Below are 230,686 nucleotides of genomic sequence, written 5' to 3'. Positions count from 1 at the left end.
AGTTTGTATTATTTTGCCGCGCTTGAGCGCTATCTTGTAGCAGGAACCGGAAATAAAGTAGAAGATTTTGGTGTTGGTTTTTATACCAAATACGGTGACGGCGGTGTAGACCTTAGCCCTATAGCGGATTTAATGAAAACCGAAGTGTACGATATTGCTAAGACTTTGGGCGTTAACAAAGAAATTATTGATGCCGCACCTACGGACGGACTTTGGGGAGATGATAGAACCGACGAGGATCAGATTGGCGCATCTTACCCTGAGCTAGAGTGGGCCATGAACATGAAAGACGAAGGAAAGACCATAGCCGATTTTGAGGGTAGACAAAAAGAAGTATATACGATTTTTACGAGGTTGAATACTATGAACCAACACAAAATGTTACCTATACCTGTTTGTGAGATTCCTACAGAGTTAAAATAACAACTCAACTAAGAATCAATGTATTAAATCGAAAATAAAGATGAAAATTATACGTTAATAATAAAAAAATGCAACTTTGGCTTCTAATTTAGAATTTTAAGCCTTACATTGCATGTTGTCTTTTCAGACAAAATAGGTTTTGAAATCTATAAAAAAAACAAATTAATGATCAAAGTTTTAATAGCGGACAATCATCCTATCATAAGAATGGGAGTTAGGAAGGTTCTAGAATCCGCTGAGGGCTTTGAACTGATCGATGAGGTAGCTACTACCGAAGAGCTGTTCGAAAAACTCAAAGACACAACCCCCGATGTGGTCATGTTAGAAATGGATATTCCGGAAATTAACGGAATAGCGGCATTACGCAGAATTAAGAAAGATTACGCGGACGTAAAAGTCCTTATGTACAGCGGTCAATCTGAAGATGTATATGCCCTAAGTGCCATTAGAGCCGGTGCTTTTGGATATTTATCCAAATCATCTGGTGTAGAATATATTACTGCAGCAGTGACCAAAGTAAGCGAAGGAAGCATGTTCATTACAAATGAACTTGCACAAAGACTTGCTTTTGATGAAGGAACTAAAAAACCAAGAAGGTTCTTTAGAAAACTATCTACTAGAGAAATTGAAGTGTTAAAGCTTTTAGCTAGTGGTAAGCGCAACAAAGAAGTTGCTTTAGGTTTAAACCTAAACGAAAAAACAGTTAGTACCTACAAAGCTCGTTTAATGAAAAAATTGAACGTAGATAATATGGTAGATTTATTACAACAAGCGAAAGCATTGGAATTGTACTAAATTCTTACAACTGAATAAAATAAAAAAGACCTGTTTAAAACAGGTCTTTTTTTTATGCAATCATTTAAGTTTTATGACAAAACCCTATTTAATTTCTGATTCAACAACTTGTTCAACTGAATATAGTTCATAATTTCCTCTAGCGCTTCCCTATTGTCCTTATCTGCTTGTTCCGTAGTATGCTGCAAGGCCGTCATCCTCTTTTTGATCAAAAAACAGCGCAAGGTCAAAATAGTTTCACTCACCAATTGAGACACCCCTATTTCTTTCTTTTTTGGATAAATATCTTTGCGCTCCCAGTTATGCAGGGCATAACGCTCTTCTTCCATTAAAATTGAAGATATTTGATTTGCCATTTCTTGATCTAATCCGTTAACAAAAGTGGTGATCGAAAAATCGCCCTCTTCATTCAAGGCTTCGATCAATTTGCCATACATCTTTCTAAAATCTTCATTGGCCAACTCTATTTCATCTTCTTGTAGATCTAGATATATTTTCTCGTACACCTTGATTTCCATTGATTCTGGCTCCAATTCCAAGTCTCCGGCGTCGTTTTCCTTTAACACCAAGTCTTCAAACTCTTCTATATTGCTACCGTACAACATTAGGGACTCTATAATTTTGCGCTCTAATACATACTGCACATCAACTTTTTCCGGTTTTTGCTCATCTGTATTGCGTACTACATCAAAAGCCTTAGGCTCTTCTTTCTGCTGCTTCTTAAAATCTTTCTCTCCCTTTTTATCTATCTGCGCCAAGGTATTGAACAAGACAGCTTCTGAGATATTCATGATCTGTGCACACTCTTGAATATATATTTCCTTTTGAATGCGATCCGGAATCTTGGAAATACTGTTTACAATATCCCTAACAGTATCTGCTCTTTTAATAGGATCATTATCCGCTTCCTTTACCAAAAGCGATGCCTTGAACTGAATAAAATCTTTGGCATTATCACTTAAGTAAGCCAACACATCATCTAACTCATTATTCTTTGCAAAGCTATCCGGGTCTTCACCTTCTGGAAACGTACAGACCCTTACGTTCATACCCTGCTCCAAAATAAGGTCAATACCCCTTAACGATGCTCGTAGACCAGCCGCATCGCCATCAAACAATACCGTAATATTCTTGGTCAACCTATTTATGAGCCTGATCTGCTCTGGCGTTAAAGCCGTACCACTAGAAGACACCACATTCTCTATGCCTCGTTGTGCAAATTGAATAACATCCGTATATCCTTCTACCAAAAAGCAATTATCTTCTTTTGCTATGGCTTGCTTGGCATAATAAATACCATACAACACCTTACTCTTATGATAGATGTCACTTTCGGGCGAATTCAGGTATTTGGCCGCTTTTTTATCGTTCGTTAAAATACGCCCACCAAAACCTAAAACACGTCCACTTAAGGAATGTATAGGAAACATGACCCTGCCCTTGAATCGATCAAATTTTCTAGCACCGTTTGGGTTGTTGGGATCATCCTTTACAATGGTAAGTCCGGTTTTTTGCAGGTAATCTAACTTATATCCTTTATCCAATGCGGCCGTTGTAAAGCCGTCCCATTGATCTAAACAATACCCTAATTCAAATTTTTTGATGGTCTCATCTGTAAAACCACGTTCTTTAAAATACGTTAGCCCAATAGCCTTACCTAGCTCGCTCTCCCAAAGCATTTCCTTAAAATGGCCTTGAGCAAATTCTGATACCAAATACATGCTTTCACGCTCATTTGCCTGCTCTTTTTGCTCACTGGATTGTTCTGTCTCTTCTACCTCAATATTATATTTCTTAGCTAGGTACTTAATAGCCTCTGGATAGGTAAAATGTTCATGCTCCATTAAAAAAGCAACTACATTACCGCCTTTACCGCTACTAAAGTCTTTCCAAATTTGCTTTACGGGAGATACCATAAAGCTAGGTGTACGCTCATCACTAAACGGACTTAAGCCTTTAAAGTTGGAACCCGATTTCTTTAACTGTACAAAATCACCAATAACCTCCTCTAGGCGAGCAGTTTCGTAAACTTGATCTATGGTTGTTTTTGCTATCATGAAAATCTTGCTAAAAGCTGGAAATAATTTTACGTAAATTAGAACATCAAAAATAGCAAAATGATTCTATTCTTTGGCACCAGACCAGGAAAGCCGGTAACTAAAAATCTTTTTCATAGCACTTGTCCTTATTGCCAACAAAAAGGAACGTTAACAGCGTTTACCCAAAAGAATTACTTCCATATATTTTGGATCAAGCTTTTTAAAATTTCCAGTACCACTACCGTAGAATGTAGCCACTGCAAACGTGGATATTATGAGCACGAGTTCACCGAAGAAATGAAAGCCGATCTAGAGAATTAAAAAAGCTGTAGCACCCTTTTTAAATTGGAGTACTACAGCTAATTTGATTGATGAATTTCTTAATTAAAGATCGAACCTAAGACCTAGAGAGATGTTACGTTGATCTACCGCCGCATCTTTGAATATGGGATTAAGATCATACTTTACATATAATAGCACCCCATCTACACCCGCATAGGCACTTAAACCATACACAAGATCATTGGTATTATAACTACGCTTTAATTTGTCTTTTACCTTTTCGCCATCAATGGTATATTTTAATTTTTGACGCGTTCCTAAATTGAACCCTGCATAACCGCCCAAACCAACTCTAAATTTATTATGCAACGAGTACCGCATGGTCTTATCTGTGGTAGTTAGCTTTGACGGACCAAATTCAAAATGCATAGGAAATACTAAATTATCCATTCTAAATTTCGATTTATCCAAATCATATTCAAATTCTTGAAGCTCAGACTGACCGTTATCCAATGACACCAAGTACTGATTATCCTTTGGTTTTAAGCCATTAAATTGAAATGAAAACCCATAGTTGAACCTTAGGAAATTTGTATTCTTAAACACCCTGGTGCGCCATTGCCATCCCATTTCAAAAAATCTACTTCCACCAATTTTATAAGGAGAATCATTTAAGGACCGCCCTTCTATAATTGCATTATTTAAACCAACGGCCAAAACAATATCAGAATAGGTTCTTCTATCATAGACCGGTTCTTTTCTATGCCTATTTTCATTGATACGTATTCCAAATATTTTGTCATCATCATCCCCTATTCCCAGTTCAAAAGCGAACTTATAATTTAAGGTATCCAATTCTTTGACCTCGCCGTTATTTCTTTCCAAAAGGGATATTTTATTATCGATAATAGCGATTCTCTCCTCTATATTAAGTGCTCTTTTTTCTGCAGCCTTCATCTTTAAGGCATTGGACTCTTCTTCAGTAATTTCACCATTTTCCAATTGTTTAACTATTTCAGCAATTTCGAATTTTAAGGCTTCCTTTTCTTGTCTAGTTATACTAAGCTTTTGCTCTTTTAAAATTTCTACTTTTTCTATATAATTATCTTGAGCCACTACACTTTGCATTAATAAAAGTGTCAAAATGGCTACTAAATACATGGTAATTGTTCTCATTTCTATTTTGATTTTTTTTGATGAATAAACTCCGCTCCCTGTCCCCATAGTATTTTATAGAGATAAGGAAAAACGATTTGTGATTGATTAATTATTGCGGTCTGCTACAGCAGTACGCACTTTTATAAAACCGGCTTTTAGGGAATCAAAAATTTGGTCTCGGAAGGATTGATCAAGTTCATCTTCAACCTCTGTCAACAAAGCCATAGCATCAACAGATTTATCTTTATTAAATATTTTATCTCTTAAAATTTCATCTTGGGCACGTTTCAATAATGAATCTACCTCGGCATCTGTCACTGTACTGTTTTGCTCCAGAACGGTTACTTGTGCAATAACATCGGCCACTTTAGAATTTATAATATCATCGGTCACCACTAATTTTTCAACAGATGTACTAGTAGGTACTTGGTTTACCGCAACTTCAATTTCATCTTTTAATACTAAAGGCTCTTGTTCTTTAATTAGTATATTTTCTTCCTCAACCACCTTCTCAATGCTGGTTTCAGTTTCCGAATGTGCAACCACCTCTACTTCCTCTTTACCTACAGGCAAAACATCTTTTACAGGAACTTCTTTTAATGTATGCTCTTTCTCAATGTCTACAATTTCTGTTGGCATTTTGGTAGCTGTAGTATTGCCATTAAAGTAAAACATTGCAATACCGATCAACACAACAACACTTGCCGCAATACCCATCCATAGATATACGGGTTTCTTTTTAGCATCATCATCATTTAATTCTGATGCAATTTTGGACCATGCATTCGCCGATGGCTGAATTTCGCGCTCTTGTAACTTGTTCTTAATATGTTTTTCAAATTTATCGGTTTCCATACCCTATAATATTTTGTTGCCTTAATTGATCTTGAAGCAATTTTCGGGCTTTTAATAATTGTGTTTTTGAAGTGCTCTCGGTAATCGATAGCATTTCTGCAATTTCTTTATGCTTATACCCATCTACGGTATACAATACAAAGACCATTTTATAACCTTGGGGCAACTTGTCTATCAATTGTTGAATATGCTCTGTATCTAAATCAGTACTCTGCGAAATCTCTTCCGACTGATTTTTCTCGTACACCTCATCATCATACACGACAAATTGTTGTTTTCTTAAATAGGATATGCTTTCCCTGACCATAATCCTACGTAACCACCCTTCAAAACTACCTTCAAACTTAAACGTATCTAACTTATTGAACATTTTTAAAAAACCCTGCACCATTACATCTTCCGCAAAATGAACATCTTTTATATACTGACGACAAACGCTTAACATTTTTGGCGCATGCTTTTTATACAAACGCTCTTGCGCATCGCGGTTGCCCGATGACGCTTTTTTTATGAGTTGGCTCTCGTTTTTATAAAAAGGTATAATTTTCAAAATATTGGTTTGGTCTTCTATTAGCATAGACGCCGAAGAATGAAATATAGTTGCCTGAAAAATAAAAAAATTCAAAATTATTTTCCAATATACTGATTACCAGTTGTTTGATTTGTAAAAAAATTACTTTTTACGATCAACCACATAGTTGACCATGAGCTGCAAAGCACTTTTATAATCGGATTCTGGGTAGGTGTCCAAAAGCTCGAGGGCTTCATTTCTATACTGTAGCATTTTACTTACCGCATAATCCAAGCCACCTTTTTCCTTTACAAAGGCTATGACCTCCTTTACCCGCTTTTTGTCCTTATTATGATTTTTGATGGAATTGATTACCCAACTTTTCTCTTTTTTAGAACAATGGTTAAGCGCGTAGATCAAAGGCAAGGTCATTTTCTGTTCTTTGATATCTATACCGGTTGGCTTACCTATTTTTTGACCACCATAATCAAAAAGGTCATCTTTAATCTGGAAGGCCATACCACACAACTCCCCAAATTTTCTAAACGTTTCCACATCTATGCTTTCGGGCTTTACAGAACATGCACCCAACGAACAACATGCCGCTATTAACGTGGCGGTCTTTTGCCTAATGATATCATAATACACCTCTTCGGTAATATCTAAGCGTCTAGCTTTTTCTATCTGCAGCAACTCGCCCTCACTCATTTCACGAACGGCAACGGAGATTATTTTTAGCAGATCAAAATCTCCATTATCAATAGAAAGCAACAAGCCTTTTGAAAGCAGGTAGTCTCCCACTAAAACGGCAATCTTATTTTTCCACAGGGCGTTTATAGAGAAGAAGCCCCGTCGTTTATTACTCTCATCTACTACATCATCATGCACCAATGTAGCCGTATGTATCAACTCGATTACCGATGCACCACGATAGGTACGCTCATTTACTTCGCCATTATTTAACAGCTTTGCCGTTAAAAATACGAACATAGGGCGCATTTGCTTCCCTTTTCTATTTACGATGTAATGGGTAATTCTATTGAGTAATGCAACCTTAGATGTCATTGAATCTCTAAACTTAGACTCAAACAACTCCATTTCCTGATAGACAGGTTCCTTTATTTGTGCTACAATTTTCAGGCGATCTTCATTAGAACATCAAAATTAGGCAAAAGCTATGAAATAACAGTAGCCGGAAAGAATTTTAAGGTTGGTTGTTGGCTATAACGCTTTGCGTTTTTAGTATTAAGTATAAAGTATAAAGTACTAAGATATTATATTAGCAATTGCTCTAGTAATTCGTATTACTTAATACCTTTCATTTCTAAAGCTTAGCTGTGCTAAATAATTTATCTTCTAACAAGTCTATTTTCTATACTCTATTTTCTCTCTTCTAACTTAATACTTAGTGCTTTCCACTTTGTACTTCTAACTTTTATTCGCCAATTGCCCACATGCGGCATCAATATCCTTTCCTCTAGAACGACGAACGGTTACGGTGATATTATTACGCTCCAATGAATTTACATAGCGATCTATTGCTGCATTAGATGCTTGCTTAAATTCACCGTCATCAATAGGGTTGTATTCTATAAGATTTACTTTAGAAGGTGCAAAACGGCAAAACTCCACTAACGCATCTACATCTTTTTGAGTATCGTTTATGCCTTCCCAAACCACATACTCATACGTAATTCTACTTTTTGTCTTTTGGTACCAGTACTGTAGAGACTCCCTTAAATCGCTCAAGGTAAACTTAGCGTTAAAGGGCATTATTGACGTACGAATTTCATCAACAGCTGAATGTAAAGAAACCGCCAATTTAAATTTAACTTCGTCATCGGCCATTTTTCGGATCAATTTAGGCACACCAGAGGTGGAGACCGTAATTCTCTTTGGAGACATGCCCAGCCCGTCTGAAGAGGTGATTTTATCAATAGCCTTTAATACGTTATTGTAGTTCATTAAAGGCTCTCCCATGCCCATAAAAACAATATTGCTTAAAGGTCTGTCAAAATACAATCTGCTTTCATTATCAATAGCGACAACCTGATCATATATTTCATCGGGGTTTAAATTTCGCATTCGTTTTAAACGTGCCGTTGCACAGAACCTACAATCTAAACTACACCCTACTTGACTGGACACACAAGCAGTTGTTCTTGATTTTGTAGGTATTAAAACGGACTCTACAATTAAATCGTCATGCAAACGCACCGCATTTTTTATAGTACCGTCACTACTGCGCTGCATTTGATCTACCTTAATATGGTTAATGACAAAATTGGCTTCTAGCATTTCCCTGGTTTCTTTTGATAAATTGGTCATTACATCAAAAGAATACGCAGCTTTTTGCCATAACCACTCGTAGACCTGGTTGCCACGAAAAGCTTTGTCACCATTAGAAACAAAGAACTCCCTTAGCTGCTCTCTCGTTAGTGCCCGGATATCTTTTTTCTTTATTTCTTCCATCTATTAAAGGTAGGTATTACTGGTGATAAAAATCCCGCTTTGTCAATATGTAGATAAAGCGGGATTAAAAAATTTTCCTTTTTAAAAAGGATTATATCAACTTATATGATCAACATGGCATCACCATAAGAGTAGAACTTATAGCTTTCCAATATTGCTTCTTTATATGCTTTGTTCATTAGATCATGACCCATAAATGCAGATACCATCATCAACAATGTTGATTTTGGCAAATGGAAGTTTGTAATCATGGCATTTGCAATACTAAAATCATATGGAGGGAATATGAACTTATTTGTCCAACCCTCATAGGTATTCAATGTCTGCTTAGACGACACTGCACTTTCCAAGCCACGCATTGCCGTAGTACCTACTGCACAAATACGACGTTTTTTCGCTTTTGCATTGTTTACTATCTCTGCAGCTTTTTCATCAATGAACATTTCCTCACTATCCATTTTATGCTTAGAAAGATCTTCTACCTCAACTGGGTTGAATGTACCTAAACCTACGTGCAAAGTCAACTCAGCAAAATCTACACCCTTAATTTCTAAACGCTTCAACAAATGTTTAGAAAAGTGCAAACCAGCAGTTGGAGCCGCCACAGCACCTTCATGCTTAGCATAGATCGTTTGGTAACGATTTTCATCTTCTGGCTCAACATCTCTCTTTATATATTTTGGTAACGGAGTTTCTCCTAATTCCCTTAATTTTCTTCTGAAATCAAGGTAAGCACCATCATATAAAAAACGTAACGTTCTACCTCTAGAAGTAGTATTATCAATAACTTCCGCTACCAAGGTTTCATCATCACCAAAATATAGTTTGTTACCAATACGTATTTTACGTGCAGGATCTACAAGAACATCCCAAAGGCGTTGCTCTTCGTTTAACTCACGTAAAAGAAAAACCTCAATACGAGCTCCTGTTTTTTCCTTGTTACCGTACAAACGGGCAGGAAATACTTTTGTATTGTTAAGAACCATGACATCACCTTCATCAAAATAGTCGATCATGTCCTTGAACATTTTGTGTTCAATTTTTCCGGTATCTCTGTGGATGACCATTAACTTAGACTCATCTCTATTTTCAGATGGATGCTCCGCCAATAATTCTTTAGGAAGCTCAAAATTAAAATTTGATAATTTCATGTAGCTATTATATTTAATGTAGCAAATTGCGGCTGCAAATATACAATCTGCAGATAGGCCTTGTCAAGTAAATCCTTAATTATAATTCCCTTATACCGAAATCCAATTGTTTTAGGTCGTTCCAAAAATCTGGATATGACTTAGATACCACCTCTGCATCATTAACAATAAGTGTAGTTTTCATGGCCAAAGGAGCAAAAGCCATTGCCATTCTATGATCATTATATGTATCTATAGCAATATCTTCCAGAATACCTACAGATGGTATTATGGTCAAGGTTTTATCCGTTACGGATATGTTTGCCCCTAATTTAGACAGTTCTGTATGCAAAGCCTCTAAACGATCCGTTTCTTTGATCTTTAACGTGTGCAGTCCGGTTAAATAACAACCTACCCCCAAACCAAAGCAGGTAACCGCAATTGTTTGGGCTATATCTGGAGCATTTGCCAGATCAAACTCATTCTTAGCTTCTATCTTTTTGTCGGTCTTCTTTAAGGTAACCGTATTATTGCCAAAAGTAGTCTCCACACCAAATGAAGTATAAATACTAGCAAGTACGCTATCTCCTTGAAGACTTTCTTTTTTATATGCCGATAAAGTAATTTGCGTTCCTGGTGCTGCCAGTGCACAAATACCATAAAAATATGAGGCAGAACTCCAATCTGATTCTACCACCAATGTCGTTGGTGCTACTTTTGCCTTTGGCGACACTTTAATAAGATTACCCTCAAAAGAAGTTTCCACTCCAATTTCCTCTAACAATGCCAAGGTCATTTTTATATACGGTACCGAGGTAATTTTACCGATTAACTCTAATTGAAGTCCGTTCTCCAAACTTGGAGCAATCAACAATAACGAAGAAATATATTGGCTACTTACATTTGCCGGCAAACTCACTTTATCTTTTATAATATGCTGTCCTTTAATTTTTATGGGAGGATACCCCTCATCTTGAACATAAGATATTTCCGCTCCCAAGGTTTTTAAGGCATCTACCAAGATTTCTATGGGTCGCTCCGTCATTCTTTTAGAACCGGTAAGCACTACTTCCTTACCTGCCTGTGATGCAAAATATCCGGTTAAAAAACGCATGGCGGTACCTGCATGATGAATATCAACCGTACCTTCTGAAATTTTCAAACCTTTTGCCATTACCTGGGCATCATCTGAATTGGAAATGTTCTCAATGGTTATATCAGAAAACAATGCAGCCAATAATAAACTACGGTTAGATTCACTCTTTGAACCTGTTATGGTAATCGTATCATTAAGCGTGGTATTGGACGGACCTGTCAAGTGAAGTTTCAATGCGTATCTTTTTAAAAATAGAACAACAAATATAAGCCTATTTCAACTTTTTATTGTTGTGATGACGGTCATGATCTCGCTTTGTTTTTAAATCTAACTTTTTATCAAAAGCTTGTTGCAAATCAACACCCGTTTGATTGGCCAAACACAACACTACGAACATTACATCTGCCAATTCTTCGCCCAGATCTTTGTTCTTATCAGACTCTTTTTCGCTTTGCTCTCCATAGCGTCTAGCGATAATTCTAGCCACCTCGCCCACTTCTTCGGTAAGCTGTGCCATATTGGTTAATTCGTTAAAGTAGCGAACTCCGTGCTCCTTGATCCAGTCATCAACTGCTTTTTGTGCGCTTTCAATGTTCATATTAATTCTAAATTTTTTCAAAAACAATTAAAGATTGACTTTGGCTTTTTACCGCTTCATTAAAAAATTGTTTCAAACCTGCATAGTATGCATTACTATAATGAGCAGAATTCAAATCAAAAGTAAAAAATAAATTAAGGGTATCACTTTTATTATCTGATACATTTAGTTTCAATACGCCACCATTATCTGGTAAGGAAAAATTCTTATTTTCAGGTATCGACTTTACATTATACCCATCCGGTATTTTAACATTTAAAACGTACTGATATTTCATTGGATAACCAAAATCAACCGGATAATTTCTTTCCGAAGCTGTAAACGGATTGTTATCAAAAAATTTAATCACAAAGGGATTTAAGTAAATATTATCCCCTTGAAACAAGTTTTCCATTTCAAAATTGAATCTTTCTGTCAACTTCTTTTCATCAGAATATTTAAGTTGTTTTTCATGAGACATGATATGAAAATCATCTGAAATTTCTTCTTCTAATCTTTCAATATAACTATCTTCTTTTGTTGTTGACAACACTTCATCTTGAACAACTTTTTTATATCCTGTATTTATAAGGTCAAATACTCCAGTTAATTTTTTTTCGCTTGCATTGATTGTCATTTGAGCACGCAACATGACGGCATTTGACTTTTCAGGTACAATATCGTACCAATAACTATTATTATCAAAATCCATTACACGACCATAATAATTTAAGCTATGATAAGGTAACATACCAAAAGGCATGTACTTATTGGTCGCGTCTAACAAATAAGATTTTTCACCAATATCCACTTTAGCTACAAGATAATTGAAGTCGGTCATTACCGGATGAGTTTTCTTAGGTAGCCCTTTGTTTCTTGTTGCCAATAACATCATATTAACATTTATACCCGCAGCATTTAATAAATTGATCAATGAAATATTAATTTCAGCTGCACTACCCTTTTTCTGATCAAAAGCATTTTTCACTTTATTGTCATTCCATACCCCATACTCTTCATTCCATGTAAAATGATTTTTGACAAACTCATAAATATTCTTAGCCCTGGTCAAATCGTCTCCCTGAGTCAAAAGACCCGGATCAACACTTTTTGAAAAAAAATTTTTCTTTTTAAGCTGAACACCTAAATCTCCATCTGTTTTAAATTCCCTATCTACCGCTTTCCATGTTTTCGTATATTTATCCGTGCCCCCATAAAAACTTTTATATTCAGAAAGTTCAAACTCAATTCTGGATCTGTAATTATTTGCCGAAAGCATGTACTTTTCTGAATCCTTAAAGGCGGGTATATCTTTCATGGCATATCTTAGCGCTTCACAATCACTATCTTGCTTCAATCCTGGAAACTTAAAACAAGAACTTATTATTCTAGATTCATCCACAGAAAGTTTCAAAGACCCTATTATACTTCTGTTATACAGCCAATTACCCGGTATTTCCGCATAAAATTCAGAATATAACTTAGGAATGTCGGTCTGAAACTCCCAACCCTGAAAATTAAAATGAAAAGGTGACTGCATTTCGTATTCATACTCCAGTATTGCCCCTTCTTGTACATTTGGAAAAGTAAATTTTAGTTGGGTCCATTTTTCATTTACCACTTCTTCATAAAATTCTTCAGCTTTGACCGGAATACGCATGCCATTATAATGAGTAATGGCCCTAATATTTACTATTTTTTCCTTACTTTTTTTTGAATGATATAAAGGTATTTCAATGTCCGCATTTTTAAAGCCTTCCATATTTAAAACCTTCACTTTTGCATGGTATTTGGTAATTAGCCAAATGTAATCATCTCTTACATCAAAAAAATTGTGACCATATTCCGATAAATAGATACCTGTTGCCTCTGGATCTTTTTCATAAAAGGCAAATTCACTTTCTGATTTTAAAATGGTTCCAAACTCTGGTTTTTCTTGAGCTAAAATCTGGTTAACAGAAAAGATCATGGTAACAACAAAGAGTGATAAATAAATAATTTTATACATTTAGATTGATTTATTTTTCTAATAAAAAGTTCGCTTAATAAGAATTAGACCTATTCTAATTGCATCTTAAAAGCTGTTTTAATCTATATTTTAGTTAATACTACCTTTTCATTTAATTTCCCTACCATTTTACTATAATATTCTTTTAGACTAGGGTAGAATTCCGCAGGTACAACTGGATAATTAATTTTCTTCGATACTTTTAATTGTAAAACATTGCCAACATTATTAATCGCATAACTAAAATTACCCATACCATTAGGCAAAGCTATTGCCATAGCTTCTGGAATAGATTCTACCCTATATCCTTCTGGTAGATTAATTATAGTAGTTGATATATTTTCAAACGGAAAACTAAAATCTATTGGAAATTCTCTTTTCTCTTGTTTAAAAGGATTTTCTTTTGTGGCTAAAAATAACAATGGTGAAAAATATATCTTATCTGAAACTACATCGATTTCACTTTCCGTAGTAAAATCAAAAGACTCTATGGGCAGTTTAGCCAGTTCATTGTTATTCTTTACTTCAAAATTGTTTATTTCAATTCCATCATTGTTATTTACCAACTGATTCAAATATGATTTTTGTTTATCCTTACCGTATTCATCCCTAAAAGACAGAGCTTGATGTCCCTTGTAAACATTTCTAATTTTGCCTACAGCCGTTCCATTTCCACTTAAAGTAATATTTTGAAAAGTTTGAATTGATCCCTTATTGGTCGGGTAAAGATTTATAATTGTAGACTTACCATTTTTTGACATCATGCGACCTTCCCAATTTAAAGCCCTAATTGGCAAAACACCAGGCAAGCTATTTTGACTTGTAGCATCTAACAAAATAATACCTCCATTTATGCTAACGCTACTCACTATATAATTATAACCTTCTCTAGTAGGAAAAAGCGGCATCCCGTTAGACCTTGTACTCACTAATACAGGATTAGCTTCTAGATTTGCATAATCTAACATAGCTGTTAACATTAAATTAATCTCTGCTGTATTTCCTACCCCCTTCTGATATGCTTGTTTAACACCTTTTCTAGTATACTTACCATAACTCTGATCCCATTTAACTTTAGATTTCACAAATGAAAATATTGTATTTATTTTCTCTTGTTCATCAGTTAAATTTTTAATTATTGCATCTAAATCTTCTTTAAAATAATTAGTCTTTCTCAATTCATCTCCAAAACTTGGATTCTTATATACTGTTTCAACTACATCTTCCCACGTACGTGAATAAAACTCTTTACTTGAATTAGGAAACTGTGTGTAAGACAACTCATACTTAACCCCTGACCTATAGTTACTAAGTTCATTTACAAATGGTTCTTCTTTAAGCGGTTCAATATTATTTAAATCAAAGCTAATTACATTGCTAACATATTTCACATTACCTCTTACTTGAGTAGTCCTACCAAGACCTTGACCAGCTCCTGCATTAGTTGTACCCCCAGATGCAACACGCTGAGTATAATCTAACGACTTATTAAATTGCTCTCGTTTAGGCATTACATTCAAAAATCCCTTAACATTCATTCTAAAAACAAAATATTCTGGAGTTTCGAAAAAAGCTTCTATTTTATTCACTGGAATATCATGCTGAAAGATAAATTCATCTACGTTGTATATGAAGGGAGAAGTTATACTGTACTTATATTCTATTATGGACCCTTCTTTTATATTTGGCATTGTAAATGATTCCTCATTAATATTCTCCGATATTTCATTTTTGAATTTCCCGTCTTTTTTTAATGGAGTCTCCTCTATTTTATCATCTATTAGATTGTATGTTTTAGCCTTAAGCTTATTTAAATCCTCAATTTCATTACCATCTTTATACAATCGTATCTTTTGGGTGGCATACTCAAATCCTTCTTTATTATAAATCTTAATTCGTTCATGCACATCGGTAATTAAACTGAAACCGACACCTGAAACATAGTTGAAATACGTTTTTCTGTATTTATACAAATACGCTGCAGATGCTGTGCTATCTATTGAATTAAAGTCTTGTAACAATTCTTCTTTTGAAACCTTACCGTAATCATTGTTTTGAGCTACTAAAAAGGTAGATATAAAAATTAGGGAAATCAGTATATAAATTTTTTTGTTGGATTTAAAATTATTGTCAATAGTCATAAAAATCGAATGGTTTTAATTGGTGTTATTTTTCAGTAGGACAATCTTGTTCTTATCTGATTTTGCTATTTCTTTTCTGAAATTACGATAGTCGTTATAAGTTGTTTTTGAAAAAACTCCAGGTTTAATCAATAATCTTCTTTTGTATTTGAACTGACTTTCTGAAACCTTAGTTAAACTAACTGAATACTCTCCAAAATTATTTTTTAAGTCTATTGCCGTTAAACCAGATTCTAACCCGTAGTTGTCCGGTAAATCTATTAGGAACTCATCTTCATCTAAATACCCTCTTTTAATTACAACATCGCGTTTTCTATCTTTACTCCTTTTGGGAACATATTCATTTCTATTTAGCATGTTTGGCGCAAAAAGTAAACGGTCACCTGCCCTTGACAAATAACCAGATGTTATAATATCAACATTTTCTGTTGTGATAATATTATCCCTGTCATTTAAGATATTATGGTTTAGAATATGAACATCATTAACATAACCCCAATAGTCTTTGTAATATTTCTCTACATCTTCTTTACTTTCACTTGACAACCCGTATTTTTGGTTATACTGTATCCCTGTACTTTTTATTTCAACTTGCGCTTTAATCTCACTTTCGCTAATTGTAATTTTAGCGCTTGTAATTTGCTTACTTTGTTCTGGCGAATACTGTCTGGACTTTACCATCTCACCACCATTTGGACCAACTTTTAACACATTTCTGTTATCTGTAAAAGTTCCTAAAAAGTTTGCGGGAACAATTTGACTAGTGCACTCCAACCACAATTCCTCACCCTCCAAGGGCACATTTAAGAATACATGATTTCCTTGTAAAGAAGGAAAATCAGCATCTAAACTTCGCATGCTACGGTCGGCATAAACTATGGTGTAATAAGATTCCACACCAACAACATTTAACAATGCCATGGTATAATTCGTTAGACCTTTACAATCACCATACTTTACTCTATCTACTTCAATGGCACTAATAGGCTCCCAACCGCCTATACCCATTTGTACACTGATATACCGGGTGTTATCTTGAACAAATTGATATACTATTTTTATCTTTTCTTTTGGGTCATTTATTCCCCTTACTAAAGTTTGAACTTTTTGAATGGTTGCAGCACTAAGTTCTCCCCGACCCTTTAATAGAGAATTGTATATCCAACCTCCGAATTCTTTCCATGAAGTAGCATGACCGTCCACCCCTTTTAAATGAAAATTTTCTAGTGCGAATTGGACATTAGGTATAAAATCTCTAAACTCAGGATCAAAATCTTCTGACTCTAGCGCTTTTAAATTCACGGCGCTATACTTTACGCCAGACTCATTTTCCGTTCGTTTCACATTAAAAGAATCTAGGTTATTCTCCTTATACCTATATTTCATGGTTGAAGGTAAATTCAACTTAAATTCACTTTTTTCGACACTAAGCCTATAACCGTCCAGAAAAAACCAACGTGGTATAAATGCGGTGTCAGATGTCGTGTATTTTTCGGTTAAAACAACCGTGTATGGATATTTAACAGGTGTGTATTTTAGGTATTTGACTCTAGAGTCAGAATACAAAGTTCCTTCACCTGTAGCCGTTTGATCAATAAAATCTTTTTCTTTAAACTTTTCTATTTCTTTACCATTAGCATCAAGTATTATGGCTTCAAGATTTTTTATCCATTTCTCTTTATCGTAAAATACTGTCGCATTTATATGTTTAGATCCACTTTCATTCAAAACGGTGACCACCCTTTTAGACTTAACTTCCATAAAATCAGAAGATTTAAGTAAAACAGTGCTTTCATCTAAGCGAACAACTGCATCTGCATTCTTTAAAAGGGAGAGCTCTATTTTCGCAAAACTGTACTCTTGTGCATTCATGGCAAGAGTTACCACGAACATTAGTATTAAAAAAGATAAGCGCATATAATTTGGTAGGCTGGTTTTTACCTTAACGACAAAAACAGTAGATTTCTTACAAAAAATACAGAAAATCTATTGAATTCTAATTTTTATCTTTTGTATCAATCATTATGGTCACAGGACCATCATTCAATAATTCAACCTTCATATCCGCACCGAATTCTCCGGTACCGACTTTCTTACCCAATTTAGATTCCAAAGTAGTAATAAAGGCTTCATACAGGGGTATGGCAACATCTGGTCTTGCCGCTTTTATATAAGAAGGTCGATTCCCTTTTTTAGTACTTGCATGTAAAGTAAACTGGCTAACCACAATGACATCACCATTTACATCTACAAGCGATTTGTTCATTATACCATCTTCATCATTAAAAATACGAAGGTTTGCTATTTTGTTCGTAAGCCAATCAATATCATCTTGAGCATCTGCATTTTCTATACCCACTAAAATTAAAAGCCCATTGTCAATAGCACTTATCTTTTCGCCATTGACCGTTACGCTAGCTTTGGCAACACGTTGTATTACTGTTTTCATTTTTTATCGTCGTGTATATCTACCCTATAATTCTCATCTTCACCTTTGATCATCTGCAGATAACTGTTATACCTGCTCCAAGCTATATCACCAGTTTCCAAGGCATCTTTAACGGCACATTTTGGCTCGTCTACATGAATACAATTATTGAATTTACAATCTTGCTTTAGTTCAAAAAATTCTGGAAAATAATCGCCTATCTCCTCCTTTTCCATATCTACAATACCAAAACCTTTAATACCGGGCGTATCTATAATTCTAGCATCAAAACTTAAATCGAACATTTCCGCAAATGTGGTGGTATGTTGCCCTTGTGCGTGTTGTTGAGAAATTTGTTTGGTCTTAATTTCCAACTCTGGCTCCAAAGCATTGACCAAGGTAGATTTACCAACACCAGAATGACCCGAGAACATTGATGTTTTACCGATCATCATTTCTTTCACCTTATCAACGTTCTTGCCCGTTGCCGCAGAAATACCCAAACAAGTATACCCAATATTGCGGTAAAGGGCCGCCAAAAACTTTATCTCATCTAATTCTTCCGGGGCATAAGTATCTACTTTATTGAAAAGTAGAACAACCGGAATTTCATAGGCTTCTGCAGTGATCAGAAATCGATCTATGAAAACTGGGTATGTAGGCGGATTGTTCAATGTTACCAATAAAAAAACCTGATCCAAATTGGCAGCAATGATATGTGTCTGTTTAGACAGGTTTACAGATTTACGAATTATATAATTTTTACGATTTTCTATTTCATTGATAATACCAATGGTATCATCTCCAATAGTCTCCACCTCAAAGCGTACTTGATCACCAACCGCAACAGGGTTCGTACTTTTTATACCCTTGATCCTAAACTTACCTTTTATTCTACATTCATAGAAATCACCATTTTCTGCCTTAACAGTGTACCAACTACCCGTAGATTTATAAACAATTCCTACCATTTACCCAAAAATCCTTCCATTTATACAAAGTAACTGCTTTAAATATAAAAATTAACATAAATTTGAATTTAGAACTATAACATTAAATAACAACCAAAATCAAGAAAATGAAATTCATCAAAAAATCATTGCTGATGTTAGCTTTATCAGCCATTACTTTTGGAACTGCCCAAGAAACTATTACAAACGAATCTGTAGTACAAATGGTTGAACTAGGTTTCGACGATTATATGATCATAGATAAAATAAACACTTCGGATGTTAAATTCGACGCTTCTATTTCCGCTCTAGGCGCTATGAAAAATGCAGGGGTTTCTTCTGAAATATTATCCTTGATCATGGATAAATCAAAACAGAACACTAAATCTAAAACTGGTATTTACTATGCAGATGCTAGCGGTGAAGATAAATTAATACAACCAAGTGTATTCTCTGGTTCAAATTCTAACCAAGTGGCGCAGAAATTGGTATCTGGGTTGATCAATTCTAAAAAGAAGGCTCAGTTACCTAAAACACAATCCAATAATGTAATTCGCCAAAGCAGACCAGAATTTACGTTCATCTTTGACCCAAGTGTTACAGAAGTTGATAATATGCAGAACAACCAAGGTGGAGATACCGGTATTTTTAACTGGTGGTTTAGAATGGCAAGTAACCCTAATGAGTTTGTTTTGGTAAAACTTACCGTTAAAGAGAAGAAGAACCTTAGAGAGGTAATTACAGGAAAAAGTAGCTGGATCACTAGCAGTAGTGGTATTGACCCTAAATATGCTCTTAACTTCGCTATAGAGGAAATTGAAGGTAACAAGTTCAAAGTTACTCCCGACACTTTAGAGCCAGGTGAGTATTGCTTTATCTACCAAGGCCAAGTACCTCAAGGTAGAGAAAACCAATCTGTATTTGATTTCTCTATTCAATAGAACAAAACTTTCTTTATCATAAGACCCGATGCTTTTAGTATCGGGTCTTTTTTTTAAGCCATTATATTGGTAAAGCATCAATTTACAATGATATAAAGTAGTATTCTTTGCATTCTTCATTATACCTTATATTTTCACCGTACAATCTTTAAATCAATGTAAAAAACCATCATCATGAAAAAAATCATCTTACTTGCCCTATTTGCCTTTACTGCAATTACCACATCTACAGCACAGGAATACAAAGTTGTTACCAGTGTAGAATCTATAGTACCTAGTGGATTAGGACGATCACGAATTATAGATGCCAATGCAGATCGAGATTTTAAGGAGTTCACCTCTGAACAGACCGAGGAAGATAATACCAGAAATAAATCTAAACGCAGTGATATTCGCGTTAAAGATTTTGAAGAGACCAAATTGCTTAATTTCTATAATGTGGCCGGTATTCGCTTCCAAAACATTGCGGCAAACGATGCACTTATTTCATCTAAACTAAGTGATATGGCACAAAATGGATGGGAACTTGTTTTTGTAACCAGCGGTGTTGAAGCAGATGCCGGTAATACGGACGGACAAGGTATTTTCATTACCCGATATATCTTTAAAAGATAGCATTAGTACACATAAAAAAAAGCCCGGTAAAACCGGGCTTTTTTAGTACTAAATCTTTGTATAGCTACTGTGCCAAGTTAATCTCAACACGTCTGTTTTTCTGTCTACCATCTTTATACATATTGGTAGCAATTGGCTTACTTTCCCCATAACCAATAGCGGTCAATCTTGCTGGGGAAATACCGCCATCTATTAAAAATTGTAGAACAGCTTGAGCTCTTTTCTCCGATAATTTTTGATTGGTAGCTTCTGAACCTATACTATCCGTATGCCCTTCAATAGTGAAATTTGCATTGGGATATTCATTTAAAATACCGATGATATCAACCAATACCGGTGTTGACTCATCCTTTAATGTTGATTTTCCTGTGTTGAACAAAATAGTTTTTGCATACTCGTTCAACGACTTTTGAACCTCAGCCGTAACAACCGGTTCTGGACAACCGTTATTCGCTACCGTACCCATTTCATCAGGACAATTATCATCTTTATCAAAAACTGAATCTCCGTCACTATCTGGCCAAGGACACCCATTATTCTCTAAAGGTCCGGCTACATCTACACATTGATCTTCATTATCCAACAAGGTATCTCCATCCGTATCTACCCAAGGACAACCATTGTTTTCTACAGGACCTGCCTCATCTGGACATTGGTCCTCATTATCCAATACCGAATCGCCATCAGTATCTCCCCATGGGCAACCATTATTTTCTATTGGTCCTGCCTTTTTTGGGCAACCATCTTCTTTATTTGGAATACCATCACCATCTGAATCTTTTGGCTGACCATAGTATACCGGAATTTTCAACCCTGCATATACATCTGCTCCTTGTATTTCATTTTTTGCAAATGTAGAGATCAATGATCCCGACCCAAGATAAAGAGGACCGGCACGTAAGCCTGCACCTACTTGTAAACCACTATACTGATAGCTACTTACAGGCAAATAGAAACTGAACCACTTACTCTCAAAACGTGGGGTCAATGATAATACGTTTGCAGTTCGTAAATTATTCTCACCTGCAGAACGCATAGAGATATCAGTATTAAAATTCAAATAAAAATGATTTTTAATATTCCAATCTGCATTAAAATGTAATGCCGTTGGCAAACCTGCCTTTAAATCTTCCGTAGCTTGGGTGAACGTATATAAATTCTGAAGATCATCTGAATCCTCTATATTATCATAATCGTCTTGTGTAATGGTATTATTGATATTATAGGTATCTACTAAACTACCTTTGTAATTTACCGAACCTACATCTGTAAGCGACAAACCAAATTTTAGTTTATACTTATTTTTATCTTTCATGACGGTTTTTTCTCCATCAGCACCCGTTACCACATAATCTTCATAATCTGGTCTCCATTCATAAACGAATCCCAGGTCAAACCCAAATCCGTTAGCATCTGGCACTTCATAATCATAATCTTCAACATCATACTGATCAGCTCTTCCATAAATTAGATCTCCTGTAGATGCTAAAGTTCCAATAGTAGAATTATCCGGTAATGTAGCACCATCCGCATCATAATCAATAGTTACATTTCTACCGGCCACATAGGCATTACCAAATCCTTTCAAATATTTAAATGACAGACCACCTTTTAAGAAATGCTCTTCTTTATTCATTAATTCTTGTGCATACGTGATCCCCACTTCTGCCCAACCATGACCGGCGGCAAAGAAATCACCTTCGTTTACCAAAAAGTCTTGACTTTCATCAATACTATCGTCAAGGTCATCTATACTTTCTCCATTAAATTCATTTCCCGTCACAAAACTTCTTGCTCTTGTAAATATGGCAATAGAAGATTTTCTACCAACATTAAACATAAACGAAGGACCTAACACATCTACATTACCAGAAAAATTATTGTTATCCGAAAGGGTCAATAATGCATCTGTATCATAGTCAAAATCACTGGAAACCAAATCAGAATACCCAACACCTACATAGTCATTAGCTAAAAAACCACTAGCTCCTATTAGATTAATATCTGTTTTAAAACGTGAATCTGCAATATTTGCAGGGTTAGAGATCACACTATTGACACCACTGTAATTATCTGTTAAAAAGCCTATATACGATTGGGCTTTTACAGCAAATGATGCCATTAACATGAACGTAAACAATACTACTTTCTTCATACTTTTTGATTGGTTAAAATGGTTCTTTAGACCCCTAACGGTTCATAATTAAGGATATTGTTAAAATGTATTATTTTTCTTACTTATTAAAATTAAGACATAAAAAAACATCCGCATATTACGGATGTTTTGTATTTATAAAGTTATGTAAACCTTAACCGTTCACTATCTTTTCTTGGTGGTTGATAGACTCTTGGTGAATAGCCTTGAACATACGAAGAACAAATTCTTCACTAAGTCCCTTACTTTCCCCTTCAAGAATCATTGCTCCCAGAATTTGGTTCCATCTATTAGATTGTAGCACGGCAACATTCTTTTGCTTTTTAAGTTCACCTATACTATCAGAAACTTTCATTCTTTTACCTAGAGTCTCGATCAATTGGTTATCAATAACATCGATCTGTGCTCTAAGGTTACTTAATTGAGAATTGTATTCCGCCTCTGGATCGCTCTCTTTTCTAATTTTTAGGTCTCTCATAATCTGAACCAATTTCTCTGGAGTTACCTGTTGAGCGGCATCACTCCATGCATTATCAGGATCATGGTGCGTTTCGATCATTAATCCGTCAAAATTTAAATCTAAAGCAGTCTGAGAAACATCAAAGATCATATCTCTCTTACCCGTAATATGCGATGGATCGTTGATCAAAGGTAAATCTGGAAATCTGTTCTGAAATTCGATCGCCATTTGCCATTCCGGTATATTTCTATACTTGGTTTTCTCATATGTAGAGAATCCTCTATGAATTGCACCTAATTTTTTAATACCTGCCGTATGTAACCTTTCAATACCGCCTAACCATAAAGCTAAATCTGGATTAACCGGGTTCTTTACCAATACAACCTTGTCGGTGCCCTTAAGTGCATCTGCCAATTCTTGCATGATGAACGGACTAACAGTTGATCTTGCCCCTATCCATAATAAATCTATATCATGCTCTAAAGCTAATTCCACATGAGCACGGTTAGCCACCTCGGTAGCCGTTTTCATACCTGTTTCAGCCTTTACCTTTTGAAGCCACTTAAGCCCCAAAGCTCCTACACCTTCAAAATTTCCTGGGCGAGTACGTGGTTTCCATATACCTGCTCTGTAATAGTTTACATCGGTATCTTTTAGGGAGTGTGCTATACCTAACACTTGCTCCTCGGTTTCCGCACTACATGGCCCTGCTATTACTAGTGGATGGTCAAGGTTTAAATCATCCAACCATGTTCTCATTTGTTTTGAATTTTCCATTTTTACTTATTCTATTTCTTGTTTAACGGTATTTCTTTTTAATATTCCTTTAATCTTATTCGTATTATTCATTTCATTATAAATGCCCTCATAATCATCTTTCAACAACAGTTCCTTAAATGCGGTTAGATTTTGAATGTACTCCTCCAAAGTTTCTACCACATTCTCTTTATTCTGTTTAAAAATAGGTGTCCACATGGCAGGAGAACTCTTTGCCAAACGCACCGTACTTTCAAACCCACTACCGGCCATGTCAAAAATATCACGCTCGTTCTTCTCTTTCTCGATCACTGTTTTACCCAACATGAACGAACTTATGTGCGATAAATGCGATACGTAAGCAATATGCTTATCATGAGCAACAGGGTTCATATAACGTATTCTCATGCCAATAGCTTGAAAAACTTTTAACGCTCTTTCTTGGAGCTTAAATGCCGTTAACTCTACCTCACAAATAATATTTGTTTTGTCTTTGAATAAATTGTTGATCGCTGCGGACGGACCCGAAAACTCCGTTCCTGCAATAGGATGGCATGCCAAAAAATTTCTTCTCTTAGGATGATTTTCCAACACCTTGCAAATCATGGATTTGGTAGACCCAACATCTAAAACAACACAATCTTCATGAACGGCATTCAATATAACAGGAAGCTCGGTAACCATAACATCTACCGGTATACTTACAATGACCATATCTGCTAATTGTAAATCTTGATAGGTAGCTTTCTTATCTACAATACCCAAAGACAATGCTTCAGCTAAGTTTGCTTCATTAGATTCTATGCCATAGACGGTAACATTGTCGAATGCCGACTTTATGTCTTTCGCCAAAGAACCTCCTATTAAACCGATACCTATTACAAATACATTCATTTTAAAGCTACGCTTTAGTCTTAAGACCTATTATTCAAATCTTTTAATTGCCTCTTCTATCTTATTCTCCGTTATACATAGTGAAAAACGAATATAGCCTTCACCATTACTCCCAAAAATGGTTCCTGGCGTAATAAACAGATCTTTCTTATATAAAATATCATCTATGAACTCTTCTGATGATACACTGCCTGCCGGCAATTTAGCCCAAACGAACATGCCTACAGCGTTACGATCATATGAACAGCCAAGCTTGTCTACCAACTTATAGATCAATTCTCTTCGCTTACCATAAACTTCATTTAGTTCCTTAAACCAGTCATCACTGCTATTCAAGGCGGCAATTGCTCCTTTTTGTATGCCGTAGAACATGCCGGAATCCATATTGCTCTTCACCTTTAAAATAGCATTGATATGCTCTTCGCTACCTAAAACAAAACCTACACGCCAACCGGCCATGTTGAACGTCTTACTCAAAGAATTCAATTCTAAACATACCTTTTTTGCATTGGGCAAGCTTAAAATACTGGCAGGTTCGTCATTCAGGACAAAACTATATGGATTATCGTTCACCAATAAAATATCATGCTCTTGGGCAAATGCCACCATCTTTATAAACTGCTCTTTGGTTGCCGTAGCACCTGTTGGCATATGAGGATAGCTTAACCACATCACCTTTACCCTTGATAAATCTTGCTTTGCCAATGCCTCCAAATCTGGAAACCAACCATTATCAGCGGTTAAATCATAGTATTTTGGCACGGCCCCTACCAAATTGGTTACAGAGGTGTATGTTGGGTACCCGGGATTTGGTATCAATACCTCATCACCCTCGTTCAAAAAAGCCAGGCTTATATGCATTATACCTTCTTTTGACCCCATTAATGGTAAAATTTCGGTATTTGGGTCTGCGGTAACACCAAATTTATTCCTATAAAAATTGGCTATGGCATCTCTTAACTGAGGCAAGCCTTGGTAACTTTGGTATTGGTGCGCACCGTTCTCTAACACTGCTGCTTGTATGGCTTTTAAAACCTCTGGGGATGGAGCCAGATCAGGACTACCAATACCCATATTAATGATAGGTTTACCTTGTGCCATTAAACCACGAACTTCTCTCAATTTTTTTGAGAAGTAGTATTCCTGTATGGTATCTAACCTTTTGGCAGTACGTATCATTGTCTTACATTTTTATATTCACCCAAAATCTTAAAGTCTTCCGCCATGATGTTCAATAGACTTTTAGCCTTCGTAAAATCTGCATAATCATTAAAAGTTACATCAACAAAAAAAGCATATTTCCAAGGTGTTTCTATCACCGGTAACGACTGTATTTTGGTTAAATTCAATCTACAATCGCTCATGACATTAAGCACTGCCGCCAAACTACCCCTTTTATGGTCGGTTAAAAACCGTAAAGACGCCTTACTGATCTCTGCCTCTGGCAGTGCATCATTTTTTGTTTTTACAATGATAAAACGCGTAGCATTATTTTGAATGGTTTGTATGTCGTTCGCTACGATGTCCAATCCATATAATTCTGCCGCAACGTTAGGAGCAATAGCCGCTACATGCTTAAGTTTTTCTTTTTGAATTCGCTTTGCGGTCTCTGCCGTATCTACGTCTTCCACCAATTTTATATGCGGATATTGTCTAAAATATTCCTTACACTGCAATAGTGCCATTGGGTGTGAACTTACTTCTGTTATATCCTCAATCTTCTGGCCCTTTAATACCATTAAGTTGTGATGGATGTTTAAATAATACTCCCCAATGATGTGTAGGTCATTATGGTTTACCAAAGCATAATTAGGAATGATAGATCCTGCAATGGAATTTTCAATGGCCATAACACCCTGATCAGCTTCTTTGGTCAACAACTTATCTACCAAAGCATCAAAAGAAAGGCATTCTACCAACTCAATATCATCACCATAACAATCTTTTGCCACTTGATGGTGGTTACTGCCCTTTATTCCCTGTATGGCTATTTTTAGACTCACTTTTGCTCCGTTTTATTCAAAAAAAAAAGTTCCGATGTACATCGGAACTTAGATTCTATTTTATATTTAAAATATACTACAACAGTCCCGTACCTCTCTTAAAAAAGAAGTAAAAATAAAAACCGTTCCAGAAATATTGTTTTGTCATCACTTTTGTAATCTGTGGCTAATGTAGTAATTATATTTAAAAGTGGCTGTTTTGGATTTTATTTTTTTATAAAAATCAATTTCTTTCTCAAAAAGTGAAGGTTTTGTGTTAAATCTTTAAACCTCTTACCATCTAAGTGCAATACCTAGTCCATTCTCATTAGCTACCGGTCTAAGTTTAAAAGCCGTTTTATCATCAAATTGCTTATTATAAGCAAGTATAGCTTGTTTTCTTGCCTTATTAGAACCATTCAAAAATATAATAGCAATTATACCAGAGCCAATACCACCCAATAATGGCCCAATTGCCTTTCTCGCTTTATCCCTGTCACTTACAACAGGGTCATTGTTAAATAATTCTACCGAGCCCCAGGTTACTCCAACTATTTCGCCGACTAAAGCAATGGTAGCGATACTCTTTTTTGTGTCAGCTTTTTTCCAGTCGCTATAAATTCCATCATTATTAGAAAATAATTCTTTTACTTCCTTCTTGGTAATTTCCTTATCGTCTTGATAATACTCCATTCCCCATATGCCCGTAAACGTTGTAATTTCTTGTGCAGAAACGTTTATAGCCATTGCAAACAATACAATTAAAAAACACTTTACCTTCATGTCAATAAATTTAAATTTGATAATCTCATAGCGTTAAAAAGTTACTTTAATTGTGCATTGGGCTGATAATAGAAGGGAATAGTCCATGTAAACTCTTTTACATCGCCTAGTGTTTTTGTTACCACTAGAGTATTCTCTCCTTTTTTCAAAAACTCTTTATCTATAAAACCAACAATACCAAATTGCTCTGAAACGGCATGATCTTTTTTGAGAAAATCTATATTCAGTAATTGACCGTTCAAAGTAACCATATGATATTTATTATAGCAATCAAGATAAAATTTTCTAGATTTAACTCTTTCCTGTTCATTGGACAAACTATCGTCTTCTTGATATTCGCCGCAAGTAGCAGCTTGATAATTACGTTCATGATGAAATACGGGAATAAACAGCTTTACAGTCTCACCCATTATAATATCAGACTGTATTTGTGGAGTCAACAAAAATGATTCATCAGGGTTTTGATCACTATAATAACTCAAGTACATTAGATTTACATCATGATCTTTTGGAAAAATCAAATGAGGAATATTGGTATCTTGAAATTTCACTAATGTCAAAAATATGCCTGATGCAAAAAACGATAGCACGAGATAAACTAAAGATTTTTTCTTCTTAAAATTAGACCCAAAAACCATTGAAACCTGCAGTAAATTACGGTATAAAGGACCATAGGTAACCATTGATGTAAATTTGACCAATTTAAACATCCAAGTTTGTACCATTACATTAGACTTGTACTTTTTTAAATTTCCGATGACACTAAAAATCATTTGTAATACAAGAAGACCTGAAATTATAAATAAAGGTATTAACAGTATATAACTCGGCACATAATCCAATAACAAGTTATATATCAGCATATAAATACTTAAAAACAAGGACATGTAAGAATAAATCAATAGAATAGTGAATGCTGAAGAAAAAATTACACTGCATAATTCATCTACCTTTTGAATAGTATCTTGTTGCTTTGGGAGTATGGACAAAATCTTCTCGGTATAAATTTTAGAGTATACACTATCTTCAATACTATAATCTGGAAAAACAGAATTCAACCCTACTAATCCAATCCAATACGCTCGTAAAACGAAATGAATTACGAACATAGAGACCAAGATACTAATAGCCAACAAGCCTAAAAAAACAATCATATACCCATAAATGTATTGCTCAACAGGTAATAGATCAATGTATTTATTTGTAACCCATTCTATTAAACCAAATAGTTGAAACGTTCCAAAAATGGCAATTGCAGAAACTAGCAATTCTGCTTCCCAACTTTCTTCTTTAAGTCGTTGAAGCCATTTTATGTTCTTTTTTTTCTCTTCAACTGGGGTGGTTTCTGGTGGTAAGCTCATTCTATATTAAAAATCTCACGGTTAGCGAGACTAATATACCCTTTCTTTAAATTTTAAAAAACATTAAATCAGTTGTAATCAAGCTCATCAAAAAAAGAATCTATCACAACATCAAGATCTTCTTGTACTTTAGGGTCTGTACTATTGATCAGAATTGAAAACACCAATTGCTCTTTTGGATACACGAAAAAATTGGAATACCCACCTACCCCACTACCCACATGTCCAAAAAACTTACGCCCTTTGGCATCTTCACTTACCTGCCAACCTAAACCGTAGTATGTAGAATTACCGTTTACTAGCTGAGCAGTTAAAAATTGATGCAAAATAGCTTCATTGACCCCTACTTTTTGATCTAAAAATGCCTGACCGAATTTGGCAATATCTTCTGAAGTTGATAAATAACCTCCACCAGCAAGCTTGTAAAAGATATCTACGGGAGTCGCTTTTCTAAACCCGGACAAGCTTTTGGTATAAAATGCAGTTATATTGTTCTGTGCTTCGGATGTTGCAATAGCATTCACATCTATATCCGATTGCTTAAGGTTATCATCAGGATGCCTTCTAGGTATGTATGTGTTTTTCATTCCCAATGGATCCAATACTTTCTCCTGCACATATGCTTCAAACGGAATACCACTTGCTTCTTGCATGGCCGCCGAAATCATTACCCAATCAAAACTATTGTACAAATATTCGGTACCTGGTTCAAATACCAACGGATCGTTTTTAAAAATTGATAAACTATCCTTTATCCCAAAAGGTTCGTTCAAGGCGAATTCCTTGCCTTTATACACACGTATACCTGCTGTATGGCTAGCCAATTGACGAATAGTGAAATCCCACTTTTTCTTGGGGTAATCTGGCAGATAGGTATAGAAAGATTCGTCTAATGAGATCAACCCTTCTTGCACCATATGTGCCAATGCGGTAGCCGCTATAGGCTTGGATACACTTGCAATTCTAAAAATTGAGGATTTTGGGTCTACATATCTTTTGGTATCTAAATCCGCATACCCATACCCTTTTTGGAAAATGGTTTTTCCCTCTTTTAAAACCGTAATTGCCAATCCTGGAAATTTATCATCGGCATACATATCTTGTAAAACAGCATCTGCTTTTACCAATCCGGTCAAAGTCGGGTCATCTCCCAACACTCGTTTAGTAGCGAATACATTTTTCAGATATTTTAAAATGGGATTCATTCCACAAAAATCAATCTTCCGTTATACAATTCTTCCACTTCAACAGTTGCCGGGCGGTTATAGCTTTGTAAATCGCCAGTACCCCTTAATACTCCGGTAAGACTTTCTTGCGGATTCACTAAAATATCATTTGAACCTCTATGGTTTATGGTAACCCGATCAGCGATCAATGCTTCAGCCTCAATTCTAGAATCACCTGCAGCTATGGTAATACTCATACTTTCCGCAGTTCCTTTCAACTTAAAATAGGCAATGCCGTTAACCGTTAAACTTAACGAAGCCACTTCTAAATCTAGATCAAATTCCCCATCTGTTGTTTCTGCTTCCGGATTCGTAAAACTTTCAGACAACAATCTTAAGCTATCAAAAGCCAAAACTCCGTCACTTTTAATAGGAAAACCTGTACTGCTACGTATACTGGTCAAATTAGGGGTAATTACGTAGATCGTAGTGGTAGCATAATCTCTTACATAATTACAATCGTTCGTATCGGTCAGTAATAATTGACCATCTTCTACAACAGCAGAAACCTCATTTCTAAGATTTTCACCGGTTTCTATTTCTACTTTTTGGGTGTCGCCTTGTTTTATAACCAAAGTCACATTCTCAAATACGGTAATACTCGTAAATTCAGCTACTGTAACTTCCTCTCGTATCATATCACCTGTACTCTGAAAACAATCTGAAGCGTTTTCAGAATCGCAAGAATTAGCTATGAGCAGCAAAACAAACATAGTAGTGAAGGTCAAAAATGTTTGGTACATCCCTTTTGTCCAAATGTCTATTTTATGTTTTCTATTTTCTAACATCATATTTCTACAATCGTATTCCTATCCCAAATTCTACCGCTTCCGCTTTTGCACCGTGAGACTTTAAGGTTAACGCCCCAAAAACTTTATCTCCAAAATAGCGCTTTAATCCCACACGCAAATAGGTGCGACCTTCAAAATCGAACGGATAATATACATAGTAGCCAAATTGTGAAATGACGGACATTTCATTAATGAACAGTTCATGACCCGCAAATACACCTACCCTTTTATAATCATCATCGGCATCTACATTATTCTCTGGAAAAGCAATACTTTGATACCTGATCAACTCTTTCAAAAAATTAGAAAAGTATACATCTGTCCCCACTTGAAGAGCACTTTTTCTTCCAACCCTTTTATCGGCATAGGCAGAAAGCACTACAAAGCCATATTGACCGGAATCAATAACATCACTCTCGTTTAAACCAGCTCTCAACGCAAAATTGTAACGCAATGGCTCAGTCAATTTTTCTTTTTCCCTGTGTACATAATCAATTTCAGCACCACCATCTAGATCATATACAAAACCGGCATTAAATGCCAAGGTATTAGTAGACGTATTCGGTGCCCTAAAATTGGCGTTGGAATAGTGAATTACGGACACACCTGCCTTAAAACCCAATCCTTTTATAATATTCTCTTTATGATAGTTCAACATTAAATAGGTTGAACTTAAAAAATCCGAGCCGTAGGCATTATTTCTAAAATTGGTCTCTTTATCGTACGGATTAGTAGCGTATGCAATACCTTGCCCTACGCGTAATTGCATGTTCCGCCTAAAAAAATAAAAATTGTAGTGCGCATACAAACCATAATTATCGCCCAACGTGCTGTTGTTCGTATTCTGATAAATAAAAGAGTAACCCAGATCCGGATAATTATACAACTCTTCCCATTCTTCTTCCCCGTATGTTTTGCGGTTATAACTTAAAATAACCCCTGCCGGGTGCGATGTGATCAAATGCGAAATATCTGGATTGTGCAGTATGATGGAACCATAGAACTGATTGGCATCAAGCGTGTACTTCTTTTTCTCGATAGCTTCTTGCGCAAAGCAAAAACTTACCGATAGCATTACAATGGTTAGAAACTTAAAATTCATTGTAGGCAAAAATAGTTATAAGTATCAAGTACGAAGTATTAAGTACAAAGTATTATCATTATCGGACATTTTGTTCGTAATACGATCTACTAAATACTTTTTAAACCTTTAAAATAGTGCTTCCGCTATTGCCTTAATATTATCGGATTTCCCCATAGAATAGTAATGCAATACAGGAACACCTGCCGCCTTCAATTCCTTAGATTGTTGAATTGCCCATTCTATACCTACTTTACGTACATCTTTGTTGGTGGCACAAGCATCAACAGCTTCTATTAAATCTTGTGGCATATCTATTCTGAACACCTGCGGCAATAATTGCATGTGCCTCTTTACGGCAATAGGCTTAATGCCCGGTATAATAGGTACGGTAATTCCTATTTCCTTTGCAGCTTCTACAAATTCAAAATACTTCTTATTATCAAAGAACATTTGCGTAACCACATAATCCGCACCGGCATCTACCTTTTCCTTTAATCGCTTTAGGTCCGATTGTAATGATGGAGATTCTAAATGTTTTTCCGGATAACCCGCCACCCCTATACAGAACTCACTACTGTGTTCGCTCTCCACGGTTTCATGTAAATATTTACCTTTATTCAAATCCTGGATCTGCTTTACCAAATCTATAGCAAACGGGTGTCCTCCATCAGTAGGCTCAAAATATTTTTGCTCACTTCGGGCATCACCACGTAAAGCCATTACATTCTGTATGCCTAAATAATGACAATCAACCAACAAGTATTCCGTCTCCTCCTTGGTGAAACCGCCACAAAGCACATGAGGCACCGTATCTACATTATATTTATGTTGAATAGATGCACAAATACCCACAGTACCAGGTCTCATACGTGTAGTCTTCTTATCTAAAAGCCCTTCTTTTTTAATATAGATAGTTTCTTCACGCGATGTAGTCACATCAATGAACGGAGGGTTAAACTCCATTAAAGGATCAATATTATTGTACAATTCCTGAATATTTCTCCCCTTTACCGGCGGTACGATCTCAAAAGAAAAAAGTGTTTTTCCCTTTGCATTGGTGATATGGTCTGTAACTTTCATTTTATATTCTTTTACTCTTGGTTATGAGCAAACCTTCAAGAGGCTTATTTACTTTAATTCTTCTTTGGGCGTTCGGGCGGGCTTTTCGCTATATTTTTTCTATTTCAACAACTCTTTTTACTTAACATTGGCACAGTTCAGAAATAGAAAAAGATGCCGCTGCAATCCCTAACGCATTAGTCCACTATATTTGGTGCAAGCCATTTCTCGGCTTCTTCAAACGAAATCCCCTTTCGTTCCGCAAAATCCTTTACTTGATCCAGTTTTATTTTACCAAGACCAAAGTAACGGGCTTCCGGGTTACCAAAATAATATCCGCTTACAGATGCGGCCGGCCACATGGCAAGACTATCTGTTAACTCCACACCTATGGTTTCCTTTACTTTCAGAACATCCCAAATGGTCAATTTTTCCAAGTGATCGGGACAAGCAGGATAACCAGGCGCAGGACGAATACCTTTATAAGATTCCTTTATTAAATCTTCATTGCTCAGATCTTCATTGGCGGCATAACCCCAATGCGCTGTTCTCACTTCTTTATGCAAGTATTCAGCAAATGCTTCGGCTAAACGATCCGCCAATGCCTTTACCATGATGGAGTTATAGTCATCTAGGTCTTTCTCATATTGCGCCGCCATTTCTGCCGTACCAAAACCTGTGGATACACAGAAACAACCCATGTAGTCTTGTTTCCCAGATTCTTTTGGAGCAATAAAATCCGCCAAGGCATAATCTGCGACTCCTTCCCTACGCTCTAATTGTTGGCGAAGGGTACGGAAAGTATAGTTCCCATCTGTTTTGGCTCCGCTAGGCGACCCAGTATTCCCTTCTAAACTTGAACTAGTATCGACTAAAATATCATCGTCATTAATGGAATTCGCAGGAAACAGTCCAAATACACCTTTAGCTTTTAATTTCTTTTCGGAAATTATCTTGTTCAGCATCTCTTGAGCGTCTGCGAATAAATCGGTTGCTTGTTCCCCAACAACCTCATCGGTCAATATTGCAGGATATTTACCATGCAGTTCCCAACTTCTGAAGAAGGGAGTCCAATCTATATAGGGTACCAAAACATTCAGATCTAGATCTTCGATCACCTGAATACCCAATTTGTTCGGCTTTACAATTTCAGAAGTTTTCCAATCTATTTTAAACTTATTTCTCCGTGCTGCAGAAATTGGCTTATAGGTTTTACTAGATGAACGGTTCAAGAACTTTTCCCTAAACACATCATAATCATCTTTTATACTTTTCTTATAGCTCGTAGATGTTTCTTTTTGCAACAAATCGCCCACCACGGTTACTGCTCTAGAGGCATCGTTTACATGAACTACTGCCTCTTTATATTGTGGATCAATCTTTACCGCGGTATGTGCCTTACTGGTGGTTGCACCACCGATCAACAACGGAATACTGAAATCTTTACGTTCCATTTCCTTTGCCAAATGCACCATCTCATCCAATGATGGCGTAATTAATCCGCTAAGCCCTATAATATCTACATTATGCTCAATAGCTGCTGCAATAATTTTTTCTGGTGGCACCATTACGCCTAGATCAACGATCTCATAATTGTTACAGGCCAATACTACACCCACAATATTTTTACCAATATCATGAACATCGCCCTTTACGGTTGCCATTAAAATCTTTCCGGCATTATCAGAATCTCCAACTTGCGGATTCAATAACTTTTCTTCTTCAATATAGGGTAATAAATAAGCTACCGCCTTCTTCATCACTCGGGCAGATTTTACCACTTGCGGCAAGAACATTTTTCCGCTACCGAATAAATCGCCCACCACGTTCATACCCGTCATTAAGTTGCCCTCAATAACTTCAATTGGCTTATTGGCAGCCAACCTGGCTTCTTCAACATCTTCAATAATATATTGATCAATACCTTTTACCAAGGCACGGGTAATACGCTCTTGTAAAGGTTCTTCTCGCCACGATAGATCTATTTTACTTTCCTTGGTTTTACCAACTACAGATTCGGCAAAATCTAGCAAGCGCTCCGTTGCATCATCTCTTCTATTTAGAATAACATCTTCTACATATTCCAATAAGTCTTTAGGAATATCATCATACACCTCTAGCATACTCGGATTTACAATACCCATGTTCATACCCGCTTTTATAGCGTGGTACAAGAAGACCGAGTGCATAGCCTCACGCACCGGGTTATTGCCCCTAAATGAAAACGAAACATTACTAACGCCACCACTTACACTGGCATGTGGCAAGTTTTCACGGACCCATCTTGTAGCTTCAATAAAATCGACAGCATTTAATTTATGCTCATCCATTCCCGTTGCTACCGGAAAAATATTTAAATCGAAAATGATATCCTCCGGTGCAAAATTTACCTTGTTCACCAAAACATCATACGAACGTTTTGCTATTTCAATTCTACGGTCATAATTATCTGCCTGACCTACCTCATCAAAAGCCATAACAATTACCGCGGCACCATATCTTTTTATGAGTTTGGCGTGGTGTATAAATTGTTCTTCGCCCTCTTTTAAGCTTATGGAATTTACCACACATTTACCTTGAACAACTTGCAGACCAGCTTCAATGATTTCCCATTTAGAACTGTCGATCATAATAGGCACACGAGAAATATCCGGCTCCGATATAACAAGATTCAAAAATTTCACCATAGCCTGTTTACCATCGATCAATCCGTCATCCATGTTAATATCAATAACCTGGGCACCATTTTCAACCTGCTCCCTAGCCACTGCCAATGCCTCTTCAAACTTTTCCTCTTTTACTAAACGAAGAAACTTTTTTGAACCCGCAACGTTTGTTCGCTCACCAACGTTTATGAAATTGGTTTCTGGAGTTACAATCAGGGGTTCTAGGCCGCTAAGCTTTAGAAAACGTTGTTCGTTATTCGTTGTTCGTTGTTCGTTTTCTTTACTCATAACTTCTTGTGATAATTTATGAATCCGTTCAACAACTTTTTCACTCTTTCTATTTCTTTCAAAACGATATCTGTATCTGAAATATAATTTAAATCTCCTGCTAAAATCAACTGGGTTTCCAACTCGAATAAGGAGCCTCTAGCAATATGTAAAAAATGAATTGTTTCTTTATTGGATTGTCTTCCACAACCTTCAGCAATATTTGAAGGAACAGATATAACACATCTTCTCACCTGTGAGGTTAAAGAAAATTGCTCATCTTGTGGAAAGGACTTCGTCAAAACATATACTGTTTTCACCAACATCCTAGCCTGTACCCAAATATCTAATTCTTTATAATCCATATCATATTTAAAAAACCACGATAAACCATTAACGTGCAACGAAAAACGATTTATTTACCAACAACTAAAACTGACGCGGAGCAAAATTTTTCACAACCTCAGCAATCGCAGTAATATGTTCCGGAGTGGTTCCGCAACATCCACCAACTATATTTACCAATCCTTTTTCCGCGTATTCCTTGATCTGTTCCGCCATTTGCTCAGGAGTTTCGTCGTACTCTCCAAATGCATTAGGCAAACCGGCATTGGGGTGCGCTGAGACCGCATGTTCACTTTTGGTGGACAACACCTCTAAATGAGGTACCAACTGGTTTGCACCTAAAGCACAATTAAACCCAACCGATAAAATAGGAATGTGGGATATGGATATTAAAAATGCCTCGGCCGTTTGACCCGATAACGTTCTACCGGATGCATCGGTAATAGTACCGCTAACCATTATGGGAACATCTATATTTCGTTCTTCTTTAACTTCTTCTATGGCAAATAATGCCGCCTTGGCATTGAGGGTGTCAAAAATGGTTTCTACCAATAAAATATCCGACCCACCATCTAATAAAGCTTCTACCTGTTGTTTATATGCAATACGTAGCTCATCAAAAGAAATAGCCCTATAACCTGGATCATTTACATCTGGTGACATACTTGCCGTTTTATTGGTGGGTCCAATACTACCGGCTACAAAACGAGGTTTATTTGGTTCTTTTGCAGTGAACTCATCTGCTACCATTTTGGCAATACGCGCAGATTCATAGTTGAGCTCATACACCAAATCTTCCATAAAATAATCTGCCATAGCAATCGTAGTTCCGGAAAAGGTATTGGTCTCTACAATATCTGCCCCAGCATCAAAATACTGACGGTGAACATCTGCTATAGCATCGGGTTGCGTTAACGACAACAAATCATTGTTACCTTGCAACGGATGTTCCCAATCCTTAAAGCGTTCTCCCCTAAAATCTTCTTCAGTAAACTTATAACGTTGAAGCATAGTACCCATGGCACCATCCAGTATTAAAATACGCTCTTTTAAAATTTCTTTTATATCCTTCATTTTACGCTTAACAAATTATTTGTTCGCTTTAAAATATATGATATCAAGTAAGGAAAGGAAGGTAATTATGTTCTTTCTTTAGTTATCTGTCCTTTTGAATGAGGATAGAATGTAGCACCTTCTTTTCCACTACGGAAAGGGTTGCCAAGGTTTCACAGGGTCTAGTCCCTCCGCCTTTCTTGATAACAATACAATTTAATTAGGAACGAATTGCAAAGTAACGGCACTACTCGCTCTTTACCAAGACTTCAATGGTTTTTTTAGCCAACGAAATTCTTAAAAAATGTCACAAAAAAAGCCCCCACACGTCTAAAGCATCCGGAGGCCGTACTACTCAAATAATTTAATTTATGCGATACTCTGTACTACTTCTTTCTTTGCTTCCTTCTTAGAACCATCAAAACCTTCAACACCACCAACAGTAGTATATTTCATTACAAAGCGCTTACCTGGATTGATCTGCTGGTATGCATATTGGCACATAACGGCTGCTTCATGGAAACCTGAAAGTATCAATTTCAACTTACCTTCGTAAGTATTAACATCACCAATTGCATATACTCCCGGTATGTTGGTCTGGTAATCTTTTGCGTTATTTACTTTAATAGCATTTTTCTGAATTTCCAAGCCCCAATCACCTATAGGACCTAATTTTGGAGACAGACCGAATAAAGGAATAAAATTATCCACTTCTAAATAAGTATCTTCTTTTTCCTTGTCCGTGTGCTTAATAACTACTGCCTTAAGTTCATTTTCACCGTGCAGCTCTTTTACCTCAGCTTTGGTAATCAACTTGATTTTACCCAATTTCGCCAGTTCAGATGCTTTTTCAACGGAATCCAATGCCCCTCTAAATTCATCCCTTCTGTGTACCAAGGTTACTTCTGCCGCTACATCGGTCAAAAATATAGCCCAGTCCAAGGCAGAATCACCTCCACCGGCAATAACCACTTTTTTATCGCGATATACTTCTGGATCTTTGATCATATAGGAAACACCTGTATCTTCAAAGTTTACAATATTAGAAATAGGTGGTTTTCTTGGCTCAAAAGAACCCAGACCACCTGCAATTACCACTACAGGTGCATTGTGCTTTGTTCCTTTATTGGTAGTTACCACAAAAGAACCATCTTCTAACTTATCTAGCGATTCCGCTCTTTCTCCCAAGGTAAATCCTGGTTCAAAAGGCTTTATCTGTTCCATAAGGTTGTCTACCAAAGTACCTGCCAAAATTTCTGGAAATGCAGGAATATCATAGATAGGCTTTTTAGGATATATCTCTGAACACTGACCACCTGGTTGTGGCAATGCATCTATTAAATGCGTTTTTAACTTTAATAATCCTGCTTCAAATACCGTGAACAATCCGGTAGGTCCCGCTCCTATAATGAGCATATCTGTTTTAATCATAATTCTCTTTTTAGTAAAAAGTAATTCTACAAAGTTGACATCATTCTATACAACTACTTTTTAGCTTCTTTTAATTTCACTTATTCTATATACTTATCCTTTACTAAATATGCTAAGCTTTATTTACTTCAACAAAACTGACATGCTCTTCAGCAAACTTATGAGTTGCCTTCGCTAACGCTTCACGATGTCTAACTACTTCTCCTATGATAATGATAGCAGGATTAGAAAGATTTTCTTTCTCCACCACATCAACTATGGTATCTATAGTCGCAACTCCTATTTTTTCATTCTTTCGCGTTCCGTTCTGAATTATAGCTATAGGTAATTCCGATTTACCTTCAGACTTAAATAATTCTACTATCTGAGGGAGTTTTGACATCCCCATCAATATGACTACCGTAGCACTACTTTTTGCAGCTAGGGCAACATCTGTTGATAGTTTATGCTCTTTTGTAGTTCCTGTAATTACCCAAAAACTTTCTGAAGAACCTCTTTTTGTTACCGGAATGTTTTGATATGCAGGCACACTTAAACTTGACGATATACCTGGTACCATGGCTACTTGCAACCCATGCGAGGCGGCATATTCCATTTCTTCCGAACCGCGACCGAATACAAAAGGATCTCCTCCTTTTAACCGCACCACATGTCCGTTAGATTTTGCCCTACTTACAATAAGCTCATTAATTTGCTCTTGTTGATATGCATAGCATCCTTTGCGTTTACCTACAAAAATCAATTCCGCATTCTTGGCATAATCCAGCAACTCCTCGTTCACCAAAGCATCGTACAAAACCACATCGGCATTTTCCAGCGTTCTGATCGCTTTTAACGTAATCAGCTCCACATCACCTGGTCCTGCACCAACTACGGTCAATTTAGGTTTCTTTATATGTTGTAAATGATTTGCCATTATCTATGCTTCTGCCAATTCTTGCTGTCTGAACTTTTCAACAGTTTCCAAAAATTCTTTCGCATCCTTTATGTAAGATTGTGCAAATTCTTTTGTTGGTTCGTTCTGATTTAATTGAAGTACCAATTTTTTAAATCCGCCAGCTACGGCAATTCTACCATCGGCAACAAATTTCTCATCAAAATCCTTAATGATACTTACATGGGTATTCACTTTTGTATTTTCTGCGGTCAACATCGCCTTAGCCGAGTTTACCATAGAAGAATATGCGTGATAGATACTGGCAGACCATTTTTCGGCATCGAACATTTCTTGTGCATTCTGAATTTTTTCTTCACTTTCAAAAAGTAATGTTGCGATCAAGTCGATAACAACACCGGCACACTCACCTACACCGATAGCTTTTTCATAACGCTCCGTATTACCCCAATCTATAAAGTCTTCTGGCGTTAAATCATCTATTGAAGATAATGGAGTAAGAAAATCATAGAAATACATTTGTCCTTTTTCAGCATAATAATCCGGGAACGATAGATCTCCACCATTGGCATCAAAATCATTTAAGATCAAACGCAATGCTTCCGGACCTCTTTTACTTGGCACTTTCACCACTTTGTCCGCAAAACGACCGTTACCGTTACCATCATTGCTACCGCCCAACAATACCTGAAGCGCAGGAGCTACCAATTTATCCTTTGTACGAACGGACATGCCCTGAAAACCAATATTTGCCATATTGTGCTGCCCACAGGCATTCATACAACCACTGATTTTTATAACAACATCATCGTTATTTATATAATCTGGGTATTCTGTTTTTATCACTCTTTCCAGTTCCTCTGCAATTCCCGTACTACTTGCTATTCCTAGATTACAGGTATCCGTACCTGGACAAGCGGTGATATCAAGAGCCTTATTATAACCAGCCTCAACAAAACCTAACTTTTCCAATTCAGTATAAAAGAATGCTACGTTCTCTTCTTTTACGAAAGGAATCAAAATGTTTTGACGTAATGATAATCTTAACTCACCCGCTGCATATTTCTGCACCAAGTTTGCCAATAAACGTGCTTTATCCGTATAGAAATCACCCAATAACACTTTAATACCCAAAGCAACATAACCTGGTTGTTTTTGTGGTATTACGTTGGTAGATTTCCACTGTTCAAAAGCTTTTACGTCACTAATCTCTACTGCCGGAACCTCTAATTCTGACACCTTTACCTTAGGATATGCTTCTGGGTCTATTGGAAAAGTATCAAAAGGTACAGCCGTTTTCTCTGCCGCCAAAAGCTCCTTAAATCCGTCAAGACCTAAATCTTTCAACAAGAACTTCATTCTAGCTTTAGCTCTACTTTTACGCTCACCGTAACGGTCAAAAACACGAACTACGGTTTCCATTAAAGGAATTATCTGATCCGCAGGCAAAAAGCTATACAACTCATCGGCATGTCGTGGTTGGGAACCCAATCCGCCACCAAGCATTACTTTAAAACCTATTTCACCATTTTGTATTTTGGCAATAAAGCCCAAATCATGCATATAGGACAAACCGGTATCTGCATCACTTGCGGAAAAAGAAACTTTGAACTTACGCCCCATTTCTTGACTTACAGGATTTCTAAGGAAATACTGAAATAATGCGTGTGCATATGGTGAAACGTCAAAAGGTTCATCAACATCAATACCAGCCGTTTCACTTGCAGTTACGTTACGTACCGTGTTACCACAGGCTTCCCTTAAGGTAATTTCATCTTTCTCCAATTCTGCCCACAACTGCGGCGTTCTATTCAAATCTACATAGTGGATCTGAATATCTTGGCGTGTGGTAATATGCAATCTACCTGTAGAATATTCGTCCGATACATCACAAATACGAAGCAACTGCTTAGAGGTCACCTTACCATAAGGCAACTTTATACGAATCATTTGAACCCCTTCTTGACGCTGTCCGTAAACACCACGTGCCAATCGAAGACTTCTAAATTTTTCTTCATCCAGCTTGCCACCATGAAACTCATGAATTTTACGTTCCAATTCAAGAATATCCTTTTCAACTACCTGATTTTCTAATTCTGTTCTAAAACTTTGCATTGCTTAGTATTAAATGTTCAGTATAAATACCGATATAAATTATTACTATATTTTGCCTATAGATTTTATAGACTTAATAAAAACAGTCAATATAAAATTGACATGTTTATATTAACTTATGAATCCTGCACCTACGGTACTGTTGGATTTTGTATCGATCAATATAAATGAACCGTTTGTTCTGTGATTTTTAAATTGATCATAGAAAATTGGTTTATTTAAACGGAAACTCACTTGAGCAATATCATTCATGCCCAAAGACTCCGTTTTCTCATCTATACCAGAATAATCCGGAGCGATCTTATGGTGCACTTGCTCTACCTTTGCCAATACTTTATTGACACCATGTTGAACAATATATTTATTACCGGCTGCCAGAGGCAATGAATCCATCCAAGAGATCGTTGCCGTAAATTGCTTGTCTACCGTTGGCAAATCACCCGCTTTCACTAACATATCTCCGCGACTCAAATTAATTTCATCTTCCAATGTTATGGTTACCGATGATCTCCTTGATGCCGTTTTATATTTCTTGTCATGAAAATAAATATCCTTTATTTTAGAACGTGTCTGTGATGGAAGCGCCACTACCTCATCGCCTACGCTTAATTCGCCACCATATACTTTACCGGCAAATCCTCTAAAATCATGGTGTTCATCCGTTTTTGGACGGATAACATATTGCACCGGGAAGCGTGGTGTACCCACATTGAAAATATCCTTTCTATCCAATGCTTCAAAATGCTCCAACAAAGACTGTCCTTTATACCAAGGGGTCTTGTCTGACAAGTTTACTACGTTATCCCCTTTCAACGCGCTTACAGGAATAAAAGTGATTTTCTGATCTTGATAATCTCTCTTTGCCATCAATGCCTCAAAATCAGCTTTAATTGCATTGTAGGTTTCTTCAGAATAGTCCACAAGATCCATCTTATTAATAGCTACCACTACATCTTTTATGCGTAATAGGTTATTGATGAAGAAGTGTCTATTAGTTTGCTCTATTACCCCTTTACGTGCATCGATCAAAATGATCGCCGCTTGTGAAGTTGAAGCTCCAGTTACCATGTTACGCGTATATTCTACGTGCCCAGGTGTATCCGCTATAATGTAACTTTTCTTTGCCGTTGAGAAATAGATATGGGCTACATCTATCGTGATACCTTGCTCACGTTCCGCTACCAGACCATCTGTTGCCAAAGAGAAATCCAAATAATCATATCCCTTTTGCTTACTGGTCTTTTCTATTGCCTCTAATTTATCGCTGGTCAGTGACTTTGTATCATACAATATTCTCCCAATCAAGGTACTTTTACCGTCATCTACACTACCTGCTGTTGCTATTTTTAGTACTTCCAATTTCGTTGTTCGTTGTCGGTTGTTGGTTGTTAATTTTATTCGTGATGTACTATCAACGAACAACTAACAACTATCAACCAGATTAAAAATATCCTTGTTGTTTTCTTTTTTCCATTGCCGCTTCTGAACGCTTATCGTCTATACGCGCGCCACGCTCTGAAATGGATGAATCCCTAATTTCCTCTACTACCTTATCAATCGTTTCTGCATCTGAAAGAACGGCTGCTGTACAAGACATATCGCCTACGGTACGAAAACGCACCAAACGTTCTTCTACTACCTCATCTTCTTCCCTAAATACGATACCATCTTCTGCAGACCAGATCATACCGTCCCTTAAGAAGGTTTTACGCTTATGTGCAAAATAGATGGAAGGAATTTCAATTTGCTCCTCTTTGATGTACGACCAAACATCTAGCTCCGTCCAGTTAGAAATAGGGAACACTCTTACATTCTGACCCAATTCTATTTGCCCGTTCAACATATCGAACAATTCTGGGCGCTGATTACGCTCATCCCACTGACCAAAATCATCACGAACAGAAAATATACGTTCTTTTGCACGTGCCTTTTCCTCATCTCTACGAGCTCCACCAATACAAGCGTCGAACTTAAATTCTTCAATGGCATCTAACAACGTTGTTGTCTGCAAGCTATTTCTACTTGAATACCTACCAGATTCTTCTTTCACCTTACCTTGATCAATAGAATCCTGTACATTACGTACAATTAATTCCAGACCCAACTCCTCTACCAATCTATCTCTAAATTCTATGGTTTCAGGAAAGTTATGACCTGTATCAATATGCATTAAAGGGAAAGGAATTTTTGATGGCCAAAATGCCTTCTGTGCCAAACGTACCAATGTGATCGAGTCTTTTCCTCCCGAAAACAAAAGTACCGGCTTCTCAAACTGAGCTGCAACCTCCCTAATGATATAAATGGCCTCATTTTCAAGGGCATTTATATGAGAAGTATCTTTTAAAAGGTCTAAAGAAGGGGTTGCCTCCAATTCCGTGCTTGTATTACTCATTATACTTTTTTAGATCAATTATCTTTATTTTTTCTACTACCTATGATTAACTATGTAACCCACACTCCCTATTTGCCAACACTTTGGTTGGATCAAAATAGTTATGCTCGTTAGGTAGGTCATATTTTTTCAAATAGGCATCTAGCTGAGTATCGTTCCAATGATAAAACGGACTCACCTTTAATACACCATCTTTACTTAGGCTTAATATATCCAAACTATCCCTATGTGCGGTCTGCCCTTTTCTAAGGTTAGTAAACCAAACATCCGGTTTAAAATCCGCCATTGCCCTTTTAAAAGGTTCCAATTTCACCTGCTCGGTAAACTCTGCATGCCTAGGATCATCTATTTGTGGTATACCCATTACGGCATCTCTATGTGCGGTAGTCTGTTTTGGCACATATAATTTTATGTTCAAATTCAACCTTTCAGTCAATTCTTCTGCATGTTTATAGGTTTTAGGAGTATTATACCCCGTATCGCACCAAACTACAGGAATATCTTTTCTCACCTCTGAAACAGCATGCAAAATAGCTACTTCGTACGGTCTAAAATTAGTAGTCACTACAGGAACCTTAGCATGTTTTACTGCCCAAGAAATAATTTCTTGAGGTGGTATCCCTTTAAACTGAACGTTCAATTGTTGAACTTGTGCTTCTGTCAATGCCATAATCCTTTTCTTTTCTATTTACCCCACTTTACTAAATTCCAGATTCTTTCGTGAAAAAAATACAGAACCATTTTTGTTACAAAATCTATAGAGGCAATAGAGGCCGCAATAGAAATTTCACCTGTTAATATATAGGATATCACCAAAGTATCTAACGTACCAATTACTCTCCAACTAAACGCTTTTGCAATACTACGTAGCGGCTTCTCTGAAGTTTTATCTTCTTTATAGGTAGTCTTTGACTCTTTTTTGTTCAAAACAAGTTGATCTGCAATCATCTTTTACTTAATTTTTATTACCCTACTAATTTAATAGAGTTTTCAAAAATAGTATATATTTTCAAAGTAGTCGCCAAAAATTCAGATAAATTTCCATTACCCTATAGATTTAGTAGATTATTAACAAATGGACGCAAAAATTTAATATTTCGCAAAATATTGAATTCCAGTAAACTAAAAAATGAATGAATTTTGAACGCTAAGAAATGATATCCTTTAAAGTATTGCTTCTATATACCTCTAAGGCACTATCACGCACTTGCAACATTAATTTATGTACGGAGCATGTGTTTTCATCGGGACAATCATCGCAGGTCTCATAAAAATTAAGGCTAACACATGGCACCATCGCTATAGGACCTTCAAGCACTCTCATAACATCGGTCATTGAAATCTCTTCGGGTGACCTTAAAAGATAATAGCCGCCCCCTTTACCTTTTTTAGAGCCTAAAAAACCTGTTTTTCTTAAACTTAGCAAAATGCTTTCCAAGAATTTCTGGGAGATATTCTCCTTCTCAGCAATTTCTGAAATTTGAACAGGTTGCTTGTCTGTTTGCGCCGCTAGATAAGAAAGCGCTTTTAAACCATATTTTGTCTTTTTCGAGAGCATGATGCTAAGATAGCCAAATAATAAAATATCGAAGAAATACTTAAGACGACAATTTTAGCGTTAATACTGGGCAACCTAAAAATCCAAATCATGAAAAAAATATTATTATCTACACTTTTAAGTGCATTTACTTTGGTGTTCTTATCATGCTCTAACGATGAAGATGCTGTTACCAACGCCAGTGAATCTCAAATTACGGGTACCTGGAACCTGACCGCCCTAGAAACAAAAGATGGTAGATCAGATACTAATTTTGACGGCACTTCTATACCCACTACTTTCACCGCAGTTGGTAAAGATTTTGATACCGTAGTTACTTTTTCAGAAAACCCTAACATAGTAACCAGTGAAGGTTCTTACACCACAGTGATTACCACTACGGTTATGGGAGAAACATCAACTGAAGAAGAAACCGGTGAAGACTTTTTTGAAAGTGATGAATGGAGACTAGATGGCAGTACCCTGTATTTTGGCACTGGTGATGAAGAAGTAGGCTTTACCATTACAGAACTTACAGATGGTAAAATGTCATTACGATATGAAGTGGATGAAACTGTAGATTTCTTTGGTGCTACAACTAGCGTTAGTGCAACTTATAATATGACATTAACAAAATAACCCACCTTATATAAAACAAACAAAAAGCCCGGTACGTACCGGGCTTTTTTTGTTTTTACCACTATCTCTTTTAGCCTAAAGCTTGAGCAATATCCGCTATGATATCGTCTATATGTTCCAGACCTACAGAAATTCTGACCGTACCATCTGATATCCCCACTGCAGCACGTTCCTCTACACTCAATTTACTATGTGTTGTTGATGCTGGATGTGTTACTATGGTTCTTGAATCTCCTAAATTGGCAGAAAGGGATAATAGTTTAATGGAATCGAAAAACTCCCTACCCGCTTCTAAAGCGCCTTTAACTTCAAAGGCTACTACACAACCACCCGCTTTCATTTGCTTTTTTGCAATTTCATATTTTGGGTGCGATTTTAAAAATGGATATTTTACCCAATTTACCTTATCGCTCGCTTCTAAATATTCAGCTAACTTTAAAGCATTATCACAATGTCTATCGACTCTTATTGCCAGTGTTTCTAAACTTTTAGAAAGCACCCAAGCATTGAAAGGTGAAAGTGCCGGACCGGTAATTCGTGAGAAACGATACACCTTATCCATCAAATCTGCACTACCTACGGTAATCCCTGCCAAAACCCTACCTTGACCATCCATTAGTTTGGTACCGGAATGTATGACCAAATCCGCCCCAAATTTAATAGGCTGTTGTAAGTAAGGTGATGCAAAACAATTATCTATAATAAGTATTAGATTGTTCTTTTTGGCAATTTTACCCAATTCCTCCAAATCCAACACATCAACACCTGGATTGGTAGGTGTTTCCGCATAGATGATTTTTGTTTTCGGAGTAATTAAACGCTCTATTTCTTCTAAGGCATCTATTTTAAAGTATGTGTGATCAATATTCCACTTTGGAAAAAAGTTGGTAAACAACGAATGCGTAGAACCAAAAATACTTCTTGCCGATAGCACATGATCTCCACTATCTAACAATGCTGCCAATGTAGAAAATACCGCTGCCATACCCGATGCAAAAGCAAATCCGCTCTCCGCACCTTCCATTTGACAAACCTTATCAATAAATTCAGATGAATTTGGGTTAGAATATCTTGAGTATATATTACGATCTTTTTCCTCGGCAAACGAAGCACGCATATCTTCAGCGTCTTCAAATACAAAACTAGAGGTCAAATATAATGGAACGGAATGCTCCAAATTTTCGCTTCGTTTTAATTGTGTACGTATTGCGTTCGTTTCAAATTTATTGTTGTTCTTTTTCATTTCACTAATTCTTCTCTTTTCCTATTCCTATTTCTACTTTCATATACTTCGTACTTATGACTTTGTACTTCGTACTTTTCACTAGCCCTTCTCCGCAATTCGCAATATATCCCCAAAGACACCTCTTGCTGTTACTGCTGCGCCTGCACCTGCGCCTTGTATTACTAACGGATTTTCCCCGTAAGATTCCGTATAAATCTCTATAATGGAATCCGACCCTTTTACTTGCCCTAGAGCACTTTCTTTTGGTACGGAGACCAATTTAACATCTAACACTCCTTTTTCTTTCTGAAGATTTCCGTGCAGATCACCTACATAACGTAATACATGATCTGGTTTTTGGTTTTTCTTAATTTCATTGAACTTGGTATCCAACACTTCTAAATGCTGTAAGAAGAAATCTACCTGACCATCTTGCAATTTTTTAGGTATCAGGTTTTCAATATTGATATCTGCAAACTCATTATGCAAATCTAGCTCACGTGCTAAAATCAATAATTTACGCCCAACATCATTTCCAGAAAGATCTTCACGTGGATCTGGTTCCGTAAATCCTTTTTGCATTGCATCTTTCAAAATCGATGAAAAAGGTACATCCACTTCTGAGAATGTATTGAAAATATAACTTAAAGAACCTGAGAACACGCCTTTTATCCTTGTTATATTCTCTCCGGATAAATGTAATAACTTAATTGTATCAATCAATGGCAATCCTGCTCCTACATTGGTTTCGTACAGATATTGCTTTTGATTTTTTTGTAATTCTTCCCTCAGTAACTGATAAAAATCGTAACGCAAGGTATTGGCAATTTTGTTCGATGACACAATATCAAAACCATGCTCTACAAATTCAAAATAGTTGGCAACGAAATCTTTACTTGCCGTATTATCTATTACAATAAGGTTCTCCAAATGGTGACGCTTTGCAAATTCAAAGACATCATCAACCTTATACGGTTTTCCTTTCTGCTCCAGTTGTGTCTTCCAGTTCTTGGCAATACCCTTTTCATTCAACAATACCTTTTTTGAGTTTGCAATTCCAAAAACCCTTAAGTCTAATTTCTTGCGCTCTTTAATGGACTTTGCCGACTTTAAAATCTGTTCTATCAACGTACCGCCTACATTACCGTGACCGAAAATCAGAATATTGATTTTCTTACTGATGCCGAACACCTGACCGTGCATAACATTGACCGCCTTATGCAAATCCGATTTCTTTACTACCAAACTTACGTTCTTGCCAGATACCGTATTATTGAACAACAACGGCACGATCTGGTTCTTGATCAATGCATTGAACGGATTGTGAAAAGTGCTTAAATCTTGACCTACGATAGATATGATTGACACATCATCCATCACCGTAATCATATTTACATCTTTTGATTCAAAGTCGTTGCTAAACTCATTTTCCAATGCCAGCTTTGCCCTTTTTGCCTTATCCTTTTTCACCACAAGACCTATTCCCCTTTCAGATGATCCTTGGGAAATAATGCTCACACTAATATTACTAGATTGCAAGGCTTTAAAAATACGGGCATCTACCCCTACTTTCCCTAACAAGCCACGACCTTCTATATTAATCATGGCAACATCTTCTATTACCGAGAGCGACTTTATACCTTCTTTACTAGATTTGGCGCTTATTAAAGTACCCTCATTATCATCATTGTAGGTATTTAAAATACGTAACGGAATGTTCTTCTCTATTAAGGGAATTATGGTTTTGGCATGTAGAATGGTAGCTCCAAAATTGGCGAGCTCGTTTGCTTCTTCATAAGACAGGTTCGCCAGTCTTTTCGCCTCTGGTACATAATCAGGATTTGCCGTATAAATACCATCAACGTGGGTGTAATTCTGTAATTCTTCGGCATCTAAGAAATTTGCCAATAATGCCGCGGAATAATTACTGCCATTTCTACCCAAAGTAGTTGTCTCGTTCTCCACTGTAGAGGCTATAAAACCGGTTACTACCGCTACCGTATCACTCGGAATTTCAGCGAATTTTAAAAGCACCAATTCTTTGGATTCATTTTCAAGCACCTTGGCGTCACCAAAGGTATCATCGGTCTTAATGACTTCACGTGTATCTACAAGTTTGGCATTGATCCCTTTACCGATCAATAGTTTGGTTACCAGTTTGGCAGAGATCAACTCGCCATACGCCAACACCTCATCTTTTATTTTGGCACTGTAATCTCCCAACAAGGAAACTCCTTCATACAGCTTTGCCAAGCCCTTGAATTCGGCAGATAGATTTACGTTGGAATAGGTATGTTTTTGATACTTCTCCAGCGCTTCAAAATCTGACCTATAATCTTTTCCCTTGGCTGCTTTCTCTAGCATATCCTCTAGCTGATCTGTAGCCTTTTCCCTAGCGGAAACCACCATGGCTACATTCTCATTGTTTTTGACCTTTTGTGTAACGATATCCAATACACGCTCAAGTCCCTCGCCATTACTCAACGATTTACCACCGAATTTTAGGATTTTGATCTTCTTGATATTACCGTTGGTATTAAAAATACCGGTCAGCAATTTTTCCATCTGATCAAACTCGATCAAAAAGGCATCATGCCCATGTAACGATTGTACTTCGCCATAGGTTACATTACTCTTTGCCTGCGCCAATTGCTTAAAGGTATCTTTGTTTTCTTGGGCAGTAAAGAACATATCCGAATCTACTCCGATAATATGAATATTGGTATCGCTATTTTGTAGCTTAATAAAATTCTCATCACCATCCCTAGTTACATCAATGGTCTTTAACAATTGGTTCATCAACTTATACGCAGACAATTGAAAACGCTCTTGTAACTTATCGCCATGGTGCATTAACCAACTTTCTACATTAAAAACCTTAAGCTCCTCATTGGTACTTCGTTTAAACCGTTCTTTAAAGGAAGCCGGGGTCCTATAACATAACATGGCATGCATACGGGCATCATGCACAGGTTGTTTAGAATTCACTAAAAACTGTTCCTGTATTTGGCAATTGGCTATTAACCAATCGGTCGATTTCCAATCAGATGCCACAGGAATCAAATGTTCTGTCAGCGTTGGGTGCAATGCTGCCATTTCCCAAGCGATACCACCACCCAAAGATCCACCGATCAATGCAAACAAACGTTCTACCTTTAACTGTTGTAGACCTAATAAAAATATTCTAGCTACATCACCGGCTACAAAATCCTTATAGTTCTCTATTACAAACTTGTCATGACCATTGCCCGGAATGTTGAATGCCAAAATAGTGTACTTGTTGGTATCTATACACTTCTCTTCTCCGATCAAGGCAGACCACCAACCATTTTCACCGGTAACATTAGAATTGCCCGTTAATGCATGATTCACCAAAATTATTGGCGCTGTATGAAGCTCCTTCCCAAATACCTGATACGATAATTGAATATCTTGAGTACTACCGCTTAGGGTCTTGTATTTTTTAATCTGTAGTTGATGTAACATCTATTTCAAAATCAATTTATGGCTGAGCTTCGACTGCGCTCAGCCACCTCATGTAAATAATATATTCTTGAACATTCAATGACTTCGGCTAGGCTCAGCCGCCACCAATATTCTTTTTTTCTTAATCCACCGATCACTTCGGCTACGCTCAGTGACCGGTTGTTGACTATATGGGCAACCTATATTAAAGACTGGCAAATGCCTGCTCTAAATCTGCTTTTAAATCTTCTATATCTTCAAGACCTACCGACAAACGAATTAAATCTTGCCCTACACCTGCACCTTCTTGCTGCTCTGCGGTTAATTGCTGGTGGGTAGTACTTGCCGGGTGAATGATCAATGATTTGGTGTCACCAATATTGGCAAGTAAAGAAAATATCTTAGTAGCATCGGTAACCTTTTTAGCCGCTTCAAAACCGCCCTTGATACCAAAGGTAACCAATCCGCTTTGACCTTTTGGCAAGTATTCTTGTGCCAAGTCATAGTATTTATTGCTCTTTAATCCTGGGTAATTTACCCAAGCCACTTCTTTCCTTCCTTCTAACCAAGTAGCCAATTCCAATGCATTTGCACTGTGTTGCTTTATACGTACCGGCAAAGTCTCTAAACCTTGTATAATTTGGAAGGCGTTATACGGACTCAATGCCCCACCAAAATCACGTAAACCTTCCAGTATCAATTTAAAGGTAAATGCTGCCGCACCTAATGCCTCACTATAAACCAAACCGTGGTAACCTGCAGATGGTTCCGTAAATTCAGGGAATTTTCCGTTGGTCCAATCAAACGTACCGGCATCTATAATTGCTCCACCTAAAGACGTTCCTTGACCGCCAATATATTTTGTCAATGAATGAATGACCAAATTGGCACCGTGCTCAATAGGGTTTAACAATGAAGGAGTAGCTACTGTATTATCTACTATAAAAGGTACTCCCGCTGCTTTCGATTCTTTAGAAATCGCTTTCAGATCCAACACATCCAATTTCGGATTCCCTAAAGATTCCACAAAGAAAGCCCTTGTATTATCCTGTACCGCTTTTCCAAAATTTTCAGGATCAGATGCATCTACAAAGGTGGTCGTAATACCGAATCTTGGTAGGGTAACATTTAATAAATTAAAGGTGCCACCGTATAAACTGCTTGACGCTACAATATGATCGCCCGCTTTTAACAAGGTCAATAAACCTGTAGAAATAGCAGCAGTACCAGATGCAAAGACCACAGCACCAACACCACCTTCAACAGCGGCTAATCTATCTTGTAAAATTTGATTGGTAGGATTGTTTAACCGTGTGTAAATAAACCCTAGTTCTTTAAGTGAAAATAAGTTTGCCGCATGATCGGTATCATTAAATACATACGATGATGTTTGATAAATAGGCACTGCCCTTGTACCTCCATTTGTAGTGGTGTCGTGACCTGCGTGTAATGCGTTTGTTGCTAATTTGTGATTACTCATGATTTTGTTGTTTTTAAAAATTATTCTAATAATTAAAAAGCCCAACTTAAACACATAAAATTGTGAGTAAGTAAAATCAAAAAGTTATAAGAAAGTAATATCGAGAAAATCGATTACTGTTATCCTTCCCCTAAGGGTAGAATGTAGCACCTTCTTTGTATGGAACAAAGGGTTGCTAAGGTTTCAAAGGGTCTAATCCCTCCACCTTTCTTGATAACTATTCAATACGTGTGTGAACTTTGAACTACAAATATAAAGGCAGAAAAATTTAAAAACCTAGTATTTTATGAAAAATATATAATTCTTGGTCTTGTTGTTAGTTTTCTGAAGGCTTAAAAGCAATAGTACACCTGTTCAATTACAATATTCTCGATACACTCTTAACCTAAAGAAAAATTAGTTTAAGAGCACTCGAACTGACATTTTACTATCAACGAACAACGAGAAACGAACCACGAAAAACTACTCAATCATCCCTGCGCTCTTATATTTATCTATATACATCTGATCTTGCTCCGGGGAGTCTTTATATTTTTTACGTAATGCAATTAAATCTTTCTTTAATTTTTTAACGGTATCTGCGTAGGCAGGGTCATTGTAGACATTGTTCATTTCCTTTGGGTCCTTCAATCTATCATATAACTCCCACTCATCAACATCATAATAGAAATGCACCAATTTAAATTCTTTATTCACAATACCATAGTGACGCTTTACCATATGAACAGATGGATATTCGTAATATTGATAATACACGGCATCTCTAGTCCATTTTTCTTTTTCGCCTTTCAACAAGGGAATTAAACTTTCACCTTGCATATCACTTGGTGGCGTGATGCCTACAGCTTCTAACATTGTCTGTGCAAAGTCTAAATTCTGTACCATTTCATTTTCTACAGCTCCCGGTTCAACCACATTGGGCCAACGTACCAATAAAGGAGTTTTAAACGATTCGTCATAAATAAATCGCTTATCAAACCAACCGTGCTCCCCTAAATAAAATCCTTGATCAGAGGTATAGATCACTATGGTGTTTTCCGCCAATCCGCTTTCATCCAAATAATCTAACAAGCGGCCTACATTATCATCTACCGAAGAAATACTACCCAAATAATCTTGCATATAGCGCTGGTACTTCCATTTCATTTTTTCGGTATCGTTCATTTTTGGCCAATTGTTATAGAAAAAATCGTTGATGGAATCTAACACCGGATCATACAATGCTTTTTGTTCTACCGTTGCACGGTTATACGGACCGTAAAAACTATTGGGAAATTCCTCCACTACCGGTAAAACCTTACCCTCCATTTTAGCTAAGGTTTCCGGTCTGACCTTACTATCATGACTATACATCATGTGTGTCAACAAATTCATTTCTGCCGTCTTTGCCGCCGATCCTCTATTGCTGTAATCATCAAATAACGTTTCTGGCTCCGGGAAGGTTTTTTTCGTGAACTCCTTGAACTTATCCGGTCTTGGCCACCACGGTCTGTGCGGTGCCTTGTGCAAGTACATCATCATAAAAGGTTCGTCATTGGACGCTTCTTCTTTCAACCAATCTAGTGATACATCTGTTATGATATCGGTAACATAGCCTTGCTTGGTTATGGTATCACCATTGGTAACTATAAAATCTGGATTAATATAGTGCCCTTGACCCGGCAAGATCATAAACTCATCTACCCCTTTTGGATTATTGCCAAAATGAAGCTTACCGAACATCGCCGTTTTATACCCATTCTTTTTAAAGATTTGCGGAAAGGTCACCTGTGTAGTATCGAACGGAAAATAATTATCCACTTTCCCATTGATATGTGTATGCTTGCCTGTTAATATGGTTGCACGAGAAGGCGCACAAATAGAGTTGGTAACACTGGCATTGGTAAAAAGCATGCCCTCTTTTGCCAAGCGATCAATGTTGGGTGTTTGCAGCAATTTATCATCATACGCGCTTATGGCCTGATACGCATGATCATCTGACATGATGAAAATGATATTGGGCTTTTTAGCATTGCTTTTTTGCGCCTTAGTTTTAAATGGCAGCAAGAAAAGCAGGACTGCAACAGTTAGAATTAGTTTTTTCATTTTGGTTGTTGTTCGTTGTTGGTTGTTGGTTTTGACTGTTAATAAAAGTAAGGATAATGTATAACTACAATTTGAAAAATGTCCGTATCATTTTCTATAATCTAACGCCGGCTCTCTATCCCCTAATAACGCTACATATTTAAAATCGGCTCCTCTCCTTTCATTAAATTCAGCCTTTATCTTAGTTAATACAGCTGGTTTTTCAAAAATATCTATTGCGGTCAATGCCATAGTTTTGGCAGCGACCATCATACCTTTATAGCCAATATCTGTTCCGCCAGCTGCAACAGCTTGCCAACTATGTGGCGGAGTGCCCGGCACCCAAGTTGCTGTTCTTACTGCAGCTAAAGGTGCGTTCCAACTTACATCGCCTGTATCGGCAGATGCTTTACCGTAGGTAAAAACCATTGGTTTGATTTCACCAGCACTTTCTATTTCCTTTGGGGTTTTTAATGTTTTCTGAATTTCCTTGGCAAAATCAATTTCTTCTGGGGTATAATTTACTCCACCAACAATCTCCATATTCTTATGCATTAAAGTAGCTAATACTTCATTTGGCAAACGGTCATACGTACCGCCTATAATTTCATAAGACATTTCTGTTTCTGTACCAATGGCAGAACCTTCAGCCGCTTTTACTACTCTATCCCAAACTGCTTTTACTTCTTTTCTATTAGCGTGGCGTACTACGTAATATACCTGAGCTTCTTCCGGTACAATATTAGGCGCATCTCCACCTTTTGTTATTACGTAATGAATACGTGTAGATTCTGTAGTATGCTCTCGTAACATATTCACCAAATCATTCATTCCCTCTACACCATCTAAAGCCGAACGCCCCAATTCCGGAGCGGCAGCAGCATGTGAGGAAACACCTTTAAATGTAAATTTACCTGATATTGTTGCCAAATTTGTACTTGGGTTAGAGGTGTTTTGGTCTCCCGGATGCCAAGAAACTATAGCATCTACATCATTAAAAAGTCCCGCTCTTACCATATAAACTTTTCCTGATCCACCTTCTTCTGCCGGCGTTCCATAAAACCGAATGGTTCCCGATTTTTTGGTAGCATCTAACCAATTCTTAACAGAAATAGCGGCCGCCATAGAACCCGTACCAAATAAATGATGTCCACAAGCCTGACCAGGTGCATCTACTACCCTAGATTTTTTAATAGGCTCCGCAGATTGCGACATCCCAGGCAAAGCATCAAACTCGCCCAATATTCCTATAACAGGTGATCCCGAGCCATATGTTCCGGTAAATGCCGTTGGTATACCTGCTACACCTTTCTCAACTTTAAAACCTGCCGCACCAAGTGTTTCTTGCAATAGAGCAGAACTATTTTCTTCCAAATACCCTAACTCCGGATTTTCCCAAAGCTCATTTGCTATGGCTTTATAGGTATTAAATTCTGCATCTAAACCTTTTAATACTTCCTTTTTGTTTTTTTGAGCTGTAGTACTCAATGGCTGCAGGAATAATACACCCGCAATTGCGACGATTAGCTTTTTCATTTTATTTGTGATTGGTGAGTTTGACTTGTATTAAAAATAGGAAAATTTAAAGCCTTAGAACTTAATTGTTGGATTATAAGATCGCAAATAGATTTTATTAATTTTATCGACGCTATTTCTAAGGAATCTATAAAATTAATAGCTACAATCTGTAAATTAACTTAGTTAAAACTATTAGAAAGAAAAAGACTTTTGTGCCTGACCACTACCAAACTTAAATTTTATTAATTTTTAACAAAGTTTCTTCTAACATTATTAGCTAACTATCGGCAAAGCAGGTTTTATTTATTCCTAAATTTTATTATTTCTTTACCATTTTCGATTATTCTATTCGTTTCAATATAGCTTTCAATCTTTGATAAAATTTGTATAGTTTCGTGATTGATTGTATCTAACAACCAAATTAATACGATATTTAAATCCAAATCATTTTTCTCCAAATTCCGGAATTCCTTTTTAAATTTTTTAGTAAAACTTGGAGGAGCATAAACTTTGATTTTCTCCTGTCCTTTTTTAAAATCAAAAGAAGTTGAAAACCCAACATTGTCACTTGAATAATGAATTAATTCAGACCTATATTGATTTAATTTAGAAACTAACCAACGATCTGATTTATCGATAACTTTAGCGAGATCAGTTTTGTTAAAATCTACTTTTGACCTCGAATAGTTTGCAATAGATTGCCATTGGCTCTTTTTGGTTTTAAATAGTATAAATGAAATAAAACAGCTCAAATAATCAAAAAAAGAAATTGCATTGAAAATTATACTATCAAATAAGAACTGTTGTTTTAATGAAACTTCCATCACCGACCTAGGTCCAATTTCTCGAATTCCTTTATCTTGCCCAGGAGTATGTAACTGTAATAGCAATTCATAATGAAAATATATACTTTCTAATCTTATTGCCATACTGTTCCTTAATTCATAAAAGTCATCATTTTTCAATGTACCCGTAATTTTCCTTATATAATCTGAACTAATGGTTACTACAAGCCCATCAATTCGATTCTTATCAAGAATTATCCTCTTATAAGTCTTATTTTGATTCTGATATTTATTTTTATCCAGAAAGTTCATTTTAAAGATATTACAACTACTCTAACACAGAAAACTCTATACTTGAATCTGTGAATACCGTATGTGTCTGGGTTTTAAAGTCCGACTCATCAGCTTCAAAAATATTATCTACATAGGTCTGCGGATTTAAATCTATTAACGGAAACCAAGTGCTCTGTACTTGTACCTGTAATTTGTGCCCTTTTTTAATGGTATGGAATACATCTTGCAACTTAATGGTTACATCTGTTTTTTCATTTGGCACAAACGGTTCTGGGTTAGCAAAACTATTTCTAAAACGACCGCGCAATACTTCGCTACGTACCATTAAATGATAATTGCTCATTTTTAAGTGGTCTTGCATGCCTTCATAAGAAGGTTCATCTGCTGGGTGCACGTCAATGATTTTTACGATCCAATCTGCAGCGGTACCCGTAGTAGCAACTTTTAGCTTCGCCAAAATATCACCCGCCAAGGTCAAATCTTCTTGCATTACGTCAGTTTCAAACACCAGGACATCACCACGGCGAGCTGCAAAACGCTGATCATCGGTCATATATTTTCTTGGTGTAAATACCGTTTTAATATCTTCTGAATATGGAACCGGCTTTTTAATATCACTGATAAACTTTACTTCTTCCACTTCTTTTGGCTCAAAAGTCAGTTCTTGATCTGGAGATAAATACATATCCTTTTTCACGACACCTGCCGGTGGCCAGGTATCATAGTTTTTCCAATCTTTTCTACCGGTATCAAAAACGTAGGCTTCCGGCAAACCGCTATTTTTATCGCCATTACCTTTTAAGAAATGATCAAAGAATTTGGTTTCTATATGTTCTTGGAAAAATTCAGAAATTCCATCGCCAAAATAATAGTTGCCCACAGTATTCTGACCTTTTCTACGTGCCCATCCGCCGTGATCCCATGGTCCAAAAACCAAGGTATTATAATTATCGGCATTGTACTTTTCTATATTCTTATAGGTTTCTAACGGTCCGTATAAATCTTCCGCATCAAATTCGCCCGCAACTACCATGGTGGCCACTGTTGGCTTTACATCTTTTAAATGCTGGATCAAGCCCTTGCTTTGCCAAATTTCATCATAATTTGGATGCTCTTTAAGTTCGTTCCAAAAATAATCATCGGTTACGCCCTCTTTTGCCATACGTGGGGTATCGGCTGTTTCGTATTCAAAAAATCGATCTAAGTTCTTTAACGGTCCTTCATCTAAAAAGAATTGATACTGATCTTCAGTTGGTAAATCTGGCAATGTATACCATGCCGTATCTATAGGTTTATCCCCATCTGGTCTTGGCGTACCAAACAATGAAGTAGCCCTAAAATAACTCAATAAATAGGCGCCATTGTGGTGGAAATCATCAAAAAAGAAATCGGCAATACTCGCCTGTGGAGATGCTGCCTTTAAAGCCGGATGCGCATCTACCACGGCATAGGTAGAATAAAAGCCAGGATACGAAATTCCCCAAATACCTACATTACCGTTATTATTCTCTACATTATTGACCAACCACTCAATAGTATCATAAGTATCTGAACTTTCATCAATATCCTGCTCCGTTTTTTTGTTGGGATTATAGGCGCGCATATTTTCATAATGCCCTTCACTTAACCAACGGCCGCGCACATCTTGATAGACCACTATATAGCCGTCTTGCATCATATGAATGTTGGGCGCGATCTTTGTTTTAAAATTACCCGCTCCGTAAGGCTGAGAACTATACGGGGTTCTTTGCATTATAATTGGGTACTCTTTTGAAGTATCTTTTGGCGAATAAATAGTGGTATGTAACGTAACACCGTCACGCATGGCAATATCCACTTCCTTTTTAGTGTAGTTATCCTCCACGTAGGTATCAGAAACCTCGGCATTGGCTACTTTTTGTGTTGTTTTTCTACAGGAAATAAGTACTGTAGCTAGTAAAATGAACGTAAAAAACTGTTTGATGGTAAACTTTGACATGTCTTAAAGGTTTGAAATCTTAAAACTAAGAAAGTTTACTACTGTACGGAATAAAATTGAACCGAAAATTGCTAATTTAACTTTAGCTGTCTGTCAATCATTTTTAAATGAGAACAAGGCAAGAAGAATTGGACCGCAATATAACATTTACAGGGAACGAAATATTAAAATAAAGTTTTGATAGTTGGATAGGCACTGTACTTCTCTCACAGGAAATTGAGAAAAGCAAAAGCATTTAAATCATAAACAACTTTCTCATTAGCATAACAATGCCGGTGAAAAAATCGCTTTTATATTCTTCAATGGTGGTCTCTTTTAGTAGTTGGTCTTTCATTAAAATAGTGTTTAGTTGGATCTAAATTTAATTAGAAAAAGGAATTAATACAACTGTTTCTAAATTTTCTATAGATTTTTCAATTTTAAATTCCGGATTCATTTCTACGGAACGATATTCGTATTTTGAGGTATCTAAAACTACATATTCAGAAATAAGGTCTGTATCTTTTGCACACGATTGCAGCCATATACCAATGAAAAGCGTTAATAGAAATCTGGGCATTTTAAGCATGGCATTCGTAGGTTAAGTTTATATTTTATAGGTTTTTTAAAGACAAAGACTCTTTTTAACAATGCGGAATACAAGCAGACATTTGGGACTTCAACCGGTATTTACATGGATAATTTATTTTACAGTACTAACATATTCTTTATCTTATAACTTGGCAAAACTTGGGGATTCACCAATAATTACTATATAAATATATGTAATACTTTTCCTACAAAATAGATTTTGTGGTAAAAGTATATAATCTTGTTGTGAAGAGGTGTTAATTGGCTTGTATGAATTATTGAGCACCAAAAACAACGATAAAAACAATCCTTAAAAACAACCCAAATATTCTTGATGTTTTTACAATCGTTCCATAAATCAGTGCACAAAAAAATGCCCCGTAAAATACGAGGCATTTTATATTCATTAGATGTGTAAGTACTAACCGTGCAAAACGGTTTCACTTTACTCTTATATGCTAAACGCAGATTTTATCTCTGCTACTTTGTCTAGTTTTTCCCAAGTGAACAATTCCACTTCTTTTTCAATACGACCATTATATGGCGATTCAAAAACCTTGGTAATAGTTCTTGGTTGTTTACCCATATGACCGTAAGCGGCCGTTTCTAAATAAATAGGATTTCTCAACTTCAATCTTTCTTCAATGGCAAAAGGTCTCATATCAAACAACTCAGCCACCTTTCTAGCTATTGCACCATCACTCAACCCAACTTTAGAAGTACCGTAGGTATCTACATAAATAGATGTGGGTTCAACAACACCGATCGCATAGCTCACTTGTACCAAAATTTCATCCGCAACACCTGCAGCTACCAAATTTTTTGCCGCATGACGTGCCGCATATGCCGCACTACGGTCTACTTTACTTGGATCTTTACCGCTAAAAGCACCACCACCATGGGCTCCTTTACCTCCGTAGGTATCAACAATAATTTTACGGCCCGTTAATCCGGTATCACCATGTGGTCCACCAATTACGAATTTACCTGTTGGGTTAATATGATATTTGATCTGATCATCGAACAATTTTTGGGTCTCTACCGGTAATTGTGCCTTCACCCTTGGAATAAGAATTGATATAATATCAGATTTGATCTTTGCCAGCATCTTTTCATCATCGGCATCAAAAGCATCATGCTGTGTGGAAACCACAATAGTATCTATACGCTGTGGCTCATTGGCATCTGAATATTCTAAAGTAACCTGCGCTTTAGCATCTGGCCTTAAATATGAAATCTCTTTACCTTCTCTACGCAGTTCTGCCAGTGTATGCAAAATCTTGTGTGAAATATCTAACGCCAAAGGCATGTAATTTTCGGTCTCGCTGGTTGCATAGCCAAACATCATACCTTGATCACCAGCCCCTTGCTCTTCCTTTGCTCCACGGTCTACACCTTGGTTAATGTCTTGAGACTGCTCATGGATCAATGAAATAACTCCACAAGAATCTCCGCTAAACTGGTATTCACCCTTGGTATATCCTATTTTATTAATGACTTCACGGGCAATGTTCTGTACATCTAAATAGGTATCACTTTTTACTTCTCCCGCTAAAACTACCTGGCCGGTAGTTACCAAGGTTTCACAAGCAACTTTACTTTCTGGGTCAAAAGCAAGAAAATGATCTAATAAGGCGTCACTGATCTGATCCGCAACTTTATCCGGATGGCCTTCACTAACAGATTCTGATGTAAATAAATATGGCATAACAAACTTTTTATTCTATGAAGGGATTTGTATGAATGCCGAAAAGAAGTATGATGCGATAGGTATCTACATCAACTGCTTTAGCATTTTTTTCGCTTTATACCCTAAGGCTAAAACAGAGGTTGCAATCAGTCAAATCCCTCCTCTTTTTTTTTAATTCAGATGCAAAAATAGAAAAAATGTTCTGTTCCTTATCTTAATATGATGTTATTTATTGACCCAATTAAAATTAAGGCTCTTTATCTTGCTAGTATCACCAAATATTATATATCATATTTTACAGAAAATAGCACATACCTAGGTTGTACAAAATACGCCTGTGTACTAAAGTAAAGTTCATTGGTACTATCCCTATTCAATGTATTGGTATTCAATAAATTGGTACCCTTAATACCATATTCCCAACGGCTATCTTTCTTTTGATAGGTTAAATTAGACTCTAAAAAACTATAGGTATTGGTTATGGTATCTTCCTTATCCGTATAATTATAATAATCATAATCTACGGTGAAAATAAAGTTCTTTAAAAAACTGGCATCAAAACGGGCATAGGGCCTACTGGTGTAAAAGGTAGTTTCCAAATCACCATTTTCATAATTGTTTACGGTGTACCTATACCCCAATTCCAAGTTAGGGGCATTTTTAAAATTCGTAGAAAGCGCGCCCGTATAATTCTGTGTCAAAGAATTTGAGGTTCGCTGCTCATCATCAACAAGGTTATTGGTGGTAGACCAACCTAAATTACCTTGTACCGATGCTTTTATCTTACCAAAAGTACGCTCATATTTTCCGTTTGTCGTAAAAGATTCATCATCGAAATTAGAGTTAATAGTACTACTTACCCTGTTGATACCAACTATGTTCACCCCACTTTTTAAGGCGTCTATTCGTTTAGTGTATGCCACGTTGGCAAAAATATTGGTGAAGTTGAACATGTTGAAACTGAAAAAATTCAACGACACATTATGATTCAACGCACTTTCCAGATCGCGGTTACCACTGTACAGCGAATTATAGTTGTTCAGCACATAACCCTGGGCAAAATTGCTGACATCTGTAAACGAACGGGTTACTTGATAATTGAATCGTAAGTTTTCTGACTTTTTAAGCTGGGCGTTTATATATACATCTGGCAACAATGACGTTAAATTATCCTTGACCACACTACCCAATTGCTCATTTTTTACATTAAACTGATGTAAGGTAACACCCGGGTTAAACGTGAAAATTCCAGAAATAACTTTATAGTGTAAGCCGGCATAAACATCTGAAACATGAAAGGCAACGTCATTACCAAAATCATTGCCATTCAAATTTAAAACATCTTCATTATCTAAAATCTGAAATATGTTCGAATTAAAGTTTTGATTGCTCTGTGTTGTACCCAAAGTCAAATTAATATTACTTTTACTACCCAGAACCCTGTAATAATCCACTTTTGCGTCTACCTTATTGGTGACTACTTGTTTTGCCTGATTAATGTTATACAACTCTTGGTTCTCATCTACCGGAAAAATATCTACAAAAGCAAACTCATTTCTAATTGCTTCATAAAATGGATCTTCATCTTGATACAAATATTGCGCCTCTACGGCAAAAATATTCTTATCGCTCAAAGTATAGTAAATGTTCAGATTTTGATTTACCGATAACGGTTTTTGTTTCTTCACCTCTGCAATCTCATCAGTTATAGATGAAATGGACAGTACGTTTACCTCTTCAGTATCATCAGATTGTTTTAACAATGCGTCATAATCTAACTGAAAACTATCATTTGGCTGATATTTGGCACTCAATTTAGCCAGACCCAAATGTATTGTTTGATCTGTATTTGATGTAGTACTTTCCACATCATTACTGGCAATGTAAGATGTAACTCCTTCTGATTTTAAAATGGTACCGGTATACGAATAAATACCGAAGCCACTTAAATCTAAACCCTCCATGGGTGCATAGCTAAAATTTGCGGCGGCAAATTTTGTGTCAATATCATTTGCCCTATTATTCTGGGTAGACGAAAGCCCTAAGCCATCTGCCCCCGTAGAAATAGAACTACCTCCTCTTGAATTTAGATTTCTGAATCCTCCGGTAAAATTCCTATAATCATTACGGGTAAAAGGTACTTCACCAATATTATTAAGGTCAGTGATAATATTGATACTGTATTTAGGACTGTAATAAAACAATTTCGGATGGGCCAAATACCTATCATCTGGACCATAACCCGCAGTTAACTCCCCAAACCAAAAATTCTTCTTCCCCTCTTTTAGTTTAATATTCAAGGCCACATTATCATCGTCATTGGTGAGTCCCTTCATTTGTGAAACCTCATTAAAATTACGTAACACCTCTACCTTACTTAATGCATTGGCTGGAATATTTTCTACCGCCAGTTTACTATCACCATCAAAAAAGTCTTTGCCCTCTACCATGACCTTGCTCACGGTTTTACCCTCTACCTCAATTTGGCCGTCATCGTTAATTTCAATACCGGGAAGGTTCTCAAGTACATCTTTTAATTTTTTTTCGGTACCGGATACAAAGGCATCCGTATCATACACAATAGTATCCCCTTTTACCGAAACCGGCATTTCATAAGTAACATCTACCTCATCTAATTGTGCCGCTTGCTCTTGCAAAACAATATCCTTTATCGCATCATTCTGCCCAGCGGTAAAAGTAAACGACTCCGGTTTAAAACCAAGATAACTCACTTTAACCGTGTATTGCTCACCAGTTTTCAACTTCAATTTAAATAGCCCTGCATGGTTGGTTATACCGTAAGACTCCAAACCTTGTGTAGCCGTATTGATCGCAATGACGTTGGCCATATCTACACCAACCCCTAAACTGTCCTTAACCGTACCGGACAATGAAATTTCTTGGGCCAAGGCAACAGCAGACGTCACCACTAGCAATAGTGTTAAAAGCACTTTGTTTCTCATGTAATAGGTATAAATTGAAATGAATTAAAAAGCACTTTTATTAGTTTGGCCTACCGCTACCACGACCACCTCTATTCCTGAAATTCTCTCGCATTTCTTTCATCTTTTCTTGAGAAATCTCATCATACTCTGCCTGGCTGACCTTTTTTCCTTTGCTAGGTGCTTTTATTTCCATTTTCTCTGAAGGATTCATTGTAATCTCCGAACACACAATTGTGGTAATATCATCGTTCACCGCCAATATTAACCCCGGCAAACCCCAATACAGACCAGGACCTTGATTTATAGGGATTTCAGGAGTATACCAAGCAACGATCTCTACTTCTTTAATGGTAAATTCAGCTTCTTTCTCCTTCTCTTCATTATCTTGCCCACCTCTGCCCGGTCTTCTAAAAATGGCACTCATATTAGGTCGCTTTATAGTCTTTGTTGCCGTTGCCTTGAACGCCGTGTAATTTCCTATTTTTCTAGACTCGCTACCCATTTTCCACTCCAAGGTCTCCAACTCATCGTCGATCAAGAAAATCTTTCCCAAAAGCTCGTTCTTTATCAAATACCTCTGCTCTTTTATATTTTTATATAAATCGCCATCTGTACCGGCCATACCTCCAAACCGTGGCCCACGACCACCACCTCTTTCCCCAGGTTGCTCTAATTTCTCCTCTTCCTTATAAATAGATGCTGTTTTATCAAAGCTGAGTATAAAGGTTTTCTCGTTTGCCTTTTTAATACGCTCCATCATCTCCTTTTTTCGGTCCTCTGGTATATTTCGGTTTCCAAAATCAAAATTTACCTGAGTTTTACTCTGGTATACCGCTTTTCCTTGAAAATCTTGTGCATGCAAGTTCATGCCCATGCAAAGGATTACAAAACTTAAAAACCACTTATATATCTTCATGTGTACGTATTAGAATGCTTGTATGACACCAATTTTGGCTTTTGGTTTAATTGAAGTATGTTAATAATTACGTTGCTTTCATTTTTTTTATGCCATACAACAAATATGTTTTTACTTCCTGTTGTTATCTTGTATCTTGTACCATCGAATTCTTCTTGGGAACAAGAACACAACCATTAATCAATTTAATTCTATGCACATAGCAGTTGCCGGAAATATCGGTGCAGGAAAAACGACCCTAACCAGATTACTTGCAAAACATTATAATTGGGAAGCTCATTTTGAAGATGTAGTAGAGAACCCTTATTTAGATGATTTTTATAATCAAATGGAACGTTGGAGCTTTAACCTCCAGATTTACTTTTTAAATAGTAGATACCGCCAAATTTTACAGATCAAGGAAAGCGGTAAAGAAATTATACAGGATAGGACCATTTACGAGGATGCACATATTTTTGCGCCCAACTTACACGCTATGGGCCTTATGACCAATAGGGATTTTCAAAATTACTCTAGTTTATTCGATCTAATGGAAAGCCTGGTAGATCCACCAGACCTTCTAATTTACCTACGCAGCTCTATACCTAATTTGGTAAAACAAATTCATAAGAGAGGCAGGGAATATGAAAACACCATTTCCATTGACTATTTGAGCAGGTTGAACGAACGTTACGAAGCTTGGATACATGGCTATAACAAAGGCAATTTATTGATCATTGATGTAGATGATTTGGATTTTGTGGACAATCCTGAAGATTTAGGAAGTATTCTCAATAAAATTGACGCTCAAATCAACGGTCTATTTTAGGTTCATTTTTGCAAAGCCCGAAACCATTGGAAAATTTTGAACATAAAGTTACCCGCTTTCTTCAAGATGGAGTTCCCTTTTTATTTATCATAGATTTTGACAAAACAACGAAACAGGTTTTTACGTTTGAAGAAGCTGCTAACGAAAATATCTTTTTCAATATAAAAGGAAACGGTAATGATGGAAATCTAGCATCTTCATCTTTAGAAAAATTAAATTTTGACCTGAAACCAACATTGGTTTCAGAAGAAATTTACAATGAGGCTTTTTCAACAGTAAAACATGAGTTAAAAACAGGTAATAGCTTTTTATTAAACCTTACCTTTCCAACGGCGCTTGACACCCCGTTAGAATTAAAAGAGATTTACCAAAAAGCGCATGCGCCGTATAAGCTTTTATATAAAGATAAATTTGTTGTTTTTTCACCTGAGTGTTATCTTAAAATAAAGGAGGACAACATATTCTCTTATCCAATGAAAGGTACGATCAACAGCAATATACCCAATGCCAAAGAGTTGTTGTTATCCAATAAAAAAGAGCTTTACGAGCATAACACCATTGTTGATCTAATTAGAAATGATCTTTCTATGATCGCCAAAAAGGTTAGGGTAAATAAATTTAGGTATGTAGATAAAATTAAAAAAGGAGATCAAGAATTACTACAAACCAGCACGGAAATACAGGGAGAGCTCCCTAAACACTGGAAAGACGAATTTGCCACATTACTATTAAAAACATTACCCGCAGGATCAATTAGTGGGGCTCCTAAAAAGAAAACTTTGGAAATTATCTCAAAGGCAGAAATAACACCACGTGGATTTTACACGGGAATTTTTGGGGTTTTCGACGGACAACAAATCGATAGTGCGGTCAGCATTCGATTTATTGAAAAAATTAACGATACGCTTTTCTACAAAAGTGGTGGCGGTATAACCCACCTTAGCGAGATGGAAGAAGAATATCACGAACTTTTAGAAAAAATATATGTACCCATTATTTGAATCTGTTTGTATAGAAAATAGTGAAATTAAAAACGAACAATACCACGAAGCTAGATTTAGAGCTTCTTACATGCAACAATATAAAACCCACCCTACCTATTCTTTATTTGATGGTATTCACCTCACCAACTTAGACAATACATTAAAATACAAGTTGCGTATTGGCTATAAACAGCACGGTACCCGTTTCTCTATTTCCGAATATAAAAATAGCATACCCACCTCTCTTCAATTGGTTAATGATGATACTATTTCATACGCCGTTAAAAGAAACAATCGTAAAAAATTGAACAACCTTTTTAAGCTACGTGACCAATGTGATGATGTTTTGATCGTTAAGAACGGATTTATTACCGATGCCTCTTACGCTAACATTCTATTGATCGATGGCGAACATATTGTAACCCCTTCCACCCCTTTACTTGAAGGTACTTGTAGAGCTAGGTTATTAGATGAAAATAAAATAACGGAAAAAAGAATTACAAGGGCCGATCTACAACATTTTAAAAGCTTTCAATTGATCAATGCTCTAAATGATTTTGATGACACCAGATGGATCCCTATCAAAAAAATAAAGAATTAAACCTTATATAAATCCGTTTTTCTTGGCGTGCTGTATGGCTTCCTCAGTTTTATTGACCATTAAAAATGGAATATCCTTAAAATCCGCAAAGAGATTTTCTATTCGTGCCATACGTTTGGAATGATTTACGCTACGCAAATAAATAGCTTTTATCCTGCCCGGAAATAGAGTTGATATTTCTTGATAGATATCACCATCTTTTTCACCACTATCACCAATTAAAATAAATGGCAAATTGGGATAAGACATGAGCAAATTGCTGATTTCCTTTTGTTTTTGCGGTTTTTCATCACTCTTCTTTCGCATTTTAAAACTTGCCATACTTCGTAAAAGAACCGGACCTTTAGGGAAATTGTTAGTCTTTAAAAAGAGTTCCAAATACCTGTATAAGTTCCATGGGCTATGGCTTACGTAAAAAATAGGGTTGGCTTCATCTCCAGATTTGCCTAAATGCAATTTTGTATAAAAATCCGAAGCTCCTTCCAATTGAGAACGTTTTGTAGCCCTTTTGAACATGGTATTTATAATAACCTTCCATTTTAAAGAAGATACTACACCGGTATGCAAAATGGTATCATCTATATCACTGATTACCCCAAATTTTGCATTAGCACTGGGTATTAGCATTTCTCCAGGAAACCTATTCTGTAAAAGAATCTCCCTTTTTAATTTGGTATTACTAAATGATAACTCAAATTTGACCCAACCTTCTTCATTTGCCAAATTTTGCAGTCCTTCAATATTCTCATCAATTAAATAATACCCATCATTATCAGTAACACCTTGCACCGTGTTGCCATTTGAAAAAGTAATCTTTATTGGTGCATTTTTAATTTCATCGGTCTCAAAACGTTTCCAGGTATTCTTCATTAAATTGAAAATCCCTTTTTGATCCAAATCGATATTTTCATCTTCAATCGCTCTACCCCTTACATACAAACGAGTAGCACTCCCATAAGACTGAAAGTTGATGATCTGAAGTTTATCTTTCTTAAAAATACCCATGGCGTTAAAATTACGGTCTTTCAACAACCTTTAAAATATTTATTTCAAGAATTATCAAAATACCAGTCAATCAAAGCCATTAAACTTTTGAATATATTTTTTTTTAGACCGTTCACTCATTCAAAACAAGGGTTAGCTCATTGCTCATTTTAGCGGCAACACCTATGCTATACTTTTAAACAAGTAAAAGGAAAAATAACCTGTCTTGTTCACACAAGTCAAAAAAAATGTAAGATTATGAGACCAAAAAAGAATCCACAAAAAGATCTAAACAAAAAAAGCGGAACATTCTTCGTGATTGGACTATTGTTAGTACTAGCCATGGTATACACCGCCTTGGAATGGAAATCCTTTGACCCCATCAATCAAATAGATGTAGCCCTGAACAAGGTTGATGATTCCATTATTGAAGAAGCGACTATTATTGAGTTAAAGGCAACCCCACCACCAAAACCAAAGGTCTTACCTATTGAAATAGAGATCATAGAAGATGATGAACCCATAATCGAAACTGAGGTTATTGCAAGTGAAGTTGACACCGACACGGAAATTGTAGACCCCTCTGATTTTGAAGTTATTGAAGAACCAGAAGAAGTAAAAGTAATTTGGACAACTATTGAAGAGGTTCCTATATTTCCTGGTTGTGAAAGTGCAGAAGACAAACGCGCCTGCTTCAATGAAATGATGCAAAAACACATTCGTAAAAACTTCCGCTACCCAGAGCTAGCTCAAGAAATGGGAATTCAAGGTAGAGTAAATACTCAGTTCATGATTAACAACGATGGTACCATCGGCGCTATTCAAAAAAGAGGTCCGCACGATGTACTAGAAAAAGAAGCCGTAAGAATTTTATCTAAACTACCTAAAATGACACCAGGTAAACAAAGAGGCTCTGCCGTAAAGGTTTCTTTTGCCATACCAATTACATTTAAACTAGAATAGTTTAAAAACAAAAAACCATCAGCCTAGCTGATGGTTTTATATATAAAGCGGGGAATTATTGTTTATTGACCTCCACTTTTTCAATAGTTATTTCGGTTGCCGTACCCTTCTTTTCAATGGTAGCCTTTTCAAATGCCTTCAGCTTTTCTTCGACTTCGCTCTTAGTTCCGCTGTAAACAACTTCTTCCGTAACCAATTCCCCATCAACAGTTGTAGCATAAGTCACAATGGCCTCTGCCAATTGTTCACTTTCAACATTCATTTCTATTGTCACTTCTTTTGTATTGTTCACCATAGCAACTCCATCTTCTGTATGTCCGCCTAAGATTGGTGCAATGACCAAGCCGATCAAACAGGTTAATTTAATCAAGATATTCATTGACGGCCCAGAAGTATCTTTAAATGGATCACCGACAGTATCACCAGTTACAGCTGCCTTATGAGCTTCTGAACCTTTATAGGTCATTTCCCCATTAATTTCTACACCGGCTTCAAAAGATTTCTTAGCATTGTCCCAGGCACCACCAGCATTATTCTGAAAAATTGCCCATAACACTCCGGAAACTGTTACACCGGCCATGTAGCCTCCCAACATTTCCGCAATGGCCAATTTGTTCATTCCGAACAATAATGGAGCAAAAGCAATAACCAATGGAAAACCTATTGTCAACAGACCCGGCAACATCATTTCTTTTAAAGAAGCCTGAGTAGAAATTGCCACACATTTATCATATTCCGGCTTACCCGTACCTTCCATAATACCAGGTATATCCTTAAACTGCCTTCTAACCTCATGTACCATTTCCATAGCGGCCTTACCCACGGCATTCATCGCCAAAGCAGAGAATACTACCGGTACCATACCACCAACGAACAACATTGCCAAAACCGGAGCTTTGAAAATGTTGATGCCATCAATTCCTGTAAACGTAACGTAAGCAGCAAATAATGCCAAAGAAGTTAACGCTGCGGATGCAATGGCAAATCCTTTACCGGTTGCGGCAGTGGTATTTCCTACAGAATCTAAAATATCGGTTCTTTCCCTCACAATTGGTTCTTGCTCACTCATCTCGGCAATACCCCCTGCATTATCAGATATTGGTCCAAAAGCGTCAATAGCCAACTGCATAGCAGTTGTCGCCATCATTGCAGATGCCGCCAAGGCAACACCGTAAAACCCCGCAAAGGCATATGATGCCCATATTGCACCAGCGAACAAAAGAACAGATGGAAAAGTAGAGATCATACCCGTTGCCAAACCTGCAATAATGTTTGTACCGGCACCTGTACTTGACTGTTGAACTATTTTTAAAATTGGGGATTTACCCAACCCCGTATAATATTCAGTTACCGAAGAAATTACGGCACCTACCACCAAACCTACCAAGGTGGCATAGAATACGCGCATAGATGAAATCTCAATTAATCCCTCACCAAAAAATTCCATTTTCATGGTTTCGGGCAACATCCATGTTACCAAGGCAAAACAGGAAATGGCAACTAAAACAATAGATGTCCAATTACCAATGTTCAAAGCACCCATTACCTGAGCTTCTTTCGCCTCATTATCTTTTATTTTAACGAGCATAGTACCAATTATGGATATGATAATTCCAGCACCCGCAATTGCCATTGGCAACAGAATTGGACCAATTCCGCCAAAAGCATCAGAAATACTACCGCCCATATCTTTAATTACATAATTACCCAAAACCATTGCAGCCAGTACCGTTGCCACGTAAGACCCGAATAGATCAGCTCCCATACCGGCAACATCACCAACGTTATCACCCACGTTATCAGCAATAGTAGCCGGGTTCCTAGGGTCATCCTCAGGAATACCTGCTTCTACTTTACCTACCAAATCTGCACCAACATCAGCAGCTTTCGTATAAATACCACCGCCTACACGAGCAAACAATGCAATTGATTCTGCACCTAAAGAGAAACCTGCAAGAGTTTCCAACACTATGGTCATATCCATAGTAGATGTCCAAACGCCCCCCATAAAAAACTGAAAAAAGGCAATAAAGAATATGGTAAGTCCCAATACGGCCAAGCCGGCTACACCAAGTCCCATAACCGTACCACCGCCAAAAGAAATTTTTAATGCATTTGGCAAACTAGTACGTGCCGCCTGTGTAGTACGCACATTGGTCTTTGTTGCTATTTTCATTCCAATATTACCTGCATATGCAGAAAATATAGCTCCAAATACAAAGGAGATTACAATTAGCCAATGTGTTGTTGGGACAACAAAAGAAACAATTGCAAGTAAAACACTCACTATAACCACAAAAATTGATAAAAGTTTATATTCAGCACTTAAGAAAGCCAAAGCCCCTTCATAGATATAATCTGATATTTCTTTCATTTTTCCATCTCCGGCATGTTGTTTTAATACCCAAGATCTTTTAATACCCATGTAAATTAGGCCTAGTACTGCCATAAGAATTGGCATGTAAATCATTGTTGACTCCATTTAATCTGTTGTTAGTTGTTAGAAATTTATCTGACTAATGTAGTAAATTAGAATAGAATAAAAAAAGCCACTTTTCTTTATGAAAAGTGGCTTAAATGAAGTAAAATATTATTTATATCATAAAAGTTCGCTTTGCCTTGTGCTCGCTCTTATCATATCTTTCTACACATTCGTGGTAAATTTCAACGGCTTTCTCCGCATTGCTCCATCCACCGGTATCTACTTTTTTCTCCTCTAAATCTTTGTATACTTGAAAGAAATGCTCAATTTCTTTTAATCTATGCGGATTTAGGTCGCTAATATCATTATTGTTACTCCATATTGGATCAGAAACCGGTACACAGATTATTTTTTCATCTGGTCCTTTTTCATCTGTCATATGGAAAACACCTATAGGTTTTACTTCCATTACCGTCATTGGATAAACAGGTTCCGTACCCATTACCAAAACATCTAATGGATCTTTGTCCAAAGCCAAGGTTTCTGGAATAAATCCGTAATCCCCTGGGTACATCATTGAAGAAAACAACATACGATCAAAACGAATTTTATGTAGATCAAAATCGTATTCATACTTGTTTCTACTTCCTTTCGGAATTTCTATTAAAACATCAAAGGTTAGTCCTTTTTCTGTAGCCATATTTAAAAGTTGTTTAATTTATAGTTTGTATTGAAACGTTGCTTAGTTGTTATAATTGTAAAAATTAGCTGAATTAAAAGACAAATCCAAAAGTTCCTGTTACACCAAACTTTCTAGCATCTGGATTCTCTAAATAGTTTCCCCTAAAATTGAAGTCCAATCTAAATACCTTGAAAATATTTCCAATTCCAAAAGAATACTCATAATATACTTTTTCCGATGGTGCCATTAAAGGTGTATTTACGGTAGCAGGAGCACTCAACGCTATGTTCTCATCAGACAAATCTCCCCACACTCCGCGTATAGCCACTAATTCCCTTAAATTGAACTTTCTTAAAAATGGAATCCTTGAAAAGAACCTTCCATTAAAATTATGTTGCAAATGTACTGCAGCATAGGTATCTGTCACAAATTCATAGAAATCTAAATTTGGAAATGTTCCATAATTAGAGAAAAAGGTCTGGTTACCCGGCACCACACTCAGCAAGCCCAAAGGCACCTCACCAAAGGTTTTACCCAACTCTACCGTACTTAGCAATCTACCAAATCCGCCCAATTGCCAAGGTTGACTATATGAAAACTGTAACTTACTGTAATCAAAATCACTATCAAGAACGTCTTTGGTTCCCTTGGTATAATTCAGTAAAATAGTGCTATAGGTATCATTGACATCTCTACGCTCAACTCCAAAGCCAATGGTTTTCTTACCCGGGGTATATAATAAAAGAGCATTAAAATCAAACTGTCGTATTTCTGACGAAACACCTGTTGGAGATTCAGGATCTACATAATCTAAACTAAAATCACCGGGCAAGGCAGAACTCAAGGTTCTAAATGTACCACCCACGGAGAGTTTTAAATTGGTTAACGGCTCTATTTCAAAATTCAATGCACTTAGGTTGATATTCGTCAACCTGTTATTAGCACCTACTGTCAATAAAGATGATGATGCTATGCTACGCCCTAAAACATCATTAGTAGCGGTCAAACTAACCCCAAGTTGCTCTATATCCCTTCTATTCCCCCCAGAAATGATCAGTCTACTGTTTTTATCGATGAGCATTTTACCCGCCAAGCCATGTTTGAACTTGTGATCCTTAAACCCATATGCCGTATACCCTTCTATACGCCATAGGTCATTTTGGCCAAAATACGTTCTAGCACCAAGTCTAACCCTAGCACCTTCGGCATTATTGTACCCAAAAAAATCATATACCGAACCCAGGTCCAAATTCCATTTATCGACCTCAACATAACCAGACCCCAATATGCTGACCAGATTATAATAAGTCTTGAATTTTGGCACCGTCTTCAAGGTGTCAAGCAATTTATAAATACCCTGTTCGTCTTTATTTAAGCTTTCCAATCTGTTTTTTTGCCAAAACTCATCATCCTTGATAATTTGGGTAACATCTAAGGGGTTACGATCTTTTCTATATGCTTCCTTTGGCTTTGGCTTATTGAATTCGTAATTATCATACACCGTAGTTCTTTTACCATAAAGTCCTTTAGACTCCTCCTTTTTATTGAAACTAAAGTCGCTCAACATATAATCTCTTTTTAAAAGAAATACAGAGTCGTTGACTACATCGAAATCTTGTTCAATGTAAATTTCTTTTACCCAGTTAATGTTGGCACTTTTGGTTACCTGTAAATTAATATTCTTTATCGCCCAAGTAGAATCATTTACCCAAAAATCTCCCTTAAAGGTCAATTCATTTTTACGGCGAGGATAGTATACAATATTATAACACCACTTGTTATCAATAAACGCACTGTCCCTTAGCGCATAGTTATAGACATCTACCCCAGTTTTGGACAAAGGACTCGTAAAACTTTTATCGAAAAATTTAAGGTAGTTGTTATAGACATCGTATTCTTGATACAAATCCTTTACAAAAGCTATTATTGCTTGATTATTTTCAAAACCTGAATTTTTATTCCCTAGAACATCTTCTTTCTCTTCCTTGATCTTATTATCGCCATAGACTTTAGAAAAAGTCTCGTTCAAGAAAATTGGCAAATAGGTTTTACCCGTAATACGTGAGGTATCCAAATCTTGAAAAACAAATTCTAGACCTTTAAACACTTTACTTTTAATTAGGGCGCTGTCAATGGTATTTAAATCAAATTCTACCTTTTCATACTTATCAAAAGCATATTGATCAAACTGGCGAACTCCATTCTGACGTTTTTTTGCCCAGATTTTTCTAAGGATATCGACTGCCGGATTATTCTTTTTAGATTGCTTACCCGATATTAGCACCACCTCATTTAACTGCTCAGCAGCTTCGACCATGGTGATTTTCAGGTCATAAGAGACTTTGTTTTTTAATTCAAGCTCATATTCGGTATAACCGATAAAAGATATAATTACCGTATTATAATCATTTTCAGATTCCAAATAGAACCTACCATCATCATTGGTTATGGTGCCTTCTGTAGAATTTTTAAAGAATACATTGGCAAAGGATACAGGCTCACCTTGCTCGTCTACAACCATGCCACCAATTTTGGTTTGCCCCTGCAGCATAAAAAAGCTTAGACTTAAGATTATAAAAAATATCCCTCTCATTAAAATACGTAGTTCAATAATATTGTTTTGTGGCAAATAGCATACCAATAAAAAAAGCTTCTCCAGACTTGGTCGGAGAAGCTAAGGTACTTTACAATATCTTTATCTTATTTGTATAAAACTTTTTTAACAGCGTTTACCACATCTTTGTGATTAGGCAACCACTCCTCCAATAATACCGGAGAATAAGGCGCAGGTGTATCTGCCGTATTTATTTTTACAATAGGAGCATCTAAATAATCAAATGCATGCGCCTGAACGTGATACGTAACCTCTGTTGCTACGTTACCAAACGGCCAAGCCTCCTCTAAGATGACCAATCTATTGGTCTTCTTTACTGATTTTAAAATAGCTTCGTAATCCAATGGCTTTACAGTACGTAAATCTATTATTTCACAACTAATGCCATCCTTTTCCAATTCATCGGCAGCCTTATCCGCCTCTTTAATGATCTTACCAAAAGAAACTATGGTAACATCTTTACCTTCTCTACGAATATCCGCAACACCTAATGGAATGGTATAATCACCTTCTGGAACTTCACCTTTATCACCATACATTTGCTCAGACTCCATAAAAATAACCGGATCGTCATCTCTAATGGCAGCTTTTAATAATCCTTTTGCATCGGCAGGGTTAGATGGTACAACCACTTTAAGCCCTGGACAATTGGCATACCAACTTTCAAACGCTTGTGAATGCGTTGCCGCTAATTGACCTGCAGATGCAGTTGGCCCTCTAAATACAATAGGGCAAGGAAACTGACCACCGGACATTTGTCTGATCTTGGCAGCATTATTGATTATTTGATCAATACCTACCAAAGCAAAATTGAAGGTCATGAATTCTATTATAGGTCTGTTCCCCGTCATTGTGGAACCAACCCCTATACCAGCAAAACCAAGCTCGGAGATCGGAGTATCAATTACCCTTTTTGGACCAAATTCATCCAACATTCCTTTAGAAGCCTTGTATGCGCCATTATATTCCGCTACTTCTTCACCCATCAAATAGATAGATTCATCCCTCCTCATTTCTTCGGACATGGCCTCGGCTATTGCTTGCCTAAATTGTAGTGTTTTCATGTATGGTAAAATTATTCTTTGTTAAATGCTAGAAAGCAAGCAAAAATAGGAAATATAATATCAAAAAATAGAATGCCAGATTTAAAAAAAGTTATAAAATTTACTATGCATGCATAGTAAATTTGGATTTTATTAGCTATCTTCGTCACCATTAGATATAAAGTTTTTACTCATGAAGATATTAGTTTGTATAAGTAATGTTCCAGATACGACGTCCAAAATTAATTTTACGGATGGCGATACTAAATTTGACACCAATGGTGTACAGTTCGTAATTAACCCAAATGATGAATTTGGACTGACCAGAGCTATGTGGTTCAAAGAAAAACAAGGTGCATCAGTACATATTGCAACTGTTGGAGGACCAAGTGTTGAACCTACAATGCGTAAAGCACTGGCTATTGGAGCAGATGAAGCTTTTAGAATAAATACCGAACCTACAGATGGTTTCTCGGTAGCCCAACAATTAGCCGAAGTGGTTAAGAATGGTGGTTACGATCTAGTAATCGGCGGTAGAGAATCTATTGATTACAATGGCGGAATGGTGCCTGGAATTTTGGCATCGTTAACGAACATGAATTTCATCAACTCTTGTATTAGCCTTGAAATTGATGGTGACAATGTTACCGCAGTTAGGGAAATTGATGGTGGAAAAGAAAAATTGACAAGTAGTTTACCATTAGTAGTTGGTGGCCAAAAAGGACTTGTAGAGGAAAGTGATCTTCGTATACCTAATATGAGAGGTATCATGATGGCAAGAAAAAAGAGCCTTACCGTGGTTGAGCCTGTTGATGCTCTTAAAGCAACCGAGGATAAAAAATTCGACAAACCAGCTCCTAAAGGTCAAGTTAAACTAGCCGATAGTGTAGATCAATTGGTTGATTTATTGCACAATGAAGCAAAAGTCATTTAATCACCTTTTTATTAGGTAAACATTAAAAACAAAAGAAAAGATGTCAGTTTTAGTATATACAGAATCAGAAAAAGGAAAATTTAAGAAGAATGCGTTCGAAGTAGCTTCTTACGCCGCTGAAGTTGCCAAAATGATGGGCACTACCGTCACGGCAATATCATTCAACAGCGAAGAAAACGATAGTTTAGGAAACTACGGGGTTTCCAAGGTGTTGAACGTGAAAGACGAGGCTCTTGCAACATTTAACGCAGGCGCTTACGCAACAACCATAGCCGAAGCCGTAAAAAGTACAGATGCCAAAGTGGTCATCTTAAGTTCTAGCACAGATACCAAGTATTTAGCGCCACTATTGTCCGCTAAATTATCTGCAGGCTACGCACCTAATGTAGTTCAAGCTCCAGAAAGCACTTCACCATTTATGGTCAAAAGAACTGCTTTCAGTAATAAAGGCTTTGCACACACACAAATAGATACCGATATTAAAATTGTTGGTGTATCAAATAATGCGTTTGGCGCTCACGAAAACAGTACAGATGTTTCGGTCGAAGAATTTAGCGCCGCTACCGATGGCATTACCAATGACACAAAATCCATTGAAGTAGATAAGGTTGTTGGTAAAGCAACCATTGCCGATGCCGATATCGTAGTTTCTGCAGGTAGAGGTCTTAAAGGACCGGAAAACTGGGGAATGATAGAAGAATTGGCAGATGTACTAGGCGCCGCTACAGCTTGCTCCAAACCTGTTTCAGATCTTGGCTGGAGACCTCATGGTGAACACGTTGGACAAACAGGAAAGCCGGTTGCCAGTAACTTGTACATTGCCATTGGTATATCCGGAGCCATTCAACATTTAGCCGGTGTAAGTGCCTCTAAAACCAAAGTTGTCATCAACAACGACCCTGAAGCTCCTTTCTTTAAAGCTGCAGATTATGGAATTGTTGGAGATGCCTTTGAAGTAGTTCCTCAATTGATTGAAAAATTAAAGGATTTTAAAGCACAAAACGGCTAAATTTTTGTTATTTTGTGCCCCTTAAAGGGCTGTTCGGATAATTGGAGCCCAAGTATTCGAACAGCCTTTTTTAGTTTAAAATCTATGAGTCTAGTACGATTAAAAATAAAAGGAATCTCTTACAGTCAAACTCAAAATGGTGCATACGCACTTATTTTGAACGAGGTTGAGGGTGACAGAAAGTTACCAATTGTTATTGGTGCTTTTGAAGCACAGTCTATAGCCATAGCCCTAGAGAAAGAAATAAAACCCCCAAGACCGCTTACACACGACTTGTTTAAAAACTTTTCAGATAGGTTTGATATCGTAATCAAACAAGTCATTATCCATAAATTGGTAGATGGGGTATTCTATTCTAGCATAATTTGCGAAAGAGATGGTATAGAAGAAATTATTGATGCAAGAACCAGTGATGCCATTGCCTTGGCACTACGCTTTAACGCCCCGATTTTCACCTATAAAACCATTTTGGACAAGGCAGGTATATTCTTGAAGTTTTCCTCTAAAGAGAAAGACCAGAAAGAAAGTGACGACAGCATTATGGTAGATGAAATACTACAGGAAGGTGAAACGGTTGAGATAGATTCTGGTGCTACCGATGGCTACACTGAACTAACCATTGAAGAACTTGAGGCTGAATTAAAAAAGGCGGTCACCAACGAAGACTACGAAAAAGCGGCAAAACTGAGAGATGAAATCTCTAAACGCAATTAAACATTAAATTATAGTTTATGAAAAAGGGCAAATGGCTGCTATTTTTTGCACTAATTCTTACCACAATTACATTTGCTCAAGACGTAGACGTAACCATACCAGTAGAAAACGCAACCGATACTACTTTGGTTGAAGACGTTTCCGCTAACAATGTAATGGACATGGAAATCAACGAAGGGTTTAGTCTCAACAGTCTCGGAAGAGGCATTTTAGGTATGCTGGTTCTTTTACTATTAGCTTTTTTATTCAGTTCAAACAGAAAGGCCATTAATTGGAAAACGGTAGGTATTGGTCTGGTATTACAATTGGTCATTGCTATTGGAGTTTTAAAAGTGCCTTTTGTACAGTTAGTTTTTGAACAAATTGGTAAAATTTTTGTGAGTATTTTAGAATTTACACGTGCCGGCAGCAAGTTTCTTTTTGAGGGGCTTGTAGTAGACACTGGTACTTTTGGATATATTTTTGCTTTTCAAGTATTACCAACAATTATATTTTTCTCTGCATTAACATCGCTATTGTTCTACTTAGGACTGATACAAAAAGTGGTAAAGTGGCTTGCTTGGGCACTTTCAAAAACATTGGGCATATCTGGACCGGAAAGTCTTTCGGTCGCAGGAAATATTTTTCTTGGTCAAACCGAAGCCCCACTTCTAATAAAGGCCTATTTAGAAAAGATGACACGTTCAGAAATTCTACTGGTTATGATCGGTGGCATGGCTACAGTTGCCGGTGCAGTATTGGCAGCATACATAGGTTTTTTAGGTGGCGAAGACGAAATATTACAATTAGTTTTTGCCAAACATTTGTTGGCAGCATCCGTTATGGCAGCCCCTGGCGCTATTGTTATCTCCAAAATGTTATATCCTCAAACCGAAGAAGTTAACAGCGATGTACACGTTTCTTCGGAAAAAATTGGTGCCAATGTTCTTGATGCTATTGCTAACGGTACAACAGAAGGCTTAAAACTTGCTGTGAATGTAGGCGCCATGCTTTTGGTATTTGTTGCTATTATCGCCATGGTCAACGGTATATTGGAATGGACTGGGGACTTGACCAATCTTAATGGTTGGATTGCTGATAACACCTCATATTCAAAGTTTTCACTAGAAGCTATACTTGGTACTATTTTCGCTCCTTTAATGTGGCTCATAGGTGTTGCCAATGAGGATATTATGCTAATGGGGCAGTTACTGGGCATAAAGTTGGTAGCAAGTGAATTTGTAGGCTACATTCAATTAGCAGAATTAAAAGATATTACCACAGGTGCCAATTTAACGTATAACAAGTCTGTAATAATGGCTACGTATATGTTATGTGGTTTTGCAAATTTTGCATCAATAGGTATTCAAATCGGTGGTATTGGATCCTTAGCACCAGGGCAAAGAAAGACTCTATCTGAATTTGGAATGAAAGCTGTTTTGGGCGGATCATTGGCTTCTTTACTTTCTGCCACAATTGCGGGCATGATTTTAGGATAAGCGATCTTGCCATAATAATTTTAGTTAATAAGATTTTATAACCCGTACTTTATTCTCACTTCAAAAATTCATCTAAATAGTATTTTTGTATTCCGCCTATACATATATTCGGCATTATATTTAATTCTATTGCTATGAAACAGTATCACGACCTTTTAAAACATGTTCTTAAAGAAGGAAACCAAAAAGGTGACCGTACAGGAACCGGAACTAAAAGTGTTTTTGGATATCAAATGCGTTTTGACCTCAGCGAAGGTTTCCCAATGGTGACCACCAAAAAACTGCATTTAAAATCAATTGTACATGAACTATTGTGGTTTTTAAAAGGTGATACCAATATTAAATATTTACAAGAAAACGGCGTTCGTATTTGGAACGAATGGGCAGATGAAAACGGTGATCTTGGACCTGTATACGGTCATCAATGGCGCAATTGGAACAATGATGAAATTGATCAGATCAAAGAAGTTGTACATTCCTTAAAAACAAACCCCAACAGCAGAAGAATGTTAGTTTCTGCATGGAACCCAAGCGTACTGCCAGATACTTCTAAATCTTTTTCTGAAAATGTAGCTAACGGTAAAGCAGCATTACCACCATGCCATGCCTTCTTTCAATTTTACGTTGCAGATGGCAAACTTTCATGTCAATTATACCAACGTAGTGCAGATATATTCTTGGGTGTACCTTTTAACATTGCCTCCTACGCATTGTTCACCATGATGATGGCACAGGTTTGTGGATACGAAGCGGGCGATTTTATACACACTTTCGGTGATGCCCATATCTACAATAATCATATGGAGCAGGTTGAACTACAATTAAGCAGAGACCCTAGACCCTTACCGAAAATGAAAATAAACCCTGATGTTAAAGATATTTTCGATTTTAAATTCGAAGATTTTTCATTAGAAGAATATAACCCGCATCCGCATATAAAAGGGATAGTAGCTGTTTAGTATCAATTTCTTAATTTATCAGGTCAAAACCCATTGAGCAATTTTATTTAACTTACAATAAAATTGTTTTCATGGTCAGCACTGATACGTTCTTAGATTTCTTTATAGAAACTAGAGAGCACACCGAGGCTATTTGTAAGCCCCTAGAAATTGAAGATTATGTGGTGCAACCCATAATTGACGTTTCTCCCCCAAAATGGCACCTAGGCCACACCACTTGGTTTTTTGAAGAATTTATACTAAAATCTTATAATCCTTCGTATCAAATATTCGATGAAGATTTTTCGTTCGTATTCAATAGTTATTACGAAACCGTAGGCAAACGCGTTGTACGTGCTGATCGTGGTAATTTATCTAGACCTTCCGTTAAAAAGGTGTATGAATATAGAGATTATGTTACCAAGGCAATGATAAAATTGCTAGAATTGGACACAAACGGAACATTGTTAGAAGTTCTTGAAATTGGAATTCATCATGAAAAACAGCATCAAGAATTATTACTTACAGATATAAAATACATTTTAGGAAACAATCCCTTATTACCTAAATATTCAGACACATTCATAGAATACACTGCTGATAAAGATGAACAACGTTGGCTTCATATGAAGGAAGGTATTTATGAAATAGGTCATAATTCCACAGATTTTTGTTTTGATAATGAATTAGGAAGACACAAAGTATACCTACATGACTATCAAATCTCTAACAGACTAGTTACCAATGCAGAATATATTGATTTTATAAAAGAAGATGGCTATAAACGTTTTGACCTGTGGCATGCAGCTGGATGGGACTGGGTGCAACAAAACAATGTAAACTCACCCTTATATTGGCATGAAATTGATGGAAAATGGCACTATTATAGTCTTATCGGATTAACCGAAGTTGATTTACAAGCTCCTGTTACCCACATTTCTTATTTCGAAGCATTTGCCTTTGCGCAATTTAAAGGATGCCGTCTACCTACAGAATTTGAATGGGAAGCCGCACAACATTTGTTCAAATGGGGACAACGCTGGGAATGGACAGAAAGTGCATACCTACCCTACCCTAATTACAAAAAAGTAGACGGTGCTTTAGGCGAATACAACGGCAAATTCATGGTAAACCAAAAAGTGCTTAGAGGTAGTTCCGTAGCTACACCCAATAAACATGCAAGACATACATATCGAAATTTTTTTCAAACAGATTTAAAATGGCAGTTCACCGGTATAAGGTTAGCCAAATAATTACGACATACTAATTATGCAAGACACTAACATAGCACCAACCGTTACAACTGAATTCGAAAAAGAGGTGTATTCCGGTTTAACCGATTACCCTAAACACCTATCGTCAAAATATATTTATGACAAAAAAGGAGATAAGCTTTTTCAGGATATCATGGCAATGCCAACCTATTACTTGACCAATTGCGAATATGAGATTCTTGAACAAAACAAACACGAAATTACAGCACTATTTTCCGGTTCTGGCACCTTTGACCTAATAGAGTTAGGGGCTGGTGATGGTAAAAAAACAAAAATTCTTTTAAAAGAATTCAGTGATAAAAAAATAGATTTTACCTACGTGCCTACAGATATAAGCAACAACGCCTTAAATCAACTACATGACTCCTGCAAAATAGAATTGCCAGAAGTTAACGTACAGCCTTTTCAAGGAACTTATTTTGAAGCACTGAAAGAGATAAATACTAGAAAAAACAGAAAGGTCATTCTATTTCTCGGCTCAAATATTGGCAATCTTATGCATGACCAAGCCGTTGGGTTTATGGAAAAAATTCAGCAACTCATGCAGCCTAACGATCTACTTTTAATGGGTTTTGACCAAAAAAAGAATCCACAGACCATTTTAGATGCCTACAATGACCAAGAAGGAGTTACCGCTGCATTCAATAAAAATATACTTGCAAGAATCAATAGTGAGCTCGAAGGCAATTTTGATTTAGAACAGTTTTTACATTGGGAAGTTTACGACCCCGAAACCGGAACCGCAAAAAGCTTTTTGGTGTCTAAAATTGAGCAAACCGTGAGAATTGAATCTTTGGATCTTACAGTTCATTTTAAACAATGGGAAACCATACACACAGAAATTTCCCAAAAATATGATGACCAAATTATTGACTGGCTAGCCAAAGAATCTGGATTACAGTTAACCACAGCTTTCCAATCCAAAACCCATAGTTACAAAAATTGTATCTTTAAAATAGCTTAGCATCAATCTAAATATATAAACAATAGAGCCCTTCAAAAATTGAAGGGCTCTTATATTGTATACTCGCTATTATTCTACAACTCTAAAACTGCATTTTCAGAACCAGCATAATCATTCCATTGGTAACGATCTGCCTGCGCATCGTTTATGTACTCGCCATCAACAAGGTACTTAAATTCAAAAGAGTTCTCTTTAGGTAAATCAAAAGTACCTTTAAAAGAACCATTCTTTTGTTTCTTTAATTCACTCTTTTTTGCATTCCAATTATTGAAATCACCTACTACAGCCACCTTTTTTGCATCTTCTGGAGATACTGTAAAAGTAACCTTACATACTGGCTTAGTTTTTAAATACTTCTTTGCAATTGCCATGATACAGAATTTAATATTTTAGGCAAAATTAGCATATTAAAACACTCATTTACAACGGATAAGACATTTTTATCAAATTCTCAAAATTTAAATCCTTTATAGATGGACAATGAAATTTTATCCTACAAAATTACTTAATCACGAAAGCTATCTGCCTGTTTTCAAGATTTTTACAATGGCATCTATTTCTGATTCAGTATTATAAAAATGAAAACTTAACCTAACACCATCACCTCGCTGAGCACAAAAGACATCGTTCTCCAATAATTTTTGATACATCGCATCATTAGCCTTAATATTAAATATAGTGCTATGGCTTTTTCTGTTTACAACCCTATCGGTCAAAAGCCCTAATTTTTTAAATTCGGTTTTCGCCATTAACGACAAATTACCGTTATGCTCCGCTATCCTTTCCATACCAATTCTTTCAAAAAAATCAATGGAGAATTTTAAACTTCCAAAATTCATGGATGAAAGGTGACCAGGTTCAAACTGTTTTGCAAACCGAATTGAATTCTTCTTATCAAAATTTCCATCAGCAGCATTAAATCCAATAGTATTCAAATCAAATTCATTTTCAACTTGATCAGAAAAAAGCATAAATCCATTACCATAGCCTGCCAATAACCATTTGTATGCGCTAGCCCCCAACACATCTATACCAGAGTTGTTAAAATCAAAATTGGTACTACCACAGAACTGGGTTCCATCTGCTATAATAAGTACATGAGGATACAGTATTTTTATTTTTTTCAGAAACTCGAGGTCAATTGAAACCCCATCTAACCATTGTACAAGGCTCAAGGCCAAGACATCTATCTTGTTGTTTTCTATTTTTTCCTGAATCTCCTCTTCTATATGTTCGGAGAGTTTTACATACTCAATATCATACCCTCTTTTTTCAAAACTCCAGTTCAATGAAGGGTAATCATCTTCTACAAGTAATATTTTCTTTTTAACATCTAAACCTTCTAACAGAACATTTAGTCCAGAAGAAAAATTATTGACCAATGCTACGTTTTCTCTTTTGCAATTAAAAAACGTACTTACCGCAGAACGCGTGTCCGATATTACCTTTAGCGCCTCTCCTCGCATATCACTACCGGAAAGTAAAAAATCTAAATCATGCTCTTGACGCCAATCCAATAACGAATCATACAATGGACCGTACACAGCGGTATTTGCGTAAATTCCTTTTCTTAGCACAGGGAATTCTTTTCTAAATTTATCCATAGGTTATAGCGTATAATACAATTCGTGTATCTTTATATCAAAGATAGCAAGAGTATGTTTTCCAAGAATAAAAACACCTCCAAATTAGACATAGAGCAACATGAATTGTTAGAGAATGCTCAAAAAAGAGTACGACAAAAAAAACGACTCTATACTCATTTTGTAATCTTTCTTGTAGGCAGTGTCTTTTTGGTACTGATCAATAAAATCTTAAAATACGGGCAAGAATACAATTGGTTTGTTTGGGCAATTACCTTTTGGGGATTTCTATTTGTTTTGCATGTTTTCAATGTCTTTATCACCAATAAGTTCATGGGCCAGAACTGGGAACGATCGCAGCGCGAAAAATTAGTGGAAAAACAAAAACAGCGAATTTCTAAATTGCAAAAAGAAATTGAAGAAGAATTGCCATTACCTGAAGCCTTAGAAATTGAACCTAAAAAAAAACTGCTTTGAAAACACTTATAATGATTGCCGCAGCAGCGGAAAATAATGCCTTGGGCAAAGACAACGATCTGCTTTGGCATTTACCAGATGACTTTAAACGTTTTAAAAAACTAACCACCGGACATAAAATTATTATGGGAAGAAAAACGTTTGAAAGTTTTCCTAAACCACTACCAAACAGAACCCATATAATCATCACAAGAGATAAAAATTACACTACTGATTATGATGAATGTATAGTAGTCCATTCCTTGGATGAAGCTATTGATCTCGTAAAAAATGAAATTGCATTCATTATTGGCGGTGGTGAAATTTATAAGCAAGGCGAAAAGAAATCAGACAAGATAGAGCTTACACGTGTACATGGTGTTTTTGAAGATGCAGATACGTATTTCCCTGAAGTTGATGAAAACTATTGGATGCTAACCACGCAAGAGTTCCATCCGGCAGACGAAAAACACAAACTTTCTTTTACCTATTTGACATATGTAAAAAAAGACAACGTACTTAAAAATCTTTAGATTGAACAGTGTATTTAACTGTTGTACTTTCTATTATTGAAGACAGTACTGTTTCATCTCCATTAGTATAAAATTGATGGGAACCCAATTTAGTGGCATTCGACAACAAACCGTTCTTTTCCAATACGATTTTGGTCTGTCTGGCCACAGCTTCTCCAGAATCTATAATTGTGACATGCTCTGGCAACATTTTTTTCAAAAGTGGAATAAGATATGGGTAATGGGTGCAACCTAAAACAAGATAATCCATACCTTGATCAAGCATAGGCTTTATGTAACTTTCTAAGAGTTGATAAAGTTCTTTACTTCTTAACTGACCATTCTCTATCATTTCCACTAGACCGGTACCACGTTGTTCTAGTACGGTAATTCCTGCAGCATGATTTTTGGTAGTGCTATGAAACAAACTACTGGACAATGTACCCTTTGTTGCCAAGATTCCGATAATTTTGGATTTGGTATTGATAGCCGCTGGTTTTATAGCAGGCTCTATACCAATAAAAGGTAGGTTATAATTGGTCCTTAAATAGCTAATTGCATTAGTCGTTGCCGTATTACAGGCAACGACTATTAATTTACAATTTTGATTCAATAAATATTCGGTATTCTTAATACTCAGCTCTAGAATACGTTGCTGAGATTTTTCTCCATAAGGAGCATATTTACTATCGGCCAAGTAAATACAATTTTCATATGGCATTAATTCTTGAATTTCACCCCATATGGACGTACCACCAATACCCGAATCAAAAATACCTATAGGCCTGTCATCCATATTATTTTAATACCTCGGTTATAGGTTTACCTGTAGTACCGTTCGGAAAAGAAATACCCAATAGCGCCGATATAGTTGGTGCAATATCCGGTATTTCAGTTCTAATTACGGTTGAACCTGGCTGTATACCTTTTCCATAAAATAATAATGGGGCATGTGTGTCATATATTTGAGGAGACCCATGAGTAGACCCTGTAGTGCTATAGGAAATATACCCTGGCTTTAAAACGATCAATACATCACCAGATCTTTTTTGATTATATCCATTTTGTAAAATATAAGGTATACCAGATGTATAATCATTACTCCACATTTGATTTGCGGTATACACCCTATCAATTGCATCATATTCCAAAACCTCTTGTGCTATTTCGATTTGCACTTCTGCCAAACTCAAATCTAAGTTTTTTACAATTTTATGATCTAAGAATATTTGATCATTAGAGTAATTTTTAATAATATCTTCCGTACCATATTTATATTGCAAAAACTCTTTCAATCTCTTTTTATTTGCAGCCGTATCAACATAACCAGATGGTATTTTTTCGCTTTTTAAATAGGTAGGCACTTCAACAGCTCCATGATCTGCCGTAAGAAACAAAGTATATTCTCCTTCGCCAACATTTTTATCCAATGCCTTGAACAGCCTAGCTAAATCTTCATCTAATCTTAAATAAGTATCTTCAATTTCCTTAGAATTAACCCCAAACATATGCCCCACATAGTCTGTACTTGAAAAGCTTACTGCCAAAAAATCGGTAATATTGTCTTTACCCAAGTTTTCCTGTTGCAGTGCTTCTATTACAAAATCTGCGGTCAAAGAATTACCAAACGGGGTTGCTTTTATTATATCAAAATTTTTGGTTTTATCTAAAAGCTCAACAGGTTTGTGAGGGAAAGAAGTAGAGGTTTCACCTTCAAATTTTCCTTCAAAAAGATTATTATCAATTCCGCTTTCTCTGTATCCTTTAATATCTCTAAGAGTATTCCATTCTCTTTTATACGATTGAGCGGTACCAGAGGTATTAAAATCGTTCACCCATTTTGGTAATTGACTCATATAATACGAGCTCGTAACCCACTTACCTTCATCTCCGCCATGAAACCAATATGCCGCATTGGCAGTATGCCCGCCAGGTAATACGGCACCTCTATCCTTCAAGGCAATTGCTATGGTCTTTCCTTGCATTTGTGTATGCAATCTAAGCTCATCCGTAATAGTTGTTACGGACATTCTATGTGGAGACATTTTACCCGCATCTGAACTAGTACCTACAGAAGCATAGGTATCATCACTAGCACAATATACACTTGCATCTAATTGCTTATCATACCAGTTATTGCCTATTATACCGTGTACAGAAGGAGTTGTACCGGTATATACTGAAGTATGACCCGGTCCGGTACTGGTTGGCGCATAATTAAAATGATTGTTTTTACAGTTAAAACCCTGTTCAACTAATCTTTTAAATCCGTCTTGTCCATATTGATCATAAAAACGGGTTAAATAATCATATCTCATTTGGTCAACTACGATACCTACAACCAATTTAGGTTTTGACCTCAGCAATTCATCACTTACATTGTTCTTATTTTTCTTTTGGGCAGTTAAACCACTGGCTGCCAACAATGTTCCAATAAACAACGAAGCAATAAAATATCTTTTCATTTTCATACGTATAAGATTGAAGCGCAAAAGTAAATAATTTACACCTTTAAAGATTAATCGCAGGTTAAATCAGGTGCATTATTGTTATTTTTACAGTAAGATTTTTATTTTTAATAAATGAACTATTTAGCATCTGTAGGAAGCTATGCCATTATGATCCGTGAGGTTTTTAAAAAACCTACAAAATGGAGAATAATGAAGTCCCTTATATTTAAAGAAATAGATGAACTTATCTTTAGTTCATTGGGTATTATCATATTTATCTCCTTTTTTATAGGTGCCGTTGTTGCCATACAAACAGCACTTAACTTAACAAACCCGTTAATACCCAGAAATTTAATTGGTTTTGCCACCAGACAATCGGTAATATTAGAATTTGCCCCAACTTTTGTATCTATAATTATGGCAGGTAAGGTAGGATCTTACATTACCTCTAGCATAGGTACTATGAGGGTTACAGAACAAATAGATGCTTTGGAGGTTATGGGTGTTAACTCATTGAACTACTTGGTATTTCCTAAAATTATAGCCATGTTGTTCTACCCCTTTGCGATTGCTATTTCTATGTATGTAGGAATTTTTGGAGGATGGATGGCCGGTGTTTTTGGCGGATTTCTTACTAGTGAGGATTTCATTACAGGTTTACAATCTGATTTTGTTCCTTTTCATATTGCTTATGCATTTGTAAAAACCTTAATTTTTGCTTTTGTAATTGCAACAGTACCTTCATTTCATGGGTTTTACATGAAGGGTGGTGCATTGGAGGTAGGTAAAGCAAGTACAACCTCGTTCGTGTGGACCAGTGTTGTTATAATTATACTTAATTATATTTTAACCCAACTTTTACTAGGATAATGATAGACGTACGAGACATACATAAATCTTTTGGCGAAGCTCATATCCTAAAAGGGATTTCCACCACCTTTGAAAAAGGAAAAACTAATTTGATCATTGGTCAAAGTGGATCTGGTAAAACTGTTTTTCTAAAATGCCTATTGGGGCTATTTGAACCTGAAAAGGGTGGTATAGCATATGATGGCAAGTTGTATTCTGAGCATTCTGACGACGAAAAGCGAGATTTACGACAAGAAATGGGCATGGTATTTCAAGGAAGCGCCTTATTTGACAGCATGACGGTTGAAGGCAACGTAATGTTTCCACTAGAAATGTTTACCAAACAATCAAAAGCTGAAATGCAAGAACGTGTAGACACTGTTTTAAAAAGGGTAAACCTTGTTGATGCCCACCATAAATTTCCCTCTGAGATATCTGGAGGTATGCAAAAACGTGTTGCCATTGCTCGTGCTATTGTCATGAATCCAAAATATCTTTTTTGCGATGAACCCAACTCTGGGTTAGACCCCAAGACGGCAATTCTTATAGACAACTTGATCAAAGAAATTACTGAAGAATATAATATCACCACGGTCATTAACACTCATGACATGAACTCAGTGATGCAAATTGGCGAGAAAATTATTTTCTTAAAAGACGGGCTGTTGGAATGGGAAGGCACCAAAAACGAAATCTTTAAAACCGATAACGAAGCTGTCACCAATTTTGTGTATTCATCAGATCTCTTCAAGAAAGTACGCCAAATGTATATTCAAGAGCAAAATTAATCTTTAGGCATTTCCTTTATTTGAATCTTCTTATTATTTAAACGCAGTCTTAACCATTCTTGAAGCTTGTTCATGTCTTTAACCGTTTCTGCCCTTTTGGCTTCTTTTTTCCAAGTGACCTCAAACAATGGTATACTATCAGTCTTAGTAAAATCTGTTGAAATCAAATAAGCATACCCTATACGATCTAAATTCTCATAATTGGTTTTTGCCTCAAGACTTATTTCATTAAAAGGAATTTGATTAGATGAAATTTGATTTAAACGCATGAGCTCATTTTCTAAAAGCTGTATTTTCTCATCCTTGCTGGTTAAAATACTTTTCTGAGATTCATATAACTCGTTTACATATTTTAACTGAGTAGCTTCTTCACTCCTTGAACCCTGCACCACAGCAAGCTCAGTCTCACTTAATTGTTTATATTCCGCCATTTGGGTACGCCATGTTGCAATAACATTATCAGGGATACCATCATTGCCCATAAAGAACAATTCTATTTTAGATTTCCCCTCGTCATTATAAACCACCTCACTAAAATCTTTTAAAAATTTACCCTCACCTGCAAACTGATAAGGCTCAATTTTTTCAGTTATAAAAGCTTCAGCATCCCTGTTGAAAAGAGACTTTTTAAATACATTGTAAAACGTAAATCCAGCTGGTATCATGACCAATACCGCCAACAACGAGGCTAATCTTCCAATTAATTTTCTTCGTTGTGAATTCACATAGCGCACCATTGGAAAACGCAACAATTTAATAACCAAGAAAGTCGCTAGCGCAATAAAAATAGTGTTTATAATAAAGAGATACATTGCACCAGATGCATAACCCCAATTACCAATGGCCAGTCCAAAACCAACGGTACACAAAGGCGGCATTAATGCAGTAGCAATCGCAACCCCAAAAATAACACTGGCTATAGTCCCCTTTTTAGCACGGGCTATTACCAATGCCAAACCACCAAAAAAGGCTATCAATACATCTCTAATATCTGGTTCGGTCCTTGCCAACAGCTCAGAAGACTCATCTCTAAGCGGAAAAAAGCGATAAAATAAATAAGCGGTAATAACGCTCAAAACTACCATTACGGCAAAATTCTTAAGCGACCTTTTTAAAGTATCAATATCGTTGATTGCAACTGACATACCTATTCCTAGAATAGGTCCCATTAATGGAGATATTAACATGGCACCGATTACAACAGCTGTAGAATTCGCGTTTAATCCTATAGATGCTATAAATATTGAACAAATCAAAATCCAAGAAGTATGGCCCTTAAAAGGTATATCGGCAATTATAGCTTCTTTAGTTGCCTGCTGGTCCGTATTGGTTCTAATATCCAATAACTCAGAAAGAAACTTTTTTACACTACCTAAAAGACCTTGAAAATCTTTTTTTACTTCTTCACTACCTCCACCTTCATTACTAGTGGGGGTAATATTGTCTTGATTAAGATTGTTCTCCATATTTAAGCGAATTCGTCACCAAAGGTATCTTTTACCTTGTTTAAAACCTGTTTAATGTCCTGTTCTTTTGTTTTCGGATAGATCAAAAGTACTTCATCTTTATCAACAATGATATAATCATTTAAGCCATCCACGACAACAACTTTACCAGCCTTAGATCGGATCATATTACCACTTGCATCTTGCACCAAAACTTTTGCATTCACAACGGCGTTATTATTTTCTTCCTTATCTAATTTATCATACAAAGAACCCCAAGTACCTAAATCATTCCAGTCAAAAGTAGCTTCTTTAACATAAATAGCATTTGAGTTTTCTAAAATTGCATAATCAATAGAAATATTCTCCGCTTTTGGGTAGTTTTCAGATATGAACTTCTTCTCGTCTTCCGTATTATAACACACTAACCCATCTCTGAATAAAGCGTATTGTTTTGGCTGAAAATTCTGAAATGCATTCACTATTGTTTTTGCACTCCACATAAATATACCGGCATTCCACAAAAAATTTCCTTGAGCTAAAAAATCTTTTGCCGTTTCATAGTCTGGTTTTTCCCTAAACTGATTTACCTTTTTTATCGGAGCCGTATCTTCTTTATTGTATTCTATATAACCAAATCCGGTATTTGGAAAGGATGGTTTAATACCTAACGTACACAAAACGTCTTCAGTTTCACATTTTTTAAAACAAGCTGTTACATCTTTTGCAAATGCATCTTCATCTTCGATCCAATGATCACTTGGCGCAACGATCATAACTGCATCTTCATTCATTTTCTGAATTTTTAAGGCAGCATATAGTATACATGGCGCAGTATTTCTCATAGCCGGTTCAAGAACTACTTGTTCTTGTTTTACCATTGGTAATTGTTCTAGCACTAAATCATTATACCTCTCATTGGTTAAAATGAGTATATTTTCTGTTGGCACAAATTTATTAAGTCTTTGAAATGTCTTCTGTATAAGTGTATCACCTGTACCCAACATATCGTGGAACTGCTTTGGATTATCACTTGTGCTAATTGGCCAAAATCTTGATCCTACTCCGCCTGCCATTAAAACGGCATAATAATTTTTATTCATGTCAGCTTTTTATTAATTCCACTTCAGCATTTGGTTGAAATAAAAATATTCTTCCAGAAGATATTTCTACACATTCATAACGCTTTGTTCGTTTATTTCCTTTCTTAAATAATTTTCCGTTATATATGCGAAAAACGCACCCTATTGGTAATTCGTAAACGTAAGATTTTTCCGATTGTTGTTCATCAAACTGTTTTAAAGCTATTGACAAACGAGCATCTGTACTACTGCTAGCTTTTGGATTTTTAAAATGATTTGCCAATAAGGGCAACAGTTGCGATGGAAATACCTCTGGACGAATAAACGGAAGCATTAAAAACTGAAATGTTTTCTTCCATTCAACACCATGAGGTTTAATATTTCTACCATATTTCTCAAATGCCATTAAGTGTGCAATTTCATGAATTAAGGTTATTAAAAACCTATATTTATTTAAGGACGCATTAACGGTAATCTGATGTTTGCCGTCTTTTCCCCGTCTATAATCTCCATGCCTAGTAACGCGCTCATTTACTATTTTTAAATGCACCTGACTATTCTTTATTAGTTCAAAACATGGACTAACCGCTAGTTCTGGAAGATATTTAGCTAAGGTTTGCTGCATTTTATGGTGTACTATTGCTTACTTGCAAAATTTTACCGTTGTACATTTTTTGTCCTCTTAGGGCAAAATCCATTATATACTCTGCCATTTCTTTTGCACTCACAGGTGCTAGATAACCTGGAAATGCCTCTTCTAACATTTCCGTTTGCACGGCACCTAAGGCCAACGCATTGAACGAGGGACCGGTTTCCTTAAATTCCTCGGCCAACAATTCCGTTAATGTCAGTACAGCCCCTTTACTAGAGCTATATGCAGATAGCCCAGGAAATTTTGCACTACCTTGAACACCTCCCATAGAACTAATAGTAAGCACATGACCATCTTTGTCCATAAATGGCACAATTAATTTTGTCATTGAAGCTACCCCAAAAACATTGACATCATAAACCGATTTAAATTCTTCTTCGGTAATTTCCATAAAAGGTTTATTCACCAATTTACCAGCATTATTTATTAGAGCTAGAACTTTTGCGTTATTGGCCTTTAAATATTCATTAACCTTTTCTCTGTCTTTTGCCGAAGAAACATCAAATGGAAATGCGGTAATGTGTTTATGACCAATATTCTTTATGGGACTGTCATTTCTTGAAAGTGCCAAGACCGCATAACCTGCATCTGCCAATAATGTACTTAATTCAAAGCCAATTCCTCTACTAGTACCCGTTACAACTATATAATCCATTAGTTATATTTTACTTCTTTTAAAGGAGCATTAATAATACCCTCCAACATTGGCTTTACTTCATTTACCATATTGGACATAAAGTTGTAATCCATTAAAGAGGCTTCGTCTCCTACTTTATGATATTCACCAAAATTAGTAAAGTCGAACGAACTAAAGGTTTGAGAAGGAACGTTAAATTTATCATGAAACGGTGCATTATCTGAACGTCTAAATAAATTAAACTCTTTTGCCTTTGGCAAAAAACCTACCAAATTCTTTTGCGCATATTTATTACTTACTTCCGCAAGATTTGACAATTCATAACCAGTTAAATAGAGACTATGGTCTTTATTCACCATAGGTACACCTATCATTTCAAAATTCAACATAACGTATAAATCTATATTCTGGCTCAATAATTTGTCTGCCAAATGTTTAGACCCCAACAATCCCTTTTCTTCCGCAGAAAACAATGCAAAAATAATACTGCGTTTATTATTTTTAGTTTGAGCAAAATATTTTGCGAATTCCATTACCGCAGCTGTACCAGAGGCGTTATCATTTGCTCCATTAGCTATAGTATCGCCATCATCTCCACTAATTATCCCAATGTGATCATAGTGAGCACCTATTATTACATACTCATTTTTTAAATCCGAATCTTTGCCTGGCAGAAACCCCACAACATTATACGCTGTTCCATCACTGTAATTTTCTAAAGTGTCTTTATATGAATTAAAATAAGGTTGAATATTATTCCTAGAGAATATATTCTCTATAAAATCAGCTGCCTTAGTTATACCATCACTCCCAGTATCTCTTCCTTGCAAATCATCTGAAGTCAAAAAAGTCATCAACGCTTCAATATCTTTTGGGGTTGTACCTACAGCGTTCATAACGGAACCCTCAGCCATTGTCACCTTGTTCTTTACAACCGAACCTTTGACTCCTTTTGGATTATTGGGATTTAAAACTGTTGATTGATCCACCTTTGTACCTCCACAGGCTACTAACAGACCACCAAGAAATACAATTACTATATGTCTCATAACATCTTATTTTTAAAATCTAAAGATAAAAAAAAGCATCCCGATGAAAGGATGCTTTTCTTATTCTATTTATAAAATTAATTATCTATGCCAACATAGTAACCGGGTTTTCCACAAAGTACTTCAAAGTCTGTAAAAACTGAGCACCAACTGCACCATCAACCGTTCTATGATCGCAAGCTAGTGTCAACTTCATTGTATTACCTACCACTATTGCTCCATTTTTCACTATTGGCTTTTCAACTATAGCACCTACGGATAAAATAGCTGAATTTGGCTGATTGATAATACTTGTAAATTCAAGAATACCGAACATACCTAGATTAGAAACCGTAAATGTACTTCCTTCCATTTCAGAAGGTGCAATTTTCTTATTTCTAGCCTTACCAGCTAAATCCTTCACAGCACTACCTATTTGAGTTAAGCCCAACAAATCGGCATGCTTTACTACTGGTACAACCAAACCTTCATCAACAGCTACAGCAACACCCATATGTATATGCTTATGATACTTTGTAGTATCTCCGTTCCATGACGTGTTTACTTGAGGATGCTTTTTCAGCGCCATTGCACAGGCTTTCAAAACCATATCATTAAATGACACTTTAGTATCAGGTAGACTATTGATCTGCGCCCTTGATGCCTTAGCGTTATCCATATCAACCTCAATCGTAAGATAGAAGTGAGGAGCGTTGAATTTTGAATTACCTAATGCCTTAGCTATAGCCTTACGCATGTTAGAATTCTTAACCTCTTCAGTTCCTTCCTCTCCTGAAGGCAATGCCATTGATACAGGTTGTGATGAAATTGCATTTTCAGCTTTAGCTCCGGCAGTAGCCGCTGGAGCGGCAGATGTACTTGGAGTATAATTCTCCACATCTTTCTTTATTATTCTACCATTATCTCCTGATCCGGAAACATTTGACAAATCAATTCCTTTATCAGCAGCTATCTTTTTAGCTAATGGAGATGCAAAAATCCGAGCTCCGTCCGATGCAGGTTTAACCTCATCTTTCTTCTCTGATGCACCTGAAGATTTCTCCTCTTTTTTATCTTGAGCAGGAGCACTTTTTTTGCTTCCACCGGTTTTACTATTTAATACAGCGTCAACATCTGTGCCTTCAGGTCCAATTATTGCCAAAACAGCATCTACCGGTGAAGATTCACCTTCTTGTATTCCTATATACAATAACTTACCATTATAGAAAGACTCAAATTCCATTGTAGCCTTATCCGTTTCTATTTCAGCAAGAATATCACCTTCTTCAACATCATCACCAACTTTCTTCAACCAGCTAGCAACGGTACCCTCTTCCATGGTATCACTCAATCGAGGCATTTTAACAATCTCAACCCCTTCTGGAATTTCAGCACCTCCTGAAGTTTCTTCATCACTTGAAGAAGCCTCATCAGATGACGACTCCTCACTTGATGATTCTTCAGAGGACTCACCTCCTCCACTTACCAAGGAAGAAATATCTTCACCTTCATCCCCAATAATTGCTAAAAGGCTATCTACCGGAGCTGTATCTCCTTCTTGAATACCGATATGCAAAAGAGTACCTTCATTGAAGGACTCGAATTCCATTGTTGCCTTATCAGTTTCAATTTCGGCTAATATATCTCCTTCCTCTATTTTATCTCCAACGCTTTTTAACCACTTTGCAACGGTACCTTCTTCCATGGTATCGCTCAAACGGGGCATATTTACTACTACTGCCATTTAATTATATTTTATGTTGAACAAATGGAAAATCCTCTTGTTCGTAAACCATATCATATAATTGGTTTACTGGTGGATAATCTGATTCTTCCGCGAACTTCTCACATTCCTTAACCAAAGATTTCACTTTTCTGTCAATATCCTTAATTTCAGCGTCGGTCGCATATTTATTTTCTTTGATAATATCCAACACCTGAGTAATTGGATCTATTTTTTTATACTCTTCAACCTCATCTTTGGTTCTGTAATGTTGTGCATCTGACATAGAATGACCTCTATATCTATATGTTTTCATTTCAAGAAAAGTTGGTCCACCACCACTACGTGCTCTTTCGATCGCCTTACTCATTTCTTGCGCAACCGTAACCGGGTTCATACCATCAACAGGTCCACAAGGCATTTCATAACCTAAACCTAATTTCCAAATTTCGGTAGAGAACGATGTTCTTGCCACTGAAGTACCCATAGCGTAGCCATTATTTTCACAAATAAAAACAACGGGTAATTGCCATAACATTGCTAAATTAAAAGTTTCATGTAACGAACCTTGTCTTACAGCACCATCACCCATATAACAAAGGGTTACGTTATCTCTTCCAGCGTACTTATCACCAAAAGCCATACCTGCACCTAATGGAATTTGACCCCCAACGATACCATGCCCACCATGAAAACGATGTTCTTTTGAAAAAATATGCATAGAACCACCCATACCTTTTGAAGTACCGGTCACTTTACCATATAGCTCTGCCATAACTTTTTTAGGGTCAACACCCATACCAATTGGCTGAACATGGTTTCTATACGCAGTTATCATTCGGTCTTTGGTTAAATCCATTGCATGTAGTGCACCAGCCAAAACTGCCTCTTGCCCATTATACAAATGCAAAAACCCTCTTACCTTCTGCTGAATGTATACAGCAGCCAATTTATCCTCAAATTTCCTCCAAAACAGCATGTCTTCATACCATTTCAAATACGTTTCCTTGGTGATTTTTTCCATCAATTTTAACTAAAGGTTTAAATTTCTTTATTGATAACAGAGGCAGTACAACCTAGGTATCCAAGAACAGCAAAAATACACATATAAATGAATCGATAAAAATTAAAGAAGCAAATCCATTAAGAAATTACAAGCTTAACAAATAAAGCTTATAACGTGTATATTTATAATGTCATTTTAATTGAGAAATGTACTATTGAACCCTAACGGCAACAAATCTGCCAAAGAACTACATTCAATAACACTACCTGTCTCACCCATCATCAGTATTTTAATAGGTTCGCCCTGTTTAAATTCGTATTCAGATATTGCTTGCCTACAATTACCACATGGGGCTGCCGGTTCATTAACTTCATGATTTAAAGATGCCGCAGTAATGGCGATCGCTTTAATTTTTACACCAGGATAATTGGCCCCTGCATAAAATATAGCCACCCTTTCCGCACATAAACCTGATGGATAAGAAGCATTTTCTTGATTGTTACCTTCAACAATCTCCCCATTATCCAATAAAATAGAAGCACCTACATTAAAACTAGAGTATGGTGCATAAGCCCGTTGTCTTGCCTGTATAGCTGCGGTCATTAAACTTTGGTCTTCAGCCTTTAATTCATGAAATGAATCATATATGGTGATATCAAAGCTTATCTTCTTCTGGTTGATCATATTTTTTATTTATCAATCTACATATATTAATTGTACCTGAGAGAATGTCGCATAAAAAAACCTGCAAATTAGCAGGTTTTTTCTATTATTAAACTTTTTGAACTTTAATCATTATAATACTCTTCCCCTAAATTAAACGTAAGAGAAAAACGTAGTGTGTTTTCTAGTGGATTACGCACCTGAGACGTTGAAAACAAATAAGAGAGATCTACCTGAGCAGCCTTAAACTTGAACCCTGCACCTAAGGTAAAGAACTTTCTAGATCCTTTTTCCTCACTCTCGTTGAAGTAACCTGTTCTAATCATAAAGGCATCCTGATAAACATATTCAGCACCTAATGCCCAAGTAAACTCCTTTAGCTCTTCACCAAAACCATCTGGCGCATCTGTAAAAGAATTAAATATTCCACTGAATCCACTTTCATTTTGATAGATATCGTTATCTGCCGCATCAACATCACCATCACCATCGAAATCTTGAGGTGTTGGCACCAACAATTTAGTAAACTCCGTTGTAATACCTATTACGTTATCTTGATCTAAAATGAAATCAAAACCACCACCAAGACTCAATTTACTTGGCAAGAAGTTTTCCTGTCCACCTTCATCATATTGAATTTTACCACCAATATTAGAAAGGTTGAAGCCACCTCTCCATCTACCATCAAAATTATTATAGGCTATTTCTCTAGACCTAAAGTAACCGGCTACATCTACCGCAAATGAACCTGCGGCTTGTGAATCTTCACTACCGTTCTGTGGTAATTTCAAATTAGACCTTATATATCGCCCACCAACTGCCATTGAAAAAGTAGGACTTAACTTTAATGAGTATGACCCATCCAATGCCAACTCATTTGGTTTTGCAATAGTACCTGGATCATTGGCAAACTGTCTTAACTCAATTTCACCTAAAGTAAAATATCGCAAACTGACCGCAAATGCACTTTGCTCGTTAATTTTATTATAAAAACTCGCATTTAGCAAAGAGATATCAGTGATAATACTTTCCAAATATGGTGTATAACTCACACCAATGCCCATCTTACGCTCAGCAAATGCAAATTTAGCAGGATTCCATTGTTGAGAAAAAGCATCTGTAGATGTTGCCACACCCATATCACCCATACCAGCAGACCTAGCATCTGCCGCTATTGTTAGAAATGGCACCGCCGTTGTAATTACACGTTGGTCGTCTTGGGCAAATATTTTACCGATAATCAATACAAAGAAAACAAATGAAATTTTTCTCATCTTAGAATTGTTCTTTTATAATTTTCAAAGTTGAAATATAGCGTTTACTGTAATTTCAACTCTAATATTTTACATGTAAACGCACATTTTCCCGTTATCTTGCATGAATATTAAGTTTTTTATAAGATTTTATTTTTTGACCTGTATATAAGAGTCATTGCTTTTTTCCGAATTTAGATTACAAGCCTTATTATCACATTCTAAAAGTTTTATCCCGGACCATACTATTTGGTTGATTTAACCGTTTAACCTTTAAAGAAGGCCCAATTTTACCAACGGTTATTTTTTAGATTTTCAAAATTATTTTTAATTATAAAATAATCTTATAAAAACACCGTTCTATTGAGCGAAAGTGACAAACAAATTAAAAGAAATTACAGTATCATATTGAAATAGGAACCAAACTACTATTTAATATGACAATTGAACTCAAGTCCTAATTATGAAAAAACATTTAGTAAAAGTTGTACTCTCGTGCACGGTTATAGTAGGAGGCTTAACAGCTAGTAGCTGTTCAAAATCTTCATCTTCTTCTAAAAACACCTCTAGAGCTACAGGTTGGAAAATAAATGCCAAGGAAGGTGGTTTTCAATATAATACCGATTTTAAAGAGCAAGAAACCGCTCCTGGATTAGTATTCGTTGAAGGTGGAACGTTTACCAAAGGTAAGGTTCAAGATGACGTAATGCATGATTGGAACAATACTCCGACTTCACAACATGTACAGTCTTTTTATATGGACGAGACAGAGGTAACCAACGTAATGTATTTGGAATACCTTGATTATTTAAAAAGCGTATATCCACCAGAAAACCCTAAATACACTAACATTTACGTAGGTGCATTGCCAGATACATTGGTATGGAGAAACAGATTAGGTTTTAATGAAACCATGACCAATAATTACTTGAGACACCCTGCATATGCAGAATACCCTGTAGTTGGCGTAAACTGGATCCAAGCAACACAATTTGCCGAATGGAGAACAGATCGTGTAAACGAAGTTATGCTAGAAAGAGAAGGTTACTTATCTGAAGACGCCAAATATCAAGCAGCTACAGGTGAAGTACAAGGCACTTTCAGTACTGAGGCATATTTAAATAGACCTGAATCTGTATATAATGGACAAATTGATTCATTACAAGGTAAAAAGAAAAAGGATAGCGTTTCAACTTTTGCCAAGAGAAGCAGCGGTATCATTATGCCCGAATATAGATTACCAACTGAAACTGAATGGGAATATGCAGCGCAAGCACAGGTTGGACAAAGAGAATATAACAATTACAGAGGTAGAAAAAAATATCCTTGGGAAGGCGATTACACCAGAAACGGACAACGTGTAGGTCGTGGTGATCAATTAGCCAACTTTAAGCAAGCAAAGGGTGATTACGGCGGAATTGCAGGTTGGTCCGATGACGGAGCAGATATTACTGCCGAAGTAATGTCTTACAAGCCTAACGATTTAGGTTTATACGATATGGCCGGTAACGTTGCCGAGTGGGTAGCGGATGTATATAGACCAATAGTTGATGATGAGGTAAGTGATTTTAACTACTACAGAGGTAATATTTACATGAAAACAGCCATTGGCGAAGATGGTAAAGTAAATATTTTAAGAGATTCAATCGTCTACGATACATTACCTAACGGAAAAGTAGTAGCCGTAAATTTACCGGGAGAAATTAAAATGGTTCCCGTAGATGAAGAAGAAACATACTTAAGAACTAATTTCTCATCAAGTGACAACAGAGGATATAGAGATGGAGATCCAGGTTCTTCTAGATTCTATGATAGATTCAACGATGGAGACGAAGAGGATTCCAAGAAAAAAATGTACAACTCTCCTAAGCATTCAGTTGAAAGAGATTCTTTAGGTAATCTTATAAAAGGTTATGATTCATCTAACAACAGAACTACTTTGATCAATGATGAAGTAAGAGTTTACAAAGGTGGATCTTGGAGAGATAGAGCATACTGGTTAGACCCTGCACAAAGAAGATATTTACCACAATATATGGCTACGGACTATATAGGATTTAGATGTGCAATGTCTAGAGTTGGCTCTAAATCAAAAACAAAAAACAAAACAGTTAGAGGTAAAAAAGCAAAATAATTTTTATCTAACGTATTAAAAAAGCCCTTTTCTTAAAGGGCTTTTTTTTATCTTCGATTTTATGAAAATTCACGACTTACACGCTATCTTTTTAGCAAACCCTTCTATTAGTACAGACACTCGAAAGATTAAGGAAAATGATATTTTCTTTGCTCTGAAAGGAGAGAATTTCAACGGCAATACTTATACACAAAAGGCTCTTGATTGCGGAGCCAGTTATGTGGTGATTGATGAAGAAAAATATGTTGTAAACAACAAAACAATTCTAGTTGATAATGTTCTTAAAACATTGCAGGACCTAGCAAACTACCATAGAAAAAAGTGTAAAGCACAGGTAATTAGTTTAACCGGCAGTAATGGAAAAACAACTACAAAAGAATTAATAAACGCTGTTTTAAGCACTTCATACAGAACGATAGCCACTAAAGGTAATCTAAACAACCATATTGGAGTGCCATTAACACTACTGACCATTAAACCAGATACAGAAATTGCTATAGTTGAAATGGGTGCCAACCACCTTAATGAAATTGAATTTCTTTGTAAAATTGCCGAACCTGATTTTGGTTATATAACCAACTTTGGAAAAGCACATTTAGAAGGTTTTGGTGGCGTAGAAGGAGTTATAAAAGGGAAAAGTGAACTATATGATTATTTAATTAGCAGTAACAAGTCCGTATTTCTAAATGCAGACGACCCCATCCAATTAGAAAAACTAGAAGGTTTCACCAAGAAATATGGCTTCAGCACTACGCAAGCAAAGTATTTCAATATTGAACTTATAAAAGCACAACCATTTGTAAACCTAAAGGTAGAAGATGTTGAAATAAACAGTAACCTTATTGGCACATATAATTTCACTAACTGTTGCGCTGCGATCATTATTGGCAAATATTTTAATATAGAACTACCCAAAATAAAATATGCTATTGAAAAATATATACCAGATAACAACAGGTCACAAATTATAAACACCAAGGGGCACTATATTATTTTAGATGCTTATAATGCCAATCCCTCAAGTATGAAAGTGGCACTTGAAAATTTCCATACATTAGAAAAGCCGAATAAAATTTTAATTTTGGGAGATATGTTCGAGTTAGGAAATTCATCCCATGAAGAACATCAATCAATTGTTGATTTAACAAAAAGATTAAACTTTGAAAAAGTAATTTTTGTAGGCGAGAATTTTTATCAAACTACTACAAATTCATTGAAATTGAAATCATTTGCTGATTTAAACGCTTATCTAAAAACAAATTCAATTTCACCTAAATCTACACTACTTATAAAAGGCTCTAGAGGCATGGCACTGGAAAGAGTCTTAGACAACATATAGTGGGATATACTGGATTCGAACCGGTGACCTCTGCCCTGTCAAGGCAGCGCTCTAAACCAACTGAGCTAATATCCCATATAATTTGAATAATAGGGGATAAAGATACATCTATACCATTTTATAATAAAATGTTGGAAAGCATTTAAATTAATTGACCGCTATTATTTTAAAAATAACCAAGCAACGCCACTATACCATTATAGGAAATTACACAAGAGAAGAATAAGGCAGCAAAAAGACCAATGTTTAGCAACAAACCTGCCTTATATTGCGCCATAAGTTTTTTGCTATTAATCAGCAAAATAATTCCCAGGATAACCAATGGCAATACAAAAACATTAAATACTTGAGAAAGTATTTGCATTTCTATAGGGTTTGCTCCGTATACCGGCACTATTAAAGCGAACAAACAAGCTATTGCGGTAATGACTCTAAATTGTTTTGAATTTGTATCCAACTCCCCAGATTGATAATCTGCCAATAATATTGGCGCTATCAATAAACATGGAAATATTGAAGATAGCCCTGCACTTAAAGTTCCAAAGAAGAATAATGTTAATGCAAATTTACCAGCAACGGGCTCAAGCGTATTTACCATGTCCAATACTTTGGTTACCGGCTGCCCTTGATGAAAAAGAGCTCCACAAGCCACTGCCATAACGGAGGCACTAATAAAGAAAACCAATGAAGCCGCTATTATTGCATCTTTTTTTTGTTGATTTCTATTTTTAATGGTCCATCCTTTTCCTTTTACAAATAATGGCCTTGACAAGAATGTGGCCGCAGCCATTGTTGTACCAACAAATGCAGCCACCATCATTTGACCACCTTCAACTTTTGGAATTGTTGGCACCAAACCTTTTACCACTTCCAATGGTAATGGATATACCATAAATAAAGAAATGATGAAAGAAAGCCCCATTATTGTAACGAAAATTACAAGAATTTTCTCAAAAAAAGCGTATTTACCTACCAGCAATAAACCATAAAACACAATTATCACGGCAATGGCTATTGCTAGAACTGTCTCATATTTGGCATTGACCAATCCTGGAGAATAAATAAGAAAGATTTCATAAATTATATTCGCAGAAATACCCAGAATACCCATTAGCGAATTCCATTGACCAAATGAGATACCTAAGATTATAAGAATTGCAATAAGTTTGCCCCACTTCAAATGCTTTTTAAAAGCAAACAATGCTGTTTCACCCGTTACCAATGCAAAATTTCCATAGGCATACATTAGCAAACCCGAAAAAACACAACTTAATAACAACACCCATAAAAGTTGCATTCCATAAGTACTCCCTGCCACGATCATAGAGGTAACACTTCCAGTACCAATGGTATAACCAATCGCAAAAATTCCTGGCCCAAAGGCTAAAACTAGAGCTAAAATCTTTTTCCAAATAGATGATTTAGGCATGTTTTTCTTTTAGTAGTTATTTTGACCTAATTCAAAATCAAAATTGGATTATTTATAAAAGTATTTCAATATGGGTATCAACCTCAACCCTAAATATTATAGCAGAATTGATAAAGATTCTTAAAATGTACTTTCATCTTCTCTTTGGCCAATTGAGGATTTTGCTCCTTGATGGCATCAAAAATATCTTGATGCTCCTGAATACCTCTGAACGCCATATTCTTATCGCAAACATGGTACTTTTCAAAATTGGTAAGAATTTCAGGTGTTATAATCAACATAAAAGTATTCATTGTACTATTACCACTAGCTTTGGCTATGGCTAAATGAAACAACAAATCTTCTTGAACTGCATCTTCTCCATTTTCAACTTTTTCCCTATAAGCATCCAAGGCATTTTTCATTAGCTCCAAATCATCATCAGTTCTTCTTCTAGCTGCCAGACGCACAGTTTTAAGCTCTAACAAAATTCTAGTTTCTACCAATGATTTAAAATCGGGCTCATCTAACCTTAGAATGTCGTTAACCATTCCATTCATGGCCACTTGACCTATTTCAGCAACGAATGTACCGCTCTGAGGCTTAGAAACTAAGATTCCGTAAAATTCCAGTTTCTGAATCGCTTCACGAACACTACTTCTACTTACACCAAATTTCTCTGACAATGTTCTTTCTGAAGGTAATTTATCACCTGGCTCTAGATTTTTATTATTCATTAAATCTCTGAGCTGTAATATTATCTCATTCTGTATTTCATTGCTCTCATTCCTTGTGAGGATTTCTAATTTCATTTATAACTTGCTTTAAGAGAAAATCGTTAGTAATTCTTAGTCATTATTAATTTGCAAAATTAATATACAATGAACAACTACTAGTTTAATTTAAAATTTACTGGCCTAAAACAGGCCAGTAAATTCATTTCAACAAATCTAACTCAAACAACTTTCTTTGTTATACTAGGTATATTTTTCTTTTAAGATTAATGCACAACCTCTAATTCATAATATTTTACGTACGCAAATGCATTGTTTTCTATGGTCTGTAAATAATTACCAGCTTTAAAATAGTTTTCAAATACACCCCATTTTTCAATATGAATGTCGTTATAGACAACAGATTCAGAATCATTCAATACAATTTCCATTCTTCCTTCTGAAACTACAACTTCTAAAGTAAACTTATCATTACCTACAACTTCTGAAAATGTATGACTTTCATTATCCTCCCAAGCATCAGTATGTAGTATTTCCTCGTCAGTGGCATTAACATCCTTAAGCTTTTTAGTAAGCACCCTAACCCTTTCTTTCTGCCAATATATCTTCAACATCGGCGGTGCATTATTATCATTCTCGCCTATTAAATCTCTTTGCTCATTAGTTAATCTACCATGAATTTGCATAACCAATGTTCTATGAAAATCTCCGCCATCATCTACAGATATTTCAGGCACAGACAATGTACCTTTCATACGTCCGCCCTGTGCAAAAGTCCAATTTGTACTATTACTACCCGGAACTATTTGCTCTCTCAACTCCGTTCTTGAATAAGAAGAGTTTGCTGTTGATGATCCAGGTGATGTATAAAAAACCAAAGCGCCATCTGTAGAATCATTATACATGAACGGCAATAACCTTTCATCAGTAGCATAATCTATTATTTCTGGTGGATTTACCTCATCTGGACTACCAATAGGCAATGTCACCTTCCAATTTTCCAAATCAATATTAGGCAAAAAATAGTCCACTCCTTCTACTTTCACTTCCTCTATTTCTTCTTCAACTTCTTGTTCATCCTCAATAATCTCTTCCTCTTCAATTACCTCTTGCTCTACTTCACTTTCAATTTCATCTGAAGAACTATCACAACTCAAAAAACAAAGTGACAACCAAGACATGAAAAGACAGCTAATTGCAAAATGCTTCGTAATCACTAGACTATTCCTTAATTTCATTTATACATATTAATGTTTTACTTCTAAATCATAGAAGCTAACTTTAGCAAAAGAACCTTCATCTCTACTTTGAAAGTAATTACCTGCTTTAAAATAGTTCTCAAATACTCCCCAACGCTTCATATTAAAATCATCATAAACAGCAAACTCAGTATTATTCAATGAAACTACCATTTTACCATCTGTTACTTTTACTTCAATTTGAAACTTTCCAAAGCCTACCTCTTGTTCAAAATTAAATCCTTCATCATCTGTCCAAGCTTCTTCATGTAATATTCCAACTGAATTAACATCAGCAAATTTTAGCTTTTTCGTCTTTACCCTTATTTTGCCGTTCTGCCAATAAATTTTCAAAACTGGTGGGGCATTATTATCTTTTTGCCCTATTAGTTCTTTTTGCTCATTGGTTAACCTACCATGAATCTGTAAAATGATAACCTTGTGGTACTTTCCATTTTTATCTCTTGACACTTCATCGACCGAAAGTTTTGCCTTTAAGCTTCCTCCTTTTTTAAACGTCCAGTTTACATTGTCATCACCGGGCACCATTTGTTCTCTAAGTTCTGACCTAGAATACTTGGTGTTTGCCGTAGTAGCCGAAGTAGGATATGCATAAAATGTTAACGCCCCTTTAGTGGAATCATTAAACATATATGGTTTTAAGATATCATTATTTGCATAGTCCAGAATTTCTGGAGGTTCAACACTAATAGCACCTCCCTTGCCAGAACCCTCTGGAATTGTAACCTTCCAATGTGATAAATCTATGTCTGGAAGTTTGGTTTTTTTCCTTTTCTTTTTTTTACTACGTTTCTCCGTTTTTGTTTCTGACTCTGTGAGGTCACCCCCCATAGTTTGGGAGGTAGCCTCTACAGAGAGAAACATTAATGATAATATCAAAAGATGTGATATCCTATACATTAGAATCAAATAAATTATGGTGCTTCATAAACCTTAATATTATCAACCCATGCATCTGCAGTGGTCAAAGAATACATCCAAATAGTCACCTGTCCACTTGCATTAGAAGTAAATGTATCGGTACCCATTGTAAAGTTACCCTTACCATTAGCAACATCAACTACAGCTCTTCCTAAAGGACCCGCTCCTGTTGAACTAGCAAAGGCAGCAGCGCCATCGCCATCAAACCAACCATCTAATATCTCTACATAAACAGCGTCACCACTATTTGTAATAGCTGCGCTAAACTCTATCGTATATTCTTTATTAGGTTCTACGGTAATTTCTTGATATGCAGCTCTAGAAGAAGATGTTCTTGACAAACTTTCAAGTGGCCCTACCATTGTAGTACTACTTGTATACTTTGCACCAGGTGTTTTAGAACCTGTATCCGCTCCCGTATAGTCAAATGAATCTCCGTCTGAACTTGTATTAAAGGCATTTGAATTACTGCCATCAAAACTAGATGGCTTCCAACTAGAAGAACCATCAGAGAAATCACCGTTTACAACCTCAACAATAAAACCATCTGAAATCGTTATCTGTTCCGTTGCTTCGGAAGTATTTCCTGTTTGACTATATGCTGTTAAAGTAACTACATATATACCATCTTCTTCATAAGTGTGAGTAGGATTCATACCCGTAAATTGGTAACCATCTCCAAACTCCCATAAAAGCATTACCGCATCCACAGATTCATCGGTAAACGAATATGTTCTATAATCATCTGCATCTACTTCGAAAGAAAAGGCTGCTGATACCGGTGCCAAAATGGTAATGTTTTTAGTCAACTCCGTTGATAAACCAGAATCATTGGTAGCATTTAATGTCACAACATAATCTGCAGCAGTTTCATATACATGTGTAGGAGACTCATCTGTTGAAGTATTACCATCTCCAAAATCCCACTCGTAAGTAGAAGCGTTAACAGAAGAGTTCGTAAAAGTATACTCTAAGAAGTTTGTTTCGCTCTGTGCTATATCAAATCCTGCAGATGGTGGTACAGCTCCTGGTATTCCAACTTCTATTGTAAAATCATCAAGTCTAGCCTCAACTTCTCCGTTTGTAAAGTAAATTGCAACAGTATTATTTATTCCTGAGTTGAACGAAAGTTTTTGCTGTACATAAACATCTGGTTCAGAATCGTCCGTTACGGTTACAGATGCTATAATTGCATCATTTGCCTCTTCTTTATTTGCAAAAGGTCCATTCTCCGTAACACCCAATACAGCAACAGTTAATGAAGGATCAGAAGATCCACTTAACATAGTATACCAAAAACTTAAATCATAATTAGTATCTGGCTCTACAGTAATTTCCTGATAACCTACACGATCACCTGCCGGTACCGGTAATTTTGCTCCTTGATCCCCAAAAGTAACCGGACTACCTGTAATTTGTATTACACCACCCAAATCACTATTTCTCCAAGAATCTCGACCGTCTCCCCCTCCTTCTGGCAAGGTATCATCTTCAAAGCCAGCTTCAAGAATAATAGGTTGAAAGGGTCCTTCTACAACCATTACCTCTATAGTAGTAGAACCAGTAACACCATTACCGTCTATTGCGGTTAACGTTACAGGATATGTACCTTCACCGTCAAAAGTAAATGTTGGATCCTGCTCCGTTGAAGTGTTTCCATTACCAAAATCCCATTCAAAAACAGTAGCTTCTGTAGCTAGGTTGGTAAAATTGATGATCCTAAAATCATCTGAGGAAGCTGCATAAGAAAAATTAGCCGCTGGAAATACCGTGTCTACCTTTGAATTAGTATCTGGTAAATCATCCCTAAAAAGTTCATCATTTACACAACTAGCTACCATGCCAGCCGAAACTATAGCCATAAGCAATAGTTTTGTCTTACTAAATATATTTACTTTCTGTCTCATAGTTTTTATATTAATATCCTGGATTTTGTGTTAATAAACCACCACTAATATTTATTTCCCTTGCAGGAATTGGCAGCAATAAAGCTCTAGAAGAAAAAACGTATCCCATTTCCTCAGCATGTGCACTCAATACTTGATCAGCTACACCGAACCTAAGTAAATCGAACCAACGTTGGTTTTCAAATGCCAATTCAACACGTCTTTCTCTTAAAAGTTCTGTTTTTGAAACACTTGAAACAGTGTTTGGAGCTGTATCAGGAAAAGCTCTATCCCTGATTTTTTGAAAAGATTCCAAAGCGCCAATATCAGTTGTACTAGTACCATCACCTATTGCCGCTTCTACATGCATTAATAATACATCAGCATATCTCAATGCTATATAATCGTTACCTGCATCTCTTGCACTTAAACCATAATCTGGCGGTGTTACACTAAGATCTGTACCTTCAGGTAGAAATTTTGCAACTTCTGAAGTTGTATTGAATGTTACATAAGAAACCTCTGTTCTGTTACCTCCATAGGCAACGAAATCAGCTACTAAATTATCATTCACAATATTCTGCCCATCTTCTCTTCCTTGACGGAAAGTTGAAGTGAATTCTGATGAAAAACTTTGACTCTCCGCACTGTTACCAGCTACATATTGTACCGCAAAAATAATTTCATCGTTCAACTCGTCATAAAAAACATCTGAATAGTTACTTTCCAAAGAAAAATTACCACTATTGATTATTGCTTCACAAAGTTGACTAGCACCAGAATAATTTTTGTTTGGCTGAGTCATATAAACTTTAGCCAGAATACCTTGTGCCGCCGCTTTAGAAGCTCTTGCCTTAGCTGAATTATCCAAAACGTTCACAGCTTCTTGTAAATCCTCAACTATTTGAGCATAAATCTGTGCTTCAGGAATTCGGGTAAACAAAGCTTCATTATCAGTTGGACCAACAACTTCTGTTACCAAAGGAACGTCACTATACAACCTAACTAAGTTAAAATATGCATAAGCTCTTAGAAATTTTGCCTCGGCAGCATATTTAGCTTGATTTTCCACATCTGCAACATCTATAAAGGTTAAAATATTATTTGCCCTAAATATTACCTCATACATAGATTGATAGTAATCTTCAGATTCTACGTTATTGGCATTTACCACATATCTGTGAAAATCTGATTTAGACCCTTCTAATGTGGCGTTACGAGTGTTATCAGTTCTATGCTCTGTTAATAAGTGCTCAAACTGAACCCCTCTATTGGCATCTCCAATATTTGTGGTCGTATTTTCATTTACACCTTGTAATGCATCATAAATGCCTATTACACCGGCTAAAACATCTGCATCTGATTGAAAGAATGACTCAACCGCAACTGCCGTTTCTGGCAAAGGGTTCAAAAAATCATCACTACAGGAATGGAATATCACCCCTGTGATCATAAAGACTATATATTTTATATGTTTCATAATAAGTATCTTTTAAAAATTAAAAATCAATGTTAAGACCCAATGTCAATGTTCTAAATATTGGCGTACCAGCTCTTTGAGAACCATAAGCCCTTGGGTTAGAACCATCTACATGCTCAGGGTTAAAACCATGATAGTCATCTGCAGTGATATACACTAAATTCTGAGCAGTTGCATAAACTCTTAGACCTCCAATACCAATTTTAGATGTTACATCGTCAGGGAAATTGTATCCAAGATTTATATTTCTTAAAGAAAAATAATCTGCATTTGCTATAACTTCACTGGTCAATACCTTTTCTTGAATAAAAGATGTATGTGGTACTAAACCGTCAGCAACTGCTTGCGCCTCTCCTCCACTACGTGTTCTATTACCAAACCAGTTATAGAAATATTGATCACCAATATTATTCACTTGAGCACCTAAGCTACCTTGTACCATGAATGAGAAGTCAAAATTCCCCATCTGAAACTCATTAGTAAAACTGTACACTAAATCTGGGTATGGATCACCTAAAATGGTTTTATCTTCTTCTGTAATGATACCGTCACCATTTAAATCCTTAACGATCGTATCATCTGCCTGACCGTTAATTCTATTCCAAGGATTATCTACATAAGTAGTTCTAAACTGTGTATCATCGTATAAATCCGTATCAACAACATACCCCCAGAAAGATGATATTGGCTCGCCAATTCTGTTTATCCATTGAGAGTTTCTACCATAATCATCTTCTATTAAAGCATTGTTAGAATCTCCAAAACTCAACAATTCGTTTTGGTTAGTAGAAGCAATCAATGTAGAGTTCCATCTAAATTTCTCTCCAACAATATTCTTGGTTCTTATTTCAACTTCTACACCTTTATTTTCAACCTCTCCTAAGTTTACTATACCACTTGTAAAACCAGTAATGTAAGAAACAGGGTTTTCCAATAATAGTTCATCACTTGTTCTCTTATAGTAATCCACAGAACCAGATATTCTATTATTCAGGAATCCGAAATCAACACCAAAAGTCATTTCTTCTGAAGCTTCCCATTGTAATAAGGCATTGGCAATGTTTCTTGGCGATACACCAGGAGTTATACTACCATCTGTTATCGCATTAGAATTTTGAAGTAATGCTAAATAAGGATAAAGGTTTACATTATCATCACCAACATTGAAATTTTCAGCTCCTGTTAAACCATAACTAGCTCTAAATTTTAAGTTATTGACTATATCACTGTTCAATAAGAAGTTTTCTTTAGCAACGTTCCATCCCAAAGACACAGCTGGGAAATTACCGTATTTAGAATCTACACCAAATACAGAACTACCATCTCGTCTAAAAGACGCATTAACCAAATACTTATCTTTATAGGCATAATTAACTCTAGCAAAATAACCTACTTTTTTAAGCTCTGTATTAATTTCAGTAGGGTTATCAATTAAAGTAGCACCTTGGAAATTTTTCAACAAGTCATTAGAAAATCCACCTCCGGTCATTATACTTTCTTCAGATTTTCTTTGTTGAATGGTCATACCCGCCAACAAGTTTAAATCATGATCACCGCCAAAGTTTGTAGAATAATTTAAAGTGTTATCATTAATTAACCTTGTTCTAGATCTATTAGCTAAATAGTATGCCGCTCTACTGTTACCAGAAGCGTGGTGCAATGTTCCGTCATATCTTGTACGTTTTCTATGCTCTAAAGTAACACCTAAAGAAGTTTTAGCGGTTAAACCGTCTAACAACTCATAACTTAAATATGTAGATCCAAATAATTTAGTATTAAATTCATAATGTTCTCTTTCTACATATTGTGCAAAAGGGTTAGAATCACCAGAAGTACGTGGACGTTCTGTATTGCCATCATTATCCAAATCTAAATTAACCAAGTGATTTTCATAAAAATAATCACCAACTCCTACATTAGGATAAACATCTCTATCTATAAATTGTAATGATTCTTCAGTATGGTATATTGGCAACCATGGCGATTGTCTAGTTGGATTATGAATTGAAGTAGGTAATCTTCTTTGCGAAGTATATGAAGGTGTAGCTCTTAACCCAAACTTTACCTTTTCACCTAATTTTGTATCTAACTTTATATTTCCTGTATATAATTTATAATCATCAGTAATTACAACACCTTCATCATGCAATGCTCTTAATGATGCACTAAACTTAGTATCTTCAGTACCACCACGTGCAGAAAAAGAATGACTGGTTACAGTTCCACCGTCGAAAAACACATCTTGCCAATCTCTATCTACACCAGTTGTAGCCACTAACAATTGTGCGTATAAAGTTTCACCAGATAGTGTTCCGGTAGCAGCTTGTTCTATCTTAGCCCATTCAGCAACACTCTTTTTGTAGTCATCACTACCATGTGCATCTTTGAAACCCGTATAGGTTTGATAGCTAAACTTTGTTTTACCAGCCTTACCGCTTTTTGTAGTAATCAAAATTACACCGTTAGAACCTTCACTACCATAAATTGCAGCTGAAGCAGCATCTTTAAGCACTTCAAAAGACTCAACATCATTCATATCTATGTTAGCAAGAAACTCCGAACTCACTACAATACCATCAACAACCAATGCCGGTCCAGAATCTGCAGTTACAGACCCCACACCCCTAATAGTAATGGTAGGTGCACCACCGGCCTCAGCATTAGTGGCCTGAATATTAACACCGGAAACTTGTCCGATCAAGGCATCATCCACCCTTGAAACCGCAATTTGGTCTAAGGTCTCATTAGTTACTTTAGAAATTGAACCTGTTAATGTTGATTTCTTTTGCGTACCGTAACCAACAACGACAACTTCATCTAACTGACTAGCATCTTCCTGAAGGGTTACATTTACTGTTTTTTGAGAGACAATTGCTACTGTTTGCGTAGCATACCCTATATAAGAGAATTGCAATAAATCACCACTTGTAACCTGTATGGTAAAATTACCGTCAAAATCACTTTGGGTACCTCTAGTTGTATTTGCCACAACAATATTAGCACCTGGAATCGGTACATTGTTAGCATCTGTCACAGTACCTGATAAACTATAGGAGTCCTGTGCAAACAATTGAATGTTGACCAGCAACATTGCAACCATAAAAACTTTTAATTTAAAATTCATTTGTGTTATATTAAGTTAGTTCTATTGAATTGGGCCAAGCCCTCTTTTTGATCTACTTAAAATGCGATATTAGCCACCGCATCATAATCATTAATTTACTATAACACACATTTCACATAAGAATCAAGGATAATTCTTATTTTTACATAAAATGTGTAAATAGCAATACTTACATGTTTGTTACTTCCCTATCGATTTGGAGTAATTTTTTTCATAAAAAGGATGGGCGAGCACCCGTCCTTTTTTTATGCTTTTTTCTATAGTCTCATTTCACTTTTTTTTAATTAATAAGATGATTATTAGTTTTCATTTAATTGGTTTACCAAATTGGTTCGTCAAACTGGTTTACCAAATATATGTTATTATCTTGTTAAAAAAAATTACTTTGAAAATTTATCGACCTATTTTTTGTCACTAACCACTAATTTTCATTAATAAATTACGTAATCAATAAAATTATTAGGAATATTTATCAAAATGACATTAGCCCTAAAATAGTAGTCTTTATGGGCAATTGAGGTACATGTTGAACATTTTTTAATATGAATAACCTAGCTATTAAGATAAAACAGAGCGTGAATTTCAATATTTAAAAAATTTAACATTTATCTGTTAAGATATTCATATTTATAAAGGCCAAAAATGCCAAATTGACAAGCATGAATATAAAACACCTTCTTAACAGTACCTTATGTTCAAAAGAATTAAAAATGATGATTAAGTAAAAATGATGGAAAATAAAAAGTATCTAGAAGATCACTAAGATCACCTTATTAGCGTACTTCATTTTTTCTGTTTAAATACAGGAATAAAAACCTAAATTCTAAAAACGAAAAAAGGCTTTCATTTTCATGAAAGCCTTTTACTATGTGGGCCCTACTGGATTCGAACCAGTGACCCCCTGCTTGTAAGGCAGGTGCTCTGAACCAACTGAGCTAAGAGCCCTTGTTAAGGGTGTGCAAATATATAATACTTTTACAATTCTCAAAAGAAAAATCAATAAAAAATTAAAGAACTTCTGCTACAACAAAGTTACTACCGCCCACATAAATTAAATCAGATTTTTTAGCCTGTTTTTTCGCTGTTTTAAATGCCTTATTCACAGACTTATATATCTCACCCTTGAAATTCAGGTCATAAAATTGGCTTGCTAAAATATTTTCATCCAAGCCCCTAAAAATTTTTGGTTTGCAGAAATAATAAACCGCATTTTTAGGAAATAGAGGTAAAATATCAGTAATATTCTTATCCTTTACTACACCAATAACAATATGTAGGGTATCAAACTCTTGGTTTTTTAATTGTTCCAATATATAAGATAGTCCATCTTTATTATGAGCAGTATCACAAATAACAGTAGGTTGATCACCAATTTTCTGCCAGCGTCCCATTAGGCCCGTATTTTTGACCACATTCTTGAAACCATGAACTTTATCCTCTTCACGAATCTCAAAACCTTTTAACAGGTTCAATGTTCCCAAAACACCTTTAATATTTCGTTTCTGATAAGACCCTAGAAGACCTATTTCGTAATCTCTATTGTAATTACCACTATCTGCAAATAAAATCTTAGAATTCATTTTATTCGCTACTTTCTTGAAAATAGGAGCGGTTTCCTCATTAAACTCACTAATTACAACAGGAGTATTGGGTTTTATAATTCCTGCTTTTTCCCTAGCTATTTCAGGTATAGTATCTCCAAGAATATCGGTATGATCCAGACCTATATTTGTAATTAAACTCACTTCTGGATGAATTATATTAGTAGAATCCAAACGCCCTCCTAAGCCAACTTCAATAATGGCAATATCCACACTTTCCTTATCAAAATATGAGAATGCCATACCAACGGTCATTTCAAAGAATGAAAGTTTATGCTGTTCAAAAAAAGAAGAATTGTTCTCAATGAAATCAACTACCCAATCTTTATTGATTTTTTTACCGTTGATTCGAATACGCTCTCTAAAATCTTTTAAATGAGGTGAAGTATACAACCCTACCTTATAGCCTGCCTCCTGCAAAACCGAAGCCAATAAGTGACTACTGGAACCTTTACCGTTGGTACCTGCTACATGAATACTTTTAAAATTAGTATGAGGATTTTCTAAATGGGACGCAAACAAGGTTATACCATCTAGTTTTGAATTAAAGGCTACTTTACCCTTATTCTGATACATTGGAAGTTGAGCAAACATCCAATCCAAAGTCTCTTTATAGGTCACTCTCCCAGCTTGAAATTAACTACAACAAAACCAGTTTGTTTACTAGGTGCATTACTATCTAAGTTCCATTTGTGCATAAAAGCGGTTTTTCTAGCTGGTTCCAGCAAACATGGATCATTATTGGTCGTACCCTTTACTCCTGGTTCCGCACTGATAACTTTTCCATTGCGATCTACAGTAATTCTCACCACAACTCTACCAGATTGGTTACATTCTTGTGCAACTTTTCCTTTATTCACTAAAGACCTACCATTTAGTCCATATCCACCTGTTCCGCTTCCACTGCCCGGACCTCCATAATAGCTAGTTGCGTAGGGATCTCCGTCCGGTTGACCTTTATCTCCAGCCCTATCATCATCTCCTTCACTTCCAGTAGCCGTTCCATCAGACTTATTAAGACCACCCATCATCTCGTCCAATGCTTTTTTCTTTGCCTCCTGCTCTTTCCGTGCGCGCTCTTCAGCTTCTTTCTTCTGCTGTGCAATTCTGGCAGCCTCCGCTTTTTTCTTATTCTCCGCTGCTTCTGCTTTCCGTTTAGCGTCAGCCGCGGCTTCATCCACCTTTCTTTTGGCTTCTTTGGCTTGATTTATTTTAACAGCTTCCTCATTTTCCTGTGTTAACAACTTTTCTGCAGGTGACTCTTTCTCCGCCGAAACTTCTTCCACTTCTTCAACAGGATTCTCAATTGCCTCTGCAACCTCTTGCTTTGTAGGCTCTACAGGAGGAGTATCCACAGGCTCAGATTGAATTTTTTCTTTAGGCTGAATTCTTCCGCTACCAAACTGAGTAGTACCAAAGTTGACAGATATTCCGTTTTCCTCAGGTGGGTCCATATATGTTAGACCTATATAAAATAAAACCAATAATAATGCACTTAGCAACAACGTTGTAAGTGTCAGTGATTTCTTTTTATGTTTAGTATCTAAAAATGCCATTTAATTTGGGCGAACCGCCAAAATTACCTTGTAATTATTTCTATTGGCAATATCCATTACGTTTACCGCCTCTTTAATTGCTACGCTTTCTTCGGCTCTAAGTATAATTGTAGGGCTATCCTGCCCTGCAAGCGCCTTTTTCAATTCTATTTCAATATATTCTCCATTAATTCTTTCGTCATTAACAAAATATTGAAGATTCTTGTCTATGCTTACAGAAACATTTTGCGTATTGGTAGACTTTCCTTTTGCTTTAGGCAATAATAAGTCTAAGGCATTAGGAGAATTCGCCGTTAGCATAAAAAACACCAATAACAAGAATACAATATCTGTCATTGAAGACATGCTAAAGTCTGGACTGACCTTATTTCTTCCTTTTAATTTCATAATAAAAAATTAAAGAGGTTCGTTTAATAAGTCTAAAAATTCAACGGCATTAGCCTCCATTTTATGCACCACTTTATCGGTTCTATTCACCAAATGGTTGTAACCAACATAGGCTATAATACCGACAATTAATCCAGCTACGGTTGTTGTCATCGCTGTATAAATACCAGACGCCAATGAACCCATCTCCGCTTGACCACCACTACTTGCCATCTCATGAAAAGCAAGAATCATACCAATAACGGTACCCAAAAATCCGATCATGGGAGCCGCACCGGCAACAGTAGCCAATATACTTACGTTCTTTTCTAATTTATACACCTCTAAGGTACCGGCATTTTCTATAGCGGTATTGATATCATCTAATGGCTTGCCAATACGGGAAACACCTTTTTCAGTTAACCTTGCAACAGGCGAATCTGTCTGTGCACATAAAATTTTAGCTGCATCTAATTTACCTGATGTAACGTAATCACGAATTTGATTCATGAAATTCTTATCTATTTTTGAAGCCGCATTTACTGCAAGTAAACGTTCAAAATAGATATACAGAGCCACCCCTAACATTATGAACAATACGGTAATTATTATTACACTTCCCGTTCCTCCGTTAAATATTAAATCGATAACCGATAGAGTTTTCTCTTCAGATAATAATTCTTCGCTCGCATCTTGAGCCAAATCCTGAAATAATAACATAGTATTCTTTATATATTGAATTTGCCTTTATAACGATGAATTGCGAATTAAATTATCCGTGTAGAACAAAATCTCTCAATAATATAAATACGATCGCACCACTAACAAAACCGATTAAAGCCAACCAGGCAATTTTTTTCAGATACCAGAAAAAATCAATCTTTTCCATACCCATAGCTACAACACCTGCCGCAGAACCAATTATCAACATACTTCCACCTGTACCGGCCGAATAAGCTATAAAATGCCATAACGGACTATCTAACGGCTCACTGAACATACCCATACTTGCAGCAACTAAGGGAACGTTGTCAATTACCGCAGAACCTACACCAAATAACATAACTACGATATCGGTATTAGGAATTGCCTCGTTCAATGCACCTGCAGCATTAAATAAAATCCCTAAAGACTCCATTGCCGCTACTGCCAATAAAATACCCAAGAAGAATAATATACTAGGTAATTCTATTTTGGATAGCGAATGGTGAACAGGACTATGGTGCCCTGCATTATCGTCATCTTCTCCTTCAACACTAGAAATGTTGAATTTTTTGTTACTGTAAATCTCAGCAAAAGTTGCCACAACCGCCAAAGACAACATCATACCAACGTAAGGAGGAAGGTGTGTTACTGTCTTAAATATTGGAACGAACAAAATGGCACCTAAACCTAAGTACAACATTGTACCTCCATATTTAGATTTTGAAATCTCACCATCTAGATCACCATCTATTAAACCTTTAAAAATCTTAAATCTTCCAGCTATTAAAACAGGAACTAGCATACACACCAATGAAGGCAATAATACATGTATTACCAATTGACCTGCACTTACCTTGTTTGCGATCCACAACATGGTCGTTGTAACATCTCCAATAGGAGACCAGGCACCACCGGCATTAGCAGTAATCACGATCATACCCGCAAACCATAATTTTGTTTCGCGATCCTTTATTACTTTTTGCAAAATTGTGATCAAAACAATAGTTGCGGTAAGGTTATCTATAATAGCAGATAAAATAAATGCCAATATTGAGAACAACCACAATAGCTTACTTTTCTTTTTAGTTTTTATAAAACCTTTAATGGTAGCAAAACCATCAAAATAATCAATGATTTCAACAATGGTCATTGCCCCTAACAAGAAGAACAGAATCTCTGCAGTCTTTCCAAGGTGATGCAAAAGAGATTCTTCCATAATATGCATTTTATCCAAATGCCCTAAATCAGAGAAACCAGAAACCAAACCTTGCTGAACAGAATCGAACCAGTTTTCATAGCCATCAATTCCAAGTGCTATCAAAGCCCACAGAATAGCCATCATGGCCAATGCAGGAATAAGTTTATCTATTTTAAGATTGTGCTCTAATGTGATGGCAAGATATCCTGCCAAAAAAACAATAATAATTATGGTTTCCATGTTCGTTGGTTTTTTTAATATCTATTGATAAGGTGTCAAATATAGGTTCTAAATACAAAAAAATAAATCATCCAAATATATTCAAAATAGTCTGTGAATTCCTAATGATTTCACAATAATACCGAAGATATCTGACATCCAAATACTTAAATCAAAGTATTATCAAATAATACGCATGTACGGCATCACTATTTTAACGCTTAACAAAATGTTAAATATCATCTTTCAATCCTAACCTAGCAATTTGGTTTTCAAAAATCAAACATTACACATCTCTAAAGTTTAATATTTAACTTCTATATCTTTATCTTTGAGAAGATAACTTTTATACATATTAGATGGATTTTTCATTAAATGAAGAACAAAAACTTATACAGCAAGCGGCACGAGATTTCGCACAAACTGAACTTTTAGCAGAGGTAATTGAAAGAGACGATGCTCAAAGATTTCCGAAAGAGGAAATTAAAAAATTAGGTGAACTTGGGTTTCTAGGTATGATGGTAGACCCTAAATATGGTGGTAGCGGACTGGACACCTTATCATACGTATTGGCAATGGAAGAAATTTCCAAAATAGACGCTTCTACCTCAGTAGTAATGTCAGTAAACAACTCGTTGGTTTGTTGGGGACTTGAAAAATTTGGCACCGAAGAACAAAAAGAAAAATATCTTACCAAATTATCCACAGGAGAACAAATAGGCGCTTTTTGTCTTTCCGAGCCTGAGGCCGGTAGCGATGCCACCTCACAAAAAACAACCGCAATTGACATGGGAGACCATTATATTGTTAATGGCACCAAAAACTGGATTACAAATGGTAATACTGCCAGTACCTATTTAGTTATTGCACAAACCGATAAGGACAAAAAACACAGAGGTATAAATGCCTTGATCATAGAAAAAGGCACCCCTGGTTTTGAAATAGGACCCAAAGAAAACAAATTAGGCATTAGAGGTAGCGACACACATTCCTTAATATTTAATGATGTAAAGGTGCCCAAAGAAAATAGAATTGGAGAAGATGGTTTTGGCTTCAAATTCGCAATGAAAACCCTTGCAGGTGGCCGCATAGGAATTGCCGCCCAAGCGCTCGGTATTGCAGCTGGGGCATATGAACTAGCCTTAAAATACTCTAAAGAACGTAAAGCATTTGGTACCGAGATAAGCAATCACCAAGCCATAGCATTTAAACTAGCAGATATGCATACCGAAATTCAGGCAGCAAGATTATTGGTTTATCAATCCGCTTTAGATAAAGATAATGGAAAGGATTATGATTTGTCTGGTGCCATGGCAAAGCTATACGCTTCTAAAGTTGCCATGGAAACTACAGTTGAAGCTGTGCAAATTCACGGTGGTAACGGTTTTGTTAAAGATTACCATGTAGAGCGTTTAATGAGAGATGCTAAGATTACGCAGATTTACGAAGGAACTTCTGAAATACAAAAAATTGTAATTTCCAGAAGTATTCTAAAATAAAAAACAACATTTTTAAACATTACCCCCTTTTTAAAGAGGGGGTAATGTTTCACAAATAAGACAATCACTTTGTTACCCTCTCAATAAAGTTAGATGTAATTGTTAGAAAGTTACATAAACCCTCACTTAACCCCTTCTTCACCTCTGTATTTTCATATTATTAACTTAAATTTATCAATATGATAAATTGAAGGTTTTAAAAATATGTAATTATAGATTTTTTAAGCTTTTATTTGTTTCGTTGAATTTAATATTTGAATTTATTCCAACCATTGAATATAATTCAATTAAATTGATATTTTTGAAGAAATACCACAAATTATGACACTGAAGAAGCAAGGATTATATTTACCGGAATTTGAACATGATAACTGTGGGGCTGGTTTTATATGCAGCCTTAAAGGAAAAAAATCCAACGACATTATACATAAAGCGTTGGAAATACTTGAACGTTTAGAGCACAGAGGTGCTGTTAGTGCCGACGGTAAAACAGGAGATGGAGCAGGAATATTAGTTGATATTCCTCATGATTTTTTTCAGGCTGTATGTAGTTTTGATCTGCCAGAAGCGGGTGAATATGCAGTTGGTAATATTTTCTTCCCTAGAAAAGAAAACCAACGTAATTTCTGTATTTCAGTTTTTGAAGAAAACATAAAAAAACAAGGCTTAAAATTATTAGGATGGAGAGATGTTCCCGTTAATAGATCAATACCTGGTAGAATAGCTGCTGAAACAGAACCTTTTGTAAAACAGATTTTTGTTGCAAAAGAAAGTAACGAGCAAGATTATTTTGATTTCAACTTAAAGCTCTTCATTGCCAGAAAGATTACTGAGCATACGATAATCAATTCAAAATTATCTGAGAATAAATTCTTTTATGTTCCCAGTCTATCCACTAAGATAATTATATTCAAAGGACTTTTAATGCCTTTAGATATAAGCCTATACTACTCAGATCTAATGGATTCAAGAGTAGTAACTAGATTAGCCTTGGTACACCAGCGTTTTTCCACAAACACTTTCCCTACTTGGGATTTGGCACAACCGTTTAGATATATGTGTCACAACGGTGAAATAAACACCCTAAGAGGCAACGTTACCCGTATGTTTTCAAGAGAAGAACTATTACAAAGTGATATGTTCGGAAATGAAATCAAAAACATACTTCCAATAATTCTACCAGGAAAATCTGACTCCGCTACTATGGATATGGTGGTTGAACTATTATTGATGACCGGTAGATCTTTACCAGAAGTCATGATGATTCTAGTACCTGAGGCTTGGGAGAAAAACCCTGAGATGTCAGAGGCTAAAAGGGCATTTTACGAATACCATTCTTGTATGATGGAACCTTGGGACGGTCCTGCATCAATACCATTTACAGACGGTAACTACATTGGTGCCGTTTTGGATAGAAATGGTCTAAGACCTTCTAGATATACGGTAACTAAAGATGATTACGTAGTAATGTCTTCTGAAACCGGTGTTGTAGATATCACTCCTGAAAATGTAGATTTTCATGGAAGGTTACAACCGGGTAAAATGTTCTTGGTAAACATGGAAGAGGGAAGAATTGTGAATGATGAAGAAATTAAAGAAAACATCGCACAAAAATACCCTTATAAAAAATGGCTGGATGATAATTTGGTACATTTAAAGGATATACCATATAATGATTGTCCTTTATTTATTGGAGAAGAAACGCTTGAAAAAAGAAAATCTGTATTTGGCTATACCATAGAAGATATCAACACCATTATCTTACCAATGGCAAAGTCTGGTAAAGAACCTATAGGTTCAATGGGATCAGATACTCCAATAGCCGTTTTATCTCAACGTCCTCAATTAATTTACAATTATTTCAAGCAGCTTTTCGCTCAAGTTACCAACCCTCCGTTAGATGGTATACGTGAAGAGTTGATTACGGATATTAGTTTAACATTAGGTAGCGATCACAACATATTTGAATTTTCAGAATATCACTGTAGAAAACTAAAAATTCAGAATCCAGTTATATCTAAAGAAGATTTAGATAAAATTAAAAATTACGACGTCAGTCCAGATTATAAAGTGGTTTCAATACCTATTTTATATTCTATACAAAAAGGGCACAACGGACTAGAAGATGCTTTACAATCAGTATTAGACCAAGCTTCTGCGGCAGTAGATGATGGTGCTAATATTATTATCCTATCAGATAGAAATGTCAATGATGAAATGGCGCCCATACCCGCCCTATTGGCTTGTTCTTTTGTAAATAGTGGATTACAAAAATTAGGTAAACGCTCTAAGCTTAGTGTTATCATTGAATCTGCAGAGCCTCGTGAAGTACATCATTTTGCATTATTATTCGGTTTTGGCGCAAGTGCCATAAATCCCTACTTGGTTAATGAAATTATTGCCGAGCAGATAGAAGAGCATGACATCACGGAATTCTCATTTGATGAAGCAATAAAAAATTACAATAAAGCTATTGGCAAGGGAATTTTAAAGGTGATGAACAAGATTGGTATATCTACCCTTAACTCTTACCGTGGTTCTCAACTATTTGAATGTATAGGAATAAACACCAAGGTAGTTGAAAAGTATTTCCCAAATACACCTACACGTATTCAAGGTATAGGGCTTTATCAAATTGAAAAAGAAATTGCCCTTCGTCATCACAAGAGCTTTAGCAAAAAGCAAATTGATGCCAATTTAGATTTGGAAATTGGTGGTGAATATAGATGGAGAAGAGATGGAGAAAAGCATATGTTCAATCCACTATCCATTGCCAAGCTTCAAAAATCAGTACGTAATAATGAACCTGATACGTATAAGGAGTACTCTAAAATGGTTAATGAGCAATCAAAAAACTTAATGACCATTAGAGGTCTTTTTGAATTCTCCAACTATGATCCTATTCCAATAGAAGAAGTTGAGCCTTGGACAGAAATTGTCAAAAGGTTCAAAACCGGGGCAATGTCTTACGGATCTATCAGCAAAGAGGCACACGAAAACCTTGCGATTGCAATGAACCGTATTGGTGGAAAAAGTAATTCTGGAGAAGGTGGTGAAGATCAAAATAGATTTTACAAAAATGCAACAGGTGATTGGAGAAACAGTGCTATTAAGCAAGTGGCTTCCGGTAGATTTGGAGTTACCTCAAATTACTTGACCAATGCCAAAGAAATTCAAATTAAAATGGCGCAAGGGGCCAAGCCAGGTGAAGGTGGTCAATTACCTGGACCTAAAGTAAATCCTGAAATTGCCAAAACAAGAAACTCAACACCTTATGTTGGTCTAATTTCACCACCGCCACATCATGACATCTACTCTATTGAAGATTTATCACAACTTATATATGATTTAAAATCAGCAAATAGAAAAGCAAGAATAAATGTAAAGCTTGTTTCAGAAGTAGGTGTAGGTACTGTTGCAGCAGGTGTTTCAAAAGCTAAAGCAGATGTAGTTTTGGTTTCCGGTTTTGACGGAGGTACCGGAGCATCTCCTTTAACTTCATTAAAGCATGCAGGTTTACCATGGGAACTTGGTATAGCCGAAGCCCAACAAACCCTTGTATTAAACGATTTAAGAAATAGAATTGTTCTTGAATGTGACGGACAATTAAAAACTGGTAGAGATGTTGCCGTAGCTTGTCTTTTAGGTGCTGAAGAATTCGGTTTTGCCACTGCACCTTTAGTAGCCTCAGGATGTATAATGATGAGAGTTTGTCATTTAAACACTTGTCCAGTTGGTATTGCAACCCAAAACCCTGAACTTAGAAAGAAGTTTAAAGGTAAGCCAGAACATGTGGTTAACTACATGTATTTTGTTGCACAAGAATTGCGTGAAATAATGGCGCAATTAGGCTTCAAGACTATTAACGAAATGGTAGGCCAGGTACAGAAACTAGATCGTAAAAAAGCAATTGACCATTATAAAGCAGCTGGTATCGATTTAACACCGATACTTCACCAAGTTGATGTACCAAAAGGAACTAAGTTCTATAATACTGAAAAGCAAAAACACGATATAGATAAATCTATAGAGTTTGATATTATTGCAAAAGCGAATCCATCATTATTTAGAAAGGAAAAATTAACGTTAGACTATCCTATTTGCAATACGGATCGTGCGGTAGGTGCCATAATAAGTAACGAAATATCTAAAACTTATGGCGCAGAAGGGCTTCCTATTAATACATTACGCTTGAACTTTACTGGGTCGGCCGGTCAAAGCTTCGGGGCATTTGCCACAAGAGGTCTAACAATGGTCGTTAATGGTAATACTAATGATTACCTAGGTAAAGGACTTTCTGGTGCTAAACTAGTCATAAAAGTACCTGAAAAGTCTACAATTATACCAGAAGATAACGTAATTACCGGTAATGTAACACTTTATGGTGCTACCGCCGGTAGAGCATATATTAATGGTAAGGCAGGTGAGCGTTTCTGTGTTCGTAATTCAGGTGCAAAAGCAGTTGTTGAAGGTATAGGAGATCATGGTTGTGAGTATATGACAGGTGGTGTTGCTGTCATTCTTGGTGAAGTTGGAAGAAACTTTGGAGCAGGAATGAGTGGTGGTATTGCATATGTCTTAGATAACCACAAAACTTTTAAACAACGTTGTAGTCTAGAAGGTTTAAACCTGTTAGAAGTTACAGAAGCTCCAGACATTAAGCAGCTTAAAGATTTAATCGAAAGCCATTATAATTCGACCTCGAGTCCTTTAGCTCAGCGTATTCTTGAAAATTGGGAATCATACCTACCAAAATTCGTTAAGGTATTACCTGAAGAATACAGACAAGCTCTAATTAGATTAGAAAAAGAAAATTTACAAACTATTTAAGATCGGAACATGGGAAAGACAACAGGATTTTTGGAATTCGACAGAAAAATTGAAGCATACGAACCGGTTGAGGAACGTTTAAAAAATTACAAGGAATTTACAGTACCGTTACCAGAAAATGAATTAAAAAATCAAGGTGCACGCTGTATGGATTGTGGCATACCTTTTTGCCATAGTGGTTGCCCATTGGGTAATTTAATTCCAGATTTTAATGATGCTGTATACCGTGGTAAATGGGAAAAAGCAAGTTCAATATTACATTCAACAAATAATTTTCCAGAATTTACCGGTAGATTGTGCCCGGCACCATGCGAAGAGGCATGTGTTTTGGGTATTAATGAAGATCCGGTAAGTATTGAAAATATTGAAAAAAATATTGTAGAAACTGCCTTTGAGAAAGGTTGGATATCTGCTAAACCGCCACTTACCAGAACCGGCAAAAAAGTAGCTATCGTTGGATCAGGACCTGCAGGTCTAGCCACGGCACAGCAATTGAATAGAGCGGGCCATAACGTAACTGTTTTTGAACGTGATGAAAAACCGGGCGGGCTTTTACGTTACGGAATTCCCGATTTTAAAATGGAAAAAAATGTCATTGATCGTCGTTTAGAAATTCTGAAAGCTGAAGGTATAAACTTCAATTGCGGTGTACATATTGGAGTAGATATAAAAGCTGATGAATTAAAACAAAATTTTGATGCTATTGTTTTAACCGGTGGGGCTACTATCCGAAGAAATTTACCCATTGAAGGGTCTGACTTAAAAGGGGTTGTTCAAGCCATGGATTTTCTTGGACAGAACAACAGAAGAGTAGATGGTATCAAAGAACTTGGAGAAGAAATAAAAGCAACCAATAAAAATGTAATTGTTATTGGTGGTGGTGATACTGGATCAGATTGTATTGGAACATCTTTTAGACATGGAGCAATTTCAGTATCAAATTTCGAGATCATGCCAATGGCCACTACAGAAAGACCCGAAGGTCAGCCTTGGCCGTTTTGGCCTATGCGTTTAAGAACTAGTTCTTCTCACAAAGAAGGAGCTGAGCGTTTCTTTAGTATTTCCACCAAAAAATTTATTGGTGATCAAGATGGTAACCTTACAGGGTTAATAACTTCTGAAGTAGAATGGATTAAAACTCCAGGACAACGACCACAGTTAAAAGAAGTTGAAGGTACTGAGAAGGAATGGAAATGTGATTTGGCCTTATTAGCTTTAGGCTTTACCGGCTCTGAAAATACCGTTGCGAACCAATTAGGTTTAGAAATGGATGCAAGAACCAATATAAAAGCCTCTGAAAATGATTATAAAACAAATGTTCCTGGTGTTTTTGCAGCTGGTGACCAAAGAAGAGGACAATCTCTTATTGTCTGGGCCATTTCAGAAGGTAGACAAGCTGCACATCATGTAGATAAATATTTAATGGGAGAAACTGCTTTACCATTAAAAGGTGAAGGTGATTTACCTAGGGTATAATTATTAACTACCTAAAAATTACAAATCCGCAACCTTAACAATTGCGGATTTTTTTTATTTATTTGGCTATACTTCACTTATCAATATCCAAATTCATTAAATAATAGCTCATAATATCAATAATAAATATTTTTCTGTATTCATTATTAGGCTCATTACATCTTTTAAACTTAAATGAAACAGCAGAACTAGCCCTTAGGCATTCAAAGAGCAACACCTATAACTACTTACTTATAATTGCACTAGAAGTATAACAGTCCGTATGAAGATAGGGTAATACTTATATCACCCCGGTCACTTTCACTTTAGGGTATAAAAAAAGCCCCTTACATTACTGTAAGGGGCTTTCGAAAAAGGCGGCTACCTACTCTCCCACTTGGTATAGCAGTACCATCGGCGCAAACGGTCTTAACTTCCCTGTTCGGAATGGTAAGGGGTGGGCCCCGTCGCCATGGCCACCTAAGTTTTGGATCGGACATTGCCGACCGCGGCCTTCGCCGCAATATCGTTGACATGAATGGAACAGGATTCCTATAAAGGAAAGAAACATGTATATCGTCAAGTATGTTTCAGAATCGAAAGAAAGAAGTAAAGATCGTCGTGCGCCCCTCCACAAGGAAGGGACGTACGTATGCGCAAGCCTGACGGGCAATTAGTACTACTCGGCTACGGACATTACTGCCCTTCCACCTATAGCCTATCAACGTGGTCATCTCCCACGGCCCTTTAAAGAAATCTCATCTTGTGGCCGGTTTCGCGCTTATATGCTTTCAGCGCTTATCCGATCCCGACATAGCTACCCAGCGATGCTCCTGGCGGAACAACTGGCGCACCAGCGGTCGGTCCAACTCGGTCCTCTCGTACTAGAGTCAGATCCACTCAAATTTCTAACGCCCGCAGTAGATAGAGACCGAACTGTCTCACGACGTTCTGAACCCAGCTCGCGTGCCACTTTAATGGGCGAACAGCCCAACCCTTGGGACCTTCTCCAGCCCCAGGATGTGACGAGCCGACATCGAGGTGCCAAACCCCCCCGTCGATATGAGCTCTTGGGGGAGATCAGCCTGTTATCCCCGGCGTACCTTTTATCCTTTGAGCGATGGCCCTTCCATGCGGAACCACCGGATCACTATGCTCTTGTTTCCAACCTGATCGACCTGTATGTCTCTCAGTCAAGCGCCCTTGTGCCATTGCACTCTACACACGATTGCCAACCGTATTGAGGGCACCTTTAGAAGCCTCCGTTACTCTTTTGGAGGCGACCACCCCAGTCAAACTACCCACCACGCACTGTTCTCTCATAAGAGAGTTAGGCCCCGGACAAGCAAAGGCTGGTATTTCAACAATGACTCCACCACACCTGGCGATGCAGCTTCAAAGTCTCCCAGCTATCCTACACATTGCTTGACCAAGGTCAATACGAAGCTATAGTAAAGGTGCACGGGGTCTTTTCGTCCCACTGCGGGTAACCGGCATCTTCACCGATACTACAATTTCACCGAGCTCATGGCCGAGACAGTGTCCAGATCGTTGCACCATTCGTGCAGGTCGGAACTTACCCGACAAGGAATTTCGCTACCTTAGGACCGTTATAGTTACGGCCGCCGTTTACTGGGGCTTCAATTCAATGCTTCTCCCCGAAGGAATGACATCTCCTCTTAACCTTCCAGCACCGGGCAGGTGTCAGGCCCTATACGTCATCTTTCGATTTTGCAGAGCCCTGTGTTTTTGATAAACAGTCGCCTGGACCTCTTCACTGCGGCCCCCCATAAGGGGGCGACCCTTCTCCCGAAGTTACGGGTCTATTTTGCCTAGTTCCTTAGCCATGAATCTCTCGAGCGCCTTAGAATACTCATCCCAACCACCTGTGTCGGTTTACGGTACGGGCTGCTTCACTCGCTTTTCTTGGAAGTCGATATGCTGGATTATCACCTTGGCCGTGGCCTCGGTGTACTATCGGGGTATTACTACTCCCTTCAACGTACAATTCCGTCTGTACGCACCAACTTCTCGCCTCCGTCACTTTTAGCGTGAGCAGGTACAGAAATATTAATCTGTTGTCCATCCACTATCCCCTTCGGGTTCGCGTTAGGTCCCGACTGACCCCCAGCTGATTAGCATAGCTGGGGAAACCTTGGTCTTTCGGCGTGCGGGTTTCTCGCCCGCATTATCGTTACTTATGCCTACATTTTCGTTTGTAACCGCTCCAGCATCCCTCGCAGGTACGCCTTCGACGCAGTTACAATGCTCCCCTACCCCTTGTATAAATACAAAGTCACGGCTTCGGTGATATGCTTATGCCCGATTATTATCCATGCGGAACCGCTCGACCAGTGAGCTGTTACGCACTCTTTAAATGAATGGCTGCTTCCAAGCCAACATCCTGGCTGTCAATGCAGTTCCACCGCGTTATATCAACTTAGCATATACTTTGGGACCTTAGCCGGTGATCTGGGTTCTTTCCCTCTCGGACATGGACCTTAGCACCCATGCCCTCACTGCGCAGAAACATTTTATAGCATTCGGAGTTTGTCAGGAATTGGTAGGCGGTGAAGCCCCCGCATCCAATCAGTAGCTCTACCTCTATAAAACTATCTACACGCTGCACCTAAATGCATTTCGGGGAGTACGAGCTATTTCCGAGCTTGATTGGCCTTTCACCCCTACCCACAGGTCATCCCAAGACTTTTCAACGTCAACGGGTTCGGTCCTCCACTATGTGTTACCACAGCTTCAACCTGCCCATGGGTAGATCGCACGGTTTCGCGTCTACTACTACTGACTATGGCGCCCTATTAAGACTCGCTTTCGCTACGGCTCCGTTCCTGAAGAACTTAACCTTGCCAGTAAAAGTAACTCGTAGGCTCATTATGCAAAAGGCACGCCGTCACCCATATGGGCTCCGACCGCTTGTAAGCGTATGGTTTCAGGATCTATTTCACTCCGTTATTCACGGTTCTTTTCACCTTTCCCTCACGGTACTGGTTCACTATCGGTCTCTCAGGAGTATTTAGTCTTGGCGGATGGTCCCGCCGGATTCATACAGGGTTTCACGTGCCCCGCACTACTCAGGATACCACTATCTAAATGCTCTTTGCCTATACGGGACTATCACCCTCTATGGCCGCTATTTCCAAAGCGTTCTAGTTCATTACATCTCGAATGTCGTGGTCCTACAACCCCGCACATGCCGGAACATGTACGGTTTGGACTAATCCGATTTCGCTCGCCGCTACTATCGGAATCACTTTTGTTTTCTCCTCCTCCGGGTACTTAGATGTTTCAGTTCCCCGGGTTTGCTTGGCTTACGCCATGACATATCTTCAATATGCCGGGTTGCCCCATTCGGATATCTACGGATCATATCGTGTGTGCCGATCCCCGTAGCTTTTCGCAGCTTATCACGTCCTTCTTCGCCTCTGAGAGCCTAGGCATTCCCCATACGCCCTTTTCCAGCTTGTCGCCAGATCTTTAATCTATTCTATCTTATTCGTACTCTTTACTTAATAAAGATTCGTGTTTCTTTCTTTTTTAGTCGGTAAAACATTAAAAATGTCTTACCTCCTGTTCCAATATGTCAATGAACGTTGAACAGTTAACAATTATCAGTGAACAATGAACAATTAAAAATTGTTTATTGCCAATTGAACATTGTCAATCGTAATGTGGAGAATATCGGAGTCGAACCGATGACCTCCTGCGTGCAAGGCAGGCGCTCTAGCCAGCTGAGCTAATCCCCCAATTCCATAAGTCGGCTGTTGCCAGTTTACAGTTGACAGGTAGCACAACTTCTAAAATTTCCTTCAATATTTCAATATATGAACGTAATGCCCCATGGGCACCCTTTCTTGTTTGTAGTCCCAGGCAGACTCGAACTGCCGACCTCTACATTATCAGTGTAGCGCTCTAACCAGCTGAGCTATGGGACTGTCCCTACTCTTCCTCTTCAGTATAAATACCTTCCCGGAAAAGCAATTACTTATATATCATGATTATGGAGATCTTTATTCTTATTCGAACACTATTTTTTTTTTGAAAACAATCGTATTAAACCAAAAGACCGGGACCGTTATTCCGATTCTTCGTTTCGCCAGGGACCGTCCTTAAAAGGACAATCTCTAGAAAGGAGGTGTTCCAGCCGCACCTTCCGGTACGGCTACCTTGTTACGACTTAGCCCTAGTTACCGATCTTGCCCTAGGCCGCTCCTTACGGTGACGGACTTCAGGCACTCCCGGCTTCCATGGCTTGACGGGCGGTGTGTACAAGGCCCGGGAACGTATTCACCGGATCATGGCTGATATCCGATTACTAGCGATTCCAGCTTCACGGGGTCGAGTTGCAGACCCCGATCCGAACTGTGACAGGTTTTATAGATTCGCTCCGCCTTGCGACGTGGCTGCTCTCTGTACCTGCCATTGTAGCACGTGTGTGGCCCAGGACGTAAGGGCCGTGATGATTTGACGTCATCCCCACCTTCCTCACGGTTTGCACCGGCAGTCCCGTTAGAGTCCCCATCATGACATGCTGGCAACTAACGGTAGGGGTTGCGCTCGTTATAGGACTTAACCTGACACCTCACGGCACGAGCTGACGACAACCATGCAGCACCTTGCAAATTGCCCGAAGGAAAAGTCATCTCTGACCCTGTCAATATGCATTTAAGCCCTGGTAAGGTTCCTCGCGTATCATCGAATTAAACCACATGCTCCACCGCTTGTGCGGGCCCCCGTCAATTCCTTTGAGTTTCATTCTTGCGAACGTACTCCCCAGGTGGGATACTTATCACTTTCGCTTGGCCGCCCAGAACTCAAGGCCCCGGACAGCTAGTATCCATCGTTTACGGCGTGGACTACCAGGGTATCTAATCCTGTTCGCTCCCCACGCTTTCGTCCATCAGCGTCAGTATATAGTTAGTCACCTGCCTTCGCAATCGGTGTTCTATGTAATATCTATGCATTTCACCGCTACACTACATATTCCGGCAACTTCACTATAACTCAAGACCGACAGTATCAAAGGCAGTTCTACCGTTGAGCGGCAGACTTTCACCCCTGACTTATCGGCCCGCCTACGGACCCTTTAAACCCAATAATTCCGGATAACGCTCGGACCCTCCGTATTACCGCGGCTGCTGGCACGGAGTTAGCCGGTCCTTATTCTTACGGTACCGTCAGTAAGCTACACGTAGCTCTTTTTCTTCCCGTATAAAAGCAGTTTACTACCCATAGGGCATTCTTCCTGCACGCGGCATGGCTGGATCAGAGTCTCCTCCATTGTCCAATATTCCTCACTGCTGCCTCCCGTAGGAGTCTGGTCCGTGTCTCAGTACCAGTGTGGGGGATCCCCCTCTCAGGGCCCCTACCCATCGTAGCCATGGTAAGCCGTTACCTTACCATCTAGCTAATGGGACGCATGGCCATCTTGTACCGCCCGAAGGCTTTAACCGTATAACGATGCCGAAATACGGTACTACGGGGCATTAATCCAAGTTTCCCTGGGCTATTCCCCTGTACAAGGCAGGTTCCATACGCGGTGCGCACCCGTGCGCCGGTCGCCGGCGGAAAAGCAAGCTTTTCCCCGCTGCCCCTCGACTTGCATGTGTTAGGCCTGCCGCTAGCGTTCATCCTGAGCCAGGATCAAACTCTTCATCGTTGTTTTGTAAATATTCGTCCCAACGAAACCAAATCCATCCCGGCCCCGACTCTCGATTCAATATATCCAAATATGCACAAGGCACATTATATGGTATGTTTCTTAATTCGTGTTCCTCTCGAACAGGTCCTCACCCGTTCTCGATTCTTAAATCTCCACAATATTTCAATGAACTTCCATCCACTCCGCCCTTGGATCATGCGACCTTCCCGGCTTCGTTTCCCTTAGGTGTTTCCCTAAGCGGCTGCAAATATACAACTGTTTTTTAACCTGGCAACTTATTTCGAAAAAAAAATATTTTTTTCTTTTTTTTCCCAGACCAACCAACATATAAATGAACCTTTTCCGACTCCCGATTCAGAACTCGTCTTCCTCGCTAGCGGGGTGCAAATCTACAACCTATTTTCAAATGAACAAGACTTTTTTGCAAAATAAATACAAGGTTTTTTACCACGGCTCATACCCGCCTGATTCAACGGGGGTTAGAAAACAAGGAAAGCTACACATTGCTTCAATTTTAAGCATCTGAATTTAAATGACACTTAAAGACCTTATGTTTTACATAGCTTTTTTGATCAAGAAAAGAAATTCCATACCAAACCAAAACGTATAACAAAGTCCCGATAAGGGTAATTTGGTGCAGCATAATAATCATATCCAGAAAACGAAGCGTTAAAATGTTCTGCCTTTAAATAAATTCTAGTCTGTTGTATTCTTGCATTAATAAAGAAATCTAACAAAGGGTACCCACCCAACTCTTCTTTATTTTGAACATAAAATTCACCCAATACAGGATTATACCCATTCATATTATAAGCAGTAAAGTATTTAAAGGATACACCCGTCTGTAAAAACATTGCTTTCTTAAAAACATCAGAAGAAAAATACAATGTGTTTCTAGTTACCAGTTGCGGAACATTGAGTACTTGAGAATCTTGAGTCACATTTTGATACATGACCGTATTATTCAATGCAAACATTCCAACCTTAAATTCTTTTTGATATTTCACTTTTAGATGAGATACCGTATTACCCTCTTGCAACGGTTTTATAAATGCATTATCCAACCCATCGGCAATTACCTCTTCTGATACAGGGGCAAAATATGTATAGTTATCTAAATTACTATACTTCACCATTAAGTGTCCCCAAGTTTTGGACAACAACTCACCTTTTAAACTACTTGCTCTTTCCTTTTCAAAAACATTACTATTATCCCAGTTATAATTAAAATATTCACTTTGATACAATAAGTAGTTAAAATTGGGCAACCTAGTAGAATTGTGCAAGGCGAACCTTACCTTATTATTATCATTAATATTATAGGATGCGGAGGCATTGAATACATTACCCGCCAACTCACCTGAAAGGTTATATTTTAAATCCGCATTAAAATCAAAACCACCTATTCGTTTTTCATAATTTCCCACCAGTCCAAACTCAGTTCCGTTCAACCTATTGGGTATTACCGTTCCATCTGCTTCAATAAGCCTGCTATTGAAATAATAATCGTAATTATACATATTAACACCGCCTGTTAGCCTACCAAGTGTCTTGTTGTAAAATTCTATATTAACCTCGTTATAAAACGTCTTCAAAATTGCCTTATCATCTATAGCACTTAAAATTGCATCACCAAATAATGTATCATTCGATGTTTCTATAAACTGATAATACTTGGTCTCATAATCAAAACTATGTCCTATAGATAATGCCGTTTTTTCAAACCGGGTAGAATCTAACCGTTTTCTCACCAATTTATATTGATGGTCTAAGTAATATCTTTTACCTAATATCTTATTTTCAGCATCATCTAACAAGACATCTACCCTTGGTCTATTTATAAAATCCTCATCACCAGATTCAAATTGCTCTTCTTTTTCTGCCAAGCCTCCATTTTCTTCAGACGAAATATTCTGTGCAGCTATGTGCGCTCTTAACGAATATCTACCGTTTTTAGATAAATAATTTGTAGTAGTTATGAAATTACCTGATTCTATTTGAGTATCATTATACTTACCAAGGGAACGAAAGCCTATATAACCAATAGAAAAATTTAACCTTCTAGAGGTATTGAAAGTCAAATTTGCGTCTAGTAATTGACCTTCTTCCAAAGTTGTTTTAAAAAACAACTCGGTCATTGGGGTGGCTACATTATAATAATTAATTTGTTCTTTCTCTAGGTATTTACGGTCTTTTGCTAGTGCCCCAAGATTTGGATAGCTCCCCACCCTTTCAAAATCAACCCCAAGTTCGTTATAGGCTTGCCCAATGTTGGAAAAAGACATTAACTCAAAGTCATCTTCACGCAAGTAGTTATACTTATACTCCTTTTGGATAGTCAAGGTTGTATCTAAAAAAGTAGTATCTCTTTCAAAAGAAATTATTTTATAATCTTCTATAGTTAAAGTTATAGAATCATTTTTAAGCTTGTCTTTTGGATTTATTGGCTTTGTTTTCTTTACCAATGAAAGCGAATCGCCTTTTTTCTGTGGTTTTCCAATTACATCTTGTCCTAAAACAATTGACGTTGTAAAACACAATAAAACTAAAATTATATATTTCATGAAGCAATGTTACCCTTGCAAAGTTAATTTTTTTGTTGCTAAGTAAATGTGAAAGTTTAAGGGAGTTTGTTACGTTATCTACAAAGGATAAACAAATAAATATTAAAATTTAACTGATCACTCTATTATTAAAAGAAATATTTTTCTGATTTTTATAAAAAAATGTTAATGAAAGTTCTACTTTTTAATATAATAGTACTTTTTGCTATTATAAATGTTAGTGCGCAATTCAATGAAAATGCGCCATGGATGAAAGATTTAAAAGCCAATCAGCAAACATCCAAATCTTCTTCCCCAACAAATTCATTGTACGAAATTTCGAATGCATTCAATGACTATTGGAGCGATAAGGATTATACAAAAAAGGGAAGCGGGTTTAAACCATATAAAAGGTGGGAAAATTATTGGACCCACTATATAGACAAAAATGGCAACCTTCCCACTTCTAAACAATTATGGGAGTCATGGAAACGCAAACATGAAAGTACTGGCAAAGCAGCGAACCCTATTGCCAGCTGGAATTCCATAGGTCCCTTTACACATGATACTTATTCTGGCGCATTAAATGGGCAAGGTAGAGTAAACGCAATTACCGTAGACCCTAACAATGAAAACATCTGGTACGTAGGTGCGCCCGCAGGCGGAATTTGGAAATCAATAGATGGTGGTTCTTCATGGGTGAATTTATTTGATGATTTTCCTCAAATAGGAGTCTCCGGTATTGCAGTAGACCCAAACAATTCTCAAATCATCTATATTGGTACTGGTGATGATGATGCTGCTGATTCATATAGTGTAGGCGTTTTTAAATCTACTGATGGAGGGAATAGTTGGAATGAAACGGGACTAAACCCAAGTAATTCTAATATTAACTTATTAATGAGCGAAATTACCATAGACCCAACTAACTCGAATATTATTTGGGTAAGTACCAGTGCAGGTCTTCAAAAATCAACAGATGGAGGAGCTACTTGGTCCGTAAAAAGAACCGGTAATATTCAAGATTTCAAATTAAAACCCAATGACCCCAACACCATTTACGCAGTATCTTCAAATACTTTTTTCAAATCTACAGATGGGGGAGAGAATTTTGTTGAGATCACAAATGGCATTCCTTCAAGTTCAGGTAGACTTGCTATAGGAGTTAGTGGAGCAAACCCATCTGGAGTATATGTTTTACGAGCACTAACAGGAGGTAATAGCTTTGCCTTTGGTGGATTGTACAAATCACTGGACAGTGGAGAGTCTTTTACGAGGACAGCTAGCGAACAAGATATTTTTGAATCTAACCAAGCTTGGTTCGATCTTGCCATTGAGGTGTCACCATCAAATTTCAACGAAGTTTATACGGGTTGCCTAAATGTCTGGAAAAGCACCAATGGAGGCGATACTTTCATTAGAATCAATAGATGGAACGTTACCGATCAAGGATATACCCACGCTGATATACATACTATTAAAATTTTCAACAACAAACTCTATGTTGGTAGTGATGGGGGTATTTATATGTCTGAAAACGGAGGAAGTTCTTTTACCGATTACACCGCAGGCATCAGTATTAGTCAATTTTATAGAATTTCTGTAGCAAAAAATGATGCAGGCAAAATAACAGGAGGTCTACAGGACAATGCAGGTTTTATACGAAACCAAGAACAATGGCATGTTTTCACCGGTGGTGATGGAATGGATTATGAAATTGACCCTAATAATAGTAGTTTAGTTTATGGATTTGTCCAGTTTGGAGGAAGCCTATTCATCTCTTCAGATTCCGGGCAATCTGTTGGGGTAGTCGCTGCACCTACAGATACAAATGGCAACACCATACAAGGAAATTGGATTACTCCGTTGGCTGTTGCCTCAGATGGTTCTGTTTATGCCGGTTTTGATGCTTTATACAAATTAGAAAACAACCAATGGAGCAAAATATCATCTTCAATTGGCACAGGCAATATTGACGATCTTGAAGTTGACCCTAATAATCCTGAAACAATATTTGCCGCTGAAAGTAATATACTATATAGAAGTAGAAATGGCGGTGCCACTTTTAGCCTCATAAAAGTAATGGATTCGGAAATCTCAGATATGGCCATTAACTCAAATGATAGTAATATTATTTATCTTACTACATCTGACAGAGTGGGTATCGCCCAAAATGAACAACCTTCAGAAAGAGGCGTTTTTAAGGTTACTATTGGCGAATCAGAAACAATTTCAGAAAACATCACCTTCGATATTCCAACCGATCAAGCATTTTTCTCAATAGCTCACCAAGGCAGACATACCGAAAATCCAATTTACGTAGGTACAAGCTTAGGTGTTTACAGATTAGACGACACCCTTTCAGAGTGGGAAGAATACTTTACCAACTTGCCAAGTGTTGCTATAAGTGATCTAGAAGTCAATTTAGATGGAGAAAAAATTATTGCTTCAACATACGGTAGAGGTGTTTGGGAATCTACAATACCAATTCAAATACCCGACAATGAAGTAAGATTAGTATCTATTACCCCAAACTCAAACGAAGTGCTTTGCGACTCCTTTACCCCAACCGCAACTGTAGAAAACCAAGGACTTAATACCATTACCCAAATTGATATCACCTATACTATTAACAATAATCCAGAACAAACATTTACTTGGACAGGTAATCTATTAAGTAACGCTACTGAAACTATTGCTTTACCAATTGAAACCTCGACCAATTTTGGCAATTCCAACATATCCATAACAGCGACCATTATTAATGACAGCTACAGCGACAACAATACACTTGAGAATAGATTTTTTCTTAATGTACCAGGGTCCGGTGGTGAAGTCAACACGTTTGAAACCGAAGAAGAATCCCTAATTACTTACAATGATGGAAATTCTGAAGTGGTTTGGCAGAGAGGATTACCTGCAGGGTCAAAACTAAATACCGCCACGTCTGGAACAAATGTTTACGGCACCAATTTAAGTGGCGATCACCCCAATAGTACAAAAGCTATTTTATTGAGCAATTGCTATGACATGACCTCTATAATAGCCCCTGTCCTAAAATTTAATATGGCTTATGACCTAGAATTAAATTTTGACATAGTCTATGTTGAGTATTCCATTGACGGAGGTATCAACTGGGATATTTTAGGCAATATTGACAGTCAACCTAACTGGTATAATAGCAACAGAACAAATGCTTTATCAGAAGAAGCCGATGATTGTCAAAACTGTCCTGGAGCTCAATGGACCGGTGAAAATACAGAAATGACCGAATATGCCTATGATTTCAATTTAAACGCAGCCAATGGCGAAACCAACCTTACGGGTGAAAGTAACGTGGTTTTTAGAATTGTTTTTCAATCTGATCCAGCGGTCACCCAAGAAGGTGTGATTATAGACGATTTAGTTGTTGATGGCTTACCTGACGATGACGATGACGATGATGACGGAATTTTAGATAGTAATGATAATTGTCCTTTAATTGCAAACGCAGACCAACTAGATACCGATAATGATGGTATTGGTGACGTCTGTGACACCGATGACGACAACGATGGAATTTTAGATGTTGATGACAATTGCCCATTAATTGCAAACCTAGATCAAGAAGATGACGACTTTGACGGCATTGGTAATCCATGCGATAATGATAGTGATAATGATGGAGTACCTAATGATATTGACCAATGCAATGACACACCCAATGGAACAGTTGTAAATACTACTGGTTGTGAGGTTTTCTCTTTACCGAACACAAATTTTCAAATTCAAACTATAGGTAGCTCATGTAACGCTAGTAACAATGGTAGCATTGTGATAACCACTGCCAACAATACCTACACATATAATGCTGTACTAACCGGCACCGATACTTCAATAAGCGAAAGCTTTACTGATGAAAGTTCATTTTCCAACTTATCTGCCGGTAGTTATCAATTATGTGTAACCGTAGAAGGACAAACTGATTATGAAATTTGCTATGACCTAATTATTTCTGAACCTGAGTCGTTGTCGGTGTCAGCCAAAATCAACTCATTGAGTAATGAAGTTACACTTAGCTTAGCAGGCGGTGAATTATATACCATATTTTTAAATGAAAAGATGTACACTACTACAGCTAAAGAGATAACTTTACCCTTAGATACTAACAGCACAGAACTATTAGTAAAAACAGATCTAGATTGTCAAGGTGTTTATACTGAAAATATTCTTCTAAATGATGAATTCTTTATTTACCCAAACCCAATTGAAGGAGGTGATTTAACCATATATTTAGGTGCAAATTCTACAACAGAAGCTACTATTTCCCTGTATAAATTAAATGGGTCAAGTATATTTTCGAAAAAAATGAAACCTATCAATAACGAAATTAAAATAAGCGTTAACAATTTAGCCACAGGTGTATATATGTTAAATGTCACAAATGGCAATACGCTTTCTAATTATAAAATTATAAGAAAATGAGAATACTAAAATATATAACTTTCATGTTTTTGTTTGGATTACTTTTGCTTTCATGTGGTGGTGGCTCGGACAACGAAACGCCTATAGAACCTGTTGCACCGGTTGTAGTAGACCCAAGTGCGGCATCCCTAATATTTCCCGAAGACAATACAGAATGTAATGAAGGAGTCATAAATGCCAACGATGACACTAGAAGCACGGTAAATTTTCAATGGTCAGCCTCTGAAAATACCGATTCATACGAAGTTAAAATCAAAAATCTAGAATCGGGAAGTGTTACAACGGCAACATCTACAACAAACCAAGTTGATGTGTTGATCAATAGGGGAACACCGTATGAATGGTATGTAATTTCACTTGCCAGTGGAACAACTTCCACCGCAACCAGCGATACTTGGTCATTTTACAACCAGGGACAAGGTATAGAAAATTATGCTCCATTTCCGGCAATTGCGATTACCCCACAAAGAGGTGCCACTATAACCGATACAAGTTCAACCGTTACACTCGAATGGTCTACATCTGATGTTGATGATGATATTGTTTCCTATGAGATACTATTTGATACTGTTAATGAGCCTACCACCTCATTAGGGAGTACCACGAACACTACAATAAACGCTTCTATTTCAACAGGCAATACTTACTATTGGAGAGTAATTACAAAAGACTCATTTGACAATACTTCAAACTCAGAATTATTTGAGTTTCGTGTGGAATAAATAAAAAAAGCCAAAGATGTTCATCTTTGGCTTTTCTATTTAATTTTTGAAATGCTTTTACAAAGAATTAAAGTAATTAAGAAATGCTATTACATCTTGTTCTTTTCTAAGATTTAATTTATTTTCTTTAACATATAACTTCATTTCATTTTTCTTACTCCCTGTAAAATCTAAAATATTATTTTTTGTTAAGCGTACTTTAACTGCGTGATTTTCAGAATCCTTATTTCTGTTGTCTAATATATAATAAGAACTATTCCATACATATGTTGGTGGAGAATATTTCTCATAAGAGGTACTAGGAGTACGCGCCTGCTTTAATAAGGCTTCAGGTTTAAACAACAATTTTAAAGGTCCCTCATTCAACTCTGTGAAATAGCTAGTTTTAATAGATTTATCATTATCTACATAAGTATAAATACGATATAACTTGCCGTCTATCTCAACTTTAATATATGCTCTTTTAAGTAGTGAGTAATAGGAATCCTTAGATAAATTATCTAAAATTTCTACTTCATTTCTGTAGGCATTATATCTCATTTTACCTACTTCCTCGACTTTTTCGTTTACGATAACTTCACCGTGTACAAATTCTTCATTTAGATACGGACTTCCTTTCGCCTTACTAGGCTCTATTTCCGTACTGCTGGTAACAAAATTAACTATTCCTTCTTCAGGAACAGGAGAATAAGCATTTTGTCCATTTACGTTGTTAATCACAAAAGTGGCAATGAAAATTACCGTTAAAATTTTATTCATTTTATGCATTGATTTTGGGACAATTTAAATGTTTATTATGAATTGCCGTGTTTAAAAACTGTTATTAAAAACTTAAAATATATAGTTTTATAACAAATTAATATAAGACCATTCTACTGCTAATTTTACAGGTTAAGGCATATCACTGTTTAAAAAAGAAATAGCAGAACTATCAAGATTATAGTGATAAGATCTCCAATAGAAACCAGTACCCTCAAACTCCCAAACCACCTCTTTTTCATTAGTTACTTCAATAACACCCATAGAACCTGAAGTTATCAATGTATTGCCATTATCTAAACGAATGGCTCCTGAAACTCTAGCTGAATATAGATTATCTCTAGTGTATTGCCATACAGTTTCCGGTTCATTGTTTTCATTAGGAATTAAATTCAATTCCGCAGGTAAGCTAAATTCATAAACTATAGATTGTTTAGTGTCCCCATTTCCATTAGCATATACTAAAATATTACCAGCACCCGGTAAACCATCTTGTAAAATATTGGGAAAATGATTATTGTAAAACAATCGTTCACCACTCTCATTATTATAAGCACTAGGATTTCCAAAACGATAAACCAAATCACCTCCTTTACCATAATTACCACCAGAATCAACTGTGGCTTCCTCTGCTGTTGTGCTATGATCAATAACCCAAACCTCACTAAAATAGTTTACGCTTAAATAAATTATATCTTTATTACTGTCATAACTTAATCCGTTAGCATGCATAATATCTCCATCTGGTCCTGTTTCTTCTCTTAAAACATCTATAAAGTTGATATTGATTTTTTCAGGGTTATCTGCTACAATACCAAAATACGGTTTAGAACTATCTGTATCCTGAATGATATGATTCCAAGAATCCCACTTCCAAACAATTTCATTTGTAGCTGGGTTTATTTCTATTATGGATTCCGTATACACTTTTTCCTCTTCACCAAGGTAACCTATGGCGTCAAGTTCATCGGGAAGTCTTAGATCCCACACTATGGCCAATACATTTCCATTAGGCAACATTTCTACATCATGATGAATAATATGCTCTTCATTTGCCAATATATACTCCCAATCAATTGAACTATCAGGGTTTATTAGCTGAATAATGCCCCCAAAACCTCCAAAGCTAAAATCTGGACTTTCTACACCCAATGAAGCTAACAATCTACCGTCTGACAATAATTCCACATCATTACCCAATCCAAATTCCAATTGCCATTCATGTACAATTTGAGCAGAATCTTTTACCATTAAATATACCCGATCCTCTGTAGCTTCATTAAACAAAACATATCCTTCCTTTGACAAAGAATTATCATACAATAACACATTACCAGTTTCCCCTTCAACAGGATAAACGGTTTGAACAGGATCATCTGGCTCTGTCTCCTCTCCTACAACTTCCTCTTCCACTTCTTCAAAATTATCAACAGTTTCATCATCTGAAGAACATGAAATACTATATAACAAAAGGCAACTTAATACACTAATAAATAATTTATGTTTCATAACAAGTTAAATTGGTTTTCTATTCTGTCGTTCTATTAGTCTAAACTTTAGTAAAAGGTAAAAAAAAATCAGGCTAAATTGCTTCAGCCTGATTTTAGAAATATTATAATGATGTATTTATATCATTATGGATTTAAACAAAAGTTCAAATCTTACTTACAATAATCTATTGTAAGTAAACCTGCATCTGCACTTTCATAACCTCCAGCAACTTCGCCACTTGGAGATATAATTTCAAATCCAATTTCACCATACTGGTCTCCTGGAAAGAACCACTCTGCAGATTCAGTACCTTCAGGTATTGTAATCGTCACTGTTCCTTCTGAACCATTATTAGGTGTACATTCGCCATCTCCTAAAAATGTACCCGCAGCACTACCATAAGGAGAACAAAGTCCAACTTCCAAAACAGTACCGTCATTTAAAGTAATGGTTAAACCTGAACCACCAGTAGCTGTATCTGTCTGCCAACCATCTCCATAAGAGTCAGTCATATTAATAGTCCATTCTCCAGCTGCAATAGGACATTCTCTATAAAATTCTAAATTTAGAGGTGAATTTTCTATGACAATATCATTTGATCCAGAAACGTCTACCAAATTAAGAACAAGATTTACTCTGCCTTCTTCTGGTAAAGCATCGAAATTACCTGTAATAGTAACCGTTGATCCGAAAGCTCCAGCTGGAATTGTTAAACCACTTATAGTATACTGGTCTGAAGTTGCTGTTGAAGATGGATCTACCTCAACGGAAATAGTTCTTTCACTATCCGTTTTGGTACTAACAAAAACATCTACATTAATTGATGCACCCTCAGTAGGAGTTGGCACTAAAATAGAACTTGCCGAAAACTTGGCCAATGTTTGACCATTTTCACTATCAAATACTATATTCTCTTCTTCACAAGAAACAAAAGCAAATAGTACCGCTATTATTAAAATATATTTTTTCATAATTATACTAGTTTTTAATATCCAGGATTCTGAACCATGTTTTGATTAGCATTGATTTCCGCTATTGGAATAGGCAACTGAAATCTAAAATTGTCAGCATCAATTGTTGGAAAATCTGGAGGAGTTCCCGAGCCATCAATAATATCACCAGCAGTAGAACGCATAACTGGCTCACTGCGACGCTTTAAATCAAAAAACCTATGACCTTCAAATGACAATTCAACTCTTCTTTCAAATTGAATGGCATCTTCTAATGCTTGACCTGATTCACCGCCATCATAAGCAACATATCTTAAATCTCTAAGTTCATTCAACGTAGATAATGCATCTTGACCTAATTCATATTGCGCCTCTGCTTTATTCAATAATACTTCAGCAGCTCTAATAACCTTAACATCTACACGACCATTTACTTGACCTGTTTCACCTAAGAATTTTGAAATTGCGTTGTATTGGTTATCAGCATTTAATCCTACAAAAGAAATCACATCTTTTCTTTGATCATCTTCATCAATACTATTGAAAAAATCAAAATCGAAAACGTATTCTGAAATAGTAGAAGTAGCATTTGACTGACTGTATAGTACACCAACATTGTTACCACCACTTTCAGATGAAGTATTAATAGCCAACTTAACCACTATACCTGCTTCGTTTGCATCCGTATAAAGACCTTCTAACTCTTCAGCAGTTGCTAATGGTACACTTACTTCATTTGCAGCATCAATAACTTTTTGGTATTCACCATTATAAAGATAAACTCTTGATAACAACGCATAAACACCATCTGTATTCAATTTACCTTGACCGTTATCTTCACCTATTAACTGACTAGCTCTTTCTAAATCGCCAATAATCTCAGCATAATTACTTGCAACTGTTTCTCTAGCAGGCTCAGCAAAAGGATCCTCTGTATCACCATCTTCAACTTTAAGGTAAACAACACCTAAAGAAGCGTTAGCATCTGCAGATTGTGTTGGTATTTTACCATAAACCCTAACCAAATCAAAATGAGCCCAAGCTCTAATTGCTAAAGCTTGCCCTAAAATGTTATCCTTTTCAGGACCATCACCAAGGTTATCAATCTGAGCAATTACCAAATTGGCAACGTTTACAGCTTCATAAGCTTCACTCCAATACAAATCTATTGCACCACCTGTACTTGCAACATATCTGTAATTGTAATAATCCTGATTAGAACGTCTACCTGTTTGTGCAATGATTACATTATCAGAAAGTATGTCTGGAATACCTTGCAAACCAGAACCAGTACTTGAATAATAATTCCACAATTGTCTATAAGCGCCATCTACACCGTTTTGGAATGCTGAAACACTATTAAAAAATGTTTCAGGATTACCTTCTACGAAAGGTTGTAAATCATTCAACTCGTCATCGCACGACATAAAGAATCCGAACGAAAACAAAAGAACTAATAATTTTATATTATTTTTCATTTCTAACTTTTTTTTTGTTTTTAAAATCCTACTTCAACACCAAAAGTATAAGACCTTGTGTTTGGATAGCTAAATAGGTTAAATGACCCTGGTACGAAACCAGTATCTCCTGGCTCACCAGATTCCGCAGAACCTAAACCTACTTCTGGATCTCCGTTAAAATCAGTAATCGTGAATAAATTCTGTCCTGACACGAAAAATCTTAAAGAGTTTAGACCAATACCATCAATCATATCTCTAGGCATGTTATAATCAAGAGTTACAGTACGCAATCTTAAATAATCACCTTTTTCCAAGAATCTTGTTGAAGTTTGATCAGCAGTACTTTGATATAAAGGACTAGGCAATACATCAGTATCTCCTGGTTGTTTCCAATAATTAAAAGCTTCAGTTCTCTGATTACTATCAATATTTCCTATAGCAATACCCTCTGAGCGTTGGAAGTTATAAATATAATTTCCTCCTTTATAAACGAAATCACCTCTTAAACCAAATCCTTTATAAGAAAATGCGGTGTAGAAACCACCTTCAAAATCCGCTATAGGAGATTTTCCTTCTTGAATTTGTTGAAAGCTATCACTAAATTCCTCAGTAATATTCCCATCTAAATCATAGTATAAAGGCGCACCATTTGCAGGGTTTACACCAGCGTACTCTACTGCATAATATGAATTGATTTCCTCTCCTACACGTAAAATATTATCTCCAAATGTACCTGTTATGATATCTTCACCATCTACCAATTCAACAACCTCATTATCAATAAAGGTAATGTTACCACCTAATGTCCATTTAAAATTTTGAGTTCTGATTACATCTCCACTTAGAGATACCTCAATACCCGAGTTTTGCAACTCACCAATATTTGAGAAGATAGAGTTGTTCTCATCACCCACTGTATAAGAAATAGGACGATCTAACAATAAATCTTGAGAGTTCTTTTTAAAGTAATCAACTACACCATTTAATCTGTTGTTAAACAAACCAAATTCAACACCTACATCAAATATTGCTTGAGACTCCCACTGAATTTGAGGGTTACCCACACCTACCGGCAAAGCAGTTGTTTGACCATTATACGTATTTGCAAAATCCAACAAGTTTAAGTATTGGAAATCACCAATGTTTTGGTTACCAGAAGTACCGTAAGATGCTCTTAATTTCAACGTATTGAAAATAGAGTTTTCCATAAAGCTTTCATTAGCAATATTCCATGCCGCACTACCACTGTAGAAATAACCGTACTTATTATCTGGACCAAATCTAGAAGAACCATCACGTCTTACAGAACCAGAAACAATATACCTACCATCATAATCATAATCCACAAACAAACCTTGAGAAAACAAAATTCTTCTAGATTCATTGGAACCTACAGAAGTTGCCTCTGCAGCTACATTTAAATACGGTATATCCGGAGAAGGAAAACCTCTACCTGACGCAAACATACTTGTAGCAATATTTTCATTATATTCCAACAAGAAACTAGCGGAAAGATTATGAAGACCGTTAAATGTATCCGAATATGTGAATACGTTATTTACATTATACTCAAAATCTACATTCAAGTTATCGGTCTGAGTTCCTGGAAAGTTAGCATCACCAACAAACCCTTGTAATACACCACCTGCTATAGAACGAGATGTTCTATTGTATCTATTGCTAATTAAACCAACGCTAAAATTGTTAGAAAATTTCTCTCCAAACGTCATACCAGCGCTTAAGTTACCTATCAACAATAAGTTTCTCGTATCCTCAGGCTCTGTCTGCAATGCCAATGCAATTGGAAAACCTGACCTTGTAGGATTATAAACATTATCACCTTGAGCATCTGTAACTATAGTACCATCATCATTAGTTAAAAACAATGGGTCATATGGGTTATAATCATACATAGCTCTAAAAGGGTTCTGTACGTTGTTTCTATCCCTTGGTAAATCTGTAGTACTACGAGAAACCGAAACGTTAGCTCCAATATTTAACCAATCTTTTGCTTGGTAGTTCGTATTTAAACGAGCAGATACTCTTTCAAAACCATCAATATTTTCAATGATACCAGAGTTCTTATCATACCCTAAAGACAAATAATAAGTTAACTTTTCATCACCACCAGAAACAGAAAGATTATTTGATTGGATAACAGAATTCTTAAGCAATGCTTCTTGCCAATCTGTATCCAAAGATGTTAGCCGTGCTAACTCCTCAGGAGTTGCAGTAGCACCAGGCAAGCTAGTAGCAGCACCAACACCTAAAGCAGCGTATTGACGCTCCAACTCTAATTTTTGAGATGCATTCATCAAATCAAAATTATTAGGGATCATTTCACCAAAGCCATAAGAAGAAGAGAACTTAACTCTTGCGTCACCTGCTTTACCTTTTTTAGTGGTAATCAAAACAACACCATTAGCACCACGAGAACCGTATTTAGAAACGGTAGCCGCATCTTTCAAAATTGAGAATGTCTCAATATCACTAGGATTCAAGTTACTAATTGGATTGAAATCTCTTTCTGTGTCAATCGGAATAGGCACACCATCAATTACATATAATGGAGTAGTTTGTGCGTTGATCGACCCTACACCTCTAATTTGTACGAATGCCGTATTACCAGGTCTACCGTTAGCAGCTGTAACCTGCACACCCGCGGCTTGACCTTGTAAAATGTTATCAATACTAGTAGAAGGAACAAAAGCCTCTATCTTTTCAGTAGATACAGTAGAGATCGCCGATGTAGATAATTCTTTTGACCTAGAACCATAACCTACAACAACAACTTCTTCCAATGCCTCAGCATCTTCTTCCAATTGTACATTAATGGTATTGGAAGCTCCAACACTCATCGTCACTGTTTTTTGACCTAAATAAGAAAATCTTAATTTTTCGCCTTGATTTACGTTAATGGCATAGTTACCATCAAAATCTGTTTGAGATCCGTTCGTTGTACCAACAACTACAACAGACACTCCCGGTAAAGGCAAACCGCTTTGATCGGTTACAACACCGGTCACTGTTTTTTCCTGTGCAAAGGAAAATGTCATGAAGAACACCAATAAAGGCGTCAACATCCACGTCAACTTCTGTTTCATAAAATTTGTTTTTGAATTAGCTTGCGCCAAAAGTCCAAAAATTTGCTTAGTATTCCAAAAGCTATCTTAACCCAAAAAAGTTATATGTTAAAAAAACACTTATTATTATTTTTTTTTCTGTATTTCATCGATTTTGTTGAAAATAAAACAATTATTTAACAATAAATCAATATTTAAAATTCAAAATTTTAAGTTAAAAAAAACATAATGCTTCTTAAATTTTACAAAAATATTAACGAAACCGGTACTGACGAGGCGGGAAGAGGTTGTTTAGCGGGACCTGTGACCGCTGCAGCAATAATTCTGCCAGAATCATTCGAGAATTCAATTTTAACAGATTCAAAGCTGTTATCAGAACACAAAAGACAACTTTTAGAGCCATTATTAAAGGAAGATTGCATTTGTTTTGGAATTGCCCACATACAGCCAGAGATCATAGATGACATCAATATTTTAAATGCTTCTATTCTGGGAATGCACCATGCAATATCCAAATTATCGCAAATCCCAAGCCATATCATTGTTGACGGCAACAAATTCAAAACTTATAAAAAAATATCCCATACCTGCATTGTCAAAGGTGATTCTAAATATTTGAGTATTGCTGCGGCTTCTGTCTTAGCAAAAACAGCACGTGATGCCTATATGCTGAAATTGCACGAAGAATACCCTATGTACAACTGGAGGAAGAACAAAGGCTACCCTACCAAAGAGCATAGAGAAGCAATTAAAAAATATGGTATAACCAAGTACCACAGAACAAGTTTCAAGCTTTTGCCAAACAACTGATATAGTTTTACAAATAGTATAACTTTGTATAAATTTCTATTCATGAGACCTTTTCTAGCATACCTAATTATTGCCTTTATTTGCTATAGCTGTACTTCTAAAAAAAAGAACGATAGTTCACCTTTAAAGGTAATACCTGAAAACGCTAGCTTAATATTTCAAATCAATGATTTTGAATCGGTTAAAAATGAATTTTCTTCCAATGAAATTCTCAACGGTTTAACATTGAATAAACCATTTTCTACATTAAAGAACACCCTTAAAGACTTAGGTCTTTTATCCAATCAAAAAAGCGGATTGGTTGCGCTCTCCGTTGACAGCCTAAATATAGATTATACCTTTATAACAAAAGATAGTCTCTCCATAGATAACTGGGCAGAACTAACCAGTAAAAGTAAAGAGGACCTCACTTTCAACGACTACACGGTTACAAAATACACAGTTGATAATGCAATATTCTACACTACATATCTTAATGATTTCTGGATTATGTGCTCTTCTCAACACCTACTTCAAGAAAACATTAATTCTGTAAACTCACCCCAAAAAAACAGTTCATTTAAACAACTTTACGAAGTATCCAATCATGAAAAGCTCATTAACATTTGGCTTGATATAGATAAAGGAACCACAATGCTTAACATTCTTTTAGGCAAAGACCAAAAGGTCTCCAATTTTGGCAGTTGGTTAACACTTGATGCCACTGTGCATGATAACGAATTAGTTTTAAGCGGCATAGCACAGCCAAATGATCTCAATCAATACTACTTGTCATTATTCAAAAATATAAAACCTATAGAGAACAAAGTTTGGAATTTGGCTCCTAGTAATAGCAAATACATAACCTCATTTGGTTTTGATGAATTCAATAAGTTCATTGAAAATAAAACGCTAAACAACTACCCCACCCAACCTTTAGATTCACTATTAAGTACTGTTGAGGAAATTGGTATTACCGAAATTGACCAGGAAAAAATGCTGTTTTTAAAAACTTATGGTACCGCTACTTTACTTGATTATTTAAATACCGAAAAAGTAAGTACTGAAGAATTTAGTGGCAATGAAATATGGGAACTACATTCTGGCAATACTATTTTTGCAACACTACAACCTTTAATTGGCGATATCACATTCACCTTCGCCAGTATTACTGATAACACCTTTATTTTTTCAACATCTAAAACCACACTAGAATCAGCCATTTCTAAAATAAAGACTGGTGACACCTTTGATAAGACACCTATATATAAAACCATTGAAACCAACCTTACCCAATCATCGAGTGTGCTTTCAATTTCTAATTTTGAGGGCAACGCTGCCTTCTTAAACGAATCGGTTTCTAAAACCTTGGGCAGTTCGTTCAGTAATAGTCATTTAAAAGATTATGTTTTTGCATCACAGATTATCGCAGATAATGGTTTCTACCACACTAACTTCTTAATTAAAAAGGTTACTAATGAAGATGTTCAAAACACAGTATCACAAGCATTTGAAATTCAATTTAATACTGACCTTGCAACATTGCCCCAATTTGTAACCAACCATAATAATGGTAGAAAAGAAATTATAGTACAGGATCAGGAGAATATTCTTTACTTAATTTCCAATACCGGCAAGATTCTCTGGAAGAAACAATTAGATGGTACAGTTCAAGGAAAAGTACACCAAGTAGATCTTTTCAAAAATGGTAAATTACAATTGGCATTTACTACAAACAACGAGTTTTTAATTTTAGACAGAAATGGAAAAGAGGTAAAACCGTTTAAAATAAACTATTCTGGCGGCAACCTTAATCCACTAGCGGTTTTTGACTACGAAGGAAATAAAAACTATAGATTCATAGTCACACAAAACAAAAAAGTACATATGTACAATAATGAAGGTAAAACAGTAAAAGGATTTACATATGATACTGCCGAAGCCAACATACTAAATTCTCCCCAACATTTTAGAATTGGAAAAAAAGACTACATTGTTCTTAAACTTGATAATGGCAAACTAAAAATATTAAATAGAGTTGGCAAAACCAGGATAAACATAAAAAACAAGTTTTCATTTTCCGATAATGAAATTAGGTTATACCAAAACAAATTTACTTTTACCTCGATGGATGGTATTTTATACCAAATTGACTCTCAAGGAAAAATTTCATCGAGCAATCTAAATCTAGCCAAAGATCACGGTATAGATGCCACATCCAGAACTTTAGCCATAATGAACGACAATATTTTACAAATACGAGACAAAAAGGTAGAACTTGAGTTAGGGGTTTATACCAAGCCAGTTATTTTCTACCTCAATGATAAAATCTATGTATCTGTAACGGATATTCAAAATCAGAAAATATACATGTTTGACAGTCAAGCCGAAGCCATACCAAATTTTCCGATTTTTGGTAATTCCGTCATTGATATGGCAGATATGAACAGAAACAAAAAGCCCGAACTTGTATTCAAGGATCAAGAAAATAGTATTAAGGTTTATAAAATACGATAACACACCGAAAGTTAAGGTCTACAAACATTTATATACCGACCATACATTTAATCAACATAATTCTTAGGATTTTCATAAATTTAAATAGTTATAATTCAGAACCTTAACTATTATAAAATGAAAACTAAATTATTATTTACACTTGCCCTTTTAACTTGTATCACCACCTCTATCGCTCAAGATAATTGTAGTAAATTCTACCCCATGAACGAAGGTGTTTCTATGGAATACACTAATTATAATAAAAAAGGAAAAGTAGAGGGTGTAAGCTCATATAAGGTCGTAGAGGCCATAAATAACGGAAACGTCACTAATGCCACCATGGCTATAGACCTGAAAGATAACAAAGGGAAGGACGCTTATAGTACCACGTACAATTTAACGTGTACCGGAAACATGGTAACCCTAGATTACGAATCTCTTCTACCTTCTGAAATGATGGAACAGTATGGCGATATGGATATTGAAATATCGGGTAATGATATAGAAATACCAAATGACCTTAGCGTTGGCCAAAAACTTAACGATGCCAATGTTGCCATGAAAATTAGTATGAGCGGTATAAATATGAATATGACCGTTGACATGACCAATAGAAATGTGGAGAAAAAAGAAAGTATCAGTACTCCTGCCGGCACTTATGACTGTTACGTACTATACAGTGAAAACCGATCAAAAATGATGATGGCAAACCAAGTATACCCGTCTAGAGTGTGGCTTGCAGAAGGTGTAGGTATGGTTAAACAAGAAACTTATAAGAAAAATGGAGACCTTATGAGCAGTACCTTACTTACTGCACACAGCAAATAGACTTATGTCAAAATATAAAAAACCGAGGCTTACACCTCGGTTTTTTTATGCACCTATGTTAACCATATGTTCTAAAACTTCATTAAAGGGAAATAATCCTAAAATATTAATAATGAAGACTACAACAAATTTTATCAAATGCGCAATTTTAATATTCGCCATTTCATTTACATCATGCTCTAAGGATGGAGATATTGGTCCTATTGGTCCACAAGGGGAACAGGGGATAAAGGGTGAACAAGGAGAACAAGGACCTGCCGGTGAAGACGGGGAAGCGCTAGGAGTGCCCGGTCCACAAGGTGAACAAGGAGAACAAGGAGAAACTGGACCTGCTGGAGAAGATGGAACTGACGGCACAAATGGTACCAACGGTGAAGACGGGGAGGATGGCAATGCCAATGTAGACACATATACCTACGACCTTTCTTCAGAATCTGGAGCAACGATAACAGTCAATGCAACTGCTTTGTCCCAAGAGGTTATTGACAATGACTTAATTCTTGGATATCTTTTAAAAAATGGAAACACCTACACTCCCATTCCCGCACCAATCTATGCTTTTGGACTTGGTGACAATAGCGATATTGCCGTAGAAATAAGCTTGAACAGATATTGGATGTTCTTTTATGAAGTAGGAACAGAGAACTTAAAATCTGTAACTGCTGGTCAGTTAGACGAGTTAAAATTGATAGTTATAGAATCTAACAGTACAACTTCTGGCAAATCAAGTAAGGCAAACACATTATCGAACTTAAAGTCTGCTGGTGTAGACACCAATGACTATTATGCAGTCATGGATTATTATGGATTAGCATACTAATCTGATTTTAAAACATAAAAAATAGAGGCTTTCACCTCGGTTTTTTTATGCTGTTATGTTAACCTTTACAATAAAGCCTCATTAAAAGGAAATAACCTTAAAATTTTAATAATGAAGATTACAACGAATTTTATCAAATGTGCGATTTTAGTATTTGCCATAACAGTGACATCATGCTCTAAGGATGGAGATATTGGTCCTATTGGTCCACAAGGGGAACAGGGGATACAGGGAGAACAAGGACCCGCTGGTGAAGATGGAACGAATGGCACTAATGGTACCGATGGAACTAACGGTGAAGATGGAGAAGATGGAGAAGATGGTAATGCTAATGTAATTGCATCAGATTGGTTTGGTCCAGACGCTCAATACTTTGAAAGTAATGGCTATACAAAATATGCCGAATTTGAAAAAATAGTTACAGAAGTAGATACTGATTTTTATAACAAGGGAACTCTTCTAGTGTACGCCAAATTTGATAATTATGTCGAAGAAGTATGGCCTTCTGATCATATTTCACTGTTGCCATTACAAATTAGTGGTGGAACTACTGAACATATTTATACTGCATATGCGGCTATTGGCGCCATCAAAATAAGATACCGTCGAGAGGGTGAATTTGTACCTGAAACATATACCATCTCAGCTTCTGCGCTGTTCCGATATGTATTAATTCCACAAGCAACTACAGGTAAAAAACAAAAGGTTGATTTTTCAAAAATGACTTACGAAGAGGTAATGAATCATTTAGGATTGGAGTATTAAAATGCAATAGCCTAAAAAATAACAGAAAAAACCGAGGCTTACACCTCGGTTTTTTCATTTACCTCAGCTTCAAAAAGTATTTGAAAATGCTTTAATAATTTTTGCTTCACTTCTTCCAAATTAACTTCTTTCTTACCTAACTCCACGTTTAAAGAAGTAACAGCTTTACCTTTTATTCCGCACGGGATCATTAAATCAAAATAACCTAAATCAGCATTGACATTTAACGCAAAACCATGCATAGTTACCCAACGCGAGGCTCTTACACCCATGGCGCAAATTTTGCGTGCAAACGGAGTACCAACATCTAACCACACTCCTGTTTCACCAGGCGAGCGCTCCGCTTTCAATCCATACTCCTTTAAAGTCAAAATGACCATTTCTTCCAAAAAACGAAGGTATTTATGTATATCCGTAAAGAAGTTATCCAAATCTAAAATGGGGTAACCCACTATTTGTCCAGGACCATGATAGGTGATATCCCCCCCTCTATTAATCTTATAGAAAGTGGCTCCTTTATCCGCCAAAACTTTTTCATCTACCAAAAGATTGGAAATGTCTCCGCTTTTTCCCAAAGTATACACATGGGGGTGTTCAACATAAAGAAAATGATTGGGAGTTTCTAAGTTCAGCTCTTCTCTCCTATTGCGTATTTTAAGATCAAGCGTCTCTTGAAATAGCTGTTCCTGATAATCCCAAGTTTCTTTATAGTCTTTAAGACCTAAATCTTGTACTTGTACCTTCTTGTTCATTTTACAAAGGTACGAAAAGCTATAGCCTATTTCTCTAATTCCACTTCAATGACTACAGATTCTGGGTCTTTCATCATTTCTAGAAAATTAACTTCATGTACCATAGTTTTTCCATCCATGGAAAATGTAGCTTCTTCTATGTTGGTAGATTTTACACGTCTTGGAAAATGATACTTAAATGTATATGTAGAGCTAGATAAAAACATTTCTGCACCTGCTAAACTATCTATGCTCCTTTCAAATAATGTTTGATCAAGAATTACTGTCTCTCGTTTGAATTTGTTCTTCTTAAAAGTATAGTTGACCTTTGTTGCTTCTTCTGGAGCACCACCCGGCATAGCATTACCCCCAGCAATGGGACCAATGGAACTTGCACTTTGAAAAGAATTAAACGCATCATTGACTTCTGATACTTTGTTGAATTCAGTAAACATATCAAAATTCATGATTCCTTTATCCGGATCAACGTTCATATGAAGTTTAAAAGGCTCTAATCTTTTTAATTTTTCTTGTTCCTCTAAAGGTAGTTTAGCTATGCTATCTTTCTTTTCTATCAACAAATCTTTAAATACCAAAGTGGAGTCTATAGCCTTTTCCAATTTTGTAGAATCTGTTTCTGGCAACATTTGCAACATTTCGCCCCCATCAAAAGAAATACTCATTTTGCCTGAGCCATTTTCATTAAAATAAATTTCTTCTGTAAAATTACAGGCAACAAAGAATACTGTTATTAAAACAGCAGTGAAAGTTTTTAAAAGTTTCATGAAAGATTTTTCTAATTAGGATTGTTCAAAATGACCAATGCGGCAATTACGCCAGGCACCCAGCCGCAAAAAGTTAAAAGTAAAACAATTAGAAAAGAACCACAACCTTTGCCCAAAACCGCTAAAGGAGGAAAAAAAATGGCGAGCAATACGCGAATTAAACTCATTTGATTATTATTTTGATTGATTGATGTACCTTATACGTCGCAAGTATAACCACTTTGTTACAAAAACCGATCTTAAAAACTATCATTATTTAACCAATGCCTAAAAAGTTATTTTTAATTTACCTGCTATTTTCTTTTTCCTATTGTGCCGCACAATACAGCTTTAAAGGTCAAATTGCAGAACAACAGTTTGGCAAAACTGTATACCTTTCCATTATTGAAGATTACAGAAAGTTCGACAAAATTTCAATGGAACAGATTTTAAAGAAGAGTACAACAGATTCTTTGGGCTATTTTAATTTTAGCGGAGATAATTTAATGGACCAAAACCGGATTTATAGAATACACGTGGATGAATGTTCTGATCTTGGCACTAATTCCGATCATTTTTTTGGTAGTTGTGAATACAGCAAAAGTATCTTGTTCATTGCCAAAAACACCGACACCATTCTGTTTCCGACATCATTTGACAATGAGACGCTATGTGAAATTTCTTCCACTAATTCTTCATCTTCTATGTTTTTGGATATTGATGTTCTAAAAGAGCAAATGGCATATGAATTCAATGAATTTAGAAGTAATGCAAGTAAAAAATTAAACTCAAAAAAATGGTTTTCCTCTTTGCAAGATTATGGAGCTAACCTTAATGAACCACTGGCAGAATTATATATTTATAGCTTTTTATCCGATAGAAAAAATGATACTTACTCCTATTACTTAGCTGATATCAACAATACGGACTATTACACATCTCTAAGTAATCGTTTACTTTCTAAATACCCAGAAATTAACCTGACTACATTATATAATAACGAAATAGCGATTGACCAACAAATTGCTGACCGTAAAGAGCCTTCAGCCAAACTATGGCAATGGGTATTACCGTTTTTACTTGTTATTTCTATCGGGTTCAATATCTTTTTAATTCTAAAATCAAAAAAAGATAAAACAAAACTACAAATTTCACCTTTGACCAAACTTACAGAGCAGGAACAAAATATAGTATCCCAAATTCTTAAAAGCAAAACCAACAAAGAAATTGCTAATGACATGTTTATTAGCGTTAGCACCGTAAAAACACACATAAACAACGTTTACAAGAAATTGGGGGTAAGTACAAGAGATGAAATAAAGCAACGTTTGCAATAACCCTATAAATCTCCACCCTGGGTCTAGTACCCATTTCCACCCCTTAAAACCTAATTTTCCCTAATAATTTCTAGAATTTTCAGATCTAATCTAAAATTATAGATCATGAAATTTTCCTTATTAATTATTGCATTTATTTTAAGCTACACTACTACAATCAATTCTCAAAAAATCAACCAAGAAGTGCATATTGAGAATCAACAACCATTTCTACTTGGCAAAATTACACCCGAAGCTCTTTCCACAAACACCTATAAAACTTGGTATCTTCCTAATTTCAGCAACTATAAAGCTGATACCGAAAAAATAAAACTCATTAAAGAACACTTAAACGCTTACAAAATATTAATATTTATGGGCACTTGGTGTGGTGATAGCAAACGAGAGGTTCCGCGATTTTTAAAAATTCTGGAGCAAGCCGAATACCCTAATGAAAACTTAAAAATCATTGCCCTTGACAAAAGAAAAGAAGCCTACAAAAAAAGTCCACAAGGTGAAGAGTGGGGATTAAACATTAGAAGAGTTCCTACTTTTATTTTTTATAAAAATGGCAGAGAAATAAATAGAATTATTGAAACTCCCATCACCAGTTTAGAAGACGACATTTTAAAAATTGTTAGCCAACAAGTCTACCTACCCAATTATGGGACATCATTACATTTTGACTGACAACAATTGATATCATCTAGCTTATGATTAATCGAGTATTTTATAATTAACTAAAACCTTTACAACTATTCTTACGTTAGATAATTATGAAATACTTGAACAAGTTATCCCTTATACCGCTAATAGGTCTTCTGTTTACTATATTACCATCTTGCAGCCAAACCGAAGATATTAGATCAGCACCTATTTCAGAAGATCTAAACAACCAAGAAACCATAAACTATTTGGCTCTTGGCGATAGTTATACCGTTGGAGAAAGCGTTGCGTTTGAAGACAGCTTCCCAAAACAATTGAGTTCCACTATTGAAGAAAATAAAAACTATAAGGTCAATACTACCGTAATTGCACAAACCGGCTGGAGAACCGATCAATTATTGGCATCAATTGGTGGTAGAGCATCTGCCGAGTATAATTTAGTCACGCTACTTATTGGTGTAAACAATCAATTTCAATCTAGACCATTTTCTCAATATGAGACAGAATTTGTAAGATTAATTGATAAAGCCATTAGTCTTGCGGGTAATGATTCTAACAAAGTAGTCGTGCTTTCAATTCCAGATTACTTTTATACGCCTTTTGGCCAAAGTAACGGTAATGACCAAATCTCAAGGGAACTTGACAGGTATAATGATTTTGCCAAATATACCTCAAAATCCAAAGGAGTTACGTTTCTAAATATTACCGATATTACCAGAAAAGGTTTAAACGAACCTGAATTGGTAGCAAATGATGGTTTACACCCTTCTGCCCTTGCATATGAAAAATTTGTTGAAAGACTCTATCCTTTAGTGCGTTCTAGATTGAAAGATTAAGACATATCGATTATATTTGCCAGCTAAATAAACGACGGCATGCAATTATCGGAGCAAGAGCTTATCAGAAGAGAAAAATTGGAAAAACTAAGAGCATTGGGTATCAATCCTTATCCAGCTGCTTTATACCCTGTAAATGCTACATCGGCAAGCATTAAATCTAATTATGAGGAAGGTAAACAGGTAATTGTTGCCGGTAGACTCATGTCTCGTAGAATTCAAGGTAAAGCTTCTTTTGCCGAGCTACAAGATAGTTCCGGTCGTATTCAAGTTTATTTCAATAGAGATGAAATCTGTACAGGTGATGATAAGTCTTTATACAATGATGTCTATAAAAAATTATTGGATATTGGTGATATTATCGGTATTGAGGGTGACCTATTTACTACCCAAGTAGGCGAAAAAACCATTATGGTCAAGAAATTTACCATGTTGAGCAAATCGCTTAGACCTTTACCATTACCAAAAAAAGATGCAGAAGGCAAGGTCTATGATGAGTTCAATGACCCAGAATTACGCTACCGTCAACGTTATGTAGATTTGGTGGTGAACCCAAAGGTCAAAGAAACATTCATTAAAAGAACCAAGATCACCAATAGTATTCGTGAGTTCTATAACGACAAAGGTTATTTAGAGGTTGAAACACCAATTTTGCAACCAATACCAGGTGGTGCTACGGCACGCCCTTTCTTAACGCACCATAATGCGCTGAACATTCCTTTGTATTTACGTATTGCCAATGAACTTTACCTAAAGAGATTGATCGTTGGTGGGTTCGATGGTGTTTATGAATTCTCAAAGGATTTTAGAAACGAAGGTATGGATCGTACCCATAATCCGGAATTTACGGTAATGGAACTGTATGTAGCCTACAAAGACTACAATTGGATGATGGATACCACTGAAAAATTATTGGAGAAAATTGCGATGGATGCCAATGGGACTACTAAGGTAACCGTAGGCAAACACGAAATTGAATTCAAAGCTCCGTACGCAAGAGTACCTATTTTAGAGGCTATAAAAATACACACAGGTATTGATGTTGCCGGTATGCCAGAAGAAGAACTACGCGAAACGGCTAAAAAATTAGGTCTAGAGGTCGACGAAACTATGGGTGTGGGCAAACTGATCGATGAGATTTTTGGTGAAAAATGTGAGCACCATTACGTGCAACCAACATTTATTACAGATTACCCAAAGGAAATGAGCCCGTTGACCAAAGAGCATAGAGACAACCCTGCTTTAACAGAACGTTTTGAGCTTATGGTAAATGGTAAAGAGTTGGCAAATGCTTATTCTGAGCTTAATGACCCAATTGACCAAAGAGAGCGTTTTGAAGATCAACTGAAGTTGTCCGAAAAAGGTGATGACGAAGCTATGTTCATTGACCAAGATTTCCTTAGGGCATTGGAATACGGTATGCCACCTACTTCTGGTATTGGTATAGGTATAGATCGTTTGGTAATGTTGATGACCAACAATGCATCTATACAAGAAGTATTGTTCTTCCCGCAAATGAGACCAGAAAAGAAACCTCTTCAATTATCCGATAATGAAAAGGTTATTTTTGATATCCTTAAATCAGAAAAGAAAATGCAATTAGACGCGCTTAAAAACAAAGCAGATCTAAGCAACAAAGCATGGGACAAAGGCATTAAAGGGATTACAAAACAGCAACTGGCAAAAATCTATAAGGAAGACGATGTTCTTTTTGTTGAAATATTAAAATAGCCATTTACCGTAAAAATAAAAAATAGTAGTTTAGAAGCTGGCAAAACCAACCAGCATGAACTTAAGCAGTAAAATAGGTCTGTTTACAGGTCCTATACTATTTTTTATAATCATTTTTTCACCAAGTGTATTGATTTCAGATAGTGCGGACGCCGTCATTGCCGTTGCACTATGGATGGTTATATGGTGGGTAACAGAAGCGGTTTCTATTTCCGTAACCGCTCTATTGCCCCTATTGCTCTTTCCAATTTTAAAAATTATGCCAGTTGGCGAAGTTGGAGCAAACTACGGTAGCCCCATAGTTTTTTTATTCTTTGGCGGCTTTGTAATGGCACTGGCGTTAGAGAAGGTAAATCTGCATAAAAGAATAGCACTCACTATCATTAAACTTACCGGTACCTCTGCCAATAAGGTGGTATTAGGTTTTATGATCGCTACTGCCGTACTGAGCATGTGGATCAGCAATACTGCAAGTACCGTAGTTATGTTACCGATCGCCATGTCGGTCATCAATCTATTGATCGAAGATGAAGACGGATTCACTACAAGAGATCGCAATTTTGCCTTAAGTGTAATGCTTGGCATTGCCTTTTCTGCGAATGGGGGAGGTATTGCAACGGTTATTGGTACCCCTCCAAATTCTGTCTTAATAGGTTTACTTGAAAACCAATACCAAATAGAAATATCATTTTTAAAATGGATGATGATAGGGCTACCCTTTTCCCTTATCATGATTTCCATTTGTTATTTTGTTCTCGTAAAAGTCTTTTTCCCCACTCGGGGTTTAAAATTTAAAGCTTCAAAAACCATTATTCATGAGGAACTGGATAAATTAGGTCCTACTTCCGGGAAGGAAAAAATGGTCTTATCCATTTTTGGAGTCACAATATTTCTGTGGGTGTTCAGAACATTGATCAATTCCATTTTCCCCAATTTAGGTCTATCGGATACCCTTATAAGTATTTTTGCCGCTATAGCGTTATTTACACTGCCGTATAATCTAAAAAAAGGAGATTTTATTTTAGAATGGAAAGACACCCAAAAACTGGCTTGGGGAATTTTAATTCTATTTGGCGGTGGCCTATCACTGGCAAATGGCATGTCCGTTTCGGGTATTGTAGATTTGGTTGCCCAAGTTATTGCAGAAAGTAACCTAAGTATATTGCTTACGGCTTCTTTATTGATCGTTCTAATGCTATTTATGACAGAATTAATGAGCAATGTTGCTCTTGTTGCAGTATTAGCTCCTGTTGTTGCGGGAATAGCCATAGGGCTGGGTCTGCCCATAACCTATCTACTTATTCCCATCACTATTGCAAGTAGCTGTGCTTTCATGCTACCTATGGCCACGCCACCAAATGCCATAGTTTTCGCTAGCGGGTATATTAAGGTACATGAAATGGCACGCGCGGGGATAATTCTTAATCTTATAGCGGTTCTCTTACTGATCCTCTTATTTCAATTTTTTCTACCTCTTTTATTTTAATAAGAATTTATTATAAAAATAAAGCCCTTGCATATTACAAAGGCTTTATAATCGACTAATTCAGAATGAAAAAATGTTTATTCCTATTTAAAAGACGCCTATTGATCATGATTGTTACAAATAGGCTTAAGAAATTATTAACTATTTGTTACAGATATTATTTCAATCTTTGGAAGATTACCTAACTAACTCACAAATGAAAAGAAAATTACTTGTAAAATTATTACTATTACTGTGTGTTTTTGGCTACCAGAATGCTGACGCCCAAATTTTTAAAAAGAAAAAGAAAAACACTGAACAAGAAGCTAACAAGCCTTCTAAAGATAAAATTCAACCTTATAACAAGGTTATAACAAAAGATGCCAAAAGTGATTCAGGTCTATTTACTACCCACATAGTAGATGAAAATCACTATTTTGAAATTCCAGATTCCCTATTCAATAAAGAAATGCTGATGGTAAGTCGTATTTCCAAAACTGCATCGGGCATTGGTTTTGGTGGTGGAAAAATAAACACCCAAGTACTTCGCTGGGAAAAGAAAGATAAAAAAGTATTACTTCGTGTAGTATCCCATGATGTTGTTGCCGCAGATTCTTTACCGGTACATGAAGCCGTTGTAAATTCAAACTTTGAACCGGTTTTATTCTCTTTCGATATTAAAGCTATTCAGAAAGACTCGCTCAGCCCTACAACCGTAATCGAAGTAAACGATATTTTCACGAAGGACACCAAAGCTTTTGGTATGCCAGATAGGTATCGCAAAAGATATAAAGTATCTCGTTTAGATGAAGGCAGAGGGTATATAGAATCTATTAAGAGTTACCCATTAAATGTTGAAGTACGCCATGTGAAAACGTATTTGGCGAGCAACCCTCCAAGTAATTCTACCTTAGGTTCAATTTCTGTGGAAATCAATAACTCTATGGTACTACTTCCTGAAGAACCTATGAAACGCAGATATTTTGATGAGCGTGTAGGTTGGTTTGCACGTGGCCAAGTAGATTATGGTCTAGACGCTCAAGAGAGCAAAACGATCAAGTTTTTAGATAGATGGCGCTTAGAGGTTAAAGATGAGGATATAGAGAAATTCAAAAATGGCGAACTAGTTGAACCAAAAAAGCAAATTGTATACTATGTAGATAGGGCTACACCTAGAAAATGGGTACCTTTTATTAAGCAAGGTATTGAAGATTGGCAAACCGCTTTTGAAGCTGCAGGTTTTAAGAACGCCATAATTGCAAAAGAACCACCTACAGTTGAGGAAGATCCAGAATGGTCTCCTGAAGATGTGCGTTATTCAGTGGTTCGTTATTTAGCATCACCTATACCAAATGCCAATGGTCCGCATGTTAGCGATCCCCGCAGTGGTGAAATATTAGAATCTGATATTAATTGGTACCATAATGTAATGACCTTGTTGAGAAACTGGTACTTTGTACAAACAGCAGCTATCAATCCTGCTGCCAGAGGTGTATCTTTTGATGATGAAGTCATGGGTCGCTTAATTAGATTTGTATCATCACATGAAGTTGGCCACACGCTTGGGCTTCCACATAATATGGGCAGTAGTGTTGCATACCCTGTAGACTCCCTTCGTTCTAAAACGTTTACAAAAAAATATGGTACGGCACCATCAATAATGGATTATGCCCGTTTTAACTACATTGCGCAACCTGGCGATGAAGGTGTTGCCTTAATGCCAGATATAGGGGTATATGATAAATATGCCATTCAATGGGGATACAAACCAATTTTAAACACTACCGCAGAAGAAGAGAAAGCTATTTTGGACCAATGGATCTTAAAACATGCAGGTGACCCTCTTTACCGTTTTGGTCACCAACAAGTAGGTGATATAGTTGACCCAAGTTCACAGACCGAAGATTTGGGAGATGATGCTATGAAAGCTAGTGAATACGGTATTGCCAATTTAAAAAGAATTGTTCCCAAACTCATAGAGTGGACCGCAGAAGATGGTAAGAACTATGAAGACCTTGATAAACTTTATGGGCAAGTATTCGCTCAGTTCAATAGATATATGGGCCATGTTTCCAATAATATTGGGGGCGTATATGAGCACCACAAAACCTATGACCAAGATGGCGCCGTTTATACCGCCGTACCTAAAGAACGCCAGCAAAGAGCCATGGCTTTTCTTCAAGAACAGTTATTTAATACCCCAATGTGGATGCTAGACCAAGATATTTTGGAGCGTACAGAGTACTCTGGCTTTTTAGAACAAATGCGGGCTATGCAAGTACGTACATTAAATAATGTATTAAGCTTAGGCAAAATGGCAAGGTTGATAGAAAATGAAACAATGGATAAGTCCGAAGCTTATTCCCTTGCCCAAATGATGAGCGAATTAAGAAAAGGTATATGGTCTGAAACAAGGAGTGGCAAAACGGTTGATACCTATAGAAGGAACCTACAAAAAGCCCATATTGACCGTTTAGCATATTTGTTGACTGCAGAAAATCAAGCCAAGGCTTCGGATTTTGGTGGCTACAGAAAATCAACAGTTGTCAACACCAGTCAATCTGATATTCGAACCATTGCGAGAGCCGAATTGAATATTTTGAAGCGCGATATTAGAAACGCACGTAACAGAACCTCTGACTTGATGACAAAATATCATTACGACGATGTTTCTGAGCGTATTAACGATATTTTAGACCCTAAATAATTGCATGTAATTGTGGTCAAGATTTCAACGTTATCGATGAAAAACCAATATCATCGATGAATGAAATGTGTTAACCACATTTTAAATATTCTAGACATCAAAAAAAGCCCGTTACACAACAATGGGCTTTTTCATGCGTTTATCTTTTTTAGATTAGTAAAGAATTTAAACCCCCAAATCATGACCAATAAAGTAAAAAGTCTTATCTACCTAGCTTGTTTTATCTGTGCTTCTGTTGTTTATCACCAGAACACAAATGATACCGTTAAAGAAGATATTGTGACAAACACCTACGAACAAGAGGCTGACATCGTTATTAATCCATACAAAACGATGGAAGGACGAACACAGACCAATTAAAAAATTCAAAGAACATACCTACTTAAAAGCGCGGCCCAAAAGCCGCGCTTTTTAATTATCATAATTTATCTTTTTCCGTTAAAAAACTATTAAAAATTAAATTACACTTAAACCTAATTGAAAATTTCATGTCAAAGTAACAAATACATAAAAAAATAAACATGAAAAAATTAGTAATGGCCATATTGATTATGGCAGGCATAACTGCAACGGCACAAGATCACCAAAGAAAAGGTAAAAGAGGTGACATGAAAGATTTGACTCCTGAACAAGTAGCAACTATTCAGACCAAAAAAATGACTTTGGCCTTAGATCTTAATGAATCTCAACAAGGAAAAATCAAAGCAATACTTACGGAAGATGCCACTGCTCGAAAAACAAAAATGGAAGAGAGAAAAGCCCAAAAAGAGGAAGGTAAAAAGGTATTGACCGCAGAAGAAAAATACGCTATGCAAAATGAGCGCTTAGACCATCAGATTGCCAGAAAAGAGCAAATGAAATCTATACTTGATGACGAGCAATATGAAAAATGGGAAAAAATGGACCATAGACGAAAAATGCGAAGTAAAAACAATGAAGGTAGAAAAGGAAAACGCTCTGCCAGACAATAGATGCTTATACAAACCCAAAAAAAAGACTTGCTTTCGGCAGGTCTTTTTTGCATTTAAGCGATATCTCAAACTTTCCAAAACACCTTATAAACCAAGGCTAAACCCTTAAACCATACATTCATGGATGAAATTGCATATTTGACCAATAAATTTTTAGCTAACATCTTTATGTTTGTACTTAGAATCTTCAAATTGAAGACAGCAACATGCGTCTCAATTTAGATTTTAAGACACCAAACCATGATAGCAAAAAAAATAGGTTATTTATCTCTACTTATAGCCTTTACTCTTTTAACCAGTTGCCAACAAGAACTTTACAAGTCTAATAACAAATTTAATGTTCCGGAAAAAAGTACAGAGGAGCCTTTGGTTCAGTTTTTAATAGAGCCAACAAATTACAGCGCTATTTTAGAAACTGAAAACTTGGCCAAGGCTTTTGACTATTCTAAAATTGCACACAAAACGTTATGGGTAAATCAATTTAACGAAAAGTTGAATATTGCTCCAACCACAAGGGTCGTTACCGTTCATGAAACTGCAGGTTTAAGTACCGTTGCCATTGACAGTCTCTTAAAGTTCGTTTCTAAAGGTGGAACCTTATTGATTACCAAAGCAGCAAAAGATGAACGTATGTCTTATTTTTTCGGCATGACCCCTGGGGCTGATTGGTCTACGAACAAAGTAGCTTCGGGCCTGTTCTTTAACAAACCTTTGTTTCCAGGTATGCAAGGTCGTGGCTTTGATAATGAAACAACCCATTTAGGTTTCAATACTTCCAATTTCTCCAGTAACGTTAATGTACTGGTATCTGCATATAATGATAATAATTACCCTGTTTTAGTTGAAAATCAAATTGGCAATGGTAAGGTCATCCTGTACAATTCATCTCAAGTACTTAAAAAAGAAATGAGGGGATTGTTATTTTCAGCCAGTTTGCTTGGACTTGAGGGCATACCCTACCCAATTGCAAATATTGGAACGCTTTTTCTTGATGATTTTCCATCGGCTGTTTATGACAAAAATGGTAAAGCTATAACCTTAAAAAATGGAGAGGGAAAATCTGAGTTCTTAAAAAAAGATTGGTGGCCTAAAATGAAAAAGTTTTCTCAAGAAGAAGATATAAAATTCTCTGCATATGTAACTTTTAATACCGATGACAAGAACACCGGTGAGGCTAACTTTAAAAGTTGGGACCAAACTGGGCTATTAGATGGAAAAAATGAAGATGGCACCAATAAATGGATTACCAACGAGTTTACCAACCGTGGTCACGAATTAGGTTTTCGTGGTTATAACGATCTTTCATTGTCTAAAGAATTATGGCAAGACACTGATCTAATTCTTGAAAATATAAAGGCGTCTGAGAAAAAATGGGAAGAAAATATATCCAAGTCCTTACCCACATCATATGTGGCACCAAATAATAAAATCGATAGTTTAGGACTAATATCATTAAAAAAAGGTTTTCCTAGTTTAAACTTTGTTCATACCTCTTTCTTAGGAGATTTGTATAAAGGTGGTAACAGGGAGTTTGACCCAGACCCATTGAACAATAGATTTTTTGATTATCCACGTTTAAGTAGTGGTTATACCATTTCAGATAAAGAATTATGGGCTATAGAGTCTACCTATCTATATACAGGAATTTGGTCTCACGCCTTAAGTACTGAAGATGCCATTGACATGGGAAATGCCGACAATGCAATCAATTCACTTAAAAATCATATTGCAGACTACAAGAATAGACACCCCCAAATGCAATTCTTAACCGCTAAAAAATCTACAGAGGCAGTTATGGATTGGCGCTATCAAAGTATTCGCCATTTAAGTTATGAAGGTCAGTATGAAGTATCTAGTTCCTTAAACTCAGATGCCAATAAAGACTCTTATTGGTTAATGTACGTTAGCGAACATAACAATGTCAAAGTACATGAAAAATTATTCTTTGACCAGACAGAATTTAGCGCAACCCCATTTTTAAATGGTTTTCTATATAGCATTAAAACAAAGTCCCCAAATTTAAGTGTACCAGATATACGACCAGAAATTAGAACATTAATTGGTACAACCTCAACTTTAATCACCAATACAAATAACGATTATAAAGCTTATAACCGGAGTAAGCAGACTATGGTGCCTTTAAAGAAAAAAATCAACAGATTGGTGGTTGAAGAAAAAACCAAAGAGGCAACAAACTTAATGGAAAAACTATTTGACAATAATAAATTCATAAACAGCCAAGAAATAGTTACTTATGCAGAAGGTATGGAGGCTCAAGGCAAAACCGAAGAGCTTTGGTCACAATTAGACCAACTATACCAAAAAAACCCATCAAGTTCTTATGCAGATTTTTCTAGGGACATTAGTATTGTCAGTAATTACCCAACACCTACCATTAAAAAAATGTGGATAGAGAGGCAGATGGAATGGGGACAAAATGACCCCGCCCTTCTTAAAGAATATTATCAAAATTTCAATACCGAAGATAATACCGAAATTATAGAACAAGTACTTAGCGTTCTATATTCTTTAGAACCAACTGATGAGAACCAACATACATACTATGATTTTTTGGTAAAATCCAATAAAGATGATTTGCTACAGAAACTAGATGAGATAGCACCTTGTAGCATATCCAATAAAGATCTGGCCACTTCAATTAGTGAAGCATATGCCGAAAAACTTAATTTTGACAAGGCAGAACTTTGGCAAAAATGTGGAAATATTTCTCCAGAAGTGGTTAAGGAATGGAAAGAAAAAACAAAGACCATTGCAAGTAAGAAATTTACAGACTTTGAGTACTATCTAAGATATCTGCTGGTCAATGATCCGGACAAAGCCTTAGAGGAAGCCCAAGAAATAGAGCCCTGCAGACCCGATTTAATTAGACTATCAAAGAACATTGCTCTTTTATTTGCGCAATACTCACATTACCAGAAAGCTTTAGATTGGAGCACGTGTACCAATACCATTTCTATTAAACATATTTTAGATTGGAATCTTGAATACGCCAATGGCCGGTATTTAAAACAAGTATATGCCAAACATATAGAAAAGAATCCTAGAGATTATAATACCATGAACCACATGGTGAAATTATTATTACTAAAGGGTGATGTAGATGGTGCAGGTAAAATAGCCTTGAGCATACCACAGAACAAAATTGACCCCGATTTTAAAATTGCATTCAACAATGAGGTAAAATCTGAAACTAACGAAAAGCAATCTTTATATGTAAGCAAGTACAAAGTTTTAATGGATGACGCTATTGTAAAAAAATCTGAAATTGAAGCTAGAAAAAAGAAAGGGCACTCCATAGGACTTACCTCATCTGCTATTGCAGATGAATTTAACCCAACCTTGTTCAACAATGCCTTCCATTTTGGTTTTTATAATACAAAACTCGACTTTCATAAATTCTCAATTGTTCAAGGTACCACATATTCAGTTCTTAAGGACACTATAGTACCTAATGATATTGATAGAGATTTACTCGGTGTTGCCTATCAATATAAAACAGAGTCCAATGAGAAAAAACCTTTTTCCGTTGGCGCCAAAGTAGAATTAGATAATTTTAATAAGGTATTCTTTCATTTTAATACCGGTATAGATTTTATAGGTGACAATAGTACATCTTCATTAGCTTTAAAAGTACACCCCGTTACTACAGGACCGGGTTACGAATTAAACATTTATGATATTCAGGTAAAAGCAGCACAGCAGTTTGAATACTCATCTAACCTAGATCACCAATTTTATGTAAAAGCAGATTACTACACTGATAGTCAATACTACGCTATTGGTGGCACCAGAGTAGAATATAATTTGCTGAATTTGGACAAATTTAAATTTGGTCCATTAATAGAAGGTGCCTATGGCGTTGGCTCTGAAGAGAGAAGAGACGGTTTTCCTTACTGGCTTACCGAAGATAGACTTTATGCGGGTGGAGGATTACAATTCACCATTGGTAACGAAGATTCAGATTTTAATTGGCAAAGCGACTTTTCACTTTTTGCCGAGCAGGAAGAAGATAGTTTTCAGCGTTATGAAGGTAAACTATCTTACAGAATCAAGAATTTTACAACCGTACATTTAAATTACTCCTATTTTACTATTGACCGGTTTTTCTCTAACGCCGTTCAGCTGGGTATTCAGTATAATTTCAAATAATAAAGAAAGCCCTGAAAACAGGGCTTTCTTTAATTACCAATTTACAATATAATTGTTCTACTTATAATTCTATTTCTTTTAACGCATTGATAGTTGCATCTAAATCTTCGTAACTTAAAGCATCATTTAAAAAATAGCTTTCAAAAGCACTTGGGGGCAAGTAAATACCCTTATTCAACATACCGTGAAAATACTTTTTAAACGTTTCATTATTGCCCTTGGCAGATGAAGAAAAGTCTACTACTGGCTCATTGGTAAAATGAACGGAAATCATACTACCATATCGGTTAATTTGATGGTCAACATTCTTTTCTTTCAATACCTCTGCAATGCCCTTATGTAGGTATTCGGTTTTATCGGCAAGACTTTTAAATACCCCAGGATTATTGTTCAATTCTGTCAACATTGCCAATCCGGCACTCATGGCAAGAGGATTACCACTTAAAGTACCAGCTTGATAAACGGGTCCGTCAGGAGCCAGATAATCCATTATCTCCGTTCTTGCAGCAAAGGCTCCTACAGGTAATCCACCACCGATTACTTTTCCGTAAGTGACTATATCCGCTTTTATACCAAGTACTTCTTGAGCCCCACCTTTCGCTAGACGAAAGCCTGTCATAACTTCATCAAAAATCAATAAAATTCCTTCTTGAGTACAGATTTCACGAAGTCCTTGAATAAATTCATCCGTAGGTATTATGCACCCCATATTACCTGCTATAGGCTCTATAATAATTGCTGCCAGTTCTCCTTTATTGGCTTTTACCAACTCCTTTACACTGCTCAAATCATTATAAACCGCCAACAACGTATCCTTTGCCGTACCCTGTGTTACACCCGGACTATTGGGACTACCAAAGGTAACCGCGCCACTACCCGCTTGAATCAAAAACGAATCTGAATGTCCGTGGTAACATCCGGCAAATTTTATTATCTTTTCTCTACCGGTAAAGCCTCTTGCCAAACGCACAGCACTCATACAGGCTTCGGTTCCACTATTGACAAACCTGATCTTATCCATATTGGGCACCATTGATATAGCCAATTTCGCCAGCTCTGTCTCAATTTCCGTTGGCATACCAAACGAAGTTCCGTTCTTAGCCTTTTCAACCACTGCATTGATTACCGGCTCATGGGCATGACCCAATATTAAAGGACCCCATGATGCTATAAAATCAATTAGCTTATTACCATCTTCATCATACAAATAAGCTCCTTTCGCTTTTTTTACGAATATTGGATCACCACCAACTGCTTTAAATGCGCGTACCGGTGAATTTACGCCACCTGGTATATATTTCTTTGCCTCTGCAAACAAGGCACTACTTCTTTGATAAATCATATGCTCTATTGATTTTTTACTACTTTTTGACTTTAAGCGGCTGTCCAATTGACAGATCAGAGCTACGCAGATTATTCAACTGCATTAACTCATCTACACTTAAATAATATTTTTTGGACAAGGAGTACAGGGTATCTCCTTTTTGTACCGTATGAATATTGTCCGCACCAGTAACTACCACCGTATTATCAGTATAGCCAGCCTTTTTTATTTGCTTGTCATACTTATGCAGATCATACTTCTCTATTAAATAAATTAATTTCTGCGGATACTTTGGATCTGTGGCATAACCAGCTTTACGCAAACCCCTTGCCCAACCTTTATAGTCTGTATGTCTCAAATTGAACAAGAACGCATACCTGGACCTCGTTGTTAAAAATATACTATGGTCTCTAAAGGAATACATAGGATGATTGTATTTTCTAAAACATTCCCCTTTTTCATCGTCATCATGAAAATCGTAATCACCTTCCCACCCTTTGTGGCATTTAATACCAAAATGATTGTTGGTTTTCATAGCCAATTCTCCTTTACCATTACCGCTCTCCAATAATCCCTGCGCCAAAGTAATACTTGCCGGTATACCATACCCCATCATTTCTAATTGGGCAGTTTCAGCAAAAGTTTCTATGTATTCGGTTGGTGAGTCTATTTTAAACCTAATAAATTTTGAAGGCTCAGCAGGCAAATCTGCCTTTTCCCCTTTATTAGGACTATCCGCTTTAGAGTTTCTTCGCTCATTTTGAACATTCTTGGTTCGTAATTGATCCGAATATCTTTTTTTCGATTTACATGAAGTAAGCGCCACGCCCATCAACAAAATCAATAAAATTATCTTTTTCATATATGCAACAAAGGTAAATTTTTCTTTTTCAGTATACTATTCATACCAGTAATACCTTGCAGACCACCAGTATGAATTGCCAAAATTTTTGATCCTGGCACAAAAGTATCATGCTGGATCATTTGACACAACCCAAACATCATTTTTCCGGTATAAACGGGATCTAAAGAAATTTGCGTTTTTGCTTTAAACTCATTGATGAACCTTACCAATTCTTCCGTTATTTTAGCATAGCCGCCAAAATGAAAATCATTATTTATTTGCCAATTATCTTTCTGTACCAACTTCTCTACTTCAGACTTCAAAAAAGCTCCTTTTAATGCTGAAAAACCAATGATTTGCTGCTTAGCAAAAGAAGCATTGATCAACCCAGACACAGTACCACCGGTACCTACACTAGTACAAACACAATTGAATAGTTCATCTTCTTTGGTTAAAATTTCTTCACACCCTTGTATCGCCAAACTATTCGTACCTCCTTCCGGCACAAGATAAAAATCCCCAAACTCCCTTCTTAATAGGTCAATAAACTTTATATCTTCCTTTTGCCTATATTCTTCTCTACTGATAAATTTGAATTGCATGCCATCTTCATGGGCTTTATGTAAAGTTGCATTATGCCGCCAAGTATGTTCCAGCTCTTGGCCACGAATGATTCCAATAGCATTAAATCCCTTTTCTCTTGCGGCGTAAGCTGTTGCTGCAATATGATTGGAAAATGCCCCGCCAAAAGTCAATAACGTGTTCTTACCTTCCGCTTGGGCAGCCAACATATTATACTTTAGCTTTCTAAATTTATTACCAGATATAAACGGATGTAGTAGATCTTCGCGCTTTAGTACTACTGTAACATTCTTTTCAGCGAATAAGGGAAGTTCAACAAGTTGATTGATGCTATGCAAGAAGGGCGATTTTTAACGCCAAAGATATTTAATAAAGCTAAAGGTTTTGCGATTGGACAAATAATCCATATCATTTTCATGCATGTAAGCTTCTCTCTCAAAGCTAAGATTTTGATAAGCTTTATAGGTATCCAAATAACAAACGGCACGAATTGCCCACTCTGTAAGGTAAAGAATATAAAAAGGCAGGATCAATAATTCTTGCTGCTGACGCAAATGAATTTTCTCGTGATTTATAAGTACATCATCATTTTTTAAACTTCCATTTTTTAGAAATATGAAAGGCCAAAGTGAAAGACCCACATAATTTTTATAGAAGAAATGTCTAAATACCAGAATCATAGAATTACTTTGGTAATACTATTACAAAGATAAAGCCAAAAATAGTTCAACTAAAAATTACCGGTTTTTATTGCCAACAAAACCGATTAATGGTTAAAATAGGGCTAAAGTACTTATGTATATAACTTGAACAGATTACACGACAAGGTTATCAACATAAAGAAGTAACTTTATATTCCTAAATAGTATGTTTTACGATGAAGAAAATAATTCCGATCGAGGAGGGAGATTTTTACTGGTCTGAGAACGGTTATAGGGTCTTTACCAAACAATATCATCTTAAGCGAGGCTATTGTTGTGAAAGCGGTTGTAGACATTGTCCTTATGGTTATGATCCAAAAACAAATACCCAATAAGTTTTAACATAGCTCGGCATGATATTTGTGATTATTTCAATTAGAGAAAATTAAGTACTTAAAATATATAACGTTATGAAAAACATCAAACTACTTGGCTTACCGCTGCTTCTTTTAGTTTTTATTACTTCCTGTTCATCTGTAAGCGTACTTTCAGATTATGACCAGAAAGCTGATTTTAATGGTTATAAAACATATGCATTTTATAAAACAGGAATAGACAAAGCACAAATATCCGACTTGGACAAAAAACGAATTCTACGCGCTATTGAAACCGAAATGAGCTCTAGAGGTTTCGTAAAATCTGAAAAGCCAGATCTATTGGTCAGTATTTTTACCAAAGAGCAAGAACGCGTTGATGTTTATAATAACAACTACGGTTGGGGCGGTGCCTGGGGATGGGGTTACAACCCATGGGCTTGGGGACCTGGTTTTGGCTGGGGCGGCACTAGCGTAAGTGCCAGCACACAGGGTTCTCTTTATATTGACCTAATAGATAACAATACAAACGAACTGGTATGGCAAGGTAAAGGTGTGGGAACACTATCCAACACCAAGAATATTGCCAAAAAAGAAGAACGAATTAGAGAATTTGTATCTCAAATTCTAGAGCAATACCCACCTAATGCGGTTGCAATGAAATAATAAACACATATTATAAAAAAGGCTTGCAGATGAAATCATCTGCAAGCCTTTTTTATTTACAATAATGGAAAATGCGTATCGTTCTTTACCTCATTTAAAACAAAAGCGCTCTTAACACCACCAATACTTGGTAAAGAAGCTATCTTAAATTTTGCGAAATTATAATAGGCATCAAGGTTGGCTACTACAACTTTAAGGAGAAAATCAAACTCGCCACCCACTACAAAGCATTCTACCACTTCAGGATACTTTTTTACCTGCTCAAAAAAATCATCCATCATTGCGCCTTTTTGAGCCTCTAAAGAAACAAAGCTAAAAACCGTTATACTATTCTCAATTTTGTCCTTATCCAAAATAGCTACATAGTTCTTTATAAACCCATCATGCTCAAGACGTTTAATACGTTCATATACTGGTGTTTTTGTCATTCCAAGTTGCTCTGCAATTGCCTTGGCACCAATTTTTGCATCTTTCTGCAAAATCTTTAATATCTCCCTATCTATAAAATCTAATTTTTCCATCAAAATATTTTCCTGATTAATGGTCCCTCGCGAACCCTATAAAGTAATAATTACTTTTATATCATCAATATAAAGTCTTATTTCCTAATTAAATTAAATTTAACATTTAATTAGTCCTATAATCCTATATTTAATAGAAATAATATAGGCTTCAAAAGTATAATTATGGGTGAATTTTCTTCTACATATGAAAGCAATCCTATTTTGGATAAACTTCCATCACATTTAAGGCAATACATTAAACCTCAAAACTATGAGGATTACACCCCTATAAACCAAGCTGTTTGGAGATATGTGATGCGCAAAAATGTAGATTACCTTAGCCAAGTTGCCCATAAATCATATACGGAAGGCTTACGTAAAACAGGCATCTCCATAGACAACATCCCAAATATGTATGGCATGAACCGTATTTTAAAAGATTTAGGCTGGGCCGCCGTTGCTGTAGATGGCTTTATTCCACCAGCCGCTTTTATGGAGTTCCAAGCCTACAATGTTCTAGTTATAGCTTCTGATATTCGACAATTAGAAAATATTGCCTATACCCCTGCCCCAGATATCATTCATGAAGGAGCGGGCCATGCGCCTATTATTGCCAACCCTGAATATGCTGCATATTTAAGGCGATTTGGGGAAATTGGTTGTAAGGCCATATCTAGTGCTAAAGATTTTGAACTATACGAAGCTGTACGCCATTTATCCATTATCAAAGAAGCTAAAGGCACACCAATAGAAGAAATTCAAAAGTCTGAAAAGCATATTGAATTTCTTCAGGACAATATGGGTGAACCCAGCGAAATGGCGCTTATTAGAAACTTGCATTGGTGGACCGTGGAATACGGACTCATAGGAACCTTAGAAGACCCTAAGATTTACGGAGCGGGACTTTTATCCTCTATTGGTGAAAGCCAGTGGTGCATGACAGATAATGTAAAAAAACTGCCTTATTCCATTGAAGCGGCAAGAACCTCTTTTGATATCACCAAACCTCAACCACAACTTTTTGTTACTCCAGATTTTGCTTTTTTGAGTCAGGTTCTTGAAGACTTTGCAAATACAATGGCTTTACGAAAGGGTGGACTTTCAGGTTTACAGAAACTTATAGACTCAAAAGAACTAGGGACAATTGAACTAAGTACTGGATTACAAGTATCCGGTAATTTTGAATCATTGATTTCTCATGAAGGCAAACCTATATACTTTCAAACCAAGGGCAAATCTGCTTTAGCATACCGAGAAAAAGAGTTGGTAGGGCAAGATATCAATCAGCATGAAACTGGTTTTGGCTCTCCTATCGGAAGGCTTAAGGGTATTAATATCCCTATTGAAGACATGAGTCCGCGCGACCTTAAAGCATATAAGATTTATGAAGGTGAAATTGTTTCGTTAGATTTTATTGGCGGAATCAATGTTACCGGTAAAATAGTTACCGGCACACGTAATCTTCAAGGTAGAATTATCTTAATTACTTTTGAAAATTGTAAGGTAACCCATAATGGAACAACCCTTTTTGAATCTAGCGATGAACTGTACAATATGGCAATTGGTGAAGACATAGTTTCTGCCTACCATGGTCCCGCAGATTTGCATAGTTTTGACCTTTTAGACCATTCTCTAAGCCCTAGTAGTGTTAACAAAGATCAAGAAGGTTTAAATGAACTAGAATCTTATTATAAGACAATCAGGGATTTTAGAGAGGGAAAAAACACTATTGTTTCCAGAACAAAAATTTTTAAGGAAATACAGGAAAAATACCCAACAGATTGGTTATTGCCCGTGGAAATTTATGAATTGGCCATAAAAAGTAATGATGACAAATTAGCAAAAAATATAGAGCGACACCTTGAAAATATTAAACTTGACCAACCCAAACTAGGGCAATTAATTGATGACGGATTAGCATTAGCTACGGCAAAATCCCTGGCTTAATTTCTTGTAGTGCCTCTAAGGATTCTATGGTCTGTTCTTGGTAGGTTAATTGCCAACCCATAGAATTGGTAAGAATATAAAATTTCTGCAGCTCACTAATTAGTCTATTCTCCGCATTGCCCAATAATGAAGAAGCTTGCACTTTTTTCATTAATGATGCATTTACCGTTTTCTTTATTTTATTATAATCGGTAGCATCAAACTGGTTCAAATAATCTGCGGTAACATCGTAGTATTCAAAATCAGGATTTAACTTAACCTCTGCATTTGGAATACTATTGATCTTAACTGTTTTTGTGGTTTCATCAACTTCAAATTCAATCTTACTTAAATCATAAGCCACGGTTACATCTGCATTTACCACAACCAATGCCTTTTTTTCCGCCCTCAATAACGGACCAAAAAGTTCTTTTGAATCTTTATAGTTGTACACTTCCGCAAAATGCCCTTCAGCCACCACCAACTTAGAAACGTTGGTAATTTCTTGTTGGATGAGCATGGAGTTTTCTTTAAGAATAGATTTATCTTCCTTACCATCATTGCAGGAACGAACCACCAATACAATTGCTAAAGTAATTAGAACGCCTGCAATAAATTTTTTCATGACTTTGAAATTTGAAAATCCATAAAGGGATACTCTTTCTGTATATACGTAATCTTTCTACGTAACGATGTTAAAAATTTTTGATGTGCTTCACTATCCGGATTAAAAGGTCGATGTTGTAATCCACGTTGTATTTCATCAACTTTTTTCATGTGATCGTCCATACTATCTTTAATCCAAACTAATCTAAACTTCTCCCAGATATACTCTATCGCCACCTCATTGGGGTGAATCATATCTTTGGCGTAAAAACGATAATCACGTAACTCATCCATCATTAATTCATAACTAGGAAAATAAGATACCCTATCCTCATTCAAAACCTGATGAATGGCGGCAATGAGATGCGCTTTACTTCTTTGATTCTCCAGGAATCCGTCCTTTAAGTGCCTAACAGGTGATACCGTAAATATAAATTGTACTGTAGGATTTACAGATTGCACAAATGTGATAACTCGATTTAAACTCTTAACCACCTCTTCAACGCTTAACAGCTCTTTAGTAAAATTAGACTGCTGTACTTTATGGCAATTTGCCACTACTTTATTGCTAGAAGTCTTGCGGTACACCCAAGCGGTACCTAAAGTGATAATGATATGACTAGCTGTATTTACTTGCGTTGAAGTTCTACTTATTGCATTATTTAAATCTTCAATAATTTGTGCTTTGGACGGATTACTTAAGCTAGAATGCGCATCAAAACTATGCCATTGTTCATTCTCGTTAAACACATCTTCTTCAGTAAAGAATTCTTGATTTACCGACTTTTCAATTATCCTTTCAATTGCCAAAGGATGAAACAATATCCCAAACGGATTCTGTATTCCTTGAAATTTGTAATACGATAGCTTAGCCCCAATGTTTTCAGAAAAACAAGAGCCCAACAATAATAACTGACTAGAGTAGTCAATAGGATTATTAGCTTTAGATAACGGTATTTCAGTTAAGAGATTCATTTTTTGATTCCTTATCGTTTTACGAATTTCTTAAACAATGCACAACTACTTCAAATAATCTTCTGCCTTTACCAAAGCCTCTTCAATACCACCAGGGTTTTTACCGCCTGCAGTGGCAAAGAAAGGTTGACCACCACCACCACCTTGAATATACTTACCAAGCTCGCGAACAATTGTCCCGGCATTTAATCCTTTGGAGGCAACCAGTTCTTTAGATATATAACAGGACAATAAAGCTTTACCATTTTGCTCTGTTCCGAACAGTAAAAACAAATTATCCTTATTGCCGCCCATTTCAAAACTAAGGTCTTTAATACCAGCTGCATCTAAATCTACTTTTTTAGCTAGAAACTGCACTCCGTTGATTTCCTTAAGTTCTGAAAGTAAATCACCTTTTAGGTTTTTTGTCTTATCCTTAAGTAATTCAGCTACTTGTTTTTTAAGGCTACTATTCTCTTCCTGAAGACTTGAAACCGACTTTAACGGATCTTGGCTATTGCCTAGAACATGTTTTATTTCTGATAGCAATTTGTCATTATCAGTATGAAGATCTTTAACGGCATCACCGGTAATTGCTTCTATTCTTCTAATACCTGCTGCAACGGCGCCCTCTGACTTTATTTTAAATTGCCAGATATCTCCCGTATTCTTTACATGTGTTCCTCCACATAATTCTATGGACTGACCAAAACGAATGGTTCTTACCGCATCTCCATATTTTTCACCAAATAACGCCATAGCGCCCTCTGCTAGCGCAGTTTTCATTGGTACGTTTCTTTCTTCCTGAAGCTGTAATTGTCCATCTATACGAGCATTCACAAAATTCTCAACCTCCTGCAATTCTTCTGGTGTCATTTTAGAAAAATGAGAAAAATCGAATCGTAAATATTTTGAATGTACCGAAGACCCTTTTTGCTCTACGTGCTTACCCAAAACTTCTCTTAATGCCTGATGCAACAAGTGCGTTGCCGTATGGTTAGCTTCAGTTCTGTTGCGTTGCTTTTTATCCACGACCGCTTTAAAACTTTCATTTAAATCCTTTGGTAGGTTCTTGGCAAAATGAATGATCTCGTTATTCTCTTTCTTAGTATCGGTAATATAAATGACATCGCCATGTGCATCTTCTAAATACCCTTTATCACCAACTTGACCACCCCCTTCGGCATAAAAAGGGGTTAGATTAAATACCAGTTGATATTGTGTACCTTCTTTTTTGGACGTTATTTTTCTGTATTTGGTAATCTTTACCTCAACATCAAGCATATCATAACCAACAAACTCTTGCTCATTATCCTCTTGTAAAACTTCCCAATCTTCTTTAGATACGGACGATGCGGATTTTGACCTATTCTTCTGCTTCTGCATTGCCTCATTAAAGCCAGCCTCATCTAACTCATATCCTTTTTCACTAAGAATCAATGCAGTTAAATCTATTGGAAACCCGAAAGTATCATATAGCTCAAAAGCTTTTCCGCCATCTACGACCTTTCCTTTTGTATTCTTTATGATAGTATCTAAAAGCAACAAGCCCTGATCTAAGGTTTTCAAGAAAGAGTATTCTTCTTCCTTGATCACATTTTCGATCAGTTGTTTTTGTTCTTTCAATTCCGGGTAAGCTGCACCCAAAGAATCCGTTAAAACATTTACCAAACGGAACATAAAAGGTTCTTTGGTATTTAAAAAGGTGAATCCGTAGCGTACCGCTCTTCTTAATATTCTTCTTATCACATAACCGGCACCTGTATTACTTGGCAACTGACCGTCTGCAATAGAAAATGCCACCGCGCGAATGTGATCACTGATAACACGAATAGCTATATCAATTTCTTCATTTTTACCATAATCGGAATTTGTTATGGTTTCTATTTCTCGAATTAACGGCGTAAATATATCTGTATCATAGTTAGATTGTACTCCTTGTAAAACCATACAAAGACGTTCAAACCCCATTCCCGTATCTACGTGCTTAGCCGGCAAACTCTCTAACGAACCATCTGCTTTGCGGTTGTATTGCATAAATACCAGGTTCCAAATTTCCACTACCTGCGGATGGTCTTTATTTACCAAACTTGCACCAGATACTTTTGCCTTTTCTTCTTTTGAGCGAATATCCACGTGAATCTCGGAACATGGTCCACACGGTCCTTGGTCGCCCATTTCCCAAAAATTATCTTTCTTGTTCCCCATGATAATTCTATCCTGTGGAACAATTTTCTTCCATAGCTCAAACGCCTCTTTATCCATATCCAATTGATCGGCATCTTCACTACCTTCAAAAACTGATACGTACAAACTATCCTTATCTATTTTAAATACTTCGGTCAACAATTCCCATGCCCAGGCAATAGCCTCTTCTTTAAAATAATCGCCAAAGCTCCAGTTGCCCAACATCTCGAACATGGTATGGTGATAGGTATCTTTACCTACTTCCTCCAAATCATTATGTTTACCACTTACACGCAAACATTTTTGAGTATCTACCACTCTTGAGCTCTTAGGCTGACTAATACCTAAAAAATATTCTTTGAACTGGTTCATGCCCGCATTTGTAAAAAGCAGGGTTGGGTCATCTTTTATGACCATAGGTGCAGAAGGCACTATTTTGTGTTCTTTACCTTTGAAAAAATTCAGAAATTGAGTTCTTGTTTCTTTGGAATTCATCTAAAATGCTAAGCTTTTACAAATTTTAACGGTTTATATAAAACTATTTTTATATTTGTTTGTTCCCTAATAATTAAAAAACAAAAATAGGATAAATAACATTCATGTCTAAGGTAAAATACTATTACGACCCAGATACGCTGTCGTACCGTAAAATAGAACCCCAAAAATCTAAACGTTATAGAAATATAACCTTCTTTATTTTGGGATCGTGCCTTTTTGGTCTGTTAGGTTTAATTCTATTACTGAACACCAATCTCGTAAACACCCCTAGAGAACTTTCTTTGTCAAGGGAAGTAAAGAACTACGAGCTTCAATATGAACTGTTGAATAAAAAAATGGAACAGATTGAAGAAGTTCTGGGCAATATTGAAGAAAGGGACAACAATATCTACCGTTTATATTTTGAAGCAAATCCAATACCCGACGAGCAACGTAAAGCAGGGTTTGGAGGTATTAACCGTTATAAATCTTTAGAGGGCTTCAACAATTCCGAGATGATAATATCTACCACCAAAAGGCTGGATATTATTAAAAAACAAATGGCCATACAGTCTAAGTCTTTAGATGAAATCACAAAACTTGCCGAAGAAAAAGAAAAATTATTGATGTCCATTCCCGCCATACAGCCTATCAATAATGAAGATTTAACCCGCATGGCTTCAGGTTATGGTTGGCGTTCAGATCCTTTCACGAAAGCAAGAAAAATGCACTATGGCATGGACTTCACCGCACCTAAAGGCACACCGGTATATGCTTCTGGAGACGGTAAAATAACCAGAGCAGATAATAATTCATCAGGGTACGGCAAACATATACGTATTGAGCATGGCTACGGGTATTTAAGCCTTTATGCGCATTTAAGCCAGTATAACGTGAAGAAGGGTCAAAAAGTAAAACGAGGCGATTTAATTGGCTTTGTAGGCAGTACAGGTAGATCGGAAGCTCCACATTTACATTATGAAGTTTGGAAAGATAAAGATCGTATAAACCCTATTAATTTCTATTACGGAAGTTTATCTCCAGAAGAGTTTGAAAACATGCTTAAATTTGCTAATCAAGAAAACCAATCATTAGATTAATGCAGATAGACCTCCCAGAAAAAAGATATTATGGTATTGGTGAAGTAGCCCGTGCTTTCGGTGTAAACGCCTCGTTAATTCGTTTTTGGGAAAAAGAGTTCGATGTACTTCAACCAAAAAAGAACGCAAAAGGAAATAGAAAATTTACGCCACAGGACATTAAAAACCTTCAGCTTATCTATCATTTGGTAAAAGAAAGAGGTTTTACTCTTGATGGCGCCAAAATCCACCTCAAAGAAGAAAAGCAAAAAACACTTTCCAATTTTGACATTATTCAAAAATTGGAGCGCGTAAAAGCGGAACTAAATAAAATTAAAGACCAATTATAACACAACCATTATGAAAAAAGGACTAATCGCATTAATCGTAATCGCTGTAATAGCGTTTGGACTATACCAGTGGGGCGTAGGTTTCAACAACACAGCAATAGCGTTAAAAGAAACTTCTACAAAAACCTGGGCAAATGTTGAAAGTGCCTATCAACGTAGAAACGACCTTATAGGCAACCTAGTAAAAACAGTACAAGGTGCCGCTGATTTTGAAAAAGGTACTTTGACCGATGTAATCGAGGCAAGATCCAAAGCAACTTCGGTAAGCATTGACCCAACTAATATAACCCCAGAGCAATTAGCACAGTTCAATCAAGCGCAAAGTGGATTAAGCAGTGCACTAAGTAGATTATTGGTTACCGTTGAACGCTACCCTGACTTAAAGGCAAATCAAAATTTTCTGGAACTACAATCTCAATTAGAAGGCACCGAAAATAGAATAAACGTAGCACGTGATAGGTTTAACGCAACCGTAGAACCATATAACCTTCACATCAAAAAATTTCCAAATTCAATTTTGGCAGGCATATTTAACTTTGATGAGCTAGCATATTATAAAGCTGATGCAGGATCAGAAAATGCACCAGACGTAAATTTTGAATTTGATTGATATTTTATGTCCAAGGTAGAAGATTTTTTAACCGCCAAAGAAGAGCAAGACATAGTGAACGCTATTCTTGAAGCAGAAAAAAATACTTCTGGTGAAATTAGAGTGCATATTGAAGCACATACAGACAAAGACCATTACGAGAGAGCCAAAGAGGTTTTTCATTTATTAAAAATGGACAACACCAAACAAGAAAACGGAGTTCTTATCTATGTAGCCGTACACGATAAGAAGTTTGTAATTTGTGGTGATAAGGGTATTGACAATGTAGTACCTAAAGACTTTTGGCAAACTACTAGAAATAGCATTCAAACACATTTTGAGAAAGGAGCTTTTAAAGAAGGTTTAGTAGCTGGTGTTTTAAAAGCTGGCGAAGAGTTAAGAAGCCATTTTCCTTGGCAATCAGATGACACCAACGAACTAAGCAATGAGATATCTAAAGGTTAGCCTTGTAATTCTTTTTCTTTGGTGCACTCCGTCATGGAGTCAGTTTGAAATCCCTGAAAAACCGGCATTACAGACCAGTGTCTATGATTACACCAATTTATTGAGCGACCAGCAGAAAGTAGCCCTTAGCCAAAAATTGGTTCGTTATTCGGACAGCACTTCTACCCAAATTGTAGTAACCATTATTGCGAGCACTAATGGCGAAAACATTAATTATTTGGGTGCCAACTGGGGGCAAAAATGGGGAATTGGTCAAGAAGGCAAAGACAATGGTATTCTCATAATTTTAGCCGAAAACGACAGAAAAGTTGCTATTAGCACCGGGTATGGTGTAGAAGGTCTACTTACAGACGCTATATCAAAACGCATTATTGAACAAGTAATCCTTCCAGAATTTAGAGCTGGGGATTATTATGGTGGACTAAATAAAGGGTCAGATGTTATTTTTCAAGTTTTAAATGGTGAATTTGAAGAAGACAGAACCTTTGGAAATAACAGTAAATCCCCTTTCTCCTCATTTTTACCCTTTATCATTTTTCTCGTAATCCTCTTTATACTTTGGAGTCGCAAAAACGACGACAATAACGGCGGAAATAACGGTAGAAGACGCAGGGGTCTTAGTCCTTGGGATATGATTATTCTAAGTAATATGGGACGTTCTAGTGGTTCTAGTGGCGGATTCGGTAGCGGCGGAGGCGGAAGCTTTGGTGGCGGTGGATTCGGAGGAGGTTTCGGTGGCGGCGGCTTTGGCGGTGGCGGTGCTTCTGGCGGATGGTAGTTTATTTTAATACAAATGGCTTCATTTTCAATATCCAGAGATATTAAAGCCTGTTTATATCTATTCGCTTTCTAGTAACAACTAGGCTTAGGTCTATTGTATATAATTATACAGCAATCATACACATTTTATTACCCACCCCTTTATCCCCTCCTAAGAGGGGCGAAATATGCATTTAGTTGCAGGTTTCGATAGTAAGAGTTTTTGTCACAATAAGAAGTACATGGACTGTTTTATTCAAAATCTTTAATTCAAGTTAGAAACTGTTCCCCTCTCGGGAGGGGCTAGGGGTGGGTTGTTGGTTAAAACTCCAAAAAAAATGGTCAAAAAATTCTGCTGCGCAAAATATTTGACCACTTCTTATTTCCTTATCTAATGATTAGAGTTTATTTTTAAATTCTAACACCTCGATTTCTTAGCAACCTTACTTCTTCCTCATAAATACCGTAATAGGGACACCAGTAAAATCATACTCCTCACGTATCTTATTCTCTAAATAACGCTTGTAAGGCTCACGTACATATTGCGGCAGGTTACAGAAGAAAGCAAACTGCGGATATGGAGTTGGTAATTGCGTACAGAATTTAATCTTAACAAATTTACCTTTATACGCCGGCGGCGGATAATTCTCTATTATTGGCAACATTGTTTCATTGAACTTACGGGTAATAATCTTTTTATTACGATTATTATATACCTCAACTGCAGTTTCTATTGCCTTGAAAATACGTTGTTTTGTCAATACCGAAACAAAAAGAATTGGCACATCTGTAAATGGCTCAATAGCTTTTTTAATTTTATCGGTATAGTGCTTTATAGTATTGGTCTCTTTATCCTCTACCAAATCCCACTTATTCACAAGAATAACTATCCCTTTATGGTTACGCTGTGCTAACCAGAAAATATTTTCTACCTGACCATCAAAACCTCTTGTTGCATCTAACATTAAAATACAAACATCGCAATGCTCAATTGCCCTAACCGAACGCATAACGGAATAGAACTCCAAATCTTCTTTCACTTTTGCCTTACGACGAATACCTGCCGTATCTACTAAGTTGAATTCAAACCCAAATCTATTGTATTTGGTATCGATACTATCTCTTGTAGTACCAGCAATATCAGTAACAATGTACCTATCCTCCCCTATCAATGCATTAATAAAAGAAGACTTACCCGCATTGGGCCTACCAACAACGGCAAATCTTGGCAAATCACTCTCCTCTTCCACAACATCTGGCAACTTTTCTACCAAGGCATCTAGCAATTCTCCAGAACCACCTCCATTTATACTAGATAAGGTATAATACTCACCAAGGCCTAAAGAATAAAATTCAACAGCATCCTCCGCTCTTTTGGCATTATCAACCTTGTTGACCGCCAAAAAAACAGGCTTTTTCACTCTTCTAAGTAACTTGGCTACATCTTCATCCATACCGGTAACACCAGTTTCAACGTCCACCATAAAAATTATGGCATCAGCTTCTTCGATCGCCAATTCAACTTGCCTATCAATTTCCTTTTCAAAAACATCATCACTACCCACAACATATCCGCCGGTATCAATAATTGAAAACTCTTTTCCGTTCCAATCACTTTTACCATAATGGCGATCACGTGTAACACCGCTAACGGCATCTACAATAGCCTCGCGTCTTTGAATTAATCTATTAAAAAATGTTGATTTTCCTACATTAGGTCTCCCTACAATGGCAACAATAGCACCCATAGCTTAAATTTGGAGCAAAGGTAATATTTAAACTGGCATTTACACCATAAGTTAAACAGAGAGATTAGACGGGATCACTTCAAAAGATTCCTTTTCAGAAAGTTGCCGCTTTTTAGGAGTGGATAGATAAGGTTCACCAACTGACCGTTTTCGGACAATTCTTGCTGGTGACCCGTAAGCCATAACGTTATCTCCAAAATGATCAACAACTAAAGCCCCAGCTCCAATAACGGTATGCTGTCCAATCTCAATTCCATTTACCAATGAAGCTCCTAAGCAAATTGAAGAAAACTTACCAAGAAAAACATTTCCTCCACAACATGAGGATGGAGCTAAACTGGCATAGCTCTCCATTACAGAATCATGCTCTAAAATAGAATTCGAATTAAGTATACAGAAATCATGAATAAGTGAATTTGAATTAATTATTGCCCCAGGCATAATTACATTCCCACAGCCCATCAATACATCTTTACCAATTTTAGCACTAGGATGAATGGTATTTATAAAATTAAAATTAGGTGCTATTTTTGAAATTTTATCCACAACAAGCTTTCTTGTCCAGTTATCGCCTATGGCAACAACTCCACCTCTAACATTAAATCTGTTTATTAAAAATGGTAAGTCATATTCACTACCTAAAACTTGATAACCATTAACTATTGTCCCTTTTACCCTGTAAGAATCTACAAAACCAATTACATTATACTCCCCCTCTTTCTCTAAACAATCCAAAACAACACTACCGTGCCCAGAGGCACCAAAAATTATCACGTTATGCATTTCATCGGGGTTTTATGACAGTTTATCGATAATTCAAAAATAGGCTTTTCTTTTCAACTTGAAGAATTAAAGCGTACTTTAAGATAAAAATTAGTCGGATAAAGTCAATAAGCAGAAGACTTCTGATGCAAATACCTGACACTAAAGGGTTCATATATCACCCCAGATTAGATAAAAAGTTCTTTTTTATCTAAAATTTTTAATTACCCCTATTTATTGTAGCCAAAACGCTTTAATTGACGTGCATCGCTTCGCCAATTCTTGTTCACTTTCACGTAGAGTTCAATGTGAACCTGCTTACCAAAAAATTTCTCTAAATCTTTTCTAGCTTCTACGCCAACGCGCTTTAAGGCTGCCCCTTTGTGACCAATGATAATTCCTTTTTGAGAATCGCGCTCAACCATAATTACAGCACGCATACGAATGATATACTCATCTTCAAAAAACTCTTCGGTTTCTATTTCTACCGCGTAAGGAATTTCCTTTTTATAATTTAGTAATATTTTTTCCCGGATAGTCTCATTCACAAAAAAGCGTTCTGGCTTGTCAGTTAACTGATCTTTAGGATAATAGGCAGGCGATTTTGGAAGTAGCTCAACAATACGTTCAAAAACTCCCTTTATATTAAAATTAGATAATGCTGAAATTGGATGCAACTCTACCGTAGGTAATAAGTCTTGCCAATACTGAACTTGCTCTTCCAATAATTCTTGGGTAGCTGTATCTACTTTATTTAATAATAGTAAAACAGGAATTTTACTGTTTTTAATTTTCTCGAAAAAAGTTTCATCTTTTAAAGCCTTCTCCCCTATCTCTACCATATAAAGTAACACATCGGCATCTTCAAAAGCAGATTTTACAAAATCCATCATACTACTCTGTAGTTCGTAGGCAGGTTTTATAATTCCAGGAGTATCAGAAAGAATCATCTGAAAATCGTCTCCATTCACAATACCTAATATACGATGCCTAGTAGTTTGCGCCTTTGATGTTATTATGGATAATTTTTCACCCACAAAAGCATTCATCAATGTCGACTTACCAACATTTGGATTTCCTATTATATTTACGAAGCCTGCTCTATGATCTGCCATCCTTCAACTTTATTATGTATTTCTTCAATTCCACATTTACCTTTGGAGCCAACAAAAGTACGGCAATCATATTAGGTATTACCATTAAGGCATAGGACAAATCAATTAAATTCTTTACCAGCTCTAAAGAGGCCACTGCCGCAAAAACGATCATAATCACAAAATACCAGTTATACAACTTACCTATTTTAGCATTGGTCAAAAAGGATAAAGATTTTACTCCGTAATAGGAATAGGTAAACAAAGTGGATAGTGCAAATGCCGTAACTATTACCATTAACAATATATCTCCCCAACCGAACAGGGTTCTTTCAAAAGCTGATAAGGTCATTACAATTCCACTAGAATCTTCCAAATACGCTCCACTGAGAATAATTACGATTGCCGTAAATGTACATACCAAAATGGTATCTATAAACGGCCCCAACATAGCCACCAAGCCTTCGCGAATAGGCTCATCGTTTTTTGATTGCCCGTGATACATTGGCGCGCTACCTAAACCTGCCTCATTTGAAAACATTGCCCTACGGACACCAATAATTACCAATCCCCAAAATCCGCCAGTAGCTAAAGATTTAAAGTTCCAAGCTTCCGTAAATATCATTTTCAGAGCTGGGAATATTTGACTAGAGTTCATCGCCATAACCGCTATAACGGCAATTAAATATACCGCGACCATAAATGGCACTATGGCTGAGGCAACCTTTGCAATCTTTGTCAATCCACCAAATATGACAAACGAAGTAATAATGGCCAGTATTAAACCAATGGTCCATTTCCAATTCTCATCACTCATTTCAATGATGTTGGAACCAGGTTCTACTACACTCATAAATGTTTCCGTGAACTGATTGGCAGTAAACACACCCAAAAAGCCAAAGAGACCACATATCGCAAAGAAAATAGCCAAAGGTCTTGCCTTCTCACCCAATCCTTTAGTTATATAATACATGGGGCCTCCCTGTAATTTACCGTCTGAATCTGTACCACGATACATAATTGCCAAACTACAAGAATAAAATTTGATACACATACCTATTAATGCTGTCATCCAAATCCAAAACACCACTCCAGGTCCACCATCATGAATGGCAATAGCTACCCCAGATATATTCCCCAAGCCAACTGTAGCAGCAACTGCAGCCGAAAGCGCTTGAAAAGAACTTACCTCACCTTTTGAATTTGAATTATCATATTTACCTGCTGTAATTGCTATAGCGTGACCGAAAAAACGATAGGGCATTAATTTGGAATAAAAAACCAAAAAGAGTCCACCGCCTATCAACAAAAGAAACATTGGCCACTCCGTATACGGCAGGGCATTGGCTATAAAGTCGTTAATTGTATCCATAAAATTGTAAAAAACCGAAGTTATGGATTTAAAGTTTTTTAAAAGATAATGCTCCCAAAAAATATTCTTTAAATAAGTTTTGAAAATAGAGAAAATGTATTGTATATTTGCACCCCGCTACGAATAGTAGCACACCTTTATCTCGTCAGCTTAATGACCTGAAGTTGCAAAACAAGTGAGATAAGAACCCATATCGCGGGGTAGAGCAGTAGGTAGCTCGTCGGGCTCATAACCCGAAGGTCGCTGGTTCGAGTCCAGTCCCCGCTACTAAGAAAAAAAGCCACTGAATTATCAGTGGCTTTTTCTATTTATTACTTTAAATTTAATTTCAATTTTATCTAATATCCACAGTCAAGAGAAAACGTGGTTCCATTCGGAAAACGATATTGACTACCTGTCCAATTATTTTCTGAATATACTGGGTCATCTACTTCAATACAGTTTAAAAAATCTTCGAATTCAATATTAATTGAAACCAATTTTTCATTGTTCCCATTTTTTAAATCTATTCCGATTAAATTACTATTATCAAAATAAATATTTTCTAATGCCGGACATTTAGAGAGATTGATAAATTCTGAATTAGAATAATTAGAAATATCAATATTTTTAAGATTAGGATTATTTAAATTTTCTATTCCGCTATAAAGAGCAGCCGTAAAAAAAACAGTTATACTTTCTAATAAAGGATTTTTAGATAAGTCGCTTAATCTATAACCACCATCTTTTAAATAAATACTTTTTAATTTTAAATTATTAGTAAAATCAAAATAATCACTAAAAACTTCATCATAACCAACTGATTCCAAATTTGGTGCCTGACTAAAATCAGGGGATGGAACACTGACTGGTGCATCTTGAGAAATCATGGTTATATTTTTCAATTTATTATTATTTTCTAAAAGTAAATGTGCAGGTCCATAAATACTTGAAATAGATGTTAATTCTTCCATTCCCCTTAAATCCAAAGTAGCTTCATTAAATCTATCCCTCCAATTAATAACAAGCTTTTGAAGCGAAGAAAACTCCTTCAAACCTGTAAAATCATCTGGGTAATAGCCAAATTGGGTATCAAATGTAAACTCGGTAATACTTGAAATATTATTAGTCAAAACATAATCATCCAAAATATCATCGTAACCTAATGAAATTAATCCTTGTTCAAATTCATCATCTGGTATGAAAGTAATTTGACAACCATTGCTATTTACGGGCACTCCCATAATCGTATTCAAACAATCATCTTCAGAATCCATTATTCCATCACTATCCTCATCTAAACTTAAAGTAGTTTCTGAGTATTCAATTGAATAAGATTGGTTCCCATATTTATCCTCCATTTCAAACCTATAATAATAAATAGTATTTGGAGTAAGCTCTGTCAATTCCTTACCATGGGTTGAATAGTTAAATGACAATTCATGTGTACTACTGTCTGTATAATTTCCACTAACTTTACCATAATCAACCTTAAACATTGAATATTCCGACAACTCCGCGATAATTTTAAATGAAGTCGCCGTTAGATTTGTTACGTACTGAGATACTACAGAAGGTGCTTCAGTATCATTTTGACTTTCTGAACATCCTTTTTCATCTACCTCTTCTCCTTCTGTAGTATTTGGACATTCATCTTCGTTATCACTTACACCGTCATTGTCAGCGTCTAATTGAGAAGGTGAACATCCTTTTTCGTCCACAGATTCTCCAGAAGGAGTATTTGTACATTCATCCAAATCATCGTTTACACCATCACTATCAGTATCCAATTGGCTAACAGAACAACCATTACCGTCTACAATCTCACCTGGAGGTGTATCGGGGCAATCATCTACATTATCTGTTACTCCATCACCATCGCTATCTGTCTGACTAAATGAACAACCATTTTCATCTACTGGTTCTCCTGAAGGAGTATTTGGACAAGTATCCTTATCATTAGTAACTCCATCACCATCAATTTCACCTTCAGTACAACCGTCGGCATTTACTTCGGCACCTTCCGGTGATTGAGAACATTGATCTACGTCATCAAAAATACCATCACCATCGCTATCTAATTGAGAAAGTGAACATCCATTATCATCAACTTGTTCTCCCTGAAAAGTACTTGGACATAAATCTACATCATCAAAAATACCATCGCCATCATTATCTATTTGAGATATAGAACATCCATTGTCGTCCACTTCTTCACCTTCAGGTGTATTTCCACATTGATCAATATCATCAAAAACACCATCGCCATCACTATCTAATTGAGAAAGAGAACAACCACTCTCATTGACTTCCTCTCCATTGGGTGTATCTGAGCATAAATCCATATTATCATAGATACCATCACCATCAATATCCGATTTCTCAAAAATAGCTGTAAGCTGCTTATCAGAATTCATCATTAAAGTAATTATACTTAATGTATCCGAAGATGCTCCCGCCCAATTTCTAAATACATAACCTTCTTTACTAATTGCTGTTACTTTTATTTCCGAACCTGATGAAAATTCAGCGTCAGCAGGTGACACCGTTCCACTTTCTTCGGGTTGAACAGAAGTTGACAATTTAAACCTCTCGATTTCATCGGTTGAACATGAATTTAAAAAAAAAATAACTATAAAAGTGAAAAACAGAATTTTGGAAAGAGTATTCCCCATTATGATAAATTTTAATTATTGATTTGATGGGGGATGCACAATATTATAGAAAACGATAAATTTTAGATATTTATAATAGTTGAAATACTTCAATCAACGATAAACGAACATTGTGGAGAAATAACATTAACAAATAAATCGAAAGTTAAAAAATACCACTATTTTTATTTAAAATTGATAAATAATCTGCGTACACGGAAACGTACACGTTTTCATTACTACAAGTCAATAAAAACGGGGAAAACGGAAGTTTTTGGTGAGCTCATAACCCGAAGGTCGCTGGTTCGAGTCCAGTCCCCGCTACTAAAACAAAAACCTCTGAGATTTCAGAGGTTTTTTTATGCAGTGAATTCTCCTAAAGGGTTTTTGTCCAATTTCAAATTAGCACCCTTAAACTTTATATTATTTTCATTAAGTTTTATTGAAGGTTGGTTTAACTTACCTTTAATGACTCCTTATTAAACATGTTTATCTAAAAGATGAAAACTAGATTATTTCTTATCATCACCTTGTGCATTATTCCTTTGTGGAGTAATGGGCAAAACCTTTCCCCTCCAATTCAGAATTACAGTAGCTATGAATACAATGCCGCTAGTAAAAATTGGGGACTAACTATTGATGAGAACGGTGAATTATATGTGGCAAACAACATAGGCTTGCTTCACTTTAATGGCGAAAGTTGGACACTAAACAAACTGCCCAATAAAACGATAATACGCTCAACCGCATATGTAAATGGAAAAATTTATACCGGCTCTTATGAAGAATTCGGATTTTGGAAAATGAATCCATACGGTTCATTAGAATACACCTCTTTAACCCATTTAATAAAAGAACACGAATTTACAAACGAGGAGTTCTGGCAAATAATACCTCTTAACAATACCATCATATTTCGGTCATTTTCAACCGTATATATTTACCGAAACAATGAAATAACAGTTTTAGATGCTCCTTTTGTTGTTACAAATATTGCCAAGTATAAAAACGAGATTATTGTTGCCGGTGAACAACGTAGATTATATCGTATTAAAGACAATACACTTGCTCCCTTGGAATCTCAGGAAATATTGGAAGGAAAAACTATTGTAGATATGGTTTCCTTTGGAGACGATCTACTTATCGGCACCAAACTTAATGGTTGTTATATGCTCACCAATGGTCTAATAGCTCCATTGGACGACTCAATAAACAACGAGCTGAAAGACCACCAACTGAACAAAGTATTGTCTCTCGACAAAAATACAATTGCATTTGGCACTATTAAAAACGGCATCTATACGTATGATGTTAAGCACAATACCTTTCAAAACCTCAACAAAGCACTGGGACTGCAGAACAATACCGTTTTGGCCATGCTGCATTATAAAGAACAATTATGGCTGGGTCTAGATAATGGTATAGATAAAATTCAATTGAAAAACCCTATTACTTATTATACCGACCATTCAGGTGTTTTAGGTACCGTTTATGATCTTGTAGACCATGAGGGCGAGCTATATTTGGGCAGTAATACCGGTATTTATCATTTTAAGGATGACCAGTTGCAATTTGTACCTGGATCACAGGGGCATGTTTGGGATTTGGAAATTATAGACGGAGATTTATTCTGTGGTCATAACACAGGTACTTTCATTTTAAAAAATGATAAGCTCAACAAAGTGTCCGACATTTCCGGGGGGTATCAAATAGCCAAAATCCCTGAAACACAATCTTCTTATATTCAGGGTACATATACCGGTTTAGCAAATTTTAAAAAGAGGGAAAACGGAAATTGGATCACCAGCCGTATCACCGGCATTGACTTTCCCGTAAAGCAATTATGTTTTGAAAACGCTACAACTTTATGGGCGGCACATCCATATAAAGGGCTTTTTAAAATAACCATGAACGGTACGCACACAAAAGTGCTGGCAACAACAGAAATTAAAACTGGTGCCATACCCAACACTTACAACATCAAATTGTACAATATTAAAAACCAAATTATACTATCTAGTGAAGGTAATTGGTTCAAATATGATCCAATAGCTGATATTATATCTGAATTTGAAGAGTTTAAAGATTATGTAAATATGGATCTTGTCAACTATAATTCAACAAGTTATTGGTTTTTTGATAATGATAATCAGAAAAAAATTATTCATACAGACCTTGGTGATAATCAATTTACATTAGATGATGCCCTTCTTAGAAAAAGACTTGCTATAGAAACGGAAACCATAGTAAACTATAATGATTCCATATACTATTTTACCCTTACCGACGGTTTTGGAAAACTTAACTTGAATAAATTTGAAAATGAATTAAAAAATGTAGCATTACCAATACCCAGATTAAGTTCTTTTCAAGATGAAAAAGAAACGTATCTATTAAATAATTCAAGTTTTAAAATACCCTTTAACAAATCCAAATCTTTACTTATTAATGTCTCCGCTGGCAGTATTAAACAGTATACCTATTTCTATGAACTTACGGGCACAATTGATCAGTCTAACTATTTGGATAATGGTACAATTCAACTTCAAAACTTACCCTTTGGAGATTACACGTTAAAAGTTCATACCGTTAGTATTGGTAATGAACTATCTGCCCCAAAGATTATTGAATTTAAAATTTTGAGGCCTTGGTATTTTTCCAATTGGAGTTTATTGGGCTATCTACTATTGATTATTGCGGCCATTCTTTTAGTCCGCTGGTATAATAGGCAAAAATTGACTAAAAAGCATAACCAACTAAAGGTTCAAATGCAACGGGAACAAGATGAACGTTTGGCACAAATAGAGAAAGAAAAATTAGAAAAAGAAATTAAGAGAAAACAGACAGAACTGGCAAGAACCACCATGAGTGTTGCCAAAAAGAACGAATTGATCATAGAGCTAAAAGATATGATCGCTTTAAATCAAGAAGCCTTTAGCAACAAACAGCGCTTTAAGTCGCTATCTAAAAAACTTGATAGCTCTTTGGATGAAGACCAAGACTGGAAACATTTTGAAGTAAGTTTTAAAGAACTGCATGAAGATTTTTTTGAAAATCTTTTAAAGAAATATCCAAAATTAACACCCAAGGATTTAAGATTATGTGCTTATCTCAAAATGAATCATACCACAAAAGAGATTGCTCCGTTAATGGGTATTTCTGTTCGTGGTGTTGAGATCCACAGATATCGTCTTCGCAAAAAATTGAATATAGACAGCTCGCAAAACCTATCTAATTACCTCATTAAATTTAAATAAAACATCAATTAATGGTTTTTACAACCACCACTCGTATTAAGAATGCGTTAATTAGCTACATCATTACTACATCAAAACGTTAATTTTTACTTTTCCATTAACACATTTACTACTGCAAAACCCCATAATCAAGGCTTTTCACGCACTACACACTATTGATGTACTTTTTATGTAGTTCAATAAAATTTAACTGCTCCTTGTTTTGATAACTTGCTATCAAAATTAACAACTTGATAATTTTACAACTCAATTTTTAAACAATTATGAAAATAGGAATCAAATTTTTAACATTCTGCATTTTAATGACCCACTTGGCGGTTTTTGCGCAAAATGGAATTTCGGTTTCGGGAACTGTTATTGACGAAGGTGGTCAACCATTACCTGGTGCAAGTATTATAATTAAAGGTACTACTACAGGAACCCAAACTGATTTTGACGGTCTATATGTTTTAAACGATGTACCTAGTGATGGTACTCTAGTAATCAGTTACATTGGCTACTCTTCCCAAGAAGTTTTGGTGAACGGTCAATCAACTATTGACATCAGCTTATCTGAAGATTCTCAAACTTTAGATGAAGTGGTTGTCGTGGGTTACGGTACTCAGAAAAAGGCAGATCTTACTGGATCTATTACGACCATTAAAACAGAAGATATCACTAGAACGCCAACGAGTGCGGCCATGCAATCCTTACAGGGTAAAGTGGCAGGTCTTCAGGTAGTAAGTAGCGGAGCTCCCGGTACAGGACCAACAATTAGGGTTCGTGGTATTGGATCATATGTGGGTGGCGCATCTGACCCACTATATGTAGTTGATGGCACATTTTTCGATGACATCGATTTTCTTAATACAGAGGATATTGAAACTATCTCTGTTCTTAAGGATGCCTCTGCCTCCGCAATATACGGGGTACGTGCCGCTAATGGTGTAGTTTTGATCGAAACCAAATCGGGTAAAATCAACCAAAAACCAGAAATTACATATAATGGTTACCAAGGGGTACAAATAGCACAAAATGTGGTTACACTTTCAAACAGCGAACAGTTCGCCACCTTGGCAAGAGAATCTGGTTCTGCTGCCGAAGCACAGTCTATTGAAAATGCCATACAACGATATGGAAGAAGTAGAATCAACCCAAATGTACCAGATGTCAACACAGACTGGTACGATTTAATTTTGCGTCATGCCCTGCAACAGAACCATAGTATTGGTGTTGCCGGTGGTACGGAATCCGTAACATATTCATTAGGCTTAAACTACTTTGAACAAGAAGGTATTTTGAACATGAAGAATGATTACGAAAGGTTCAATATTAGGTCTAAGGTAAATGTGGATATTACCGATCGCTTAGATATTGGTATCTCTACCCTTTTTAGCAATGCTACAAGTTATAGACCGGAAAACACGGCTTTTGCTTTGGCATATTATGCAACGCCTACAATGCCTGTACTAGATCCTTCTAAAACAGATGCATACCCTAAACCTTATGCGAATGCACAAGATTTAGGATACAGAGGTACGCAGAATCCTTTTCCTATAATGGAAAATACCGAGAACCGAGACAAGATCAGAAATACCTTGACTACGGTTAACCTGAACTATCAATTAGTTCCGGATAAACTAACACTTAAAACTGCTTTTTACCACAACTTTGAAACTACCGAAACTAGAGAGGTAGACTTACCTTATTTTTTCGGAAATGGTAACGCATTTAGGGAAAATGCTGAATTGGTGAAAAGAAATGCCACTTTCTCCGAGCAAACTTGGGACAACACATTAACCTATGACGATAGTTATGGCAAACATAACCTAACGGCATTGGTAGGCACTTCTTACAGAGACCGTTCTTATGAGCAATTAGAGGCAAAAGGTCTTAATTTCCCTAACGGACCAGGTATTGGTGATGAGTCTTATTTTCTAGATCTTGCCAATTCTATTGATGTAGCTGGTGTTGGTGATGACGGCCTTAGACAATATTTCTTCTCTTACTTTGGTCGTGTTGCATATAACTATGACAGCAAATACCTTATTTATGGAACATTTAGAGCTGACGGTACTAGTAAATACCAAGAAAAATGGGGCTATTTCCCTACCGTTGGTGTGGGTTGGGTACTATCTGAAGAATCTTTTTTAGAGAACAGCAACATAATAGACTTTTTAAAATTAAGAGCCAGTTGGGGAGAATTGGGTAATGCCAATGTAGACTCGAGTACCGGCGGAATTACATCTGAAGCCGTAGATGCTGCCTTTGGTGATGTTCGTTATCCAGGCTTAGTAACCAGCAGTGATTTTGAAGCCCTAAAGTGGGAGGTTACTGCAGAAACCAACGTAGGTTTAACCGCCAGATTATTCGATAATAAATTAACGATCGATTCTGATTACTACGTAAGGGAAACTCGTGATGCGGTTATACCGGTATCTAGATTGTTAGTACCAGGCGAAACCAGACAGAACGTGGGCGTTATTAGAAACTCTGGTTTTGAAATAGTTGCCAATTGGAATCAGAAAGTATCGGACAACTTTAATTTTAGTGTTGGGGGTAATTTTTCAACTCTTGATAATGAGGTATTGGACTTAGCGGGACAAGAAAATCTAACTTCCGGTGGCGACACTGCCCAACGTACCGTTGTTGGCGGCACCATTAATCCGTTCTTCGGACTAAAAGTAGACGGTGTTTACCAGACCGATGAAGAAATTTTATCGGATCCTGCGGCACAGGCTGCAATTGCAAATGGTTTAACCGTAGCACCAGGAGATTTAAAATTCGTTGATCAAAACGGAGATATGGTAATTGATGCCCAAGATAGAGTGGATCTTGGCTCATATCTTCCAACATATTCTTTCGGATTCAATTTTGGAATGAATTATAAAGCGTGGGATTTTAATTTAAATGTAATTGGTCAAGGCGGTAATGTCATTGCCAACCAAAAACGTTTTGCCATTCGCCAGACACCAGATGCCAATATAGATAGAGATTTCGCCGTAAATAGATGGAACGGTGCCGGTAGTACCAATAGCTATCCATCGGCAAGAGGAATCAGAAATCCTTGGAGCAACCAATTCTTAAGCAGTTTTTTTGTTGAAAAGGGAGATTTTGTAAGACTACAGAACGTAACATTAGGGTATACGCTACCAAAACTTAATAGCAAATTCAATCCTGATATTAGATTCTATATCACTGCAGAGCGTCCATTGACATTCTTCAACTATAACGGATTTACTCCTGAAGTTTCTGATGGTAGAGATACACAGACCTATCCTATACCTGGTGTATACACCTTTGGCGTAAATATTAAAATTTAAACATACAGCTATGAAATATATAAAAGTTAACAAACTAACAGTGCTTTTAGCCTTTCTAGGTACTGTACTAATAGGTTGCTCAGACGATCTGGATCAACCGGAACTGAATAATAATTTTGCGGGAGGAACCGATTTCTCCCAAACCGATGATATGATTTTTTCATTGATCGGAGTCTACCAATCTGTTGCAGATAGAGGTTGGGAACAGCCACTAGTGGTAGCCACTAGAGGTGATGATGTCAACGCAGCGGGTGACCAACAAGGTCTAAAAAATCAAGACCGTTACGTGTACGACAACTCCTTTTTTGGATCAAGAACCTTATGGGAAACGTATTATGGCGATATCATAGGTGCACATACCGGTATGGAGCAGATAGAGAGGTATATGGAGTTTGCAGATGATGAGGGCATCGCTTTAGGCAATCAATATATCGCCGAGGCAAAAGTTTTACGTGCCGTGCTGCTTTTTCAACTATCACAAGTGTATGGTTCGGTATTCATTCCTACCTCATCAAACTTAAATGATTTTGCAGACGTAACATCCGTACCTAGTAAAGATGAAGTTATGCAACACATTTCCGATCAAATGGACGAAGCAATTCCGTTCTTGCTTGACCTAAGACCAAATGAAAGAACTGACCTACCTGGCGGCGTTACCAAGTACACCGGTTTAATGATTAAGGCAGAGGCAAATCAAGAACTAAAAAACTACCAAGCCGTAGCTGATGCAACTGGTGAAATTATTGCTTCTGGCAAGTTCAGTTTGTTCCCAGATTATTACGAACTGTTTAAAACTCCCGGTAAACTAAGCGACGAAAATTTATTTGAATTTCAATACTCGGATTTCGGCAATGGTGAGGGTGATAGGGTAAGCCACTTGTACGCTCCATATGGTCCAAACTCATGGAATCCGGAGGTTGATGGTTCTAGTAATGGCTGGGGATTCTTTGAACCTAGCTTAAAATATATAGAATTCATGTTGGACAGGGGCGAGACCGATCGTCTGGAAACTTCGGTTTTCTTTAGTCAAAAGGGTATAGACAGTTTGATCGCTACTACGCCTTATACCTCGGAAACGCTACCTTCATTTGTATCTCCCATTACCAGGGATGGTGATGAAAATACTTCAACGGTTCGTTCCATATTTTCAAGTGGAAAACACTATTTACCTACCAATCAATTAATACCTGGCCGTACGGCTTATGGCAGTAACAAGAACAACATTGTTTTTCGTTACTCAGAAACATTACTAATGTATGCCGAAGCTCTAGTTCAAGGTGCCAATAATTCTGTAATGACTGCAGATGAGGCGGTAAACCAAGTAAGGGCAAGAGCAAATATGGCTCCATTAAGCGGTGTTACCCTTGATCAGATCGTAGATGAAAAATATGCAGAACTTTCAATGGAATGGGGAAAGCGTTTTTTCGATATGGTACGCTTGGGCAGGTATGATGAACTAAGTTTTGATGGCAGAACATTTACGGAAGACAAGGCTTTTGTAACCTATCATCAAGATCAGATAGACGAGTTTCCAATATTAGGTGAAATAGCAAACTAAAAACCAACTACAATGAAATATTTTAAACACATTATTACCTTTTGGTTGGCTGCCTTTATTTTGGTAGCCTGCGAAGATGGTATAGATTCTCTTACCGAAGTTGACCCAGGCGCAGATGAAACGGCTCCTAGCATTACCATTACATCTCCAACAGAAGGTTTGGCAGTAAAAGTTAATGAAGAATTAGCAACTATTACCATAAAATTTGAAGCTCAAGATGATATAGAATTAGCTTCTGTCAACGTTGCTTTAGATGGAACAACTATTAAAAGCTATGCTGATTTTCTGGATTACAGAAGGTTGGTAGTTGATGATTTGGTTTATGATCAATTAGCGGATGGCGATCATGTTCTTACCGTAACGGCCACAGACCTAGATGGTAAAACTACTAACGGCACTGTCAATTTTACAAAAGAGCCAGCCTATGTTATTAAATATCCTGGTGAAATTTTATATATGCCTTTTGATGGCGCGTATGTTGACCTGATCAGTTTTGAAGAAGCCGAAGAATTTGGTACCCCTTCTATTAGTGAAGATAACATTGCTGGAGACGGCGCTTACCAAGGTGCAACCGATACGTATTTGACCTTAGACCCTGATCGATTCAAGAATGCAGAATTCAGTGCTATCTTTTGGATGAAAATCAACAGTTCTCCCGATCGTGCAGGTGTATTGACTATGAGTGCGCCTCTAGTGAATGGCGCAGACAATGACCTTTCTAAAGGATTTAGATTTTTCCGCGAAAATGCTAATGGCAATCAACGTTTTAAATTAAATGTAGGTTCTGGTGATGCAGGTACTTGGTTTGATGGCGGCGAGGCTGCAGACGTAGATCCTTCTTCAGGAGAATGGGTAAACTTCGCATTTACCATTTCCGGTGCTGAAGCCGTAGTATATATTGACGGTCAAATTGCCAGTGAAGGTGCTTTTAGCGGAATTGATTGGACAGATGTTAACGTGCTTTCTATCATGTCTGGCGCCCCTAACTTTACAGCATGGGGTCACTTGTCAGATGAAAGCTTAATGGATGAACTTCGTATTTTCAACAGAGCAATTTCTCAAGATGAAGTTCAACAAATAATGGCAGATGACTCTGGTGAATTCGTTTCTTCCTACCCTCCTACTTTTGATGGTGAAATGTTCTATATGCCTTTTGATGGTAGTTACAACGAACGTTTTAGAGACATTGACGCTACCGTTGTAGGTACACCTGGTTATGCAGGTGAAAGCGTAGAAGGTGATAATGCTTATGCCGGTGCAGCAGATTCTTATTTAACGTTTCCAACGAATGAATCCGGAGCACTTACTACAGAAGAATTTAGTGCAACATTATGGTACAAATTGAATGCAGACCCAACAAGAGGTTCCATCTTAGTTATGGGTCCAGAAGATGTGGACAACGCAGGTTACCCAGATGTACAGAACAAACGCACAAACGGATTCCGATTCTTTAGGGAAGGTGATGCAACAAGACAAGTATTTAAGTTGAATGTGGGTAATGGTGACGGTGAATCTTGGTTTGATGGTGGCGATGCGGCTGCACTGGATCCTACTACTACAGACTGGGTGCACTTGGCTTTTACCATCTCCGGTAATGAATGTGTTGTTTACTTTGATGGAGAAGTAGTTTCCCAAGGTGATTTTACAGGCGTAGATTGGACAGGTTGTGATCTATTATCCATAGGTTCAGGCGCTCCAAGGTTTACAGAATGGGGACATGGTTTTGACCTTAGTTTTATTGATGAGCTAAGATTATACAACAAAGCACTGACCCAACAAGAAATTCAAGATATAAGACAAGCAGGTCTTTAAGCACGATAATAGTTTAGTTTAAATTAGTTAATGTAGTAGATTTTATGAGGTTATTTTTAATTTCAATGACCATTGCGACTTTGTTAGTGGGTTGCAATGGTCAATCCTCTAAGTCCAAACTTAGAGATCAAGACAAGCAAAAAGAAGATATCAAATTAACGGATGAACAATTATTGGATTCCATACAAAAGCAGACATTCAATTATTTTTGGGAAGGTGCAGAACCTACTTCAGGGCTGGCAAGAGAAAGAATTCACTTAGATGATATTTATCCAACCCACCACAAGGATATTATTACCATAGGTGGTTCAGGTTTTGGTGTAATGGCAATTTTAGTTGGTATTGAAAGAGAATTCATAACACGTGAAATGGGTCTTGAAAGATTGGAAAAAGCTGTAGATTTTCTTGACAATGCCGATCGTTTTCATGGCGCATGGCCACACTGGCTTACTCCAGATGGTAAAATGACTCCGTTCAGCAAAAAAGATAATGGAGGAGACCTGGTAGAAACCGCATTTCTTATTGAAGGCTTATTGACCGTTAAAGAATATTTTAAAGACGGTAATGAACGTGAACAAGCACTTGCCCAACACATACAACAACTATGGGAAGAGGTGGAATGGGATTGGTACACCAAAGGTGAAAACGTACTGTACTGGCACTGGTCCCCGGAGTATGAATGGGATATGAACTTCCCAGTAGGTGGGTACAACGAAGCTTTGATCATGTACATTTTGGCAGCGGCATCTCCTACCCATCCTATCAAAAAAGAAGTTTATGACAAAGGCTGGGCTAGAAATGGCGCTATAACAAAAGATACCACTTTTTACGGTCTACCCACCGTTTTAGATCATTATGAAAGTGATGCATCTCCCGTAGGTCCTATGTTCTGGGCTCACTATTCTTTTACCGGTTTAAACCCAAAAGGTTTAAAAGACCAATATGCAGATTACTGGGAATTGAACCATAATCATACCATGATACAGTACAAATATGCCGTTGACAACCCTAAGAATTTCAAAGGGTACGGAGAAGACCTTTGGGGGCTTACGTCTAGCTATTCTATTAAAGGATATGACGGACATAGACCAGATAGGGATATCAGCGTTATTTCCCCAACTGCAGCACTGTCTTCCATGCCATATGCCCCTAAGGAAAGTATGGCATTTTTAAGAAACCTGTACACCAACCATGATACGCTTGTGGGTAAATACGGTCCATATGACGCCTTTAGTTTGGAAAAAAACTGGGTTTTGCCTAGATATTTAGCTATTGACCAAGGTCCTATTCCGGTGATGATAGAAAATCATAGAAGCGGATTATTCTGGATGCTTTTTATGACCAACAAAGACGTAATTAACGGGTTGGATAAATTAGGATTTTCAGTAGCATCTACAAAATGAAGGGCAAAAACCGACATAGGTACCAAAAGAAAGCACTCCAAAAGGCGTTCGCTATATTCTTGGGAATCTTAACGATGACGGTAATGGCGTGCTCCTCATCGGAACCCGATGCCCCAACTGGGCAATCTGAGCTACCGGAAACACCAACAGAGCCAGAACCAGACCCTGAAGTACCCGAAATTACGGATGAGGAACTTTTAGACCTTACCCAACGAGAAACCTTCAAATACTTTTGGGATTATGCCGAAGCAAACTCTGGTGCGGCACGTGAACGTTTTCATCCCAATGAACCATCTAACGACCCAAATACAGTTAGTATTGGCGGTACAGGTTTTGGTTTAATGGCATTGATCATCGGAGCAGAAAGAGGTTTTATTAGCAGAAACGAATCTGTACAACGTATTGATCAAATCTTAAGTTTTCTGGAAACTGCTGATCGTTTTCACGGTGCGTGGCCACACTGGCTAGATGGCACCAATGGTACCGTTAGACCTTTTAGCGAAATGGATAATGGTGGCGACCTTGTAGAAACTGCATTTTTGGCGCAAGGCTTGATCTGCATTAAAGAATATTTTAAAGATGGTGACGATACCGAAAAGTCTTTAGCGAATAAAGCTGATACCCTTTGGAAAGGGGTTGAGTGGAACTGGTACACGCAAGATAAAAATAGCCTGTACTGGCACTGGAGTCCCAATTTTGGTTTTGATATCAACTTAGAACTTAAAGGGTATAATGAAGTAATGATTGCCTATATAATGGCTGCCGCTTCACCTGAATATTCCATTGAAAAAAAGGTGTATACCAACGGTTGGGCATCTAACGGGGCTATTAATGATGCTACCAGTGCATATAATATTCCATTAGTGGTGGATCACGCAGGAAACTCCCCTAATGGCGGACCATTATTTTTTTCGCATTATTCTTATTTAGGGCTGCGGCCACAAAACTTGAACGACGAATTTGTTGATTATGGTACTGCGGCCATCAACCATGCTAAAATCAATTATCTGTACTGCGTAGAAAATCCTAAAAATTTCATTGATTATGGCGAAAATTGCTGGGGATTAACGGCTAGCTACTCCAGAAACACAGATGGCACTTTAGGGTATAACGCACATAGCCCAAGTAATGACACAGGCATAATATCTCCAACAGCGGCTATAAGCTCCATTCCTTACACTCCGGAAGAATCCCTAAAAGCGCTACGCTATTTTTATCAGCATAAAGATAAATTATTGGGACCTGCAGGATTTTATGATGCTTTTAGTCCGCAAAACAATTTTTGGGTTGCGGAAGCCTATTTGGCAATTGACCAAGGACCTGAAATCATAATGATAGAAAACTACAGAACGGGCTTACTTTGGAATCTTTTTATGCAGAATGAAGACATTCAAAACGGTCTTAACAAACTAGGTTTTACGTATGAAAAATAAACACTTGCTTCTTCTCGCCATAATTCTTGTGTGCAGCTATACAGCTTTTGCACAAGATACCAGCTTATTTGAAAAGAAAGAATTGATCGTAAAAGGTGATACGTTGCCATATCGAATGCTATACCCAGAAAATTTTGATACGGAAAAAACTTATCCGTTGATCTTATTTTTACATGGTGCAGGTGAAAGAGGCAATGACAACCAAAAACAATTAACACATGGTAGTGCTTTATTTCTTGATCAAAACAATAGAACCAAATTTCCCGCAATTGTTATTATGCCACAATGCCCTAAAGATGATTATTGGGCTCAGGTAAACGTAAATCGTAGCAACTACCCTGTTCAATTGGACTTTCAATTTAAAAAAGGACCAACCAAGGCAATGGACCTTGTGCTGCAATTATTGGAAAATTATGAAAAAGAAGACTTTGTAGATAAAAACAAAACTTATGTCATGGGGCTTTCTATGGGCGGTATGGGCACCTATGAACTTTTAGCAAGACAACCGGACCGTTTTGCTGCCGCAATTGCAATATGTGGAGCGGGCGACGCAACTTACGCAACAAATTACGCGAAGAAAATTCCTGTATGGGCATTTCATGGTGCTCATGATAATGTTGTTGCCCCTTTACAAACAATGGAAATGGTTAGTGCTTTACTACATGAGGGAGCTTTCCCCCGGTTTACCTTATATGATTTTGCCAACCATAATAGTTGGGATCCTGCTTTTACAGAACCAGATTTACTACCATGGCTTTTCTCTAACTCCTTGAACAAAGAATAAAAGGTCATTAAAACCGATATTTATGTCTCATACCTATAAATTACTACCATTACTCCTATTGTCTTTTGCCATTTCTAAAATGTCTGCGCAAGAAACCATACCTGAAGTTGAAGCCTTATTGAGCAAAATGACTTTAGATGAAAAGATAGGACAGCTAAATCTATTGACACCTGGTGGCGGTATTGCTACAGGGTCTGTTGTAAGTGAAAATGTTGAAGCAAAAATAAAAGCTGGTCAAGTAGGTGGTTTATTTGGTGTATCAGGACCAGAGAAAGTTAGGCAAGCACAAGAAATAGCCATAAAAAATTCTAGATTAAAAATTCCGTTATTAATAGGTTCCGATATTATTCATGGTTACAAGACCACCTACCCTATTCCATTGGGCGTAGCTTCTAGTTGGAATATGGAACTAATTGAAAGTGCCGCAAAAATGGCTGCAAAAGAAGCTACCGCAGATGGTATTAACTGGAATTTTTCACCAATGGTAGATATATCCCGTGATGCCAGATGGGGAAGAATTTCTGAAGGTTCTGGCGAAGACCCCTACTTAGGATCGGCTATTGCAAAGGCAATGGTGAAAGGTTACCAAGGTAAAGATTTAAAAAGTGAATTTACCATGATGGCCACGGTTAAGCATTTGGCATTGTACGGTGCCGTTGAAGCTGGGCGTGATTATAATTCGGTTGATATGAGTAAGGTGAAAATGTACAACCAATATCTACCACCGTACCAAGCAGCTGTAGATGCCGGCGTAGGTAGCGCCATGACATCTTTTAATGATATTGACGGTATACCTGCTACTGGGAATAAATGGTTGATTACGGACTTATTAAGAAAGCAGTGGGGCTTTAAAGGTTTTGTTGTTTCTGATTATACTTCTGTAAATGAAATGACCGCGCATGGATTGGGAGATCTGCAAGCTGTTTCTGCCCAAGCAATTAATGCGGGACTTGATATGGATATGGTGGGCGAAGGTTTTTTGACCACACTTAAGAAATCTGTACAAGAAGGCAAGGTAACCGAAGAAGCCATTACCATTGCCTGTAGAAGGATTTTAACCGCAAAGCATCAATTGGGACTATTTGATGACCCTTATAAATACTCGGACACTTCAAGACCTAAAAAGGATATCCTGACCGCAGAAAACAGAGCAGCTGCCAGAAAAATTGCCACACAATCCTTTGTACTTCTCAAAAACGAGAACAACGTACTTCCTTTACAAAAAGATGCTAAAATCGCATTGGTTGGTCCTTTGGCAAATGATAAAAACAATATGCTGGGTACATGGGCACCTACGGGAGACCCTCAGTTATCCATTCCTGTTTTAGAAGGTTTAAAAAATGTAGCTCCAAAAGCTAAGATAACGTACGCCAAAGGGGCAAATATCACCAATGACCCTGAACTGGCTTCACGTGCCAATGTTTTTGGGCTACGCGTAGATATTGACAAACGATCGCCAGATGCCATGATTGCAGAAGCTTTGCAAAACACTAAAAATGCAGACGTCATCGTTGCAGTGGTCGGGGAAGCTTCAGAGTTTGCTGGGGAAGCAGCTAGTAGAACCGAAATATCAATACCTCAGAGTCAAAAAAAATTAATCAATGCCTTGGCAGAGACTGGCAAACCTGTGGTATTGGTACTCTTTAGTGGAAGACCACTGACCATCGCAGAAGAATTTAACCTACCGGTAAATATTCTACAAGTTTGGAACCCTGGTGTTGAAGCCGGTAACGCTATAGCAGATGTGCTTTTTGGAGATTATAATCCGTCAGGTAAATTAACGGCAAGTTGGCCTAGAAACGTGGGGCAAATTCCCATATACCACAGTATGAAAAATACAGGAAGACCAGCACCTACCCATACATTTGAAAAGTTCAAATCCAATTATCTAGATAGTGAACTATCTCCCCTTTTCCCTTTTGGTTATGGGCTGAGTTATACCACATTTGAATATAGTGCAATAGCTGTTGACAAGAAAAAAATAGCACAAGATGAAGCTGTAAATATCTCGTTTACCGTAAAAAACACTGGTGATCATGATGGTGAAGAAGTAGTTCAACTTTACTTAAAAGATGAGGTCCGTAGTATAACACCTCCAAAAAGACAGCTTAAGGGTTTTAAAAAAATATTCCTAAAAAAAGGGGAAAGCCAAAGAGTGACTATCTCACTTTCTGCAAATGATTTAAAGTTCTATAACAGTGAATTAAAATTTGTAGCTGAACCAGGGAAGTTTATTGTTTTTGTAGGTGGAAATTCCAATGCTGAAATGTCTACTGAATTTGAACTGGAATAAATCTTTGATACAATATTTAGAATAAAATTGAATTCGACTATGCGACTAGGCATCCTAACGCTTATAGGCTTATTGACCATTGCTTGTAACACCAAAATAAATACGAGTAAAAAAACCGCTCAAAAACCAAATATCGTATTTATCATGGCAGATGATCACGCCATTCAAGCAATAAGTGCTTATGGCCACCCCATCAGCAAATTGGCAAATACTCCTAATATTGATAGGATTGCCGAGAATGGAGCCATATTCCAAAACAGTTTTGTTACCAACTCCATTTGTGGTCCTAGCAGAGCAGTTATCCTCACCGGAAAACATAGTCATATAAACGGATTTAGACAAAACGGAGATCACTTTAATGGTAGTCAGCCCACATTACCTAAAATGCTACAGCAATCTGGTTATAACACCGCAGTATTCGGTAAGTGGCATCTACATGGTTATCCAGAAGGATTTGATCATTGGAAAATTATTGTAGACCAAGGAAACTATTATAATCCTGATTTTATTGAACATGGCGATACAACCCGTATAGAAGGCTATGCTACCGATATTATTACCAATGATGCCTTACAGTGGCTGCAACAGGACCGAACAGATTCTCTTCCATTTTTTTTAATGGTACAGCATAAGGCCCCGCATAGAAATTGGATGCCCGCACTGAGACATGCAAACCTTTACGATTCTATACAATTTCCATTACCCGATAGTTATTTTCCTGATTTTAATAAACAATGGGCTTCTAAAGAGCAACTACAGACCATATATAATGACATGTACGAAGGCCATGATTTAAAAATGACCAAATCTTTTGGGAGCACACAACTCCATAACAATCCATGGACCACGGACTTTGATAGAATGACCCCAAAACAGCGTGACGCTTGGAACGCCGCTTACTTAGATAAAAACAACGATTTTCATAAAGCTAACTTAACCGGTAAAGATTTGGCCATCTGGAAGGGTCAGCGTTACCTTCAAGATTATATGGCAACTATTGCCGCAGTAGATGAGGGTGTCGGCAAAATTCTTGATTATTTGGAAGAAAGCGGTCTTGACAAAAACACGCTAGTGGTCTACACTTCCGATCAAGGTTTTTGGATGGGTGAAAATGGTTGGTTCGATAAGCGTTTTATGTATGAAGAATCTTTTAAAACACCACTACTAATGCAGCTACCTGGGACCATAAGACCAGGAACCAAAATCAATGCCATGGTGCAAAATCTAGATTTCGCGCCTACTTTTTTAGAACTTACCGGGTTTTCCAATTTAAGTAAAGACATGCAAGGAGAATCTTTTTTCGGATTATTGAACGGGACACTTAACGAAGACGATTACAGAGATGTGGTTTACTATCATTATTACGATTACCCCGCATTTCACATGGTGAAGAAGCATTACGGTATACGAACAAAACGTTATAAACTAATACATTTTTATGATGATATAGATACTTGGGAGTTATACGACCTTGAAAAAGACCCAAATGAAAAAATGAATTTGATCATGAATACCGATTATGCCCAGGTCTTACATAGAATGCGCGTTAAATTGGATAGTGTACAAACACATTACAAGGTTACCGAAACTGAATTTAAAAAAGCTTCTAAAGATAAAGTGGACAAAGCCTACGAGCAATTTAAGAGACTTAGGGGCACACCCGCTACATTTAACTAGGCTCGCTGCTCTAGGCTGTTAAGTAAGTTCTTTGCCGCCAACCAAAATTTCTTGGTAGTGGGGTTTGGTATCACGTGCATTTCTTCATCTTCACCACTAGAACCCACCATAAGCTTTATATATTCAAATGCCTCATTAGGTATTTCATCCGATAGAAATGCCATACTCCAAGTATCAAACTCCCTAGAATAGATATTTCCCTCAGAGAGCAGCTTTACCTCATGATGTCGTTTATCAACCTTTATCCTTTCGAACAATGTCAATACAACTTCTGCTTCCCCTTCCAAATACTGTATAAACATTCCATCATGATATATTAAACAACCCGTAATATCATGTTTAAAATTAAAATCTCTTGAGGTATTGAGTATTTCATTTATTTGGGTTGCATTCAGTGTTTTGGCAATAGATCTATAAACCAAATTATACATAAAAACCGGTGTCTAATTATTAAATTCTACAACAATATCTTTAACATAGCGAGGGAACAAAAAGACATCTTTTTCTTACAATTATATTAAAAATAAATATCTTAACACTATTTAGTACCTAATCTTCTAAATTAAATCTGTAGGGTCAATTTTATTTTTTATAGCGACTATAGTATTTACATATATACCATAATTTTCAGTAACACTCTTAAAACATGAAGATTATGAAAAATACAATAGGTATAACTACAGCATTGACCTTGATATTAGCATCATGCTCAAGCACAAAACAGACTTCAACAAATCAAACAGAAACCGTTACCGAGCAGGTAAGTACTGAACAAAACGTAACAACTGCGAATACAAATTCTGAAGCCTCCAACACATCGGTTATTGATCAGCAAAACACGGCCGCACAAGCTAATGGCTCAACAGGTGCCATGAACAACGTTATGGCAAAAGGTAGCACAACTACCATTAGAGATGAATATGCTGATATGTTCACAAAATTGGAAATGAGCAACGAACAAATAAGTACGTTTACCGCTGCCATGAACAGATTTAAAACTAAACAGGCCAACACACCAAGTGGCGAAATGTTAGGAAGTATTGAAAGTGAACGTACCCGACAATTAGAAGAAATTCTTTCTAGTGGCCAATATGCAAAGTATGAAGAATGGTTAGCTAATAATCAGTAAGTAGCTACGGCTTTCATTCATGTATTGCATCAATTCTATAAGCTATTCAACAAACTTTTGAGCAAAGCCCCTTGTACCTTTATACAATACTAATTATAAAATAATATTACTATGATAAAACCTACGCAAGAAGTACCTGAGTTAAAATTGCCGTTGATCAATGATACAAAATGGAGTTTGTATGATCAAGATAGTAAAGCATTTACAATGCTTGTTTTCTATAGAGGTCTACATTGCCCCGTTTGTAAAAACTACCTTGAAGCCCTAACAAAAAAATTAAAGGATTTTAGCGATAGAGGTGTTCATTTAATCGCCATAAGTAGCGATAGTGAAGAAAGAGCAAAAAAGGCTGGTAACGAATGGAATATTCCTGAGCTACCCGTTGGTTATAATTTACCTATTGAAACCGCAAGGGAATGGGGGCTATATGTTTCTAAAAAAACATCTGACAAAGAGCCAGATGAATTTTCAGAACCAGGATTGTTTTTAATTCGACCAGATAATACTTTATATGCAAGTGCCATACAGACCATGCCATTTGCAAGACCTAACTGGGACGATATTTTAAACGCAATTGACTACGTTACCAAAAATGATTATCCTGCCAGAGGTGGAGAATAAAAATTTGCGCTTTGTTATAATAGCACGCAACAAAAAAAGTGATTTGAATTCTTAAGAATCAAATCACTTTTTTTCTGTTTTCAATCTATGTTAATTTCGTTTATTCTTTCTTCTCTTTCCACTTTTCAAACTTGGCTTTTGCTTCATCGCTCACCATAGGATAAAGCCCGATAATAGGCGTACCTGCCTGTACACTTTCCATTACGAACTCTTCATACATGGTCATTTCTAAACATTCATTGGCTACTTCATCTGCAAGATGTGCAGGAATAACCATTACACCATCATCATCACCCAGTATAATATCTCCAGGAAATACCGCAACATCACCACAACCGATCGGATCATTTATAGCAATTGCCTGGTGCAGGGTAAGGTTTGTAGGTGCCGATGGTCTATTATGGAAGGATGAAAAATCCAGATCCGCAATTTCCGCAGAATCCCTAAAACCGCCGTCGGTAACAATTCCAGATACCCCACGAACCATTAACCTTGTTACCAATATTGACCCTGCCGATGCCGCCCTTGCATTCTGGCGGCTATCTATAACCAAAACAGCACCTTCTGGACACTGCTCTACTGCTACCCTTTGCAAATGCTTTGGGTCTCTAAATACTGAAATTGGATTAAGATCTTCCCTTGCCGGTATATAACGCAGAGTATACGCTTCGCCGACCATAGTAGGCCTTCCTAATTTCAACGGTTTAACATGCTGTATAAATTGATTTTTCAATCCTTTTTTAAAAAGACATGTTGCTACAGTAGCGGTACTTACTTTTTTTAATTTGTTTTTTGTAGATGTTGATACTTTGGTCATAATTGCTTCTTCAATAATTTTAATATTCCGCCTTTTTCCATGCTTCTTTGATAAAGGTTAAATCCTTTTTCATTTTAGCGAATACTTCTTTTTTATCCATTTTTATGGTTGTTGCACCATGTTCCGCACCACCAAGATCATATTCTAAATGCAATGACATAGGCACCTTAATTTTATACTTTTTTAGTATAGAGAAATAATGTACAAAATCTACCATTCCCTCACCTAAAGGGGTATTGATCGGCTGCCATACACCATCTTTTAGACCCCACTTAAAATCTTTGATGACCAAAGATTTTATGAATGGCCGAATACGCCTTAAATCTAATTCCCAACTTTTACCTCCCTCTACTATGGCATGCCTAATATCATACTGACAACCGAGAAAATTAGTATCTGACTTGGCAAAAATAGGTGGCAGATCCCAAATTGGGGCACCTACATGATTACCCGCATGGTTTTGATAACAACCAACCAAACGTAATTGTTTATTTACATCTGCCAACTTCTTCGCTTGATCAGCAAACTCCTCCATACTTTCATCTATGGTTTTTTCCTCAGGATAAGATAACCAACCGGTACGATAATGTGTAAAACCTAATTGACTTGCGGTCTGTAATACATTCAACTCATTTGGTTGTGAAATATCCCAAACGTTAGTGGTCATCATTTGTGGTTTTAACCCGTACTTCTTCATTGCTTCTACTACGCGAGGCAAATCGTTTTTAACATTATCTGGCAATACATGACCTTTTGGGCGTACGGTTACATCCAATCCATTAAATCCTATTTCTGCCGCTTGTGCAGACATTTCATTGTAATCCAAAAATTGTAAATGTTTGGAGAACAGATTGATTTCCAATTCGCCTTCACTCGTAGCTAATGATGGAAAAAAAGAATTATTTATATGTAGTAACGGTATGCCTGCCAAGGCACTAGCAGATTTTTTCGCGAATTCTCTTCTTGATATCGATTTATTATCATTTCTCATTTTCACCTACTTAAAATTGTTTTACTGCCAGTTTTAATGTTAAAAATTTGGAGGTCTTACAAATATATGTATTTTTGGTCAACCAAACTGGTTAACCAGTTTTGATAAATTGACCTATTTTTTGACGATTAAATCTAATGTCAAATCACAACTAATAACATACACCTGTCACATTACATTTATAGAACAAGATTAACCCCGTTATAATGAAAAAGTATTTTACACTATTAGCTGCCGTCTTACTCCTAATTTCTTGCGGTAAAAAGACCAACGTAAATAATATTACCGTAAAGGATATCAGTGAGCTAAATACGGCATTAGCAAATGCAAAACCTGGTGATGAAATTGTTATGACCAATGGTGATTGGAAAAATGTAAACATTAAGTTTGTGGCCTACGGCAACGAACAGAACCCTATCACCTTAAAAGCCGAAACCCCCGGAGAGGTTAAAATCACAGGAACATCTGACCTTAAAATTGGTGGTGAATATCTTATTGTAGATGGTTTACATTTTGTTAATGGAGCTTCTCCAACAGATGCCGTTATAGATTTTGGTATTGATCAGGATACAGTAGCCAATCACTGCAAAGTAATCAATAGCGCTATAACCGATTTTAATAAGGCGCAAAGGAACATGACGGATTTATGGGTTCGTTTTAGAGGAAGACATAATGAGCTTGACCATTGCTATATTGCAGGAAAATCAAATAGAGGACCAACAGTTAGAATAGATTTAGCAGGAAACAACAGCATCAAAAATTACCATAAGATTACCAACAATTATTTTGGACCAAGACCTCCAAAAGGTGGTCCCAGTGCAGAGACCATTCAACTAGGTAATAGTTTTACATCTATGGCTCCTAGCCATACCTTGGTAGCCAACAACTTTTTTGATCATTGTAATGGCGAGGTAGAGGTTATCTCTAGCAAAACAAATTTCAATGAATTTAGAAACAATGTATTTTATAAAAGTGAAGGATCATTGGTTACCAGACATGGTAACTACTGTATTGTAGATGGTAATATTTTTATTGGTGATGAAAAATCTGACCAAATTGGTGGCGTAAGGCTAATAGGTACGGGTCATTGGGTGACCAATAACTACTTTTATAACTTGAACGGACAAACGTTTAGAAGCCCATTGGCTGTTATGAACGGAATTCCTAAATCTCCATTAAATAGATATTTACAGGTTACAGATGTCGTTGTCGCTAATAATTCTTGGGTAAACTGTGTGTCTCCTTGGCAATTTGGCGTAGGATCCAATGTTGACCAAAAAGACATACTACCTAAATCAGAGATAAGATCGGCAACCCCTATACGTACCATAGTAGCCAATAACCTAATCTATAACGAAACACCGGACAAACAACCTATAGTCACCCATGATTCTATAGATGGTATTTTGTTCAAGAGCAATATGATCAACAACCAAGGCGGCATTTTCAAAACGGTAGACGGACTCATACAAGAAGATATTGCTATGACGGTTGCCAAAGGAGATATATTAATGCCCGAAAAAACAATGCCCGATTTTAAGCTGTACCACGGCTTTGAATTTGACCAGATCAAAACAGATCTTTTTGGTAGTCCCAGAGCTGATCACAACATGGTTGGCGCAGTTGTAGAAAAGCCATCTGACAAAAGTGATATGATGAATATTTCATTATATGGACCAGATTGGTACAACAAAGACACCGCTAAAAACTCTTTGACCAAAACACATACCGCTGCCAACACAACAGCACTTATAAGCGCTTTGTCTTCTGCAAATAGTGGGGATACCATTGTACTATCTGCCGATCGTTATGAGATAAATTCCCCCTTAAAAATCAATAAAAAAATAGTTATTACCGGTCCTTCAAACAACTCAAAGACCACCATACAATATAGTGGAGCATCTAAATCTCCTGCTTTTGAAATGCACCCAAAAGGCGAACTTATGCTTAGAAATGTTCATTTAAATGGTCAAAAAGAACAATACGCTTTTGCTAGTTTAAAAGAAAGCATGTCCAGCTTATATAATCTTACTGTTGAAAACTGTATTATTTCTGACTTTGATTACGTTCTAAAAGCCTTTAAATACTCCTTCTCAGAACATATCACTTTTGAATCTACATCGGTATTAAACTGTACAAACGGACTTGAACTATCTGAAGAAACTGAAGACAAAGGAGAATACAATGCAGAAAACATAACCATTAACAACAGCACATTTGATGGTGTAACCAGCAATGTAATCGACTATTACAGAGGTGGCTATGATGAATCTACCGTTGGCGGTAATCTAATCATTACCAATAGCACTTTTACGCATTGTGGCTCAAAAGCTGAAGAAGGATTACTACTGAATACCTACGGGATTATCAATGTACACCTTAAAAACAATGAGTTTATAGATAATCCTGTAAAACTTGTTGCACGTCTTTGGGGAGCCAAAAACAATAATGCTTCTGGTAATGAAATTAAAAATTCTGGGGAATTGGTGGTACAAGAGAATTTGCCATTAAAACTAATGTATTAACATATTAAAATATGAAAAATACGGCAGCCCTTTTCCTTATAGGATTTTCAACAATGCTATGTGCTCAACATATTTCCTCAGATAGCGTTTTAGGTGTAAATGAACTTGCCACTGTTCTTAAACCCGAGACAAAAGCTGAGTTTTCTGAAGAAAACAACATTACGGAAAAACAATTGGCAGCCTATTTTAGAAGAAAGTTTACAGAACGTTTTTTCTATGATTACCGCACTGTTGATAATAGACTAGCCCTTTACAAAGAGAAGTATCATAATTTTGAGGAGCACAAGAGCAGGGCACAAGACCATATCTCAAAATACGCTGATTCTACCCAATGGGTTTTGCCTTTTAATTATTTAAACGGAGATAAAGTAAATGCTTACGCGCTACGCCATTTAGCCAGACAGCACAAAATGGCAGATATTATTCTCACCTATTTTAATGAGGATAGAGACCCAAAACACATTCAATATTTTGAAACTCAAATGCGCTCCTTAAATACCGCACTTGAAAGTGGAGCTTATGAAAAAATTGAAGATGGTAACGGAGTGTATGAGGTATTTAGATCCGGATATAGAATACTGAATTGGTTGTGGATCCATAATTTAATCTTGAACGAAGCCGAATATTCAGATAGGGACCAATTAACCACAATAGCTACCCTTTTACAACACGGGCAACACCTTTACGAAAGAAACCAAGAGTTTCAACCAGGTAACCATCAAACAAGAGGTATGTCGGCTTTGGCAATGTTATCTATTTTATTGAGGGATTTTGAAGGTACAGAGTTGTGGTACAACACAGCAATGCAGCGCCTTAGTGAGCATTTGGATAAGGAAATCAATGATGACGGATTTCAATTTGAACGTTCTGTTCATTACCATATGAGCGACATCAATAATTATTATTACGTATACCAATTAGCTAAGATCAACAACATAACTATTGATACTTCTTGGAAGAACAAGCTTGAGGGCTTATTCTCTACATTGGCAAAAATAGCTTACCCAGATAAAAGTGCACCTGTATTACAAGATGATACTGAAATTCCTTGGGCAGAAACCAATGATATATCAAAGGTTATGACCCTTGGATATTTATTATTTGAAAATCCTGAGTTTGGGTATTTTGCCTCGGATAATGTAGATGATAGAATGTATTGGTTCTTAAATCAAAATCAGCTGAATTTATTGCAAAATATTGAACGTAAGAAACCTACTTATGGATCTCTTGCACTAACGGACACTCACTATTACGTTATGCGTGAAGGATGGAATGCAAATGATAAAATGATGATGATTAGTGCCGGATTAGACGAGGACAAACCAGACCACCAACATGGAGATATGCTAGGCATACAAGCCATGGCAAACGGTCATGCCATTCTACCAAATTATCAGGTTAGATATTCGCTGAAAGATTTTGAATTATTCAAGAACTCCATGGTTAAGAATGTGGCTTTAGTAGATAACGAGCTACAGGGAAAACAATGGACTTCTAACAAAGGAGGCAGTGGCTTTGGCAAATTTGGTAATTTGCCAAAGCCAACCGTTATTAATTGGACCACGCACAAAGATTATGACCTGTTCATTGGAAAGCATGATGGTTTTGACAACCTAGGTGTTAGTTACTCAAGACAGGTCATCTCTGTAAAAAATGATTTTTGGATCGTGAAAGACAACTTTTCCTCTGATCAAGAACATGAGTACAAACAAGTTTGGCAAGGACATTATACAAATGAAAATGGATCCAATCTTTTACGGGCTACCGCACCTGACGCTAGCGGACATGACATCTTACAATTATATGCCACAGATACCGTAATCACTTCTGGCAGCAGAGGAAAAAATTGGTCTCAAGTTTCTAAATTGAATAAGAAGAATTTTAGCTTTTTGACCCTTATATATCCGTACGAAGGCTATGACAACAGAATTGATGAGACTAGTGAAACGTTAAATTTGAACGAATGGAACATAAACGCATCTCTTTCCAAAATTCAAAATGCAGTCTATACCATCATCAGCAAAGAAAACACGGCTTATTTCTTTAATGCAAATAATATCTTGTTCAAAGAACTGAGCGTGAGAACTTCCAAAAATGCGGATTTTATCATTCAAAAAGTTGGAAATACATATCAAATCACTTTTACTAGTGCGGATGAAAATTCTTTTACGGTTTCAAAATTAAAATCTCCTGAAGAAACCAAAACCCTACTACCAGGGGAAACTTGGGAATTATAATAGCATCGCCCTCTATAATAACCCTATTCAACCAATTTACAATAAGGCATTTAGTGAACAAATTTTATTGGAGAAATCACGAAAATCAGCGACCGAATTTCAAAATTTAAATATTACGAAATTGGTAATTGACCAAGGCATTATTTATCAATACATAATTAAAAACACCTATAATATGTTAAATATTTGCTAGTCTTACAAATATCCTTATTTTTGGTAAACCAATTTGGTTAACCAGTTTTGCTTTATGAAACTTCATCATCTATTATTTTCAATTTTATGTCTTTGTTTGGTATTCTCCTTTACGCCAAGCCCATCCTCTAACCTTGTGCATACCGTAGAAGAGTTTGAAGCTAAACTAAAACAAGTACAACCTGGTGATAGTATTGTACTCGCCAATGGAGTATGGACAGATGCTGAATTACTTTTTGAAGCGAACGGCACGGCAGAAAACCCCATAACACTTACTGTTGAAGAAATGGGTAAAGTCATTTTATCAGGTGAATCTAACCTTAGAATAGCCGGAGATCATTTAATTGTCAAGGGCTTGGTTTTTAAAAATGGCCACACCCCTACCAATGCTGTAATTTCATTTAGAAAGAGTAGGGAAAAAATGGCAAATAATTGCCGGTTAACCGAATGTGTAATCGATAACTACAACAACCCAGAACGTCAAGTACAGGACTATTGGATCACCATTTTCGGAAAAAACAATAGAATTGACCACAATCACATTGCTGGAAAAAAGAACTTGGGCGTTACCATGATCGTTGGTTTAGATACTGAAGATAGTAGAGCCAATAACCACCAAATTGACCATAATTATTTTGGACCACGCCCTACGTACGGTAATAACGGAGGCGAGACCTTAAGAATTGGAACCAGCCACCATGCATTGGAAAAATCCAACACATTGGTTGAATCCAATTATTTTGACAGAACTAATGGGGAGCATGAAATTATATCGAACAAGTCTTGTAATAACACGTTCAAGTATAATACTTTCTTTGAATGTACCGGCACATTGACTATGCGCCATGGTAATGAAACCTTAGTGGATGGCAATGTGTTCATAGGAAACAACAAACCTAGCACTGGTGGCATTCGTGTAATCAATGAAAGCCAAACCGTAATAAATAACTACCATATTGGCTTAACCGGCTATCGTTTTAGAGGTGCTTTTGTTATGATGAACGGTGTACCAAACTCACCTCCTAATAGATATGTACCTGTTATAGATTCTAAAGTAAACAACAACACATTTGTAAATTGTGATAATATTCTTTTTGGTGCAGGCAGCGACGAAGAAAGAAGTCAGGCTCCAAGGACATCAGAGTTTTCAGAGAACATCATTTATAATGAAAGCAAAAAAGATGTTTTCACCATTGATGATGATATTAGCGGCATTACTTTTAAAAATAATATTCTTGGTGAACATTCTGAAACCACTATAGAAGAAGGGTTTAAAAATGCCAAAATTAAACTGGTAAAAGACGAGAACGGATTATTGATTCCTACTTCTAATAAAATCAAATCGAAAGTATCTATCAGTCCTAAAATTGCAACTAAAGAAAATACAGGTACAACCTGGTATTCTAAAACTGATAATTACGTGACCTTAAACTCTGGCAACGTGATCAATGTTGAAGCTGGCATTAACACCCTGTACGAGGTGGTAAAAACATCAAAACCTGGTGATATTATTGTATTGGAAGATGGTGGTACTTATTTACTGACCAAAGCGGTTAACATTAACCATCCACTTACTTTTAAAACACTAGGTAGTGAAAAAGCAACTATTCTCTTTGAAAGAATGATGGCTTTTGAAATACAGAACGGTGGTAGTCTATCACTGGAAAACATCACTTTTGACGGTACAAAATCTCCGGATTACGCAGGTAACGCTGTAATAAGTACCAGCAAAACCAGTATGATAGATAATTACAAACTGTTTATAGAAAAGTGTGAATTCAAAGATATGGTTGTCAACCACTCGTTTGATGTACTACGTGTTTCTAAAGGAACTTTTGCCGATACCATTAGCATAAAGAACTCTAGCTTTAAGAATATTTCTGGAAGTATTGCCGCATTGGACAAAGAAACAGATGACATTGGCGCATATAATGTAGAGTATTTTATAATGAAAAATAACGCTATAAATAATTTACAGGGCGCTGCATTACGATTATACAGAGGCGGTAAAGATGAAAGTACTTTTGGTCCGTTCTTAGAAGTAGAACACAACGTTTTTGACCATGTAGGTTATGGCAAAAAGAACAAATATGAAGCTACCCTTTCATTATACGGCGTGCAGGAAATTGATATCAAGAACAATATTTTTAAGGACAGTAAAGCCATAAACATGCATTTGGTAGTTGGTGAACCTATTGTAAAAGTTCTTAACAACGCTTTAAGCAATTCAGAAAAACTGATCGTTACCGGAGATCAAAAATATCATGTAGAAAATCAGTGGCAACTTACCCCTGATTTTAAAGAAAGTAGCAATTATTCATTAAGTACAGACTCCCCTTTAAAAGGTAAAGGTACCGATGGCAAAGACTTAGGTCTTATTAAAAATTAACAACAAGAATGACCAAAAACATAACAACAATACAAGTAATTATTTGCTGCATTTTTCTTTGTTTCAGCACAATGGCCCAAGAGCACCCCAGCTTGATTCTTACCAAAGCCGGCGTTCAAAATATACGGGCAGAACTGGGTAATGTTCCCCTCTTTGATGCATCGCTAGAAAAGTTAAAACAAGAGGTTGATGCAGAGATTGCACTAGGTATTGACACTCCGGTGCCACAAGATTATTCTGGTGGTTATACACATGAACGTCATAAACGTAATATGGTGGTCATGCAGCAAGCAGGTGTTCTCTATCAAATTTTAGATGATGCAAAGTATGCCAAATATGTAAAAGACATGCTTATGCAATATGAAGCAATGTACAAGACCTTACCCTTACACCCTAAAACAAGGTCGTACGCAAGAGGTAAATTATTTTGGCAATGTTTAAATGACTCTAATTGGCTGGTCTATGTTAGTCAGGCATATGATTGCATTTATGATTATTTGGATAAAGCCGAAAGAAAGAAACTTGAAAAAAATCTTTTTAGACCTTTTGCCGACCATATATCCGTAGATAGTCCGCAATTCTATCAAAGAGTACACAACCACAGCACGTGGGGTAATGCCGCCGTAGGTATGATAGGCTTGGTCATGAACGATAAAGAATTGATTGATCGCGCCTTATATGGCATAAAAGGGGTCAGTTTAGATAAGACAGCAAAAGATGATGATGGCGGTTTCTTAAATAAGGATGGTAAGGCAGGATTTTTAGCAAACATAGAAGAACCATTTTCCCCGGATGGCTATTATAACGAAGGTCCATATTATCAACGTTATGCCATGTATCCATTTCTAATTTTTGCGGAAGGATTACATAACGTAAAACCTGAACTTAAAATTTTTGAATACAAAGACGGCGTACTGTTAAAATCTATAGATGCACTTCTAAATTTATCTGATGCAGACGGTGATTTCTTCCCCCTTAACGACGGTCAAAAAGGAATGTCCTATTATAATAACGCATTGGTTACAGCCGTAGATATTTCTTATTATTTTGGCAATCAAGATCCTGGTCTTTTAAGTATTGCCGCTAAACAGAACAAAGTTTTGCTAGATGATACCGGACTTGCCGTTGCCTTAGGTGTTAAGAATGGAAAAGCGGAGCCTTTTGAAAAAAAATCCATCAACCTGTCTGATGGACCAGAAGGCAAACAAGGTGGTGTGGGAATTCTAAGAAGCGATGGATTAGAGCTTGTTTTTAAATATGCTTCTCAAGGATCTAGTCACGGTCATTATGATAAACTCTCATATTCTTATTATGAAAATGGAGATGAAGTATTACAGGATTACGGATTGGCACGTTTTGTAAATATTGAACAAAAAGGCGGTGGAAATTATCTAAAAGAGAACAAAACTTGGGCAAAACAAACCGTTGCGCATAACACGCTGGTTCAAAATGAACAGTCTCATTACCAAGGAAAATATGATATAGGTAGCAAGTATCACCCAAATTTATACCTATTTGATAGCTCTCAAGAAAATATTCAAATTGTTAGTGCTACAGAAACAAATGCCTATCCTGGAACAAAAATGCAAAGGACCATGGCCATCATTAAACAAGATGGATTTGAAAAACCGTTTATGTTGGATATTCTAAAAGTGACATCGGACAGTACAAACCAATATGACCTTCCATTCTATTTTATGGGACAAGTAGTAAAAACCAATGTAGACTATAAAATCCCCAATACCCTTGAACCTTTAGGTGAACGTAACGGCTACCAACATTTATGGTCAGAAGGTACCGGAATGACAAATAACGAAAACACAAAGTTCAGTTGGCTGGACAATGGTAGATTTTACACCATGACATCAGCTACATTACCAAATGATGAATTAAAATTGGTTAGAATTGGCGCCAACGATCCAGAATTTAATTTGAGGAGAGAAGCAGGTGTAATTTTACGTAGAAAAGACACCAACAATACATTGTTTGTTTCTACAATTGAATCTCATGGTAGTTATAGTCCGGTTTCGGAATTAGCCATAAACTCTAACAGTAACATCAAAGAATTGAAAGTTGTAGTAGATACCGCAGCATATACTGCCATTGAGATTACAGCTGTTAATAACGAAACAAGCCTATTCATTATAGCCAATACAAACAACTCTAAGGAAGCTGAACATAAATTAAAAATTAACGATAAGAATTATGAATGGTCAGGTTCTTATCACTTTAACAAATAATAACAGAAATAGATTATGAAAAGATTTAGTGAAAAATATGTCATTGCAAAAGATATGGAATGGGAAGTTCTTGGTGGCGGAGTATCAAGAAAATTCTTAGGCTATGACAACCAAATTATGATGGTAAGAGTTAAATTCGACAAAGGAGCACTAGGGGCTCCACATCAACATTTTCATACACAGGCTACTTATTGTGTGTCAGGAAAATTCGAATTTGAAATTGACGGTGTAAAACAAATTGTAGAAGCGGGAGACGGTGTTTATATTGAGCCAAATTTACTACATAGCGCAGTTTGCCTTGAAGAAGGAGAACTTATTGATACTTTCAGCCCTGTAAGAGAAGATTTCTTAACAGGTGAGGGTCCATCTTACTTTGGTGACAAAAAATAATTAAGATACATATTTCAATTAACGCTACATTTTGCATTGGTTACACCCCCTTTTATGACCCTTGCCAAAGGCATCAATATTAAAATTGTTACGAATGTAGTGTACCATTTTAATTCGTTTTCATAGCGATAACGAATATCAATTTAAAAGCTGAACCAAAAGATAATGGCAACAAACAATTTACCCCTTTTAGGAAAGATAAAACGAAGCCTTAAAAATTTTGGTCCAGCTTTTTTTATTATTGGCTATGTAGTAGGAACAGGAAGCGTAACCTCTATGGTGGTTTCCGGTGCCAAATATGGCCTTAGCCTATCGTGGGCATTATTACTATCATGCTTTTTTACATATTTTCTTCTTGTAGCCATAAGTAAATTGACCATAGTTTCTGGAGACACCTTAATGTTCAATTTTAAAAAGACATTTGGTAAGCCATTAACTATATTTATAATTACTGCCCTACTCGTCTCTATAGTTTCTTCATGTATAGGTGTAATGGGTGTTGTAGCAGAAGTTACCATGGAATGGATTTCGGTAAAAACAGAAATCTCTTTCCTTAACGGTCCTATGGTATCCATTTTCTTTATTGCATTGCTTATTGCTCTTTTCTGGACCGGAAAACACGAAAATTTTATAAAAGCAATGAGTATAATGGTCGGTTTTATGGCGCTAGCCTTCATTATAACCAGTTTTATGGTCGTTAATGAAGCAGGTACCTCTATCACCGAATTTTTTCCGGAGTTACCTAAAGGGGATAATAACGGATTAGTTATTGCCGGTATTGTAGGCACCACAATGGCTGGTGTATGTTTAGCCTCTAGAAGTATTTTGGTTCAAGAACAAAATTGGGGTTTAAAGGATTTAAAGACTGAAAATAAAGATGCCATGTCATCTATGATCATGACATTCTTTATAAGTCTTGCCATTATGATCAGTGCTACCGGAACATTATATTTTAAAGGCGCACCGGTAGATGATGCAACTGACATGATGCATGCCTTAGGACCTTGGGCTGGAGATTTTGCCTTAACCCTGTTCACACTAGGTATTATTGGGGCAGGTTTATCTTCCATATTCCCTAACCTACTTCTTTTCCCATGGCTGGTGGCAGATTACACCAATACAGAGCGTGACATGAAAAAACCGCTTTATAAACTTATAGTTGTTTTAGTGGCGTTATCCGGTCTAATTGTTCCTGTTCTAGGAGGTAAACCAGTATGGATCTTAATAGCCTCGCAAGCTTTGAGTCCGTTTGTAATGCCATTGATCACATTGTTTTTACTTATTCTTTTAAATAAAGAAACGGTTATGAAAGAACATAAAATTAGCTTGTGGATGAATCTTGCCTTAGGTGCCACCTTCATTTTCAATTGCTATATGCTTTATGTAGCCTTAAACGGATTTATTGATTTTATTCAATAACACGTTCAAATTACACTACAATTGAATATTTAATCTTATGAAATACATATCTCTGGTATTAACCATGTTATCCCTTCTGGCATCATGTAAAAAGAATATCGGAAATAACGGCATTTATGTTGAAAATGCCACGGAACTAAAGAACGCTATCGAGCAGTCCAAACCAGGAGATAACATTATACTTTCTAATGGAATTTGGAAAAATACCGGAATTACCTTCTACGGCTACGGCACCAAAGACAAGCCTATCTCAATGAGTGCAGAAACACCGGGCAAAGTATTTCTAGAAGGCAATTCATACCTACATTTGGGAGGTGAACATTTACACGTTAGCGGACTCTATTTTAGAAATGGTTACTCACCTAATAGTTCTATCATACGGTTTATGATCAATGAAGACAGTGTTGCCAATTACTGCCGAGTAACCAATACCGTTATAAAAGATTTTAACCAACCCAATAGATACACTAATGATAGGTGGATAGAATTTTATGGCAAGCACAACAGTTTTGACCACAACTTTGTCTCCGGAAAATCTAATGACGGAGAGACTTTACGGGTTTTCTTTACAGGAAACCAGCATATAAACAACCACCATCAAATTACACATAATTATTTTGGACCGCGCCCTAGAAAGGGTGGACCAAGAGCGGAAACCATACGCATTGGCGATAGCAAAACCCGTTTTGCCCCTGGTTATGTGAATGTATCCCACAACTATTTTGAAGCTTGTAATGGGGAGGTGGAAATCATCTCCGATAAAACCAATTTTAATATTTTCAATAGAAATATTTTTTACAAATCTGAGGGGTCTTTAGTACTAAGACATAGTAATTATGCCAAAGTAAACGGAAACATTTTTATTGGGGGCGACGATTCTGATTTTTATGGTGGTATAAGGGTAGTGAACTCCGGACATTCTATTACCAATAATTACTTCTATAAAATTAAAGGGCAAGAATTCAGGTCTCCACTTGCTATTATGAACGGTATTCCCATGACACCTTTGAACCGTTACCTACAAGTATCTGATGTAGTCATAGCCAATAACACTTGGATAGACTGCAAATCACCTTGGCAAATAGGAATTGGAGAAAATATAGAAAGTGCCAGTGTATTGCCTGCCAGTGAAATTAGATCCGCACCACCAATTAGGACTATTGTAACCAATAATCTTATTTATAATACAAGAATTGATAATTCACCTGTAATTAACCATAGCGAAATGAATGGGATTAAATTCCATAACAACGTTATTGACAATAATGGTGAAACGTATTCTGAATTTAATGTATTAAAGAACGGTATCCTTACGATGAAAAAGGTCAACGAATGGCTTTATATACCTGCAGATACTAACGATCCTATTTTAAGCGACACATATATTGTAAATGATGTACCGCTCATTGAAACCGATCTTTTTGGATCTCGTAGAAAAGATAAAAATAGAATAGGTGCCATTAACCAGTTATCCCCTGCTGAAGAATTTGTAAATGACAAAAACAAATACGGACCAGATTGGTTCTCCCCAAAAAATGTTACACATGAACCTAAAATCATTAAAGCAACAGCCACTAAAGGAGATTTAGCCCGTAAAATTGAGCAAGCCCAGTCTGGAGATATAATTGAATTAACAGATACGGCTTACCATATTGAAAAACCATTATCTATAGATAAAGACATCACACTACGTTCTAAAGATTCTACAAATAAAGCACAACTACTATTTTCAGGTGCTACCGATAGTGTTGCCTTTAAAATAATGCCGAAAGGACATCTTAAGTTAAAGGACCTTCATATAAAAGGCCTAGACCATATAATTGCTTTTTCTCCTTTAAAAGATCACATGTCATCTGCCTATTCCGTGGATGTAGACAATAGTAAGATAGAGAATTTTGCATTTATCATAAAAGCGTACAAAGGCTCATTTGCAAACAACATCACACTTAAAAACACCCTGTTTAAAAATTGCTCTAATGGCATTGTTCTAGCCGCAGATTTAAAAGGAGATTATAATGCGGAAATGGTATTAATTGACCATTGTACCTTTCTTAATATCGATAAAAACGTTATTGATTTCTTTAGGGACGGATATGATGAATCAACTATTGGCGGTCATTTAACCGTTACCAACAGCAATTTTACTGCCTGCGGAAAGCTTGAAAAAAGTAGTATTCTTCTCAAAACAAAAGGAATTATCAACGTCTTGTTAGCTAATAATACTTTTAAAGAAAACCCTGTTGATTATGCAGCATTATTATGGGGAGAAAAGAATAACCACTATACAAACAATACTTTTATTAAATCTGGAGGAATTAAGGTTGAAGAACAACAAAAACTAAAAATTCTTTATTAAAAGTACTTAAAGTTCAAGCGGCTCTACAATTACTTATTTGGAAAATATCAACTATTTAGGCGGATAGCAAAGTAATATTTTTGATGCTATTTTTGATTTAAAAACGACCTCCTCTATTGCTGCCGAAAAAAATATTTCATCGCCTTGAGCAAAACTATACTCCTTACCTCCACTAATGATCGTACCCTCACCGTAATAAATAACAGCAACAAAAAAACTACCATTAGCTTTTAAGGAATGTTCACTATTTACAGTTAAATCCAATTCACTTAAACCAAAGCAATCTGTATGGCTTTCATTAAATATTGTATTCAGGGTATGTTTATCAGATGAGTCTATTGTCTTTGGAGATACTTTCCACCTTTTCAACGCCTCTTCATAAGAGCAACCATCATAATGAAAACAGTCTAGCATATTTTGCTCACCAACACCTTGGTGTATTAACTCATCGGAAATTGTTAATCCCGCGGGAGTCACTTTTTCTACTCTCATAGTATAATCCGTAGGCTCTTGTACTTCCATTAAAAAACACCCACTACCAATGGCATGTGGCACTCCGCCATAAATCATATAAGCATCACCAGGGTTCACCTCTATTTTATGAAGGCAGTCTAGCATACCTTCAATATCTTGATTTTTAAATAAGATTTCCCACTGTTCTCGGGTCACTCCTTCTTTAAACCCCATGTAAATGACACTCTTTTCGCCATTTATTTCACGTTTGTTCAATACATACCAAGATTCTGTTTTTCCAAAAGCGGAATCTAACATGGTTTTAGCATAGTCTTTATCCGGGTGTACCTGTATGGTTAATCGCTCTTTTGAGTCCAACATTTTTATCAGCACACCGGTAGTGCCAAATTTATCTGCCAAAGCCTTACCTAAATAAAGTTCTTTGTTAGACGCTACCAATTCCTTTAAAGAATAAGTTCCAGAAGGTGTTTGGACCATAGACAGACCTTCATTATCAGGTCTACCCTTGCCCCTAGCCGTCACAGTTGACATTATCCACTCCTCTGGCATGCTCCCATCAACCTCTGGAGAATCTTTTTTCCATTTATCGATTAAGGCGCCACCTTCATATGTTCTCCAAACCCTGTTTGAAAATTGTTTTAGCGGTATATAAGCATATTGCTGAAAATCAGTATTCATATTCATGTTTTAATATGTGTTTAGAAAAATCAAAAAGACCTATGAAAATCAAATATTTTGAATTCAAGGATTATTATTAAAAAGTAAAAACAATTGAAATTTCAGTGTAGAAAACCGTTCAAATTTAAGAATTAAAATACAGATTTTAGATAAAAAACTAGCATTAATGGATTCAAAATTCATTATCTCAAAAATGTTGGCATTTGTTAATTAAATACCAAATCCTCAATATTACATAGGGTTTACAGCAGATTTAGAAAAATTAAGTCACCCCTAAGATGTTAAAATGTAAATTTCTCTTTTTTTAACGATTAAATAACATATATTTGGTAAACCAAATTGGATAACCAGTTTGGAAAACCAAAATTTTCATCATTACTCAACTTAAATTCGAACTTAAACTTCAATTAATTAAATGACAAAAATTAAGATTAACAACGTGATTACCCCTTAGTTCCACATTAGAACTATGTAATGATTTACCACTGTATGCTATAAGCAAGAAGAATTAAAGATCAATCTAGGTCAAACAGTGATTAAATGACTTAATCAGGCTTAAAACAAGTCGAACTTAAATTAACATAACAAGACAAAAATGAATTTAAAAACGAAATTAGCATTGATAATGATGTTGTTAGTCAACATTTCATTATTCGCACAAGATGGGTACAACCTGACCGGTACGGTTACCGACGAAACAAATATGCCTGTGCCCGGTGCCAATGTTGTTATTCAAAATACAACAACCGGTACTTCTACAGATTTTGATGGTAACTATTCCATTACCGTTAAAAACGGCGATGTTTTAGAGTTTTCTTACATTGGATACGCTAAAAAATCTGTTACTATAAACGGCCAGCAAACGTTAGACGTTGTACTAGCTGAAGATGCAAGTCAACTTGAAGAAGTTGTTGTTGTAGGTTATGGATCTCAGAAAAAAAGTGATATTACAGGTTCTGTTTCATCTGTAAAATCAGAAGAATTAAACGCTTACCCTGTACTGAATGCAGAACAAGCATTGCAAGGTCGTGCAGCTGGTGTTGTTGTACAGTCTAACAATGGTGGTGAGCCAGGTGCTCCTATCAGTATTAAAATTAGAGGTAACACCTCTATTAATGCAAGTAGTTCTCCACTTGTTGTTGTAGATGGTTTTGTTGGCGCTTCTATGCCACAAGCAAATGACATTCAGTCAATGGAAGTTTTAAAAGATGCATCTGCTACCGCCATTTATGGATCAAGAGGTTCTAATGGTGTTATACTGGTAACTACTAAAAAAGGTAGAAGCGGAAAATTATCAATTGAAGCCAACACTACTTATGCCATTCAAAATATCTCTAACAGATTAGATTTATTGAACGCCAGTGAATTTGCCGATTATCAAAATCAAATTAGAACTAACAATGGTGTAGCCACTCCTTATACTCAAGGACCAGCTGATACAGATTGGCAAGATTTGATCTATAGATCGGGTAGTACATCTAATAACCAAGTTTCATTTTCAGGTGGTAGCGAGAAAATTAACTTCTACGCTTCTGCCAACTATTTTAAGCAAGAAGGTATTATTATAGGTTCTGATTTTGAAAGATTAACATTCTTATCTAACGTTGATGCTCAAGTAACGGATAAATTAAAATTAGGTATGAACCTTTTTGGAAGTAGAGGAATTAAAAATGGTTCCGCTACTCAATCAGACGGTTCAGTTTCTGCCGGTGGAGATGATGTGATTACATTAGCTTTAAGATATGCGCCAGACCAGCCTGTATATAACGCAGATGGAACGTACACATTTGGTAATACCGTAGGTGACCCTGTGGACAACCCTTTTGCTGTAGCAACAGAGAGAATAGATGAAACAAAAACTGATAATTTTAGAGCTAACCTTTATGCTAACTATGAAATTATAGATGGTCTTAGCTTTAAAAGTACTTTTGGTTTAAGTACAGAGAACCAGACTAGAGGTATATACTTACCTTCATTACTAACCCAAACAGCAGGTGGTGAAAGTGGAAGAGCAATTGTAAATACTGATAGAGAAACAAGTGTTTTAAGTGAAAACTATTTGACTTACAACAAAGAATTTGGAAAAAGTAATTTAACTTTATTAGGAGGTTACTCTTACCAAAAAACGGTTTCAGAAAACTTTTTCTCTGAAGCAACCGGTTTCATCTCCGATGGTTTTTCTTACTATGGCCTAGGTTCTGCAACCAATATATTACAACCAGATTCTTCAATATCAGAAGTAGAAATCCAATCTCAATTTGGTAGATTCAACTATGATTATGATGATAAATACTTATTGACTGCAACGCTAAGAAGAGATGGTGCATCTAACTTCTCTGCTAATGAAAAGTATGCTCTTTTCCCTTCTGCAGCTTTAGGATGGAAAGTTTCCAATGAGAATTTCCTTAAAGATAGTAAGGCTATTTCCAATTTGAAATTTAGAGCTAGTTACGGTGTAACCGGTAACCCATCAATTGGGGCTTACGAATCTTTATCAAGACTAGAAACTCTTTATGCTTCAAGTAACGGACAAACTGTTAGTGCCGTAACACCGGAACAACCAGAAAATCCTAATTTGAAATGGGAATCTTCGTATCAAACAAACTTTGGTATTGATTTAGGTTTAGTCAACAATAGAATATCCATGTCATTGGATTACTATAACATTGATACTAAAGATTTGATATTAACGGATAATAGTATCACCGAATACTTAGGGTTCTCAGGTGATGATATTCTAGCTAATGTTGGGGAAATTAACAACAGAGGACTTGAAATTGCTTTAAGCACAAAAAATATTCTTAAAGAAGACTTTAGATGGACAACTGACTTTAACATTGCCTTCAATAAAAATGAAGTAGTTAGCTTAGTTAACGATGCTGATTTGTTTTTTGATGCAACACCAAGTTATTTTAGCCATGATAGAAGTTATATCTTAAGAGTTGGCGAAGAAGTAGGTCTTTTCTGGGGTTATGAATATGCTGGCGTATACCAAGGCGGTACAGCACCAGACGGCACACAAACTTTATCTGGTGGTGTAGCAGGTGATCCATTATTTGTTGATGTAGATGGA

General features: G+C 36.6%; 172 protein-coding genes, 6 tRNA genes, 3 rRNA genes and 2 riboswitches (2 of these 183 only partly in view). Of the genes, 71 read left to right on the top strand and 110 right to left on the bottom strand.

The window, feature by feature from the left end; genetic code table 11:
* Window positions 1-423, top strand: partial view of an NAD(+) synthase gene (gene nadE / locus I600_RS14920; RefSeq protein WP_058105347.1) — the 3' portion only. The gene continues 366 nt to the left of window position 1, outside the view; the window shows 423 of its 789 coding nt (coding positions 367-789); its start codon lies off the left edge, out of view; it ends in the stop codon at window positions 421-423.
* A 165-nt stretch (window positions 424-588) separates the two neighbouring features.
* On the top strand, window positions 589-1,218 hold the full coding sequence (locus tag I600_RS14915; protein ID WP_058105367.1) for a response regulator: 630 nt from the start codon (window positions 589-591) through the stop codon (window positions 1,216-1,218).
* A 71-nt stretch (window positions 1,219-1,289) separates the two neighbouring features.
* Here the strand turns inward: I600_RS14915 and dnaG are convergent, their stop codons facing one another.
* Complete coding sequence (gene dnaG, locus I600_RS14910; protein WP_058105346.1) at window positions 1,290-3,275, bottom strand: DNA primase; 1,986 nt, start codon at window positions 3,273-3,275, stop codon at window positions 1,290-1,292.
* 60 nt (window positions 3,276-3,335) lie between these two features.
* Between dnaG and I600_RS14905 the strand changes: the two genes are divergently transcribed.
* Entirely contained in the window at window positions 3,336-3,578 is a 243-nt protein-coding gene (locus I600_RS14905; RefSeq protein WP_058105345.1) for a zinc-ribbon domain-containing protein, read from the top strand.
* 63 nt (window positions 3,579-3,641) lie between these two features.
* On the opposite strand, the gene I600_RS14900 is transcribed toward I600_RS14905, so the two are convergent.
* The 13 genes from I600_RS14900 to rsgA form a co-directional block, all read right to left on the bottom strand.
* Window positions 3,642-4,715 carry a hypothetical protein gene (locus I600_RS14900; RefSeq protein WP_058105366.1) on the bottom strand — a complete coding sequence of 358 codons (1,074 nt, stop codon included), beginning with the start codon at window positions 4,713-4,715 and terminating at the stop codon, window positions 3,642-3,644.
* Window positions 4,716-4,802: 87 nt separating this feature from the next.
* Window positions 4,803-5,552, bottom strand: coding sequence for a hypothetical protein (locus I600_RS14895; RefSeq protein WP_058105344.1), 750 nt, complete (start codon window positions 5,550-5,552; stop codon window positions 4,803-4,805).
* Window positions 5,539-6,102 (bottom strand): RNA polymerase sigma factor, encoded by a 564-nt coding sequence (locus I600_RS14890; protein ID WP_058105365.1) that lies wholly within the window; start codon window positions 6,100-6,102, stop codon window positions 5,539-5,541. The genes I600_RS14895 and I600_RS14890 overlap by 14 nt, the downstream gene beginning before the upstream one ends.
* A gap of 123 nt (window positions 6,103-6,225) precedes the next feature.
* Window positions 6,226-7,203 (bottom strand): polyprenyl synthetase family protein, encoded by a 978-nt coding sequence (locus I600_RS14885; protein ID WP_058105343.1) that lies wholly within the window; start codon window positions 7,201-7,203, stop codon window positions 6,226-6,228.
* Between the two features lie 288 nt (window positions 7,204-7,491).
* Window positions 7,492-8,535 (bottom strand): 23S rRNA (adenine(2503)-C(2))-methyltransferase RlmN, encoded by a 1,044-nt coding sequence (gene rlmN, locus I600_RS14880; protein WP_058105342.1) that lies wholly within the window; start codon window positions 8,533-8,535, stop codon window positions 7,492-7,494.
* A 101-nt stretch (window positions 8,536-8,636) separates the two neighbouring features.
* On the bottom strand, window positions 8,637-9,686 hold the full coding sequence (queA, locus tag I600_RS14875; RefSeq protein WP_058105341.1) for a tRNA preQ1(34) S-adenosylmethionine ribosyltransferase-isomerase QueA: 1,050 nt from the start codon (window positions 9,684-9,686) through the stop codon (window positions 8,637-8,639).
* Between the two features lie 79 nt (window positions 9,687-9,765).
* On the bottom strand, window positions 9,766-10,995 hold the full coding sequence (gene aroA / locus I600_RS14870) for a 3-phosphoshikimate 1-carboxyvinyltransferase (protein WP_058105340.1): 1,230 nt from the start codon (window positions 10,993-10,995) through the stop codon (window positions 9,766-9,768).
* A 37-nt stretch (window positions 10,996-11,032) separates the two neighbouring features.
* Window positions 11,033-11,359 carry a nucleotide pyrophosphohydrolase gene (locus tag I600_RS14865; protein WP_058105364.1) on the bottom strand — a complete coding sequence of 109 codons (327 nt, stop codon included), beginning with the start codon at window positions 11,357-11,359 and terminating at the stop codon, window positions 11,033-11,035.
* A 7-nt stretch (window positions 11,360-11,366) separates the two neighbouring features.
* The gene (locus I600_RS14860; protein WP_058105339.1) at window positions 11,367-13,346 is read right to left on the bottom strand and encodes a transglutaminase domain-containing protein; all 1,980 of its coding nucleotides are present in this window, start codon (window positions 13,344-13,346) and stop codon (window positions 11,367-11,369) included.
* Between the two features lie 83 nt (window positions 13,347-13,429).
* The gene (locus tag I600_RS14855) at window positions 13,430-15,487 is read right to left on the bottom strand and encodes a transglutaminase domain-containing protein (RefSeq protein ID WP_058105338.1); all 2,058 of its coding nucleotides are present in this window, start codon (window positions 15,485-15,487) and stop codon (window positions 13,430-13,432) included.
* A gap of 15 nt (window positions 15,488-15,502) precedes the next feature.
* Entirely contained in the window at window positions 15,503-17,404 is a 1,902-nt protein-coding gene (locus I600_RS14850) for a DUF3857 domain-containing protein (protein ID WP_058105337.1), read from the bottom strand.
* Window positions 17,405-17,483: 79 nt separating this feature from the next.
* Window positions 17,484-17,936 (bottom strand): D-aminoacyl-tRNA deacylase, encoded by a 453-nt coding sequence (gene dtd / locus I600_RS14845; protein ID WP_058105336.1) that lies wholly within the window; start codon window positions 17,934-17,936, stop codon window positions 17,484-17,486.
* Window positions 17,933-18,886, bottom strand: coding sequence for a ribosome small subunit-dependent GTPase A (gene rsgA, locus I600_RS14840; RefSeq protein WP_058105335.1), 954 nt, complete (start codon window positions 18,884-18,886; stop codon window positions 17,933-17,935). The genes dtd and rsgA overlap by 4 nt, the downstream gene beginning before the upstream one ends.
* 107 nt (window positions 18,887-18,993) lie before the next feature.
* Between rsgA and I600_RS14835 the strand changes: the two genes are divergently transcribed.
* Complete coding sequence (locus I600_RS14835) at window positions 18,994-19,806, top strand: hypothetical protein (protein ID WP_058105334.1); 813 nt, start codon at window positions 18,994-18,996, stop codon at window positions 19,804-19,806.
* A gap of 174 nt (window positions 19,807-19,980) precedes the next feature.
* The gene (locus I600_RS14830; RefSeq protein ID WP_058105333.1) at window positions 19,981-20,421 is read left to right on the top strand and encodes a hypothetical protein; all 441 of its coding nucleotides are present in this window, start codon (window positions 19,981-19,983) and stop codon (window positions 20,419-20,421) included.
* Window positions 20,422-20,485: 64 nt separating this feature from the next.
* On the opposite strand, the gene I600_RS14825 is transcribed toward I600_RS14830, so the two are convergent.
* The 22 genes from I600_RS14825 to I600_RS14720 all read right to left on the bottom strand — a co-directional run bounded on the left by I600_RS14825 (window position 20,486) and on the right by I600_RS14720 (window position 45,694).
* Window positions 20,486-22,576 (bottom strand): DUF5723 family protein, encoded by a 2,091-nt coding sequence (locus I600_RS14825; protein ID WP_058105332.1) that lies wholly within the window; start codon window positions 22,574-22,576, stop codon window positions 20,486-20,488.
* Between the two features lie 154 nt (window positions 22,577-22,730).
* Complete coding sequence (locus tag I600_RS14820) at window positions 22,731-23,813, bottom strand: bifunctional 3-deoxy-7-phosphoheptulonate synthase/chorismate mutase type II (protein ID WP_058105331.1); 1,083 nt, start codon at window positions 23,811-23,813, stop codon at window positions 22,731-22,733.
* Between the two features lie 6 nt (window positions 23,814-23,819).
* Entirely contained in the window at window positions 23,820-24,686 is an 867-nt protein-coding gene (locus I600_RS14815) for a prephenate dehydrogenase (RefSeq protein WP_058105330.1), read from the bottom strand.
* 30 nt (window positions 24,687-24,716) lie between these two features.
* Window positions 24,717-25,865, bottom strand: coding sequence for a pyridoxal phosphate-dependent aminotransferase (locus I600_RS14810; protein WP_058105329.1), 1,149 nt, complete (start codon window positions 25,863-25,865; stop codon window positions 24,717-24,719).
* Window positions 25,862-26,689 (bottom strand): prephenate dehydratase, encoded by an 828-nt coding sequence (locus I600_RS14805; protein ID WP_058105328.1) that lies wholly within the window; start codon window positions 26,687-26,689, stop codon window positions 25,862-25,864. Before I600_RS14805 ends, I600_RS14810 begins: the two co-directional genes overlap by 4 nt.
* A gap of 273 nt (window positions 26,690-26,962) precedes the next feature.
* Window positions 26,963-27,451, bottom strand: coding sequence for a hypothetical protein (locus I600_RS14800; protein ID WP_058105327.1), 489 nt, complete (start codon window positions 27,449-27,451; stop codon window positions 26,963-26,965).
* Between the two features lie 41 nt (window positions 27,452-27,492).
* Entirely contained in the window at window positions 27,493-28,812 is a 1,320-nt protein-coding gene (locus tag I600_RS14795) for a hypothetical protein (protein WP_058105326.1), read from the bottom strand.
* Window positions 28,813-28,880: 68 nt separating this feature from the next.
* On the bottom strand, window positions 28,881-30,017 hold the full coding sequence (locus I600_RS14790; protein ID WP_058105325.1) for a serine hydrolase domain-containing protein: 1,137 nt from the start codon (window positions 30,015-30,017) through the stop codon (window positions 28,881-28,883).
* Window positions 30,014-30,829 carry a head GIN domain-containing protein gene (locus I600_RS14785; RefSeq protein ID WP_245188898.1) on the bottom strand — a complete coding sequence of 272 codons (816 nt, stop codon included), beginning with the start codon at window positions 30,827-30,829 and terminating at the stop codon, window positions 30,014-30,016. The genes I600_RS14790 and I600_RS14785 overlap by 4 nt, the downstream gene beginning before the upstream one ends.
* 4 nt (window positions 30,830-30,833) lie before the next feature.
* Window positions 30,834-31,931, bottom strand: coding sequence for an acyloxyacyl hydrolase (locus I600_RS14780; protein ID WP_058105324.1), 1,098 nt, complete (start codon window positions 31,929-31,931; stop codon window positions 30,834-30,836).
* Between the two features lie 108 nt (window positions 31,932-32,039).
* A complete protein-coding gene (metF, locus tag I600_RS14775; protein WP_058105323.1) occupies window positions 32,040-32,993 on the bottom strand; it encodes a methylenetetrahydrofolate reductase [NAD(P)H] in 954 nt (317 codons plus the stop codon).
* 176 nt (window positions 32,994-33,169) lie between these two features.
* A complete protein-coding gene (gene metH, locus I600_RS14770) occupies window positions 33,170-35,926 on the bottom strand; it encodes a methionine synthase (protein ID WP_245188897.1) in 2,757 nt (918 codons plus the stop codon).
* The gene (locus tag I600_RS14765; protein ID WP_058105322.1) at window positions 35,923-36,270 is read right to left on the bottom strand and encodes a four helix bundle protein; all 348 of its coding nucleotides are present in this window, start codon (window positions 36,268-36,270) and stop codon (window positions 35,923-35,925) included. Before I600_RS14765 ends, metH begins: the two co-directional genes overlap by 4 nt.
* 64 nt (window positions 36,271-36,334) lie before the next feature.
* Window positions 36,335-37,324: a homocysteine S-methyltransferase family protein gene (locus tag I600_RS14760; protein ID WP_058105321.1), complete on the bottom strand. Its 990-nt coding sequence runs from the start codon at window positions 37,322-37,324 to the stop codon at window positions 36,335-36,337.
* Window positions 37,325-37,403: 79 nt separating this feature from the next.
* Window positions 37,404-37,513: riboswitch (SAM riboswitch) on the bottom strand.
* Between the two features lie 159 nt (window positions 37,514-37,672).
* Window positions 37,673-38,734 carry an NAD(P)/FAD-dependent oxidoreductase gene (locus tag I600_RS14755; protein ID WP_058105320.1) on the bottom strand — a complete coding sequence of 354 codons (1,062 nt, stop codon included), beginning with the start codon at window positions 38,732-38,734 and terminating at the stop codon, window positions 37,673-37,675.
* A gap of 112 nt (window positions 38,735-38,846) precedes the next feature.
* Window positions 38,847-39,650 (bottom strand): uroporphyrinogen-III C-methyltransferase, encoded by an 804-nt coding sequence (gene cobA / locus I600_RS14750; RefSeq protein WP_058105319.1) that lies wholly within the window; start codon window positions 39,648-39,650, stop codon window positions 38,847-38,849.
* A gap of 3 nt (window positions 39,651-39,653) precedes the next feature.
* The gene (locus tag I600_RS14745; RefSeq protein ID WP_058105318.1) at window positions 39,654-41,744 is read right to left on the bottom strand and encodes a HEPN domain-containing protein; all 2,091 of its coding nucleotides are present in this window, start codon (window positions 41,742-41,744) and stop codon (window positions 39,654-39,656) included.
* Window positions 41,745-41,855: 111 nt separating this feature from the next.
* A complete protein-coding gene (locus I600_RS14740; protein WP_058105362.1) occupies window positions 41,856-43,103 on the bottom strand; it encodes a sulfate adenylyltransferase subunit 1 in 1,248 nt (415 codons plus the stop codon).
* Window positions 43,104-43,185: 82 nt separating this feature from the next.
* Window positions 43,186-44,136, bottom strand: a complete 951-nt coding sequence (gene cysD, locus I600_RS14735) for a sulfate adenylyltransferase subunit CysD (RefSeq protein WP_058105317.1) — start codon at window positions 44,134-44,136, stop codon at window positions 43,186-43,188.
* 46 nt (window positions 44,137-44,182) lie between these two features.
* Window positions 44,183-44,806, bottom strand: a complete 624-nt coding sequence (locus I600_RS14730; RefSeq protein WP_058105316.1) for a phosphoadenosine phosphosulfate reductase domain-containing protein — start codon at window positions 44,804-44,806, stop codon at window positions 44,183-44,185.
* A gap of 14 nt (window positions 44,807-44,820) precedes the next feature.
* Complete coding sequence (locus tag I600_RS14725) at window positions 44,821-45,084, bottom strand: DUF2061 domain-containing protein (RefSeq protein WP_058105315.1); 264 nt, start codon at window positions 45,082-45,084, stop codon at window positions 44,821-44,823.
* A gap of 199 nt (window positions 45,085-45,283) precedes the next feature.
* Window positions 45,284-45,694, bottom strand: coding sequence for an RrF2 family transcriptional regulator (locus I600_RS14720; RefSeq protein WP_058105314.1), 411 nt, complete (start codon window positions 45,692-45,694; stop codon window positions 45,284-45,286).
* Between the two features lie 90 nt (window positions 45,695-45,784).
* Between I600_RS14720 and I600_RS14715 the strand changes: the two genes are divergently transcribed.
* On the top strand, window positions 45,785-46,312 hold the full coding sequence (locus I600_RS14715) for a hypothetical protein (RefSeq protein ID WP_058105313.1): 528 nt from the start codon (window positions 45,785-45,787) through the stop codon (window positions 46,310-46,312).
* Between the two features lie 70 nt (window positions 46,313-46,382).
* Here I600_RS14715 and I600_RS14710 read toward each other — a convergent pair whose 3' ends face one another.
* The 11 genes from I600_RS14710 to I600_RS14660 all read right to left on the bottom strand — a co-directional run bounded on the left by I600_RS14710 (window position 46,383) and on the right by I600_RS14660 (window position 65,242).
* Window positions 46,383-47,555 carry a trans-sulfuration enzyme family protein gene (locus I600_RS14710; RefSeq protein ID WP_058105312.1) on the bottom strand — a complete coding sequence of 391 codons (1,173 nt, stop codon included), beginning with the start codon at window positions 47,553-47,555 and terminating at the stop codon, window positions 46,383-46,385.
* Between the two features lie 81 nt (window positions 47,556-47,636).
* Window positions 47,637-51,023 carry a bifunctional aspartate kinase/homoserine dehydrogenase I gene (gene thrA / locus I600_RS14705; protein ID WP_058105311.1) on the bottom strand — a complete coding sequence of 1,129 codons (3,387 nt, stop codon included), beginning with the start codon at window positions 51,021-51,023 and terminating at the stop codon, window positions 47,637-47,639.
* Window positions 51,024-51,207: 184 nt separating this feature from the next.
* Window positions 51,208-52,482: an O-acetylhomoserine aminocarboxypropyltransferase/cysteine synthase family protein gene (locus I600_RS14700; RefSeq protein ID WP_058105310.1), complete on the bottom strand. Its 1,275-nt coding sequence runs from the start codon at window positions 52,480-52,482 to the stop codon at window positions 51,208-51,210.
* A gap of 116 nt (window positions 52,483-52,598) precedes the next feature.
* A riboswitch (SAM riboswitch) is annotated at window positions 52,599-52,702 on the bottom strand.
* Window positions 52,703-52,944: 242 nt separating this feature from the next.
* Window positions 52,945-54,567 (bottom strand): sulfatase family protein, encoded by a 1,623-nt coding sequence (locus I600_RS14695; protein WP_058105309.1) that lies wholly within the window; start codon window positions 54,565-54,567, stop codon window positions 52,945-52,947.
* A gap of 87 nt (window positions 54,568-54,654) precedes the next feature.
* Window positions 54,655-56,082: an amidohydrolase gene (locus tag I600_RS14690; protein WP_058105308.1), complete on the bottom strand. Its 1,428-nt coding sequence runs from the start codon at window positions 56,080-56,082 to the stop codon at window positions 54,655-54,657.
* 281 nt (window positions 56,083-56,363) lie between these two features.
* Window positions 56,364-57,161 carry a hypothetical protein gene (locus I600_RS14685; RefSeq protein ID WP_058105307.1) on the bottom strand — a complete coding sequence of 266 codons (798 nt, stop codon included), beginning with the start codon at window positions 57,159-57,161 and terminating at the stop codon, window positions 56,364-56,366.
* A gap of 16 nt (window positions 57,162-57,177) precedes the next feature.
* Window positions 57,178-59,121, bottom strand: a complete 1,944-nt coding sequence (locus I600_RS14680; protein ID WP_209439198.1) for a CocE/NonD family hydrolase — start codon at window positions 59,119-59,121, stop codon at window positions 57,178-57,180.
* A gap of 361 nt (window positions 59,122-59,482) precedes the next feature.
* Complete coding sequence (locus I600_RS14675) at window positions 59,483-59,680, bottom strand: hypothetical protein (RefSeq protein ID WP_058105306.1); 198 nt, start codon at window positions 59,678-59,680, stop codon at window positions 59,483-59,485.
* 462 nt (window positions 59,681-60,142) lie between these two features.
* Entirely contained in the window at window positions 60,143-61,399 is a 1,257-nt protein-coding gene (metK, locus tag I600_RS14670; RefSeq protein ID WP_058105305.1) for a methionine adenosyltransferase, read from the bottom strand.
* 263 nt (window positions 61,400-61,662) lie between these two features.
* Window positions 61,663-64,344: a TonB-dependent receptor gene (locus I600_RS14665; protein ID WP_058105304.1), complete on the bottom strand. Its 2,682-nt coding sequence runs from the start codon at window positions 64,342-64,344 to the stop codon at window positions 61,663-61,665.
* A gap of 40 nt (window positions 64,345-64,384) precedes the next feature.
* Complete coding sequence (locus I600_RS14660) at window positions 64,385-65,242, bottom strand: GLPGLI family protein (RefSeq protein ID WP_082642985.1); 858 nt, start codon at window positions 65,240-65,242, stop codon at window positions 64,385-64,387.
* 193 nt (window positions 65,243-65,435) lie between these two features.
* Here I600_RS14660 and I600_RS14655 point away from each other — a divergent pair, with 193 nt between their 5' ends.
* Genes I600_RS14655 through I600_RS14645 form a run of 3 tightly spaced genes read left to right on the top strand, consistent with a single transcriptional unit; the run spans window position 65,436 to window position 67,634 of the window.
* Window positions 65,436-66,050 (top strand): deoxynucleoside kinase, encoded by a 615-nt coding sequence (locus I600_RS14655; RefSeq protein ID WP_058105302.1) that lies wholly within the window; start codon window positions 65,436-65,438, stop codon window positions 66,048-66,050.
* Window positions 66,051-66,076: 26 nt separating this feature from the next.
* A complete protein-coding gene (locus I600_RS14650) occupies window positions 66,077-67,051 on the top strand; it encodes an aminodeoxychorismate synthase component I (protein WP_058105301.1) in 975 nt (324 codons plus the stop codon).
* Entirely contained in the window at window positions 67,035-67,634 is a 600-nt protein-coding gene (locus I600_RS14645; protein WP_058105300.1) for an aminotransferase class IV, read from the top strand. The genes I600_RS14650 and I600_RS14645 overlap by 17 nt, the downstream gene beginning before the upstream one ends.
* Before the next feature lie 3 nt (window positions 67,635-67,637).
* Here I600_RS14645 and I600_RS14640 read toward each other — a convergent pair whose 3' ends face one another.
* Window positions 67,638-68,663 carry an App1 family protein gene (locus tag I600_RS14640; RefSeq protein WP_317038737.1) on the bottom strand — a complete coding sequence of 342 codons (1,026 nt, stop codon included), beginning with the start codon at window positions 68,661-68,663 and terminating at the stop codon, window positions 67,638-67,640.
* Between the two features lie 213 nt (window positions 68,664-68,876).
* Between I600_RS14640 and I600_RS14635 the strand changes: the two genes are divergently transcribed.
* Entirely contained in the window at window positions 68,877-69,581 is a 705-nt protein-coding gene (locus tag I600_RS14635; RefSeq protein WP_058105298.1) for an energy transducer TonB, read from the top strand.
* Window positions 69,582-69,636: 55 nt separating this feature from the next.
* On the opposite strand, the gene I600_RS14630 is transcribed toward I600_RS14635, so the two are convergent.
* The 4 genes from I600_RS14630 to I600_RS14615 all read right to left on the bottom strand — a co-directional run bounded on the left by I600_RS14630 (window position 69,637) and on the right by I600_RS14615 (window position 76,363).
* The gene (locus I600_RS14630; protein WP_058105297.1) at window positions 69,637-72,063 is read right to left on the bottom strand and encodes a sodium-translocating pyrophosphatase; all 2,427 of its coding nucleotides are present in this window, start codon (window positions 72,061-72,063) and stop codon (window positions 69,637-69,639) included.
* A gap of 112 nt (window positions 72,064-72,175) precedes the next feature.
* Window positions 72,176-72,703, bottom strand: coding sequence for an inorganic diphosphatase (locus I600_RS14625; protein ID WP_058105296.1), 528 nt, complete (start codon window positions 72,701-72,703; stop codon window positions 72,176-72,178).
* Window positions 72,704-72,776: 73 nt separating this feature from the next.
* Window positions 72,777-75,278 carry a DUF5686 family protein gene (locus tag I600_RS14620; protein WP_058105295.1) on the bottom strand — a complete coding sequence of 834 codons (2,502 nt, stop codon included), beginning with the start codon at window positions 75,276-75,278 and terminating at the stop codon, window positions 72,777-72,779.
* A 107-nt stretch (window positions 75,279-75,385) separates the two neighbouring features.
* Window positions 75,386-76,363 carry a pyruvate dehydrogenase complex E1 component subunit beta gene (locus tag I600_RS14615; RefSeq protein ID WP_058105294.1) on the bottom strand — a complete coding sequence of 326 codons (978 nt, stop codon included), beginning with the start codon at window positions 76,361-76,363 and terminating at the stop codon, window positions 75,386-75,388.
* A 172-nt stretch (window positions 76,364-76,535) separates the two neighbouring features.
* Here I600_RS14615 and I600_RS14610 point away from each other — a divergent pair, with 172 nt between their 5' ends.
* The 7 genes from I600_RS14610 (at window position 76,536) to I600_RS14580 (ending at window position 83,653) form a co-directional block, all read left to right on the top strand.
* Entirely contained in the window at window positions 76,536-77,276 is a 741-nt protein-coding gene (locus tag I600_RS14610; RefSeq protein ID WP_058105293.1) for an electron transfer flavoprotein subunit beta/FixA family protein, read from the top strand.
* A gap of 40 nt (window positions 77,277-77,316) precedes the next feature.
* On the top strand, window positions 77,317-78,285 hold the full coding sequence (locus I600_RS14605) for an electron transfer flavoprotein subunit alpha/FixB family protein (protein WP_058105292.1): 969 nt from the start codon (window positions 77,317-77,319) through the stop codon (window positions 78,283-78,285).
* Window positions 78,286-78,369: 84 nt separating this feature from the next.
* Window positions 78,370-78,999 carry a bifunctional nuclease family protein gene (locus I600_RS14600; RefSeq protein WP_058105291.1) on the top strand — a complete coding sequence of 210 codons (630 nt, stop codon included), beginning with the start codon at window positions 78,370-78,372 and terminating at the stop codon, window positions 78,997-78,999.
* Window positions 79,000-79,154: 155 nt separating this feature from the next.
* Window positions 79,155-80,477 (top strand): NupC/NupG family nucleoside CNT transporter, encoded by a 1,323-nt coding sequence (locus I600_RS14595; RefSeq protein ID WP_236973451.1) that lies wholly within the window; start codon window positions 79,155-79,157, stop codon window positions 80,475-80,477.
* Window positions 80,478-80,611: 134 nt separating this feature from the next.
* Complete coding sequence (locus tag I600_RS14590) at window positions 80,612-81,436, top strand: thymidylate synthase (protein ID WP_058105289.1); 825 nt, start codon at window positions 80,612-80,614, stop codon at window positions 81,434-81,436.
* A gap of 71 nt (window positions 81,437-81,507) precedes the next feature.
* Window positions 81,508-82,668 carry an ergothioneine biosynthesis protein EgtB gene (egtB, locus tag I600_RS14585; protein ID WP_058105288.1) on the top strand — a complete coding sequence of 387 codons (1,161 nt, stop codon included), beginning with the start codon at window positions 81,508-81,510 and terminating at the stop codon, window positions 82,666-82,668.
* A 16-nt stretch (window positions 82,669-82,684) separates the two neighbouring features.
* Window positions 82,685-83,653: an L-histidine N(alpha)-methyltransferase gene (locus I600_RS14580; RefSeq protein WP_058105287.1), complete on the top strand. Its 969-nt coding sequence runs from the start codon at window positions 82,685-82,687 to the stop codon at window positions 83,651-83,653.
* Between the two features lie 74 nt (window positions 83,654-83,727).
* On the opposite strand, the gene I600_RS14575 is transcribed toward I600_RS14580, so the two are convergent.
* Together I600_RS14575 and I600_RS14570 are read right to left on the bottom strand one after the other, a co-directional pair.
* The gene (locus tag I600_RS14575; RefSeq protein ID WP_058105286.1) at window positions 83,728-84,024 is read right to left on the bottom strand and encodes an isoamylase early set domain-containing protein; all 297 of its coding nucleotides are present in this window, start codon (window positions 84,022-84,024) and stop codon (window positions 83,728-83,730) included.
* Between the two features lie 147 nt (window positions 84,025-84,171).
* Window positions 84,172-85,257: an aminotransferase class V-fold PLP-dependent enzyme gene (locus I600_RS14570; RefSeq protein ID WP_058105285.1), complete on the bottom strand. Its 1,086-nt coding sequence runs from the start codon at window positions 85,255-85,257 to the stop codon at window positions 84,172-84,174.
* 54 nt (window positions 85,258-85,311) lie between these two features.
* Between I600_RS14570 and I600_RS14565 the strand changes: the two genes are divergently transcribed.
* Complete coding sequence (locus tag I600_RS14565) at window positions 85,312-85,713, top strand: 2TM domain-containing protein (RefSeq protein WP_058105284.1); 402 nt, start codon at window positions 85,312-85,314, stop codon at window positions 85,711-85,713.
* A gap of 11 nt (window positions 85,714-85,724) precedes the next feature.
* Window positions 85,725-86,225 (top strand): dihydrofolate reductase, encoded by a 501-nt coding sequence (locus tag I600_RS14560; protein ID WP_058105283.1) that lies wholly within the window; start codon window positions 85,725-85,727, stop codon window positions 86,223-86,225.
* Here the strand turns inward: I600_RS14560 and murI are convergent.
* Window positions 86,212-87,000 carry a glutamate racemase gene (gene murI, locus I600_RS14555; protein WP_058105282.1) on the bottom strand — a complete coding sequence of 263 codons (789 nt, stop codon included), beginning with the start codon at window positions 86,998-87,000 and terminating at the stop codon, window positions 86,212-86,214. The two genes, I600_RS14560 and murI, sit on opposite strands and share 14 nt — an antisense overlap.
* 1 nt (window position 87,001) lies before the next feature.
* Window positions 87,002-88,669 carry an alkaline phosphatase PafA gene (gene pafA, locus I600_RS14550; RefSeq protein ID WP_082642984.1) on the bottom strand — a complete coding sequence of 556 codons (1,668 nt, stop codon included), beginning with the start codon at window positions 88,667-88,669 and terminating at the stop codon, window positions 87,002-87,004.
* 117 nt (window positions 88,670-88,786) lie between these two features.
* On the opposite strand from pafA, the gene I600_RS14545 reads away from it, so the two are divergent.
* Window positions 88,787-89,524 carry an MlaE family ABC transporter permease gene (locus tag I600_RS14545; RefSeq protein ID WP_058105280.1) on the top strand — a complete coding sequence of 246 codons (738 nt, stop codon included), beginning with the start codon at window positions 88,787-88,789 and terminating at the stop codon, window positions 89,522-89,524.
* Window positions 89,524-90,291: an ABC transporter ATP-binding protein gene (locus I600_RS14540; RefSeq protein ID WP_058105279.1), complete on the top strand. Its 768-nt coding sequence runs from the start codon at window positions 89,524-89,526 to the stop codon at window positions 90,289-90,291. Before I600_RS14545 ends, I600_RS14540 begins: the two co-directional genes overlap by 1 nt.
* On the opposite strand, the gene I600_RS14535 is transcribed toward I600_RS14540, so the two are convergent.
* The 9 genes from I600_RS14535 to porV all read right to left on the bottom strand — a co-directional run bounded on the left by I600_RS14535 (window position 90,288) and on the right by porV (window position 99,801).
* Window positions 90,288-91,757, bottom strand: a complete 1,470-nt coding sequence (locus I600_RS14535) for a DUF389 domain-containing protein (protein WP_058105278.1) — start codon at window positions 91,755-91,757, stop codon at window positions 90,288-90,290. The genes I600_RS14540 and I600_RS14535 overlap by 4 nt on opposite strands.
* Before the next feature lie 2 nt (window positions 91,758-91,759).
* A complete protein-coding gene (locus I600_RS14530) occupies window positions 91,760-92,839 on the bottom strand; it encodes a mannose-1-phosphate guanylyltransferase (protein WP_058105277.1) in 1,080 nt (359 codons plus the stop codon).
* A gap of 1 nt (window position 92,840) precedes the next feature.
* Window positions 92,841-93,443 carry a SprT-like domain-containing protein gene (locus I600_RS14525; RefSeq protein WP_058105276.1) on the bottom strand — a complete coding sequence of 201 codons (603 nt, stop codon included), beginning with the start codon at window positions 93,441-93,443 and terminating at the stop codon, window positions 92,841-92,843.
* 1 nt (window position 93,444) lies between these two features.
* Complete coding sequence (locus tag I600_RS14520) at window positions 93,445-94,125, bottom strand: SDR family NAD(P)-dependent oxidoreductase (RefSeq protein WP_058105275.1); 681 nt, start codon at window positions 94,123-94,125, stop codon at window positions 93,445-93,447.
* The gene (locus tag I600_RS14515; protein WP_058105274.1) at window positions 94,125-95,156 is read right to left on the bottom strand and encodes a M28 family metallopeptidase; all 1,032 of its coding nucleotides are present in this window, start codon (window positions 95,154-95,156) and stop codon (window positions 94,125-94,127) included. Before I600_RS14515 ends, I600_RS14520 begins: the two co-directional genes overlap by 1 nt.
* A gap of 85 nt (window positions 95,157-95,241) precedes the next feature.
* Window positions 95,242-96,879: a pyruvate dehydrogenase complex dihydrolipoamide acetyltransferase gene (locus tag I600_RS14510; RefSeq protein ID WP_058105273.1), complete on the bottom strand. Its 1,638-nt coding sequence runs from the start codon at window positions 96,877-96,879 to the stop codon at window positions 95,242-95,244.
* Window positions 96,880-96,883: 4 nt separating this feature from the next.
* Entirely contained in the window at window positions 96,884-97,882 is a 999-nt protein-coding gene (pdhA, locus tag I600_RS14505) for a pyruvate dehydrogenase (acetyl-transferring) E1 component subunit alpha (RefSeq protein WP_058105272.1), read from the bottom strand.
* A gap of 177 nt (window positions 97,883-98,059) precedes the next feature.
* Window positions 98,060-98,545 (bottom strand): cytidine deaminase, encoded by a 486-nt coding sequence (cdd, locus tag I600_RS14500; protein ID WP_058105360.1) that lies wholly within the window; start codon window positions 98,543-98,545, stop codon window positions 98,060-98,062.
* Window positions 98,546-98,652: 107 nt separating this feature from the next.
* Entirely contained in the window at window positions 98,653-99,801 is a 1,149-nt protein-coding gene (gene porV / locus I600_RS14495; protein WP_058105271.1) for a type IX secretion system outer membrane channel protein PorV, read from the bottom strand.
* A gap of 442 nt (window positions 99,802-100,243) precedes the next feature.
* On the opposite strand from porV, the gene gldJ reads away from it, so the two are divergent.
* Window positions 100,244-101,914 (top strand): gliding motility lipoprotein GldJ, encoded by a 1,671-nt coding sequence (gldJ, locus tag I600_RS14490; RefSeq protein ID WP_058105270.1) that lies wholly within the window; start codon window positions 100,244-100,246, stop codon window positions 101,912-101,914.
* A 61-nt stretch (window positions 101,915-101,975) separates the two neighbouring features.
* Complete coding sequence (locus tag I600_RS14485) at window positions 101,976-103,253, top strand: UDP-N-acetylmuramoyl-tripeptide--D-alanyl-D-alanine ligase (protein ID WP_058105269.1); 1,278 nt, start codon at window positions 101,976-101,978, stop codon at window positions 103,251-103,253.
* Here the strand turns inward: I600_RS14485 and I600_RS14480 are convergent.
* The 14 genes from I600_RS14480 to nhaD all read right to left on the bottom strand — a co-directional run bounded on the left by I600_RS14480 (window position 103,254) and on the right by nhaD (window position 119,731).
* A tRNA-Val gene (locus tag I600_RS14480) sits at window positions 103,254-103,328 on the bottom strand.
* A gap of 91 nt (window positions 103,329-103,419) precedes the next feature.
* Window positions 103,420-104,682 carry an Nramp family divalent metal transporter gene (locus tag I600_RS14475; protein WP_058105268.1) on the bottom strand — a complete coding sequence of 421 codons (1,263 nt, stop codon included), beginning with the start codon at window positions 104,680-104,682 and terminating at the stop codon, window positions 103,420-103,422.
* An 89-nt stretch (window positions 104,683-104,771) separates the two neighbouring features.
* On the bottom strand, window positions 104,772-105,473 hold the full coding sequence (locus I600_RS14470; RefSeq protein WP_058105267.1) for a FadR/GntR family transcriptional regulator: 702 nt from the start codon (window positions 105,471-105,473) through the stop codon (window positions 104,772-104,774).
* Between the two features lie 188 nt (window positions 105,474-105,661).
* Complete coding sequence (locus I600_RS14465) at window positions 105,662-106,633, bottom strand: polysaccharide lyase family 7 protein (RefSeq protein ID WP_245188896.1); 972 nt, start codon at window positions 106,631-106,633, stop codon at window positions 105,662-105,664.
* Between the two features lie 9 nt (window positions 106,634-106,642).
* The gene (locus tag I600_RS14460) at window positions 106,643-107,518 is read right to left on the bottom strand and encodes a polysaccharide lyase family 7 protein (protein WP_245188895.1); all 876 of its coding nucleotides are present in this window, start codon (window positions 107,516-107,518) and stop codon (window positions 106,643-106,645) included.
* Window positions 107,519-107,568: 50 nt separating this feature from the next.
* Window positions 107,569-109,437 (bottom strand): PKD domain-containing protein, encoded by a 1,869-nt coding sequence (locus I600_RS14455; protein WP_245188894.1) that lies wholly within the window; start codon window positions 109,435-109,437, stop codon window positions 107,569-107,571.
* Window positions 109,438-109,492: 55 nt separating this feature from the next.
* Window positions 109,493-110,941: a RagB/SusD family nutrient uptake outer membrane protein gene (locus tag I600_RS14450; RefSeq protein ID WP_058105264.1), complete on the bottom strand. Its 1,449-nt coding sequence runs from the start codon at window positions 110,939-110,941 to the stop codon at window positions 109,493-109,495.
* A 19-nt stretch (window positions 110,942-110,960) separates the two neighbouring features.
* Window positions 110,961-114,065 carry a SusC/RagA family TonB-linked outer membrane protein gene (locus I600_RS14445; protein WP_058105263.1) on the bottom strand — a complete coding sequence of 1,035 codons (3,105 nt, stop codon included), beginning with the start codon at window positions 114,063-114,065 and terminating at the stop codon, window positions 110,961-110,963.
* An 870-nt stretch (window positions 114,066-114,935) separates the two neighbouring features.
* Window positions 114,936-115,010, bottom strand: a tRNA-Val gene (locus I600_RS14440).
* A gap of 62 nt (window positions 115,011-115,072) precedes the next feature.
* Window positions 115,073-116,287: a bifunctional folylpolyglutamate synthase/dihydrofolate synthase gene (locus I600_RS14435; RefSeq protein ID WP_058105262.1), complete on the bottom strand. Its 1,215-nt coding sequence runs from the start codon at window positions 116,285-116,287 to the stop codon at window positions 115,073-115,075.
* A complete protein-coding gene (locus I600_RS14430) occupies window positions 116,284-117,222 on the bottom strand; it encodes a hypothetical protein (RefSeq protein ID WP_058105261.1) in 939 nt (312 codons plus the stop codon). The genes I600_RS14435 and I600_RS14430 overlap by 4 nt, the downstream gene beginning before the upstream one ends.
* Window positions 117,223-117,609 carry an ExbD/TolR family protein gene (locus tag I600_RS14425; protein ID WP_027068115.1) on the bottom strand — a complete coding sequence of 129 codons (387 nt, stop codon included), beginning with the start codon at window positions 117,607-117,609 and terminating at the stop codon, window positions 117,223-117,225. It lies immediately after the preceding gene.
* Between the two features lie 9 nt (window positions 117,610-117,618).
* Complete coding sequence (locus tag I600_RS14420; protein WP_058105260.1) at window positions 117,619-118,308, bottom strand: MotA/TolQ/ExbB proton channel family protein; 690 nt, start codon at window positions 118,306-118,308, stop codon at window positions 117,619-117,621.
* Window positions 118,309-118,360: 52 nt separating this feature from the next.
* Entirely contained in the window at window positions 118,361-119,731 is a 1,371-nt protein-coding gene (gene nhaD, locus I600_RS14415) for a sodium:proton antiporter NhaD (protein ID WP_058105259.1), read from the bottom strand.
* 338 nt (window positions 119,732-120,069) lie between these two features.
* Between nhaD and I600_RS14410 the strand changes: the two genes are divergently transcribed.
* The 3 genes from I600_RS14410 (at window position 120,070) to I600_RS14400 (ending at window position 127,515) form a co-directional block, all read left to right on the top strand.
* Window positions 120,070-121,209 carry an acyl-CoA dehydrogenase gene (locus tag I600_RS14410; protein ID WP_058105258.1) on the top strand — a complete coding sequence of 380 codons (1,140 nt, stop codon included), beginning with the start codon at window positions 120,070-120,072 and terminating at the stop codon, window positions 121,207-121,209.
* Between the two features lie 321 nt (window positions 121,210-121,530).
* Window positions 121,531-126,039 carry a glutamate synthase large subunit gene (gene gltB / locus I600_RS14405; protein ID WP_058105257.1) on the top strand — a complete coding sequence of 1,503 codons (4,509 nt, stop codon included), beginning with the start codon at window positions 121,531-121,533 and terminating at the stop codon, window positions 126,037-126,039.
* Window positions 126,040-126,048: 9 nt separating this feature from the next.
* The gene (locus I600_RS14400; RefSeq protein ID WP_058105256.1) at window positions 126,049-127,515 is read left to right on the top strand and encodes a glutamate synthase subunit beta; all 1,467 of its coding nucleotides are present in this window, start codon (window positions 126,049-126,051) and stop codon (window positions 127,513-127,515) included.
* A gap of 351 nt (window positions 127,516-127,866) precedes the next feature.
* On the opposite strand, the gene rrf is transcribed toward I600_RS14400, so the two are convergent.
* From rrf to I600_RS14370, 6 genes are all read right to left on the bottom strand, one after another.
* A 5S ribosomal RNA gene (gene rrf / locus I600_RS14395) occupies window positions 127,867-127,978 on the bottom strand.
* A 168-nt stretch (window positions 127,979-128,146) separates the two neighbouring features.
* Window positions 128,147-130,979: ribosomal RNA gene (locus I600_RS14390) — 23S ribosomal RNA — on the bottom strand.
* 202 nt (window positions 130,980-131,181) lie between these two features.
* Window positions 131,182-131,255, bottom strand: a tRNA-Ala gene (locus tag I600_RS14385).
* A gap of 115 nt (window positions 131,256-131,370) precedes the next feature.
* Window positions 131,371-131,444: transfer RNA gene (locus tag I600_RS14380), tRNA-Ile, on the bottom strand.
* A gap of 193 nt (window positions 131,445-131,637) precedes the next feature.
* Window positions 131,638-133,168, bottom strand: a 16S ribosomal RNA gene (locus tag I600_RS14375).
* Together the 16S, 23S and 5S rRNA genes with 2 tRNA genes alongside form the textbook arrangement of a ribosomal RNA operon.
* A gap of 575 nt (window positions 133,169-133,743) precedes the next feature.
* Complete coding sequence (locus tag I600_RS14370) at window positions 133,744-135,735, bottom strand: putative porin (protein ID WP_058105255.1); 1,992 nt, start codon at window positions 135,733-135,735, stop codon at window positions 133,744-133,746.
* 168 nt (window positions 135,736-135,903) lie between these two features.
* Here I600_RS14370 and I600_RS14365 point away from each other — a divergent pair, with 168 nt between their 5' ends.
* Both I600_RS14365 and I600_RS14360 read left to right on the top strand, forming a co-directional pair.
* On the top strand, window positions 135,904-140,178 hold the full coding sequence (locus I600_RS14365; RefSeq protein ID WP_157490908.1) for a thrombospondin type 3 repeat-containing protein: 4,275 nt from the start codon (window positions 135,904-135,906) through the stop codon (window positions 140,176-140,178).
* Window positions 140,175-140,900 carry a hypothetical protein gene (locus I600_RS14360; RefSeq protein WP_058105253.1) on the top strand — a complete coding sequence of 242 codons (726 nt, stop codon included), beginning with the start codon at window positions 140,175-140,177 and terminating at the stop codon, window positions 140,898-140,900. The genes I600_RS14365 and I600_RS14360 overlap by 4 nt, the downstream gene beginning before the upstream one ends.
* A gap of 57 nt (window positions 140,901-140,957) precedes the next feature.
* Here the strand turns inward: I600_RS14360 and I600_RS14355 are convergent, their stop codons facing one another.
* From I600_RS14355 to I600_RS14335, 5 genes are all read right to left on the bottom strand, one after another.
* Window positions 140,958-141,668 carry a hypothetical protein gene (locus I600_RS14355; protein WP_157490907.1) on the bottom strand — a complete coding sequence of 237 codons (711 nt, stop codon included), beginning with the start codon at window positions 141,666-141,668 and terminating at the stop codon, window positions 140,958-140,960.
* A 123-nt stretch (window positions 141,669-141,791) separates the two neighbouring features.
* Window positions 141,792-143,168 (bottom strand): aryl-sulfate sulfotransferase, encoded by a 1,377-nt coding sequence (locus I600_RS14350; RefSeq protein ID WP_082642982.1) that lies wholly within the window; start codon window positions 143,166-143,168, stop codon window positions 141,792-141,794.
* Between the two features lie 152 nt (window positions 143,169-143,320).
* Entirely contained in the window at window positions 143,321-144,121 is an 801-nt protein-coding gene (locus I600_RS14345; RefSeq protein WP_058105251.1) for a hypothetical protein, read from the bottom strand.
* A 14-nt stretch (window positions 144,122-144,135) separates the two neighbouring features.
* On the bottom strand, window positions 144,136-145,578 hold the full coding sequence (locus I600_RS14340) for a RagB/SusD family nutrient uptake outer membrane protein (protein ID WP_244275706.1): 1,443 nt from the start codon (window positions 145,576-145,578) through the stop codon (window positions 144,136-144,138).
* Between the two features lie 20 nt (window positions 145,579-145,598).
* Window positions 145,599-148,664, bottom strand: a complete 3,066-nt coding sequence (locus I600_RS14335; protein WP_058105249.1) for a SusC/RagA family TonB-linked outer membrane protein — start codon at window positions 148,662-148,664, stop codon at window positions 145,599-145,601.
* Window positions 148,665-148,871: 207 nt separating this feature from the next.
* On the opposite strand from I600_RS14335, the gene I600_RS14330 reads away from it, so the two are divergent.
* From I600_RS14330 to I600_RS14310, 5 genes are all read left to right on the top strand, one after another.
* Window positions 148,872-149,453: a ribonuclease HII gene (locus tag I600_RS14330; RefSeq protein ID WP_058105248.1), complete on the top strand. Its 582-nt coding sequence runs from the start codon at window positions 148,872-148,874 to the stop codon at window positions 149,451-149,453.
* 42 nt (window positions 149,454-149,495) lie between these two features.
* The gene (locus tag I600_RS14325; RefSeq protein WP_058105247.1) at window positions 149,496-151,949 is read left to right on the top strand and encodes a hypothetical protein; all 2,454 of its coding nucleotides are present in this window, start codon (window positions 149,496-149,498) and stop codon (window positions 151,947-151,949) included.
* Window positions 151,950-152,066: 117 nt separating this feature from the next.
* On the top strand, window positions 152,067-152,759 hold the full coding sequence (locus I600_RS14320; RefSeq protein WP_058105246.1) for a TapB family protein: 693 nt from the start codon (window positions 152,067-152,069) through the stop codon (window positions 152,757-152,759).
* A gap of 112 nt (window positions 152,760-152,871) precedes the next feature.
* Complete coding sequence (locus I600_RS19570) at window positions 152,872-153,579, top strand: collagen-like protein (protein WP_209439197.1); 708 nt, start codon at window positions 152,872-152,874, stop codon at window positions 153,577-153,579.
* A 111-nt stretch (window positions 153,580-153,690) separates the two neighbouring features.
* Window positions 153,691-154,344, top strand: coding sequence for a collagen-like triple helix repeat-containing protein (locus I600_RS14310; RefSeq protein WP_058105244.1), 654 nt, complete (start codon window positions 153,691-153,693; stop codon window positions 154,342-154,344).
* A 38-nt stretch (window positions 154,345-154,382) separates the two neighbouring features.
* On the opposite strand, the gene lipB is transcribed toward I600_RS14310, so the two are convergent.
* The 3 genes from lipB to I600_RS19005 are packed head-to-tail and all read right to left on the bottom strand — an operon-like array spanning window position 154,383 to window position 156,027.
* Window positions 154,383-155,096 carry a lipoyl(octanoyl) transferase LipB gene (gene lipB, locus I600_RS14305; RefSeq protein ID WP_058105243.1) on the bottom strand — a complete coding sequence of 238 codons (714 nt, stop codon included), beginning with the start codon at window positions 155,094-155,096 and terminating at the stop codon, window positions 154,383-154,385.
* 26 nt (window positions 155,097-155,122) lie between these two features.
* Window positions 155,123-155,860 carry a hypothetical protein gene (locus I600_RS14300; protein WP_058105242.1) on the bottom strand — a complete coding sequence of 246 codons (738 nt, stop codon included), beginning with the start codon at window positions 155,858-155,860 and terminating at the stop codon, window positions 155,123-155,125.
* A gap of 11 nt (window positions 155,861-155,871) precedes the next feature.
* Window positions 155,872-156,027 (bottom strand): YqaE/Pmp3 family membrane protein, encoded by a 156-nt coding sequence (locus I600_RS19005; protein WP_074669928.1) that lies wholly within the window; start codon window positions 156,025-156,027, stop codon window positions 155,872-155,874.
* Between the two features lie 96 nt (window positions 156,028-156,123).
* Between I600_RS19005 and I600_RS14295 the strand changes: the two genes are divergently transcribed.
* From I600_RS14295 to I600_RS14255, 9 genes are all read left to right on the top strand, one after another.
* A complete protein-coding gene (locus tag I600_RS14295) occupies window positions 156,124-157,176 on the top strand; it encodes a helix-turn-helix domain-containing protein (RefSeq protein WP_058105241.1) in 1,053 nt (350 codons plus the stop codon).
* Between the two features lie 105 nt (window positions 157,177-157,281).
* Window positions 157,282-157,845 (top strand): TlpA family protein disulfide reductase, encoded by a 564-nt coding sequence (locus I600_RS14290; protein WP_058105240.1) that lies wholly within the window; start codon window positions 157,282-157,284, stop codon window positions 157,843-157,845.
* A gap of 86 nt (window positions 157,846-157,931) precedes the next feature.
* Window positions 157,932-158,657, top strand: a complete 726-nt coding sequence (locus I600_RS14285) for an SGNH/GDSL hydrolase family protein (protein ID WP_157490906.1) — start codon at window positions 157,932-157,934, stop codon at window positions 158,655-158,657.
* Between the two features lie 39 nt (window positions 158,658-158,696).
* Window positions 158,697-160,388: a lysine--tRNA ligase gene (lysS, locus tag I600_RS14280; RefSeq protein WP_058105239.1), complete on the top strand. Its 1,692-nt coding sequence runs from the start codon at window positions 158,697-158,699 to the stop codon at window positions 160,386-160,388.
* A gap of 55 nt (window positions 160,389-160,443) precedes the next feature.
* Window positions 160,444-161,874, top strand: coding sequence for an SLC13 family permease (locus tag I600_RS14275; RefSeq protein WP_058105238.1), 1,431 nt, complete (start codon window positions 160,444-160,446; stop codon window positions 161,872-161,874).
* 196 nt (window positions 161,875-162,070) lie between these two features.
* Entirely contained in the window at window positions 162,071-164,560 is a 2,490-nt protein-coding gene (locus I600_RS14270; RefSeq protein ID WP_058105237.1) for a zinc-dependent metalloprotease, read from the top strand.
* 180 nt (window positions 164,561-164,740) lie between these two features.
* Window positions 164,741-164,920 carry a hypothetical protein gene (locus I600_RS19235; RefSeq protein ID WP_139254354.1) on the top strand — a complete coding sequence of 60 codons (180 nt, stop codon included), beginning with the start codon at window positions 164,741-164,743 and terminating at the stop codon, window positions 164,918-164,920.
* Between the two features lie 161 nt (window positions 164,921-165,081).
* On the top strand, window positions 165,082-165,531 hold the full coding sequence (locus tag I600_RS14260) for a lysozyme family protein (RefSeq protein WP_058105235.1): 450 nt from the start codon (window positions 165,082-165,084) through the stop codon (window positions 165,529-165,531).
* 240 nt (window positions 165,532-165,771) lie between these two features.
* Entirely contained in the window at window positions 165,772-169,701 is a 3,930-nt protein-coding gene (locus I600_RS14255; RefSeq protein WP_058105234.1) for a DUF2194 domain-containing protein, read from the top strand.
* 61 nt (window positions 169,702-169,762) lie between these two features.
* Here the strand turns inward: I600_RS14255 and hemL are convergent, their stop codons facing one another.
* The 4 genes from hemL to I600_RS14235 are packed head-to-tail and all read right to left on the bottom strand — an operon-like array spanning window position 169,763 to window position 173,131.
* The gene (gene hemL / locus I600_RS14250; protein WP_058105233.1) at window positions 169,763-171,043 is read right to left on the bottom strand and encodes a glutamate-1-semialdehyde 2,1-aminomutase; all 1,281 of its coding nucleotides are present in this window, start codon (window positions 171,041-171,043) and stop codon (window positions 169,763-169,765) included.
* Window positions 171,044-171,062: 19 nt separating this feature from the next.
* Entirely contained in the window at window positions 171,063-171,887 is an 825-nt protein-coding gene (locus tag I600_RS14245; RefSeq protein WP_058105232.1) for a glucosaminidase domain-containing protein, read from the bottom strand.
* On the bottom strand, window positions 171,884-172,789 hold the full coding sequence (locus I600_RS14240; RefSeq protein ID WP_058105231.1) for a 1-aminocyclopropane-1-carboxylate deaminase/D-cysteine desulfhydrase: 906 nt from the start codon (window positions 172,787-172,789) through the stop codon (window positions 171,884-171,886). Before I600_RS14240 ends, I600_RS14245 begins: the two co-directional genes overlap by 4 nt.
* A gap of 12 nt (window positions 172,790-172,801) precedes the next feature.
* The gene (locus I600_RS14235; protein ID WP_058105230.1) at window positions 172,802-173,131 is read right to left on the bottom strand and encodes a hypothetical protein; all 330 of its coding nucleotides are present in this window, start codon (window positions 173,129-173,131) and stop codon (window positions 172,802-172,804) included.
* Between the two features lie 197 nt (window positions 173,132-173,328).
* Between I600_RS14235 and I600_RS19335 the strand changes: the two genes are divergently transcribed.
* Window positions 173,329-173,487, top strand: coding sequence for a DUF5522 domain-containing protein (locus tag I600_RS19335; protein WP_167342570.1), 159 nt, complete (start codon window positions 173,329-173,331; stop codon window positions 173,485-173,487).
* 75 nt (window positions 173,488-173,562) lie between these two features.
* Window positions 173,563-174,132, top strand: a complete 570-nt coding sequence (locus tag I600_RS14230) for a DUF4136 domain-containing protein (RefSeq protein WP_058105229.1) — start codon at window positions 173,563-173,565, stop codon at window positions 174,130-174,132.
* 56 nt (window positions 174,133-174,188) lie between these two features.
* Here I600_RS14230 and I600_RS14225 read toward each other — a convergent pair whose 3' ends face one another.
* A complete protein-coding gene (locus tag I600_RS14225) occupies window positions 174,189-174,653 on the bottom strand; it encodes an Lrp/AsnC family transcriptional regulator (protein ID WP_058105356.1) in 465 nt (154 codons plus the stop codon).
* Between the two features lie 165 nt (window positions 174,654-174,818).
* On the opposite strand from I600_RS14225, the gene I600_RS14220 reads away from it, so the two are divergent.
* Window positions 174,819-176,582, top strand: a complete 1,764-nt coding sequence (locus I600_RS14220; protein ID WP_058105228.1) for an aromatic amino acid hydroxylase — start codon at window positions 174,819-174,821, stop codon at window positions 176,580-176,582.
* Here the strand turns inward: I600_RS14220 and I600_RS14215 are convergent.
* The 3 genes from I600_RS14215 to alaS are packed head-to-tail and all read right to left on the bottom strand — an operon-like array spanning window position 176,560 to window position 180,803.
* On the bottom strand, window positions 176,560-177,186 hold the full coding sequence (locus I600_RS14215) for a DUF4230 domain-containing protein (protein ID WP_058105227.1): 627 nt from the start codon (window positions 177,184-177,186) through the stop codon (window positions 176,560-176,562). The genes I600_RS14220 and I600_RS14215 overlap by 23 nt on opposite strands.
* The gene (locus tag I600_RS14210) at window positions 177,183-178,142 is read right to left on the bottom strand and encodes a GSCFA domain-containing protein (protein ID WP_058105226.1); all 960 of its coding nucleotides are present in this window, start codon (window positions 178,140-178,142) and stop codon (window positions 177,183-177,185) included. Before I600_RS14210 ends, I600_RS14215 begins: the two co-directional genes overlap by 4 nt.
* Window positions 178,143-178,187: 45 nt before the next feature.
* Entirely contained in the window at window positions 178,188-180,803 is a 2,616-nt protein-coding gene (gene alaS / locus I600_RS14205; RefSeq protein ID WP_058105225.1) for an alanine--tRNA ligase, read from the bottom strand.
* 104 nt (window positions 180,804-180,907) lie between these two features.
* Between alaS and I600_RS14200 the strand changes: the two genes are divergently transcribed.
* The 5 genes from I600_RS14200 to I600_RS14180 are packed head-to-tail and all read left to right on the top strand — an operon-like array spanning window position 180,908 to window position 184,046.
* Entirely contained in the window at window positions 180,908-181,885 is a 978-nt protein-coding gene (locus tag I600_RS14200; RefSeq protein ID WP_058105224.1) for a M23 family metallopeptidase, read from the top strand.
* On the top strand, window positions 181,885-182,214 hold the full coding sequence (locus I600_RS14195; RefSeq protein WP_058105223.1) for a MerR family transcriptional regulator: 330 nt from the start codon (window positions 181,885-181,887) through the stop codon (window positions 182,212-182,214). Before I600_RS14200 ends, I600_RS14195 begins: the two co-directional genes overlap by 1 nt.
* Window positions 182,215-182,224: 10 nt before the next feature.
* On the top strand, window positions 182,225-182,824 hold the full coding sequence (locus tag I600_RS14190) for a LemA family protein (protein ID WP_058105222.1): 600 nt from the start codon (window positions 182,225-182,227) through the stop codon (window positions 182,822-182,824).
* 6 nt (window positions 182,825-182,830) lie between these two features.
* Window positions 182,831-183,268: a TPM domain-containing protein gene (locus I600_RS14185; protein WP_058105221.1), complete on the top strand. Its 438-nt coding sequence runs from the start codon at window positions 182,831-182,833 to the stop codon at window positions 183,266-183,268.
* A complete protein-coding gene (locus I600_RS14180) occupies window positions 183,249-184,046 on the top strand; it encodes a TPM domain-containing protein (protein ID WP_058105220.1) in 798 nt (265 codons plus the stop codon). Before I600_RS14185 ends, I600_RS14180 begins: the two co-directional genes overlap by 20 nt.
* Before the next feature lie 424 nt (window positions 184,047-184,470).
* On the opposite strand, the gene der is transcribed toward I600_RS14180, so the two are convergent.
* The 4 genes from der to I600_RS14160 all read right to left on the bottom strand — a co-directional run bounded on the left by der (window position 184,471) and on the right by I600_RS14160 (window position 189,003).
* Complete coding sequence (gene der / locus I600_RS14175; protein WP_058105219.1) at window positions 184,471-185,775, bottom strand: ribosome biogenesis GTPase Der; 1,305 nt, start codon at window positions 185,773-185,775, stop codon at window positions 184,471-184,473.
* Between the two features lie 51 nt (window positions 185,776-185,826).
* Window positions 185,827-186,558: an acetyltransferase gene (locus tag I600_RS14170; RefSeq protein ID WP_058105218.1), complete on the bottom strand. Its 732-nt coding sequence runs from the start codon at window positions 186,556-186,558 to the stop codon at window positions 185,827-185,829.
* Between the two features lie 209 nt (window positions 186,559-186,767).
* Entirely contained in the window at window positions 186,768-187,652 is an 885-nt protein-coding gene (gene era, locus I600_RS14165; RefSeq protein WP_058105217.1) for a GTPase Era, read from the bottom strand.
* On the bottom strand, window positions 187,639-189,003 hold the full coding sequence (locus I600_RS14160; RefSeq protein ID WP_058105216.1) for an alanine/glycine:cation symporter family protein: 1,365 nt from the start codon (window positions 189,001-189,003) through the stop codon (window positions 187,639-187,641). Before I600_RS14160 ends, era begins: the two co-directional genes overlap by 14 nt.
* A 194-nt stretch (window positions 189,004-189,197) precedes the next feature.
* On the opposite strand from I600_RS14160, the gene I600_RS14155 reads away from it, so the two are divergent.
* Window positions 189,198-189,270: transfer RNA gene (locus tag I600_RS14155), tRNA-Met, on the top strand.
* A gap of 71 nt (window positions 189,271-189,341) precedes the next feature.
* Here the strand turns inward: I600_RS14155 and I600_RS19595 are convergent.
* Complete coding sequence (locus I600_RS19595; protein ID WP_058105215.1) at window positions 189,342-191,657, bottom strand: thrombospondin type 3 repeat-containing protein; 2,316 nt, start codon at window positions 191,655-191,657, stop codon at window positions 189,342-189,344.
* Window positions 191,658-191,890: 233 nt separating this feature from the next.
* On the opposite strand from I600_RS19595, the gene I600_RS19230 reads away from it, so the two are divergent.
* The 10 genes from I600_RS19230 (at window position 191,891) to I600_RS14105 (ending at window position 209,155) form a co-directional block, all read left to right on the top strand.
* A tRNA-Ser gene (locus I600_RS19230) sits at window positions 191,891-191,960 on the top strand.
* Window positions 191,961-192,136: 176 nt separating this feature from the next.
* Window positions 192,137-194,893: a helix-turn-helix and ligand-binding sensor domain-containing protein gene (locus I600_RS14145; RefSeq protein ID WP_058105214.1), complete on the top strand. Its 2,757-nt coding sequence runs from the start codon at window positions 192,137-192,139 to the stop codon at window positions 194,891-194,893.
* A gap of 263 nt (window positions 194,894-195,156) precedes the next feature.
* On the top strand, window positions 195,157-198,195 hold the full coding sequence (locus I600_RS14140; RefSeq protein WP_058105213.1) for a SusC/RagA family TonB-linked outer membrane protein: 3,039 nt from the start codon (window positions 195,157-195,159) through the stop codon (window positions 198,193-198,195).
* Between the two features lie 10 nt (window positions 198,196-198,205).
* Complete coding sequence (locus tag I600_RS14135; protein WP_058105212.1) at window positions 198,206-199,753, top strand: RagB/SusD family nutrient uptake outer membrane protein; 1,548 nt, start codon at window positions 198,206-198,208, stop codon at window positions 199,751-199,753.
* Window positions 199,754-199,765: 12 nt separating this feature from the next.
* Entirely contained in the window at window positions 199,766-201,565 is a 1,800-nt protein-coding gene (locus tag I600_RS14130; RefSeq protein WP_058105211.1) for a LamG-like jellyroll fold domain-containing protein, read from the top strand.
* A 44-nt stretch (window positions 201,566-201,609) separates the two neighbouring features.
* Window positions 201,610-202,968, top strand: coding sequence for a glucoamylase family protein (locus I600_RS14125; protein WP_058105210.1), 1,359 nt, complete (start codon window positions 201,610-201,612; stop codon window positions 202,966-202,968).
* A gap of 83 nt (window positions 202,969-203,051) precedes the next feature.
* Window positions 203,052-204,401 carry a glucoamylase family protein gene (locus I600_RS14120; protein WP_058105355.1) on the top strand — a complete coding sequence of 450 codons (1,350 nt, stop codon included), beginning with the start codon at window positions 203,052-203,054 and terminating at the stop codon, window positions 204,399-204,401.
* The gene (locus tag I600_RS14115) at window positions 204,391-205,185 is read left to right on the top strand and encodes a carboxylesterase family protein (RefSeq protein ID WP_058105209.1); all 795 of its coding nucleotides are present in this window, start codon (window positions 204,391-204,393) and stop codon (window positions 205,183-205,185) included. The genes I600_RS14120 and I600_RS14115 overlap by 11 nt, the downstream gene beginning before the upstream one ends.
* A 22-nt stretch (window positions 205,186-205,207) precedes the next feature.
* Window positions 205,208-207,478, top strand: coding sequence for a beta-glucosidase BglX (bglX, locus tag I600_RS14110; protein WP_058105208.1), 2,271 nt, complete (start codon window positions 205,208-205,210; stop codon window positions 207,476-207,478).
* Window positions 207,479-207,517: 39 nt separating this feature from the next.
* Window positions 207,518-209,155, top strand: a complete 1,638-nt coding sequence (locus I600_RS14105) for a sulfatase family protein (protein WP_058105207.1) — start codon at window positions 207,518-207,520, stop codon at window positions 209,153-209,155.
* Here I600_RS14105 and I600_RS14100 read toward each other — a convergent pair.
* Window positions 209,152-209,586: a BLUF domain-containing protein gene (locus tag I600_RS14100; RefSeq protein ID WP_058105206.1), complete on the bottom strand. Its 435-nt coding sequence runs from the start codon at window positions 209,584-209,586 to the stop codon at window positions 209,152-209,154. The two genes, I600_RS14105 and I600_RS14100, sit on opposite strands and share 4 nt — an antisense overlap.
* Before the next feature lie 224 nt (window positions 209,587-209,810).
* On the opposite strand from I600_RS14100, the gene I600_RS14095 reads away from it, so the two are divergent.
* Both I600_RS14095 and I600_RS14090 read left to right on the top strand, forming a co-directional pair.
* Window positions 209,811-210,284, top strand: coding sequence for a hypothetical protein (locus tag I600_RS14095; protein WP_058105205.1), 474 nt, complete (start codon window positions 209,811-209,813; stop codon window positions 210,282-210,284).
* 111 nt (window positions 210,285-210,395) lie between these two features.
* The gene (locus I600_RS14090; protein WP_058105204.1) at window positions 210,396-210,905 is read left to right on the top strand and encodes a peroxiredoxin-like family protein; all 510 of its coding nucleotides are present in this window, start codon (window positions 210,396-210,398) and stop codon (window positions 210,903-210,905) included.
* Window positions 210,906-211,005: 100 nt separating this feature from the next.
* Here I600_RS14090 and I600_RS14085 read toward each other — a convergent pair whose 3' ends face one another.
* Both I600_RS14085 and I600_RS14080 read right to left on the bottom strand, forming a co-directional pair.
* Window positions 211,006-211,722, bottom strand: a complete 717-nt coding sequence (locus I600_RS14085) for a ribonuclease activity regulator RraA (protein WP_058105203.1) — start codon at window positions 211,720-211,722, stop codon at window positions 211,006-211,008.
* Between the two features lie 19 nt (window positions 211,723-211,741).
* Window positions 211,742-212,713, bottom strand: coding sequence for a sugar phosphate isomerase/epimerase family protein (locus tag I600_RS14080; protein ID WP_058105202.1), 972 nt, complete (start codon window positions 212,711-212,713; stop codon window positions 211,742-211,744).
* Window positions 212,714-212,919: 206 nt separating this feature from the next.
* Here I600_RS14080 and I600_RS14075 point away from each other — a divergent pair, with 206 nt between their 5' ends.
* The 7 genes from I600_RS14075 (at window position 212,920) to I600_RS14045 (ending at window position 226,461) form a co-directional block, all read left to right on the top strand.
* The gene (locus I600_RS14075) at window positions 212,920-215,238 is read left to right on the top strand and encodes a chondroitinase-B domain-containing protein (protein ID WP_058105201.1); all 2,319 of its coding nucleotides are present in this window, start codon (window positions 212,920-212,922) and stop codon (window positions 215,236-215,238) included.
* A gap of 11 nt (window positions 215,239-215,249) precedes the next feature.
* On the top strand, window positions 215,250-217,475 hold the full coding sequence (locus tag I600_RS14070) for a heparinase II/III family protein (RefSeq protein WP_058105200.1): 2,226 nt from the start codon (window positions 215,250-215,252) through the stop codon (window positions 217,473-217,475).
* A gap of 247 nt (window positions 217,476-217,722) precedes the next feature.
* Complete coding sequence (locus I600_RS14065; RefSeq protein ID WP_058105199.1) at window positions 217,723-220,056, top strand: chondroitinase-B domain-containing protein; 2,334 nt, start codon at window positions 217,723-217,725, stop codon at window positions 220,054-220,056.
* Window positions 220,057-220,064: 8 nt separating this feature from the next.
* Window positions 220,065-222,296 carry an alginate lyase family protein gene (locus tag I600_RS14060; RefSeq protein WP_058105198.1) on the top strand — a complete coding sequence of 744 codons (2,232 nt, stop codon included), beginning with the start codon at window positions 220,065-220,067 and terminating at the stop codon, window positions 222,294-222,296.
* 15 nt (window positions 222,297-222,311) lie between these two features.
* A complete protein-coding gene (locus I600_RS14055; protein WP_058105197.1) occupies window positions 222,312-222,686 on the top strand; it encodes a cupin domain-containing protein in 375 nt (124 codons plus the stop codon).
* Between the two features lie 165 nt (window positions 222,687-222,851).
* Window positions 222,852-224,105: an Nramp family divalent metal transporter gene (locus tag I600_RS14050; RefSeq protein WP_058105196.1), complete on the top strand. Its 1,254-nt coding sequence runs from the start codon at window positions 222,852-222,854 to the stop codon at window positions 224,103-224,105.
* Window positions 224,106-224,142: 37 nt separating this feature from the next.
* A complete protein-coding gene (locus tag I600_RS14045) occupies window positions 224,143-226,461 on the top strand; it encodes a chondroitinase-B domain-containing protein (RefSeq protein ID WP_058105195.1) in 2,319 nt (772 codons plus the stop codon).
* Window positions 226,462-226,512: 51 nt separating this feature from the next.
* Here the strand turns inward: I600_RS14045 and I600_RS14040 are convergent, their stop codons facing one another.
* Entirely contained in the window at window positions 226,513-227,613 is a 1,101-nt protein-coding gene (locus tag I600_RS14040; protein WP_167342569.1) for a type I phosphomannose isomerase catalytic subunit, read from the bottom strand.
* Between the two features lie 595 nt (window positions 227,614-228,208).
* Between I600_RS14040 and I600_RS14035 the strand changes: the two genes are divergently transcribed.
* Window positions 228,209-230,686 carry the 5' portion of a SusC/RagA family TonB-linked outer membrane protein gene (locus I600_RS14035; protein ID WP_058105193.1) on the top strand. It continues 558 nt past the right edge of the window, so the window shows 2,478 of its 3,036 coding nt (coding positions 1-2,478); it begins with the start codon at window positions 228,209-228,211; its stop codon lies off the right edge, out of view.

This window comes from Maribacter dokdonensis DSW-8 (genome assembly GCF_001447995.1).
Lineage (GTDB): Bacteria > Bacteroidota > Bacteroidia > Flavobacteriales > Flavobacteriaceae > Maribacter > Maribacter dokdonensis.
This window is presented reverse-complemented; position numbering and strand designations above follow the sequence as displayed.

Coding starts and splice junctions, on each gene's coding strand:
- cysD (WP_058105317.1), bottom strand. CDS start 44,136: ATGAGTAATACAAGCACGGAATTGGAGGCAACCCCTTCTTTAGACCTT.
- I600_RS14230 (WP_058105229.1), top strand. CDS start 173,563: ATGAAAAACATCAAACTACTTGGCTTACCGCTGCTTCTTTTAGTTTTT.
- I600_RS14135 (WP_058105212.1), top strand. CDS start 198,206: ATGAAATATATAAAAGTTAACAAACTAACAGTGCTTTTAGCCTTTCTA.
- metF (WP_058105323.1), bottom strand. CDS start 32,993: ATGAAAGTTACAGACCATATCACCAATGCAAAGGGAAAAACACTTTTT.
- I600_RS14360 (WP_058105253.1), top strand. CDS start 140,175: ATGAGAATACTAAAATATATAACTTTCATGTTTTTGTTTGGATTACTT.
- I600_RS14605 (WP_058105292.1), top strand. CDS start 77,317: ATGTCAGTTTTAGTATATACAGAATCAGAAAAAGGAAAATTTAAGAAG.
- I600_RS14210 (WP_058105226.1), bottom strand. CDS start 178,142: ATGAATCTCTTAACTGAAATACCGTTATCTAAAGCTAATAATCCTATT.
- I600_RS14310 (WP_058105244.1), top strand. CDS start 153,691: ATGAAGATTACAACGAATTTTATCAAATGTGCGATTTTAGTATTTGCC.
- I600_RS14215 (WP_058105227.1), bottom strand. CDS start 177,186: ATGAAAAAATTTATTGCAGGCGTTCTAATTACTTTAGCAATTGTATTG.
- I600_RS14510 (WP_058105273.1), bottom strand. CDS start 96,879: ATGGCAGTAGTAGTAAATATGCCCCGTTTGAGCGATACCATGGAAGAA.
- I600_RS14470 (WP_058105267.1), bottom strand. CDS start 105,473: ATGAAATTAGAAATCCTCACAAGGAATGAGAGCAATGAAATACAGAAT.
- I600_RS19595 (WP_058105215.1), bottom strand. CDS start 191,657: ATGGGGAATACTCTTTCCAAAATTCTGTTTTTCACTTTTATAGTTATT.
- I600_RS14595 (WP_236973451.1), top strand. CDS start 79,155: ATGGACATGGAAATCAACGAAGGGTTTAGTCTCAACAGTCTCGGAAGA.
- I600_RS14755 (WP_058105320.1), bottom strand. CDS start 38,734: ATGATTAAAACAGATATGCTCATTATAGGAGCGGGACCTACCGGATTG.
- gldJ (WP_058105270.1), top strand. CDS start 100,244: ATGAAAAAACATTTAGTAAAAGTTGTACTCTCGTGCACGGTTATAGTA.
- pafA (WP_082642984.1), bottom strand. CDS start 88,669: ATGAAAAGATATTTTATTGCTTCGTTGTTTATTGGAACATTGTTGGCA.
- gltB (WP_058105257.1), top strand. CDS start 121,531: ATGACACTGAAGAAGCAAGGATTATATTTACCGGAATTTGAACATGAT.
- I600_RS14695 (WP_058105309.1), bottom strand. CDS start 54,567: ATGAAAAAACTAATTCTAACTGTTGCAGTCCTGCTTTTCTTGCTGCCA.
- I600_RS14520 (WP_058105275.1), bottom strand. CDS start 94,125: ATGGATTATATAGTTGTAACGGGTACTAGTAGAGGAATTGGCTTTGAA.
- I600_RS14485 (WP_058105269.1), top strand. CDS start 101,976: ATGAAAATTCACGACTTACACGCTATCTTTTTAGCAAACCCTTCTATT.
- I600_RS14300 (WP_058105242.1), bottom strand. CDS start 155,860: ATGAAACTTTTAAAAACTTTCACTGCTGTTTTAATAACAGTATTCTTT.
- I600_RS14335 (WP_058105249.1), bottom strand. CDS start 148,664: ATGAAACAGAAGTTGACGTGGATGTTGACGCCTTTATTGGTGTTCTTC.
- lysS (WP_058105239.1), top strand. CDS start 158,697: ATGCAATTATCGGAGCAAGAGCTTATCAGAAGAGAAAAATTGGAAAAA.
- I600_RS14680 (WP_209439198.1), bottom strand. CDS start 59,121: ATGTCAAAGTTTACCATCAAACAGTTTTTTACGTTCATTTTACTAGCT.
- I600_RS14525 (WP_058105276.1), bottom strand. CDS start 93,443: ATGCAGCAAACCTTAGCTAAATATCTTCCAGAACTAGCGGTTAGTCCA.
- I600_RS14370 (WP_058105255.1), bottom strand. CDS start 135,735: ATGAAATATATAATTTTAGTTTTATTGTGTTTTACAACGTCAATTGTT.
- I600_RS14895 (WP_058105344.1), bottom strand. CDS start 5,552: ATGGAAACCGATAAATTTGAAAAACATATTAAGAACAAGTTACAAGAG.
- I600_RS14820 (WP_058105331.1), bottom strand. CDS start 23,813: ATGGAAAATTCAAAACAAATGAGAACATGGTTGGATGATTTAAACCTT.
- I600_RS14825 (WP_058105332.1), bottom strand. CDS start 22,576: ATGAAGAAAGTAGTATTGTTTACGTTCATGTTAATGGCATCATTTGCT.
- I600_RS14900 (WP_058105366.1), bottom strand. CDS start 4,715: ATGAGAACAATTACCATGTATTTAGTAGCCATTTTGACACTTTTATTA.
- I600_RS14785 (WP_245188898.1), bottom strand. CDS start 30,829: ATGATGTTAGAAAATAGAAAACATAAAATAGACATTTGGACAAAAGGG.
- I600_RS14105 (WP_058105207.1), top strand. CDS start 207,518: ATGCGACTAGGCATCCTAACGCTTATAGGCTTATTGACCATTGCTTGT.
- I600_RS14235 (WP_058105230.1), bottom strand. CDS start 173,131: ATGATTCTGGTATTTAGACATTTCTTCTATAAAAATTATGTGGGTCTT.
- I600_RS14055 (WP_058105197.1), top strand. CDS start 222,312: ATGAAAAGATTTAGTGAAAAATATGTCATTGCAAAAGATATGGAATGG.
- I600_RS14810 (WP_058105329.1), bottom strand. CDS start 25,865: ATGATACGTACTGCCAAAAGGTTAGATACCATACAGGAATACTACTTC.
- I600_RS14710 (WP_058105312.1), bottom strand. CDS start 47,555: ATGAAAAAGAACAACAATAAATTTGAAACGAACGCAATACGTACACAA.
- porV (WP_058105271.1), bottom strand. CDS start 99,801: ATGAGAAAAATTTCATTTGTTTTCTTTGTATTGATTATCGGTAAAATA.
- I600_RS14795 (WP_058105326.1), bottom strand. CDS start 28,812: ATGAGCTTACCACCAGAAACCACCCCAGTTGAAGAGAAAAAAAAGAAC.
- I600_RS14830 (WP_058105333.1), top strand. CDS start 19,981: ATGAAAAAAATCATCTTACTTGCCCTATTTGCCTTTACTGCAATTACC.
- I600_RS14690 (WP_058105308.1), bottom strand. CDS start 56,082: ATGAAAAAGCTAATCGTCGCAATTGCGGGTGTATTATTCCTGCAGCCA.
- I600_RS14145 (WP_058105214.1), top strand. CDS start 192,137: ATGAAAACTAGATTATTTCTTATCATCACCTTGTGCATTATTCCTTTG.
- I600_RS14365 (WP_157490908.1), top strand. CDS start 135,904: ATGAAAGTTCTACTTTTTAATATAATAGTACTTTTTGCTATTATAAAT.
- I600_RS14220 (WP_058105228.1), top strand. CDS start 174,819: ATGGGTGAATTTTCTTCTACATATGAAAGCAATCCTATTTTGGATAAA.
- I600_RS14625 (WP_058105296.1), bottom strand. CDS start 72,703: ATGGCTACAGAAAAAGGACTAACCTTTGATGTTTTAATAGAAATTCCG.
- I600_RS14865 (WP_058105364.1), bottom strand. CDS start 11,359: ATGAACATTGAAAGCGCACAAAAAGCAGTTGATGACTGGATCAAGGAG.
- I600_RS14070 (WP_058105200.1), top strand. CDS start 215,250: ATGAAAAATACGGCAGCCCTTTTCCTTATAGGATTTTCAACAATGCTA.
- I600_RS14260 (WP_058105235.1), top strand. CDS start 165,082: ATGAAAAAATTAGTAATGGCCATATTGATTATGGCAGGCATAACTGCA.
- I600_RS19570 (WP_209439197.1), top strand. CDS start 152,872: ATGAAGACTACAACAAATTTTATCAAATGCGCAATTTTAATATTCGCC.
- I600_RS14835 (WP_058105334.1), top strand. CDS start 18,994: ATGAAATTCATCAAAAAATCATTGCTGATGTTAGCTTTATCAGCCATT.
- hemL (WP_058105233.1), bottom strand. CDS start 171,043: ATGATTTATCAAAGAAGTAGTGCCTTGTTTGCAGAGGCAAAGAAATAT.
- cobA (WP_058105319.1), bottom strand. CDS start 39,650: ATGGCAAATCATTTACAACATATAAAGAAACCTAAATTGACCGTAGTT.
- I600_RS14180 (WP_058105220.1), top strand. CDS start 183,249: ATGAGATATCTAAAGGTTAGCCTTGTAATTCTTTTTCTTTGGTGCACT.
- I600_RS14355 (WP_157490907.1), bottom strand. CDS start 141,668: ATGCATAAAATGAATAAAATTTTAACGGTAATTTTCATTGCCACTTTT.
- I600_RS14400 (WP_058105256.1), top strand. CDS start 126,049: ATGGGAAAGACAACAGGATTTTTGGAATTCGACAGAAAAATTGAAGCA.
- I600_RS14050 (WP_058105196.1), top strand. CDS start 222,852: ATGGCAACAAACAATTTACCCCTTTTAGGAAAGATAAAACGAAGCCTT.
- I600_RS14410 (WP_058105258.1), top strand. CDS start 120,070: ATGGATTTTTCATTAAATGAAGAACAAAAACTTATACAGCAAGCGGCA.
- I600_RS14730 (WP_058105316.1), bottom strand. CDS start 44,806: ATGGCATTGACAGAAGCACAAGTTCAACAATTGAACGTTCAGTTTAAA.
- I600_RS14060 (WP_058105198.1), top strand. CDS start 220,065: ATGACCAAAAACATAACAACAATACAAGTAATTATTTGCTGCATTTTT.
- I600_RS14350 (WP_082642982.1), bottom strand. CDS start 143,168: ATGAAACATAAATTATTTATTAGTGTATTAAGTTGCCTTTTGTTATAT.
- bglX (WP_058105208.1), top strand. CDS start 205,208: ATGTCTCATACCTATAAATTACTACCATTACTCCTATTGTCTTTTGCC.
- I600_RS14460 (WP_245188895.1), bottom strand. CDS start 107,518: ATGTTTCTCTCTGTAGAGGCTACCTCCCAAACTATGGGGGGTGACCTC.
- metK (WP_058105305.1), bottom strand. CDS start 61,399: ATGCCATATTTATTTACATCAGAATCTGTTAGTGAAGGCCATCCGGAT.
- I600_RS14190 (WP_058105222.1), top strand. CDS start 182,225: ATGAAAAAAGGACTAATCGCATTAATCGTAATCGCTGTAATAGCGTTT.
- I600_RS14685 (WP_058105307.1), bottom strand. CDS start 57,161: ATGAACTTTCTGGATAAAAATAAATATCAGAATCAAAATAAGACTTAT.
- I600_RS14635 (WP_058105298.1), top strand. CDS start 68,877: ATGAGACCAAAAAAGAATCCACAAAAAGATCTAAACAAAAAAAGCGGA.
- I600_RS14040 (WP_167342569.1), bottom strand. CDS start 227,613: ATGAATACTGATTTTCAGCAATATGCTTATATACCGCTAAAACAATTT.
- lipB (WP_058105243.1), bottom strand. CDS start 155,096: ATGAACAAGAAGGTACAAGTACAAGATTTAGGTCTTAAAGACTATAAA.
- I600_RS14850 (WP_058105337.1), bottom strand. CDS start 17,404: ATGCGCTTATCTTTTTTAATACTAATGTTCGTGGTAACTCTTGCCATG.
- I600_RS14745 (WP_058105318.1), bottom strand. CDS start 41,744: ATGCAAAGTTTTAGAACAGAATTAGAAAATCAGGTAGTTGAAAAGGAT.
- I600_RS14610 (WP_058105293.1), top strand. CDS start 76,536: ATGAAGATATTAGTTTGTATAAGTAATGTTCCAGATACGACGTCCAAA.
- I600_RS14120 (WP_058105355.1), top strand. CDS start 203,052: ATGGCGTGCTCCTCATCGGAACCCGATGCCCCAACTGGGCAATCTGAG.
- I600_RS14800 (WP_058105327.1), bottom strand. CDS start 27,451: ATGAAGGTAAAGTGTTTTTTAATTGTATTGTTTGCAATGGCTATAAAC.
- I600_RS14075 (WP_058105201.1), top strand. CDS start 212,920: ATGAAAAAGTATTTTACACTATTAGCTGCCGTCTTACTCCTAATTTCT.
- I600_RS14860 (WP_058105339.1), bottom strand. CDS start 13,346: ATGTATAAAATTATTTATTTATCACTCTTTGTTGTTACCATGATCTTT.
- dnaG (WP_058105346.1), bottom strand. CDS start 3,275: ATGATAGCAAAAACAACCATAGATCAAGTTTACGAAACTGCTCGCCTA.
- I600_RS14285 (WP_157490906.1), top strand. CDS start 157,932: ATGAAATACTTGAACAAGTTATCCCTTATACCGCTAATAGGTCTTCTG.
- I600_RS14100 (WP_058105206.1), bottom strand. CDS start 209,586: ATGTATAATTTGGTTTATAGATCTATTGCCAAAACACTGAATGCAACC.
- egtB (WP_058105288.1), top strand. CDS start 81,508: ATGGTCAGCACTGATACGTTCTTAGATTTCTTTATAGAAACTAGAGAG.
- alaS (WP_058105225.1), bottom strand. CDS start 180,803: ATGAATTCCAAAGAAACAAGAACTCAATTTCTGAATTTTTTCAAAGGT.
- I600_RS14815 (WP_058105330.1), bottom strand. CDS start 24,686: ATGAATGTATTTGTAATAGGTATCGGTTTAATAGGAGGTTCTTTGGCG.
- I600_RS14600 (WP_058105291.1), top strand. CDS start 78,370: ATGAGTCTAGTACGATTAAAAATAAAAGGAATCTCTTACAGTCAAACT.
- I600_RS14515 (WP_058105274.1), bottom strand. CDS start 95,156: ATGAGACATATAGTAATTGTATTTCTTGGTGGTCTGTTAGTAGCCTGT.
- I600_RS14425 (WP_027068115.1), bottom strand. CDS start 117,609: ATGAAATTAAAAGGAAGAAATAAGGTCAGTCCAGACTTTAGCATGTCT.
- metH (WP_245188897.1), bottom strand. CDS start 35,926: ATGAGTAAAGAAAACGAACAACGAACAACGAATAACGAACAACGTTTT.
- I600_RS14275 (WP_058105238.1), top strand. CDS start 160,444: ATGAACTTAAGCAGTAAAATAGGTCTGTTTACAGGTCCTATACTATTT.
- I600_RS14160 (WP_058105216.1), bottom strand. CDS start 189,003: ATGGATACAATTAACGACTTTATAGCCAATGCCCTGCCGTATACGGAG.
- I600_RS14130 (WP_058105211.1), top strand. CDS start 199,766: ATGAAATATTTTAAACACATTATTACCTTTTGGTTGGCTGCCTTTATT.
- I600_RS14535 (WP_058105278.1), bottom strand. CDS start 91,757: ATGGAGAACAATCTTAATCAAGACAATATTACCCCCACTAGTAATGAA.
- I600_RS14465 (WP_245188896.1), bottom strand. CDS start 106,633: ATGAAATTAAGGAATAGTCTAGTGATTACGAAGCATTTTGCAATTAGC.
- I600_RS14115 (WP_058105209.1), top strand. CDS start 204,391: ATGAAAAATAAACACTTGCTTCTTCTCGCCATAATTCTTGTGTGCAGC.
- I600_RS14330 (WP_058105248.1), top strand. CDS start 148,872: ATGCTTCTTAAATTTTACAAAAATATTAACGAAACCGGTACTGACGAG.
- I600_RS14045 (WP_058105195.1), top strand. CDS start 224,143: ATGAAATACATATCTCTGGTATTAACCATGTTATCCCTTCTGGCATCA.
- I600_RS14700 (WP_058105310.1), bottom strand. CDS start 52,482: ATGAGTAATCACAAATTAGCAACAAACGCATTACACGCAGGTCACGAC.
- I600_RS19235 (WP_139254354.1), top strand. CDS start 164,741: ATGACCAATAAAGTAAAAAGTCTTATCTACCTAGCTTGTTTTATCTGT.
- I600_RS14195 (WP_058105223.1), top strand. CDS start 181,885: ATGCAGATAGACCTCCCAGAAAAAAGATATTATGGTATTGGTGAAGTA.
- I600_RS14320 (WP_058105246.1), top strand. CDS start 152,067: ATGAAAACTAAATTATTATTTACACTTGCCCTTTTAACTTGTATCACC.
- I600_RS14140 (WP_058105213.1), top strand. CDS start 195,157: ATGAAAATAGGAATCAAATTTTTAACATTCTGCATTTTAATGACCCAC.
- I600_RS14125 (WP_058105210.1), top strand. CDS start 201,610: ATGAGGTTATTTTTAATTTCAATGACCATTGCGACTTTGTTAGTGGGT.
- I600_RS14590 (WP_058105289.1), top strand. CDS start 80,612: ATGAAACAGTATCACGACCTTTTAAAACATGTTCTTAAAGAAGGAAAC.
- I600_RS14345 (WP_058105251.1), bottom strand. CDS start 144,121: ATGAAAAAATATATTTTAATAATAGCGGTACTATTTGCTTTTGTTTCT.
- I600_RS14615 (WP_058105294.1), bottom strand. CDS start 76,363: ATGAAAACACTACAATTTAGGCAAGCAATAGCCGAGGCCATGTCCGAA.
- der (WP_058105219.1), bottom strand. CDS start 185,775: ATGGGTGCTATTGTTGCCATTGTAGGGAGACCTAATGTAGGAAAATCA.
- I600_RS14620 (WP_058105295.1), bottom strand. CDS start 75,278: ATGAGAGGGATATTTTTTATAATCTTAAGTCTAAGCTTTTTTATGCTG.
- I600_RS14720 (WP_058105314.1), bottom strand. CDS start 45,694: ATGCTCTCGAAAAAGACAAAATATGGTTTAAAAGCGCTTTCTTATCTA.
- queA (WP_058105341.1), bottom strand. CDS start 9,686: ATGAAATTATCAAATTTTAATTTTGAGCTTCCTAAAGAATTATTGGCG.
- I600_RS14430 (WP_058105261.1), bottom strand. CDS start 117,222: ATGGCATTTTTAGATACTAAACATAAAAAGAAATCACTGACACTTACA.
- nhaD (WP_058105259.1), bottom strand. CDS start 119,731: ATGGAAACCATAATTATTATTGTTTTTTTGGCAGGATATCTTGCCATC.
- era (WP_058105217.1), bottom strand. CDS start 187,652: ATGGCAGATCATAGAGCAGGCTTCGTAAATATAATAGGAAATCCAAAT.
- dtd (WP_058105336.1), bottom strand. CDS start 17,936: ATGAAAACAGTAATACAACGTGTTGCCAAAGCTAGCGTAACGGTCAAT.
- I600_RS19005 (WP_074669928.1), bottom strand. CDS start 156,027: ATGAGTTTAATTCGCGTATTGCTCGCCATTTTTTTTCCTCCTTTAGCG.
- I600_RS14085 (WP_058105203.1), bottom strand. CDS start 211,722: ATGACCAAAGTATCAACATCTACAAAAAACAAATTAAAAAAAGTAAGT.
- I600_RS14445 (WP_058105263.1), bottom strand. CDS start 114,065: ATGAATTTTAAATTAAAAGTTTTTATGGTTGCAATGTTGCTGGTCAAC.
- I600_RS14655 (WP_058105302.1), top strand. CDS start 65,436: ATGCACATAGCAGTTGCCGGAAATATCGGTGCAGGAAAAACGACCCTA.
- rlmN (WP_058105342.1), bottom strand. CDS start 8,535: ATGGAAGAAATAAAGAAAAAAGATATCCGGGCACTAACGAGAGAGCAG.
- I600_RS14570 (WP_058105285.1), bottom strand. CDS start 85,257: ATGGATAAATTTAGAAAAGAATTCCCTGTGCTAAGAAAAGGAATTTAC.
- I600_RS14915 (WP_058105367.1), top strand. CDS start 589: ATGATCAAAGTTTTAATAGCGGACAATCATCCTATCATAAGAATGGGA.
- I600_RS14645 (WP_058105300.1), top strand. CDS start 67,035: ATGTACCCATTATTTGAATCTGTTTGTATAGAAAATAGTGAAATTAAA.
- I600_RS14450 (WP_058105264.1), bottom strand. CDS start 110,941: ATGAAACATATAAAATATATAGTCTTTATGATCACAGGGGTGATATTC.
- I600_RS14080 (WP_058105202.1), bottom strand. CDS start 212,713: ATGAGAAATGATAATAAATCGATATCAAGAAGAGAATTCGCGAAAAAA.
- I600_RS14455 (WP_245188894.1), bottom strand. CDS start 109,437: ATGGCTATAGTTTCGGCTGGCATGGTAGCTAGTTGTGTAAATGATGAA.
- I600_RS14540 (WP_058105279.1), top strand. CDS start 89,524: ATGATAGACGTACGAGACATACATAAATCTTTTGGCGAAGCTCATATC.
- I600_RS14200 (WP_058105224.1), top strand. CDS start 180,908: ATGTCTAAGGTAAAATACTATTACGACCCAGATACGCTGTCGTACCGT.
- rsgA (WP_058105335.1), bottom strand. CDS start 18,886: ATGGTAGGAATTGTTTATAAATCTACGGGTAGTTGGTACACTGTTAAG.
- thrA (WP_058105311.1), bottom strand. CDS start 51,023: ATGTTACATCAACTACAGATTAAAAAATACAAGACCCTAAGCGGTAGT.
- I600_RS14325 (WP_058105247.1), top strand. CDS start 149,496: ATGAGACCTTTTCTAGCATACCTAATTATTGCCTTTATTTGCTATAGC.
- I600_RS14725 (WP_058105315.1), bottom strand. CDS start 45,084: ATGATTGCAGATCAACTTGTTTTGAACAAAAAAGAGTCAAAGACTACC.
- I600_RS14580 (WP_058105287.1), top strand. CDS start 82,685: ATGCAAGACACTAACATAGCACCAACCGTTACAACTGAATTCGAAAAA.
- I600_RS14090 (WP_058105204.1), top strand. CDS start 210,396: ATGATAAAACCTACGCAAGAAGTACCTGAGTTAAAATTGCCGTTGATC.
- I600_RS14675 (WP_058105306.1), bottom strand. CDS start 59,680: ATGCCCAGATTTCTATTAACGCTTTTCATTGGTATATGGCTGCAATCG.
- I600_RS14660 (WP_082642985.1), bottom strand. CDS start 65,242: ATGAAGATATATAAGTGGTTTTTAAGTTTTGTAATCCTTTGCATGGGC.
- I600_RS14340 (WP_244275706.1), bottom strand. CDS start 145,578: ATGAAAAATAATATAAAATTATTAGTTCTTTTGTTTTCGTTCGGATTC.
- I600_RS14270 (WP_058105237.1), top strand. CDS start 162,071: ATGAAAAGAAAATTACTTGTAAAATTATTACTATTACTGTGTGTTTTT.
- murI (WP_058105282.1), bottom strand. CDS start 87,000: ATGGATGACAGGCCTATAGGTATTTTTGATTCGGGTATTGGTGGTACG.
- I600_RS14170 (WP_058105218.1), bottom strand. CDS start 186,558: ATGCATAACGTGATAATTTTTGGTGCCTCTGGGCACGGTAGTGTTGTT.
- I600_RS14225 (WP_058105356.1), bottom strand. CDS start 174,653: ATGGAAAAATTAGATTTTATAGATAGGGAGATATTAAAGATTTTGCAG.
- I600_RS14065 (WP_058105199.1), top strand. CDS start 217,723: ATGAAACTTCATCATCTATTATTTTCAATTTTATGTCTTTGTTTGGTA.
- I600_RS14475 (WP_058105268.1), bottom strand. CDS start 104,682: ATGCCTAAATCATCTATTTGGAAAAAGATTTTAGCTCTAGTTTTAGCC.
- I600_RS14560 (WP_058105283.1), top strand. CDS start 85,725: ATGATTGCCGCAGCAGCGGAAAATAATGCCTTGGGCAAAGACAACGAT.
- I600_RS14420 (WP_058105260.1), bottom strand. CDS start 118,308: ATGTTATTATTTCAGGATTTGGCTCAAGATGCGAGCGAAGAATTATTA.
- I600_RS14630 (WP_058105297.1), bottom strand. CDS start 72,063: ATGGAGTCAACAATGATTTACATGCCAATTCTTATGGCAGTACTAGGC.
- I600_RS14095 (WP_058105205.1), top strand. CDS start 209,811: ATGAAAAATACAATAGGTATAACTACAGCATTGACCTTGATATTAGCA.
- I600_RS14565 (WP_058105284.1), top strand. CDS start 85,312: ATGTTTTCCAAGAATAAAAACACCTCCAAATTAGACATAGAGCAACAT.
- I600_RS14295 (WP_058105241.1), top strand. CDS start 156,124: ATGCCTAAAAAGTTATTTTTAATTTACCTGCTATTTTCTTTTTCCTAT.
- I600_RS14290 (WP_058105240.1), top strand. CDS start 157,282: ATGAAATTTTCCTTATTAATTATTGCATTTATTTTAAGCTACACTACT.
- I600_RS19335 (WP_167342570.1), top strand. CDS start 173,329: ATGAAGAAAATAATTCCGATCGAGGAGGGAGATTTTTACTGGTCTGAG.
- I600_RS14255 (WP_058105234.1), top strand. CDS start 165,772: ATGATAGCAAAAAAAATAGGTTATTTATCTCTACTTATAGCCTTTACT.
- pdhA (WP_058105272.1), bottom strand. CDS start 97,882: ATGGAAAAAATCACCAAGGAAACGTATTTGAAATGGTATGAAGACATG.
- I600_RS14575 (WP_058105286.1), bottom strand. CDS start 84,024: ATGGCAATTGCAAAGAAGTATTTAAAAACTAAGCCAGTATGTAAGGTT.
- I600_RS14790 (WP_058105325.1), bottom strand. CDS start 30,017: ATGAATCCCATTTTAAAATATCTGAAAAATGTATTCGCTACTAAACGA.
- I600_RS14245 (WP_058105232.1), bottom strand. CDS start 171,887: ATGAAAAAGATAATTTTATTGATTTTGTTGATGGGCGTGGCGCTTACT.
- I600_RS14545 (WP_058105280.1), top strand. CDS start 88,787: ATGAACTATTTAGCATCTGTAGGAAGCTATGCCATTATGATCCGTGAG.
- I600_RS14855 (WP_058105338.1), bottom strand. CDS start 15,487: ATGACTATTGACAATAATTTTAAATCCAACAAAAAAATTTATATACTG.
- I600_RS14905 (WP_058105345.1), top strand. CDS start 3,336: ATGATTCTATTCTTTGGCACCAGACCAGGAAAGCCGGTAACTAAAAAT.
- I600_RS14760 (WP_058105321.1), bottom strand. CDS start 37,324: ATGAAGGATATAAAAGAAATTTTAAAAGAGCGTATTTTAATACTGGAT.
- I600_RS14715 (WP_058105313.1), top strand. CDS start 45,785: ATGAAAAAAATATTATTATCTACACTTTTAAGTGCATTTACTTTGGTG.
- I600_RS14665 (WP_058105304.1), bottom strand. CDS start 64,344: ATGAGAAACAAAGTGCTTTTAACACTATTGCTAGTGGTGACGTCTGCT.
- I600_RS14765 (WP_058105322.1), bottom strand. CDS start 36,270: ATGGATTATAAAGAATTAGATATTTGGGTACAGGCTAGGATGTTGGTG.
- I600_RS14780 (WP_058105324.1), bottom strand. CDS start 31,931: ATGAATTTTAAGTTTCTAACCATTGTAATGCTATCGGTAAGTTTTTGC.
- I600_RS14530 (WP_058105277.1), bottom strand. CDS start 92,839: ATGAATAAAAATTATTATGCCGTTTTAATGGCAGGCGGAGTAGGATCA.
- I600_RS14185 (WP_058105221.1), top strand. CDS start 182,831: ATGTCCAAGGTAGAAGATTTTTTAACCGCCAAAGAAGAGCAAGACATA.